Source organism: Bradyrhizobium sp. Ken51 (genome assembly GCF_055807435.1).
This window is the reverse complement of sequence record NZ_JBVVPB010000003.1, coordinates 113,431-287,500: the sequence shown is the minus strand read 5'-3', so window position 1 is coordinate 287,500 and position 174,070 is coordinate 113,431. Positions and strand designations below refer to the sequence as shown.

Below are 174,070 nucleotides of genomic sequence, written 5' to 3'. Positions count from 1 at the left end.
CTCGTAGATGGAATTCCGATCGTTGCGGTTCCGCGGGCGAGGATGACCGGGCGCTTCGCCGGAATCAAGTCCCACGTCTCAAGTCTCATGGGCGCCTCGCAGGTGCGAACGCCGGCGTGACGCAAGTCGTGCCTGTCAACGATCTGCTATTCACTCACGCAAAAACCAGGAGGGTTGCGAATGACAGGCAAAAAGGTCGTGGTTGCCGGAGCGAGCGGTCTCGTCGGCAATGCCGCGTTGCGACACTTCGGCAAGTCGGGCGGGTGCGATGTCATTGCCCTGTCCCGGCGGAAGCCGCGCGATCTCTACGGCGCTCGCCATGTCCCGATCGACCTGACCAGCGCAGCGGATTGCCGGCGTGCCGCCTCGGAATTGAGCGGCGCCACGCATCTGATCTACGCCGCGCTCTACGAGGCGCCGCAGCTCGTCGACGGCTGGCGTGACCCGCAGCAGATCAAGACCAACGACCTGATGCTGCGCAATCTGATGGGCGCGCTCGAGCCCGTGGCGCCCGACCTCAGGCACGTCGCTCTGCTGCAGGGCACCAAGGCCTACGGTGTCCACGTGCGCCCCTTGACCGTGCCGGCCCGCGAAGGCCGCTCCGAAATGTACGAGCAGCCCAACTTCTACTGGGCGCAGGAAAACTTCTTGCGCGACCTCCAAGCCGGCAAGGCTTGGCATTGGAGCATCCTGCGGCCGGTGCTGATCGTCGGCCTCGCCATGGGCGGCGCCATGGACCTGATTCCACCGCTCGGCGTCTACGCCGCGATGCTGCGGGAGCAGGGTAGGCCGCTCGATTTTCCCGGCGGCGCCGCGCGCGTCGCGCAGGCCGTCGATGTCGATCTCCTCGCCCGCGCGATCGCCTGGTCGGGGGAGGCCCAGGCCGCGCGCAACGAGGCCTTCAACGTGACCAATGGCGACGTCTTCACCTGGGAGAACATCTGGCCTGCGGTCGCCGATGCGCTGGGGATGAAGCCCGGCAAGCCGGTCCCGCTGTCGCTCGCCAGGGAGTCTCCATTATGGAGCGGCCCCTGGGATGCGCTGCGGCGCAAGCACGACCTGGCATCGCCTGCGCTGGCCGAATTCGTCGGCCTCTCCTTCCAATACGCCGATTACAGCCTGCGCTACGGCCAGACCGAATCCGGTCCGCCCTCGATCGTCTCGACCGTGAAGATCAACCGCGCTGGCTTCACCGAGATGATGGACACCGAGGACATGTTCCGGAAGTGGTTCAGGCAGGCGAAGCAAGAGCGGCTGCTGCCCTGACGGAGAACCAAAGCGGATATTCCGGGGTGTTTGTCAGATCGGGAGCGGTCCTCTGGCCGAGCCAGTTCGAACGGCTTCAAGTCTGGCTTATCTGAGCTTCTGTCGCAACCACCGTGAGGGTCGGACATCACTTAGGGCGGCGATCCTCTGTAACGGCGAAAAGTCGACTTTCCAGAGATCAAGCTCAAATAGCTCGTCGCGCTGATCGAGGTTCAACGCGACCGATACTAGCACTCCATCGGCATCGTCGAGTTCGCATTCGCCAATGCATCGGCCGAAACGCCGGTCTGCCGCACCGACAAAAAGAAGGCTACCCATCCCACCGTCGTTCATGTCCTCGACGAGGCCAAAATGGTCTTGCAAGGATGAATGCTGACCTAAAATAAAGATAACCAGATCACGCTCTGCGGGGGTGAGTGGGCGTGGCATGTTCTTTCTCGTAGCGGCTAACGTGCATTGGCTCTATCACGGCGCGCTCGCGATGTCCGTTCTGACCCATGGCGGACGTGTCCGGCACAAAGCGCAATTGCAGCTTTTGATCGTAGCGGACATAGTCTCGTTCTTGCTATTCTCCTTAGACCGAGAGCGAGGTTGCCAACACGAATGCGACTGATTTTGCACTTGCTGGTCGGACTACTCTGCGCCTCAGGCATGATAGCAGCAGGTGCTTTAAGTCATGAAGTGATACGGCCCTTTTTCTTGATCGTTTGGACGCCAGCAACCTGGCTGGTTCGTGTTTCAAACGCGCTATGTCCACCGACAGGCGTAAGATGCTTTCTGGGGTCGGTCAGCCAAGGTGCGCATCATCTTTGGTTTGGGCTATGCCTCCTTGGCTTTTGGTGGATTGTTTCGTCGCTCGCGATATGGCCGCTCTTCCGTTTGCGTCGATCGCCTCCGCCCGAGAAAAGGATTGCGGCGTGCCGTACTGGGTCAAACGAATTATTCTGAAATCAGGAGACCTTGTGACCGAGAAGGAGCTTGGTCGCGATGAGAACTATTTTGAGGGGCGCGCGCCTATTGTGGGCGATGTGATAAACGTTCGCTGCCACGGTAGGAATTTCGACGCTAGAGTCGTTTGGGGAAATTGGCCCGGGAGAAATCATGCAGCGGAAACAGTTGTGCCGCTCCGTGTCGAAGAGATTTAGCGTGGCTGCTGTTGGCCACATAGGGGGCGTATCCGGTCCAAAGTGCAATAGCGGCTTTTGACCCGTTGCGGACATCGCGTTGATATTCAGATACTCCCCATTAACGCTAGTTCATTTGGTCCTTTTCGAGTCCGCCCGCTTCTAACCATATTCAGCCGATGATCTTCAGACCCAGTTTCGAGGACATCCGCGAATGCGATACCTGCCGCTTTGGTTGTTTGTTGTTGGCATATGCGCAGCTAATCCACTCATAGCGGAGGCGCAGCCCAGCTGTACTAGCCTGCCGCTCTCGCATCCGCCGACCTCGATCACTCCCCTGCTGCGAGACAACAGGGATGCGGGCTATTTCAACGAGATAGTACCGACAGGCCAAGCTGCCGAGTTACATCTCATCGGTTCATACTCCGGCTCCGGCCGCATCGTTATCGGACCAACCGATGAGCCGGTGGTGCTTGCCCTTAGTTCCTTCAAGCCCAGTCTGTGGCGCATCGAGTTGCAGTCGGGTGCAAGGTTGCAAAAAATCATCCTCTTCGGACGTGACGAGCAGCGCGTCAGCGGCGCGCCCGCTGATGTAGATATCGTCAACCGCTCATCATGTCCCGTATCGGCTTATAAGTGGGAGGGGGCTGGCGAAAACGTGCGCTACATGGACGGTCACTACCGCGACTTTCTAGCTGCGGCGCAGCAGGAGTCTGGTTTGGCCGAAACGAGTTTTCAGGGCAGCTATGACGCTGGTACATACTTTTCGATCCCGCCCTCTCGCATCCACTACATGCGCGATCCAGCACCGATCCTGCATCCCGCTGAGGTCCGCGTCTTGCTCTCGGCCACGCCGGCAGAAGCCATCGCGCGTTACGAGGCCGCGATGGATCGAGCGCCTGCCGAATTCCGGCCGACCATGAAAATTCTGATCGATTTGATGAAGGACCACAAACTTCCAACGCTGTTTCCAAATGGAGGGCGCGGTCCCGATCCGAGGGCGCCGATAGGCCCCCGCTATTTATTCAACCCGGAAGCTGCAGTAGGCACGGTCGATAGCGGTAGCGATTGTAAGGGCTTTTACTTCGCCGGCCACGCCGACGGCGGTAATCTGAAATGCGCCTTCGGCAATCAGTTCTTCGTGCTCGGCAAGGCCAACAACGTATTAGATGACTCCTGGGGAGATGACATCGTCAACCCGGGCAGTGGTGACCATGTTCTGCATCTGGGGTGGGGCAATGATATCGTGGTGCTGCAAGAGGGTTGGGGCGACGATATCATCACCAAGACTTGTACCCAATCAGTTCTTCCTACGAACGATCGCAACCGCCTGAATTGGGCGTCTCAATTTAGCAACTTCATCGTGTTTGGCCCCGGCATTCGACCCTCAGACGTGCATTGGGAAATGAAAAGCACCCTAGTGCACGAGCCGTCCAAAAGCCGCCTGACCATCGATGATCAGTGCTTTAATTTCGTGTTCGCAGAGGCGGGCGAGTTGCGGCCATATCAACAGCCGCGGAAGCCAGCAGCGATGTCAAACGAGCGTCGATCCCCGACGTCAGACGCGCCGAGCGGCGGTGCTCGATGAGGCGTCATCATTCCTCGCGCGCAAGGCATAAGTGATGACGCGAGCAAAGGCGGCATGTCCGGTTATGGCCCATAGCTGACCTGCCGCGCGCAGCCGGTGGAGGACCGCTTTTGACCCACAGCTGACGTCGGCCGGTGTCACACATCTAGCCTTGCGCGTTTATCTTCAAAGAACGCTAGTTGATCTCGCGCATTCGAGCTTTGAAAACTCAATCTCGGTCACTTGCCCGACCGCGTTGCCGAAAGTGAGCCCGGGCGTATTCGAAGCCCAAATAGGCAATGAACACCGCTATGACCCAGAACCACAGATCGTGCGTTCTGGCCTTAAGGCTGGCGGCCTCAGCGTATAACAATAGCCAAAATGCGCCCCACGCATCTATGTCCAACAGGATAAAGGGCATGTCGCCGGCCTTTTTGTACCCTCGATTCTAGAAGCTGCCCCCCACGGCGCTCGGGCTACGACTGCAAGTGACCCGAAGCTGACCTTGGTATTGCAACTGACTTGTCAAGGACGCGTTTTGCGTTCGTTAGCTTGATCTTTTAGCCCTTGGTGAAAGGCGCGAACCTCGCCAGTGTAGTCATAATAGGCTCCTACTTGCGTCATCTTCAATGCACCATCGGCGGCTTGGTCAGCGTTGTAAGATGGGGGATAGGATTCAGGTTGAGGCGCAAATCTGCGCACGCTTCCTGAACGGTAAGCTGAGCTTGCTCCTTGGACGTTGCCTTAGCGACTTTGGCTTTAAGGCATTCCCTGTAAGGCTTGAGCAGCTCAGTCATCGCTTTGCCGACCTCAACAGCTTCTTGTTGAGCTAGTGCCGTCCCGCTCAGGCCAGCAAGGAACACGACAGACAAGAGCTTCATACCAGCCTTCTCGTGTAAAAACACAATCCGGGGCGGCGTTCGCATGGACGAACGTTTATCGCTCCGGTTCGGCACGTCTCAGTTGTGCAGTACTAAGCCCTAACCTCGGGTAAACCGACTCCGCACAAAGTCGCGTGTTGGCTCATAGCTGACCTGAGTCGATGTTCAGCTTGAGTCCAAAAAGCGTCGGCCAGCGGAGATCGCTCAGGCCGCACCAATGAATCTCTATTTATGAATGCTCGGCCTACTCTGCGCTTGCGAAAGCCGCTTCCATGGCCTTCCGCGTCTTGACCGTCTCGTTGCCTGCGTCAAACTCGACATCGCTCCAGCGCACGACCTCGCCATGGGCCACGTCGTGCTTCAGCTTCAGCCGATGCGCCAGCCCGATCGGCAGCGCGCCGGCCTTGAGGCTCGCGGCGGCCGGCACCAGCTTGCCCCACACCGTGTAGCCGCCTTCGCCATCCAGCATCTCGCCGGCGCGCAGATTGCGTTTGGCCACGGAGGCGACGTCGCCGCGGAAGCCATGGGGCTGCCCGGTCGGCTCGCCGCGTAGCGCGGCCGAGAGCACCGAGATGTTCAGCTCGAGGCCGATCAGATGATAGGGCTTGTACATTGCCGCGTACCGTCCGCTGCCGTCGGTCTTCAGGCCGTATTGCCTGAAGCAGTCGGCGGCGTAGTCGTTCGGCGCCTCCAGCACGACGTACACGCCCCAGCGCAGATCGCGAAACACCGGCCTTCCGTCGCGCTCGAGCGAGGAGACCACCTCCACGACGCCCGATCGCTCCAGCACGCCGCCCTTGCTGCGCGGCCGCATGATATGCGGCAGGTCGTCGACGCCGCAGGGCGGAAACAGCAGACCCTCCGCAGGCACGTCCAGTCCGCAGGCGTTCGCAATCGCGGCCATCTCGATCGCCGATTTGGTGCCGTCGAGGAAGGAGTTGAACATCTGCGGATTCATCCCGGCCGATTGCGCCTCGCCCGCGGTCAGCCCGTAATGCTGCCAGACACCATCCGGCGTCACGTCGTGATAGGCCGGCAGATACTTTGTCCCCTTGCCGGCGGCGACGACGTGAAAGCCGGTGGCGCGGGCCCAATCCACCATCTCCGCGGTCAGCGCCGGCTGGTCGCCATAGGCGAGCGAATAGACCACGCCGGCCTCGCGGGCTTCCTCGGCGAGCAGCGGACCCGCCAGCACGTCGGCCTCGACATTGACCATGACGATATGCTTGCCCGCCGCGATTGCCGCGCGCGCGTGCCTGATGCCGACGGCCGGATTGCCGGTCGCCTCCACCACCACGTCCATCGCGCCACCGGCAATGGCGCGCGCGCCGTCATCGGTGAAAACGGTGGCGGCGATGCGGTCCTTGTCCCATCCGACCGTTCGGCAGGCCTCGCGCGCGCGGTCGCGATCGATATCGACAATGATGGGCACCTCCAGCCCCGGCGTGTGTGGCACCTGCGCCAGAAACATCGAACCGAATTTTCCGGCGCCGATCAGCGCGACACGGACGGGCTTGCCGGCGGCAGCGCGGGCCTGGAGGAGGCGGAAGAGGTTCATGGGGATGGTCCGGTGATACAGAAATTCGTGAGGCGCGTGTCTCTATCAGTTCGTCATGGCCGGGCTTGGCCCGGCCATCCACGTCTTACTGCTGGCGATCGTGTCAAGACGTGGATGCCCGGGACAAGCCCGGGCATGACGCCTGAGATGCTTGCACGACTACGCTTACTCCGCCGCCTGCCGCGGCGCACGGGCGAGCCGCACCAGCGCGTCGTCCTCCACCGTCTTGATCGGCGCGAAATCGCGATGCGCAATGTACTCCGGCCGCGTCGGGGTGCGGATGTAGTTCGAGACCGCGTTCAGCGTCAGGTACACGATCTTGCGCGGATAGGGCGTGATGTTTCCGCTAGAGCCATGCACGAGGTTACCGTGGAACATCAGCATGCCGCCTGGCTTTCCCGTCGGGGCCACGATGCCGCCCTGCTTGACCAGCCGCGTCACGGTCTCTTCGTCCAGCGTCCACAGCGGATAGGAGGTCGTCGCAAGGTCGTGCGAGGCCTTGAGGTCGCCGGCGTTCTGGCTCTGCGGCACCAGCATCAGCGGGCCGTTGATCGGCATCACCTCGTCGAGGAAGATCGCGATGTTCATCGCGCGCGGCTCGGGCATGCCGTCGTCGCGCTTCCAGGTGCCGTAATCCTGATGCCATTGCCAGACGTCGCCGGTGAAGGCGGATTTTGCGTTGATCTTGAACTGGTGCATGTAGACCTGCTCGCCGAACAATTGCTCGACCGGGTCGATCATGCGCGGATGCGCACCCAGGATGCCGAACGCCTCGTTGTAGAGATGCGCGGCAAAGGCGGTGCGCGGCGCGCCGCTCTTCTCGCGCCAGACTTCCGGCCGGTTCGCGTCATAGATGGCAACCGCCTCGCGCGCGAGGAGATCGACCTCCTCCTGGCTGAACAATTCGGGCAGGAACAGCCAGCCCTCGCGGTGGAAGAACTCCAATTGCTCCTGGGACAGTTTCATGGGTCGTCCTCCTGTTTTGTCGTTTTTTCTCTCTCGTCATGCCCAGGCTTGTCCCGGGCATCCACGTTCTTCCAGCGTCGAACAAAGTCGTGGATGGCCGGGTCAAGCCCGGCCATGACGGCGACGGAGATCGTGACCTACGCCGCCGCCTCTTCCGTCGCCCTCAATCTCTCTTCGGTCAGCCGTCCTGCCGTCTGCGCATGTGCAAGCGCCGCGCGTTCGGCCGCCTTCGCATCGCCGGCGAGAATGTGTCCGGCAATGTCGGCATGCTCGGCCCAGGCGCTGCCGCGATAATCGAGCTCGGACAGCACCGTCGCCATCGAGCGGCGCATGTGCGGCCATTGCGGTGCAATCGTCTCCTCGATCACGGGATTGCCGGCGAGCCGATAGATCGCGCGATGAAATTCGACGTCGAGCGCGATCAGCTCGGCGAGCGTGGTCGTGCCACCGATCCCGCGCCCGGCGGCGAGCGCCGTCTCCAGCCGCGCGCGGCCCGCCGCATCGGTCCCGGCGCGTTCGCCGGCGAGCCGTGCCGCCAGCGCATCGATCGCGCCGCGCACCTCGTAGAGCTGGCGGATGCGTGCGGGATCGAGCTGGGTGACTTCAAAGCCGCGCCGGCCGCTCTCGGCGACGAGCCCCTGCCGGTGCAACAGGTGCAGCGCATGCGACACCGGCTGGCGCGACACGCCGAGCTTGTCGGCGAGTTCGTTCTGGCGGATGCGCTGGCCGGGCTGCAGCGTGCGGTCGGAGATCGCCTCCAGGATCCGCGCATAGACCTGGTCGATCAAGTTCGGAAGCGGGTCGAGAGGGATCACGCCGGCAGCTCCGAGAGCCATGACATTGAATACGGAATGCCGTATGCGAAGATACGCTGAGAGGATAAAGGCGTCAAGCGCGACCAACGGGGCGTCCGACCCCGTTTTTGTCCTCAGCCAAGCCATTGATATTGCTGGGCTCGGCTACTGTGCATGGGGTTGTTTTCGAGGGAAAAAGAAAGAGGTGTGAGGCGCGCCTACTCCGCCAGGAACGCAACCACCGCCTCGCCGAACTCCAGCGGCGCCTGCTCGAACATCCAGTGCCCGGCCTTGGGGATCACGGCCGTCTTGGCGCCCGCGATGTGCGCGGCCAGCACGCGCCACATCACCGACAGGCTCCCCGTCGTCGCGCCGCCGCCGATCAGCAGCGTCGGGGTCGTGATCGCGTGCGCATCCGCGAGCGTGTAGGGCCTGCGCTGCTCGTTGATCTGGCCGAGGAAGGTGATCGCGTTGTCGCGCAATTGCTGCTTCGCCGCCGCCGGCACGCGCCGCCACGAACCGTCGCCTTCGATGCCTTCGTAGAAGTTCTGCAACGCGCCCTCGATGTCGCCGGCGCGGATCATCTCGACCGAGCGCGCCGTGCGCGCCGCCAGCGGTGGATGCACGGGCGTGCCTGCAGGCACCGGCAGGCTGGCATCGAGATCGCCGCCGGGCTCGGCCAGCACCAGCTTGCGCAACAGATCCGGCCGCGCCTGGGCTACGCGAAACGCGATGTGGCCGCCGCGCGAGTGGCCCATCAAATCGACCGGCGCCGGTTCGACCTGCTCGATGAAGGCGATCACGTCGGCGACGTGCTGGGCCATCTTGTAGTCGTCGCCGACGGCATCCCAGTGCTCGGGAAAGAAATGCCGCAGGCTGACCGAGATCACGCGATGCGATTTCGACAACGGGCCGAGCACTGAATACCAGGTGCGGAAATCGCCGAGCGTGCCGTGCACGCAGACCAGCGGCGGGCCTCGTCCCACCTCGAGATAGGCCATGTCGTAACCGTTGACGCGAAATGTCTGCATGATCAGCCCGCCAGAAAATCCAGCACCACTGCGGAGTATTTCTGCGGCGCCTGCTCGAACATCGGGTGCGTTGCGTTCGGGATGACGGTCGTCCTGGAATACGGCACATGCGCCGCGAGCGCATGCAGCACTTTCGGCAGCAGGCCCTTGGTGCGTGCACCGAGGATGAACAGCGTCGGCATCTTGATGGACTCCGCGTCCGCCTTCGAGAATGGCGGGCGGTCGTCGCGGACCTGGCCGATCAGCGTGAAGGCGTTGTCGCGCAAATTCTGCTTCACCAGCGCCGGCAGCCGCGGCCAGGTGCCGGCGCCTTCAAGCGTGTCGACGAAGACCGCAAGGCCGCTGTCGATGTCGCCGGCCGCGATCTTCTCGGCCGAGGCCGTGAACCGCGCCAGCAGCGGCGAGGGGCCGCCGGCATAATCGGGGTCGAGGCTCGCATCGAGCTCGCCGCCGGGCTCGGCCAGCACCAGCCGCCGGAGCAGCTCCGGCCGCCGCTGCGCCACGCGGAAGCAGATGTGCCCGCCGCGGGAATGGCCCATCAAATCGACCGGGCCGAGGTCGAGCTGGTCGATGAAGGCGATGACGTCGTCGACATGCTGGGCGATCGAATAGGTGTCGCCGACGCCATCCCATTGCGCCGGGAAGAAATGCCGCAGGCTGACGCAGATCAGCCGGTGCCGCTGGGACAGCGGCCCGAGCACGCAGCCCCAGACACGGAAGTCGTTGAGCGAGCCATGCACGCAGACCAGCGGCGGCCGGCCTCGATCTTCGCCCACGTCGAGATAGGGCATGTCGTATCCGTTGACATGGAGGCTTTGCATTCTGGGCTCGCGAAAAGGAGAGGCGGAACTCCTGTGCAAGATTCCCGGAAACCGGGTGGATCGCAACTATTTCCAAGCCTAGATTTGGGCTCAGTTCACATTGGGGGCATGCGAGGGAACGCAAGCCAGGGACCGAACCATGACCCACCAGCATTTTGCCCTGTTCGATAGCAAGATCGGCCTGTGCGCCATTGCCTGGGGTCCGCGCGGCATCAACGGCACGCAACTGCCGATGGGCGGTGAGCAGAAGATCCGCACCCGCATCAGCCAGCGCCATGCCGACGCCAGCGAAGCCGAGCCGACCGCGGAAGTGCAGCAGGCGATCGACCGCATCACAAAACTGCTCGCGGGCGAGCCGGATGACCTCACCGACATCCCGCTCGATCTCGACGGCGTGCCCGACTTCAACTGCGGTGTCTACGCGATCGCCCGCACCATTCCGCCGGGCAAGACCGTCACCTATGGCGACATCGCCAAGCAACTCGGCGGTGTCGAGCTGTCGCGTGACGTCGGCCAGGCGCTCGGCCGCAACCCGTGCCCGATCGTCGTGCCCTGCCATCGCGTGCTGGCGGCCGGCAACAAGCCCGGCGGCTTCTCCGCGAATGGCGGCGTGGTGACGAAGCTGAAGATGTTGGAGATCGAAGGCGCGCTGGTGAACCACACGCCGAGCTTATTCGATTGAGATTGCACTGTCATGGCCGGGCTTGTCCCGGCCATCCACGTCTTTACATCAGCACAAAAACGTGGATGCCCGGGACGAGCCCGGGCATGACGAAGCAAGGCGCAAGCGCTAGATTTTCGCTGCCGCCTTCGGCCAATATTTGTCGCGCAGATGCCGCTTCACCAGCTTGCCGGTCGGCGTGCGCGGCAACTCGGCTTCGAAATCGATCGAGCGCGGGCATTTGATCGTCGAGAGGCGGCTCTTGCAGTAGGCGATCAGGTCGGCCTCCAGCTCCCTGCCGGCGCGCTTGGGATCGTGCGGCTGCACCACCGCCTTGACCTCTTCGCCCATCTCCTCGTTCGGCACGCCGAACACGGCGACGTCGGCGACCTCCGGGTGGGTGATGAGCACGTCCTCGGTCTCCTGCGGGTAGATGTTCACGCCGCCGGAGATGATCATGTAGGACTTGCGGTCGGTGAGAAAGAGAAAGCCGTCACTGTCGAGATATCCGACGTCGCCGAGCGTCGACCAGCCTTTTGCGTTGTAGGCCTTCTTCGTCTTCTCGGGATCGTTGTGATAGGTGAAAACCGGCGCATCGGCGAAATAGACCGTGCCAATCTCGCCTATCGGCTGCTCCTCGTCGTTCTCGTCCAGAATCTTGATTTTGCCGACCACGGCGCGGCCGACGCTGCCGCGGTGCTCCAGCCATTCTTTCGAGTTGCAGACGGTGACGCCGTTGCCTTCGGAGCCCGCGTAATACTCGATCAGGATCGGCCCCCACCATTCGATCATCTTGGCCTTGACTTCGACCGGGCAGGGCGCGGCGGCGTGGATCGCGCCCTTCAGCGTCGAGACGTCGTGGCAGTTACGGACCTCGTCCGGCAGCTTCAGCATGCGCACGAACATGGTCGGCACGAGCTGTGACTGTGTGACCTTATATTTTTCGACCAGCTTCAGGAAATCTTCGGCGTCAAAGTGCTCCATGATGATAGAGGTGCCGCCGAGCACGATCGCCATCATGTTGAAGCGCAAGGGAGCGGCGTGATAGAGCGGCGCCGGTGAAAGATAGATAGTCTCGGCGTTCATGCCGCACATGCTGGCGCAGAGCACGCGCAGAAACGCGTTCGGCTCGTCGATCGGCTTGCCCTCGAACGCCTTCTTGATGCCCTTGGGCCGGCCGGTGGTGCCCGACGAATACAGCATGTCATAGCCAGCGACCTCGTCGGCGATCGGCGTTGTCGGCTGCGCGGCGGCTTCCTTGTCGTAGGAGCGGAAGCCGGCTTGCGGCTCGTCCATCATGTAGAAGACCGGCTCGCCGGGTGCGCCCTTGATCAGGGCCTTGATCTGGTCGGCGCATTTCGGTGTCGTGATCACGACCTTGGCGCCGCAATCGGCGATAATGTAGTCGATCTCGTCCTGTTTCAGATAGCGGCTGATCGCGGTGTAATAGAGCCCGCTGCGTTGCGCAGCCCAGCAAATCTCCATGAAGGCGAGGCGGTTTTCCATCAGCAGAGCGATGTGGTCGCCGGCTTTCAGCCCGAGCGAGCGGAAAAGGTGCGCGCCCTGGTTCGAGAGCTCGTCGAGCTCGCGATAGGTGATCGCCTTGCCGGTCCCGGCCATCTGATAGGCGATCTTGTCGGGTGTGGCGCGGGCGTGGATGGAGGGGTGAGTCATCGCCGAGATCTCGCAACGTAAACGGTGTCATCCCGGCCTAGTGCGCAATTGCGCACGGGGGGCCGGGATCCATAGCCACCGATCCCAAGTGTTGAAACGCGATGTCGCCCCTGCGCAGCTTAACCACAGGCGCCTGTGGTTATGGGTCCCGGCCTTCGCCGGGACGACACCATTAGCGACGCAACGGCTTACAGCCGCTCCACGATCGTCACGTTGGCCATGCCACCACCTTCGCACATGGTCTGGAGGCCGTAGCGCTTGCCGCGCTGATGCAGGGCATGCACCAGCGTCGTCATCAGCTTGGTGCCGGAGCCGCCGAGCGGATGGCCGAGCGCGATGGCGCCGCCATTGACGTTGAGACGCTCCGGATCGGCGCCGGTGGTCTTCAGCCACCCCGTCGGCACCGAGGCAAAGGCCTCGTTGACTTCGAACAGGTCGATGTCGTCGATCGTCATGCCCGCCTTCTCCAGTGCGCGCTTGGTGGCGTGCAGCGGTGCATCGAGCATGATCACGGGGTCGCCCCCCATCATGGTCATGTGGTGGACGCGCGCCAGCGGCTTCACGCCAAGCTGCTTGAGGCCACGCTCGTTCACCACCATCACGCCGGAGGCGCCGTCGCAGATCTGGCTGGCGCTGGCCGCGGAAAGCTTGCCGTTCTCGGCGATCAGCTTGACGCCCTTGATGCCGTCGAGCGTGGCGTCGAAGCGGATACCCTCGTCGATGTGGTGGGTGTCCTTGGAGCCGTCGGCGCGGGTGATCTCGAGCGGCACGATCTCCTTTTTGAAGTGGCCGGCCTGCGTCGCCGCGATCGCGCGCTGATGGCTGTTGTAGGAGTACTCGTCGAGCTCGTTCTTGGAGAGGCCGTACTTCTCGGCCATCATCTCGGCGCCGGTGAACTGGCTGAACACGATGTTCGGATAACGCTGCTCGATACCCGGGCTCTTGTAATTGCCAAAGCCGTTCTTGGCGGGAAGCTGCGACGACAGGCCCATCGGCACGCGCGTCATCGATTCCACGCCGGCGGCGATCACCACGTCCATCGCGCCGGACATCACGGCCTGGGCTGCGAAGTGCAGCGCCTGCTGCGAGGAGCCGCACTGGCGGTCGATCGAGGTGCCCGGCACGCTCTCCGGCAGCTTCGAAGCCATGATCGCGTTGCGCGCGACGTTGTTGGACTGCTCGCCGACCTGCATGACGCAACCCATGATCACATCCTCGACCAGCGCGGGATCGACTTTGGTGCGATCGACCAGCTCGTTCAGGACCTTCGCGGCGAGATCTGCCGGATGCCATCCGGCGAGGCGACCCCCCTTGCGCCCACCGGCGGTACGCGCAGCGGCGACGATGTAAGCCTCGGCCATGTCGGTTTCTCCCTGAATTATTTTGAACGGTTGGTTGTCGGGGCGGATTTAAGGGGTGAGTGGTTGGTTAGTCAATCGATCAATTAACTCTTGTGGGGAGGCGCTGCTTGGGCTTATCTGCGGCCGCTCTCGCGCCAAAATCAGGGATCTCCGTGACTACCAGCGTACCGAACAGGCTCCCCAGCGGAAAGAATTCCACGGCAGAGAAATTGCTCGTGGCTGCGAGCGAGCTGATGATCGAACGCTCCTCGATCGAGATTTCGCTGAGCGACATCGCCCAGAAATCCGGCGCCAACGCCGCGCTGGTCAAATATCACTTCGGCAACAAGGACGGCCTGCTGTTGGCGCTGCTCGAGCGCGACGCGGGGACGGAATTGTCCAATCTCGAATACCTGCTGGCCCAACCGATCACGCCGACCGCCAAGTTGAAGCTGCATATCGGCGGGATCATCCGCGCTTATCACCGGTTTCCGTATATGAACCGGCTGATCCACTATCTGCTGCACGAGAGCGTCGCGGGCTCCGCGGACGAAGTCTCGAAATTCTTCGTCGCACCGCTGCTGGATTTCCATCGCCGCCTGCTCGCCGAAGGCGTCAGTCAGGGCGAATTCCGCGCCACTGATCCGGTGCTGTTCTACACCAGCCTGATCGGCGCCTGCGATCATTTGTTCTTCGGCCGGCACGCGATGTCACGCGCGACCGGCGTCGGCCCGGTCACCGACGACGTCTGCCGGCAATACATCAAGCACATGGAAACGCTGATCTGCGGCGGCATCCTCACGAATATCGAGGAAGCTGCCGCGGCCGGATGTTCCGGCCAGAACGCAGAAGTCTAGAGAAGAAACGCCCAAGGAAAGGTACAAGCGATGCAGTTGAAAGACGTAGCCGTTCTCATCACCGGCGGCGGGTCGGGCCTTGGCGCCGCGACCGCCCGCGCCATGGCCGCCAAGGGCGCCAGGATCGGCGTGATCGACCAGAGCAAGGAAAACGCCGAGAAGGTTGCCGCCGAAGTGAAGGGCATCGCGCTTCACGCCGACGTCACCAGCGAGGAGCAGATCAAGGCGGCGATCGCCAAGGCGGAAGCCGCGCACGGCGTCGCGCGCGTGCTGATGAACTGCGCCGGCATCGGCGGTTCGCAGCGCATCGTCGGCCGCGACGGCGTCTACCCGCTGGAAAAGTTCGCGCGCATCATCAACGTCAATTTGATCGGCACCTTCAACTGCCTGCGTCTGTTCGCCGAGCGCCTCGTCACGATCGAGCCGGTCGGTGAAGAGCGCGGCGTCATTGTCAACACCGCTTCGGTGGCGGCTTACGAAGGCCAGATCGGGCAGATCGCTTATGCGGCGTCGAAGGGTGGCGTCGTCGGTCTCACGCTGCCTGCCGCGCGCGACCTCGCGAGCCAGAAGATCCGCGTCAACACCATCGCCCCCGGCCTGTTCCTGACGCCGCTGCTGATGGGCTTGAACGAAGAGGCCCGCAAGAGCTTAGGGGCCCAGGTGCCGCATCCCGCGCGTCTCGGCGACGCCAACGAATACGGCTCGCTGGCCGTGCACATCGTCGAGAACCCGATGCTCAATGGCGAGACCATTCGCCTCGACGGCGCGATCCGCATGGCGCCGCGGTAGGACTCTTTTTCCTTCTCCCCTTGTGGGAGAAGGTGGCGCGCGTAGCGCGCCGGATGAGGGGTCTCTATCCGCGGAGACAGACCCCTCACCCAAGCGAATTCCGGGTTCGCAGCGTACATGCCCTCTCCCACAAGGGGAGAGGGCGCAGCAATCGGCACCGCGAACGGCGGCAAGCACGAGGCGCCTCATGTCCCAACCGCTGCTGATCGAGCACAACGACGGCGTCGACACCGTGACGCTCAATCGTCCCGAACACCTCAACGCACTCGATCCTGCGCTGATCGACGCGCTCAACGCCTATTTCCAGGGCCTCCAGCGCAACCGCGATACGCGCGTTGTGGTGCTGAAGGGCGCCGGCAAGAATTTCTGTGCGGGCCTCGATCTCAAGGCTGCGATGGCGCGCCGTGCCGGGCAGCAGGAGTCGCCTGATGTGACCGAGTCGCTCGACTCACAGCGGCGCATCGCCGATATCGTGATGCTGATGCGGCGCTGTCCGCAGCCGATCCTCGCGCTGGTACAGGGCGCGGCCGCCGGCGGCGGCTTTGCACTTGCGCTCGCCTCCGACATCCGCATCGCGACGAGATCGGCGCGGATGAACTGCGCCTTCATCAAGCTCGGCCTTGGCGGCTGCGACATCGGCACCAGCTATTTCCTGCCACGCCTGGTCGGTGTCTCCGTGGCCTCGGAGCTGATCCTCACAGGACGCTTCATCGGCGCCGAACGCGCACTCGCGGTCGGGCTGGTCTCCGAGGTCGTTGACGAAGACAAGCTCGACGCCGCCGCCGAACCCTATGTCGACGCGCTCATCACGGCGTCGCCCGTGGGTCTGCGCCTGTCCAAGGAATGTCTCAACATGAGCGTCGATGCCGGATCGCTGGAAGCCGTGATCGCGATGGAGGATCGCAACCAGGTCCTGTGCAGCCGCTCCGAGGAATTTTCGGAAGGCATCAGGGCCTTCCTTGAGAAGCGAAAGCCTGTCTATATCAGGCGCTGACAATGAAGATCCGCAAAGGACGAGAAATTCCGGGAGACGCAAAATGAGTGGAAGCGCGGCGGCGGTGATGACGAAGCCCGCCTTTCGCAAGGTCGAGTGGCTTGCGCGCGACATCGATGTCGAGCGCCGCGACGACGGCACGGTGGTGCTGAAGTCGCGCATCCCGCTGCAGACCTACGAGAAGCATATCCCGGCTTCGCTGGCAAAATGGGCGAAGGAAGCGCCCGAGCGGATCTGGCTTGCCCAGCGCGGCGGCCCTAACCGCGAATGGCGTAAGGTGTCCTATGGGGAGGCCAAGCGCACCGTGGATGCGTTGACGCAAGGCCTGCTCAATCTCGCGCTCGACGGCCGCCCGGTCACGATCCTCTCCGGCAATTCGATCGAGCACGCGCTGATGACGCAGGCGGCGATGCAGGTGCGCGTCCCGGCCGCGCCTGTCTCGCCGGCCTACTCCTTGATGAGCCATGATCACGTCAAGCTGAAATATCTGTTCGACCTGATTAAGCCGGGCGTGGTGATGGTGCAGGACGGCCCGACCTTCGAGAAGGCGCTGAAAGCGCTCGATCTCACAGGCGTCACCGTCGTTCACGTCTTGCGGCCATGCGGGGGTATCGCGAGCGTCAGCTTTGCCGAGCTCGCGGCGACGGCCGTGACTGCCGATGTCGAATCGTCGATCGCGAAGATCACGCCTGAGACCGTCGGCAAGCTGCTGTTCACGTCAGGCTCGACCGGCATGCCCAAGGCCGTCATCAACACGCAAGCGATGATGTGCGCCAATGCGGCGATGATGATGCAGGTGCGGCCGCGCGATCCCAGCGATCCGATCTCGACCATGCTGGATTGGATGCCCTGGAACCACACCATGGGCGGCAACGCGGCGTTCCACCCGATCCTGGTCGATGGCGGCACACTCTATATCGATGACGGCCGGCCGATGCCGGGCCAATTCGATGAGACGCTGCGCAATCTGCGCGAGATCTCGCCGACTTACTACGCCAACGTGCCCGCCGGCTATGCCGCGCTCGCCGCCGCCATGGAGAAGGACGACGCGCTGTGCCGTTCCTTCTTCAAGAACCTCTCGATCATGGCCTATGGCGGCGCGCGGCTGCCGGATGATCTCTACGACCGCATGCAGGCTCTCGCCGTGAAGACCACCGGCGAGCGCATCGTGTTCTACACCGGCTGGGGCTCGACCGAGACCGCGCCGACCTCGACCGGCACCTATTGGGACACCGAGCGCGTCGGCCTGATCGGCCTGCCGTTCCCCGGCGTCGAGTTGAAGATGGTGCCGTGCGGAGCGAAATACGAGTTGCGTCTGCGCGGCGTCAACGTCACGCCGGGATATTTCGGCCAGCCTGATCTGACGAAGAAGATGTTCGACGAGGAAGGTTTTTATTGCATCGGTGACGCCGGAATCTTCGTCGACGACACCGATCCGGTGAAAGGCATCATCTTTGCCGGGCGCGTGGTGGAAGATTTCAAGCTGACCACCGGCACCTTCGTCCATGTCGGCTCGCTGCGCACCGATGCCATCGCGGCCGCGACGCCCGTCGTGCATGATGCGCTGGTCGCGGGGCAGGATCGCGCCTTCATCGGCCTGCTGGCCTGGCCGAACCTGCATGCCTGCCGCCAACTCGTCGGCAACCCCGATCTCAGCTTCGATGATGCAGTGAAGCATCCCGAGGTGATCGCTTGCTTCAGGCGCGGACTGGAGGCTCACAACAAGGAGTGCGAAGGCGCCAGCAGCCGCATCATCGCGCGCGCCATGCTGATGGCCGAGCCGCCCTCGATCGACGGTAACGAGCTCACTGACAAGGGCTACATCAACCAGCGCGCCGGCCTCGAGCGCCGTGCCCCGCTGGTCGAGCGGCTTTATGCCGACAAGCCTGAGCGGGACGTCATCATTCTCAAGTAATCGACATCATCAACACGGATACGCGCCATGAATTTCGATTTTTCCGACGACCAGAAGCAGCTCCGCGATCAGGCGCGCAAATTCCTCACCGAGAAGTGCCCGCCCAAGGCGGTGCGCGCAGTCCTCGACGGCAAGGCGCCCTACGACAAGGAGCTCTGGAAGGGCCTCGCCGAGATGGGTTTTCTCGGTGTCGCCATTCCCGAGGATTTTGGTGGCGCGGGCGCCGGTCATCTCGAACTTTGCGTGATCGCTGAAGAGATGGGCCGGGCGAACGCACCGGTACCGTTTTCCTCCACGGTGTATCTCGCTGCCGAAGCGCTGCTGATTGCAGGCAGTGACGCGCAGAAGAAGAAATGGTTGCCGGCGATTGCCTCGGGCGAGGCGATCGGCACGCTGGCGCTGTTCGAGGGAAAAGGCAATCCGTCACCGAAGAACGTCAAGCTCACGGCTGCGAATGGCGTACTCAATGGCGTCAAGAAGCCGGTCGCGGATGGCGCGATCGCCGACTTCGCGGTGGTCGCGGCACGGACGGGATCGAGCGGACGCGACGGCGATATCTCCTTGTTCGTTGTCGATCTCAAGGACGGCGGCGTCGAGGTGAAAAGCCTGACCAATCTCGATCCGACCCGCGGGCAGGCCGAGATCACTTTCAGGGATTGCAAGGCCGAGCCGCTGGGCGCGGCCGGCGAAGGCTGGAGCATCTTGACTCAAGTGCTCGACCGCGCCGCGGTGCTCTGCGCGTTCGAGCAGGTCGGCGGCTCCGACCGTGCGCTGGAGATGGGCCGCGACTACGCGCTCGACCGCATCGCCTTCGGCCGACAGATCGGTTCGTTCCAGGCCGTCAAGCACATGCTGGCGGACATGTATGTGTCGGCGACGCTGGCGCGCTCCAATAGCTATTACGGCGCCTGGGCGCTCTCGACCAACGCCGCGGAGCTGCCGGAAGCCGCTGCCGCGGCCCGCATCAGCGCGACGCAGGCGTTCCAGCACTGCGCCAAGAACAACATCCAGGTCCACGGCGGCATGGGATTCACCTGGGAGTTCGACTGTCACATGTACTACCGCCGCGCCAACGCCATGGCGCTCGGGCTCGGCAGCCTGTCCTATTGGGAAGACCAGTTGATCGACCGCATGCGCAAGAAGAACGCGGCGTAGGCAAAGGCAACGTCATGAACTTCGACGATACCCCGCAGGAAGCTGAATTTCGCGCCACTGCTCGCGCCTGGATCGCGGCCAATGCACCGAAGCAGTATGAGGAAGAGCTTCGCAAGTCCTCGCTCGGCCGCACGCAGTTGAAGAACGCCAATATTCTGGAAGTGGCAAAGGCCTGGCAGAAGAAGAAGGCAGATGCGGGGTGGGCCTGTCTGCACTGGCCGAAGGAGTATGGCGGCCGCGGTTCGTCGCCGATCGAGCGTGTGATCTGGCAGCAGGAAGAGGGGCCGTTTGGACAGCTATCCCGCATGTTCATCATCGGCCACGGCATGTGCGGGCCGACCATGATGGCGTTCGCGCGCGAGGAGCATAAGCGCGCCTATCTGCCGCCACTCGCCTCCGGCGAAAAGGTCTGGTGCCAGCTGTTCTCCGAGCCCGCCGGCGGCTCCGACGTCGCGGGCCTGCGCACGCGCGCCGAGAAGGATGGCGATGACTGGGTGATCAACGGCCAGAAGATCTGGACGTCGGGCGCGCACTATTCCGATTACGGCATCCTCTTGACCCGCTCCGATCCGACCGTGCCCAAGCACAAGGGCCTCACCATGTTCTTCCTGGACATGAAGAGCCCTGGCGTCGAGGTGCGGCCGATCAAGCAGGCGAGCGGTGCGTCGGACTTCAATGAGGTCTATTTCACCAACGTCCGCATTCCCGATCATCAGCGCCTCGGCGAGGTCGGTGACGGCTGGAACGTCTCGCTGACGACGCTGATGAACGAGCGCAGCGCGATCGGCGCGGCCGTCTCGACCGGCTTCCCCGAGCTGTTCGACTATTGTTCGAGCCTGATGCTGGACGACGGCCCGGCAATCGAGGACCGCGCAGTGCGCTCGAAGCTTGCCAACTGGGCGGTGAAGGCGAGCGGGCTGAAATACACCAGCATGCGCGCGATCTCGGCACTGTCGAAGGGCGAGCGCCCGGGACCGGAAAATTCCATCGGCAAGCTGGTGGCGGGCTCCATGATCCAGGATGTCGCGACCTATGCGCTGGATCTGCAAGGCGCCGCAGGTGTGATCAGCGGTCCTGAAGATTCCGAACTCGCCGGCCGCTTCCAGGCGATGCTGCTGCGGGCGCCGGGTACCCGCGTCGAAGGCGGCACCGACGAGATCATGCGCAACATCATCGCCGAGCGGGTGTTGGGCCTGCCCGGCGACATCCGGGTGGACAAGGACGTGCCGTTCAACAAGATCCCTACGAAGGGAAGAGGTTGATGATCCTCATCCTGAGGAGCCGCGGAACGCGGCGTCTCGAAGGATGCAGGCCCGACTGGGGCCTCGTGGTTCGAGACGGCGCTGCGCGTCTCCTCACCATGAGGGACTAAGACAGAGCAAGAACGAAGAGGTCCGCCATGAATTTCGACGACACCCCGCAGGAAGCCGCATTCCGCGAGACCGCGCGCAAATGGATCGAAGCCAATGCGCCGAAGGAGTTCTTGACCGAGCTGTCAAAATCCTCGCTCGGCCGCATCCGGCTGGCCAACCACGACATCGTCGATGTCGGCAAAGCCTGGCAGAAGAAGAAGGCCGAAGGCAATTGGGCCTGCCTGCATTGGCCCGAGGAATATGGCGGCCGCGGTGCGACGCCGATCGAGCGTGTGATCTGGCAGCAGGAGGAAGGCGTCTACGGCAAGCTGACGCAGCCGTTTCAGATCGGCGAGGGCATGTGCGGCCCAACCGTGATGGCTTTTGGCAGCGAGGACGCCAAGCGGCGCCATTTGCCGAAACTGGCCGCGGGCGAGGAGATCTGGTGCCAGCTGTTCTCCGAACCGTCGGCCGGGTCTGACGTCGCCGGCTTGCGCACACGCGCGGAGAAGAAGGGCGACGATTGGGTCGTTAATGGCCAGAAGATCTGGACCTCCGGCGCGCACTATTCCGACTACGGACTTTTGATCGCGCGCACTGATCCCAATGTGCCCAAGCACAAGGGCCTCACCATGTTCTTCCTGGACATGAAGAGCCCCGGCGTCGAGGTGCGCCCGATCAAGCAGGCCAACGGCATGCAAGAGTTCAACGAGGTCTATTTCACCGACGTCGTCATTCCCGACAGCCAGCGCCTCGGCGCCATCGGCGAGGGCTGGAGCGTGTCGCTGACCACGCTGATGAACGAGCGCATGTCGATCGGTTCGCGGCTTGCGACCGGCGTCCCCGAGATGTTCGAGTTCTGCTCGAATCTGATGCTGGAGGATGGTCTCGCCATCGACGATCCCGCCGTGCGCTCAAAACTTGCGAGCTGGGCGGTGAAGTCGAGCGGGTTGAAATACACGAGCTACCGCGCGATCTCGGCGCTGTCCAAGGGCGAGCGGCCGGGGCCGGAGAATTCGATCGGCAAGCTCGTCTCGGGCATGATGCTGCAGGACATCGCGACCTATGCCATGGACCTCCAGGGCGCGGCCGGCGTTCTCACCGGCGCGGACGAGGAGACCGTGCAGGGCCAGTTCCAGCAGATGCTGCTGTCCTCGCCTTCGATGCGCATCGCAGGCGGCACCGACGAGATCTTGCGCAACATCATCGCAGAGCGCGTGCTGGGATTGCCGGGCGACATCCGCGTCGACAAGGACGTGCCGTATAACAAGATACCGAACAAGGGACGGTGATCTAGCCTCTCGCTGCATCTCGTAGGGTGGGCAAAGCGAAGCGTGCCCACCATATGCAGATGCGCCGAGGTAAGTCTGTCGGTGGGCACGGCGCTATGCGCCTTCGCCCACCCTACGAGAAAAGTGCGAGCTGATCCATGGACGCTGCAGTCAATCAGAACAACCGCATCGGCGTACTCGAAGAGCTGCTCAACGAGCGCTATTCGGTGCGCGCCTTCCTGGCCAAGGAAGTCGATCGCGCGACGATCGAACATTTGCTGACCACCGCACAGCGCACGGCGTCCTGGTGCAACAGCCAGCCCTGGCAGGTCGTCATCGCCAGCGGCGAGGCCAAGGAGCGTTTCCGCAAGCTGATCTACAAGGAGGCTTCGGGCGGTCTCGGGGACGACTATGATTTCACGCCGCCGCGCGAATATCTCGGCGCCTATCTCGAACGCCGCCGCGAGAGCGGGTTTCAGCTCTACAACACGCTCGGCATCGCGCGCGGAGACAAGATGGCTTATGCCAAGCAGGCGCTGGAGAACTACAATTTCTTCGGTGCGCCGCATGTGGCCATCATCCACACCGACGAGCCGCTCGGCATCTACGGTGCGATCGATTGCGGCGCCTATGTCTCGAACTTCATGCTGGCCGCGCAGGCGCTCGGGCTCGGCACGATTCCGCAGGCAGCGCTTGCGCGCCACTCCGGCCTGATCCGCCGCCATTTCAATCTGCCTGCTGACCGCCGCATCGTCTGCGGTATCTCGTTCGGCTATGCCGACAACGCCCACAAGGTCAACAGCTACCGCACGTCGCGTGCGAGCGTGGCCGAGACAGTGACCTTCGTGGACGAGTGATCGACGCGACGCAGGCTCCGCCGCATCACGTTTCAGACGTGATCACGTCAGACGTGCGAAGGCGGCCGCTGGAAGCGGCCGCCTTCATCGCGGTCTCAGTCCGATTGAGGCCGGCCGTCAGCCGCCGCTGCCGCCGATCACGGCGCGAATGGTCTCGTCGGGTCCGAAATCCTCGGCGCCGTCGACATAGAGCAGCGCCGCGAGCTTCGAGCGCGCGCGGTTGACGCGGCTCTTGATCGTGCCGACTGCGCAGCCGCAGATCGAGGCCGCATCCTCATAGGAGAAGCCGGAGGCGCCGACGAGGATCAGCGCTTCACGCTGGTCCTGCGGAAGCTTGTCGAGTGCCGTGCGGAATTCCTCGAACTCGAGATGGGCGTTCTGCGAGGGCTGCGTCTTCAGCGTCTTGGCATAATTGCCTTCGGCATCCTCGACTTCCCGCCGCCGCTTGCGATAGTCGGAGCGGAACAGGTTGCGCAGGATCGTGAACAGCCACGCCGGCAGATTGGAGCCGGGCTGGAACGAGTCGATGTTGGCGAGCGCGCGCAACAGCGTCTCTTGGACCAGATCGTCGGCGCGATCGGCATTGCCGCTGAGCGAGATGGCGAACGCGCGCAGACTGGGCACGGCCGCCAGGATGTCGTTACGCAGGGAGTCCGTGAGAGGCATCAATCCCTCCCATTGTTGTTGTCGTTAGAACCGCCACCATTTTCCACTTGGGGTGTCGCTCCCGGCGCATCAAGTTTCTTGATCAGTTCCGCGAACCGGTCCGGAACCCCCTGCCGCACCACGTCGTCGTACATGGCGCGCAGCTGGTGCCCGATCCGGGACTGGATCTCCGGAGTGAGCCCTCCCTTACCGGGGGTCGTGCTTTTGCTGGCTTGAGACTTGAGATCTTTCATGACCTGTTCCACGTTTCCCCGAGTTAAGTAACTGTAAAATCGAGAAGTTCTCTCAACCGGGAGCCGTTCCCTGGATAGGCTCAATGCGAGCTGCGAGAAAAAGTTCCGCCCCCATGCGGAACTTTTCTTGATCTGAGGCGTAATCAGCCCAGCAGGGGAACCCGGGCCCCCCGCCTAACGCCTGCACGTCAAGGTCGGCCCGAAGATGATATGGAGTGGGGATGTCCCGTTCACAGCTTGTTGCTGAACACTTGCCGTTGTTGCGCCGGTACGCACGCGCCCTGACGGGCAGCCAGTCCTCCGGTGACGCCTATGTCGCAGCCATGTTGGAAGCCATGCTGGGAGATCCGTCGGTGCTCGACGAGAGCCACGGGCCGCGCGCCGGCCTGTTCCGGCTGTTCACCCAGATCTGGAATTCCGTGTCTGTCAACGACGATTCCGAGGTGACGAACCTGCCGATGCCGCCGGAGCGACGGCTGTCGAACATCACGCCGTTGCCGCGGCAAGCCTTCTTGCTGCTCTCGCTCGAGGGATTTTCGGAAGAAGAGGTCGGCTATATCCTCGGCACCGACGTCGGCGAGACGCGCCGGCTTGCAGATGCCGCAGGGCGCGAGATGGCCGCCGAGATCGCCACCGACGTGCTGATCATCGAGGATGAGACCTTCATCGCCATGGATCTCGAAAGCCTGGTGAAGAACCTCGGCCACAATGTCGTCGGCGTAGCCCGCACCCACGCCGATGCGGTCGCGCTGGCAAAGAACAAGCGGCCCGGCCTGATCCTCGCCGACATCCAGCTCGCCGACGGCTCGTCGGGCCTCGACGCCGTCAACGAGCTGCTCCGCACCTTCGAGGTGCCGGTGGTGTTCATCACCGCGTACCCCGAGCGCTTCCTTACCGGCGAGCGCCCCGAGCCGGCGTTCCTGATCTCGAAACCATTCCAGCCGGCGATGGTGTCGGCGGTGGCGAGCCAGGCGCTGTTCTTCCAGCGCAACTCCCGCAACCGCGCGCCGAAAGTGCCGGCGGCGTAAGGAAGCGCCTACGCCCGGCATGTGACGAATCCCGATCCGGCGTGCTGCAAGGTGCGCCGGATTTTCGTTGATCAGGTTGCCACGCTTGACGGCCATCGAATTCACCGCTCATACCTCGCGCAGCGGCCGCGTTGCAGCCGCAGCGCCATCGGAGACGTGTTCATGGACCAGCAACTCCTCGACCGCCTCGCCATCCGCGACCTCGTCGAGAACTGGGCGGTGTGGCGCGACGCCGGCGATTGGGAGCGCTTTGCCACCGTCTGGCACGAGGAAGGCTGGATGTCCGCCACCTGGTTTCAGGGGCCGGCGCGGGATTTCATGAGGGTCAGCCAGGAGGGGTTCGCCAAGGGCGTGCGCATCCTGCATTTCCTCGGCGGCTGCAGTATCGATCTCGAGGGGGTGCGCGCCATCGCGCAGACCAAGATGACCATCTCGCAGCGCGCGCCGGTGCACGACGTGCCCTGCGACGTCGTCTGCACCGGGCGCTTTTACGATTTCCTGGAGAAGCGGCAGGGAAAATGGGGCATCGTCCGCCGCCAGCCGATCTACGAGAAGGACCGGATCGACCCGGTCGACCCCGCCGCGACACTTCAGCTCGACCAGAAAGCCCTTGCCGCGCTGCCCGAAGGCTACCGCCACCTCGCCTACATGCAGGAGCTGATCGGCTACAAGGTCAAGCGCGACATGCCGGGCCTGACCGGGCCTGAGGTCGAGAAGCTCTATGGGGAGGGGCGGGAGTGGCTCGCGGGGAAGGCGAACTGAACTCCAGACAAAAGTAAGGCGCGACTGGCATCACCACAGTCGCGCCCTACGTCGCCGGCTTATGGGGCAGGGGGGAATAGCCGGCTGTTGAGACGACTCCCGTCCGCGAAAGTCGTTCCAGGCGGTTGCGAAATTTTTCGCGCGGACCGTGCCCTTTTCGCACACGGTTAAGTGATCTTAACGACTGAGAACTCTGGGTCCTCTCCTCGCGTTGTTCCCGCGATCGCCATGGGGCGAGGGACCGACAGCCATGTCACAGATTCAAAAGGTATTTTTAGGAGCCGTCGCGATCGCCGCGACGCTTGGCGCCGTCCAAGTCGGCGCCGTCCAAGTCGGCGCCGTGCAGCTCGCCTCGGGCCATGATCTGGCCGACCGCTGGCAGGCGGTCGCTGACAAGCCGGGCCATAACGTCAATCGCTCCAGCAAAGCCGACCGGCTCGCCGACATCAAGCAGGAGGAGGTTCCGACCCGCACCGTGTCGATGCGGCTGAACGATCTGGCCGACACGTCGGTGCTGCTGCGGGTCCCCGCGGTGATCGAGACCGGCAACGCCAAGCCGCCGCCGGTGCTGCTCCCGGACCAGAAGCAGAGCCGCAAAAAGCCGACGATCGCCTGCGAGCCGATGGTCAGCTCCCTGACCGAGGTCGCAAAACTGCTCCAGCCCGGCCGCTGTGTGACCTGATCGGCGTTTGCCACGGACAAGTCGCCCTCCGCCCGGAGGGCGATGGCTGACATCTACTTGATCCCCTGCCACGTCGCGTTATATCCCGGGTTTCTTCCCCTTTCGATTGACCGGGTAAACGCATGACGACGTCAGACACGGCTGTGCAGACGCAGCCCTTCCAGGCCGAGGTTTCCGAGCTTCTGCACCTGATGGTGCACTCCGTCTATTCCGAGACCGATATCTTCCTGCGCGAACTCGTCTCCAACGCTTCGGACGCCTGCGACAAGCTGCGCTATGAGGCGATCGCGAATCCGGCGCTGCTGGGCGAGGGCGACGCGCTCAAGATCCGGATCATTCCGAACAAGACGGCCGGAACGCTTGCGATCGCCGACAACGGAATCGGCATGGAGCGGCAGGAACTGATCGACCACCTCGGCACCATCGCCCGCTCCGGCACCAAGGCTTTCGTGTCGAAGCTCAAGGAGGCCAAGGATGGTCTCGGCCTGATCGGCCAGTTCGGCGTCGGCTTCTATTCCGCCTTCATGGTCGCCGACAAGATCGTCGTGGTCAGCCGCCGCGCCGGCGAGAGCGACGTCTGGACCTGGACGTCCTCGGGCGGCTCGGGCTTCGAGATCGCGCGTGCCAGCGAGGAGGATGCGGCCCGCGTGCAGCGCGGCACTGAGATCGTTCTGCATCTCAAGGACGATGCGAAGAAATACCTCGAAGCTTACGAGATCGAACGTATCGTCGGCGCTTATTCTGACAACATCCTCTTCCCCATCGAACTCGTGCCCGAAGAGGGCGAACCGCGTCAGATCAATTCTGCAAGCGCGCTGTGGCAGCGTTCGAAATCCGAGCTCACGCCGGAAGACTACAAGAAGGCCTATCAGCAGATCGCTTCCGCCTTCGACGATCCCGCGATGACGCTGCATTATCGCGCGGAGGGGCGTTACTCCTACGCCGTGCTGCTGTTCGCGCCTTCGACCAAGCCGTTCGACCTGTTCGAGCCGAACCGAAAGGGGCGCGTCAAGCTGTATGTCCGCCGCGTCTTCATCACCGACGATGCCGATCTGCTGCCGGGATACCTCCGCTTCATCCGCGGCGTCGTCGACAGCGAGGATCTCCCGCTCAATATCTCCCGCGAGATGCTTCAGAACAATCCGCAGCTCGCGCAGATCCGCAAGGCCGTGGCGACCCGCGTCTTGTCCGAGCTCGAAAGCCTTGCCGAGAAGGATCCGGAGAACTTCGCGAAGATCTGGGAGGCCTTCGGTGCGGTGCTGAAGGAAGGCATCTACGAGGATTTCGAACGCCGCGAAAAGCTGCTCGCGCTGTCGCGTTTCACCACGACTGCGGGCGAGAAGCGCTCGCTCAAGGACGTCATCGCCGATTTCAAGCCGAACCAGACAGAGATCTATTATCTCGTCGGCGACAGCATCGAGCGGCTGAAGTCGAACCCCAGGCTCGAGGCGGCGACTGCGCGCGGCATCGAAGTGCTGCTGCTGTCCGATCCCGTCGATGCCTTCTGGACCTCGATGCCATCGGAGTTCGACGGCAAGCCGCTGAAGTCGCTGAGCCAGGGTGACCTCAACCTCGACCTGATCCCGCGCGTCGACGAGGCGGACGAGGCGAAGAAGGACGAGCCGGCCGCCGACGAGGCCGCCACCATCGCGGTGATCAAGGCCGCGCTCGGCGAGCGCGTCAGCGACGTCAAGGCATCGACGCGTCTCACCAGCTCCGCCTCCTGCCTCGTCGCCGACAGCCAGGGACCGAGCCGCGAGCTCGAGCGCATCCTGGCCCAGCAGAACCGTGGCATGCGCACCAAGCCGATCCTCGAGATCAACCTGCGCCATCCGCTGGTCACCGCGATCACCAAGGCTCAGGCCGGCTCGAAGGCGGTCGACGACCTCAGCCTGCTCCTGCTCGAACAGGCGCAGATCCTGGATGGCGAACTGCCGGAAGACCCTGCCGCGTTTGCGGCCAGGCTGAATCGGCTGGTGTTGCAGGGGCTCGGCGGGTAGCGGTCGGACCACACTCACCTTGGCGTCATCTGCGCTGAGGAACGGTCGCCTCTGCCGTGGTGTTATGCCATACGAGGTGGCTGGCATCCGGGCTGCCGACATGAACGATTCGAGGATTTCTCCATGCGTTTGCCGATCCTGACCCTCACCGCGATTGCCACGCTGTTCGTGGCGGCAGATGCCAGCGCTCAGACCTACGATCCACGTTATCCGGTGTGCATGCACGTCTACATGCCCGGCGGCTTCGGCGGTGGCGGCGGCGACTATTTCGACTGCTCCTTCACCTCGCTGCCGCAGTGCCGCGCCACGGCCTCGGGCCGCTCGGCAAGCTGCGACGTCAATCCCTACTATGCTTTCGATGAACCGCCGCCGCCGCGCCGGCGCCCTAAGAAGGTGCACTAGCGTTCCGCAATGCGGCTTTCAGGGGAATTTTAATGCGTCGCTCATTCGGCCTGATCGTGACCGTCGGTGCCCTGCTCACGGCCGCGCCGTCGCGTGCACAGACCTTCGATCCGCACTATCCCATCTGCATGCACGTTTATTCCGGTGCGAACAGCGGGGGCGGGGAGTGGTACGATTGCTCCTTCACCTCGCTGCCGCAGTGCCGCGCCACCGCTTCGGGCCGCTCCGCCACCTGCGATCTCAATCCGTATTATCCGTTCAACGCACCGCCGCAGCGCTCGCGCCATCAGCGAGGCGGCTAGCGATGCGCGGATTCAGCGCTTCCGCGTCGCGTGCAGGTGCGGTCGCTACTCCTTCCGGATGCCCGACAACTCCACCACCTTCAGCCAGCGGTCGGTTCCTCGCCGTCAGCATGCCGCCGAACTCGCCTGCATTGCCGTGCAGCGGAATTGCGCCGAGCCCGGCGATGCGGGACTTGATCTCCGCGTCGACAGCGCGGCGTCGATTTCGCGCTTGAGCAGATCGACGATCTCGCGCGGCGTGTCGTGCGGAGCGCCGACACCGTAGAACGAACTCGTCTCGTAGCCGGTGAGCGTGCCCGCGCACGCCGATCCCACCGATTTGGTAAAGGATCGCTAGAGTTAATCGCGCGCTAACCCGGTTTTACCTCGTCTCTTAACACCTGGGCAGGGCGGGCGAGCTAAGCTGCCGGGAACCAGCAGACACGTTTCGAAAGAATGAACGGCATGACAACCGGCGTCATCGAGCAACCGAAAGCCGCGCGTGCACCTTCGGCTTCGAAAACCTGGCTGAAGGCGATCGAACTCACCGCACGGATCGAGACGTTGCCGGGCCGGCTGTTCGCAGACGTCGTCGATGATTGGGCGCAGCGCCAGCCCGATCGCATTGCGCTGGCCATCGAGGACGTGAGCCTCGACTATGAGGGGCTTTCGAAACGCATCAATCGCTATGCGCGGTGGGCGCGTTCGGCCGGTGTGGCCAAGGGCGACACTGTCGCGCTGATCATGCCGAACGGCATCGACTATGTCGCGGCCTGGCTCGGCATCAGCCGGGTCGGCGGCGTGGTCGCGCTCGTCAACACCAAGCTCGTAGGCCAATCGCTCGCGCATTGCATCGGAGTGGCAAAGCCCGCTCACATCATTGTCGCGCACGAGCTTGCGGAGGCGCTGGACGGCGCGTCGCCGCACCTGAAGACGGAAGCGAAGGTCTGGACCCATGGCGATGCCCGCGGCGAGCGTCCGATCGATGTCGCGCTTGCCGCCCTCGATGACGGGCCGCTTTCGCCGGACGAGCGTGGCGGCGTCACCATCGACGACCGGGCGCTGCTGATTTACACGTCCGGGACGACCGGCCTGCCGAAAGCCGCCAGCATCAGCCACCGCCGCATCCTCAACTGGGGCTTTTGGTTTGCCGGCCTCACGGGCGCGACGCCGCAGGATCGGCTCTACGATTGCCTGCCGCTGTTCCACTCGGTCGGCGGCATCGTCGCGCCATGCAGCATGCTCGCCGCCGGCGGTTCGGTGGTGATCGCGGATAAATTCTCGGCGTCGAATTTCTGGCCGGACATCGTGCGCCACGACTGCACGTTGTTTCAGTATATCGGCGAGCTCTGCCGCTATCTGCTCAAGGCCCCTCCGTCGGAATACGAGAACCGGCATCGCTTGCGGCTCGTATGCGGCAACGGACTTCGCGGTGACATCTGGGACGATTTTCAGGCGCGTTTCGCCATTCCGCGCATCCTCGAATTCTACGCGGCGACGGAAGGTAATTTCTCGCTCTTCAACGTCGAAGGCCAGCCCGGCGCGATCGGCCGCGTTCCGCCGCTGCTCGCGCATCGTTTCCCCGCCGGTCTCGTCAAGCTTGATTCCGATAGCGGCGTGCCGCTGCGCAATGCCGATGGGTTTTGTATCGCCTGCGCGCGCGGCGAGGCTGGCGAAGCCATAGGCCGTATCGGCACGGCGGATGAGGGCGGCGGTCGCTTCGAGGGTTACACCGAGGCGAGCGAGACCGAAAAGAAGATCCTGCGCGATGTCTTTGCCAAGGGCGATTCCTGGTTCAGAACCGGCGATCTGATGCGGCTCGACGAGAAGGGCTTCTTCCACTTCGTCGACCGCATCGGGGACACTTTTCGCTGGAAGGGCGAGAACGTCGCGACCTCGGAGGTCAATGACGCCGTGCGCGATTTCACCGGCGTGATCGACGCCACCACCTACGGCGTCAGCATCCCCGGCACCGACGGCCGCGCCGGCATGAGCGCGATCGTGGTCAACGAGGGCTTCGTCCTCGAGGGGTTGCCCGCCCATCTCGCACAGCGCCTGCCGGCCTATGCTCACCCTGTCTTCATACGCATCTCGCGCGAGCTCGATGCGACCGAGACGTTCAAGCAGAAGAAGGCCGAGCTCGCGCGCGAGGGATTTGATCCCCGCGCGGTCTCCGATCCTCTGTTCATGCTGGACCCGAAGGCCGGCACCTATGTCGCGCTGGACGCGGAGGCCTATACGCGAATCAACGAGGGTACGATCCGGCTCTAGCCGCGCGAAAATTGGAGATAGGTCCAATTTTATCCGAATTGTCCAAGAAGCCATTTACTTCTGTCGGGTAAACAAGCGGCCAAGGGAGGCGGTCATCAAGAACCGCCGCAACACGAACGACAACAGAAGCGAGCCAGCCATGTCGGTACGGTCTAAGGTCATTGAAGCGATCCAGCAGATCGCCAAGGAGCAGCACGTCGCGCTTCCCGCGCTCTCGGACGACCTGTCCCTGCACGAGACGGGCTTCGACTCGCTCGCCTTCGCCATCCTGGTGGCGCGCCTCGAGGACGAGACCGGCGTCGACCCCTTCACTATTTCCGAGGACGCAGCGTTCCCCGCCACCGTGGGCGATTTCGTGCGGGCCTACGAAAATGTCCCCGCGTGAGATCTTTGCGCTGCGCGATCATCTCGGCGCGGAGCTGACGGGCCGCACGCTGTCGGACGCGCACGATGTCGTGTCGCTGACGGATATCCTGTCGCAGACGGTCCTGGGTGGCCGCCTGCGCGAGCTGTCCGGCCGCGCGGTGCTGCTGAAATTGTCCGACCAGCTCCGATCGGGCCTTGCCATGATCGAGCTCGACGGTATTGCCCGTCGCATGCTGCTATGTCCGCCCGATCTCAACCCCGCGCATCTCGATGCGCTGATGGCGGATGCCGGGATCGATGCCGTCGTCACCGACGAGCCCGATCGCTGGCCCGAGACCGGCGTGCCGCTGGTTGTCACCGCACAGCTGCCGCTTCAAGCCACTGCGCCGGCCAGGACCGAACGCGCCACGGAATGGCTGATGCTCACTTCGGGCACGTCGGGCGTGCCGAAAATCGCTGGCCATACGCTGGAAGCACTCACCGGCGCCATCGTCGCCGAGGGTCCGGCGCGCGGACCCGCGCCGGTATGGGCGACGTTCTACGACATCCGCCGCTATGGCGGCCTGCAGATATTCCTCCGCGCCGTCCTGTCGGGCGGTTCGATGGTGCTGTCCGATCCGCATGAGGCGCTCGGCGATCACGTCACGCGGCTGAACGCGCGCGGCGTCTCCCACATCTCCGGCACGCCCTCGCACTGGCGCAAGCTGTTGATGAGCGGCTCGGCCGCGCAGTTCGCGCCGCGCTATGTCCGCCTCTCCGGCGAGATCGCCGACCAGGCGGTGCTGGACGGCCTGAAGGCGGCGTTCCCGAGTTCCTCCGTCGGCCATGCCTATGCATCGACCGAGGCCGGCGTCGGTTTTGCCGTCAATGACGGGCTGGAAGGCTTTCCGGCCGACTATCTCGGCAACCGTAACGGCGTCGAGATGAAGGTCGTCGACGGTTCGCTCCGCATCCGTTCGACCCGCACGGCGCACGCCTATATCGGCCGCGACGCGGCTGCGCTCACCGATGCAGACGGGTATGTCGACAGCGGCGACATCGTCGAATTGCGCGGCGACCGCTACTATTTCGTCGGCCGCCGCGGCGGCATCATCAATATCGGTGGGCTGAAGGTTCACCCCGAAGAGATCGAGGCGGTGATCAACCGCCATCCCGACGTGCGGATGTCCCGGGCGAAGTCACGCAAGAGCCCGATCACCGGCGGCATCGTCGTTGCTGACGTGATCCTTGCTGACGGCACCGATCCGGCGCGCGCGAAAGAGATCCGCGACCAGATCCTGGATCAGTGCCGCGCGCAGCTCGCGTCCCACAAGGTGCCGGCGGTGATCCGCTTCGTCGAAGCGCTCGACGTCACCCCGGCCGGCAAACTGGCGCGCACCGATGCATAATGTCCTCGTCACCGGCGGCAGCCGCGGCATTGGCCTTGCAATCGGGCAGCGGCTTGTTGATGGCGGATATAACGTGATCGCGGCGGCGCGGCGCGAGAGCGACGAGCTCAAGGCGGCGATTGCCGGGTCGGGGGGGCGCCTGCATTTCCGCGCCTGCGACCTAGCCGTCATCGACGCGATCCCCGCTTATGCAAAGCTCGTGCGCGACGAATTCGGCCCGATCTACGGCCTCGTCAACAATGCCGGCCTCGGCACCGAAGGCCTGCTCGCGACCATGCACAATTCCGAGATCGAGGCGCTGGTGCAGCTCAACGTGCTGTCGCCGATCATTCTCACCAAATATGTTGTGCGCCAGATGATGGCCGATGGGGCCGGCCGCATCATCAACATCTCCTCGATCATCGCGACGACAGGCTATAACGGCCTCTCCGTTTATGGTGCGACCAAGTCCGCTGCCACCGGCTTCACCCGCTCGCTCGCGCGCGAGGTCGGCAAGCTCGGCATCACCGTGAACGCGATCGCGCCCGGTTTCATCGACACCGAGCTGACGCACAATCTCTCCGACGATAGCCGCAAGCGCATCGCCGGCCGCAGCGCGCTGCGCCGCCTGCCGGAGACCGACGACGTCGCGCGCATGGTGGAATATCTGCTGGGAGAGGGCGGCCGCAATGTGACGGGTACCGTGTTCACGGTCGACGCGGGCAACACGGCGTAGGCGGAACTCCATCGCCACAATTGCATTGATCCGGCGCAATGACATCATCCGGATTTGGTCGTAAGATGCCGCGCAATCGATTGGCTTACGTCAATCGATCTGCCCTAATCGATAGGGAGCAGTCCATGACCGCTTCGAACCCGGGCAAGGCGTCGGCAAAGCGCGCACAGCCAAGCGACGTTCACGGCCAGCCCGTTCACTGCGAGCCGATGTCTCATCAGAATTCCGGTGATCACGGTTACGAAATGTATCCGCAGAAATTCGTGCGTCTGGTCGGCTGCCACGACGTACCCTCATCTGCGCTGCGCAAGCGTCAGGACGAGAAGCTGCACTAGACATTCAGGTCCGGTGCTTCGGCAGGTCAATCCGTTCGTGTGAGAACTCCGGCGGGCCGTCGGTCAGGCGCCGGATCCGGCGCTCGCGTTCGTCTTCAGACAGGGCAGGATCGAGCAGTCCCTCGAGTTCATGCACCGCAAGCTCTTCGATCCTGGTGGCATCCGAAGCGAGCGGGTGCCCTGGCGGGAGTGCCGGGGGCGCGACCTTCAGGCCCAGCTCGACCAGCGTGCGGATGGCATCTGAGCGCGACAGGTGATGGGTTTCGGCCCAATGATCGACGGCCGCGGTCAGGCTTTCCGGCATCTTCACCGCGCTGATCGGATCACGCCCGGTGCGCCGGCTTACCGGAGCGATGGGGTCCTTCCTGTCGGAGTCGGACACGTCGATGTTCCCGCGCTACCATGTCAGATCATCGAGACTAGACGCCATTTGCGCGCAGCTGTTTGATGCCGATCAATGACCTTGTGTGGCATTGCAGCGCGCCCTCATCTTGTTGTCCGGGTCTATTTCGGCCAAGGGTTGCAAGGGCGCGCCCCGGCGAACCCGAATCGATTCTTCTACGTATGTCTCTTTGGACGTGCGTCCAAGATCCGGTATCATCCGATGACATCAGCGTTCTATAGCGGCATTCCGGTCTTTCGCGGCTTCACCAGCCTGATGGACCCCGCTTTGTATTCGCCGCTGCCCGACGACTGGAGCGTCGGCGTTGCCGACATCGTAGATTCCACCAAGGCTATCGCGGCGCAGCGCTACAAGGCGGTGAACATGGCCGGTGCCGCCGTGATCGCGGCGGTGACGAACGCATTGGAGGGACGCGAATTTCCCTTCGTGTTCGGCGGCGACGGCGCGAGTTTCGCGGTCGCGCCGGGTGATCTCAACCGCGCGCACGAAGCGCTGGCCGCGACCGCGACCTGGGTGCGGGAGGATCTCGATCTGACGATGCGTGTCGCGCTGGTGCCGGTCAGGGCTATCCGCGCTCAGGGCCTCGACGTGCGCGTCGCGCGCTTCGGTCCATCGGCCAATTTGTCCTATGCGATGTTCTCCGGTGGCGGGCTCGCTTGGGCTGATGCGGCGATGAAGCGCGGTGAGTTCGCGGTCGCGGAAGCGCCCGCGGGCACGCAGCCCGATCTCTCCGGCCTGTCCTGCCGTTTCGAAGTGATGCCGGCCGCGCGCGGCCTCATCTTGTCGGTGCTGGTGATGCCGGCTCTGGGCGCCGACCCGCGGGTCTTCCGCAAGGTGATCGAGGACGTCATCCATCTCGTCGAGCGCAGCCCGGACGCCGGTCGGCCCGTGCCGCCGCAAGGGCCGCCGCTGACATGGCCGCCGCAGGGACTGGAATATGAGGCGCGCACCATGCGCGGGGGTCCGCTGCTCGCACGCCGCGCCCGGGTGCTGGCCTACACGCTTTTCGTCTATCTGATCATGCGCTTCGATCTCAAGGTCGGCGGCTTCGTGCCGAAGCTCTATACGCGGCAGGTCGTGGAGAACTCCGACTTCCGAAAATATGACGACGGCCTGCGCATGATCCTCGACTGTACGCCGGAGCTCGAGCGCGCCCTCAGCGATCGTCTCGCGACTGCCGCGCGCGACGGCATCGTGCGCTACGGTCTCCACCAGCAGGACGCCGCGATGATGACCTGCTTTACCCCATCGCCGCTGCGCAGCGACCACGTCCATTTCATCGACGGCGCGCGGGGTGGCTACGCCTCGGCTGCGACGGCGCTGAAGGCGATGATGGCGTGAAGCGCTAGCGCCCCGCGCGCGTCCAGGTCTCGCCGCCGCAGAGCGCGCCAACGCAGCCTTCGACCCGCAGCGAATCCGCTGATGTCACCGTCACGCTGCTCGCATAGGTGCTGCCGTCGTCGGCATTGTAGATCTGGCCCGACCATTTGTTCGGCCCTGAAGGCTGCATGCCGCTGAACAATGGCAAGCCGATCATCGGGCGCCTGGCGAGGGCGGGATTGGGATTCTTGCTGTCGGTGGCAGGCAGGCCGGTCGCGGTGTCGTGGGGTTCACGCAGCCAGACGACGTTGCCGCAGATGTCGCCGCCGCATTTGCTGATCTTGACGCGGGCATCGCCGGCCTGGGTCAGCCAGGTCCCGTCGACGCTCTGCGCATGGGCGGCAGTCGCTCCAAGGAGCGCAGCCAGAAGGACGATGAGAGCAGCGAATCTTGAAGTCATGGAGAGAGCCCCGAAATGGAGCGCCTCCATAGCAGCCCAGCAGGATAGTGCAACGCTGGATGGAATCACATTCCTGCGTTTATTTGCCTGCGTGTAACCTGCGCTCATTTGCCCCAGCGCACCAAGGCGACCGAGCCTGCGGTCGAAAGCCCGAACACCGCCATGGCGCCGCCGACCAGCGCGAACAGGGTCCAGGCTGGAGCCTGTGCCATCATGAGGGTGCCTCCGCCGATGGCGACGATCAGTAGCCGCGCGGTGGAGGCGAGCACGGGACCGCCGACGCGCGCCGCGCCTTGCGAGGAGAAATACAGCGACACGCCCATGCCGAAGAACACGAAGGTCGGGCCTGCCCAGTGGAAATAGCTGTGCGCGGCGGCAGCAACGCCGGGATCCCTGGTGAAGAGCGAGACCCACAGTGACGGATCGAGCGCGATGACGAGCCCGATCAGGCCGACTGTGATTCCCGAGGCCGCGGCCGCGGTCCAGGCCACGCGACGCGCGCGTTTCACCTGTCCGGCGCCCATCGCCATGCCGACCATCGGCACCGATGCGATACCGAAGGCGAAGGTGATCGGGATCAGCAAGAATTCCAGCCGCGAGCCGATGCCGTAGCCGGCCAGCATCTCGGTGCCGAAGGTCGCCAGGATCTTGGTGAAGATCAAAATGGTAAGCACGGTCTGGAGCGGCGACAGGCAGGCGACCGCGCCGACCTTGAGGATGTCGAAGAACAACGCGCGATCGAAATGGAAGGCGCGGAAATCCAGCGGCAGCCGGCTGCGGCCGGACCAGAGATACCAGAGGAAAAAGATCGCAGCACAGGTGAACGCGATCAATTGCCCGGCAGCGACACCTGGCATGCCGAATTGCGGCACACCGAACAGGCCGAGCCCCAGCGTGCCGCCGAGCGCGATCTGGAGCACGCTCGTCCCGATCAGCGCCATCGAGGGCAGACGCATGTCGCCCGTGCCGCGGATCACCGAGGCCAGCGTGTTGACGAGCCAGATCGCGACCGCGCCGGAGAACAGCATTTGCGAATAGCCGCTGGCTTCCTCGAGCACGCGCTCGCGCCCGCCCAGCAGCGTGAAGAACGAGCGGCCGAAGACGAGCATCGTCACCGTGAAGAAAAGCCCGCCGCAGAGGCCGATGATGGCGGCATGCAGCGCCAGCGTCGCCGCACGGTTCCGGTCGCCTGCGCCGAGCGCACGGCTGATCGCAGACGAGACGCCACCGCCCATCGCGCCAGCGCTCATCATCTGGTTCAGCATGGCGAACGGAAACACCAGCGCGATCGCTGCCAGCGGGATGGTGCCGAGCCGGCCGATATAGGAGGTCTCGGCGATCGCAACCAGCGTGCTGCCGACCATCGCGATCATGTTGGGGATCGCGAGCCGCAGCAGCGTCGGCAGGATCGGTGCCGTCAGCAAGCTGGCGATGGGGGAGGTGACCGGGGCAGGCGGCGGCACGGCGTCTATGGAGGCGTCGATCGTCATGTGTCACCGCGCGGAATATTGGATGATGCTCGACATACTATATAGCGTGGAGCGCCGGCACCAGCCTCGCTTCACGCAGGGCTCACCAGGGCAGGCCGCAGAGGTCGATGGTGCCCAGCGTCGGCGCGCTGACGATATTGCAGACATAGGGCGCCATGTAGGTGAAGCGGATCCGCCCCTCCGGCTGCTCGCAATAGACCTCGCCCTTGAAGGGGAGCCAGCTGCGGGCCTGGTAGAACGCCACATTGTGCGGCTCGCAGAACAGCAGCGCGAAGCGGACCGCCTCGTTGGCGCGCATGGTATGCACCGCGGCATCGATCGCCATCGTCGCATAGCCGCGGCCGCGCCGGTCCTCCCGCGTGCAGACGCCGCCGATGCCGCCGATGTGAACCTTCTGCCCGTTCCAGGTGACGGTGCGGAAGTAGATGCCGACATGGCAGACGAGACCATCCTCGGGCGTCTCGATCAGCACGCGCAAATCGGCATTGGCCCATTTGACGTGAGCCCAGGGCTGCTTCCCGACGATATCAGGTCCGAAGACCGCCTGATGCAGCGGCTCCGCCATCCGCCACGAGGCGTCGCCGTTCAAAATGTCGATCTCGATGCTCATCGCTTGCTCTTTCGCATCTCCGCGCCGTCGGTGCGTTTCGTTCTGCCATAAGCACCTCAAAGGCAATGATATTTTGCGGCCCGGTTGAAACGCCCCACATCCTTGCGACGATTTTATGCAATCGGGCCAAGCCGCCGTACCGCGCCTTTTGGGAAATTCGCGGTATTTAACAGCCACGGAACCTTCTATAAGGGGTGACCGTTAAGTCTCGTTCCCCCATCAGTCGCGGACAACACCCATGACCTTTACGCTGCCCCCACTCCCCTACGCCTATGACGCCCTCGGGCAATTCATGTCGAAGGAAACGCTCGAATTCCACCACGACAAGCATCATCAGGCCTATGTCACCAACGGCAATAACGCGCTCAAGGGCACCGAATGGGAAGGCAAGTCCCTTGAGGAGATCGTCAAGGGCTCGTTCGGCAAGAACCCCGCGGTGTTCAACAATGCCGGCCAGCACTACAACCACATCCATTTCTGGAGCTGGATGAAGCCCAATGGCGGCGGCACCAAGCTGCCGGGCAAGATCGAGAAGAAGATCAACGAGGACCTCGGCGGCTTCGAGAAGTTCAAGACGGACTTCCAGGCGGCCGGCGTCGGCCAGTTCGGCTCCGGCTGGTGCTGGCTCCAGGTCAAGAACGGCAAGCTCGAGATTTCCAAGACCCCGAACGGCGAGAATCCGCTGGTGCACGGCGCCACCCCGATCCTCGGCTGCGACGTCTGGGAGCACTCCTACTACATCGACTATCGCAACCGCCGTCCCGACTATCTGAAGGCGTTTGTCGAGAACCTCGTGAACTGGGAATACGTCGAGTCCCTGTTCGACAAGGCCTGAGGCTTCACTCCGTCATTCCGGGGCGATGCGCAGCATCGAACTATGGTGCGGGCTCCCGCACCAGAGAATCTCGAGATTCCGGGTTCGGCTTTGCCGCTCCGGAATGACATAAACGAAAAGGCGGTCGCAGGCGCGGCCGCCTTTTTTGCTGTGCGGAATTCGCATTTCGGCTCGCATGGCCCTGCGCGAGGTGCGCATCGCTCACGTCATCGTACCGTTTGCATCGCATCTGCGGCGCCGTTAATCAGGATGGGCATCACCCTCGAGCCGAACGCGCCCGTTGTCAGAACCCTTCCCGAAAGACACCGCGCCCGCCGAGGACGCGGACTCCGAACCGCGGCCCGGCCGCGTGCGCAAGCCGATCGGCTGGTCCACCATCATCATCGCAGCGCTGGTGGCGGTGAGCGCGGGTCTGGTCTGGCGGCGTGACGGCACCGACGGTGTTCTCGAAATACTGACCCACGATCTCTCGCTGTTCGGCGGCATCCTGCCGCGCGTGCTGGCCGGCTGCCTGCTCGGAGCGTTCATCTCCGAGATCCTGCCGCACGAGAAAGTCTCGCGCGCGCTCGGGCCGAATTCGGGCCTGAAAGGCCTTCTGATCGGCACCGCCTTCGGCGCGATCCTGCCCGGCGGTCCCTTCACCGCCTATCCCGTGGCGAGTGCGCTGCTGGCGGTCGGCGCCGATTTCGGTGCCACCATCGCCGTGGTCGTGAGCTGGACCTTGATCGGCTATGGCCGGGCGGTGGCTTGGGAAATCCCGATCATGGGCACCGACTTCACGCTGTGGCGCATCGTCATCTCGCTGCCGCTGCCGGTGCTCGCAGGCGCGCTCGGTCGCTTCGTCTATGTCCGGCTTTATCCGAAGCCGGTCCTGAAGGACGACGAGAATTGAGCGCCGCGCTTCTGATCGATATCCTGTTGTGGGGCTCGGTATTCGGCGTCGGCCTGATCGCCTTTCGCCGCGGCCCATCGGTGTTCAAGGCCTCGCTGCGCGAAGGCTCGATGGATTTCATCAACATCGTGCCGCGGATCGCGCTGGGGGTGATCGGCTCCGGCTACATCGCCGCCATCATCCCGCAGGAGGTGATCAGCGGCTGGCTGGGGCCGGGCAGCGGCTGGCTCGGGGTCGCGACTGCCGTGGTCGCGGGTGCCGCGACGCCCGGCGGCCCGGTGATCGGGTTCTCCATCGGTACGGTGGCGCTGAAATCGGGCGGCGGGGTGCCTCAAGTGGTCGCCTATGTCGTCGCCTGGGCGCTGTTTGCCTTCCAACGGGTGATTTTATGGGAAATTCCGTTCATGCCGGCCCGTTTCGTCTGGTTCCGCTGTGCGGTTTCGGTGCCGTTCCCGTTCGTCGCCGCCGCTATCGCCATGGTGATCGGCAAGCCCTGAGCCCGGCGTGGACAGAGGTAATGTTATAATATAACGTTCCGGCATGGTTCCCGCCGCGTCCCAAGCCCATCATCACGACCACGCTCATGGCCATTCCCATGGCCATTTCAATGACCACGGGCATTCGCATGGACACGATCACACCCACGCACACGTCCACGGTGCGGCCTCTCCGCATCCGGCTCAGGCGGCGCACTGGTCGATCCTGCGCATGACGATGGCCGCCCGCCTCGCGGCCGCGCTCGCGGTCTGCGCCGTGCTCTGGGGCGTGGTCTTCCTGGCGATGAGGTGACCATGGCGGCGCTGCATTTTCACAACGTCACGCTCGGCTACGACCGCCATCCCGCCGTGCACCACCTCAACGGGGAGGTCGCGCCGGGGGCGTTGTTGGCCGTGATCGGCCCGAACGGCGCAGGCAAGTCGACGCTGCTGCGTGGCATCGTCGGCATCCTCAAGCCGCTCGACGGCAGCATCCATCTCGGCGGGCTCGACAGCCGCGATATCGCCTATCTGCCGCAGAGTGCGGAGATCGACCGCAGCTTCCCGATCTCGGTGCTGGACTTCGTTGCCACCGGGCTGTGGCGTGGGACCGGCCTGTTCGGCGGCATCGGCAAGGCGGCGCGCGAAAACATCCTCCGCGCGATCGCTTCCGTCGGCCTCAACGGCTTCGAAAACCGTCCGATCGGCACACTCTCGGGCGGCCAGATGCAGCGCGTGCTGTTTGCGCGCGTGCTGCTCCAGGACGCGCGGCTGATCGTGCTGGACGAGCCCTTCAACGCCATCGACAGCAAGACCACTGCCGATCTGCTGGCGCTGGTGAAGCACTGGCACGGCGAAGGCCGCACCGTGCTGGCCGCACTGCACGACATGGAGATGGTGCGCACCCATTTCAGCGAGACGCTGGTGCTGGCGCGCGGCCCTGTGGCGTGGGGCCCGACGGCGGAAGTGCTGACGCCGGAAAACCTGATGGTCGCGATGCGGATGTGCGAAGCCTTCGACGACAGCGCCGCCGCCTGCTCGGCCGATGATGCCCGCTCACGGGCGGCTTGATATCCGATGCTCTATGACGCGCTGATCGGCCCGTTCACCGAATTCGAGTTCATGCGACGTGCGCTGGCGGCCGTGATCGCGCTCTCGCTCGCGGGTGCGCCGATCGGCGTGTTCCTGATGTTGCGACGGATGAGCCTGGTCGGCGACGCCATGGCGCATGCAATCCTTCCCGGCGCCGCTGTCGGTTTCCTGCTTTCCGGTCTCAATCTGTTCGCGATGACGGCCGGCGGCCTAATCGCAGGTTTTGCCGTCGCAATCCTCGCAGGCCTCGTCGCGCGCTCGACCGGGCTGAAGGAGGACGCCTCGCTCGCGACCTTCTATCTGGCATCGCTGGCGCTGGGGGTGACCATCGTCTCGATCAAGGGCACCAATATCGACCTGCTGCACGTGCTGTTCGGCAATATTCTGGCGATGGACGACCAGACGCTGCTGGTCGTCGCTTTCAACGCCACGGTGACGCTGCTGGTGCTCGCAGTGATCTACCGTCCGCTGGTGATCGAGAGCGTCGATCCCTTGTTCTTGCGCACCGTGAGCCGGGCTGGCGGGCCTGCGCATCTCGCTTTCCTCGCGCTGGTCGTGATCAACCTCGTCAACGGCTTTCAGGCGCTCGGCACGCTGCTCGCGGTCGGCCTGATGATCCTGCCGGCCGGCATCGCGCGGTTCTGGTCGCGCGATCTTACCGTCATGATCTGCATCGCGGTCGTCGCTGCCGCCGTCTCCGGCTATGCAGGTCTCGTGCTGTCGTTCCAGACCCGTGTGCCGTCGGGCCCTGCGATCATTCTGGTGGCGAGCGCGCTCTACACCGTCTCCGTCCTGTTCGGCCGGGTCGGCGGCGTCGTCAGGCAGCTGTTTCCCGGCCGGCATCTGGAAGCGTGACAGCGATGCGGCGCATCCTGCTTTGTGTGCTCTTGCTCATCGCCTCGCCCTTGCACGCCGCGGAGCAGCTGAAGGTCGTCGCGAGTTTCTCGATCCTCGCCGACTTCGTCCGCAATGTCGGCGGCGACCGGATCAATCTGACGACGCTGGTCGGGGCCGACAGCGACGTCCACGTCTACACGCCCGCGCCCAGCGATGCGAAGCGGATCGCGGACGCAAAGCTCGTCGTTGTGAACGGACTTGGTCTCGAGGGTTGGCTGCCGCGCCTCGTGCAGTCCTCGGGCAGCAAGGCGCATGTGGTCACCGCGAGCGCCGGCATCGCACCGCTCAAGCTCGGCTCTGCCGCCGACCCGCATGGCTGGCAGTCCGTCCTCAACGCGAAGGTCTACGTCACCGACATCGCGAATGCGCTGGCCGCGGCCGACCCTGACGACGCGAAGTTCTTCCGCGCCCAGGCCAAGGTCTATCTGGAAAAGCTCGAAACGCTCGACCGCGAGGTCCGCGAAGCCGTGGCCAAAATCCCGCAGGAGCGGCGCAAGGTAATCTCGACCCATGACGCCTTCGGCTATTTCGCCGCTGAATACGGCGTCCAGTTCATCGCGCCCTTGGGCGTCTCCACGGAAACCGAGCCCAGCGCGCGGGACATCGCCACCATCATCGGCCAGATCAAGGCCCAGAAAATCCCAGCCGTGTTCCTGGAAAATATCAGCGACGACCGGCTGATCCGGCGGATCGCGGCGGAGACCGGCTCAAAAGTCGGCGGGACCCTGATTTCGGACGGTTTGACCGGCGAAAAGGGGCCTGCACCCACTTACATTGATATGGTCAGGCACAATATAAAGACCCTGACCAGCGCGCTTGACCATTAGGGCAGGGGCCACCCCGCCTCGCGTCGCGCGAAAAGCCCGAAGTCCGGAGTTGTTATGTCTGAAGTGACCGCCCCAAAAATTCCCGTGACCGTCCTGACCGGCTATCTCGGCGCCGGCAAGACCACGCTGTTGAACCGCATCCTGTCGGAAAACCATGGCAAGAAGTACGCCGTCATCGTCAACGAATTCGGCGAGATCGGCATCGACAACGACCTCATCATCGGGGCCGATGAGGAAGTGTTCGAGATGAACAACGGCTGCATCTGCTGCACCGTGCGCGGCGATCTCGTGCGTATCATGGAAGGCCTGATGAAGCGCAAGGGCAAGTTCGACGCCATCATCGTCGAGACTACCGGTCTTGCCGATCCGGCACCGGTCGCCCAGACCTTCTTCGTCGACGAGGACGTGCAGAAGAACGCGCGCCTCGACGCGGTGGTCACGGTTGCGGACGCCAAATGGCTGTCCGATCGCCTCAAGGACGCGCCCGAGGCCAAGAACCAGATCGCCTTTGCCGACGTCATCGTGCTGAACAAGACCGATCTCGTCACCAAGGGTGAGCTTGCCGAGGTCGAGGCCCGCATCCGCGCTATCAACCCCTATGCGAAGCTGCACCGCACCGAGCGCTGCTCGGTGGCTTTGGCCGACGTGCTCGACCGCGGCGCCTTCGACCTCGACCGCATCCTCGACATCGAGCCGGACTTCCTGAATGCCGACGATCATGTCCACGACCACGATCATCACCATCATGGCCACGACCATCACCACGATCATGATCACGGCCACGGCCTGAAGCACTATCACGACGAGGACATGCAGTCGCTGTCGCTCAAAACCGACAAGCCGCTCGATCCGAACGTGTTCATGCCCTGGCTCCAGAATCTGGTGCAGGTGGAGGGCGGCAAGATCCTGCGCTCCAAGGGCATTCTCGCCTTCCACGACGATGATGACCGCTACGTCTTTCAGGGCGTGCACATGATGCTGGAGGGCAACCACCAGCGAAAGTGGAAGGACGGCGAGCCGCGCGAGAGCCGCCTCGTCTTCATCGGCCGCGAATTGCCGCAAGAGCTCATTCGCCAGGGCTTCGAGAGCTGCATCGTCTCGTGATGAAAGAGTTTACGCCGGACCCCGATTCCGCCTCGATCGTCTCCGTCACCGAGCGCGTCAAGCCGCTCGCGCTCGGGATGGTTGTGACCTCCGTGCATTTCCTTGGCAGCCGCGCCGCCTTCGTCGGCGGCGAGGAGAATGTCGCGTTCGTGGATGGCCAGGGCGAGATCAGCAAGGTCGCCGTGCACAGCGGCGGCATTCTGTCGGCGGCCTCCGACGGCAAGCGCCTCGTGATGGGCGGCGACGATGGAAAAGTCGTGTCGCTCGACGCCAAGGGCGAAGTGACGCTGCTTGCGACTGACCCGAAGCGGCGTTGGATCGATGCGGTGGCGCTGCATCCGGATGGGGCCTACGCCTGGTCGGCCGGCAAGACCGCCTTCTTCAAGAGCGGCAAGAGCGAGGAGAAGTCGCTCGATGTGCCCTCGACCGTCGGCGGCCTCGCGTTTGCGCCGAAGGGCCAGCGTCTCGCGATCGCCCATTACAACGGCGCGACGCTGTGGTTTCCCAACATGGCGGGATCGGCCGAATTCCTGCCTTGGGCCGGCTCGCATCTCGGCGTCACCTTCAGCCCGGACAACAAATTCCTGGTCACCACGATGCACGAATCGGCGCTGCACGGCTGGCGGCTTGCCGACAACAGGCACATGCGCATGACCGGCTATCCCGGCCGCGTTCGCTCGATGTCGTGGAGCGCGGGCGGCAAGGCGCTGGCGACCTCGGGCGCCGACACGGTCATCCTGTGGCCGTTCGCCAGCAAGGACGGCCCGATGGGCAAGGAGCCCGCGATGCTTGCGCCGCTCCAGGCGCGCGTGTCGGTCGTTGCCTGCCATCCCAGGAACGACATCTCCGCCGCCGGCTATAGCGACGGCACCGTCCTGATGGTGCGTCTGGAGGACGGTGCCGAGATCCTTGTCCGCCGCAATGGCACCCCGCCGGTGGCCGCGCTCGCCTGGAACGCCAAGGGGACGCTGCTGGCGTTCGCCGACGAAAATGGGGACGGCGGCCTGCTGGAGCTTTAATCTGTCATCGTTCCGACCGTAGATGGGGCCATGCGGTTTCTGACGACCTTCCAGATCGCTGATTTTGCGGACACGCTGGTCAGCCTGTTCACGGCCTTCGTGCTGGGCACGCTGATCGGCGCTGAGCGGCAATATCGTCAGCGCACCGCGGGCCTGCGTACCAACGTGCTGGTCGCGGTCGGCGCCGCCGCTTTCGTCGATCTCGCCATGCACCTGGCCGGCGCCGACGGCGCGGTGCGGGTGATCTCCTACGTCGTCTCGGGCATCGGCTTTCTCGGCGCCGGCGTCATCATGAAGCAGGGCATGGACGTGCGCGGGCTCAATACCGCGGCGACGCTGTGGGCTTCGGCCGCGGTCGGCTCCTGCGCCGGCGCAGACATGGTCGCGCAGGCCGCGGCGCTGACGGTGTTCGTGATTGCCGGCAACACCATGCTGCGGCCGCTGGTCAACGCCATCAACCGCATTCCGCTGAACGAGAAGACCTCCGAGGCGACCTACTACTTCAAGCTCGCGGTCGCACCGGACGCCTTGCCCGACATGCGTGACCGGCTGGTCGAGAAGCTTGAGAGCGCAAAATATCTGGTGGCCGACATCGAAATGGTCGAAACTGGGGACGATCTGATCGAGATCGTGGCAAAGCTGGTCGCGACCGCCGTCGATCCGAATGAGCTGAATGCAGTGGCGACTGATCTCCAGCATCTGCCCGGCGTCCGCCACGCCACCTGGGAAGTCAGCACCACGGATTGAGCGTGGCGATTGGCGCGCAGGTGTCGGGTTCCCAACGTCGCAGGCAGGGAACCGTAGCCGGGCGATTTCGTTGATCTCGCGGACAAAGGCGGTGATCGACATGCCCGGCCAATATGACAAGCGCAGACTGAAGCTCGACCTGATGGTTGCCTGCACGCTGTTCGCAGCCGGCGTCGTGGTGTCAGGCCTGTCGCTGGCGCAAATCCGCGCCGAGACCCGGATGCAGACGGCCCAGGCGACGCAACCGCTTCAGGGCACGCCGTCCGACGATCAGAACAAGCCCGCGGAAGCCAAGCCCGGCGGCGACCGGCCGACCACGCCGGCCCCAGAGCCGGCGCGGCCCGATCCGCAGACGCAAGGCGCCGCCGGCGCGGCAAAACCAGCATTGCCGCCAGCGCCAGCCGAGAAGATCGCGCCGCCGATCGAGAGGAAGTAGGTCCCCTGTCATTCCGGGGCGCGCGTAGCGCGACCCCGGAATCCATTTGTCAGCGGATTCTGTCGCCTGATGGATTCCGGGCTAGCGCCAAGTGGCGCGCCCCGGAATGACGAGCGGAGAGTTGGGTGACGGCTCTCAACGCACCAGAACGTTCCGGAACTGCCAGGGATCGCTCGTGTCGATATCCTCCGGAAACAGCCCCGGACGATCCGTCAGCGGCGTCCAGTCGGTGTAAAAACCCTTCACCGGGCCGAGATAGGGCAGCTGGATCTCCAGCAGGCGATCGAAATCCATCTCGTCGGCTTCGACAATGCCTTCGTTCGGGTTTTCCAGTGCCCACACCATGCCGCCGAGCACGGCGGAGGTCACCTGCAGGCCGGTGGCGTTCTGATAGGGCGCGAGCTTGCGGGTCTCTTCGATGGAGAGCTGCGAGCCGTACCAGTAGGCATTGTTGTCATGGCCGAACAGCAGCACGCCGAGTTCGTCGATGCCGTCGACGATCTCGTTCTCGTCGAGGATGTGATGCTTCTCCTGCATCTTCGCGGCGCGGCCGAACATTTCATGCAGCGACAGCACGGCGTCATCAGCGGGATGATAGGCGTAGTGGCAGGTCGGCCGGTAGACCGCGGTGCCCGATGCATCGCGCACCGTGAAGTAATCGGCGATCGAGATCGACTCGTTGTGGGTGACGAGGAAGCCATACTGCGCGCCGCGGGTCGGGCACCAGGTGCGCACGCGCGTGTTGGCGCCGGGCTGCATCAGATAGATGGCAGCGCCGCAGCCGGCTTCGTGAGTCCGCGCATTCTCGGGCATCCATTTTTCGTGGGTGCCCCAGCCGAGTTCTGATGGCTGCACGCCTTCCGACAGGAAACCTTCCACCGACCAGGTGTTGACGAAGACATCCGGCTCTTTCGGCTTCTTGGAGCGCTGGGTGTCGCGTTCAGCGATGTGGATGCCCTTGATGCCGGCCTGTCGCATCAAGTCCGCCCATTCGGCTTTGGTCTTCGGCTTGGGGGCATTGAGCTTCAGGTCGGCGGCGACGTTGAGCAGCGCCTGCTTGACGAAAAACGAGACCATGCCGGGATTGGCGCCGCAGCAGGAGACGGCCGTCGTCGAGCCCGCGGGGCGCGCCTTCTTGGCGGCCAGCGTCGCTTCGCGAAGAGCGTAGTTGGAGCGGGCTTCCGGGCCCTTCGACGAATCGAAATAGAAGCCGAGCCAGGGCTCGTTGACGGTGTCGATATAGAGAGCGCCGAGCTCGTTGCAGAGCTCCATGATGTCGGTGGAGCCGGTATCGACCGAGAGATTGACGCAAAAGCCCTGGCCGCCGCCTTCGGTGAGCAGCGGGGTCAGCAGCTCCCGATAATTGTCCCTGGTCACTGCCTTCTGGATGAAGCGCACATTGTGCTTCTCGCAATGCGCCTTGCGACCCTCGTCCTTGGGATCGATCACGGTGATCCGCGACTTGTCGTAGTCGAGATGCCGCTCGATCAGCGGCAACGTGCCTTTGCCGATGGAGCCGAAGCCGACCATGACGATGGGACCGGTAATCTTCGCGTAGATCTGCGAGGCGGGGCTCATGGGATGGTTTCTCCGGAACGTGCTGGCGGCAAAGGGTGGGTGGATCAGGCGCTGCGGCGCTTGGCGGTGACTTCGATCTCGACCTTCATCTCGGGCTTGGCGAGGGCGCTGACGACCAGCAAGGTCGCGGCCGGCCTGATGTTGCCGAGAACCTCGCCGCAGACGGCGAAATGGGCATCGATGGTGCTGGCGTCGGTGACGTAGTAGGTCGCACGGACGATATCGGCCATCTCGAAACCGCCCTCCTTCAGGGCAGCTTCGATGGTCTTGAAGCAGTTGCGTGACTGGCTCGTGACATCGGCCGGCATCGTCATCGTGGTGTAGTCGTAGCCGGTGGTGCCCGCGACGAAGGCGAACTCGCCGTCGATCACGGCGCGGCTGTAGCCGGCGGTCTTCTCGAACGGGGAGCCGGTGGAAATCAGGCGGCGGGACATGGTCGTGGCCTCGACTGAAGAGGAATTCGTGGGGTTTACGGGCAATTTGCCGGCCTGCGCAACCCCAAAGGAATGGAGCTTAACGCAGGCCCAGCCGGGCGTTGCCGCTTAACGCGGCTCGGTCGTCGCCATCATGGCGATCTCTTACGCCGCGTGCGCCTGGAGGGCGCGAACTACCCTCCGTTTGGGCAAGGCTGCGCCGGTCGGGACAATCATCCCGGCGGCGTCATCCAGTGCGCCGGCATGGAATTCGATCGCCAGCAGGCGGTCGCGCTCGAACGGGCCGGGCAGCGACAGCTCGCCGGTCTTCTCAGGCGAGAAGCCGAAGCGGGCGTAATAAGGGGCATCACCGAGCAGGATCACGGCGGCATGCCCGCGCGCCCGGGCGGCAGCCAGCGCTTGTTGCATCAGCGCGGCGCCGATCCCGAGCTCGCGGCAGGCAGGGTCCACCGCCAGCGGTCCGAGGACCAGAGCGGGCCTGCCTCCGGCGCTGACGTGCCACAGCCGCACGGTTCCCACGAGCTTCCCCTCGCGCATCGCGGCCAGCGCAAGGCCGGCGGCGGGTGCGCGTCCGTCGCGCAGGCGCTGACAGGTGCGGCCATGGCGGTTCTCGCCAAAGGACGCATCGAGCAGCGCTTCACGCATCGCAACGTCGCCAGCACGCTCCGCACGGATCGCGAACGGAGCGGCTTTCGAGGTGGGTTCAACCTGTGTCTTCCGAAGAGCAGTCATGGCGCGTCAGTCCCCGCTTGAAACCGACGTGCGCAAAGCACGCCGGTCCAAGGCGTCGTCAGAAATCGAAATGTCAGGGAGGGAGCCGGCAAGCCGGCTCCCGGGTTCGTCAGGCCTCGGAAAGAGAGGCGATCAGATGTGGTAGGTCTTCAGCGGCGGGATGCCGTTGAACGCCACCGCCGAGTAGGTCGACGTATAGGCCCCGGTGCCTTCGATCAGCAGCTTGTCGCCGATCTCGAGCGTCACCGGAAGCGGATACGGGTTCTTCTCGTACAGCACGTCGGCGCTGTCGCAGGTTGGCCCAGCGAGCACGCACGGCGTCATGTCCGCACCGTCATGCGGGGTGCGGATGGCGTAGCGAATCGACTCGTCCATGGTCTCGGCGAGACCGCCGAACTTGCCGATGTCCAGATAGACCCAGCGCACCTCGTCCTCGTCGCTCTTCTTCGAGATGAGCACGACCTCGGATTCGATGATGCCGGCGTTGCCCACCATGCCGCGGCCCGGCTCGATGATGGTCTCCGGAATCTGGTTGCCGAAGTGCTTGCGCAGCGCGCGGAAGATCGAGCGCCCGTAGGTCACCACCGGCGGCACGTCCTTCAGGTACTTGGTCGGGAAACCGCCGCCCATGTTGACCATGGTCAGGTTGATGCCGCGCTCGGCGCAGTCGCGGAACACCTGCGAGGCCATCGCCAACGCACGGTCCCACGCCTTCACCTTGCGCTGCTGCGACCCGACATGGAAGGAGATGCCGCACGGCTCCAAGCCCAGACGCTTGGCAACGTCGAGCACGTCGACGGCCATCTCCGGATCGCAGCCGAACTTGCGCGACAGCGGCCATTCGGCGCCAGCGCAGTCATAGAGGATGCGGCAGAACACCTTTGCGCCGGGAGCGGCACGGGCGACCTTCTCGACTTCCGCGGCGCAATCGACCGCGAACAGCCGAATGCCGAGCGCGAAGGCGCGCGCGATATCGCGCTCCTTCTTGATCGTGTTGCCGAAGGAGATGCGGTCGGGCGTCGCACCGGCGGCCAGCGCCATCTCGATCTCGGCGACCGTCGCGGTGTCGAAGCAGGAGCCCATGGAGGCGAGCAAAGCCAGCACTTCCGGCGCCGGGTTCGCCTTGACGGCATAGAACACGCGGCTGTCGGGCAGCGCCTTGGCAAAGGTCTGGTAATTGTCGCGCACGACTTCGAGGTCGACGACGAGGCACGGTTCGGTGTCGAGGCCCTCGCTGCGGCGGTTGCGCAGGAATTCCTGGATACGGTCAGTCATAGCACTCTCCCAAACGGCCCAGCGACGGGGATCCGTTCAAAAAATGACGTCGGATAAGAGCGCTCCGGCCAGATCACGCGATGGAGGCGCGACGAGCCAAAGACTCAGATCAGACAGTGCTGCCGTGGATTGGTTGGGAATGTTCCCGCCCGCACACCTGGCAATGAAGGACAAGCCTTTTCAGTAGCCCGCGCCGGCGTTGGACTGCCGGTAGAGACCAAAAAAGCCCGATCCGTCGTTGCTTTAAGTCGCGTCCCCCGTTGAGAGCGGGGTGCGCCGGTTCGCCTCCGGCTGCCAGTCACGGTTGCAAAGAGCAAAGTCACCTTCGACAAGGCATCCCTTTGAGAGAGATGCTGGACACTCCGGGTTTGCTTTCGTCTTCCGGCTATGAGCCTTCCGACTTCCACACTTCCGAAGAGCCCCTCGGCTTCTTCACCCCTTGGCGGCTGTCCGGCCTCTTGTCCGGATACCTACCGACTGACACACGACCACAGGCACGTGCGAAATTGGGCAATCCGCACATAAGTGTTTTGACTCTGCTTCGCAAGAGATTTTTTAGACTGCGAACAGAATTGCCTAACATCTGCTTGCGCAGTGTTGCGCGAGCGACCCGGAAGATGAACGCGCGTTAAGTTTTCAGCGCGCGTGTCTCTCGCGCGCGTACGCGCTTCAGCCGCGCTTCGTGAACGGCTCGACGCGCTGAGCGGCGCGGATGAAGGCAGTCATCACGAGCACGCCGAGCGCGAACAGCGCGGCCTGAAGGATGTGCGTGCCCTGCTCGCCCAGCCCGAACAGGATCGCGAGCGCCCAGCCGCCGGCAAACGCCGCGCCGAACACCTCGGCGCCGATCAGGATGGCGGCGCTGATGACGGTGATGACGCTCGGCCAGACGATCCGACGAGAAGAGGAGGAAGTCGCGTTCATGAGCTCAGGGGTCCTAGGCTTGAAGGGCCGCAATCTCCCCGAAAAGGCAGCCGGGAGCAAGGGCAAATGGCCCAAAAAAGCCCCATCGCGTGCTATAGCTGGCCGCAACAATCGAGCCACAAATCGGGACTTGTAATGTCAGAACCCCGCCAAACTACGGACTCCGAGACCAACCCGCTGCTGAAGGCGTGGGTGACGCCATTTGCGACCCCGCCCTTCGACGAGATCAAGCCGGAGCACTTCCTGCCGGCCTTCGAGCAGGCCTTCGCGGACCACTCTGCCGAGATCGCCGCGATCACCAACGACCCGACCGCGGCCGACTTCGCCAACACCATCACGGCGCTGGAGCGCTCGGGCAAGCTGCTCAGCAAGGTCGCGTCAGTCTTTTACGACCTCGTCTCGGCGCATTCCAACCCGGCCATCCTGGAGATCGACAAGGAGGTTTCCTTGCGGATGGCGCGGCACTGGAATCCGATCATGATGAACGCCGTGCTGTTTGGCCGCATCGCCCAGCTGCACGAGAACCGCGCCAATCTCGGTCTGACACCGGAACAGCTCCGCCTGCTCGAGCGTACCTACACCCGCTTCCACCGCTCCGGCGCGGGCCTCTCCGAAGAGGCCAAGACGCGGATGGCGGAGATCAACGAGAGGCTCGCCCAGCTCGGCACCAGCTTCAGTCATCATCTGCTCGGCGACGAGCAGGAATGGTTCATGGAGCTCGGCGAAGCCGACCGCCAGGGCCTGCCGGAGAGTTTTGTCGCCAGCGCCAAGGCTGCGGCGGAAGAACGCGGCATGGCCGGCAAGGCCATCGTCACGCTGTCGCGCTCCTCGGTCGAACAGTTCCTGAAGAGCTCGGCCCGGCGTGACCTCCGCGAGAAGGTCTACAAGGCTTTCACCGCGCGCGGCGACAACGGCAATGCCAACGACAACAACGCGACCATCGTCGAGGTCCTGAAGCTGCGCGAAGAGAGCGCCAATCTCCTGGGCTACCCGACCTTCGCGGCCTACCGGCTCGAGGATTCCATGGCCAAGACGCCGGAAGCTGTGCGCGGCCTTCTGGAGCGGGTCTGGAAGCCCGCCCGGGCGCGGGCGCTCGCCGACCGCGACGACATGCAGACGCTGATCACGGAGGAGGGCGGCAATTTCAAGCTGGCCCCCTGGGACTGGCGCTTTTATGCCGAAAAGCTGCGCCTTCAGCGCGCCAATTTCGACGACGCCGCGATCAAACCGTATCTCGCGCTCGACCACATGATCGCCGCCGCCTTCGACTGCGCCACGCGCCTGTTCGGCGTCACCTTCGAAGAGCGCAAGGATGTGCCGGTCTGGCATCCCGACGTCCGGGTCTGGGAGATGAAGGGGCGGGACGGCAAGCACAAGGCGCTGTTCTATGGCGACTACTTCGCCAGGCCGTCGAAGCGCTCCGGCGCCTGGATGACCTCGCTGCGCGACCAGCAGAAGCTCGACGGCGAGGTCGCGCCGCTGATCCTCAACATCTGCAACTTCTCCAAGGGCGCGGATGGGGAACCCTCGCTGCTGTCGCCCGACGACGCCCGCACCCTGTTCCACGAGTTCGGCCACGGCCTGCACGGCATGCTTTCCAACGTGACCTATCCCTCGCTGTCGGGCACCTCCGTGTTCACCGACTTCGTCGAATTGCCCTCGCAGCTCTACGAGCATTGGCAGGAGCGGCCGGAGGTGCTGCAGCAGTTCGCGCGCCATTATCAGACCGGCGAGCCGCTGCCGGACGATCTGCTGCAACGGTTCCTGGCTGCGCGAAAATTCAACCAGGGTTTTGCCACCGTCGAGTTCGTCTCCTCGGCGCTGATCGATCTCGAATTCCACACCCAGCCGGCCTCCGCCGCGCAGGATGTCCGCGCCTTCGAGAGACGCGAGCTGGAGAAGATCGGCATGCCCGAGGAGATATCGCTGCGTCACCGTCCCACGCAATTCGGTCACATCTTCACCGGCGATCATTATGCGGCCGGCTATTACAGCTACATGTGGTCGGAGGTGATGGATGCCGACGCCTTCGGCGCGTTCGAGGAAGCCGGCGACATCTTCGATCCCGCCGTCGCAAAGCGCTTGCACGACGACATCTACTCGAGTGGCGGATCGGTCGATCCGGAAGCCGCCTATGAGGCGTTCCGCGGCCGGCCGCCGGAGCCCGACGCGCTCTTGCGCCGCCGCGGCCTGCTCGACACCCCGAAGGCGGCCTGATGGGCATGCGCGCCCTTCTCGGACTGCTGCTCGCCGTCGCTCTGTCGCTCGCGGCAGGCGCGGCGCGGGCGCATCCGCATGTCTGGATCACCGCGACCAGCGAGCTGCTTTACGCTCCCGACGGCACCATCACCGGCGTGCGCCATGCATGGACCTTCGACGACATGTTCTCCGCCTATGCGGTGCAGGGGCTCGAGAGCAAGACCAAGGGAACCTATTCGCGCGAGGAGCTCGGGCCGCTGGCGCAGACCAATGTCGAGTCGCTGAAGGAATATGCCTATTTCACCTTCGCGCGAGCCGACGGCAAGAAGGAGCGATTCCAGGAGCCGGTCGACTATTTCCTCGACTACAAGGATACGGTCCTGACCCTGCACTTCACGCTGCCGCTTAAGAACCCGGTCAAGCCCAGGCAATTGATGCTCGAAGTGTTCGACCGCTCCTTCTTCATCGACTTCCAGATGGCCAAGGACAACCCGGTCAAGCTGGTTGGCGCGCCCGCCGGCTGCCAGATGAAACTTGACCGGCCGAGCGACGGCACCGCGAGTGCCCAGAAGCTCAACGAGCAGACCTTCATGAACGGCGAGAATTCGAATTTCGGCATGATGTTCGCCAACAAGATCACGGTGGATTGTCCTTGAAGCCGAAACTCACGCCTCTCGGGCGCGGGCTCGCCGTCTGCGCGGGCGTTCTTCTCGTTGTGGCCGTGGCCGACGCGGCGCTCCACGATCTCCTCGCGCAAAATCCGTTCGGCGCGCCGCGTTCGCCACAAGCCGCCCAGCCCGAGGCCAGCGGCATCATCGGCTGGGTGCTGGCCAAGCAATCGGAATTCTATCGCCAGATGTCGGCGACGATCCGCGCCGCGAAGTCCGACGGCTCGGCGGTGTGGACGCTGCTCTTCATCTCGTTCGCCTATGGCATCTTCCACGCGGCCGGCCCCGGCCATGGCAAGGCGGTGATCGCCTCCTATCTCGTCGCCAATCGCGAGACCGCCCGGCGCGGCATCGTGCTGTCGTTTGCCTCCGCGCTGATGCAGTCGCTGGTGGCGATCCTGATCGTCGGCATCTCGGCCTGGGTGCTGAATGCGACCGCCAAGACCATGTGCAAGGCGGAAGGCGCGATCGAGATCGCCAGCTACGCCCTGATCGCGCTGTTCGGCCTGCGCCTAGTCTGGGTCAAGGGCCGCACTTTCATCCGTGCCCTCCAGGCGGTTCAGCCGGTGCCGGCGATCGCGGGCGTGCCGCATGACCATCATGATCAAGGTCAGCACCATCACGATACGCACGATCATCATGGTCACGATCATGCGCACGCCCATCATCACCACCAGCATGACCACGTCCATGACGAGCATTGCGGCCATTCCCACGGCCCCACGCCGAGCGAACTCGCCGGCCCCGGTGGCTGGGGACGCGGCTTTGCCGCGATCCTCACCGTCGGCATCCGTCCCTGTTCGGGCGCGATCCTGGTGCTGGTGTTTGCGCTGGCCCAAGGCCTGTTCTGGGCCGGCATCGCCGCGACCTTGCTGATGGGGCTTGGCACCGCGATCACGGTCGCAGCCATCGCGGTGATTGCCGTCTCCGCAAAGGACATCGCCGCCCGCCTGAGCGCCGGACGCGACGGCAGCGGCGCACTGTTCATGCGCGGCATCGAATTCGCCGCCGCCGGCCTCGTGCTGCTGCTCGGTGCAGGCCTGTTGCTGGGTTACATCGCGGCCGAACGGACGACGTGTTTTTGAGCGGCAGGCGTTGTAGCCGGATGGAGCAAAGCGCAATCCGGGACAGTGCCGCCGCGGAGGGGACCCCGGATTACGCTTCGCTCCATCCGGGCTACGGTTTCACGAACTCACACCGGCAAGAACTGCTTCAACGCGGGCATGAAGAAGATCCCGAGATTGATCGCAAAGCCGATGCTCCAGAGGATCGAGCGCAACGTCGGGCGGTTGCCGAGATAGGTCAGCACATAGGCGATCCGTACGATCAGGAACAGCACCGCGAGCTCGTCGATCAGGCGCTGCGGCGACTCCCTGTATTCGGCGAGTAGCACCGCGAAGGCGAAGAACGGAAAGGTCTCGATGCCGTTCTGGTGCGCGCCGAGCGCGCGCTGCGCGATGGCGTCCTCGAAGAAGGCGGGATCGCGCGGCCGCGAATTGTCGAAGCCGCGAAATCTGATCCATTTGATCGAGACGATCGTTAAGAGATAGAGCAGCAGCGCCCCGAAAACGCACCATTCCGCCAGCGTCATGGTTCTTCCCCCTGCGCACGGACCCTAGCGAAACCGGCCCAATCTTGACAAGTTCGGAACAACGCGCGACGCAACGGATCATGATGACAATCGCCCCCACCCAGATCGCGATGCCGGCCACGCAGCCCGCCCCCTCGCGCGTCGGCGTGCTCCTGGTCAATCTCGGCACGCCCGATACCGCCGACGCGCGCGGCGTGCGGGTCTATTTAAAGGAATTCCTCTCGGACGCCCGCGTCATCGAGAATCAGGGCTTGATCTGGAAGGTGGTGCTGAACGGCATCATCCTGCGCACCCGCCCCCGCGCCAAGGCGCGCGACTATCTCAAGATCTGGAACACCGAGAAGAACGAGTCGCCGCTCAAGACCATCACGCGCTCGCAGAGCGACAAGCTCGGAGCCATGCTGTCGGACCGCGACCAGGTCACGGTGGAGTGGGCGATGCGCTACGGCAATCCATCGATCAAGTCGGGCATCGATGCCCTGATTGCGAAGGGCTGCGATCGCATCCTTGCCGTACCCCTCTATCCGCAATATTCCGCCGCGACGTCGGCCACCGTCTGCGACGAGGTGTTTCGCGTGTTTGCGCGGCTGCGCGCGCAGCCGACGCTGCGGGTGACGCCGCCTTATTACGAGGACGAAGCCTATATCGAGGCGCTCGCCACCTCGATCGAGACGCATCTGGCGAGCCTGCCGTTCAAGCCGGAGCTGATCGTCGCCTCCTTCCACGGCATGCCGAAGGCCTACGTCGACAAGGGGGACCCGTATCAGAGCCAGTGCGTCGCGACCACCGAGGCGCTGCGGCGCCGGCTCGGCATGGACGAGACGAAACTGCTGCTGACCTTCCAGTCGCGCTTCGGATTCGACGAGTGGCTGCAGCCCTACACCGACAAGACCATGGAGCGTCTGGCGAAAGAGGGCGTGCGCCGCATCGCGGTGATCACGCCGGGGTTTTCCGCCGATTGCCTTGAGACGCTGGAGGAGATCGCGCAGGAGAATGCCGAGATCTTCGAGCACAATGGCGGCGAGCAGTTTTCCGCGATCCCCTGCCTCAACGACAGCGACCCCGGCATGAACGTGATCCGAACGCTGGTGCTTCGCGAGCTCCGGGGCTGGATATAGTGAGCCTGGATCCGAGGAGCGCCCCATGAACCGCCGCGAGGTTCTGGCGCTTCTTGGGGTGACCGCGGCGCTGCCGGCCTCGGTGCTGGCGCAAACGAATGCGACGCGCCGGCTCGGCGTGCTCTCGGTCACTGCGGCCGACGATGCGATCGGGCAGACCCGTAGCGCGGTCCTGGTCCAAGCGCTTGCCGGTCATGGCTGGAAGGAGCGCGACAACCTCAAGATCGATTGGCGCAACGGCGGCGGCGACCGCGCACGGATCGCGCAATTCGCCGATGAGCTGATCGCTCTCAAGCCCGACATCCTGCTCGCGGTCGGCACGCCCTCGGTGGAAGAGCTGCGCCGGCGCACGACGACGATCCCGATCGTTTTCGCCGTCGTCACCGATCCTGTCAGCCAGGGCTTTGTCCAGAATCTCGCTCATCCCGGCGGCAATGTCACCGGCTTCACCGATTACGACGGCCCGCTGGCCGGCAAATGGCTGGAGATGCTGACGCAGGTCACGCCAAGACCGTCCCGTGTGTTCGTGGTCTACAATCCCGCCACCGCGCCGTTCGCGCCCCTGATGCTGGGTACGATTGAGGACGCTGGCCGCGCGCTCGATGTGACGGTGGAGTCCGCGCCGGTGCATGACACGGCCTCGATCGTCGCCCTGGCTTCGCGGAAAGACGGCGGCCTGCTGGTGCTGCCGGACTTCTTCACCATGTCCAACCGTGCGCTTCTCCTGGCGGCCATCAACGAAGCGCGTGTGCCGGCAGTGTTCTGGAGCCGCACCTTCGTCGACGAGGGTGGCTTGATGTCCTACAGCACCGACAGCGCCGAGCAGCTCCGCCGCGCCGCCTCCTATATCGATCGCATTCTGAAGGGTGCGCGGGCGGCCGACTTGCCGGTCCAGAATCCGACCACGTTCGAGCTGGCGATCAACTTGAAGACGGCCAAGGCGATCGGCGTCACGCTTCCGCCAAGCCTGCTCGCAACCGCGAACGAGGTCATCGAGTAGGATTTGGCTGCGACCGCCGGCATGGACGGATTCGTTAACGTTGTCGCTAGGTCTGCGCCGGCACGCTTTCAAGAGCGCGTCGCAAATACATAATCGCGACCATTCCTTATCCCGGCGTCTTGTGTAGAATCCTGCCGATGCCGAAATCATCCACGACCGCTGAACACTGAATCCTTTACTGAACGCTTTACTGAACCCTTGGGGTCGTGATCCCGACCAATGACAGCGCGGAAAAGGGTCTTTTCCCGACAATCTTTCCCGCCTTGGAGGAAATATGAGCGGTTTCGACATTTTCGCGATTGTGCTGGTTTTGCTCGTCATCGTCACGTTGGTGGCCGGTGTGAAAACGGTGCCGCAGGGCTATGACTGGACCATCGAGCGGTTCGGCAAATACACCCAGACCCTGAGCCCCGGGCTCAATCTGATCGTGCCCTATTTCGATCGCGTCGGACGCAAGATCAACATGATGGAGCAGGTGATCGACATTCCCGAGCAGGAGGTGATCACCAAGGACAACGCCACCGTGACGGTCGACGGCGTCGCCTTCTTTCAGGTGTTCGACGCCGCCAAGGCGAGCTACGAAGTCTCCAACCTGACCCAGGCCGTCACCGTTCTGACCATGACCAACATCCGTTCGGTGATGGGCTCGATGGATCTCGATCAGGTGTTGTCGCACCGTGACGAAATCAACGAGCGCCTGCTGCGTGTGGTCGATGCCGCCGTCTCGCCCTGGGGCCTCAAGGTCAATCGTATCGAGATCAAGGATATCGTGCCGCCGGCGGACCTCGTCGAAGCCATGGGCCGACAGATGAAGGCCGAGCGCGTCAAACGCGCCGACATCCTTCAGGCCGAAGGTGCACGCCAGTCCGAGATCCTGCGCGCCGAGGGTGCCAAGCAGGGCCAAATTCTCCAGGCGGAAGGTCGCCGCGAGGCCGCCTTCCGCGACGCCGAAGCACGCGAGCGGTCGGCGGAAGCCGAGGCCAAGGCGACGCAGATGGTCAGCGAAGCGATCTCCAAGGGCGACGTCGCGGCGCTGAACTATTTTATCGCCGACAAATATATCAAGGCGTTCGGGCAACTGGCTGAGTCGCCGAACCAGAAGGTCATCATGCTTCCGGTCGAAGCGATGAGCATGCTGGGCTCGCTCGCCGGCATCGGCGAGATCGCCAAGGCGACGTTCGGCGAAAGCGCAGCGTCCGCGGCCGCTGCCGCCCGCCGCGGCTCGGTGCCGTCGTCCAGTCCGACGCCGCCGGCGGTGCCGCCGCGGCAGGGGTAAAGCGCATGCCCCGGAAAAGTGGACACCGGTTTTCCGACAAGGGCATGCGTCATTTCAAAGAGGTCGTGTCATGACCGACATGTTCGTATCGCTCGGCACCTGGAACTGGCTGATCTTCGGCTTCGCCCTGATGGCGCTGGAGGTGCTGGCGCCGGGAATCTTCCTGTTCTGGCTCGGGCTCGCCGCGTTGCTGGTCGGGCTGATCTCGTTCGGAGTAGCGATATCCTGGCAGATCCAGCTCGTGATGTTCGCGATCTTCGCTGCCGCCGCGGTGCCGGTGTGGCGCCGCCTCGCCCGTCCGAAGTCTGATGCGAGCGCGAGCCCATTCCTCAACAAGCGCGCGGATGCGCTGCTCGGCCGCGAGTTCACGCTGGAGAAGCCGATCGTCGACGGCAACGGCACCATGCGTATCGGCGACACGGTCTGGCGCGTCGCCGGTCCGGATACGCCGGCGGGCACGCGTGTGAAGGTGGTGCAGGTGGACGGTGCGAATCTGACGGTTGCGGCGGCGTAGACGAGCTTGCCGGGACGGCATCGCCAGACTTACGCGCCGCTCTTGCTGCGCCACCTCTCCGCAAACCGGTGCAGCGGCATGAACGTCTCGCACAATTCTCGCCCGAGCGCCGTCAGCCCGTAACCGCTGGCTTCGCCGAGTTCCACGAATCCGGCCTCGCGCAAATCGTCCAACCGCGCCTGCAGCACCGTCGGCGAGGCCTCGTCGCAGGCGGTTCGCAATGCGCGCGAGGTGAGGGGGGCGTCGCGCAATTCCCACAGGATTCGCAGGCTCCAGCGTCGCCCCAGGATGTCGAGCAGCGCCATGATCGGTCGCCCGGAGCGCGAGCCACGGACGTTGCGCGATCTGGGGGAGGTCTGTTTCGCCATCGTGGCCCTCTTGCACACTGCTACAAATAATGTAGCGTGTTGCTACAATAAATGTAGCAAAGGAGACGGCCAATGTCCCAGGCCCCGCCGCGCATTGCCCCGCTCACCCCGCCTTATCCCCCGGAGATTCAGGCGCAGTTCGACCGCATCATGCGCGGTGCGCCGCCGCTGCTGCTGTTCCGGGTAATGGCGGGCCATACCCGCGCCTGGAACAAGTTTCGCGCCGCCGGCCTGCTCGATCCCGGCCCGCTGTCGTTGCGCCAGCGCGAGATCGTCATCGACCGCACCTGCGCGCTGAACAAATGCGAATATGAATGGGGCGTGCACGTCGCGATCTTTGCCGTGCCGGCGGGGCTCAGCGAGCCGGAGGTGCGGGCCACCGTGCAGGGCGATGCGACGTCGCCGTGCTGGTCCCCGGCCGAGCAGGCGCTGATCGCCGCCGTCGACGCGCTGCATCACCGTGCGACGTTTGACGACGCCGAGTTCGCCGCGCTGTCGGCGCATTACGACGAGGCGCAGATCCTGGAGATTATGCTGCTGTGCGGCTTCTACCGCACGGTCTCGTACCTGGCGAACGGGCTGAGATTGCCGCTGGAGGAGACGGCGGCGCGGTTTCCGGCGCCGCTCTAACCGCCGTCATTGCGAGCGTAGCGAAGCAATCCAGAATCTTTCCGCAGAGGCAGTCTGGATTGCTTCGCTGCGCTCGCAATGACGAAAGAGAAAGGGACGCGCTACGCCACGCCCGCCCGCAGCAGATCGTGCAGATGCACGATACCGACCACCTTGTCCGCCTCGGTCACGACCAGCGTCGTGATCTTGCGGGTGTTGAGCACCTCGATCATCTCGGTGGCGAGCATCGAGGGCGGCACTGTCTTCGGCTGCCTGGTCATGACGTCGTCGACCGACGCCGTCAGCAGGTCCGGTCGCATGTGGCGGCGCAGGTCACCGTCGGTGATGATGCCGACAGCCTCGGCCGCATCGTTGACGATGCAGACGCAGCCGAGGCCCTTGGCCGACATCTCCATCACCGCGTCCGACATCTTGGTGCCGAGCGGCTTGACGGGGATCTCCGCACCGGTGCGCATGTAGTCGCGGACGAATTTCAGCATCGCCCCTAGCTTGCCGCCGGGGTGGAAATGCGCGAACTCCAGCGCGGTGAAACCGCGGCCCTCGAGCAGCGCGATCGCGATGGCATCGCCGATCGCGACCTGCATCATCGTCGAGGTGGTCGGGGCCAGATTGTGCGGGCAGGCCTCGCGCGCCTTTGGCAGCTCGAGGACGATGTCGGCCGCTTGTCCCAGCGAGGACGCCGCGTTCGACGTCACCGCAATCATGGGGATGGCGAACCTTGCGGAATAGTTCACGAGGGTCTTCATCTCCGGCTGCTCGCCGGACCAGGACAGCGCCATGATGACGTCATCGGTGGTGATCATGCCGAGATCGCCATGGGCGGCTTCGGCGGTGTGGACGAAGAAGGCGGGCGTGCCGGTCGAGGCCAGCGTCGCCGCGATCTTACGGCCCATATGACCCGACTTGCCGAGCCCGGTGACGATGACGCGGCCCTTCGCGTTGCGGATCAGATCGACCGCCTGGGCGAAGCTCGCGCCAAGCGGGCCGCGCAGGGCGGCAGCGAGCGCGTTGATGCCGCCGCTCTCCGTTTCCAGCGTGCGGAGTGCGGATTCGACGCTGTCGGGAATGGGGCCGGATGATTGGGTCATCAGCGGTTTCGAACTCGGCATGTTCTGGTCCAGGGAGGAGGGGCGTTCGCCCGTTGGTGCCTGCTTAGCACGCCACGGTCTTGCATGCGACGAGGGCGGCCCGACCCTCAACCGGTCGTTAACCATAATTGTTTTAACTCCATTAACGATGGTTCCCGCCGATCGGTGGGGATAATCGCGAAAGTGTTTGATTTCGTTGGAGTTCTTCCATCGTGGGGTCGTCTCCAGGCTCGAGCCGGAGCAAACGCGCGCATTTCCTGCGCGCGGCTTTGCCGTGCTTTGCGCTGACGGTCCTTGGAAGCGCCCCCGTGGCGGCCCAGAGCCTCACCCCCGACCTGTTCAGTCCCAACCGCGGTGGCTTCGCCTCGCCCGACACGCTGCCGACGCGCCGCACCGCGGGCGTGCCGCAGGCGCCGTCGGATGCGCTGCCGGCGCTGCCCGATCCCAACTCCGATTTGCGCAAGCGCCAGCAGACGCCGGCGCGCCCCGGCCAAAACCCGACCAACCAGAACCCGACCGGCCAGGTCCCGACCTATGGCCTGCCTGCCGCCAGTGGTGCGAGCAGCTCCGGCTACGACTCGCTGAACCGAAAGCGGCTGCAGCCGAAGCTCTATCCGGGTCAGCCCAAGCCGAAGCGCCCTGCCGGTCCCGGCTCGCGGGCACCGACTACAACGCCGCCGCCATCCACGCTCGGCCCGCCGAAGATCGCGCCGCCGCCGTCCGCCTCCGCAAACAAAGCGCCGGTGCCGCCGGCGCTGGCCGGCAACGTGCCCGGCCAGCCGCTGCGCCGCCGCCTCAAGCTCGACGAGGATGCGTTCGGCGCGGTCGGCGACTATGCCGGCAGCTTCCTGATCAAGGGCGGGCTCGAGCTCTCCACCGGCTACGACACCAACCCGGCGCGCCTAAACAAGCCAGTCGGCTCGCCGGCCTATGTCGTCGCGCCCGATCTGCTCGTGGCGTCCGACTGGGAGCGCCACGCACTGGTCGCGGATCTGCGCGGCTCGTTCTCCGGCTACACCAACAACATGCCGGCGACGATCGACGGCTTTGCCTCGCCTTCGCCGGTCGAGGTTGACCGCCCCGACTTCACCGGCCATGTCGACGGCCGCATCGACGTCAATCGCGATCTCAAGCTGACCACGCAGCTGCGCCTGCGGCTCGCCACGGACAATCCCGGCAGCCCGAACGTGCAGGCCGGCCTGCAAAAATATCCTGTTTACGCCGCCTATGGCACGACCGTCGGCTTCGACCAGAGCTTCAACCGCTTCCAGGTCGCGGCCGGCGCCACCGTGGACCGCACTGCCTATACCAACTCAAAGCTGACCGACGGATCGACCTTCAGCAACGACGATCGCGACTTCAACCAGTATGGCGGCGTCGGACGGTTCTCCTACGATCTCAAGCCGGGCCTGAAGCCGTTCGTCGAGATCCAGGGCGACACCCGCGTGCACGACCGGGCCGCCGACCGCAACGGCTATTTCCGCGATTCGAACGGCGGCTACGCCAAGGTCGGCACGTCCTTCGAGTTCTCGCGCATTCTCATCGGCGAGGTCTCGGTCGGCTACTCCGCGCGCAACTATGTCGATCCGCGCCTCAGCCAGCTCGCGGGCTTCCTGACCTCGGGCTCACTGATCTGGAATGCAAGCGGCCTGACCACCGTGAAATTCGCCACCGACACGCAGATCGCCGAGACCACCGTCCCCGGCTCCTCCGGCGTGCTGGTGCACACCTACGCCGCCGAAGTCGATCACGATTTCCGTCGCTGGCTAACGGCAGTGGGCAAATTCACCTACGGCACCTACGACTACCAGGGCCAGAATCGCAACGACAAGACCTACTCGTTCGAAAGCAATCTGATCTACAAGCTCAACCGCAACATCTGGATCAAGGGCACGCTCCGCCACGACATCCTGGATTCGAACCAGCCGGGGTCAAGCTCGCAGGGCACGGTGGTGATGCTGGGGGTGAGGCTGCAGAATTAGCGCGCATGGTCGTTGCGATTGGCGAAGCCAAGCCCGAGGTGTCGTCCTGGCGAAAGCCAGGACCCATTACCCCAGGGAGTAGTTTGGCGAAGACTCGTCGTTTGGTATTGCGACCGGCCAACGATCGAGGGATCACGCGGTATGGGTCCTGGCTTTCGCCAGGACGACAGCGGATTTATTGTCTGCCTTCGAGCTTGGGCGGCTCGCGCCGACTCAGCGCGGCAGATCCGTCTTTCCCATCAGGAACGTATCGATCGACCGGGCGCACAGCCGGCCCTCGCGGATGGCCCAGACCACCAGTGATTGGCCGCGGCGCATGTCGCCTGCCGTGAACACGTTCGGGCGCGAGGTCTGGTAGTCGAGCGTGTTGGCCTTGACGTTGCCGCGCGGGTCGAGCTCGACCGAGAGCATCTTGAGCAGGCCTTCGTGCACGGGATGGACGAAGCCCATCGCGAGCAGGACGAGATCGGCGTCGAGCTCGAACTCGGTGCCGGCGATCGCCTTGAACTTGTCGTCGACGCGCACGCAGTGCAGCTTCTTGACCTTGCCGTTCTCGCCCGTGAACTTCTGCGTCAACACGGCGAATTCGCGGATCGCGCCTTCGGCCTGGCTCGAGGACGTCCGCATCTTCAGCGGCCAGTTCGGCCAGGTCAGTCCCTTGTTCTCGTGCTCCGGCGGTGCGGGCATGATCTCGAGCTGGGTCACCGAGAGCGCGCCCTGGCGCAGCGAGGTGCCGATGCAGTCGGATCCGGTGTCGCCGCCGCCGATGACGACGACATGCTTGCCGCCGGCCAAAATCTCCTGGACGCCGTTCAACGGTTCATTGGACACGCGGCGGTTCTGCTGCGGCAGGAAGTCCATGGCGTAGTGGATGCCGGCAAGGTCGCGGCCGGGGATCGGCAGGTCGCGCGGGGCTTCGGCGCCGCCGGTCAGCGCCACGGCGTCGTACTCGTTGAGCATCTCGCGCGGGTCGATATTGCCGTCGACGCCGACATGGCTGTTGTAGTGGAAGGTGACGCCTTCGCCTTCCATCTGCGCGACGCGGCGGTCGATGACGTTCTTTTCCATCTTGAAGTCGGGGATGCCGTAGCGCAGCAGGCCGCCGGCCTTGGCGAACTTCTCGAACAGATGCACGTCGTGGCCGGCGCGCGCGAGCTGCTGCGCGCAGGCCATGCCGGCCGGACCCGAGCCGATCACCGCGACCTTCTTGCCGGTCTTCACGGCCGCCACTTCCGGCTTCAGCCAGCCATTGTCCCAGGCGCGGTCGACGATCGCGCATTCGATGGTCTTGATGGTGACGGGGTTGTCGTCGATGTTGAGCGTGCAGGAGGCTTCACACGGCGCCGGACAGATGCGCCCCGTGAACTCCGGGAAATTGTTGGTCGAGTGCAGATTGCGCGAGGCTTCTTCCCAGTTGCCCTGATAGACGAGATCGTTCCAGTCCGGGATCTGGTTGTTGACCGGGCAGCCGGGCGTGCCGGGCGAGACCGAGCCGGTGCCGTGGCAATAGGGAATGCCGCAGTTCATGCAGCGCGCGGCCTGGTCGCGCGTTTCCTTCTCGGAGAGAGGAACGACGAACTCGTGGAAATGCTTCACGCGCTCGGCGACCGGGGTGTACTTGCGGTCATGCCGTTCGATTTCGAGAAAACCCGTGATCTTGCCCATTAAACCCGAAGTCCCTGCCGCTTAAATTCGTTTGTTGCCTTCTCACCGTCATTGCGAGGAGCGAAGCGACGAAGCAATCCAGTCTGCATCCGAGGAGAAAGTCTGGATTGCTTCGCTACGCTCGCAATGACGGGCGCTGATATTTCTTACGCCCCGATCGCGATTTTCGGCTCGGCGTCCGCGTTGGCGGCCATTTCGCGCAGCGCGCGCCGGTATTCGACCGGCATCACCTTGCGGAATTTGGGCAGCCAGTCCTTCCAGTTGGCCAGGATGTCGGCGGCACGCCTGGAGCCGGTCGCCTTGGCATGGCGCGTGATCAGAACGTGGAGCCGCTCGACGTCGGAGGCGAGCAGGTCCTTGAACACGTCAACCCGGCCGTGCGCCTCGAGGTCACCGGAGTGGTGGTAGGTGCCGGCGTTGATCAGCTCTTCCGACAGCACCGGCTCGAGCTCGACCATCGCCATGTTGCACAGCCTGTCGAAGTCGCCGGTCTCGTCCAGCACATAGGCGATGCCGCCGGACATGCCGGCCGCGAAGTTGCGCCCGGTCTTGCCGAGCACGACCACGATGCCGCCGGTCATGTATTCGCAGCAATGATCGCCCGCGCCCTCGACCACCGCCACCGCGCCGGAATTGCGCACGGCAAATCGCTCGCCGGCGATGCCGCGGAAGTAGCACTCGCCTTGAATGGCGCCGTACATCACGGTGTTGCCGACGATGATGCTCTCTTCCGGCACGATGCCGCTGTTGGCCGGCGGCTTGACGATGATCTTGCCGCCCGAGAGACCCTTGCCGACATAGTCGTTGGCTTCGCCTTCGAGCTCGAAGGTGACGCCTTGCGCCAGCCACGCGCCGAAGGCCTGGCCGGCGGTGCCCTTGAGGCTGACATGGATGGTCTCATGCGGCAGGCCGGCATGGCCGTAGATCTTGGCGACCGCACCCGACAGCATCGCGCCCGCGGAGCGGTTGGTGCTGTTGATCTTGGCCTCGATCTTCACCGGCGCACCGCGGTCGAGCGCAGGCGTTGCCTGCTCGATCAGCGTGCGATCGAGCACCGCTTCCAGATGATGGTTCTGGCGCTCGGAGTGATAGATCTTCTGGCCCTTCTCTTCCTTCTGCTTGACGAAGAGCTTGGAGAAATCGAGCCCCTTGGCCTTCCAGTGCGCGACCAGCTTGGTCTGGTCGAGCAGCTGCACCTGGCCGATCATCTCGTTGAAGCTGCGGAAGCCGAGCGAGGCCATGATCTCGCGGACCTCCTCGGCGACGAAGAAGAAGTAGTTGATCACATGCTCGGGCTGGCCGGTGAAGCGCTTGCGCAGGACGGGGTCCTGGGTCGCGACGCCGACCGGGCAGGTGTTGAGATGGCACTTGCGCATCATGATGCAGCCGGCCGCGATCAAGGGCGCGGTGGCGAAGCCGAACTCGTCGGCGCCGAGCAGCGCTCCGATCACGACGTCACGCCCGGTGCGGAAGCCGCCGTCGACCTGGACCACGATGCGGCTGCGCAGCCGCTCCCGCACCAGCGTCTGGTGGGTTTCGGCGAGGCCGATCTCCCACGGTGACCCGGCGTGCTTGATCGAGGTCAGCGGCGAAGCGCCGGTGCCGCCCTCGAAGCCCGCGATGGTGACATGGTCGGCGCGCGCCTTGGCGACGCCCGCGGCAACCGTGCCGACCCCGATCTCGGAGACCAGCTTGACCGAAACCGCGCCGTCCGGGTTGACGTTCTTGAGGTCGTAGATGAGCTGCGCCAGATCCTCGATCGAGTAGATGTCGTGGTGCGGCGGCGGCGAGATCAGGCCGACGCCCGGCGTCGAGTGCCGGACCTTTGCGATGGTCGCGTCCACCTTGTGGCCGGGCAACTGGCCGCCTTCGCCGGGCTTGGCGCCCTGCGCCATCTTGATCTGCATCATGTCGGAGTTGACGAGATACTCCGTGGTGACGCCGAAGCGGCCGGAGGCGACCTGCTTGATCGCCGAGCGCATGCTGTCGCCGTTCGGCATCGGCTTGAAGCGGTCGGCTTCCTCGCCGCCTTCGCCGGTGTTCGACTTGCCGCCGATCCGGTTCATGGCAATCGCGAGCGTGGTGTGCGCCTCGCGCGAGATCGAGCCGAAGCTCATCGCGCCGGTGGCGAAACGCTTGACGATGTCCTTGGCCGGCTCGACCTGGTCGAGCGGCAACGGCTTGCGCTTCTCCTCGTCCGCGTTCTTGATCCGGAACAGGCCGCGCAGCGTCAGGAGACGCTCCGACTGCTCGTTGAGGATCTTGGCGAAAGCACGGTAGCGTTCCAGCGAATTGCCGCGCGCGGCGTGCTGGAGCAGCCCCACCGACTCGGCGGTCCATGCATGGTCCTCGCCGCGGCTGCGATAGGCGTATTCGCCGCCGACATCGAGCGAGGTCTTGTAAACGAGAGCCTCGCCGAACGCGTCGGCATGACGGCGCACCGCCTCTTCGGCAATCTCGCCAAGACCGACGCCCTCGACGCGGGTATGCGTGCCGGCGAAGAATTTTCCGACGAATTCCGCCTTGAGACCGATGGCGTCAAAGATCTGCGCGCCGCAATAGGACTGGTAGGTCGAGATGCCCATCTTGGACATCACCTTGAGCAGGCCCTTTCCGATCGACTTGATGTAGCGCTTGACGATCTCGTAGTCGTCGAGCGAGCCGGGCAGGCGGTCCTTCATCGCGATGATGGTCTCGAACGCGAGATAGGGATTGATCGCTTCCGCGCCGTAGCCGGCCAGGCAGGCGAAGTGATGCACTTCGCGCGGCTCGCCGGACTCGACGACGAGGCCGACCGAGGTGCGCAATCCCGTACGGATCAAATGATGATGCACGGCGGCGCACGCCAGCAGCGACGGGATCGGAACCCGGTCGGTGCCGACCATGCGATCGGACAGGATGATGATATTGACGCCCTCGCGCACCGCGCTCTCGGCGCGCGCGCAGAGCTCGTCCAGCACCTGGTCCATGCCGGCCGCGCCGAGGCCGGCGTGGAAGGTGGTGTCCAGCGTGCGCGACTTGAAGTGCGACTCAGCGACGTCTGAGATCGAGCGGATTTTTTCGAGGTCCGCGTCGGTCAGGATCGGCTGGCGCGCTTCGAGGCGCTTTGTGGTGGCAAGGCCTTGCAGGTCGAACAGGTTCGGCCGCGGTCCGATGATGGAGACGAGGCTCATCACCAGCTCCTCGCGGATCGGGTCGATCGGCGGGTTGGTGACCTGTGCGAAGTTCTGCTTGAAGTAGGTGAACAGCGGCTTGGCCTTGGCCGACAGCGCCGAGATCGGCGTGTCGTTGCCCATCGAGCCTGCGGCTTCCTCGCCGGTGGAGGCCATCGGCGTCATCAGGATGGTGATGTCTTCCTGGCTGTAGCCGAACGCCTGCTGGCGATCGAGCAGCGACAGGTTGGAGCGCACGCCGGTGGTCGGCACCTTCGGCAGCTCTTCCAGCACGATCTGTGTCCGCTCCAGCCACTCCGTGTAGGGATGGCTCCTGGCGAGCTCGGCCTTGATCTCGTCGTCGGGGATGAGGCGGCCCTGCTCGAGGTCGACCAGCAGCATCTTGCCGGGCTGCAAGCGCCACTTGGTGATGATCTGGTCCTCGGGAATCGTCAACACGCCCATCTCGGACGCCATCACGATGCGGTCGTCCTTGGTGACGAGATAGCGCGCGGGACGAAGGCCGTTGCGGTCCAGCGTGGCACCGATCTGGCGGCCGTCGGTGAAGGCGATCGCGGCGGGGCCGTCCCACGGCTCCATCAGGGCTGCATGATATTCGTAGAAGGCGCGGCGCTTCTCATCCATCAAGGGATTGCCCGCCCACGCCTCCGGAATCATCATCATGACGGCGTGCGGCAGCGAGTAGCCGCCCTGCACCAGGAATTCGAGCGCGTTGTCGAAGCAGGCGGTGTCCGACTGGCCTTCGTAGGAGATCGGCCAGAGCCGGTTGATGTCCTTGCCATAAAGCTCGGAGCTCACCGATGCCTGGCGCGCCGCCATCCAGTTGACGTTGCCGCGCAGCGTGTTGATCTCGCCGTTATGCGCGATCATGCGGTAGGGATGCGCCAGCGACCACGCCGGGAAGGTGTTGGTCGAGAAACGCTGGTGAACGAGCGCCAACGCGCTCTCGAAGTCCGCCTCGTGCAAATCGGGATAGTACTTGCCGAGTTGGTCGGCGAGGAACATGCCCTTGTAGATCACGGTGCGGCAGGACATCGAGCACGGATAATAGCCGGCGAGGCCGCGGTCGCGGCGCTGATAGATCGCTTGCGAGATCGACTTGCGCAGAATGTAGAGCCGGCGCTCGAAATCGTCCTCGGTCTTGGCGGTGCCGTTGCGGCCGATGAACACCTGCATGCAGGCGGGCTCGGTCGGCTTCACGGTGACGCCGAGCGAGGAATTGTCGGTCGGCACGTCGCGCCAGCCGAGCAGGGTCAGGCCCTCTTCCTTGATCTGATCGGCGATGATGCTCTTGATGACGTTGCGCCAGGCGGTGTCGCGCGGCATGAACAGCGCGCCGATGGCGTATTCGCCGGGATTGGGCAGCGCGAAGCCGAGCTCCTTCGCCTTGCGGCTGAAGAAAGCATGCGGGATCTGCACCAGAATGCCGGCGCCGTCACCGGCGCGCGGGTCGGCGCCGACGGCGCCGCGGTGCTCGAGGTTGCAGAGGATGCTGAGTGCGTCCGCGACGATCTCGTGGGACTTCTGGCCCTTGATGTTGGCGATGAAGCCGACGCCGCAGGAATCCTTCTCCAGGCTCGGATCATAAAGACCTACGGCCGGGGGGCGTGAATTGTGTTCCTGAATCGGATCGGTCGTTTTCGAGGCGACCGTCGCCGACAGTTGCTCTGCCACGATGTTTCCGCGCTCGACTTGCGACCCGTTCATGTCCTCGTCCTCTCCATGCGGCAAGCTGCCTCACCGCCACCTTCGGCGCACCTTGGGCGTCCCGCGGCACCCGCTTCTGGGTCACCGCTCGTGCGCTCGCGAGCCGCATTTTCTTAAATTCAGGCCAAGGCGTTCTTCGTCCCCGAGAACGGCTTTGCCTGTTGCCTTCTTGGCGCTCGAAAGCACCGACTTTCGTTGCAATCCCTATGCCGGAACCGCAAGCAAAATTGAGACAGTCTTCCTGTCCTAACCATCACCTTGCCAAATTTTTGTCTATCACACAAGCGCGCGCAAGTCCCGATTCCCCATCTGTCAATCGATCGCTTTCCAAAAGTTGCGCGGCCCCGGTTTTGAAGCAAACGCGCCCTGATCCGGCCCCGCCGACGCCGAAATCCGCAATGATGCTTCGGATCGACCCTTCGGAGGGCGCGCCACGCCGCAAGAAGCGAAAGAGCGCGATCCGTCCGGGGGCCTGACAGGAGCGTCTCGACCATGAAGTTTTTCACAGGATGTGTGGCCGCCGCCGCGCTGGTGCTGGCCGCGACCGCGGCTCAAGCGCAAGTTCCAGCGCGAGGGGCGATGATCGCGGTCTCGGATTTCGACGGACCCTATGCGCCATCGGACGCCGCGCCGCCCCCGCCGCCGCGCTATGGCTACGGCTCGGGCTACGAGGAACGCGGGCCGGCCCCGGTGCTGCTGCCATCGACCGAGGTCTACGCGGTGCTGCGCGAAAACGGGTTTTCTCCGCTGGGCATCCCGCGCCTGGGCGGCGGCGTCTACACCATCGCGGTGATCGACCGCCGCGGCGAGGACGGCCGGCTGGTGATCGACGCCCGCGACGGAAGGATTTTGCGCTTCATGCCAGCTGCTGACGCTTACGGCATGGCGCCTGGCTACGAGCAGCCTGCGGTTGCACCTTACCGCCCGCAAAGCGCGCTGCCGCCGCCGACCATGGTCCGCAGTGGTCCGCCCCGCCCACCGGCCCCGATCCCGCATGTCGCCAGCCGCACCGTCCCGCTCCCGAAGGCCGCCCCGCCGCGCGAGGCGCCGGTCGCCGCGGCGAAGCCGGCCGAGCCTGCGACGGCGCAGGCAGCGCAGGCTCAACCTGCCACGCAGACCGTGGCAGTCGTGCCGGCAAGGCCCGCCGAGGCCGCGCCGCAGGTCATTGCTCCAACCGTCGGTCTGGCCAAACCTGCTCCAACGATCCTGCCGACACAGGACATGCCGGCAGCGCAGGGGCTGGACTAAACGTGAGCGTTTGATGCAATGGCCCGCATCACACCAACGGTGTCGTCCTTGGCGAAAGCCAAGACCCATACCGCGAGGTCTGTCGATTGTGCGTGGTGTGAGTACCGGATGACTAATCTTCGCCAAACATCCCCTTGTGGTAATGGGTCCTGGCCTTCGCCAGGACGACATTGGGGAGAGAGTGGAGCAAACAAAAGGCGCCTGAGAACTCAGGCGCCTTTTGCATCTGTGACAAGCGCCACTCAGCTCCGGCCGTACCCCGCCGCTTCCAGGATCAAATTCGCCACCTCCTTCGGATGCGACACCAGCGAGAGGTGGCCGGCGTCGAGCTCGATCGTGGTTGCGTTCATGCGCTTGGCGAGGAAGCGTTCGAGATCGGGATTGATGGTGTAGTCGTTCTTCGACACCGCGTACCAGCTCGGCTTGGAGCGCCATGCCGCCTCGGTGGTGCGACCGGCGAAGATCGAGGCGGCGGTCGGCCATTGCACGGCGTAGAGCTCCTTGGCCTGCTCCGGCTTCACGCCATTGGCGAAATACTTCAGGAAGGCGTCTTCCGAGAGTTTTGTGTAACCGTCGCGCTCGATGATGCCGGCACGCACGGGGCCGGTCGGGAATTGCTTCGACAGCGCGACGAAATCCTCGTTGGCATCGGGCGCACGTGCGGCGACATAGACGAGGCCGGTAACCTTCGGGTCGGTGCCGACCTGGCTGATCACGGTGCCGCCCCAGGAATGCGCGACCAGCACGGTCGGACCATCCTGTTCGGCCAGCACGCGCTTGGTGGCTTCGACGGAATCCGCAAGCGACGACAGCGGATTCTGCACGGCGGTTACGTTGAGCCCTGCGGCCTGGAGGATCGGGATCACTTCCGACCAGCTCGAGCCGTCGGCCCAGGCGCCGTGCACCAGCACGACGTTCTTGGCCTTTACGGTCTGCGGCGTCTGCGCATGAGCGAGGCTGAGAGGGGCCGCCAGCAGGCTCGCGGCGACGAAAAAGCTGCGCCAGAAAGTCATGATCGTTCTCCGTCTTGTTTTGGGTTCGATAGCCAAAGGACGACGCGCGGGGCGACGGCGTTACGCCAATTCACCGCTCTGTGATGCGGCGGGACACTCCAGCAACGCAGTCCAACAATCGCTGACGTCCTGGCAAAGGCCGAGACCATCATCGCAGGGAAGGTATGGCGGATCCCTCGTTTGGTATTCCGTCCCCGCACGATTCTAGGTCTCGCAGTAGGATTTCCTGGTTTCGTGGGGACGAAGAGAGCCGAACAAACAAAAAAACGCCCCGGGGCACCGGGGCGTTTTTACAACCTGGAAGTGGCGTGAGTGATTTACGCAGCTACCGAGTTCTCGATCACCTGTGCGCCCTGCGCGCCGGTGTTGATCGCGATCTGGCGCGGCTTCTTCGCCTCGGGAATCTCACGGACGAGGTCGACGTGAAGCAGGCCGTTCTCAAGCGAGGCGTTCTTCACTTGCACGAAGTCAGCAAGCTGGAAGGCGCGCTCGAACGCACGCGCCGCGATGCCGCGGTACAGCACTTCGGCCTTCGAGTTCTCGTTGGCGACTTTCTCGCCCTTGATCGTCAGCGTGTTTTCCTTCGCGACGATGGAGAGCTCATCCTTGGCAAAGCCCGAAACCGCAACGGTGATGCGGTAGTCGTTCTCGCCGGTGCGCTCGATATTGTAGGGGGGATAACCGGGGCTGCCGTCCGAACCGGCCTGGTCGAGCAGGTTGAAGAGGCGGTCGAAGCCGACGGTGGAACGGTAGAAGGGGGTCAGGTCGTAGGTACGCATGGTCAAGTCCTCCGTTGAGCGACTGTTTGAGTAACCCGCCCGCCAATCGGGCCGGGCTTTCGTCTGTGTGCAGCCTGATGTTCCGGTTCCGAAACACTGGTAGCGGCCTGCACCAAGGTGATATGGGTTGAGGAGAACGGCGTTCAAGAGGGCGGATACTTGGCCTTTTCGGCGCTCCCGCCCCCTGATTTGCAGCACTTCGTGCCCAAGCCTTCCCCATCATGACGCTGGTCTCGATACCATCCAATCCCGTTCCCGAAGACGTCGTCAGCGGCACCATCAAAACCCCTGATGGCGTCGAGCTGCGCTTTGCGCGCTGGGCGCCGCCGGCGAACCGCAAGGGCACCGTCTGCGTCTTCACCGGACGCAGTGAGCAGATCGAAAAGTATTTCGAGACCGTGCGCGATTTGCGCGACCGCGGCTTTGCGGTGGCGATGATCGACTGGCGCGGGCAGGGCCACTCCTCGCGCCGCCTGCGCGATCCGCGCAAGGGCTATGTTCGCGACTTCGCCGATTTCGAGATCGACGTCGAGACCTTCGTGCAGCAGGTGGTGCTGCCGGATTGCCCGCCGCCTTTCTTCGCGCTTGCCCACTCCATGGGCGGCACGGTGATGCTGCGGGTTGCGCATGCGGGCAAGCGCTGGTTCGACCGTATGGTGCTGTCTGCGCCGATGATCGACCTGCCCGGCCGCGCCACCTCGTTTCCGGCGCGGGCTCTGCTGAAGACGATGCGGGTGTTAGGGACGGGCGGCCGCTATGTCCCCGGCGGCAGCGACCAGATCACCGGGCTCAATCCCTTCATTAACAATCCGCTGACCAGCGATCCCGTGCGCTATGCGCGCAATGCCGCGATCCTGGAGGAGGATCCGACCCTCGGGCTCGCGTCACCGACGATCGCCTGGGCCGATACCGCCTTCCGCGCGATGCACACTTTCAGGGGCAAAAACTACCCGTCCGAGATCCGTCAGCCGATCCTGATGCTGGCGGCCTCCGGCGACACCGTGGTCTCGATCGCGGCGATCGAGGAGTTCGCCTATCATTTACGCGCCGGCTCCCATCTCGTGATCGCCGGCGCCAAGCACGAGATTCTCCAGGAGCAGGACCGCTACCGTTCCCAATTCTGGGCAGCCTTCGACGCCTTCGTACCGGGCACGCCGCTGTTCAAGTGAGGGGGAGCGATGCTTCCCTGCGACCACACGCCGTCATGCCCGGGCTTGTCCCGGGCATCCACGTTCTTCGCGCCGTGACGAAGATCGCGGATGGCCGGGACAAGCCCGGCCATGACGAGGAAGTAGCATCACCCACTACAGCGTCTTCAGGTACTCGATCAGGTCGTAGCGCTCGTTGTCGTCCTTGAACACGCGGCCGATGACGCCCGGACGTTTTTCCTCACCCGGCTTGCGCTCGAAGGAATGGCCGAGCACGCTGTTGCCCTGGATCGGATCCTTCTCCGACCCCGCGGAGAACTCGGTTTCACCCGTCTTGCACTTCTCGTCGGCGGTGACCGCAAAGCCGACGGTCACGGGATCATAGTCGCGGCGGCCCATGCAGAATTTTTGCGGGCGCTCGCTTGCAGGCTTCAGCAGCCAGTAGAGAGACGGCACCGAACCGTTGTGCAGATAGGGCGCCGTTGCCCAGATGCCGTTCAGCGGCCGTGCCCGATAGCGCGCTCCCCCCACCGGATTGAGGCAGTTCTTGCGCGCGAGATTCCACAATTTCGCCCGCTCGGCGTCCGGAGTCTTCTCGTCGTCCATCCATTTGCGGGCGACGAGATCCACCACAGTCATGAGCCCGAGCGCATACACCATCTCAGTCGGCGAGCTCGCGGTCGAGACGTCGCATTGCCACCATTTCTGGAGGTCGGCCGTATTCACCTTCAGGAAGCCGGGCACATCGACGATCCTGTTGCTGAGCACGAGCGACTGTTCGGGATCCGTCTTGATCTCGTCGAGGGGAATCGTCACCGCGTTCAGCACCTTGCTGTCGCCGCTCGGCTCCCAATGTCTCGACGACCAGAAAGCCGGGGTGTCGATCGCCGGCAGATGGCAGCCGGAGCACATCTCGGCGTAGATCTTGCGGCCATTGTCGACCTTCTTCTGATCGAGCCTCCAATTGTCGCCAAGGATCTGCGAGGGCCATTTCGGCGCAAGCAGGCCGCCGAACTTCGGACCGGTGGAGGGATCTGCCGTCTTGAACGGATCTGGCCCCCTGAGCATGTCCTCGATCCAGCCGAGCGTGTTGATATGGACCGAGGAGCGCCACAGCCTGTCCTCCGGATAGGCGTCGGACAGGTTGAGCAGCGCTGTCACGCCGAGGGCTTCGCCGGCGTTGCGGATCAGCGGCTGCTCGATCGAGGCGTCGTACTGGGCGAACTTGAACCAGGGCACGGTCCAGATCGGGGGATAGCTGACCGGGGCGTCCTGGGCGTGCAGGTTCTTCTCGAATCCCTTGATCCCGCTCAGCGCGAGATCCTGCGAAAAGACCTGGTTGCCGATGCGATTGAGAGCGTCGAGGCGACCGAACCCTTCCTCGGTGTCACTCTGCTGCCTGCCGTTCCAGGTCTTCTTGCCTTCAATCGTCTTTTGCTGGGTTTGCGCCCAGTCGATCAGGAAGTTGCCGATCGCGCTGAGCTTCTGCTTGAGCGCGTCGCGGTCAGCCTTGCTGGCATCGAGGCCGAGCACGCGATCGGCGAAGCGCTGGAAGCGGAATGGCACGTAAAGCGTGTAGGCGATCGACAGGCCGGTGGAGAGCTCGAGCTTCTTCAGGTCGGTCATGGCCGGCCCACCGTCGAAACGCACGTCGACGCCCTGGTAATGAATCTGGCCGGTATGGCAGGCCGCGCAGGTCAGCCCGATCTTGTCCTCTTCGCGACGACCGGTCGCGGGATCGCTGACCCCGGTCATTCGTGCAAAGCCGACCGGCAGGCCGTCGACGTTCTCCGCCGGCGTCCATCTGGTCGACCAGTCCGGCACCTGCGTCGTCTCGTAGACATTGGCGTAGCCGAAGCGGCGCAGTGACGTCGCGTCGGTCTGGATCGACTGCGGGCTCGGGATGAACCCGAAGCGCTCGAGATAGGCGCTGTCCGTCATCATGCCCGGCCGCGAGAACAGATGCAGGCGCGGCTGCTCCAGGGCCATGAACCATTCATAGGGCACCGGGAAGGTCGCGGTGCCCTGGCTGGCATGGTGAAACCAGTGCCTGTCCTTCAGCGACCAGTTTTGCTCGAGCCAATAGGCCGCTTTCGTCTCGGGGGCCGTGGGCAAGGGGGGCGGCAGGAGATTCACGAGAATTCCCTTTTGCGGCAGCATGGCGCGCACCTGGTCGGGGAATTCGGCGACCGCAACGAGCAAGGCGAGACCGAGGGCGACGAGCAGGGCCGTAATCTTGAGCGCGCCCCGCACCACGCGCTGGCAGGTCGACAGCACCGGCTGCGATTCGAGCCGCTGGTTGATGCGAGCAGGGAATTGCCGCTCGTTGAACAGAGTGCGCACGTCGGCCACGCTGAGATAGCGGTCCTCACCCGCGCCCTTGCCCACGATCTTCAGGAGGATCGGCCATTCGAACTTCATCAGCAGGGGGTAGTACCAGCGCACGGCGCTGCCGGCGCGCTTGAGGTTGTCGCGCATGAAGACGCCGATTTCCGAGGCGTTGAGACCCGGCTCGGAGCCGCCGCCGTTCGGATCCTGGTAGTTCCGGCCGAAGCTCGCAAGCCGCGCGAGCTCGTCTTCGTCGACCTTGCCGTCGACGCCGAGGACTCGCGAGCCGGCACCGCGCTTGTCGAGGGGGCCGCCACGCAACGCGTCGAGCTGCGCGCCCGAAAATATGCTCTTCAGGATGTGACCGAGACCGTTGGCGATGAGCGCGACGCCGCGGACCTGGATGCGGGCGGAGACATTCTTCAGCCCGGTCTCGCCGCTAGCATTCGCGATCGTTTGCGACAGCGTGCCGAGCGGGACGGTTCCGCCGTCAACAAACCCTTCGCCGACGAGGCCGCGCAGGAATGGACAGGGATTGTTCGGCGAGACCTGGATCGAGGGGTCGAAGGGGGGCTTCGGAGCGGAGTCATGCATGGCCCAAAATCCTGAAAACGGCGAATCGTGAAATAAAGACGCGGCGATAGAGCGCGGAAAGTCCTGACAAACCGACAACACGTTATACTACTTCAGCGTGTAGTGGAGTGTGGCTGAAGTCACTGTCGTGTCAATAAAGGCAGAGGGGACATTGCCGCGTGGCCGCGGCTGGCCCTCAGGATTCGGCGATGCGTTTGACGTCGCTCGAGACCAGGGTCAGTTTGCCGAGCGGCACGCCCGCATTCAAGAGTCCGGCGCGGTAATGGGCGAGGTCCTCGGGCCGCTTCCAGTGGAAATTGCGCAAATGGCGGTCGACATTGAGAGTCGGGTAGTTACCCATGAGCACGCGGGTCGCCTCGACCGCCTCGTCGGCCCGCCCCAATTGCGCCAGCGCCGCGGCGCGGATCGCCAGCGCCTGCAAATGGTTCGGGTTGATGTAGAGCTGTTCTCGAGCCCATGACAGGGTCGCGTCATATTGGCCCAGCAGATAATGGCTGAAGGCGTTCAGTGCGGCCCATTGGTAGCGCGGATCGCTGTTGTCGCGCTGTGCGGCCATCGAGAACAGCTCGATCGCCTCGCGGTGCTCGCCGATGGCGAAATGGCAGATGCCGAGCACGCCGCGCGCGCCGTTGTCGTAGGGGTTGAGCGCGACGGCGCGCTTGGCGGCGTCCATCGCGGCCTCGTAATGGCCCTCCAGCGCGTGGGTCCAGGACAGAATCGAGAACGCAAATGACGAGCGTGGGTCGAGCCGGACACTGGTTTCGGCAAGCTTCATCGCTTCGGCCCACATCTCGCGCGTGCCCTTGACCCAGCCGAACTGGATGCTCTGGATCTGGATCGTGGCGAGATAGGCATGCGCAATCGACAGCTTGGGCTCGAGCCTGATGGCCTCCCGGAACAGGTCGACGGCGATGGCCAGGTCTTCTTTGGTTTGCCGATAATAGTGCGACAGCCCTTTGAGGAAGCGGTCCCAGGCGGTGACGTCGGTCGAGAGCCGCGCCGGCGCCGAGGCCTCGGCCCGGACGATCTCGGTAGCGATGGCGGCGGACAGGTTGGTGGTGATCTCGTCCTGCATCGCGAAGAGATCGCCAATGTCGCGGTCGTAGCGGCCTGTCCAGAGCTGCTCGCCGGTCTCCGGCGCTATCAGCTCGGCGGTGACGCGGATCTTGGCTCCGGCACGCCGCACCGAACCCTGGATCAGATAGCTAGCGTCGATCTCCCGCGCGATCAGGCGGGTGCTGACGTTGTTGCCCTTGAAGGCGAAGGTCGAGTTGCGGCTCAGCACGCGATAGAAGGATTGCAGCGACAGCGCGTGGATCAGATCCTCGGTCAGGCCGTCGGAGAAATACTCGTCCTGTGCGTCGCTGAGATTGGCGAAAGGCAGCACGCCGACGATCGCGGTGCGATACTGCTGCGAGAGGGCGGATGCCTCCCTCAGCGCGGGCGCAAGCGCCGGTGCACCCTCAGGCGTCCAGGTCCAGACCCCGATCGGATCCTTGATGTTCTTGAAGCGGTGGTTGCCGGCATCGACCAGCGGCACGGTGAGATGCTTGCTGGCCTCCTTGTAGGCCTTGGCCGAGATGGCGAAGCCGCCGGGGCTCGCCACGGCTTCGAGGCGGACGGCAATGTTGACATCGTCACCGAAGACCTCGTCCTCGTCGGCGATGACGTCACCCATATGGATGCCGAGGCGAAACTGCATGGCGCGATCGGCGGGCAGATGGTGATTGCGCTCCGCCATCAGCGTCTGCATCGCGATCGCGGCCTCGGTGGCGCCGACGATCGAAGGGAACTCCAGCAGGAAGCCGTCGCCGGTGTTTTTGACGACGCGGCCGCCGTGATTGAGGATGATGGGGTGGATCGCGCTGCGATGGGCCTTGAAGGCGGCATGGGTGCCGGCCTCGTCGGTGCCCATCATGCGCGAATAGCCGGCGACATCGGCGCAGACAATGGCAGCCAGACGTCTTTCCATTCCGGAGCTCCAAGAGACTTGCAAGAGACTTGGAAGAGACCGAGGACCGGCCACGGCGTGGCAGTCGCCTCGAATCCCCGCATTCAAGAAGCATTCCTTATAGAGCAGATGAGGCCGAGCGAAAGTATGATCCGCATTGCAAATTCGAGGTAAATCCTCGGCAATCCCGGCGGTGGACGGCGACGAGCGAACCCACTAAGCCGAGCTCTGGGGGCGACGATTGGGCGGCGGAGGCACGTCACACATGCTGGGCATTCACGAAATCTGGCTTTTCGTCCTGTCGGGCGTGCTGCTCAACATCACGCCGGGGCCAGATACGGTCTATGTGATCGGCCGCAGCATGCAGCTGGGCTGGCGAGGTGGCGCCGCGGCGGCGCTGGGCATCAGTTGCGGCTGCTTTTTCCACGTCGCGGGCGCCGCGATCGGCCTTTCGGCCCTGCTGATGGCTTCGTCGACCGCGTTCTCGATCCTGAAGCTGGTCGGCGCGGCCTATCTCGTCGTGACCGGGCTTCAGATGCTGTGGTCGCGCCCGGTGCTGGCCTCAGCCATCGACGAGCCGGTGCACAGCTCGCTGCGGCGGGTTTTCCTCCAGGGCGTGTTCACCAACGCGCTCAATCCCAAGGTCGCGCTGTTCTTCCTGGCCTTCCTGCCGCAATTCGTCGCAGCCGACTCGGCGCACAAGCCGCTCGCCTTCCTGACGCTCGGTCTGATCTTCATCTGCACGGGAACGCTGTGGTGCCTGGTGCTGGCGGCGTTCGCGGCAAAGGCCGCCCACCGCTTGCGGAGCTCCGAAGGCGCGGTCGCCTGGGTCAACCGTGTCCTCGGCGGCCTCTTCGTCTATCTCGGCGTCCGCGTCGCCATGCTGGAGACGCGGTAACTTCTTTTACGCGAATTCCTTCAGCAGCGCGCTGCCGGCGAGATAGAGGCCGAGCAGGATCATGGCGATCAGGAACCAGCGGCGAAACGCTTCCGCCGGCATCCGCGCCCGCACCGTTTGGCCGATGTACATGCCGGCAAACGCGCAAGCCATGCCCACAGCGCCCGGCACTGCATTGGCCGGCGTCAGCAATCCGCCCGCGGTGAGGTTGAAGGCGAGCGCCAGTGTCGCTGTCGTGAAGAACACGCCGAGCGCCTGCACCAGCTCGTCCTTCTCCATGCCGATCGCCTGCATGAACGGCATCGAGGGGATCACCTGCACGCCGGTCGAGGCCGAGATCACGCCGGTGACCGCGCCGACCACGCCGCCAACCCATTTCTCGTTCTTTGGCGCGACGTGAAACTGGAATTTTTTCAGCCCGATGATCGCGTAGATGACGAGCAGGATACCGAGCACGATCGTGCCGTAGCGCGCATGCGGGCCAGTGAGCGCACCGGCATTGAGCCAGCACCCGATCACGGTGCCGATCATCAGCGGCCACAGCCGCCTCAGGATGTCGCGCAAATGGGGGCCGACGAAAGTCTGCCAGATGTTGGTGACGATGGCGGGCACGATCACGATGGCGATCGCGCGGCTGGGCGCCATGCTCACCGCGAGCAGGCCCATGGAAACCGTCGGCAGGCCGAGCCCGACCACGCCCTTGACGAATCCGGCGAGCAGGAAAACGGCGGCGATGAGAATGAGGAGCGGGTCGATCATATCTGCACATTGACCGATGCCGCGCGTCGGCACAATCTGTAGGTTACGGAGATAGCCTTCGTTCGGAGCGAAGGCTGAAGGGACCCGGATGCGCTTCGACCTCGTCGACCTCCAACTGTTCATCGCGGTCGCCGACCAGCGCAGTATCACCCGCGGCGCGGAGCGGTCGCATCTGGCCCTGGCCTCGGCCAGCGCGCGCATCAAAGGGCTGGAGGATGCGCTCGGCGTCGCGCTGCTCAAGCGCGGGCGCCGCGGCGTTGAGTTGACCTCGGCCGGCGAGAGCCTGCTCGATCACGCCCGTCTCGTCATTCACCAGATCGACGCCCTGCGCGGCGATCTCGCTGGCTTTGCCAGTGGCGTGCGCGCGAGCGTGCACTTCCTCGCCAATACCTCCGGCCTTTCGGAGCATCTGCCGAAGGCGCTCGCCGGCTTCCTGCGCGAGCACCGCGACGTCGCCATCGACATCGAGGAGCGCGAGAGCACCGACATCGCGGCCGCGATCACTGCGGGCGCGGCCGATCTCGGATTCGCCGCCGAGCACGCGCTGCCCGATCATATCGAGCGCTTCGCCTTCAGCGAGGATCGCCTGACGCTGGTGACGTCTAGGCGCGGCCCGTTCGCCGGCCGCCGCGCGATCGATTTCCAGGAGGCGGGCGCTTGCGACTTCGTCGGGCTCACCAGCGCCACCGCGCTTCAGGTGCATATTTCGAAGCACGCGGCGCGGCTCGGCATGCGGCCGCATTACCGCGCGCGCCTGCGCGACTTCGATGCGATCTGCCAGATGGTCGCCGCCGATGTCGGCGTCGCGCTGGTGCCCGAAGCTGCCGCCCGCCGCTGCGCAAAGCTGATGCCGCTCGCCATGGTCCGCCTGCGCGATAGCTGGGCCAACCGCAAACTCGTGATCTGCGCGCGAAGCTTCAAGACGCTGCCGCGCCCGGCCAAGATGCTGGTGGAGCATCTGCGGGCTGCGGCTGTGTGAGTTCTGCGCTACTTCGCAGTCTCCACGCCTGCGTCCTTGATCACCTTCGCCCATTTCTTCATCTCGTCCGCGATGAATGTGCGAAAATGCTCCGGTTCATCGCCGACCAGGGTTGCGCCCTGGGCGGCGAGCTTTTCCTTCACCGCAGTATCCGCCATCGCCTTCGTGGCCAGATCATGCAGCGCGGTGACGATCTCCTTCGGCGTGCCCTTTGGCGCGACCATGCCATACCAGTTCTCGATGCGGAGATCAGGAAAGCCGGCTTCGGCCGTGGTCGGCACGTCAGGCGCCGTCGGCGAGCGCTCGGCCGAGCCGACCGCGATCGGTCGCAGGGCGCCCGCCTTGACCTGCGGCAGCAGCACGGGGAGATCCAGAAACGTCATCTGCACCTGCTGGCCCAGCAGATCGTTCACGGCCGGCGCCGCGCCGCGATAGGGCACGTGCACGATGTCGATCTTCGCCGTCAGCTTGAACAATTCACCGGCGAGATGCGGCAGGCTGCCGGGTCCGGAGGAGGCGAAGTTGAGTTTTCCCGGCTGCGCCTTGGCGAGCGCGGTCAATTCCGCGATGTCCTTTGCTGGGATGTTGGTGGCGACAACGAGCATTTCCGGCACGGTCGCAACCAGAGTCACCGGCGTGAGGTCGTTCAGCGTATCGTAGGCGACCCGCTCCATGCTCGGGCTGATCGCCAGCGCGCCAGCGCTGGAGATCGCGATGGTGTAGCCGTCAGGTGCAGCCTTGGAGACGGCATCGGTCCCGAGCACGCCGCCCTGGCCGCCGCGATTGTCGATCAGCACCGGCTGCCCTGATAGCTCCGACATGCGCTGGCCGATCACTCGCGCGATGATGTCGTTGGGGCCGCCAGCCGGGAACGGCACGATCAGCTTGATTGGCTTGGTCGGGAAATTCTGGGCGGAGGCGAGCGTCGGAAACAGAAGCAACGCCGCGAGAAGGAGCGTGCGCGGGTTGGTCATGCAGGCTCCTGTATCGCTTATCCGTTGAGCAGTTTCAGTGCTTCTTCGTGAACCCTGGCGTCGCCGGCTGCGATGATGCGGCCGCCGCCCTGCGCCGGCTTGCCTTCCCAGGTGGTGACGACGCCGCCGGCGCCGGTCACGATCGGGATCAGGGCTGCGATGTCGTAAGGCTTCAGCTCGGTCTCGACCACGAGATCGACGTGACCCGCCGCCAGCATGCAATAGGAGTAGCAGTCGCCGCCATAGCGCGACAGCCGCGCGCCCTTCTCGATGCGGCCGAAGATGGCGCGGTCGCGCTCGTTCATCAGCAGCGGGCTGGTGGTGTAGGTCGTCGCCTCCGACAGCGAAGTACAGCGCCGGACCTGGAGCCGGCGCTCGCCGGAGGGGCCTTTATAATGAGCTGAGCCGCTGTCGCCGGAAAAGCGTTCGCCGATGAAGGGCTGGTGCATCATGCCGTATACCGGCGTGCCCTTGTGCAGGAGCGCGATCAGCGTGCCCCAGATCGGAAAGCCGCCGATGAAGGATTTGGTGCCGTCGATGGGATCGAGCACCCAGACGTAGTCCGAATCCTCGCGCTCGTTGCCGAATTCCTCGCCGACAATGCCGTGCTGGGGAAAGTTGGCCTTGATCAGACGCCGCATCACCGCCTCCGCGGCGCGGTCGGCCTCGGTCACGGGGTCGAAATCTTTGGTCTTGCTCTTGTCCTCGATCGACAGCGAGGTGCGGAAGAACGGCAGGATGGTTTCGCCGGAGGCGGTGGCGAGCCGTCCGATGAAGGCGGAGAAATCGATCACCGTCACGGCGTATCCTCAAAAAGCGAAAGTCGGGTGAAGCTCGCTCCTGCCTAGCTCAAATCGGAAGGATCGTGCAGCGCTGTCTTGCTTTTGCACCCTGGTATTTTGGATGCGGGAAGCGTTCGCCTCGTCAAAGACCACCCGCTGGGCAAATATCGATCATTGAGTTGAAACCTTAGTTCCGGATCTGCCTCGTTCGTATGCAAATGACTATCAACCCATTGAATTTCCTTATCAAAGGAACTGAATCTGGGTTTCTCTGGAAGCAACCGAGCTATGTCCTCATTGCATGGGAAACCGCTCGAAAGCCCTTGCACTTTGTGCGTCGCGGCCGCATATTGTTGCGGTGCGGTAGCGCTTCTCGCGTTACTGCTGCCCTCCTTGGGCGTTTCCTCCCTAGACTTGGGCCGCTTCTTCATTAGAAGCGGCCCTTTTTTCTTTCAGCCTCTAATGTCTTTCAGCGTCGGCTTTCATTTCAATGCGCGCCGCGAAACGCGCTCGCGCTGATCGCACCCAACACAATCTGTTCGAAGAAAACGTCGCGCCTATTCCGCTGCGGCTTGGAACGGGCCGAGATCGCCGAACGGGACCGTGGTCGCCAGCACGTCGGCGAGCACGCCGAAGTCCGACGCCACTTGCGCAAAGCGCGGGCTGCGCTCGCGCCGCCGCTCGTCCATGTAGATCGCGCGGTTGAGCTCGAGCTGCACGGCATGCAGGCCGCTGGCCGGGTTGCCGTAATGCTCGGTGATGAAGCCGCCGGCATAGGGCTTGTTACGGCCGATCGAATAGCCGAGCCCGGCCATGGTCTCCTCGACCCGGTCGGGCAATAGCGGCGTGCAGCTGGTGCCGTAGCGGTCGCCGATCACGATGTCGGGCCGGCGCGGCTCGTCGCGGGAGACGCCGACCGAGGGCATCGAATGGCAGTCGACCAGCACGACGGTGCCGAACATCTGGTGCACCTTGTTGATCAGCCGGCGCAGCGCGCGATGATAGGGCTTGTACAGCGTCTCGATCCGTCCCAGCGCATCGTCGACCAGGATACGTTCGCGATAGATCTCCTGGCCGTCGCCGACCACGCGCGGAATGGTGCCGAGCCCGCCCGCCACCCGCATCGAGCGGGTGTTGGCAAAGCTCGGCAGGCGCCCGGTGAACATCCGGGGATCGAGCTCATAGGGCTCACGATTGACGTCGACATAGGAGCGCGGAAAGTTGACCCGCACGGTCGGAAAGCCGCGCTCGCTGAGATGGCCGATTAGCTCGTCCATGAAGGAATCTTCGGAACGCCGCAGCGTCGGCAGGTCGATCCTGGAGGCGCTGAGGAATTCGTCCGGATAGGTCGAGCCGGAATGGGGCGAGTTGAAGATAAGCGGCGCGCGCCATTGCGCGGGCTCAACGATCTCGAAGGCTGGCGACTTGTCGCCGTCAAACCGGGTCATCTTCTCAGGCTTCGTCCCTTGGTGTCAGGCTTCGTCCCTTGGTAATCAGGCTTCGCCCTCGGCGCCGCACGATCCAACAAGCCCGGCACAGGCCTCAACACATTGATTCGGCCGATCGGGCGGCTCTTATGTGTCGTCATTGTCCGGAATCGCAACCATCCTGCCAAGCGAAAAGATGAGATCTGCTCTGGAACATGTCTTAACCCTGCGGGCAGCGAGGTGGGGACCGGCAGGTCCGGCTCGATTGCTTCGTACCGTATTCCGGTTCACAAGAGTCCGGCAGCGCGAGCTGCGGAGGGTAAAGATTTTCACCCCAAATTTACCCTCCGTCGGGCTTAGTGACCTCTGCTGATATCCTCTGGGGATTCGACTTTCCGCCATGCCAAAGATCCTGCTCGCCGAAGACGACAACGACATGCGCCGTTTCCTGGTCAAGGCGCTGGAAAACGCCGGTTTTCAGGTCTCGTCCCATGATAACGGCATGGCCGCCTATCAGCGGCTGCGGGAAGAGCCGTTCGAGATGCTCCTCACCGACATCGTGATGCCGGAGATGGACGGCATCGAGCTCGCCCGCCGGGCCTCGGAACTCGACCCCGACATCAAGATCATGTTCATCACCGGCTTTGCCGCGGTCGCCCTGAACTCGGATTCGGACGCCCCCAAGAACGCCAAGGTGCTGTCCAAGCCCGTGCATTTGCGCGAATTGGTCAGCGAAGTGAACAAGATGCTGGCGGCCTAAATCGGCCCCCTTCCGTCCTTGCACCGGCTCCCCTGAGCCGTTATAGGGACCCGACCCGATCTAGACGACATCTAGGGCGCGTAGCTCAGCGGGAGAGCACTACCTTGACATGGTAGGGGTCACAGGTTCGATCCCTGTCGCGCCCACCATCTTCTTCAGGGGTTTAGCCGTCCTGCGGCTGACCCTTGAAAAGATGATTTCCACGAACTTTCCACGAGACCCGTCTTGCACACATTCGCTATCACTAGGCTTCGCCGTGGCGGCCGTCGCCTGCGCGCTGGATGTCGAGTGAATGGAATGGGAATCCGAAGCAAAGCCCATCGAGCCCCCCGTTACTCCGATAGTAACGCTGGTAACGCCGGCCCTTCCGTAATCCCCGCCGTTCATCTCGTAGCCCATCATCTTCTGTCTTGCGGCCTTGCGAACCAGGATGCGCGCGAGCGCGACAATGCCGCGAAGGCCCTATAGAATTATACGCGAGCTTCGGCCCATTGCAAGCAAAAGTGATCTTAGGCATTGTGGCCTTGTTTGATTCTCTCCCCTTGATGAGCCGTAATGGTCGGTAAACCCAAGCTCCCGAACTGGCTCGCTTACATCCGACCCCACGTGCAACCCTATTTTGCATTGGGCAGGGGAGAGCGCGCAAAGTACATCGCGAAGTTGTCGAAGAAGACCGAGCTGTCCGACAACAGCTTGCGGCGGATGATCGCGGCGGCGCAGTTTCTCGAAGCTGAGGGCATCACCGATCTACCTCCTGGCGGCCGCCTGCCGCTGGGCTCGGTGGAGAACATCGCGCGCATCGCGGCGCACGAACCCTCGCGCCGGCGAGAACTACTGGATCAGGTGTGGGCCGGCCGGCTCACGATCGATCAACTCGCCGAAGAGCTGGAGAAGACGAGGAAAGCCGCCAAACGCCGCGCCAATGTGAAGACCGTGGATCCGCGGGAAATTTGGAATGGCGTTTTGGCGACCCGAGCCGTTGAAACGCTAAGGGCAAAACAGTTCGATCTTGAGAACATATCGGTACTTAGCTTCGACGACGACGGTGACATCCGGTATTTCGATTCGCAGACCAAGCCCGCGCTTGTCATCCGAATTCCGACCAAGCCGGCAGTCGTGGTGCTGGATGGCTCGGTAACGGGAGGCACGGCCGCCTCTTTCATGAGACAGCGCAAAGAATTCCTGCGCAACGTTTTGGTCGCAGCCGGTCTCTACGAAACAGTGCTTGTCTACGCTCCGCACTGGCAAGACGATCTCGAACGCCTTGTTCGCCACGCGCGCCCTTCGGTAGGAAGTAGGATCATTATTATTCAAGAGCCGTGATTGAGCCCCGAGCTAAGCAGCGAGATTCTACAGTCAGGAAACAGCTCATACCGACTATTCGAACGGGGGAGAGAATCCCTCCCTCTCCGCCATAATAAAACGGCTTCGAGAAAGGCCCGTAAAATCAGGTCTTACCGCACGCCAGAGGTCTCTGGTGTAGCCCCAGAGTGTAGCCCCAAGGCCGATCCAAGCTGCCATGACGGGCCGCAAGTTTCAAGCCGCGTGGCGCGGCCAGCGTAACAAGGCCCAATCCTCAGAAACGTTTCCTGAACGTCATTTCCACACTGCCTAGCGGGCGTCGGAAGAGGAAAGGGACCGCCAATCCTTCCAACCTCGGATCAGGGCTTATCGACATAAAAGCGCCGGCGAATGATAGGCTGTAATCAGAACTCGATCATTTCCTGACATCTTAGAAGCTGACGGACGCCGACAATCATCCACGCCTGCTTAGGCACCCCCGGCCGCGTCCGCCAGTCTGCCCGCCGTACCATGCAAGCATCCATATATGAATGGAAGGTCCGCTTCCGCTGACGAGAGCACCTTCCGTTTAAAGCCCGCCCGAAAGCGGTCGATGAGGCCACGGCACGTCTGGGTAGGCCGGTCAACTCGACGGTCTCCGGGCCCGAGATCGATCAGGGTCTGGAATCCAAACGATTTCGACTTGGAGTTCAAGCGTTCCACGAAGGCATCTTCGCGCACATGTGGGACTTCGCTATCGCCTAGCTGCCGGCGTCCGGCGGGCCATCGTCATTGAAAATTGGTTCCGTCGTAAGCTGCCCTCGCGCATCATCTCAACGCGCAGCGTGAGCAATCGACTCGGAGATCGGGTGTCCTCGAATTGTTGCTCAGCACGCAGCCGGTCTAGGCCGGCTTGGGACCAGCGCCAATCCAGCTCAAGTGGGCGTTTATCCCGACGACGACATCCTGCTAAGCGTGTGCGCAAACGATCGCGCTGTACATGGCCGCCGATCAAGTTGGTGCCCGGTCATGTCTTCGTTCGCCTTCCGAATTCGTAACGTCGATGAATGAAATCACGACTGCAATCGTCTCTAAATGTGCGTGCTTTCGCGAAACTTGCTGCAATCGACGCGCACCAACATAGGCTTCGTTGACAAGCTCTCGACGCCGATCCCAATGTTTCCTTATCAATTTTATTGGCTGCCTGTCGCTGACGTGACGCAGTCAATCGCGGAGATAGCAAATGACAAAACAGAATCCGGGATTCGCGCGCCGGTCCTTTGTTCTGGGCGGCGCAATGATTGGAGCGGCTACCGCAGCGGCAGCCACAATACGGGACGGCGAACTGGGCGCGCCTCCTCGCTCTTATCGTGGATCGATGCCTGTTCAGGAGGGGGCAGCCGACGCGCCACCGCAGGTTAACGGCAGTGACTTCAAATTCTTTACAGCTGAAGAGCGGGAATTTGTCGAAGCAGCCGTCGACCGACTGATCCCGCCGGATGCTGTTGGACCGGGTGCAGTCGAAGCAAATGTGCCGTTCTTCTTGGATCGGCAGTTGGCGGGCCCGTTTGGGCGCGGCGACCACTATTATCTCGGCGGACCTTGGAAGGAAGGCGCCCCGGAGCAGGGCTATCAGCTGCGCTTCTCGCCGGCGCAACTGTATCGAGCTGCGATCAAGGCCATCAACAGCCATACGTCCGAACAATTCAACAGGGCTTCCTTCGCTCAACTCAGCGGAAGCGACAGGGATCGCGTCTTGAAGGAGCTCGAAGCCGGTAGCATCGCGCTTGACGGCGGAGTCAACGCGCGCGTGTTTTTTGCGATGCTCCTCCAAAATACCAAAGAGGGCTATTTCTCCGATCCGATCTATGGCGGCAACAAGGATATGGCCGCCTGGAAGATGATTGGCTTTCCTGGTGCTCACTACGACTATAGCGAGTGGGTGGAGCGGCATGGGGAGCGCGTGCCCTATCCGCCGGTGGCATTCAAGGGCCGTCCTGGCTGGCGGGAGGCCTGAGCATGGTTACCACTCTGAAGCCCGTTGATGCGGTTATGGTCGGGTTCGGCTGGACCGGCGCGATCATGAGCCAACAACTTTGCGATGCAGGTTTGAATGTGCTCGGACTCGAGCGCGGCCCCTGGCGAGATACGCCCACCGAATTTGCTACGGGTTTCGCGCAGGATGAGCTGCGTTACATGTGGCGCCACCACCTGTTCCAGAATGTTTCGGATGACACTCTCACCATTCGAAACAATCTGAACCAGGAAGCGCTGCCGATGCGCCATCTGGGTTCATTCCTGCTCGGAACGGGCGTCGGTTCCGGTGGCGTGCACTGGAATGGCCAGATATGGCGCTTTCTTCCGAGCGACTTTCGGACAAAGAGCCACAACCAGGAGCGCTACGGCAGGAACGCGGTCACAGACTACGACCTGACGGTGCAGGACTGGGGTGTGACCTACGATGAGATTGAGCTTCATTACGATGCGTTCGACAAGCTATGTGGCACCAGCGGCAAGGCAGGAAATCTGAGAGGACAAATTCAGCCCGGGGGCAACCCATTCGAGGGGGCTCGTTCGGACGAATATCCCACTCCGCCGATGAAGCAGACTTATGGCCCGACTCTGTTCGGCCAAGCTGCAGCCTCGCTCGGCCGTCATCCCTTCCCGCATCCTGGAGGCAACCTCAGCCAATCCTACGTGAACCCGCTGGGTTGCCAGTTGGGGAAATGCACCTATTGCGGCTTCTGCGAGAAGTTCGGTTGCGGAAATTATTCGAAAGCGAGCCCCCAAACGACGGTGCTTCCATATCTGATGCGGAAGTCGAATTTCGAGCTCCGCACGGAGTGCGAGGTGCTCAGGATCGAGCTTACGCCAGACAAAAAGAGAGCTACTGGCGTTACCTATGTGAACAGCGCCGGCGAGGAGTTCTTCCAGCCGGCTGAGATGGTCTTCCTGGGAGCGTATATTCTGCACAACGTACGGCTCCTACTGTTGTCCGGCATTGGGAAGCCATACAACCCCAGAACAGGCGAGGGCCTGGTGGGCAAGAATTACGCCTACCAAACAATGTCGTCTGTGAATGTCTTCTTCGACGACAAAATCATCAATCCGTTCATTGGCGCCGGTGCGCTGGCGACGGTGGTCGACGATTTCAACGGCGACAACTTCGATCACTCGGGTCTGGGCTTCATCGGTGGTGCTTATATCGCCGGCATGGTCACCGGCGGGCGTCCCATCGAAATGATGTACACGCCGAAGGGTACGCCGCCGTGGGGCCTGGAGTGGAAGCATTCCGCCGCGAAAAACTATCTGCGTTCGTTCAATCTAAGCATCCACGGCTCAAGCATGAGCTCGCGTGGCAACTACCTGGATCTCGACCCGACCTACCGTGACGTATTTGGACGGCCGATGCTTCGGATGACGTTCGACTTCAACGAGAACGATTTGAAGATGTCGAACTACCTCACCGACAGGACGGCAGAAATTGCGCGAGCAATGAATCCCCGCGAGATCAAGGAAAACCGTCGCAAGGGGTCCTGGAGCGTTGTTCCCTATCAGACAACGCACAACACGGGCGGCGCCATTATGGGCGACAATCCACAGAACAGCGTCATCAATAAGTATCTGCAATCGTGGGACGTGCCGAACGTATTTTCGATGGGCGCCGGCGCCTTCCCGCAGAACCCCGGCTATAATCCGACAGCTACTGTCGCAGCGCTTACCTATCACGCTGCTCAACATATCATAGCGCGCTATCTGAAGGCACCTGGTCCAATGGTGCATGCATGAAGCGCTCATTGTACTTCATGACCACGGCCGCGAGTCTCGGTGTTGCAGCACTCGCTGCGATCGGTTGGGCTGAAGGTCAGATATCGGCACTGCCCCAGCATCGCTCGTCAGCGGTCACGGCTCTCGCGGTTCTAACTGCACAGATCCCCGATGGCGCAGATGCCGAGAAGCTGCGTCACGGACAGGACCTGATGCGTGCCGGCGATTGCGTGTCGTGTCATATGCGCAAAGGCGGAGAGCCGCTGTCCGGCGGACTCGGGCTTAAGACTCCATTCGGAATTATCTATTCGTCCAATATCACTCCGGATCTGGAAACCGGAATCGGGCGGTGGACGCCAGACCAATTCTATCGCGCAATGCACGATGGTCATGGGGTGAATGGTGAGAACCTTTACCCGGCTTTTCCTTATCCGTGGTTTCGCAACATGAGCCGTGCGGACGACGATGCACTGCTTGCCTACATCAAGACGACAGCGCCGGTCCGCTATACGCCGCCAGCAAACGAACTGATCTTTCCTCTCAACTACCGGAGCCTCGTCGCTGGCTGGAACCTGTTGTTCCTCAAGAATCAGCAGGACGCGTCGGTCTCTGAAAAATCGAAGGCCTGGAATAGGGGCGCATATCTGGTGAACGGGCCCGGCCATTGCGGGGCCTGCCACACCCCGAAGAACGCGTTCGGCGCTGATCGAGCCGGTCAGGAGTTCAAGGGTGCCGTTGTCGACAACTGGACGGCTCCGGATCTTACCGGCAACGTTCGGACGGGGCTTGGTGCCTGGAGCGAGGCGGATATCGCCGAATATCTGAAGACTGGCCGCAACGCTCACGCGGGAGCGGGAGGCGCAATGGCCGATGTCGTAACCTATTCCACATCGCTCCTGACTGATGCGGATCGCGCAGCCATCGCGGTGTATCTCAAGGATCTTCCGGGAAGTCCTTCTAAATCTCCCACAGTGCTGGTGGATGCGGCATCGCTTTCTCGCGGGCGCGAGATCTATTCGGATGCCTGCGCATCATGCCACCTGGAGAACGGCAAGGGGCAGCCGGGACTGTTTCCGCCTCTCGGCAAGAACGCCATGGTGCAACAACTTGACGCCACTGGCCTGGAGCAACTGATCCTGGCGGGGACGAGCATTGCAGCCACACCGAGCCGCCCCTCGCCTCTGAGCATGCCCGCGTTTTCGTGGAAGCTCTCCGATCGGGAGATCGCGGATGTTGCGACCTTTGTCCGGAACAATTGGGGCAATCGAGCTCCCGCAATCGACCCGGACGACGTTGCCGCCCTGCGCAAGCAGCTGAAGCTTCAGGAGCCGAGGCGAACAGACAATTCAGGCGATCAAGATTGATAGGAAGACCGCAATTTGCGGCGCACGGAAGCTGAAGTCAAACCAGATGGAACAGACCATGATGCAGAACAAAGCCACCACGCCGATGGATCGTCGTAAGCTCCTGTCGGGACTAGGTACGGCAGCCGTGGGCGGTGTCACTGCGAAACTACTGGGTCATACGGGGCCTGCGAATGCCGCTGCGGCTCGAGACACGTCCGACGCACCGTCGATCCTCGTGTTTGATGTCAACGAAACACTTCTCGATATCGAGTACATCAGCCCTGTTTTCGAAAGAGTGTTCAATGATCGAAAGGTCATGCGCGAATGGTTCAACCAGCTTATTCTCTACTCCGACGCAGTAACGTTGTCGGGTCCCTACGTTACCTTCTTTGATCTGGGTCAGGGCATCCTGAAGATGCTTGGCACGATCCATGGCGCCAAGGTCACTGCGTCGGATATCGACGATCTTCGCACGCGAATGTTGACGATGCCGGCCCATCCCGACGTTCTCGCGGGATTGAAGCAGCTGAAGGATGCGGGCTTCCGTCTGGTGAGCTTCACGAATTCCCCGCCCGACCAAAAGGCCAGTCCCCTCAAGCATGCGGGTCTTTCTGAATGGTTTGAGAGATCGTTCAGTGTAGATAGGGTCCGCAGGTTCAAGCCGGCTGCCCAAGGCTATCATCTCGTGGCCGAAGAACTCAACGTTGCGCCATCCTCGCTCTGCATGGTCGCAGCTCATGTCTGGGACACGATCGGGGCGCAGAGCGTCGGCTACTCGGGTGCCTTGATCACCCGTTCCGGGAACGCGCCGCTTCTCGTGGATCAGCTTCCTCAGCCCCAAATCGTTGCGCCCGATTTGCCTGGCGTTGCGGCCCAAGCCATCCGGTTGTGGCGAAGCTAGGAACAAGGCCAGTGAGGGCCGTGGAGCAATCGTGCCGCCCATCGCTAAGCCGGTCAATCCTGGCACCGGTCTAAAGTCCGCAAAGGGATAGACGGGGCTCCGCGAAGCTTGCGCTTCGTGGGCCAAACCCGATCGTCGATGTGGTGCGTAGTCGGCATCCTCGGATGATGTCTTGAGCCATACCCTGTTGGGAGCCAAAAAAATGAAAATCAGTAGGTTCTTCTCCACTGCGATGCTCGCGGCGACGACGCTCACGTCGGCTTCACTCCATTCAGCGCGCGCGGCCGGCGCAGGCGAGACCAGTGCTGAGATATCTTCCTTGAAGCGGCAACTGCATTTGCTCGAACAAAGGCTCGACAAGCTGCAACAGGGGAGCCCAGCGGCGGCCACAAAGTCAAAGGTTGCGGCAAATTCACAAGCAAGAGCCGCGTTAACGACCTCTAACGGAGAAAGCGCTGCGAAAGCGCCGCCGCTGGCGGCGGGCGCGCTGGTGTCGATGCCGAGCAACCGACCGACCATCTGCACCGACGATGGCGAGAACTGTGTCGGTATTACGGGCCGCGTCCACTGGGACGTGGGTGGCTACGATTATCATCCCAATACCGCGGCGACCTCCCCGCAACGACTGAATTCCGGCGAGAATGTCCGCCGCGCGCGCATCGGTCTCGCAGGCAAGTTCTTCGGCGACTGGAATTTTGCTCTGGTCTACGACTTCGGCGGTTCCTCAGATGGCTTCGGCGGCGCGGCGGCGGGATCTCTCCCCGGCGGGGGACTCTCTGGGCTGGAGAACGCCTACCTGAGCTACACGGGGCTCAAGCCGTTCGGAGGCAAGATGGCGATCGAAGGCGGCATTATGGACATCCCCTGGACGATCGACGAGGCCACCAGCTCGAACGACATCACGTTTATGGAACGCTCATCAGCCCAGGTCATCGCGGTCAACGTGGCTGCCGGCGATTTTCGTTCGACTTTCGGGACACGCTGGTGGAACGACTCGTTCTGGGTTGGTGGCTATGTGACCGGTCCGACCACAGGTTCCATCCATTCGGCCTCGAGCGTCACGCCTGCGGGGGCCACCGAGCAGTTTGGTGCTGTGGCGCGCGTTGCGGGCCAGCTCATCAACGGCAACAACTACTCCTTACACCTTGGCGCCAATGCCGAGTGGCTCGTTCAGCCGTCGCGCAATCTCGTGACCAACGCGCAAACGGTTTCGTTCAGTGACCGTCCTGAACTTCGGATCGATCCAACAGCGCTGATTTCGACCGGCGCAATTGCCAACGCCTCGGGTGCACAGGTCTACGGTGCGGAAGCGGCTGCGAGCTATGGGTCGCTCTACTTCCAGGGCGAGTACTACTGGTACAATGTCGATCGCAGCGCGTCGACGGGATTGCCACCGATCGGTGCTCCGAGTTTGCATTTTCAAGGTGGTTATGCCCAGGCAAGTTACGTGTTGACCGGCGAGACCCGTACCTACAATGCATCGACCGGCTCATACAACGGCATCAAACCGGCGGATCCGTTCTCAATGCGGAGCGGCGGCTGGGGCGCCTGGGAAGTCGCGGGTCGCGTTTCAACAATCGATCTCAACGACGGGTTGGCGAACGCAGCCGGGGTCGCAGGTGGTCGGCAGACCGTCTATACGGCGGCCTTGAACTGGTACATCAACGGCAATCTTCGTCTCATGCTGGACTATCTGCACGGCGACGTCGCCAGGCAACAATCGCCGACTTCGACGGCAGATCGGGGGGCGACGTTTGACGCGGTAGCAATGCGTACCCAGCTCGCATTCTAATGAAGTGGGCACGAGGTTCGTCGGTACCGGCCGAGACCGTGTCAGCTGATAGGGTTCGCCGTGTTTCCTACCTCAGTCTCTTGCGCCCGCGGGAATCCTTTGGCGCCCATAATATTGCCGCCAAGGCGTTGCGCGACCAGGCCGCTCAACACCTTGCTCGCGGACCGACCGCGTGCCGCTACTGTTGGGATTGATCCGAGGCGCCGATCAACAAATAGATGAATTGCTCTTGATCGCCATCCTCAGAGCAACGTGGCACTCCTTAGCTAGGCGAGCGTGTTCATCCAGTCGACAATCGCGTGTCCGATCTCGTCGGGCGAGTCCTCCTGAACGAAATGGATTCCCGCCACGCTCCGCTCAGTCACAGCCGGCCAACTGCGCACGAGGTTGACCAGTCTATGATTGTCAAGAATGGCACCCGGCTCTGCCTTCAGGAAGAGTTTCGGTACATCGGTCGTACCCAGCCAGTTCGCATAATCAGTGGCGATCGCGACCACATCGGCTGGATCGCCCTCGATCGGTATCTGCCGGGGCCAGGTCAATGTTGGACGTCGTCCCTCCCCGGGCTCCAGGAATGGCCTCCGATAGTGCGCCATTTCCTCAGCCGAGAGCTTCCGGATGATGGCGTTCGGCAGGATCTGCTCAATGAAATAATTGTTCTGCAGGACCATCGTTTCGCCGGCATCCGAACGAAGGGCCTCCAGGGCCGAGCGCATGCCCATCTTGTCCCAATGATCGTCGCCTTGGGGCGCTACGATCGCCTCCATGAATGCAATTCCCCTCACCGATTCCCGATGGCGGTTGGCCCAGTCGAAGCCGAGAGCAGAGCCCCAGTCATGAAGAACCAGGGTGACGCGCTCGCGCACATCCAGAGCGTCGAGCAAGGCATCAAGGTAACGGCGGTGCTCAACGAAGCGATACGAATTCGGGCCACTGTCGGGCAATTTGTCTGAATCGCCCATGCCAATCAGGTCGGGAGCAATGCAGCGGCCGAGCGGCTCGACATGTGGCAATACGTTGCGCCAGAGGTACGAGGAGGTTGGATTGCCGTGTAGCAGTAAGATGGGATCGCCCTCTCCAACCTCCACATAAGCCATCTCCCGATTCAGAACCCGCTGTCGCTTTTTCACATACGGAAATGCTGCGGATATCATGCGATTGTCCTTTTTCTCATCGTGTTCCAAATCGGTCGATGCATGTCGTCATCGTTGCTACGATGTCGGGAGGGATCTTGATTTCGAACTTCTTAGCTCGTAGCGGACAGAACGCTACGCCCTCGGGACAATGTCGTTTTGTCGCGTGCCGCGATAACCCGCTCGACATCCTGCTTCAGCAGATAAACAGAGACGGTCAGCAAGACGAGATCCTTCAGGAGGAAAGCTGCGACCATTCCCATGGCCGGGAACCCTCCGGCGCCGGCATCCCAGGCGTCTGGCGCGAATGGGAAGATCGTAACGGTTGCAATGAAGGTGCAGCAAGAACCGAGTGCGCCAAGCACGCCCAGCTTCTTATTCCAAAATCCCAGGAGCAATAGCGAACCGAAGGTCCATTCTGAAGCTCCCAGAAGAACACTCGTGCCACCGATACCCAGGACCGGGATCGTCCAGAAGATAAATGGGCCGTGGGTGATCAATGGCACGAGACCTCTGATCTCGGAATCGAACCATTTGTCATATCCGAACCACGCAAAGATGATCACCATCGATGTGCGGAGCAGATGGTAATCGAGATCGCGCCGTAGCAGCACTGAACGGCCGAGCGTGTCGATAATGAAGTTCATGGCGTGTTTTCTCCTGTTGACGAATGAATGAGGAGCCGCACCATGATGGTGCGACACCAGGGGATAGGATGCGATCGCCAAATGCAGTGGTGCTCGCGGTCAATGACCTGCGATTTGGCCACCATCGACGTGAATGGTTTCTCCGGTTACGAATTTCGCGTCTTCCAAGTAGAGGATCGCCTGCGCGATATCCTCGGGTTCACCCATGCGCTTGATAGGGTGCAACGACGCCACGGCTTCGTATGTCTCGGGAGCGTGAAGCGGCGTCTTGATCATGCCGGGAGCTACAGCATTTACCCGAATGCCGCGGGTGGCGTATTCGATTGCGAGACCCCGCGTCGCAGCGGCAAGGCCGCCCTTGGTTAGCGACGCCAGAACGGCAGGAACATTCGAGTTAGCGTATTCGACCAGGGTCGTCGTGATCTGAACGACGTGTCCGCTCTTCTGCTGCAGCATTGCCTTGATGGCGTGCTGGGTAATGAAGAAGAAGCCGTTCAGATTGGTCGCGAGAACGTCTCTGTAGTTTTGCTCGGTGTAGGTCTCGAACGGACCGGGAATAAAGATGCCGGCATTGTTGATCAGCGTGTCGACACGTCCGAACCGCTCGATAGCGGATTCGATGACGCGTCGTCCGGTTTCCGGATCTGCGATATCGGCGCGAATTGCCAGGCAGTTCGGATCGCGGGACGGTGCAATCGACCGAGAAGTCGCGACAATGCAATAATTGCGGCTTCGATACCCATCGACGATTGCCTCGCCCAGGCCTCCCGAAGCTCCAGTGACGACGACAACCTTTTGACCCGTGTTCATGGTACGCCTCGTCTGGTTGTGCTGTCCTTGAGCGACAAATATTTTGACGGCGTGCCCCAACGCGAGACCATGGCGCTTCCGATCGGCAACTCAACGGAACGCGAGAACCCTCTAGGTTGGATCTTGGCTCGCCGAAGGTCTCGTCGAATGCAGTGCCGTGTCTCACGGTGCCCCTTGAAACGGCGGCTCACAACCTAGCGATTATGATGCAGTAACGCATACTGAAGTATGGGTTGCTCGAACACCGGCCACCGCGGAGCTTCGCTGGAAGCGGTGATCTCGACACGAGCTTCGTGCGTCACCGGCGAGCCAGCGTGCTCGCTGGTGACCGATCAGGGTCGGCGTGATGGCTATCGACGTGCCAGTCGAACTAGATCTTGTCTCAACAGATAGAAGGAGACTGCGAGCAGGACGACGTCCTTCATCAGGAAAGGCACATTGCCGGTCATCGCTGGAAAGCCTCCTGCCGCAATATCCCAGCCCTCCGGCATGAAAGGAATGATGGTGACAGTTGCGACGAACGTGCCGGTCGAGCCGAGTGCCCCGAGAACGCCAAGCCGCTTGCTCCAGAAGCCCGCGAGCAGCAGCGCGCCAAACGTCCATTCCGACACGCCCAGGAAGTAGCTGGCGCCCGCGTGGCCGAACACGGGATAAAGCCACCAGATCAGCGGACCGTTGCCAATGAAGGGGACCAGTCTCTCGAATTCATACGGAAGCCACTTCTGGTAGCCGAAGAAGAAGAACATGATCACCATGGAGGCGCGAACGATGTGATAATCGAGATCCACAGCGAGTAAGCCGGATCCATGCAGGATACGAAGAGCGGGGCTTTGGGCGAATTTGGTATTGGCAAGCGTAGTCATGATCCTGATTCCTGATTCGAGATGACGATGCGCCGCAGTTGCGCTACGCCACTGCCGGAAAGTCGATCTCGGTATCGTTGATACGATTGAAGACGTTGGTGAAGACGGTGGTTGCAAAGGCAAGGCTGATCTCGACGAGCTGCGCATCGCTGTAGCCAGCGGCCTTGATCGCGAGATAATCCTGGTCGCTGATGGTGCCGCTGGTGCGCGCGAGCTTGCGCACGAACGTGACCAACGCGTCACGCCGGGCATCGCCCGTCGGCTTACCGTCGCGCACCTGCTTCAGCACCTCCTGCGTAACGCCGACGAGCGACCCGAGATGGCTGTGGGCGGCGACACAGTAGTCACAGCCGGCGGCTTCGCTGATGATGAGCTTGATGATCTCCCTGTCGGACTTGTTCAGGCTGCCGGACGCCAAGACCGTATCGGCAGCGAGGACGGCCTTAAGTGCCGCAGGGCCATGGGCGGCAATGGCCGCGAACGTATTCGGCACGCTGCCGATGGCCTTCTTGATTTGGGCATAGAGCTGGCCAGACGGGCCGGCGTCAGCGTCGAGGTTCGGGATGGAAAGGCGGGACATGGTGGCACTCCTTATTGGCCGGTGAATGATTGCGGAGTCACAATAGGGTCCCAAAATGAGATGTTGAATGCCAATATGGCTCGAATATATGCTTGTTCGTCTCAATAGGGTGTCGTGAGGGGTTTGGATGGATTGGTTGAGCCGGCTGTTCGAGATGATGCCAGTCCACGGTCGTTTGGACCTGCGTTGCTCCTATGGGGCGCCTTGGCGGATCGAGCAGGGGCCGGGCAATGTCAATGAGATCCCGTACCATGCCGTTTTGGCAGGCTCGGCGGTGCTGGACGATCCGGCCAGTGGCCGGCCGCTGCACCTCAAGGCTGGCGACATCGTGCTGCTTCCGGGCAACCCGCGGCACATCATGCATGATGGCAGCGGCGACGCGCCGCTGAAGGTGCGCAATCGCGCGTCGCTCAATTTCATGATCAGCGAGAATCCCGGCTCCGACCAGCGACTCGATCTGTTGTGCGGACACTTTTCGATCGCCCCGCCGCACGACAGGTTGCTGCGAAATTATCTGCCGCCTGTGCTGGTCGTCAGCGCCGGCGCGACGGATGGAGAGCAAGGGACTGCGGGGCAACTCGCGGGCCTCGTTGCCTTGATGCGCGGCGAAACGGCAAGTGATCGACTGGGAGGCCGCGCGATGTTGAATGCGCTGTCGACTGCGATGTTCGCGCTCGTGTTGCGCCTTGCCAGCGAGACCGGGGATATGTCTCGGGGGCTGCTTGCGCTCGCGGGACATCCTCGCCTGGCGCCCGTGGTCGCCGCTATGTTCAACGAGCCGGCGCGCGCATGGACGCTTCCGGACTTCGCACAGCTCGCCAACATGTCGCGTGCCACACTCGCGCGCCAGTTTCAGGAGAAGCTTGGTCGTTCCCCAAGCGATCTGCTGACCGACATCCGCATGACATTGGCAGCGAACGAATTGAGGAAATCGTCGATCTCGACGGGAGCGGTGGCGGAAGCAGCCGGATATCTGTCCGAGGCAGCATTCCAGCGGGCTTTCAAGAGCCACATGGGGATCACGCCTGCGCAATGGCGGAAGGCAGCGCAAATATCGGCGACGGCTGACGAACTGGAGCTGACGAAGAGCGCAGAGGTGATGTCGGATATTGGAAGCACCTCAGCAGGTGCTTGAGATGGTTGGCCACCTCAACATCCGCGGCAGATGATCAGCTTGCGGTCCAGTATCTGATCGCGCTGTTGTTGCTCACGTTCCAACGCTGACAAAGTGCCTGAATGAGGTGCGTCGTCGCGCCTCGGCTGGTGATGGCCAACCGGCGCGAGCCACGGCCGATGCGATGTCAATTCGACCGAAGCCAGTTGCTCGGCTGCGCGTCCCTGCAGCCCGTGAAGGGTTTCGAGAGAGGTGCTCCGATCGGATGCGTATGTGGGGGACAGCAAGGCAAGGAGAAGAATTCCTGCAAGGACAGGGTGGCTCGAACGTGTTTGGATCGACATCTGGGTCATGGCGGAACTCCCTTGGTGGAGGCTCGTGATGAGCGGCTCCGTGGGAGCTACGATAGTCATGCACGCCAAAGACCGAATGCCGGGCGATCTCTAAGATGTGCTCGTTCGTCTCATAGCCATTGGTGGAGCTGCTCCGCCCGGTGTCGACACGGCCTTATTGCGGCAGTGATTGAATGTGAGGCCAGCGTAGCAGGTAGATTGGGTACTCGCAGATGACCGATTCGTTCGGACGAAAACCGGCCAGCTCAGAGGGCCGGTCCGGTCGACACGGCCAGTCTTCCAGGCCAGATGCTCTTCGTGCTGCGGGCGGAGGCTCGTTGGGGTGGGCCGGAGCGGTCGCCTACATGGAATGGCGATGTCCAGCGGCGCACGCCTCAAGCCGCGCGGTAGCCCCGTTCCTGGAGCACCCAGCCGTTGCCGTCCGGGTCCAAAAAATCAGCGAAACTGGCGTAGTCCCCGCGCGCGGGATCCAGGCCCGGCGCGAAGCCACCGTCCCATGCGCCGGTCGGCGTCTTGTGCCTGATATCGCTGACCTGGACGCCGCGCCCCAGCAGGTGGCGGTGCGCGGTCTCCAGATCCGTGACGACGAGACAAGTGCCACGGAGCGAGCCGACGGGCGCGTTGGTGATCCCCTTACCAATCTGGATCGAGCAGCTCGAGCCAGGAGGCGTGAGCTGCACGACGCGGAATGCGTCGTTGGGGCGGTAATCGACGTCGAGGGCAAAGCCGACCTGATCGACATAGAATCTCAGTGCCCGATCGACATCTCTCACGGGAACGGTGATCACTTCGACCGAGAACTTCATAAGGACCTCATTGATTGCATCGCCTGCGACCTACAAATCGATGACGACGTCTCGTATAGGCTGTGAGCAGCAAATCAGGAGATTGCCGTCGGCCGGCATGTCGAGCGGAAGTGGATTATAGGCCACTGCGCCTGAAATCAGGCCGCTTTCGCAGTTGTGGCAAACGCCAGTCCGACATGACCAGCGGACCGGAACGTCACACGCTTCGGCCAGCTCCAGAAGGCTCCCGTAAGAGGACGGCTTCCAATGGACGGCGATGCCGCTTCGCGCGAAGGATATTAATGGACCACCGCCGGGGGCATCACTGGGCAGATGAGGAGCTCGGGGAACTGCGTTGACGATCCCAGGCATCATTGGCTCGCCGCCATTGAAGACTTCGACTTGAATCCGATCGGGTCCTATGCCGAACGTTGCAAGCGCCTGCTTCATGTCTGCCATGAAACGGGCCGGCCCACAGAGGTAGACATCCGCTTCGTGCGGGATTCCGACTTCCTTGAATGTCGATTGCGACAATCGGCCTGGAGCATCGAAATCTTCGCCGAGCCTGTCGCGCGGAGCCGGTCTGCTGTAGCAGATGAAGCTGCGGCCCCGGGCGAGGCCAAGCACGAGCCGGCGGACTTCGCCGGCGAATGGATGATGCTGCCCGTCGCGCGCGGCATGCAGCCAGAATACCTGCCGGGCGGAGTGGGTCGCTGCAAGCGCGTGTAACATTGCGAGAACGGGCGTTGCCCCGATGCCCGCGCTGAGGAGTACGACTGGCCGCTCTCGGGATTGCAGGATGAAGCCTCCGCGGGGGAAGCTGACTTCGAGAACATCGCCGGTCTGGAGAGCCCTCTTCAGGTAGTCTCCAGCGGCTCCATTCGGCTCGATCTTCACACTGATCCGATAGCTCTCGGTCGATTGAGGACCGGAGAGCGAATAGCTGCGAACGAGCGGCGGGCCATCGGAGCGCGGAAGGCGCACGACCACGTATTGGCCTGGGAGCGGAAGAGGCAACGGCTCGCGATGCGGATGCTGAAGGGAAAGAGAGAGGACGTCCACGGTCTCCCGATCGATCGCGGCAACCAAGAGCGAGAAAAATCCAGGCGCGGTCGAACTAGCAGCGGTCGCCGGAGCAAGACCTGCATTGCCGCTCCCTCCCGCACCTGCCATTTGGCTCTGAAGCAATGCTTCAAACGACGAGCGCCATCCCGGCGAAAGTGCCTCGATCCTCAATGCCCGCTCCAGCCGATCACGCGGGTGATCTGGAGAGTAGAGCAGCGCGCTGATTTCGGCGACGGTCATCCGTTCGGACGCTTCACCAACCTGTACGATTTGATCGCCGACACCAACTTCGCCTTCACTCAGGACACGGAAATAGAATCCCGGCCGTCCACTGGATGTCAGAAGGGCAGGCATCTTCGGCTCGTTGGTCCGGATGCCGACGCGGTAGCAGGTGACGCGCGGTTGAGTGACCTCGAAGACGGCGCTGCCAATTCGATAGCGATCGCCTATGCAAACGCTATCGTCGGGTAGCCCTGCGATGGTGAAATTGTCGCCGAATTGTCCATGTACGAAGTCGGTGCGGCCCAGTTGCATCTGCCAGTAGCGGTATGACTCGATTTGGTAGACGAAGATTGCCCGCTGCTCACCGCCGTGCCCGCTAAGATCGCCTTGCCCATCTCCCTCTAGATTGAGCCGGCCAACCCGACAGCGACCGCGCACAGGGGTTTTCCAAATGCCCGTGCGTACCGTGCGGCCCTTCCACGCGATTTCGCGCGGAAACCCAACGTTTACTGACACAAGATGCGCCATATGCAGCTCTCTGTTGGCGAGCAGTTCTTCTTGCCGCTTATGAGCCGTGGACTGGCTTTCAGGCGCCAGGTTCGCGGACTATCTCGGCAACGTCGAGATTCCGGTCGGGCCCATGTGGAACGACCGACTGGCCCCGCTCGAGACGTATCTGGTTGCCATCGAGAAGAACCGTCACGATATCTGGTTCGAACGATACAAAATTCGAGATGCGACCGACTTCGGAATAGGCCTCGGGGTAGGACCATGCCGCCTGGCGCGCGTCGCCGATGGAATAATAGCTGCAGAGACCCTTGTATGGACAGAAAGTCTGGAGTTTCACTGGGGTGAGGGCGGACTCATCTATATCGGAACGTGAAACGTACCAGCGGGGCGCGAAACCGGACTCGTAAAGCACCAGCGGTCGCTTTGTATCGGCAATGATCCGGCCCTCATGATTGACCACGAGATTGCGAGAGGTTTGGCGGATGTCGATGCGGTGATAGGGATCGGCGGCATGACCGACGATGCGTTCATCTTCCTCATAGAACGCATCCATGGCACGCCAGGCGAAAGCGATATGACCCCGCAAATCGCTCGCATAGGCGGGCAGATTGGTGTGCTGCCATGCTCCCCGCGCCGCGATGCGCTGCTCGTCTGCTTGAACGCTGTACCAGGACGTGGGGCCGAGGTCGGCGTGTTGAGTGATATGCTCGGTTCGCTGCATGAGCTGTTGCGACACATCGGCCTCAGGAAAATACGCTACGGGGTAGCGACCTGGTTCGAAGAGCAGGAGGCACCGCTCGCTATCTGCGATCCAGCTTTCGCCCAAGCGCACGCGCATGCGACGGCGCAGCGGCTCAATGTACAAAAGCCGTTTGGGCAGGGGCTCGGGGACGAGAAAGCGTCCAACCGCGCCGCCTGAAAGCGGGCCTTGTTGCCAGGATAGTCCCACATCTGCCTCCTCGTTTTCGTCAAAGGACCGCCTGTTCAGGCCAATCCGGTCTCGTCCGGCTATTTCGGGCGCAAAGGGGCCGGAGTTACAGGCAACGCGATATTTTTTACGGGGCCTTCAGGCGGTGCTGCTCGGCGATTTCGCTGACTTGGCCCGAGAGGTGTGGCGGCAACTAAGGTTCCACTCGCGGCAGAGTTACGACTAGTGTCGCCCCCCAGTCGGCGTTCGGCCTTACCTGGATAGCCCCGCCATGAGCAACCACCACGCGCCGGCATAACGCGAGGCCGAGGCCCAGCCCGCCCTCCTTTGTAGTGTAGAGGGGATTGAAAATGTCTGTTGTCCCGTCAGGAAGGCCAACGCCATTGTCTTCGATTTCGAGCACGACGGAGTTCGACGAGGTAAACGTTCGAACGCTCAACGTTCTTTGGCGATCCGTAACGTGATGCAGGCTGTCGATCGCGTTCTGAATGATATTCAACATCACCTGAAGGAGCAGATCCCTGTTCGCCTTTGTCACCGGGCGATCAGGATCAAAGCTGATGTTCGTTACGATCTCTGCGAGGGCGATCTGGGGTTCAGATAAGGCAAGCGCTTCGTCGACTATGGCATTCAGAGACTGCTCCATAAGGTCGGTCAAAATGTTGGCCGATAATTGCTGCAACTCCGCGATGGTCCGCCCGCATCGGCCGACCGTGACGCGGATGCGCTGGATGGACTTCACAGCACAAGCGATGTTGGGCGTTTCGCGGTCGAGCCAGCGTAAAGCGGCGTCGGCGCTGGAAATGACGGCTCCGAGAGGCTGAGTGACCTCATGAATGATTGTTCCAGCGAGTTCCCCGAGGTGCGCCAGCCGCATTTGACGATCGTTTCCGAGACCGGTTCCATCAAAGGAATGATTGCCCGCCGTCCTTGGTTCGAAGAAATCCATCCCGACGCTCCGCAACCGTGGCTTCGAATGGCCGTTCAGCACCCACCGCTTCGTTGTCGCGATGCAGCATGCGGGATGCTGGTGACCCATTCGCCTTCTGGAGATATCGTACGGCAGGCGACTTCATAGTTCTTGAAAAGACCTGACGTTCGCTTTGGATGAATCTGATCGGCGCGATGACCGGCTTCATTCCAATGACCGTCAAGACGTCTCTTAACGAAGCGGGAGTCATGAGTTAGCGGACGGATCTCCATCAGCAAGCGGAGCAGAGCGTGAGAAGTCGAAGGAGGATGGTGGAAGAGAAGCCGTCGGACTTCTTGTCCGACCCTAAGGACGGCATCTGCCTGGTTCGAGAGGTCGCTGGCGCGAAGTTTGCCAAAGCCGGCCTTAACGCCGTGCACACGCTCAGGCGTCGACAGGGATCGGAGATGACTTCAATGCATCTCCGCGAGAATATGTACATGGTGACCGTATATCTTACGGATCATCCCGAGGCGCAAGATGTCTGGAAAGACGGCCATCACGCGATGCGACCGGCGATGCGAGCAGGAGCGATTTCTCTTTTCGACATGCGCTATCATTGGGAAGGAGACAATATGGCGCCGTTCGAGGCGTTGAACTTCTTCATCCCTGATCTTGCCTTCGACGAGACTGCACGCGAGCTTGGTTCTACTTTCTCGGGCTTCAACTACGATGTCGAGCGAGAGTACAGGGATGATGTCGCGACGTCGCTTGCCCGGGCCGTGCTGCCGGCATTGGATAGCCCGGTCGAAATTCCAATGTTGTTCGTCGACCACGTGTTCTCGGCGCTGCGCTCGCGCCTGCTCGTCGCCTATTGCGGCCTGAATCCAAGTGGCAACGCAGTCGGCCCAAAGCTGTCCGATAACGAGGTGGCTCGGATCAGGGAGCTGCTTCTCGACGATGTCGGTGCGGACCGCTCGGTAGCCGAGCTGGCGCAGGCATGTGGACTGTCCGCCGGGCAATTTTCGCGTGCCTTCAAGAGGACGCTGGGAACGTCGCCGCACCAGTGGCTTGTTGAGCAACGGATAGACCGTGCCAGGCATCTGCTAAACGGGAAAAAATCGATCAGCGAAATCGCGTTGGAGTGCGGCTTTGCGGATCAGAGCCACCTCAATCGCGTGTTTTTGCGAAAAGTCGGGCTAACACCCGGCGAGTGGAGGCGTGCAAAGCATTCAGATGCTTAGAACCTGGACTCATGAGAGCCGAGCCATTGCGCGATTGAAGCGGGTTGAAGCGAAGGCAGGGTAGTGGGCGACAATTTTGCTGTTTCGTGCTGCGCGTTCTAGCTGCTCAAGGAGTGGCTCCAATGATGAAGCCGGATACGGTTGTGCAAGAGGACCAGCCGTTCACCCTTTCGACCTTGCCACCGGGACGGACGCAGAAGCGGCTTGCCCTTGCGATAATCTTCGCTTTCCTTAGCTCGCTTTTCATCCTGGCAGGAGAGCTATCGAGCATCCAACTGCGCCAGATCGACGCCTTCGTCCCAGCCTACGGGACGGCGATGTTCGTGAATGACATAATTACCGCGGTCCTGCTGTTCAACCAATTCGCCATCCTGCGTTCGTATGCCCTTCTTGTAATCGCGACCGGATATCTCTTCACGGGGCTCATGCTTATCCCCTGGATGCTGGTGTTTCCGGGGGCGTTCGCGCCAGTTGGCCTGCTCGGCGCGGGGTTACAGAGCACAGATTGGCTTAACGCTTTGAGGTACGCCGGTTTTCCCACGTTCGTCATCGCGTACACCCTGATCGAGGGCGACAATTCTCCCGGACGCTCGTGGGAGGGGTCAGGGGCTATGACGATTGTTTCGAGCGTTGTGATAACGTTGGCCGTTGTGTGTACCGTGACGACTCTCGTCACAGTTAATGATGCATACTTGCCCCGCATCATGCTCGACCCAATCCATTTTTCCACCTTCGCGCTTTATCTTGCCAGTTCTCTAATCCTATTGAATGTAGTTGCGCTAACGTTGCTCTGGATACGCCAGCGTTCGGTACTCGATCTGTGGTTGATAGCAGTTGTTTGTGCCTATGCAATCGAGATCTATCTGGTCTCGTTTCCGGGTCTGGCCCGGTTCAGCGCCGGTTGGTATGCTGGCCGCGTCTTCGGCTTCGTGTCGAGCGTTCTTGTGCTCTTTGTGCTATTGCATGAGATAGCGACGCTTTACGCACAACTGCTCCGCGCCGTGCTGGCGCAGCGCCGCGAACGTGAGGCGCGGCTGATGACTGGCGATGCCGTTTCGGCAACAATTGCCCACGAAATCAAACAGCCACTGACAACGATAACAGCTAGTGCAACCGCCGGATTAAATTGGCTTGATCGCAGCGAGCCTGAGCTCGATCGTGCCAAAGACGCTTTGCGGCGCGTCGTAACCGCAGGAAGCCGTGCGGATGCCGTGATCGAAAATATCCGGACGCATTTCAAGATGGGCGTACGGCCCCGCACTTTCCTTGATATAAACGATGTGATCCAGGGAGCCTTGACAGTCATCGGCGACAAACTGCGAACAAATCGGATCACCGTTCAAGCCGACCTCAACGAAGGACTGCCGAGAATCCGTGGCGAGCAGATTCAGCTCCAGCAGGTGCTGGTAAATTTGATTGCGAATGCAATTGACTCCATGGCAACCGAGGTTGGGGAGCGCTTGCTCTCCATAAAGTCCCACGTCTATCAGTCCAGATATGTGATGGTGTCAGTGCAAGACACGGGGAGCGGACTCGAGCCAGGCGCCGAGGATCGAATATTCAACCCAATGTTTACGACCAAGGCAGACGGCATGGGCATGGGGCTGGCGATCTGCCGGTCGATCATCGGGGCGCATAAAGGAGAGATATCGGTGACCTCCGATAACGGTCGCGGCGCGATTTTTAACTTCACCTTGCCTGTCGATCCGGGCAGCGCGTTCTAGTTGGACCGGCCCCATTCGCTTGACGATCTTCTGAGCCGTCGGATTCCAACTATGGCCGCCGCGTCATTTCACATGGGCCCGGAGGAAGTTGCGAAGCGGCGAACAGCTGCTGAAGGCTGCACAGTGTGAGGAAGCTGAGCGGCGGTGCGAGGCCCATCCGCCGCGCACCTTGCGTGTAGCATCTTCCACCAACCTTCCGACCTTACAGTGATGTATGGTGCTCGCCGAAATCGTCCGGCCAGGCGCCGGGTGTTGGCGCGTTGATGACCTTAAATTGTTGCTCTTTTGGCCGCTGCAAGGTTCTGACCGGACATCGATCGGCCAGCCTCTAAGTCAGTACATAGCTTGGCGTCGCGGGGAGGAAGTTCAACCAGCGATTTCCGAGCTCTCTAGCTGATGCTCGGTCCGTCGTCGACCGGGATGGTGAATTGAAACACGGCTCCTCGGGTCTCACTGCTGTCCGCCCACAGTCGACCGCCATGCGAAAGAATAATCGATCGGCATATCGACAGCCCAACGCCAAGACCAGCAGGCTTGGTCGTATAGAAGGGTTCGAAGAGACGGGCCAGGCTCTCTGCAGACAATCCCGGTCCTGAATCCGCAATCGATACCACCACGCTTTCGGCGTCCGCCTTCGCAGTTCTGATAAGCAGCTCTCGCTTACCCTCTGTTGTCTCGGTCATCGCCTCGACGGCATTTAAGATTAGATTGAGCGTTACCTGTTGCAGTTCGACGCGATCTCCGATGACGTTGGGTAGCCGGTCGGCAAACTCAGTCTGGATCGCGACCCGGTTTCTCGCCGCCTCGGCTTGGGTGAGCTCGATGACCTGACCGATGACGTCATTGATCGCCAGGGTATCCCGCCTGTGAGGCGCCTTCTTCACGATATCTCGAATTCGCCCGATGACCTCGCTTGACCGGATGCTATTCTCGACAACGCGCGTCAGCGCCTTGCGCGCCTGCTGCAGCGCAGGGGGGCGGTGATTCAGCCAGGTCAATGCAGCCTGGGCACTGGAGATGACGGCTGTGTTTGGCTGGTTCACCTCATGGGCAATGGATGCAGTCAGCTGCCCCATCATCGCGACACGGTTGGCGTGAGCCAGCTCCATCTGCGCTTCTCGGTATCGCTGCTCGCGCTCCTGCAATTCCCGGTACAAACGGGCATTGTCGAGCGACATCGCAGCCTCGGACGCAAGAAATTTGAGAAGAGCGACCTTGGTCGGGGTAAACACAGCCTTGGCAAGATTGTTCTCAAGATACAGTAGAGCAACCAAGCTGCCTTGCTTCGTGAGCGGAATAATCAGAATCGACCGGGAGCTCTTGACCTGGATGTAACGATCGCCTCTGAAGGCTCCACTTTCCGCGGCATCGTCGAGAATGACGCTCCCCTGTGTGCGGGCCGCGTACAGGACGAGCGATTCCGGGATTTCCATCTGGGAGATCGGGCGATCGCACAAATCGACATTGATCGGACCCCCCCGGGTCGTCGCTTCCGCACGGATCCGCAGCTCCGTGTCCCGCTGCAAAATCAGCAATCCTCGTTCTGCACCGGCGTGCTCGATCGTCGCGCGCATCAAAATGTCGATCAGCTTCTCGAGGACGATCTCTCCGGACACGGCCTCCGAGACTTTCAGGGCCGCCACGAGGTCCAGATGCTCGATCGGAGATCCGATCGTATCGGTGGCGATGAGCACGCGCGCGTTCTCCGCAAGGTGCGGATACATATTGTCGATCTGCCGTACCTTGCCATCAGCTCCCCATCGGGCATAGGCGGCGCGCGCGCTCCGACGGTAAATATCGGCGAACGCGCCATATTCGCGCGCCGCATAGAAGTTCGCAGCCAGTTCGTAGGCGAGGCCCTCTTCCACAACGAGTCCGTTTGTGCGGGCCGAACGGATCGCGTGTTCGTAGAGGGGCATTGCACCGGAGTCGCGCCCCTCCAGCCGGGCGATTTCGGCGCCGACCAGCGCCGCGCACGACTCGAAATTGTACGGGCAATTCTCCGCCCAGGCCCGGAGCTGCCGGTGATGCGCGGCTATAGTGTCGATGTGTCGGGGCTCGGCGGCAATCGCTTCCGGCAGTGCAGCCAGAGACAGCGCGCCATAAAAATGATACGAAGCGGCCTCCGCTGGTGTCAGTGGAGTCCATCGCCGCCGCTGCAGCTTCGAAAGGATGTCTACCGCTGACGCGTGATCGCCAGCGAAGAAGCGGGCCCGAAGCTTGAGAATCCAGTAAATGCATTCTGCGCGCCACAAATTCGGATTGGCTGCGAAGTGCTCTTCGACCCGGAGCTCGTGGAACTGCTCGTCGTCGAAGGAGCCAAATCTCGGGGTTAGTCCGCGGAGGGTCCGGAACAGTCCGAGTTGCGCGGCGATGATATCCTCGATGAACCCGAACCCCATCTTCCGGGCGAAGGCGAGGCCCGTCTCGGCCTCGCCTAGGACTTCGACGAGTGGATCGCCTGACTCGAAGAGATTGCCATTCAGATTGCTGCAGCTATATGCCGCATAGGTTAGGTCTCCGCTCCTGTGCGCGCTTTCGAAAGCGCGGCGAAGGAGATCGCGAGCGTCCCTGAAGTGTCTGGTCCACGGCACGACATGTGCGCCAAATATTAGATAGGTCGCAGCCTGGAAGCGAACCATTCCGCGTTGCTCGACCAATTCATAGCCGAGTTCTCCGAAGCGAAAGCCGGATTTGTAGTCGCCGAATTGCAGGCCGGCCACCATTCCGAGCTGTACATAGGCAACACACGACCCGTCGCTGTGACCCCATTCGAGGCCGAGATTGACGGCCCTGCAGATCGTGAGGGAAAGGAGGTTCATATCAGTGAAGAGGGCAGGCGGCAGGAGTTTGGTCAGAACATCCATGGTGGCAAGAGAGGCGGGGTCGCTCATCAAGGGCAGCTTGACGAGGTCTTCGATACTGCGCTCTCCAATGCCCGACCAGATAAGATCATACTCGCGGCGGGCCTCCGCTTCCGTTGGGTGGGGAGACCAGTGCACCCCTAGCCGCCGCAAGTAACCCAGGCCGACCTCGACGGCTCGGCTGGATTGACCAAGCGTCGTATAGACATCCATGCGCAGGCACGCGACGGCGGCTTGTTCGAGCGGATTGATTGCGCGCGTCGCCAGTGCAGCCAGACGATCGTCCGCGACGGCTGGTTCGCCGGTCAGGAACTCGCAGGTGGCCTGATTCATTTCCAGTGTGAAAGCAAGCTCGTGTCGCCGTGCCCAGCAATCGGCGCTCAAGAGTCCGCCTCCGGTGGAAAGATACGCAAGCGCAGAGCTATAGGCCGAGGATGCCTTGGCGCGTTGGCCGGCAATCAAGTTGAGCTCGGCGATTTGCTCGCGCTCGCCAGGCGAGCCGACAAGGGACAGGCCGCGGTTGAGCTGGTTGACGATATCGAAGATCGCCGTTTCGCGCTGCTCGGGCGGCGTGCGTGCTACTAGCAGCCGACCGATTCGCAAATGCGACGCCGGCCTCTCCGACTCGGGAATAAGTGCGTAGGCGGCTTCTTGTACCCGGTCGTGCACGAACCTGTAGCGTCGATCCTGACGCTCGATCAGCTCGAGGCGCGCCGCATCGATGAGATCCGAATGGACCTGCTGTTCCGATCTGCCGAGCATTAATGACAGAGTTGGGATGTCGGCTCCGCTGCCGAGGCATGCAAGCGTCTGCAAAGCCATCCGTGTTTCGTTCGGCAGGCGGCTCAGCTTGCGAAGCATCAAATCGACGACGTTCTCAGTATAGCCCTTGGCATGGATACGCTTCAGGTCCCACTGCCACTGGCCGACCTCATGATCGAAGGCCAGCAACCCTTCTTCAGAGAGCGCATGCAGGAACTGGATCAGGAAGAATGGATTGCCGCCTGTCTTCTCATGGATCAGCTGCGCCAATGGCGCGGCGCGCACCGGATCGGAGCGAAGTGCATCCACGATGAAATGCTTGACATCGGCTCGAATGAGAGGTGACAGGCTTAGCGTTTGGACAAGCGAGCCCGCACTGCGAATTGCGGCGAGTTTGCGCCTTAACGGGTGGTTGGCATCGATCTCATTGCTGCGATAAGCACCGATCAGCAAGAGGTGTTGCAGATCAGATAGAATCAGCAACTCCTCGAGCAGATCGAGGGTCGCAGCATCCAGCCACTGTAGATCGTCGAGGAAGAGCACAAGCGGTCGGTCCGGTTGCGCGAACACGCCGATGAATCGTTGCAGGACGAGCTTGAATCGTCGCAGCGCGTCTTGCGGTGAAGCCTCCGGCACGGGCGGTTGATCGCCGATGACCAGTTTCAATTCGGGAATTAGATCAACCATGAGCTGGCCGTTAGGCGCCAGTGCTTCGCTGATGACGTTGCGCCACGAAGCGAGTTCCGCCTCATCTTTTGCAAGGAGATGATGGACGATGTTTTGAAGGGCCTGCGCGAGCGTCGCATACGGGATGTCACGCTTGTACTGATCGAACTTGCCCGAAGCGAAAAGACCGCCGAGCGGGACCAGAGCTCTGTGCAACTCGTGGACTACGGCGGACTTGCCGATGCCGGAATAGCCCGATATCAAAAGAAGCTCGGGCGTTCCGCTCCGGGCGACGCGGTCAAACGAAGCGAGCAAGGCCTCGATCTCGTTTTTCCTGCCGTATAGCCGCTCGGGAATCAGGAGGCGGTCCGGCTGGTCGGCTTCGCCGGGCGTAAAGTTATCAATCTGGCCTTGGATTTGCCATTCGGCGAGGCAATGCGTGAGGTCGTTCCTGAGGCCAGCGGCGGTCTGGTAGCGCTCCTCGGCCGTCTTGGCGAGAAGCTTCATAATGATCCCCGACACTGCGTCAGGCACATCGTTGAGCCGTTCTGCGGGCGGAATAGCTCGTCTCGCGATGTGGCAGTGCACCCATTCCATCGGATCGGCCGCGGTGAACGGCAGTGCGCCCGTGAGCATTCTGTAGAACGTTACACCGATTGCGTACAGATCGCTGCGGGAATCGACGGACCGGTTCATGCGGCCGGTCTGCTCGGGTGCCATATAGGCCAGCGTGCCTGCGATAGTCTCCGGTGGTTCGAGCTGCTGTCGCTCGCGCGGCAGGCGCGATGCGAGGCCGAATCCGGTGATCCTGATTTCGTCGGCTCCGGTCACCAGAAGATTTGCGGGCTTCAGGTCCTTATGGATCAGACCCCGCCTATGGAGCCGGTCGACGGCGATGGTGATGGCGAGAGCCAGTCGCAGGAAGCGGTCTAGCTCCATCGGTGCGTCGAGCTGCCGCTCAAGCGTCTCGTTGCCGAGATCTTCCAATACCAGCAAGGTTCTGCCGCAGTCGCGGATCAGCTCAAGTGGCCGTACGGCCCAAGAGCGGTCGAGCTCGTCGCGCAAGGCGTATTCATGGGCGAGCCGGTCGAGAACCTCAGCGGGAGGGTGCTCCGCAGCGGCCCTTACGATCAGGACACTGTTGACGTGGCCGTCGGCGCCCGTGCGAAATTCGCGGCAAAAGACACGCTCCCCGTCTTCCCACAGAAATTCGAGGCCGGCACCTCCGTCCGCGGGGATCGGCGAGGACACATTCATCTGCCGGACTCCGGAGCCAGGCGGCCGCCTCTTGAGAAGACCCGCGAAGCGTCCAACCGCCTCTTCATTTTAGCCTACTCCCCGGATAAGTCCCCCACAACGGCAACCACCAGCTAATCAGCCAGTTTCGCCTCGGTCGCTCCTCTAATCTCCAATATTCGGGGGCGCGGCCGCAAACGTTACAGGCAGACTTGATCGGAAATCTGGGTGGGCCGAGATTGTTCCTGCCGGCGCTTACGGCTTGCAATCGGGCGCTTAATGGCTTGGAACGTTGCACGCCTCTGCATGGTTGGCTCAACCAGCATCCGAGGAGCCGACGATGGTCCCCCAAGAGCAGCAAAAAAAGGAGCGGGTGAGGGTCTTGCTCGTGGAGGACGAATGGTCCATTCGATTCGACGTAGCTTAGCAGCTTCGAGGTACGGGGCTTGAGGTTGTTGAAGCGAGGACCGCAGATGATGCGATGAGCCACATTTAATCAGGAGAGCGGATTGACGCGCTTTTATCGGCCCGTGCTGGACCACATCCGCCAACTGGCGTCCTAACGCTCGGCGGGAAGCTCACGTCGAGTCCACGCTCCGAGCTCGGCCCGCCGTCGACAGGGACGGTGAACTGAAAGATGGCTCCTCGGGTTTCGCAATTTTCGGCCCAGAGCCGGCCCCCATGCGAAAGAATGATCGATCGGCAGATCGACAGCCCAACGCCAAGACCAGCCGGCTTGGTCGTGTAAAAAGGTTCAAAGAGACGGGCCAGGCCCTCCGCAGACAATCCCGGCCCTGAATCCGCAATTGATACCAGTACGCTTTTGTCTTCCGCCTTCGCGGTTCGGATAAGCAGATCTCGCCTGGCCTCCGTTGTCTCACTCATTGCCTCGATCCCATTCAGGATCAGATTAAGAGTTACCTGCTGCAGTTCGACGCGATCCCCAATGATGTTGGGCAGGTCGTCGGCAAACTCGGTCTGAATCGAGACCCGGTTTCTCGCCGCTTCGACTTGCGTGAGCTCGATGACTTGACCAATGGCGTCATTGATTGCCAGGGCATCCCGCCTGGGAGGCGCTTTCTTCACGATATCGCGAATTCTTCCAATGACCTCGCTCGACCTGATGCTGTTCTCGACAGCGCGCGTCAGCGCCTTCCGCGCTTGTTGCAGTGCGGGCGGCTGGTGATTCAGCCAGGTCAATGCAGCTTGGGCGCTGGAAATGACGGCCGTGTTTGGCTGGTTAACCTCATGGGCAATGGATGCAGTCAGCTGCCCCATCACCGCCACACGGTTGGCGTGAGCCAGCTCCATCTGCGCCTCTCGGTATCGGTGCTCCCGCTCCTGCAACTCCCGGTACAGCCGGGCGTTGTCGAGCGACGTCGCGGCCTCGGACGCAAGAAATCTGAGGATCGCGATCCGGCCGGGAGTGAAGACCCGCGAAGCAAGATTATTCTCGAGATACAGAAAAGCTACCGCCTTGCCTTGCTTGACGAGTGGGACACACAGGACCGACCGAGTACCTTTCTGTCGGATGTATTGATCGCCACCGAACGCGCTGCTCGTCGATGCGTCGTCAAGCACGACACTTTCCTGCGTACGAGCCGTGTAAAGTACGATCGATAGCGGCAATGCCTCGCCAGAGAGGGGCAAATCTGCCAAGTCAAAGGCGATAGAGCCGTCGCCGATTGCTGCCTGCGCCCGAACTCTCAGTTCCGTGCCTTGCGGCAGAACCAGCACGGCGCGTTCTGCGGCGGCGTGTTCGATCGCCGAACGCAATAGGGTTTCGGTGAGCTTATCCAGCGCGATCTCGCCCGAGACGGCTTCGGACACCTTGAGAACCGTTGCCAGGTCCAGCTGCTCGACGTGCGTGCCGATAGTATTGGCGGCGTTGACGACACGTCCCTTTTCTCGGATGCTCGGATAGCGCTCCTCGAGCTGGTAGACCTTTGCGCTCGCGCCCCAGCGCGCATAGCAATCTCGTGCATTCGTGACGTACGACAGTACGACCGTACGAATGCCACGCATCTCGTAGAACGCAGCCGCGCGCTCTGCCGAAATAGCCTCGATCTGCAGGAACCCACCTTCTTGCGACAACTGTATTGCTGCCTCGTACAGCCTTTCGGCTTCGATTTCGCGGCCTTCGATCCGCGCCAGCTCTGCGGCAATCAGCGTGCAACGGGCGGCGAAATTGGCCGGGCAGCGGTCGGACCATGCAACCAGCTTGCGATATTGTTCGCGAAGGCAAATGACGTGTTGCTCTCGATCCTCTTCCGGCGCCTCGTCATAGGCGGCGGAGTGCGCAAGCCCTGTATAGAACCGGTACTCGGCGAACTCACAATAGGCTCTGGCGCACCACGCGTACTCGTCTGCGCATCGAGCGAAAGCGATGGCGTCATGGCTACGTCCGGCAAGAACCGCGAGCTGGACCCGCACGACATAGTCGAAGAACGAACTCAACGGCTCGGTTGTGGCCGGGGCGCCAATTGAACTCGGCTTTCGCAAATCGAGAGCCGCATCACGCCCCATCAGGCTGAGCGCGAGCGCCCGCTGCGTCGCCAGGCATTCGGAATTCAACCGGATACCCAAGGCCTCCGCAAATCCCAGCGCCTGCTCGGCATGCAACAGAACGCCTGGAAGTGCTTCGCCGCTGAATAGATCCAGCGCCAGAAGCCCCCGATGCGAATATGCCGCGAAGGCGAGATCTCCGGTGGTCAGACAGATGTCGAGGGCGCGCTGAACGAATGATCTTCCGGATCGGACGGGACGGATCCATGGAGTCACATGCAGACCAAATACCAGAAGAGCACGGCCGCTCAGCCCCGTCTTCGAGCGTGTCTCAGCGAGAGACGCGCCGAACTGCGAGAGGCGAAAGGCAAGTTCCGCGTCGGTCGAATCGCTCGCGAGCACACCGAATATGGCGGTCAGCGGATAGCACGATTCAGGGCTGATCCCGTGTTCGAGGGTCAGCCGGGTGGCCTCCATGAGCATGATGTCGGATAGGTTGCGATCCGTGAGAAACGCAGGTGTGACGAGGTCGGCCAAGACGCGCATGATCGCGCGATGATCCGGATCGGCCATCGGCGCTAGTGTACAAAGCTCTTCGTCAGACGATTTTTCGGCCAAAGCTCGCAATCGTCGACGATCTTCGTCAACTTGGCTGCGAGTCGGATGAGGGTGCCAGTCAATTCCGACCTTCCGGAGAAATGCCAGGCAGACGTCGACCGCCGGCTCCAGTTGTCCCGCAGCGGTGTACAGCTGCGCACGAAGGCTCGTGACCTCCGCACTCCGCACAACATCGGACCAGCTCTGCGACAAGGCCCGTAACTCTGCTTCTGCGGTGGTTAGATCGCCAAGGAGAAACTTGCATTCAGCGTGGAGCAGGCCGATCGAAAAGGCGATCTGGCTATGCTGCGCAGACCGTTTTTCCTCGATCAATCTGCGGGCCATCTCAAGGTAAACTACGGCGGCATGGTAAGCTGTCGCACCGCGCGCGCGCTGACCTGCGGCGAGATTGATGGCAATGATCGTGCTTCTCTCGTCGCCGGTCTTCGCAGCGGCGACGCCGCGGTTGAGTTGGCTGGCTACGCTATAGATCCGTTCGCTCGGCTCGGCCTGTGTCAGCTGTGTGGCAAGAGCCATGCCGATCCGGAGATGCAAGGCGGCTCGCCTGTCTAGGTCCGGTTCAAGCGCATAGGCCGCCTCGTGGACGCGATCGTGCACAAATGCATATGAATTGTTGAGGCGTCGGACCAGTTCGAGACGTGTCGCCTCATTCAAGTCCGAGTGGAGAGCCTGCTCCGACGTGCCGTGCACAAGGCAGAGAGTTTCGATCTCGGCGGCATTGCCCAGGCACGCCAGCTCCAACAACGCGGCACGAGCGTCGTCGCGCAAGCCGCTCAACTTTCCGACGACTAGATCGGCAACGTTGTCGGAGTAGCTCTTCTCCTTGATGCCGGCAAGATCCCAGCGCCACTCTCCCTCAGCGTGATCGAATAGAAGCAGGTTCTCTTCCGCCAGTGTTCGTAGAAATTGGGTAAAGAAGAGCGGGCTGCCGCGAGTCTTCGCGTAGACAATTTCCGCGATTGGCAAAGCGAATGGCAGATCGCGGCGAAGCACATCGGCCACGAATTGCCCGACAGATTCCCGGGTGAGGGGAAGCAAATTGATGCCCTGAACGTTCTTGCCGGATTGCCGGATCTCGGCGAGTCGTGCGGCCAGCCGATGTCCCATCTCGACGTCGCCGTCACGATACGCGGCGATCAAGAGTAGATTTTGCAGATCGGACCGGGCCAGCAGATATTCGATCAGGTCGAGCGTGGCCATGTCCGACCATTGCAGGTCATCCAGGAAGAGAACGAGCGGGTGGGCCGGTTTGCAGAACACACCGATAAAGCGGGCAAAGAGAAGTTGAAAACGCCGTTGCGCATCTCGCGGTGATGCATCGGGGACAGATGGTTGATCTCCAATGAGAAGGCGCAGCTCCGGCACGAGATCGCCCATGAGTTGAGCAAGCGGGCCAAGCGCTTCGCGCAATGCGTTGCGCCAGGGTGCAAGGTCGGCTTCTTCCTTGGCAAGAAGGTTCCTGATAAGCCCGCTGAATGCCTGTGCGAGCGATGCGTAGGGTACGTCGCGCTTGTGCTGATCGAACTTGCCGGACCCGAACAGCCCTCGAGACTGCGCTATCGCTTTCTGCATCTCGTCGACAAGCGCGGACTTGCCCACTCCGGAGGAGCCCGACACCAGGACCAATTCTGGCACGCCACTTTGGGCGACGCGATCGAACGAAGCGAGCAAGGCCTCGATCTCGTGCTCCCTGCCATAAAGTCTTTCCGGAATCAGAAGATGGTCCGACCGATCCGATTGCGCGAGAGGGAACTGCTCGATCCGTCCGTGCGTGGCCCACTCCGCAAGGCAGTGATTGAGGTCGTTCCGGAGGCCGGCGGCGGTCTGGTAGCGGTCCTCGGCCGTCTTGGCGAGAAGCTTCATGATGATCGCCGATACGGCTGCCGGTACGCGATTCGTCAGCTCGTGGGGCGGAACTGCCAGTCTTGCGACATGGCAATGCGCCCATTCCAATGGAGTGGCGGCGTTGAACGGCAGTAAACCCGTGAGCATCCGGTAGAATGTCACGCCAAGTGCGTACAGGTCGCTGCGGGAATCGATGGACCGGTTCATGCGACCGGTCTGTTCGGGCGCCATATAGGCCAACGTTCCTGAGATGGTCTCTGCTGCTTCAAACTGCTGTGGCTCTCGCAGCACGCGAGATGCGAGGCCGAATCCGGCAATTCGGACCTCATTCTCCCCAATCACCAGAATGTTTGCCGGCTTCAGGTCCTTGTGAACCAGGTTGCGTCGATGGAGATATTCGACGGCCGTCGTGATGGCGATAGCCAACCCCAAAAAGTGATCCAGCTTCATCGGCGCGATGAGCAATTGCTCCAGAGCTTCGCCGCCAGGATCTTCTAACGTCAATAGAGTTCGGCCGCCGCTGCGGATCAATTCCAGGGGCCACACGGCCCAGCTACGGTCGAGCTCACTGCGCAAAGCGAGTTCGTGGGCGAAGCGTTCAAGGACCTCGGCCGGAGGATGCTCCAGAGTGGCTCTTACGACGAGGATACTGCTGACTTTGCCTTCATCGTCTCGGGACCACTGGCGACAAAGGACACGCGCTCCGTCATCGCACAAGATCTCGAGATCCGCGTCTCCATTCGTAGTTGAACAATCGTGCATCCGGCGAACTCTGAAATCGGCCACTTCGGGGAAGGCTACCTTGTTTTCCAAAGTGCCGTTCATCTGCCGGCTTTCCATAATCGTATGGAGCTAACTGGCTCCTCAGGTTCCCGAGCCGCCAGCCGACCAGTTCACCGGGATGGCTGCGGGGTGCCGGAAGCGCATCCTGGACCTTGTGTACTCGACGACCTTGCTATGCGTGTTACCGGCACATTGCAATCTATCTGGGGCGCCGGTAACTGCCGCGTGAACGAGCCTTCGCCGTGTCAGACGGTCTTTCATGTCGCGCTGTAACCAAGCCGTGCCCTGCCGCGAATGACGTCAGGCACCGTGTACTGATCCAGCCAGAATTTGCGCAGATCAGGTGAACCGGTTGAAGCGAAGATGGAGCTTGCACCATGTCCGACCTTCCTTTGATCGTCTTCGATGTCAACGAAACGCTACTGGATATCCGGACGGTGGAGCCGGTCTTCAAGCGAGTATTCCAAGATAAAGTCGATGTGCGGCATTGGTTTGCGAACCTCGTGCTGTATTCGCTCGCCCTGACGGCAGCGCGCTCGTATGTGCCGTTTACGGATATCGGCGCCGCCGCATTCAAAATGCTTGCGGATACTCAGGGCGTCAGGCTCGAGCGGGCGGATAGCGATGAATTTCGGCAAAAATTCTCTACGATGCCGCCCTATCCGGAGGTGCCGGGAGCACTGGAGAGCCTGCGCAATGCCGGCTTTCGGCTCTTCACACTGACGAACAACCTGGCCGAGGTTCAAGCTCACCAGCTCGAACGCGGGGGAATCGCGGGGTTTTTTGAAGGGTTGTTCAGTGTGGACAGCGTGAAGCTCTTCAAGCCGTGGCCGCAAACCTACGACCATGTCGCGCGTGAACTGGCGGTCCAGCCGTCGCAGCTCTGCATGGTCGCCTGCCACGCCTGGGACACGCTAGGCGCAGTAGCGGCAGGCTGGAGCGCCGCTTTTGTCAGACGGGCCGACAACGAACTCATGGGAGTTGGTCCTCAGCCGCAAATCATTGGCAGTGATCTCACCGATGTCGCCCAGCAACTCATCGCTCGTTACGCGGCGCGACGCTGACCTTGTCAGGCGTCGGTTCACGAGGACAGGGCAATGAACGCGCTGTTGCATTGAAAGCATCGGCGCACAACTCGCTCGTGCGGGCCTTGATGCGATGCCCGCCTGGTTCCCCGCGCCGGCAAAACCCATACCAAAGTATGGGTCTGTGCATCCCAACCGTGAGATTGTGGAGGAAATCAACTGACCGCATGCTCCAGGCTCAGCTGCGCAACAAGCCTCCGCGGAGCTGCTGGAAAGCTCTTATACGGGGCATCGAACATGCGCCTCTCGCGAACCATTGTCGAACGCCGCGATATCGATAGCCTGGTCGACGGGGAGGCGGCTTGTGCGCCGATCGACCTCGTTGCGATCGCATGCCGGTGATGATTGCGTCTTGCGAGGGTAAGTCAGGTGAAGGTTCCTTTTGTCGGAGTCGTCGATGACGACGAGGCCCTGTGCCTGTCCTTGGTGGATTTGATGCGATCGGTCGGATTTCGTTCTGAACCGTTTGACAGAGCTGAAGCCCTACTGAGCTACACTGAGCTTTCGAGCTTTGATTGCATCATAGCGGACGTTCATATGCCGGGTATGGGCGGGCTAAACCTGGTTCGGGAGCTCCAGCGACAGGAGATAGGATCACCGGTGATCCTCATCACCGGTCTTCCGGACAAGCAGCTGGACGAGGAAGCAAGATCGATCGGCGCATTTTGCCTTATCAGAAAGCCGTTTGAAACGAGCGTCCTGCTCGAGTGTCTCGACAAGAGCTTTCGACGATGAACGCGTTCTCGCAACACGATACTGTAGCAGGCATGTCCGTGCAGTCGCTTGGCAGGCGGCCCCCAAGCAACGTCGCCCGCGCAAGCCTGGATCGGTCCAGCGCGGTATCCGGAGACAGATGGAGAAATCGCTCGCGCCGATGGTCCGAGCTGATGCTCGCTGGGCGCTCGGGAGATCAAGCAGCATATGAGCAATTGCTACGCGAGTTGAATCAGTGGTTGCGCGCCTACTACGCTCGGCGGCTCCCATATTGCGCTGCAGACGACGCAAGGCAGGAGGCGCTTTTGGCCATTCACGCCAAGCGCCACACGTTCGAGCCGTCGAAGCCGTTCGGCGCCTGGGTAGCGGCCATTGCCCGCTACAAGTGGGTCGATCGGGTCCGTGACGCATCGCGCTACAAGGCACTCGCACCAGAGGAAGAGACTGCAATTGAAGACCACGAGAGCGCGGCAATCAGCGTCGTCGCAGTCGACCAGTTGCTGGGCCGACTGAAGCCCGCGCAAGAGAATGTGATCCGCCTCGTCAAGCTGAATGGTTTCAGCATCGCCCGAGCGTCCGGTGCGACCGGCCAGTCAGTCGAACTCGTCAAGATCAATATCCATCGCGGGATGAAAAAACTGGCGGCAATGGTCTCTCGAGACATTGCGAGGCTTTCGGACCAAGACAAAGGTGAGTAGAAATTGAGGTTGTTCCCGCTCCAGAATGAATTGCCATCCGAGATGGCTGACGCGACGATCGCATTCCGCAATGACGTCTTTGAAGGGCTGACTCGAAACCCAAAGGCAATTCCAGCGAGGTGGCTTTATGACCATCGCGGGTCGGCTCTGTTTGAAGCGATCACCCTGTTGCCCGAATACTACCCAACCCGAACCGAGCGCTCGATTCTTGCTTCCGCGCTCCCGGCGATATCTGCCATCGCAGGGCCGGGCCGCGCCCTTGTTGAGTTCGGTTCAGGCTCGTCGGCAAAGACGAGGCTATTGCTGGCAGACATCGAGCCATCGGCCTATGTTCCGATCGATATTTCCGGAGAGTTTCTTCGTGAAACGACGGTAGGCCTGTCGCGTGCGTTTCCAACAATTCCGATCTATCCAACCGAGGCGGACTTTACGCGTCCCTTCGCACTGCCAGAGCAGATTGCGAAGAGTCCCCGCCTTGGCTTCTTTCCCGGTTCGACGATCGGTAATCTGACAGTGCATGCAGCAGTCGATTTGCTGCGGGCCTTGGCCGGGACGTTGGGCGCCGGATCCATGCTGCTCATAGGAATTGATCGTATCAAGAGTCAAGAGATTCTGCTGCCGGCGTATGACGACCCGCAGGGACTCACGGCGGCGTTCAATCTTAACCTCCTGCATCGGATCAACCGCGAGCTGGGTGGCTCGATTCCACTGGGCGCATTTCGTCATGTGGCACGATGGAACGATGCAGAATTTCGCATCGAAATGCATCTGGAGGCGATCCGAGACGTCCGGTTCGATGTTGACGGTCGCGCCTTCTTCTTGGTGAAGGGTGAGACCATCCACACCGAAAACAGCCTCAAGTACGGGCGAGGCGAGGCCTTCATCCTCTTGCAATCTGGGGGATGGAAGCCGGTGGCCGACTGGACGGACGATGCAGGACTCTTCTCTGTCGTTCTAGCGGAGCAAAGACCGCCGCAAGCGGCACCATAGGCCGCCCCAAGGGTCAACAGGAATGATTCAAACAATATAACCTCAATTGCCGCAATCCACGAACAGCAGGATCGGCCGGTGTGCTGCACAATGAGCGAGCATTCACGCGAACTAACTGCACCGAGGTGAGGCTATGCATTTCCGCTCGTCCCTTCTTATCAGCTTCGCTGCGATACCTCTCTCCGCGCTCGCAGACCCAGTCTCCACGCCCCCATCGTCCACTGAACCAGGTATGGCCGAGAGCGTGCATGTGCAGCCGCGCGGCAGCGCTTTTATGCCGAATTCAAAGGCTGTTGAAGCGTTGCAGAGACGCATTACCGATTTTAATCAGAAGCAGCAGGACCTCGATGCGGAGCTCGACAAGAAGTTGAAGATATGTCGCGGATGCTGAACTCCCAACGTCAAGGCAGACGGTAGGTCCGAACATGAGGCGCACTAACACATACTCAGCCAAAACCGAAACTGGATACGCGGGTTATGGGCAGACGGTTCAAATGAGCAGCGACACGCTCGAGCTCGTTGTCAGGGAGTTGCAGCACCGAATGCGCAATCTCCTCAGCGTCGTTCTGTGCTTCGTCGATACGACTGACGCGAACACTGCTTCCGAACTTCGTTTAGCACTTTCGGCTCGAATCGCAGCCCTGTCGAACGCCTATCGGATGATTGAGGGCGCGCAAGAGCGTCAGGTGTTACTTGCATGGCTTCTGGAGCGCACGCTCAGGCCGCACGCGATGTCGCACCGCCACTGCATCCTTCTGTCCGGGCCTGACGTGAGATTGGAGCCGCACATTGCCTTGTCCTTGCACGTCATCTTTCATGAATTGGCTACCAATGCCAGTAAGCACGGAGCGTTGTCGTCAGCTATAGGTGCGGTGAAAATCAGCTGGGATCGCCCGCCCCACCTCGCGGGGCAGGCCCTTGCCATAGAGTGGCGTGAGCGCGGCGGACCAAGTGTTAGAAAGCCGGGACGCGCAGGCTTTGGGACGAAGTTGATCGAGAGGGCCTTGCCGAACGCCGAGGTCGATCTTGACTTCGCGCCCGATGGTCTCGTTTGTCGGTTGCTGGTCGATCTAGACCACGCAACGGCCGGCCCGTACGATGTTGGCTGATCGATGCTCGTTGTTCCTTCCCTTCACCGACCAAAGTCTGTGTAGCGAGGTCCGAAATGAATCCGGCGGGGTCGCCTGCGGTTTCGTGGATGCTCATGGGTATTTTTTGCGCGCGTGCAGAGAAAACTTGCCCGAGGTGCAATGCACCTGTCCGGCGCGCTCAGGACTGCAGGGCAGGCGTTTCCTGCAACCCCATTGGCGCAGTCGTAGCGAAGACCTGCATATCGTCGCTATCGATGAGGACCTTTTCTCTGGAGCGTTCGACCTCGACCGAAATATGTCGCGTCTCGCTGAACGGCTCGCACGGTCACTAGGGCAGCTCGCATGAGCCGGGAAAGCGAGACGAACGAACTTGAGCTGGTCGCGAAGGCATTCCAGGTCATCTCAAGGGAAATCAGTTATCAGGGATTGGCCAAAGCCCTCCTCGCCGAGGCTCTAAGCTACTCCGGTGCGACCTGCGGCGCGATCCTGCTCAGCGGGCAACGGGATATGCTTGCCAAGGCGGATGCGAGCTTCCCTCGCGAGAGAGCAAACTTTCTTGCCTCCTTCCCTCAAAGCGCGCAATTCAATCTACCTGAAGATCTCGCCGAAGAGGTCCTCGGGCGAAAAGAGACGGTGGTGAGGGTTGCCGGAGCTGCGAGCTCGGCGCTAATTGACGCGACGAAGCCATCGTCCGGCAAGATAGCTCAATTATGCCTGCCGCTGGTTCATCAGAATTGGGCGATCGGCGTAATCTATCTCGAGTCCGACGACGATGTAGCTATCTTTACGCCTCAGCGCGTGCGGGTGATCTCGATGTTGGCCAGTCAAGCCGCCATTTCGTTCGAATCGGTTCGACTGTTCGAGGCACTACGCGAGACCAACATGTGGATGGTCAGAGGTCAGCAGATAGGCGGCATGGGTAGCTATCGCTGGAATACGAGGACTCTCCTCTCCCGGGGATCGCGCGAGTGTTACCGCATTCTGGATCTTGATCTGGATGTAAATCCCGTGCCATTCGAAATGTTCATAAGTCGAATCCATCCGGAAGATTATCCTGCGTTAGAGCGGGCGCTTAGCGAGGCGATCAGCACCAAATCGCCATTTGCTCACGAATATCGCGTCATTCATAGGGACGGAAAATCCTTGCACGTAGTCGCTGTTGGGCAATTCGACGAGGGGCCAACGGGAGATTTGGAGCTCGAGGGCATCATCACTGACATCTCACAGCGGAAGGCGGCGGAGCAGGCGCTTGCAGACGCGCGGAATGAGCTTGCGCGTGCGTCGGGTCTGACCTCGCTCGGTGAACTCGCTGGCTCCATCATTCACGAGATCGATCAACCTCTGACGGGTATACTCACAAGCGCCGAGGCTTGCGCGCGGTGGCTCGATAGGGATCCCGCTGAGGCCGCGGAAGCGCGAAAATCGATTGCACGCATTATCAGGCAGGCGCGCCGAACCGCAGATGTGGTGACAGGGGTCAGGTCCCTGGTACGAGGCGCCCAGGTTCGCTTTGCAGAATTCGATATCAACGACGCGGTTGCGGAGGTCCTTCTCCTTTCAAAGCGAGAGATCGAGCGAGCTGGTGTCGTCGTACGTACGGATTTCGACCGGCCGGCGCCTCGTCTCGAGGCGGATCGAGTTCAGATCCAGCAGGTCGCTCTTAATCTTATGCGTAACGCTATCGAGGCGATGACCGAAGTAGGAGAGGGGAACCGCATTTTGACCATCTCATCGTGGATCGGTGATGATATGATCTCGGTTGCGATCGCGGATACGGGTGCGGGTGTCGATCCGGCCGATAGAGATCGGGTCTTTGAGACTCTCTATACGACGAAGGGAGCTGGGCTCGGTCTGGGGCTGTCGATCTGCCGGAAGATAGTCAGGCTCCACGGAGGGAAGCTATGGGTGGAAGAAAACGGGAGGTGCGGAGCGAAGTTCACGTTCAGTCTCCCGCGCCGCCAAGCAGTTCGGTCGTCGAGAATCCAGTAGACGTGTCTCAATCCGGGATCGTCCATATTGTTGACGATGACCGCGCTGTCCGCGAGTCGCTCGGAGATCTCCTCGAATCACTGAATTACAAGGTCGCGCTATATGGTTCTGCAGCGGACTTTTTGAAGGTCGAGTTATCGGATGCGCCGGCGTGTCTGGTGCTTGACGTCAGATTGCCCGGAACGAGCGGTCTTGAGTTGCAGGAATACCTAACGAAGATCAATGTCGGCATCCCGGTGATCCTGATGACCGCTTTTGGCGATATCCCTATGTCGGTCAGAGGCATGAAGCTGGGCGCGGTCGATTTCCTCACCAAGCCGATACGAGACCAGGATCTTCTGGATGCCGTCACCGCCGCGATTCGAAAAGATATCGATCGACGCGACGACAGTGCACATATTGCGCAATTGCAGGAAAAGTTCTCGCTGCTGACCACTCGCGAGCGGCAGGTGATGACGCTTGTGACATCCGGGTTGATGAACAAGCAGGTCGCCAACGAACTCTCTATCAGTGAGGCTACGGTCAAGATGCACCGCGGAAGCGTCATGCGCAAGCTGGGAGCGAGAACGGCGGCGATGCTCGTTCGAATGGCTGAGGCGCTTCAACTCCAGCGATAGAGCGTTGTGCTAGACAAGCAGCCGATGCTGAAGCCGCCGGCGCGACTCCTGCCCCGGCACCCATACCTAGGTATGGGCTGAGCCCGCACAACCGCGAGATTGCTGACAGGGCGGTTGAACAGCATGCTCTCCCTGTGAGGTGCTTCCAGTGATTGGCAGCACACCTGACCGGAGAAGCGATGCCGCCTTTGCAGCTTGCGGCTTCAACATCTGCGAACAGGCAACCAAGCATCCCCTCGGCACCGAAGTTCGTTGATGAGCGAACACTGCCATCCGGAGCACAAGGTAGGGCGACGACGATGGGAATGAACTTAGCAATTCGAAGTGAGAGCAAGCAACGAGGCGCAGTCTCAGCTTCGCCGGCGCGATCAGTGGGCGAAGTGCGGTTGGTCAAGTGTTCCACAGTCGCCCTCGATTCAAGAGTTAGCATAACTCCTGCCGATCCGGTGACGCGACTTGAGATGGGTCGGCGTTGGTGGGTTTCGGAGAGTGTTCACTTGCCTTGCGGCAACAGGGCGGAATTTCGCTTTCAGGGGTCGAGGCATCTTCTCGCACTCTACAACGAAGGCGCCGGGAAAAGAGGGGAGGCATCCGTCGACGGTGTATGTCGCTCGAAGCTGCGCGGTTCCAACCGCCTTCTAACGTTCGTCCCGGCGGGACGCGCTTACCGGGAATGGCATGAAGCGGCTTCTTTTACAGAGGTGACATTTCTCTACTTCGATCCCGCTGCCCTTCGCCTATCAGAGGCCACTGACGCTCAGTTTTCACCGAGGGTGTACTTCGAGGATGCGCTCGTTTGGCAAACTGCCTTCAAGTTGAAGAAGGCAATAGAAAGCTGCGGAACGGAGTGCGCACCCTATCTCGAAGCCCTCTGCGGCGTGCTCGCCCACGAGCTTTCCATGCCGGATAGCGACGTGATTCGCGAGCCGACACCCATCAGTCGTGGCGGATTGGCAGGCTGGCAGAAGCGTGTCGTCGTCGAGTACGTGGAAGAGCATTTGGGAGAGCAGGTCTGCCTGCTCAAGCTTGCCGAGCTCGCCAGGCTGAGTGTTCACCACTTTTGCCGAGCGTTCAAAAGGTCTTTCGGGATCCCGGCCTATCAATACCAGGTGCTTCGACGCATGGAGTTCGCAAAATTGCGATTGGCTGATCGCGCGGCCTCGATCACTGACATTGCGCTCAGTCTCGGCTATGCGCAAACGAGCTCCTTTAGCTCGGCCTTTCGAAAAGCAACGGGTTGGACGCCTACCGACTATCGCAGGGAGCTCAAATGAAGCGAATCGCCGAGAGGCTTGTAACCAGGGCATTGCGACCCGCGAAATAGTCGGGCGCGCCCGGGGCGCCCGCCCTTGGATGATCATTTTGGCCTTCTGGCAACCGCACGGGCGTTGAAGGGCGAGCAGAAAGGACTGCGGATGACAAGCATTCGATATCGCAAAGCTGACGTGGACGGACTGAACATATTCTATCGCGAGGCCGGGCCGGCCGACGCGCCGGTCCTGCTGCTGCTGCACGGCTTTCCGACAGCTGGCCATATGTTCCGTGACCTGATCCCCGCCCTGTCAAGTCGCTTCCGGGTTGTGGCGCCGGACTTGCCCGGATTTGGGCAGTCCGACATGCCCGGCCGAGCAAGCTTCACATACACATTCGCCGCGTTGGCGCAGGTGATCGAGCGGTTCACTGAAGTCGTCGGGCTCGCTCGCTTCTCGCTCTACGTCTTTGACTATGGTGCGCCGACGGGCTTGCGGATGGCCGTCCGCCATCCCGAACGCATCGTTTCCATTATCTCGCAGAACGGAAACGCTTACGAAGAGGGGCTGAGCGATGGATGGGATCCAATCAGAGCCTACTGGACGAATCCATCAAAAGAGAACCGGGAGGCGCTACGTGTGTTGCTTTCTCCGGAGACCACGGCCTGGCAGTACACTCACGGGGTACCGAATACTTCCCTCGTCTCCCCCGATGGATACACCTTGGACAATCACTATCTCGCGCGTCCCGGTGCCGACGAGATACAGCTCGATCTGTTCGCGGACTACAAAACAAACGTCGCCAGGTATCCAGAATTTCAAGCTTACTTCCGGAAGCATCAGCCTCCCTTTCTCGCTGTCTGGGGCAAGAACGATCCGTTCTTCCTACCAGCGGGCGCACACGCATTTCAGCGCGACATCGCAAACGCGGAGGTGCGCTTCTTCGATACGGGCCATTTTGCCCTCGAAACTCATGCAACGGAGATCGCGGCCGCGATCGGCGGGTTTCTTTTGCGGCAAACGTCGGGCGCGTGAACGAATGCACTTGTAGCAGCGAGCGCCAGGAAAAAGATGATGCGCGCTATCGTCCTTGAAAAATTCGGCGGCTTGGACAGCCTGGTCTATCGGGATGTTCCTGAACCGGAGCCGTCGCACGGTCACGCCGTCATCCAAGTAAAGGGATTCGGCATTAACCACGCGGAGATGCACATGCGCCGAGGCGAATGGGTCGACGCGGCGCCTATCAGTGGAATTGAATGCGTGGGCCTCGTGAAGTCGTGTCCGGGCGGCGAATTCCCTGTCGGAGCGAGGGTGGCCGCGCTGATGGGCGGCCTCGGCCGGACGATTAATGGAAGTTATGCCGAGTATGCGCGGGCTCCGGTCTCGAACGTCGCCCTGTTTGATTCGAAGTTGCCCTGGGCAGAGCTCGCAGCCATACCAGAGACCTTTGCGACGGCATGGACATGTCTCTTCCGCAACCTGGCCCTTCGCAGGGGGGAGCTTCTCGTCATCCGGGGCGCGACATCTTCGTTTGGTCAAGCCGCGCTCAAACTCGCGGTCAATGCCGGCGCGCGAGTCATTGCTACGACCCGCAGTCGGGAGCGCTTTGCCATGCTGGAGAAACTTGGCGCGACCCGTTGCGAAATTGAACGGCGCGATCTCTCACATCATCTTCCCGAAGCGAAGCAGGTAGATGCTGTTCTGGATCTCGTCGGCAACACTGTCGCCCTCGATTCGCTCGGCCTGCTCCGCCGCGGAGGCCGATCATGTCTTGCGGGCTGGCTGGGTGGACTTGATCCGATTGTCGATTTCAACCCGCTATTGCAGATGGCAAGCGGGGTCTATCTGACCTTCTTCGGCAGCTTCGTATTCGGGACGCCCGGGTTTCCTCTCTCCGACGTACCTCTGGGAGAAATTGCCGCCGACGCCGCGGCTGGGCGGCTCGATGTCAAGCCAACCCGGATATTCCGGTTCGACGAGATCCACGAGGCGCATCGCGTCATGGAAGCGAACGAGGCGATCGGAAAGATGGTCGTCGTGATCGAGTGATGGGGATCTTCTATGTCAAGGACAGTTGCTATCGTTACGGGCGCAAGCCAGGGCATCGGCCGCGCAACTGCGGTGCGCCTGACACGCGATTTTTCGGCCATTGTTGTCGTTGCACGAAATCGTTCCAATCTGGAGGACACTGCAACGATGGTGAGGGCTGTCGGTGCAGAGGCTCTGGTGCTCGAGGCCGATCTGTCCGAACCTCGCGCTGCGAAAGCTGTTGTCGATCAGACTCTGGCTCTCTTTGGCCGCATCGATGCTCTCCTCAATATTGCAGGCGCGGTGCCACAGGTCGACTTGTTCGAGACGACCGACGTACAGTGGGAAGCCGGACTGGCGTTGAAGCTGCACGGCGCTCGGCGGCTCACCATCGCCGCTTGGCCGTCGCTGATGGCAACCAAGGGTGCCGTGGTGTTGATGTCTGGAAACTCCGCCCTGTTCCCAAAAGCGCCCTATGCCGCGGTAGGCACCATCAATGCCGCGATTGTCGCCCTGGCAAAGGCGTTTTCCGACAAGGGAATTAGCGATGGGGTGCAAGTTAACAGCGTTCTGCCCGGCCCGGTGATGACGGGGCGTCGCCGCTCTTATCTCGAGCATTGGGCGGCTTCTCATAACATGACGGTCGAGGAAGCGACCACGAAGTTCCCCAGGGATGCCGGCATCGCGCGTTACGGTGAGCCGGAAGAGATCGCTGAATTGATGGCGTTTCTGGTATCGCCCGGCGCCCGTTGGATGACCGGGGCGGCCTTACGAATGGATGGCGGCGAGGTGAAATCGATTTGAGCTCGGTGCGGGCTCTCGAGCGCGCAAATCAGGCGCCGACTAAGCTTGGAAGGCCTGATGCCATTCGGCCGCAGATAGCGTGTGGGCCGGCTTTTGCGCCGACCGCTTCGCAGTCGCGCCAAAAATATGGAACCAGGCCTAGCGTTCAGAAGCGTAGGTGCCGCACCCCGCTCAGCTCAAGCAGGTGTCCTTCTCGGGTGCGCGCTGATTTGATCAGCTCGTTTCCACAATTGGAGCACCTTACGATCGCCTCCGAGCGCCCTCCGCTTGCGACAAGAGAGCCAAGGCCGACCATCGTATAGCATGCGCCGCACTGAACTTTCGTCAGGGTGATGTCAAATGCGAAAGGCTCCTGCAGTAGATGTGTAGCTGGGTCACCGCCGATGATGAGATCAGAGATAGTGTCGAACATGGGACAATTATTCTCCTGATGGTCCAAAACGTTCAGTTTTGATGGCGAGCGGATCGAAGCCGAGCTTCACAAGCTTGCTTGAGATGCTCTCAACAAACCCTGTGGGGCCGCAGACAAAGAACAAGGGGTTTTCTTCGCGCGCAAAGCTGCTCTCCGCGAGCAGGAGTTGGTCAATCCGCCCTCTGTGGCCGCGCCAGTTGCGAGGACACGCGCGAGTAAGAGCATAAACCAGCCGCAGGTCAGCATCGCCGTCGGACATCGCATCGAGTTCATCTCGGTAAATGATGTCGTCCAGGCTGCGAGCCGAATAGATCAACGATGCAGGTATGGGGTCGCACGATGCTCTGCGGTGACGCAACATGGCCATAAGCGGCGTAACCCCGCTGCCGCCCGCAACGAGACATAGCGGGCGATTGGCCGTTTGATTCCAGATAAAGTGGCCGCCGATCGGTCCGCGAAACTCGAGAGCGTCACCAATCTGCAGTTCATCGAGCAGATAGGAGGAAACCTCGCCGTCCTCGATCCGCTCCACGGTGAGGGTAATGAGGTGTTCCGCCGGAGGCGACGCGATCGAGTAGCTTCGTTCAGCCCGATAGCCGTCGTCGGCCGTGAGGCGAATGTCGACGTGTTGTCCAGGCCAGTGCCCGGGCCAACGGGTGGGCTGCAGGGCGATGCTCTTCACCCGGCTTGTTTCGGCCACGATAGCCTGCACACGTCCGATCTGCCATTCGATCCTAGACCGCAACTGAGGCGCGTCAATCGCCATCATATCGCTGCTCCCTCCAGGGATCGCCGTAGTTGTGATAGCCACGCGACTCCCAGAACCCCGGCTCGTCTGTGGGCATGAAGCGCAGTCTCCGGAGCCACTTTGCGCTCTTCCAAAAATAGAGATGAGGAACAAGAAGCCGCGCAGGGCCTCCATGAGCCGGAGCGAGCGGCAAATCCTCATAGCGGGTCGCAATCATTGCTCTTCCGCCGATCAGGTCGGCAATGGGAAGGTTCGTTGTGTACCCGTCGTCACAATGCGCCATGACAAAGGCATTGGGTGGTTCGTCCAGTCCAACCACCTTCAAAAGGTCGTCGAACGTGACACCCTGCCAAACCGTGTTGAGCTTCGTCCATTTCGTGACGCAGTGAATGTCAGTTTTGATCGTGGTCTGGGGCAGTGCTTCGAATTCGTCCCAGGTCCACCTGCCAAGCAACGTTCCGCCAAGTTGAAGCGCAATTTTCCAGTCGGCGACACGGATGTCCGGCGTCGGTCCGGCGGAGAGCACGGGGAAGTCGGTCGTCAGATACTGCCCGGGCGGCAACTCGGCCGCCCCGAAAGTCTGGCGTTTTGATCTGAAGCCACGGGAAACAATAGGCTGGTCCATGGATGCGTGCCCTTATGTCTGACGCGCAGTAGTCCGGACGCGATATCGGCGTGCCGTGTACCCCGCTCCAACGCAGATGCACCTCGGTTGATGGCTTGTCGATGGCCGTTGCGGAGAATGCATCAAGATCGAGAAAGACAGAGCAATTGCGGATGCGCAGCCACGGCTCATTTCAATATCTAGAGCCCAGCGATCTCGAGTGGTTCGAGCAGGAGGTAACGATGTCGGACGTGAGGCGGGCGCTGCATTCGGACGAGCTTGCTTACCTCAGCGCTCAGGAATTGGCAGCTCGCATCCGTCGGCGCGAATTGTCGCCGGTTGAAGTGATCGACGACTTTATTCGGCGCGTTGAAGTACGCAATCCGAGTCTCAACGCGCTCGTTTATCTCGATTTCGAGGGAGCCCGTGCAAGTGCGAAAGAGGCCGAACGCGCACTATGTGCCGGCGAGCCGCTGGGGCCGCTGCATGGCATTCCGTCGGCGCTCAAGGATCTATTCGATTTCAAGCCGGGCTGGCCAGCGAGCCTTGGCGGCATCCGCGCGCTGAAGCACCACGTCGTGAACGGCTACTGCGCATTTTGCGAGCGCATGGAGAAACGTGGCGGAGCAGTGTTTCTGGGCAAGACCAACAGCTCCCTCATGGGCTTCCGGGGAACCTGCGACAATTACCTATTCGGTCCCACCCGCAACCCTTTCAATCTTTCCAAGAATGCCGGCGGCTCCTCCGGCGGCAGTGCCGCAGCGGTGGCCGATGGACTGCTGCCCATTGCAGAGGGCACGGATGCCGGCGGATCGATACGCATTCCGTCCGCCTGGTGTGGCGTCTACGGTTACAAGGCATCCTTTGGCCGCGTGCCGTTCTTGGTGCGCCCAAACGCATTCGGCGCGGCTGATTCGCCCTTCCTCTTCGAAGGTCCTATCACCAGGACGGTCGAGGACGCGGCCGTCGCTTTGAACGTTCTCGCAGGCCATGATCCGCGGGATCCTTTCAGCCTGACCGGTCCGGCGGTCGACTTCACGGCGGCGACCCGACGTTCCATTCGCGGTCTAAGGATTGCCTATAGTCCGAACCTGGATGTCTTTCCGGTCGACGGAAAGGTGGCGAAGACGGTTGGCCGCGCGTTGATGGCCTTCGAGGAAGCCGGAGCTCACGTTCAGGAAGTCAAGCTCGGCATCTCCCGTTCGCAGCGGGAATTGAGCGACGTCTGGTCTCGCCTCTACATGCTTCTGAACCTGCAGGCGATCGAGAACATCAGGCGCGATGGCATCGATCTGTTCGGGCAGCATCGCGCTGACTTTCCGCCCGAATATCTGGATTGGGTCGAAAAGACCAACCGGATGTCTGGTCTCGATTTCTTTCGAGACCAGGCCGTCCGGTCCGAGGTGTACGACGCATTCCAGCGTGTCTTCGAGGAGTTCGATCTGCTCGTCACGCCCACTCTCGCGTGTCCGCCGGTCGATAATTCAAGCGACGGGAATACGATCGGTCCGACGTCCATCAACGGCGTGGAGATAGATCCCCTCATCGGTTGGTGCCTGACCTACTTTGTCAACTTTACGGGACATCCGGCAGCGTCGATGCCGGCGGGTCTGTCCGAGGGACTTCCGGTCGGGATGCAAATCATAGGCCGGAGAAATGCCGACTCGGAAGTGCTGGCGGCGAGCGCTGCGTTCGAGCGGCTTCGGCCATGGCAGGACAACTACCGAATTTGCCGTGAGCGCCCCCTTCAGGCGTGACCGACGAGTCCTTGTGAGCGGCGGGGATTTTCAATGAGCGATGATCCGATCAACCCGGCAATCGTGGCCGAACTGGCAGCGACAGTGAACCTCTCCATCGCAAAGGTGGACCGAGTCGGGATCGCTGCGTTGATGGCGTCGGCGAGAGCGGCAGTCATTCGGCGAGCGGACACGTTGCCAATCGAGTCGCCTCCGGCACTCGTGTTTGATCCACGATAACGGAGCTTGAAGAATGGATATCGCCGGCCTGGACGTTACGGGGGCAGCTAAAGCGATATTGTCCCGGTCACTTTCACCTATCGACCTCACCGAGCACATGCTGGAGCGGATCTCCAGGATTGATCCTCATCTGAAGGCATTTGTCGAAGTGCTGTCTGAGCAGGCGCTGGTGTCTGCAAAGCAAGCGGATGCCGAAATTCGCAACGGCCAATATCGCGGTCCGCTGCATGGCATCCCGATCGCGGTCAAGGAACTGTACGACATTGCCGGCGTCAAGACCCGTTCCGGCTCACGGGTACGGGAAAACTATGCCGCTCGGGCCGATGGCGCCGTCATCCGTAAGCTTAAGGACGCCGGAGCTGTCTTGCTCGGGACCACCACGACTTATGAATTTGCCTTCGGCTTTGACGCTCCCCCGACGCGCAATGCGTGGAATCTGGACCACATTCCCTCGGGTTCGACCGGCGGCGCGGCTGCGGCCCTCGCGGCCCGGCTGTGCCTGGCCGCCGTAGGCAGCGATAGCGGTGGTTCGATCCGGACGCCGGCCGCGGCGAATGGCGTCGCCGGCATCAAGCCGACCTTTGGTCGCGTGAGCAAGGCGGGCATCACCGTCGTCAGCTGGTCGCTTGATCATCCCGCCCCGATGGGAAAGACCGTGAGAGACCTTGCGGTTCTGCTCGGCGTCATGAGCGGGGTCGATCCGAATGATCCAAGCAGCAGGAACCTTCCGGTGCCGGACTATACGAAGGCTCTGGACGGCGACGTCAGGGGGATCCGCATCGGCGTGCCCAGCAATTACTTCTTCGATGACGTCCAGCCTGCGGTGGCGCATGCTGTCGGCGAAGCCGTGACCGTGCTCGAGAGGCTGGGAGCAGTGATCGTCCCGCTAACCGTCCCGAGCATGGAAGCAATCATCGGCTCGTGGCTCGCCATCGCCCTGGCGGAGGCCGCGACCTATCATCAGCAGAGCCTCCGTTCGAAGGGCGACTTGTATGCGAGCGATGTGCGATTCTTGCTTGAGGCTGGCGAGCTGACGCTTGCCACAACCTATATCAATGCGCAGCGCGTCCGGCATGCCTGGAAGTCGTCACTGCGCGCCGCCATGGAAGCCGTAGACGTTATGGTCACTCCGACCTTGCCGAATACCGCGATGAAGGTCGGCCAGACTTTGAGCAAGATTGGCGCAAAGGAGGAGACGGTCTTCGAGGTCTCTGCGAGATTCTGCGCTCCCTTCAATCTGGCGGGCTTTCCAGCAGCTTCCATTCCGTGTGGCTTCGCGCCCGATGGGCTTCCGATCGGTCTTCAAATTATCGGAAAACCATTTGAGGAGGAAGCCATTCTTCGGGTCGGGCAAGCATTTGAGAGCCGTACGGATCATCACTTGAGGGTACCCTCGATTTCGGGTCTGGCCGCCTGATTACCGCGCGCGATTTCCAGCGATCTCAGCGCGGCGACGTGCGAACAGAATACATCAAGATAGAAAAAGAGAAGGCAATTGCCGACGCGCAAGTCTTGTTGCGATTGGTTATCCCGGATCCCGACAGATCATTCATCCGAGGCCATGCGCGCTCGGTCGCAATCGCGGGAGAAAGCTATGCGGGTTGGAGCTCAGGCAGCAGCGGTGGTCATCGCGGGCAGTGCGGTTGCGACGATGCTGTTCTTCGGATCGTTGAAGGACAGCAACGCTCAGAGCAATGCGCGTTATCTGCCGCAATACACTGCGGACGGACAGTTGCTCCTGCCAAAGAATTTCCACGAGTGGGTCTACGTCGGCTCACCCTTGACGCCAAACGCACTCAATGGGGGACAGGCAAACTTTCCGGAATTCCACAACGTCTACATCGAGCCGGGTTCGTACGCGATCTACAAGAAGACCGGCAAATTCCCCGAGGGGACGATCCTCTTCAAGGAATTGCAGCTCACGTTGCCGCAGGAGAACGCCGACGGTTCGCGGACGGAAGCGTCGGGACGCGGGTACTTCCCGGGCAAGTGGAACGGAGCCGATGTGACCGTCAAGGACTCCAAGCGCTTTGCCGAGACAAACGGCTGGGGGTACTTCAACTTCAATCATCATGAACCAAAGGCGTCGATGGCCAAGGTGAAGTCGAAGGACGAGTGCGCCTACTGCCACATTGCCAACGCCAAGAAGGATGAGGTCTGGACGCAATTCTACCCGCTGCTGGACAACAAGGACGCGCGATAATGCGCATGAGGCTCCCCAAAAGCGCCTGCATCGCTCTGATCGTGGCGATCGGGATTGGGGCGGCCGTCAGGCAGTCGCAGTTTCGGGCGAGGGCTGCCGACGTCATTGCAACCGGCGCCGGCGCGACCGACCGAGAGGGCCACCTGCATGTGCCCGATGACTATCGCACCACCTATCAGCTCCTCGGAAGCTGGGCGATTGCGGCGGACGAGGGCAAGGGATCGAAGGAAGTTCACGTCGTCTATGCCTCACCCGGGGCGATCGATGCCTACCGAAAGACCAAGCGCTTTCCGGATGGCGCGGTGTTGATCAAGGAGGTCTTCAAGTCCGCTACCTTCGAAATGACGACCGGCACCGTCAGCCGTTCCGATGTCCTGAAGGGCTGGTTCGTGATGATGAAGGACAGCGCGAACAGGCATCCGGATAGCGCGCTGTGGGGCGATGGCTGGGGATGGTCCTGGTTCGACGCGGGCGATCGGTCAAAGACAACCACGACGAACTACAGCGAGCAATGTCAGGGGTGCCACGTGCCAGCGCAAGCGTCCGACTGGGTCTACGTCGATGGATACCCGCCGCTGAGGCCATAGCCGGCCCGGCCATCGAAGGTTTTTCATTCAACCAAAGCCAATCATCAGAGGAGCGAGAGATGGCTAAAGAAGCGACCAACGAGATGGGAATGTCCAAAGGACAGACCGGTCATCTCTACACCCAAACCAACGAAACTGAAAATGCCGTCATCCACTACGCGCGACAGGTCGACGGCAAGCTGATCGAGGTTTCTCGCATCAAGACTGGCGGCGCCGGGTCCGGCGAATTCAAGCCGATCAGCGGCCAAGACAGCGCCCCCAACTCCTTCGAGGGCGCAGGAAGCGTCATCATCACATCCGACCGGCGCTTCCTGTTTGCGACCAACGGTGGCGACAATTCCGTATCGAGCTTCCGTCTGGAGAGCGACGGGCGGCTTACGCTGCTCGACGTGAAGTCGACCGGCAATCCAGTCGATGGAAGGAGTGGCACGGCGAAATCGCTTGCTTTTGCGCCTTCGACGCGGACGCTCTTTGTTCTGCACTCGTTCGGACCGGATCATCTTAGGTTGATGTCGGTAGATGCGGAAGGCATGCTCAAGCCGCGGCCCGAGCGCTACACGGTCAATACCTACAGCAAGCGGAATCGCGTCTCCACCATGGTCGCAGTCTCGCCCAATGAGGATATGGTGCTGGTCGGTACCACATTCGACGAGCCGATCGCGCACACTGGGTTGTATCCCGACGGCTCGCCCATTCTTTGGGTCCAGCGGGCGGGGGGCGCGTTGCATTCCATTGCCTCGAATGCGCCGGATCCGGACGGACTTGCAGTTTTCTCACTGCAGAAGGATGGCTCGCTTGGCACGGCCAGGTTCTATGACGCAAAGGGCGGTTCTCCGTTCTTCATCGCCTTCCTGAACAAGCGACCAGACACCTTCGTAATCGGTTATGCTGTCGGCGACGGATGTTCGATCTGTACCATCGAGAAGAACGGCGCGATCAAGATTGGCCCACTGGTCAAGATCGACACGAGTGCAGGCCTGCCGTCCGAGCTGTGCTGGCTTGCGATCGCTCCCGATGATCGCACGATCTACGCGACGAATTTCGGCTACAGCAACATCAGCAGCTATCGCATCAACGGCGGCGGTCTCGAAATTGCGAGTGATCCGGCCTGTCCCAAGGTACCCGGTGACGGCACCGCAAGGGGATTGAACGGGACCGTGACGAGCGGACCCAGCGATAGCTGGCTCACGCCCGATGGCGCCTTTCTCTATCAGATCTACGGCAACGCCTCGAAATTGGTCGGCTACAGCACTCAGTCGGACGGCTCGTTGAAGGAGATCGGTAGCGTCAAGATTCCGTACAACAGCCCGCAGGGGCTTGCCGGCTTCTGATCCGGTTCGTTGACACTAGGTCCAGGCGTGGTTCGCATCGTTGTTCCACGTCTGGCAATTTCCCTCGCCCAAAGTGGGAAGCGGACGACACGAGCTCTGAGACGGATGTTTGAAGCAAATCACGACCGCGCTCGCGACAAATCGGTGGTTCACCGCAGCCACATTGGCGAGGGAGAGGGCCCCGGGCACAAATTCGATTTGCAGCGCGCTGCAGGCGCGGCGCGGGTCGTATTTTCTGGAGCTCGAGATAGCACCGAGGTTTGCGACGTCTATCGGAAGTTTCCGATGGCCGTCTTGTTTCCGAATGTCGACAATTGTCGACACAAGGAGACCGTTCTCATCAATACATCGGGCGGTGTTGCGGGCGGCGACGAGATCAACATCGAGATTGTTGCCCGGAACAAGGCCTCGGTCGCGATGACCACGCAGGCCGCGGAGAAGGTCTATCGCGGTCTGGACCGTCCTGCCCGAATCTTGACGCGGCTAAGGGCCGAAGGGGGTGCTCGACTTGCATGGCTTCCGCAAGAGACGATCGTCTTCAACAAGGCGCGCATCGTACGGCAGACAGAAGTCGATGTGAGATCGGGGGCTGAACTGGTGGCACTGGAGTGGTTGGTTTTCGGTCGCGCCGAGAGCGGTGAAGAAGTTATCGCCGGATATATCCTGGATACCTGGCGCATCAGGGTCGACGGCCATCTCGTCTGGGCGGACGGCTTCCTTTCGAGCGACCGGACATTCCCTCAATTGCGGAGAATGGCTTTGCTTTCAAACTGGAAGGCGATCGCGACAATGATTTACTTCGGACCAAGTATTGAGGCGCGGCTCGAAAGAGTTCGTCAGATAGCAGCCTCTCTGGGATGCGCGTGCGGAGTTACTCTCGTGGGCGCGATCATCGTAATCCGCGTTGCTGCAGCTGCCGGTGCGGATCTCAAGCGAGGGCTGCGCCGCTTCCTCGATCAGCTGAATCGTGAACTGGGAACAGGTCCCTTCGGCGTGCCGAAGATGTGGTCCTGCTAACAGCGCAGCAAAGTGGGAGAATCAACTTGAATCTGACGCCACGGGAACGAGACAAGCTGATGATCGCTCTTGCTGCGATCGTTGCGCGCGGCCGACTCGGGAGAGGCGTCAAGCTGAACTATCCCGAAAGCATCGCATTGATTTCTGATGCAATCATGGAAGGCGCTCGCGACGGGAGATCGGTTGCGGATCTTATGGCGGAAGGCGGCAGGCTTCTGCGCCGCGATCAGGTCATGGAGGGCGTTCAGGAGATGATCCGCGAGATCCAGGTCGAAGCCACGTTTCCTGACGGAACCAAGCTTGTCCCCATTCACAATCCGGTTCGATAGGAGCTGGAGGCGCGACATGATTCCCGGCGAAATCATTCCGGCTGATGGCGACATCGTCCTGAACCGCGACAGGACAGGACGATCGATTGACGTAGCCAACGCAGGCGACCGGCCGGTCCAGGTCGGGAGCCACTATCACTTCGCCGAAGTGAACGCTGCACTCGTGTTTGATAGGGCCGTTGCCCGTGGCTGCCGCCTCGATATCCCGGCTGGGACCGCCGTGAGGGTCGAGCCGGGACAGTCACGCGAGGTCTCATTGATTCCGTTTGCCGGGGCGCGGCGCATCTACGGCTTCAGCGGCGGCGTGATGGGCCCTCTTGAATCCCGTGCCGGTGCCCCCGGCCTCGATGAATGAGAGAGAAAAACGATGTCCGTTACGATGAGCCGCAGAGCCTATGCGCAGATGTTCGGCCCGACCGTCGGCGATAAGGTGCGTCTGGCGGACACCGACCTGTTCATTGAGCCCGAGAAGGACTTCACGATCTATGGCGAGGAGGTGAAGTTCGGTGGCGGCAAGGTCATTCGGGACGGCATGGGACAGTCGCAGCTCACGCGCGCGCGGGGAGCGGTCGATACGGTCATTACCAATGCGCTGATCCTGGATCATTGGGGAATCGTCAAGGCGGACATTGCGATCAAGGACGGGCTCATCGCCGGCATCGGCAAGGCGGGTAATCCCGACACCCAACCGGGGGTGTCGATCGTCATTGGACCGGGGACGGAAGTCATCGCGGGCGAGGGCAAGATCATCACGGCCGGAGGGATGGATACTCACATTCATTTCATATGTCCCCAGCAGATCGAGGAAGCGCTTTTCTCGGGCGTGACGACCATGATGGGCGGAGGCACCGGACCCGCCGCGGGAACAACGGCAACGACCTGTACCCCGGGGCCGTGGCACATCCATCGCATGCTTGAAGCGTTGGACGCCTTCCCGATGAATTTCGGCATTTTCGGCAAGGGTAATGCCAGCGTACCCGAGGCCCTGGTCGAACAGGTCGAAGCCGGGGCCTGTGGCCTGAAGCTGCACGAGGACTGGGGTGCGACGCCGGCTGCCATCGATTGCTGTCTCTCCGTTGCGGACGACATGGATGTGCAAGTCATGATCCACACTGACTCCCTGAACGAGGGTGGGTTTGTCGAGAGCACGATCGCTGCGTTCAAAGGTAGGACGATTCACGCCGCCCACACCGAAGGGGCAGGCGGCGGCCATGCGCCGGACATCATCAAGGTCTGCGGCGAGAACAACATCATCCCTGCCTCGACCAATCCGACGCGCCCGTATACGGCGAACACGCTCGACGAAGCACTGGATATGCTGATGGTGACCCATCATCTCGATCGCCGTATCCCGGAAGACGTTGCCTTTGCGGAAAGTCGCATAAGGAAGGAGACGATTGCCGCCGAGGACATCCTGCACGATCTCGGCGCCTTCTCGATCGTATCGTCCGATAGTCAGGCGATGGGACGGGTCGGCGAGGTGATCACGCGTACCTGGCAGACGGCCGACAAGATGAAGAAGCAGTTCGGCCGCATGTCGGAGGAGGCCGGACAGAACGACAATTTCAGGGCGCGGCGCTACGTCGCAAAATACACCATCAACCCGGCGATCGCGCAGGGAATGTCGCGCTACATAGGCTCGCTCGAGATCGGGAAGCTTGCAGATATCGTTGTCTGGGACCCGGCATTCTTCGGAGTCAAACCTGATATGGTCTTGAAATCGGGCATGATCGTCGCCGCCATCATGGGTGACCCCAATGCGTCCATACCCACGCCTCAACCGGAGTATTACCGGCCAATGTTCGGCGCCTTCGGCCGTTCGCCTGCCAAAAATTCAGTAACGTTCGTGAGCAAAGCTTCGCTCGAAACGACGATCTCAGTGAACCTGGAAAAGCGTCTCCTGCCGGTCTCTGGGACGCGCACGATCGGCAAGCATTCCATGATTCTCAACGACGCGTTGCCTCGGATGGAAGTTGATCCCGAGACCTATGAGGTGCGGGTAGACGGACGAATCCTCACGTGCCCGCCGGTGGATGTCGTTCCAATGGCGCAGCGTTACTTCATGTACTGACGAGTTGGTTGTTGCATGGTGGTGCTATGACAGACGACAATCGCGAACTTTCTGCGTCAGCATTGCTGCGACTGCTGGCTTGGCTTTCACCGTCATTCCCGAATGGAGCGTACAGCTATTCGCACGGCCTGGAGTGGGCCGTCGAGGCCGGTCACGTCACCAACCGCCGCAGCCTCATTGACTGGCTCGAGGCCGACCTTTGCTTTGGCTCCGGTCGGAACGAGGCCATCTTCTTTATCGAAGCGTATCGCCGTGTGATCGAGGCAGCGGAAGATGGGCTGCCGCATCTGGCAGAACTCGCCGCAGCGTCGCGCGGGACCTCGGAATTTGCGCTCGAAGCCGCACAGCAGTCGGCTGCATATCTTACGACCCTCCGTCGCGTGTGGCCGGATCGAATTCTGGATGTTTTCTCGGATCCGAAATGCCCACCTGTATCGGCCGTCATCCTCGGCGCCTGCTCGGCGCGCTTGGACATACCCGTCGGCATTGCCCTTCCGGCATTCCTGCACAGTTACGTCGCTAATCTGATTAGTGCCGGCGTGCGATTGGTGCCGCTTGGTCAAACTGACGGTCAGCTTGCGGTCGCGGCGCTTGAGCAGGCGATCCTGTCGCGGAGTGAAATCGCAACTCGCGAGACTGTTGACGATCTTGGTTCGGCGGGTGTGATGACGGAGCTGGCGTCCATCGCCCACGAGCTGCAATATACGAGGTTGTTTCGGTCATGAGCACGACTACAGGCGCGAGCCGCTCGTTCCGTACTACGGGCGTTCCGTCAACTAATGGTCCGTTACGCGTGGGTATAGGCGGCCCGGTCGGTTCCGGAAAGACGGCGCTGATCGAGGCTTTATGCAAGCATCTGCGCGAATTCTACCAGATCTACGTGGTTACAAATGACATCTATACCAAGGAAGATCAGCTCATTTTGACGCGCGCGCAGGCGCTGCCTGCTGACCGCATCTTGGGCGTGGAAACGGGTGGCTGCCCGCATACAGCCATAAGAGAGGATGCCTCGATGAACTTGGCAGCAATCCGCGATATGAATTTGAAATTCCCTGACGCCGAGCTTTGTTTCGTCGAGTCGGGCGGCGACAATCTCGCTGCCACATTCAGCCCGGAACTAGCTGATTTGACCATTTACGTGATCGACGTGGCTGCGGGTGAGAAGATTCCCCGCAAGGGAGGGCCGGGGATCATGAGATCCGATTTGTTGATCATCAACAAGGTCGATCTCGCACCTATGGTTGGCGCCAATCTGACGATTATGGAAAATGACGCTCGGAGGATGCGAGGGGAGCGGCCGTTCATCTTTTCCAACATGAAGGTCGGCCAGGCTGTCGATGAAATAGCAGACTTTATTCTGCAAAAAGGCGGGCTGTCTTCCGTGACGTTGACTGAAAATGACTGTCGATGACAGGGGCCTTTGCGCTGCCCGTAAGGAAATTCGGTGCTCATGTTCTTGTCGCGATAAGTGAACGTTGACCGCTAGGAGTGTGCTGTCTGAGAAGCCGTTGGAGCTGTGCGCGTGCAAAGAGGAAAGTCACGATGACGGATGATGATCAGGAGCGTTTTGACGATCTGGCGAAGCTGCGCCGTAGCATCGACAATCTGGATGCGGCGGTCGTGCACCTTCTCGCAGAGCGTTTTCGGTGTACCGATGCAATCGGACTTTTCAAGGCCGGACATGCATTAGCATCTCGAGACCCCCGACGTGAATCAACGCAGTTGAAACGGTTGCGAGCCCTCGCCTGGCAGAGCGGGCTTGACCCAGAGTTCATTCAGAAGCTCCACGACTTGATCGTCCGCGAAGTTGTCGCCAATCATGAGGCGATAAAATTCAGATCGAGAACCAGCTAGGCTGTGAACATAGTCACGTGCTCGTTCAACAATGGAATAGACAGAAATCTGTACCCTCGGGAGCCATGCTTGGCTAACATTTGCACGAGTTTGATCGTCGCCCTGATGATCGTTTCCATCTCCTGGACGCGCGATGCAGTCGCGGCCGAACCCGAAAGTGCCGATTATGCGGCGCTGAGCGAGGCGATCCTCGAGGGCAAGGAGCCCCGTATGCTAATCGACCTCTCCGCTTGTCAAGTTCACGGCGCAGATATCGCGGGGCCGCCAATCAGGGCGAGCATCCGGTTTGATGGATATATGATCCAGGCAGATGGAACGATCGCGTTCTCGACGACACATATGACCGTGAGGTCGGACAGGTCGGTCAGAGAATTCCTGTCGTTCAGGGTGCGTACAAACGGCAAGATCGAAGTCCGTACGGCGACTCTTGGCGCCGTCAATTTCGCGGTGCTCAGGGATTCTTCATTTGATTGCGAGATCGGGAAAGCGGCGTTTTTCCGCTGGTAGCTGCGAAACGACTTCGTCCTCTGGACGAAGAAGTGGAATGGACCTTGCCAACGGCCTGCGGTGTGTTGGCCATCTCGGCGTAACGACCTTCAGACGCAGTCGTCGAGCTCAAGAGCCATGACTTTCGAACAGGATGGGTTGACTACGAGCGGATAGTCTCTGGCTTCCTGCGCTCGTCTCTTGCGCGCGCATCATGCTGAAAGATCGACCAGACCGCCGGTCTGTTGGCCCTTCTTTTCAAGTTGCCTTTCAATCGCGTCTTTAATCTTCTGCTCGACCGCCGTTCGCTGGTCCGGGGTCATTTTGGCGAGGTCGGCATCGGTGAGATTCATGCTTTTCAAGATGCCGGCCCGCACACGGTCGAAGGGATTCATCTTCGCGTATTTCAGGAAGTCCGTAACTGCGCTGCTGTCGCCCGATGCGCCATCTTCGTTTGCCTGCACGGTTCCGCCGGTGGACGTCTCCGTCGTCTTCGTGGCGATGGTCGAAGAGGTTGCCTTCGCGGCTTGGTAGGCGAAGAGTGATGATCCAGTCGTGATTTGCATATTCGGCCCCTGCGACGATCTCAGATGTGCAACGCGTGTGCCAGAGCGCCTTTGTCGGGATTTCGGTGTTTCCCGCCTTTAACTGGTTCGGGCCGCCTGGGCCGGGTAGAAAAAATTGCCGACTTCGCGGCGGTACCGGCAAAGTCTGCCGCGTCGTACCCGGCCGCGACGTGTGGGCGTCATCGCATGCTGAGCACCGCCGCGTTGCGCAAGGCGTTGGCGGGAAGAGCGTAACCTGAACTGATCGCCGCGATCACGACCGCCATCGAAGTGCGTATCCGGCCGGGGTTATTGACGTTCCTCGTACCTGTTGCAGCGGCCATCGCCCAATTGGACCCGGTTGAACTCCTGAAACGGCGGATCACAACGCAGCAGCGTGTATGACTTGTATGAAGGAGGAGGTACGCGCCAGCAAAGAGTCTGGCCGGCGGGTATCTGGTACGTCTCGCCGCTTGTTAAAGTGTAGCGACAAGCGGTGTCCGTACTTTTAGTCTTCGCCTCTGCCTGCGCCTGGGAGACTGATATCACCGTGAGAAACATCGCCAAGGGTACGCGCATTTGTTCGTTCTCCGCATCTGATCACAAAGTCAAATTGGGATGCGGCGATCGCTGCAGCAAGACAGTCTCAAGTCACAAAAGTCTGACAGGAGATGGACAATTAATGGGGTGAGACATGTAACTCTTTGCACTGTCGAGACTGCACACTTCCGGTCCTGACGACTTGCTTGGTCCAGATCGGTCAGTGGAATTCATGGAAGAGTTGTCAATATGCTCGTTCAAGGTGTAAGAGCCTAAAGAGCGCCGAGTAACTTTGGAGGCGGGCTCGCCGCCAAGGTGGCCGGATCGGCGGAATCATCCTGAATTTGCGCACAGCACTCGGGCGCGAGTGAAGGACATCGAGCGATGGTCCGCGGCAAACAAGGCGCGCGGAAAGCTTTGTATCCACGCAATGCGAAACCCCTGTTACTTGTCTGCCCTACGCCTGCCCGATCTCCCGAACACGTTTCGATTCGGCCATCAGGCCGCCGCGTGTTGCCCGGGTCCTACAGAGCCGGTAAGGCATGAAAGGAGGTTGGGAGCCGGACTCGCCCGGGAATGGTCAGCCGCGACCGATCCGCTGGTCCGCACCACGCCAAGATCCGGCATCTGAATGGAGGGCTCGTGTCCGCCAACGAGGCATATGCCGCTTTCGGCCTGCCTGAAAGCGGTCAATGTGGGACGTCGTCTGGAGTCCCGGTCCGCTCTATGAACGCCGAACTCGATCAACGTCCTGGGCGGCAATCGCTCGAGGTCCAAGGCGGGCAAATGGTGGTGCTCTTTCCGAGCTTTCCCGCTCCTATTGAAGCCAGCATCAGAGAGGAACGCTCGAATAGCTCTCCAGCATTCCGTTCTTAACAGACGCGCGGGCAAAAGAGCTGCGTTCGGGTCTCGTCACTAGGCCGATTATCGAAGGACCCTCACAAGAATGCTAAAAACAATGATCGCACCAGCACTGTCCGAGATCGACCACCATGGCGCCTCGGGGGTGAGAGGGGGCGCTTGGCAAGCTCTGACATTATGTAGAAATTTCGTGACCCTGCCGAGAATCCCTCCCTCTCCGCCATAATAAAACGGCTTCGAGAAAGCCCCGTAAAATAAGGCCTTACTGCACGCCAGAGGTCTCTGGTGTAGCCCCAGGGTGTAGCCCCTCGGGTAGCCCTAATCTGCCATGGCAGCTCGAAAGTAACAATCCACCTCACATGCGGTCAGATCGCGTAAGCGGAGCGGCCGCGTCCCGTTCGCCGGCATCGGCCAAGCTTTCGAACCAAGCGCCTGCCTTCGCCCGAGGCGAACTCTCCGGACTTCACGAAAGCCGCTAGATGAAGGGCGTAGCACCAGATTGCAAATTCGTGGACGCTTGCTTGCGTCTCCCGGGATGGTCTGCTTGAGCCGGACCGTGGTGCCGCCGCTGTCGAGCAGATATTTCTCGTCGACTTCGCCTCCGTTGTGTTCGTAGACGTGACGGCGCTGAAGCGATCGCGTCAATGGTGACGATGCCGACTAACGCCGCATGAACCGGTCGTACGTGTCCTCAGTGCCGGGCGCCTCGTCGTGCCAGAGTCCGCGGTCGGCATTCTTCAGATGCAGCAACGTAAACCTGCAATTCTGCGCGGTCGAGTGAAAGGACAATTCGAGGACCGGCTCGCCGAACCAGACGCCGGCTGGTTGATCGATGCCGTTGCGCAGTTCGCCGGCGGAGACGTCACGGGCGCCGCCGGATCCGGCGGGCAATTCGTAGGGCGGACTCACGGTTGTCTTGATGTATCTGCCGGTCTTGAACGCGGGCTCGCTCGACCAGGCCCAATTCGCATAGCCCTCGCTGGAAACGATCAGGATCGCCCGGCGTGAAGTGTATCGCAGCCAACGGAGGATGACCGCAGTCAGGGAGACGTCGTACCGTTCGGCGCATTCGCCCAAGTCGTCGAAATTCGGGACGTCCGTCGTGGCGATCCGTCTCCTGAAGTCGTCCAGGGGCATGAGGAGTGCCGCCGAAAACGCGTTGGCCTCCCGTTCGACTTCGGCACCGACGCGACCGTCGACCGCCGCGTCGTCGCAGCGTATGCCATCGGGAAACTTTTTCCGGTGCAGAAGATAATGCCCGAACTCGTGCCCGATGGTGAAGCGGCGCCGCTGCGGGCTGGCGTTGCCGTCGTAAAGGATTCCCCATCGTTTGCCCGATTCTGACGGGAGCAGCGCGCCGCCGAAACCATCGAGGTCGTCCTTGACGACCCGGGTGATGGGGTCTTCGGGAAAGAAGTTACGGGAGACGTCCATAGCCAACTGGGCGACGTCGAAACGGTATCGGTCGGCCGGGTTGAGGGCGTTGAGCAGCAGCGAGAGATGATTGGCCCATCGATCTACGCCCCAGCCCTGCGTATCCATCAGTCGTTGTCCAATAGCTTCTTCATCTGGCGGAGCTTCTCCTTCATCGGAGCGCTCATCTGCTGGTATTCGCGGAAGAAGGCTCTGTCCTCGGCGCTTTCCAGATCCGCCGGCGTATCGGCACCCATAAAGTAGTCGACCGTCACGCCCAGCGCCTTGGCGATGCCTGCAAGCTTTTCCGCCGACGGGCGAGGGGGGCTCTTGTTCTCCAATTCCCAAAGGTAGCTTTTGCTGAGCCCTGCGTCCTCCGCGAGCTTGTCCAGTGTGAGCCTTCTTTCCGTACGCAACTTGCGAATCTGCCCACCGATCTTTCGCGAAAGTGCCTTGGTCATGCGGCATTCCTATTCGGAACAGGAGTATACCGGATACTTGACTTCCGGCAAGAGTTCCATCATGTTCGGAGTAGCGATAGTTGGTATGGGTCTAGAGCGAAATCCAGGATTTGATACATCAACGCCCTCCGGTCAAGCGTCCGCGGGCGACCGAACACGGAGATGCCGGATGTACGCCGATCAGCGGACGATCATGCGCAACGCTCAACTCGTGGGCGTATTGGAGCGCCTGTGCCAAGGGCTGGAGCTCACCGATAGCCAATTCGAACTGGCCAAAGCCCGCTATGAGGCGGTAGGGCGCTGGCTCGCCGGTGCCGAGGAGCAGCTGATCCGCTCGATCCTGATCTATCCGCAGGGCTCGACCGCCATCGGCACCACCGTCAAGCCGATCGGGCGCATCGAGCACGACGTCGATCTCGTTTCTCACGTCGTCGAACCGGACCAAATGATCTCTCCTGCGGCGCTGAAGTCTGCGATTGGCAATCGCCTGCGCTCCCACGGACAGTATGCGCCGATTCTCGAAGAGATGGGACGTTGCTGGCGGATCAACTACTCGGGTGAATTCCATCTCGACATCACGCCGTCGATTCCTAACCCTGGCTGTCCGAAGGGCGGCGTGCTGGTGCCCGACAAGGCCATGCGGGCTTGGTCAGCCTCGAATCCGAAGGGTTACAAGGCGCTGTTTCTGGAGCGCGCCAAGATCATGCCGCAGATGCGGCTCAGCAAGAGCATGGTGGCGCAGGACAGCACCCGCTCTCACGTCGAACCGTATCCGGAGCAGGTGGGTTTCAAGGGCATCCTGCCGCGCACCGTGCAGCTGTCGAAGCGTCACCGGGACATCCATTTCCAAGACCTCGATCCGAGCCTCGCCCCGATCTCCGTGATCATTACGACGCTCGCCGCGCGCGCCTACGAATTCTGTGCACTGAATGTCGTCTACGACAGCGAGCTCGACCTTCTGTGCGACGTCGTCCGGCACATGCCCCGTTTCATCGAAGTCGACGCCACCGGCGGACGCCGTCGTTGGTTCATCTGGAACGAAACCACCGAACACGAGAATTTCGCCGAAAAATGGAATTCGGATCCGCGTCGCGCGGTCGCGTTCTACGATTGGCACCGCAAGCTGCTGGGAGATCTCGAAAGCCTGACGCACATCGAGGGCCTCGATGTCCTGACGAAGCGCCTCGATTCGGCGTTCGGCTCGACGCCGGCGAACCGTGCGCTCGACGGCCTGGTCGAGCCGGTATCGGCGGCGAGGCGCGCTGGGAATCTTTCCGCGGCGCCGGTCGTTGGTTTGACCGCGGCGCGCGTTGCGTCTTCGACGCCGGTGCGGGCGAACACCTTTCATGGAAGCGATGATTGATGCGGATCGGTGAGCGTCGGCCGCTTACGGCCAGCCAGCAATACATCAACCTGCAAAGCAACCCGCTGACCGGGGAGGGCATCGGGTTGCTTCATGCCGGTGCGCTGGTGTGGTGGTTCGACGCGACACCTTCGCCGCTGAGCCGGATCTACACGCTCAGGATCGAGTATCGGCAAGGCGACAAGCCTCAGGTTTTCGTCGAGCGTCCGAACCTGAAACTGGTTGTCGGCGGACGCCGCATTCCGCACCTCTATGAGCAGCATCCCGCGCGCCTGTGCCTCTACTTGCCGAGGACGTACGAATGGCAGTCGTGGATGAGGATCGACAACACCATCGGGCCTTGGGCGGTCCTCTGGTTCTTCTATTTCGAGGAGTGGCTTTCGTCGGACGAGTGGAAGGGCGGAGGTGAACACCCCATTCCGGCCGATCCATCCGGCAAGAAACGAAAGCGGGTGCGGCCGCTTACTCCGGAGGTGGCGGCATGACGCCCAACCCGCCGGCCCAATCGTCGTACCGTATCCTGTCGCTCGACGGCGGCGGAATCCGCGGCGTATTCCCCGCAGCGTTGTTGGCGAAGGTCCAGGAAAACCTGGATCACCCGATCGCGTCCTACTTCGACCTCATCGTCGGCACCTCGACCGGTGGAATCATCGCCCTCGGTCTCGGTCTTGGCTTGTCCGCAGCGGACGTACTGCGCTTCTACGAGGATCAGGGGCCGGCGGTTTTCGATCAGCATCATAGTCCAGTGGAAACGTGGATGCGCCAACGCGGCCGTTCCCTGCTTCATTTTTTCGCCTCCAAGTATTCGCCGGACAATCTGCGTGCCGCGCTCGAGGGCGTGCTTGGGACGCGTCGGCTTGGTGAAAGCCGGACCCGCCTGGTCATTCCGGCATGGCATCCGATGCTCGAGCGTGTGTACCTCTACAAAACGGCGCATCACCCGCGGCTGGAGACCGATTACAAGCAACCGGCGATCGACGCGGCGATGGCGACCGCGGCCGCGCCGACGTTCATGAAGCCGCACATGACCAGCGAGGCCGTCGAGCTTGTCGACGGTGGCGTGTGGGCGAACAACCCGATCGGCGTCGCGGCCGTGGAGGCGGTCGGAATGCTGGGTTGGCCTGCCGAACGTCTGAAGATACTGAGCATCGGTACGACGAGCGACGTCAAGGCGCAGCCGAGGTGGAAGGGAAAGCTTCCGATGGCGACGTCGGTGACACGGCTATTCATGGCCGGCCAGTCCCACAGCGCGCTCGGCACCGCCAAGATCATCACCGGCGACGGTCACGCACATAAGGCGATTTGGCGCGTCGATCAGGTCGCCCCCGAGGGGCGCTACACGTTGGATAACGCCTTGAGGATCGACGAGATGAAGGACCGCGCCGTGGCCGAGGCTCGCGAACAGCTGCCGCTGCTCCGCGGCGATTTCTTCCAGGAGCCCGCGCCGGCGTTTACGCCGTATCATTCGCTCAAATGCCTTCCCCAGACGTGAGACCAGCGAGGGACGACCATGGCCAAGAACATCGTCATCTATTCCGACGGGACGGGGCAGGCCGGAGGTTTTCGCTTCGACGAGAACCGGAGCAACATCTACAAGCTCTACAGGGCGAGCCGCTGCGGCCCCGACTCTTCCATTGACCCCGCGGAACAGGTGGCATTCTACGATCCCGGTTTGGGCTCGCAGGCGGATGGTGGCCATCTTTTCGGAAAACTTGTGCGCTGGATACACAACACCGTTGCGCAGGCGACAGGCTTCGGCATCACTCGCAACGTCATCGACTGCTACGCCGCACTAATCCGGCTATGGCAACCCGGTGATCGCATATTTCTGGTGGGCTTCAGCCGAGGCGCCTACACCGCCCGCTGTCTCGCCGGGGTGATCGCGCGTTGCGGGATACCGACCCATCCAAGGAACGATCCTGAAGGTGACCTAGCGTTCGATGAAGGATCGTCGCAGAAGCTTGCTGCCTACGCCGTCAAGCACGTCTATCAATTCACCTATCCCCGGAAGAAATCCGAAGCCACCGAACGGCAGAAGTTCTTTTTGGATTCAAGGGAGCGGTTGGCCACGCGGTTTCGCGCGGAATACGGATCCGCGGCTGGGGCCGACGCGGCCAAAGCAAACGTATACCCGCATTTCATTGGAGTCTTCGACACGGTGGCGGCGCTGGGCAACTGGACGACGTCGTCTCTCTTCACCGCAGCGTTTCTTCTGTTCGCGGCGGCGCTGGGTGTTTTCGGGGAAATATTGCAGCCGTTCTCGTCGACGCCGTGGATCGGCTGGATCTTTCCGTATCTTTCGTTCTGGCGCGTCTTCCTCGGGACTATAGGATTGGCCACGTTCTGCGCCCTGTGCGTGTATGTCTTCACGCATCTGAAATGGGATTATGGAATCGGAGGTTACGATTGGCGGAAGTCATTACGCACGATCCATTTCAACGACTTGTGGATGACGTTCTACGATACCGAGCTTGACCCCAATGTCGCGTACGCCCGGCACGCCATCAGCATCGACGAGAACCGCGCGAATTTCAAACGCGTTCACTGGAGTAGCTCGAAGGAAGCTCAAAGGGATTCCGCCGGCATCCAGTGGTTCGAGCAGGTCTGGTTTTCGGGAAACCATTCCGACATCGGCGGAAGTTACCAGGAAAACGAGAGCCGGCTGTCCGACATCAGTCTGGAATGGATGGCGCTCTGGGCCGCCGCCGTCCCTCATGGGCTCAAGTTCGATCGGCGGGTGCTTCAGATGTGGCCGCATGCCGACGGGCCTCAGCACGACGAGGTCGCCGCCGGCTTAGGCTTCATCCCCAGGTGGACCGGGATCACGTGGACGGAGCAGAAGCGGAAGCTGCCCGGTACCGCAGCGGTCATGCATCACTCCGTATATCGCCGGTTCGATCTTCGTGCCGTTCAGGTTTACGATCGACGCTGTCTTTACCGGCCCGAGACGCTGCAGGATCACGACGACTTCAAAAGATTCTGCCAGCCGGGCGCGCAATTTCCCGCGACCTCAATGGATGGTGCCACGGCTGTCGCGGGCGAACCACCTGCATGGCCGTCATGATGATTGACGTCAACGAGATCCGCAAACGCGAAACTGTACTGCACGGCCTGACGGGCACGGACAAACCGTACACGCTCTATTACGACGAGACGAATAACGACCGGCGTCTGCACATTCGCCCGGACGGCCTCAACGTCCGCGAGCCAGGTTGCTTCGTCGTCGGCGGGATCGCTCACTTAGGTCCCACTCGGAACCTGGACCTCGGAGAACTACGCCAACTCTTGCGCATTCAGGAAAGCGCCAAGGAAATAAAGCTCACGCATGTAGCGAAGGGAGAATTCCTCGCGCTTATCAACGACGAGCGGCTCGAGCTTTTTCTTCGTTGGCTGCTCAAAGAGGGGTTTTTTATCCATTATTCGGCGTTGGATCAGATGTACTGGTCAACCGTCGACATCATCGACTCCATCCTGACCGCATACGGTAATGACCGGCTCTATGCGACCCATTGGGAACTGAAGGACGCCCTTTATACCGTCCTTCGTCATGACATGCCGGACACCGTCGCGTTGTTCGGCCGCTATAGCGCGAGGAAAACCTGAAGATGTCTACCCGCGGAATGCGGAGAATCTTCCATGGTTTTTCCGTCTAAATCGGCGCGTGACTGACACTGCCGGTCGAAACTGCTGACGCTGTCAGCGCGGCGGTTAAGCCCATCTGTTTGCCGCGAGCAAGGAAGCTTAGAACTTAGGACGGTTAGGAAGGAACGCTCGCAGCCCCGCCTGGGTGTGGTGTCGCGTCCCGTGAAAAACAGTTTCATCGCACGCCCCTAGCTTCAGCTCATAACAATCTAATTCGCCTGGAGTTAAAGTGAGTGAGCAGCCGTCTTGCTGCGGGTTTCTCTTGCCGGGTTCTGGGCGTCGATTTAGGGTAACTCGATTTGCTCAGCGGAGGCGGACGTGGCGACAGGCATTGTGAAGTGGTTCAACGCGACCAAAGGATTTGGTTTCATCCAGCCCGATGACGGCGGCCAGGATGTCTTCGTGCATATCAGCGCGGTGGAGCGCGCGGGCCTATCGGGTTTGGCTGAGGGGCAGAAGGTCTCTTATGAGGTGCAGGTCGATCGGAAACGCGGCAAGAGCAGCGCGGAAAATCTGCGCGTCTGACACGCCGCAATCGCCCGTGTCATCCGGGACTACTTTCCGAATAGAAATGGCCGCAGCACCTTTCGACGCTGCGGCCCACCGGGTTTAAAGAAATTCGTGAAATATTGACCAGCCCCGGTGAAACAAAGCTACGCCCCTGTGCCTTCACTGCAATCGAAAAGTCTGTTCCTCTGAACGGAACCAGATTCACTGTTGTAAGATAGACGACAGAGAATCTGACGTGGTCAGCGGCTCCACCTCTTTCGCATCGAGCGGAGCGGGTAAGGCTAGGGCGCCGGAACGGCGCAGCCTGCCCCAGACGGTGTGGCTCAGGATCGCCCAGATCGAGACCGCGATCGACGCGGCCGGGCGGTCGCATCTTGGCCAAATTCCTCCCCATCTCCGCCCCGCTTAGGGCGCGTTCGCCGCTCAGCGTGGCAGCTCCCATGTGCCGCAAGGAGCCGCCGGTGGAGCATTCGTCGCGCAATCCGACTCGCATACCGTTGATCGCCGTAGCTGTCGCGGCGGCGCTCGTACCGGAGGCTAGTTCGGCCGAAAACCTGCTCGATTTCCTCTTCGGCGGCCTCCGGACGCAACAGCAGCAGACCGCCACGCCGGCACCGTTGCCGCCGCGGCCTCTCGCTGCCGGCTCCGGTCCCGCCTTCTGCGTGCGCAGCTGCGACGGCAAATATTTCCCGCTGATGCGCGGCGCCGCCTCGCCGGCGCAATTGTGCCAGGCGTTCTGTCCGGCCAGCCCGACCAAGGTGTTCTTCGGCTCCGGCATCGACGGCGCCCGCACCGCCGCCGGCGAACGCTACGCCGAGAGCGAGAACGCCTACACCTACCGGGCCGCGCTCCGCGCCGACTGCACCTGCAACGGCCGCGACGCCGTCGGCCTCGCACAGGTCGATCTGGCGCTGGATCCGCTGCGTCCGGGGGACATCGTGGCGACCGCCGATGGGGCCATGGCTTATTCCGGCATCCGGCTCGGCGCCGAGCAAGTGCCGGATCTCACCCCGGCGGCGAGCTATCCGGGATTCACGACGGAAGCGCGGGCACGGCTCTCCGACATGAAGGTCGCGCCGGGGCGGTGACCAGGCTGTTCGTCTCACCGACAGAGCGCGGATAGGGCGTTTGTGGGAACACGACATCGCGCCCGAAGTTACAACAATCGTGAGTAAGGTAGGTAAACTGCCCGCCGTCGGCCCCAACCCGGCGGCGGGTTTCTTGTGAGTAGAGTAGCGTGGCAAAGGCCTATCAAGGCACCGACGCAGAGTCGGAAGCCGCTCAGATGCCGGGGTTCATCAGCCCCCAATTGGCGATCCTGAAGATGAAGGCCTCTTCGGAAGCCCAGTGGGTTCACGAAATCAAATACGATCGCTACCGCATCGCCTTCGCCTCGACCGAGATGATCGCCGCGCCTACACGCGCAAGGGATACAACTAGAGCAGCAAGTTCTCGAGGATGGCTGGCGGAAAGGCGCGCGCGACGGCGGCCCTGACGCCCACGAAGACAGGTGCCTCGAGTTGCTGCAGCAAGCTCAGCCATGTCGCCTAGAGATTCCCGACCTCGCGGCCGAGGTTCAGCTCAAAGTCGCCAGCGCTTCCAATGCCTCGCGCGCGCAGCTTCGGCATGCGCTCTGCTGCGCCTGGCCAGCCGAACGTCGTGAAGAAGGTGTCCTGCGTCGCCTGCAGTTGGGCGGGGTCCGGCAGCCCGTGCTGGTTGATCGTCGCTTTGCAGGTACTCAGCGCCTGCTTGTCGAACGACAGGATGCGCCGCACGAAATTCGCGACGAACTCATCAAGGTGGGCCTCGGGGATGGCGCGGTTGATCCAGCCGTATCGTTCGGCGGTCTCGGCATCGAAATCGTCGCTACCGAGGATGATCTCCATGGCGCGAGCGCGGCCCACCAAGATCGGAAGGCGTTGAAGCGCCCCGCCGCCTGGGATGAGGCCGCATCCGACCTCTGGCTGGCCAAAGATCGCCTTTTCCTTGCTGGCGAAGCGAATGTCGCAGGCCAGGGTAAACTCGCTTCCACCGCCGCGCGCCCGGCCGCGGATCACTGCAATGCTGAGGACGTTACTCTGAGCCAGCTTGGTGGCCGGCTCGATCCAGCGTGGCGCGCCGAACCGGCTGCGGGGCTCGGCCGTGCTGTAGTGAGCGATGAAGAAGTCCGGGTTGGCGCTCTCGAAGGTCACGACCTTCAGCGCATCGTCCGCGTCGATCTCCTCCACCAGATCGTAGAACTCGTCGTAGGTGCGATCGTCGATCGCGTTGATCGGCGGGTTGTTGAAGGTCACGCGCCAATACCCCGGGGTGGACTTGTCGATGCTGATCCTGCTGGGGACGTCGTTCATGGTCGCCTCCGTTCCGTAGACATGTCGAATGAGCCTGACCCTTGCCTCAGGGGACGACGACGAGCTTCCCGCGCGTATGTCCGCCGGCTAGAGTCTCGTAGGCGGCTGCGAGCTGATTGAGGCCATAGGCCGCGCTCACGGAAGCTCGGATGGCGCCGGTGTCGATCAGGGCCGCGATCTCCGCCAGTTGAGCGCCGTCCGGCCGGGTGAGGGGGCCATGGAACTCCGCCTTGCGGGCGGCGGCGCGATCGATGAACGGTCGAACGCCCGCCGAAGCTTGCTCGGCCACGGGAGGCGGGAAGCCTAGTTCACGATAGCTCTGGGCGTCGGCAGTGCGCACGAGGCCGAGATAGCGGCCGCCTTCGCGTAAGGCATCGATGCCACGCTCGGTCAGCGGACCGCACACGCCGTCATAGACCACGTCAAACGGGCCGGCAGCCTCGAAGCTTTCGGTTGTGTAGTCGATCGTGCGGTCCGCTCCGAGCCCAGCCATGAACGTCTGGCTGTGCGGTCCGCCCGTCGCAACGACGTAGGCCCCGAGGTGCTTGGCGAGCTGGATGGCGAAGGCGCCGACGCCGCCCGCCCCTGCCTGGATCAAGATGCTTTCGCCGGTCTTGAGCCGCGCGCGCTCCACAAATGCCTGCCAGGTGGTCAAGGCGACCGTCGGCAGGCTCGCCGCCTCCTCGAAGGAAAGGGTGCGCGGCTTGTGGGCCAGGAGACTGAGTGGAACGGCTGCGCGCTCAGCATAGGCGCCGGGAAGCCGGTTAGGCAGGCGAGCGTAAACCTCGTCACCTGCCTTGAACGCCGCGCCCGAGGGCGCGGAGACGACAACGCCCGCGACGTCGTAGCCCATCACCTGCGGAAAGGTGAATGGAAGGGCGGCATGGAATAGACCCTGGCGCATGGCGATCTCGACGGGGTTCGCACCGGCGGCCCTAACCTCGATCAGCGCCTCGTCGGCGCCCGGGACGGGGTCGCTAACCTCTCCACAGGTGACCACGGAGTTGTCGCCATAGCCGGTGATGTACGCTGCCCGCATTTCATTCTCCTCGCGCTAAGGTCGCCTGACCATTAGTCTCATTATTGAACTTTTACACGCATGAAGGGATGTTGACAAGCCCCCGCCGCGGCGCTGCGCGAACTAGAGGGATTTCGAGCGAAGTGGATGCCGGTTCTCGTGAAGAAAACGCGTCAAAACGAGACTCTAGAACTTCGGTCTGATTCAATTAGAACCGAAAAAGCTCTAGAGGTTGCCGGCCCGGGCCTTCGGCTTGCCTGCGGGGCGGCGGCGCAAGCGAAGATCGCCAACCGTGATCTCGCGCCCGAGGGAGGAGCGGACCTTGATCGGCTCCAGTTCGCTGCCGTCGATGCCGTCAAGCATTCGAATAGGCGGCGGATCGGGCTGGAACAGCCATCGGTCGCCCCATTGGCGGAGTGCGATGATGGTCGCAAAGAGATCCTCGCCCATTTCGGTCAGAACGTACTCGTGCCGCCGCGCTTCCTCGGCGATGGGCCGGCGTTCGAGAATGCCACAGGCGACGAGTTTCTTCAGTCGCGCGGTCAGCAGGTTCCGCGACATCTCCAACTCCTTCTGGAAATCGTCGAAGCGGGTCGTGCCTCCGAAGGCTTGGCGCAGGATCATCAAACTGCCCCAGTCGCCAATGACGTCAACGGAGCGGGCCATGGGGCACTCGTACGTGGCCCAACTTTTCCGCTGCATGGACTGATCTCCTTCTTGCCGGTGTCGCCTGGGCAGGAATTAAAGCCCGATGCGATAGCCGACAAGGTTGCCACAAACGCCTGCCGCCGTCTCTCCACAGAGAGGATGCCCGCGAAGATGTGGCGATCCGAACTAGGCGAGCAGTGGGTCGTGATGTCCTCTCGCAAGGCACCGTCTGGACAAAGCCAACGCGCGTCATGCCGGCCCCGGCATCACGGCGGACGGATCGCAGCGAACATGCCAAGGACGATAACGTCAAGCGGCTCGCTCCAGCTGCCGGGTCGCCAGCGCATCGAAATCGCGACCATCGTGTCCGATCGCGTGCATGCAGGCGATCGGCAACCCCTTGCCATGCCGACGAATGGCCGTGAAACACACCAACTTGCTGGGCCAGGGCCCGCACGCCCGGTTGTCCATTCTTTCCCGCGCGATTGGGATTGCGCGGCTGCGACTGGCCGCGGCTCAGAAGCGAAGCGAGCTGAGAGGCGCGAGGCGCCCCGAGCGGAGATCAGCGTGGACGATGCTGCTGCATGAGCTTCCCAAACCGCCGCAAACCGATCGCATCCGCAGCGGATGGCGAGATGGCGTTCACGAGCGTGAGCATCCTAAGCATTCCGCCGCCCATGATGTGAGCCCGACGTCGCTGGCGGATGGTGGCGACGTCGCGCGTTAGCACGCCCGCCGGGATATTGGAGCCGTTCGCACGCGCGCTCAGGATTGGTCTGCTCCCGGTGCTTACGAAAGTCCGTCCGGTCATTCGCCACCGGAGAAGAAGTTCGGCGAGCCGATGGGCGAAGAGGAAATCGCGGACGCCATTCGCGCTTTTGCGGATGCGGCGCTTGTGGCTAAGCGCCGGGGGTTCGATGCAGTCGAATTGCACGCCGCGCACGGCTAAGCGGCCATTCGCAGCAGATCGAGGATGTCAGCTTCGCTTTTGAATGGCCGCGGATTGGCTTGGACGAAGCGATGATTGATTGCAATCTTGCTAATCTGGTCAAAGTTGTCTTCGCCAATCCCGACGTCGGCAAGACGGCCGGGCAATCCAAGTTTCTTGGTGAATTGCGCGAAGGCGACGGCGGCTTCCATACCGGGCTCGCCAAGGGCCGTCGCCAGGCGCTGCTGCGCATCCTCAGTGAACGCCTTGTTGTATCGAAGCAGGCTCGGCATAATGACCGGTGTGCAATAGTAGTGCGGAACGCCGAAGGTCCCGCCAAGGACATGGCCGATGCCGTGACTGGCTCCCATCGGGACCCGCGCCTGCAGTCCGAAAGCCGCGAGCCACGCGCCATATTGAGACAGTCGGCGCGCCTCCAGATCATCAGGCTGCTGCAAGGTCCGGAGCATTCCCTCGCGCAGGGTGCTGATGCCAGCCAGGACCACCTCGTCGGCGAGCGGCGTGCCGGCGGGTGAGCACAATGCTTCGATGCCGTGATCCATCGAGCGGGTTCCCGATCCCATCCACAGCTTGGAAGGCGTATGGACGGTGAGGGCAGGGTCGAGAATGATCGCCACCGGCATCATCCGGGGATGAAAGAAAATCTGCTTCAGCCTGTTGCGTTCATCCGTGACAAGCGCTGCTGCATTGTATTCGCCGCCATTCAGCGTCGACGGCACCGCGATCTGTCGAATTTTGGGCGATCGGAACGGTGAGACGGTGACCCCAGGCCCCATCGGGAAGGGATCGAAACCCGCTTCGTCGGCGATGTCATGTTCCATCGCCATGATGACGATCTTGGCGAGGTCGATCGCCGAGCCTCCGCCGACGGCGACGACCAGGTCGGCTCCGGCATCCTTGGCTTGACGGGCAACCTCGGCAGCTTGCTTGCGCGTGGTGTGCTCTGCGATTCCATCGAAGGTCGCGACATGTCTGCCGCCGAGCGCGCGCCGGATCTTCTCGATCTCGTCGGTCCTGGTGTTCAAGGTGCGGCTGACGATCAGGAAGACGCGCTCGGCATCCAGTCGCACCGCTTCATCGTTCAAGGCGTCAGACGCAGCCTTGCCGTAGACGACACGATCGATTACCGGAAAATTGTGTATCCCTGCCTTGCGCATTGCGGTCCTCCCAGTAAGTTCAAAAAGAGAAGTAACTATAAGCTCAACGATGGGAGCGTGCAACGAACCAGCTGTGACTTGTAGGTTCTGATCTATACCCTGCTCAAAAGCCCGTATCGCTCTTGGACCGGGTCACCGACAATCTAATCGCTTGACGAGTTCAAAAAAAGAACTGTAGGTTACGAACACGAGATGGCCGAACGCAACGGCCGCGAAGTGCCGGATTACGGCTGGATCCGTTCAGCGCGATGCGTCTTTCGCAAGGACGTGAGACGAGCAGCGACCGGGGAAAAAAACAAAGCCACGTACCCGAAAAGGGTGCACGTTTGGGAGGACGAGCAATGCTGGTGAAATGGAAGATCGTTGCGGCTCTGGCCCTGTTTTTGAGCGGCCCGGCATTCGCCGCCGAAGAGCCGGGAGTCACTGCTACCGAGATCAAGATCGGTGGGGTTTTTCCCTTCAGCGGACCGGCATCATCGATCGGTCTCGTGGGCAAGGGACTCATTGCCTACATCCAGGCCTTGAATGACCGCGGCGGCGTCAACGGACGCAAGATCAACTACATCGCCTATGATGACGGATATAGCCCTCCCAAGGCGGTGGAGCACGTCCGCAAGCTCGTTGAAAGCGACGAAGTGTCGTTCATGTTCGGCCAGCTCGGCACGCCCGGCATCTCGGCCACTGCAAAATACCTGAAGGCCAAGGGTGTGCCGAGTGTCGCCATCGTCAGTGGCTCGTCCAAGTTCACTGACGTCACCAATTACCCGCTGATCACCACGGGTCTTGTCAGCTACGACACCGAAGGAAAAATTTACGCCAAATACCTGACGAGGACGCTGCCGAACGCCAAGTATGCCATCCTCTATCAGAACGACGATCTCGGCAAAGATTACGTCGGTGCCTTCAAGGCGTTTCTTGGCAAGGATTTCGACCGCAAGGTCGTCAGTGCGTCCTATGAGGTCACCGAACCGACGATTGATTCGCAGATCACCAATCTGAAGAGCTCGGGTGCCGAAGCCCTGGTGATCGCCGGCACGCCGAAGTTCGCGGCCCAGGCCATCCGGCAAGCTTCGGTGATCGGCTGGAAGGCGACCGTGATCATCAATTTCCCGTCCGGATCCGTCGGAGGCACGCTTGCACCGGCCGGGCTCGACAAGTCGGTCGGCGTGATCGTCGGGACGACCAACAAGGATGTCCTCGACGAGACATGGAAGGGCGACCCGGGCATGCAGGCCTACCGGGCATTTTTCGACAAGTATCTGCAGGGCGCCGATATCACCAACGGCAGCTATCTGACCGGCTATCAGCAAGGCGTCCTGCTCGAGCAGATCCTCAAGCAATGCGGTGATGATCTATCGCGGAAGAATATTCTGGCGCAGGCGAAGAACCTGAAAGACGTCGTCGTTCCGACTGTGCTGCCCGGGATCAAGGTCAACACCAGCGAGACCGAGAACATGATCTGGACGCAGATGCGGCTGCAGCGCTGGACCGGCGCGACGTGGCAAGCCTTCGGAGAAGTCCTGGATGCCAGATCCGAGTGAATCTGGCGCCGCCCGCCGTTCTATCCGTCCGCGGTAATTCAGGAGATCGTTCTCGATGTCGACGAAGCCATTGACGTTTGCGCCAAGGGAACTCTCCGTCGAGCGCCGGACCGACGGCACGCTCGTATTGAGATCGCCGCTCGAATTGGGGCCATGCGACTGGCGGGTCACCGATTTTCTGCCGCGCTGGGCAAGCGCGGTTCCGGACAGAATATTTCTCGCGCAACGCAATGCCAATGGGGGATGGGACGAGATCACTTATGGCGAAGCATGGTCGCAGGTCCAGGCGGTCGGCCAGAGCCTGATCGATATGGGCGCAAAGCCGGCCGACAGGCTGGCCGTGCTCTCGGGTAACTCCATCGAGAACGCGGTGATCTCGTTTGCGGCGATGTCGATGGGCGTCATTCTAGCGCCAATATCGCCGAACTACACGCTGATGCCCGGCGGTCTTGCCCGCCTCAAGGACATCGCGCAGGTGCTGCGGCCGAATTTTGTTTTCGTTCAGAGCGGACGCGACTTTTCCGCGGCTCGCTCCATTCCCGAGTTGGCAGACTCTGCCTGGATCAGCGTCGATGGCGCGCCGGAGACGACGCCCTTCCGTGTCCTGTCGGATCGAACGGACTGCGAAAGGTTCGCGCAGGCGTCGGGGGCGGTCTCCAGCGATTCCATTGCGAAAGTGCTCTTCACCTCCGGTTCGACCGGCCTGCCAAAGGGCGTTCTGAACACGCACCGCATGATGGCGAGCTCCCTGCAAATGGGAAGCCTGCTCGTGTCGCCTCCGGAGGCGCCGGTCCAGGTCGAATGGCTGCCGTGGCACCATACGATGGGCAGCAACGTCATTCTTCACGGCATTCTCAAGAACGGCGGGACGCTCTACATCGATGACGGCCGCCCGCTGCCTCAGCTCTTTCACAAGTCGGTGGCGAACCTCAAGGAGATCTCGCCGACGGCGATGTTCAATGTGCCCGCGGGCTATAACCTGTTGTGTGATGCCATCGAGAACGATGCCGCCCTCGGCGCGAGCATCTTCAAGCGGCTGGATCGATTGAGCTACGCCGGGGCTGCAATTTCGCAAGCCACGCTTGAAAAACTTTACCGGCTGACATCATCGATCACAGGCAGGCGGATTCCGGTGATGTCGGGCTATGGGACGACCGAAACGGCGCCGACAATCAGCACGACGCATTGGGCAACGGATCGGCCGGGCGAGATTGGTCTCCCGGCGCCGGGTGTGCAGCTGAAACTGATTCCTGTTTCCGACACGTACGAGGCCAGGGTGAAAGGCCCCAACGTTACCCCCGGTTACCTCGGCAGGGCCGATCTTACTGAGAAGGCCTTCGACGAGGAGGGGTTCTATCGCATCGGCGACACCGTGTCGTTTATCGATCCCGAGAAGCCGGAGCTCGGTCTGCGTTTCACGGGCAGAATTTCCGAGAACTTCAAGCTCGCGAACGGCACCTGGGTTGCGATCGGAGCGATGCGTGCCGCCATTCTGGCCGCAACGCGCGGCGTACTGCTGGACATCGTCGTTGTGGGAGAAAACCGTGAAGCCTGCGCGCTGCTGTGCTGGCTAAATCCGACCGAGGCGGCGCGGATTTCGAACGCACCGGCTGCGGATTTGACCTGCGACCCCAAAGTGATCGAATTCCTGAGACATGGTCTGCAGGGATATAATGAGGCTGTTGGAAGCAGCGAAAAAATCTGCTCGTTCACCCTGCTGAAGGATCCGCCCTCGTTGGCCGCGGGAGAAATCACCGACAAGGCCTATGTCAATCAACGTGCTGTGCTCAAACACCGGGCTGAACTGGCGGACCGTCTCCACTGCAACGAACCCGACGCAGCTGTGATTCGAGTCTGAGGATGCGTTTCGTGCGTCACGCCGGTGGCCTGCTCAAGCCGCGCTGCGGCGAGCCTTTGCCTTCGGCTTTTCAGGTGCCTCCATCATCCGCGGGCTTTGGGCGCCTGGCCCTGGATGGGTATGAACCTCCCTGGCCAGGAGCGGCTCGCCGCATTCAGAGCACACCATGACCGGGTCGAAATCCTTTCCGCACTTGCGGTGCTGGTGCAACAGCGGCCGGCCGCGCTCGTCGACCATGTGAGTGTCGCCCCAATGCACGAGCGCCATCATGATCGGATAGAGGTCGAGGCCCTTCTGGGTCAGGATATATTCGTGACGCTTGGGCGCTTCCTGGTAGGGAATGCGGCGCAGGATGCCCAGCCGAACCAGCTTCTTCAGGCGTTCGGCGAGCAGATGGCGTGTAATTCCGAGCGCCGACTGAAATCCTTCAAAGCGCCGCGTGCGCAGAAAGCATTCGCGCAGGATCAGAAGCGTCCAGCGGTCGCCGATCACGCCGATGGTTCGGGCCATCGAACACGGCTCTTCCTCAAGTTCCTTCCACTTCATCCGTACTCTCCAGTCATCCCGGCGAGGCCCGCTCGAATCGCCGCCGAGGCCGCCGCATTTACCTAGCATTCTAGATAGGTACTGAACTCCAAACAATACCCGATAGGTCGGTCAAACCAGCATAAATCCAATCGAATTTGACAGTTCGATTTTAGAACTGTAAGAGTGAGGACAGGCAAGCCATGCGATTGGATCGCCGGTCCCTGACCATCCAATACGCTCTGCGGGAGAAAGCGGTCATGACCCTCAAGGTTGAATTCCAGTTCGATTTCGGCAGCCCGAACGCCTATCTGGCGGAGATCGCCATCCCAGGGGTCGAGCGGCGGACGGGCGTGAAGTTCGAGTACGTCCCGGTCCTGCTCGGCGGGATCTACAAGGCGACCGGCAATATGTCGCCGTTCGATTCGCTTCGCGGGATCAAGAACAAGCCGGAATACCAGGAGCTCGAAACCCAGCGGTTTATCCGGCGTCACAACATCACGAAATTTCGCCAGAATTCGTTCTTTCCGGTCAACACGTTGATGCTGATGCGCGGGGCCGTCGCGGCCCAGTTCGAAGGCGTGTTCGAACCCTATTTCCGCGCCGCCTATCATCACATGTGGGAAGAGCCCAAGAAGATGGACGATCCCGAAGTGTTTCGGAGCGCATTTGCTTCCTCGGGAATCGACATCGACAGGCTGGTCGCGCGCGCGCAGCAGGACGACGTCAAGAAGAAGCTGATCGACCTGACCAATGACGCCGTCGCCCGCGGCGCTTTCGGTTCGCCGACGTTCTTCGTCGGCAAGGAGATGTTCTTCGGCAAGGACCAACTCCGGGACGTCGAGGAGTCGATCGTCGAACAGACCCGGCAGCCCGTTTCCAAGACCGGCTAGTTTCTCGACTTGCGGTCCGTGCGTGTTGAGGCGAAGGGCTGACGGCAAGCCAGAGTTTACCCTCGGCTCGTTGGCAGAAAAAAATCCAGGGAGAGTGCAATGGCTGGTCCGCTTGGCGGCGTTCGTGTCCTCGATCTGACCGGAGTGGTTTCGGGCCCGTTTGCGACAATGTTTCTCGCAGATCAGGGCGCCGACGTGCTCAAGATCGAGCCGATCGGCGGCGATATCACCCGTCGCAGCCGTGCCACCATCGACAAGGATGGCGAATTCTCGGCGCTGTTCATCTCGTCGAACCGCGGCAAGCGTTCACTCTCGATCGACGTCAAGAGCCCGGCCGGGCGCGAGGTGCTGGCCAAACTGGTCGCGCAAGCCGATGTCCTTGTGCAGAACTTCCGGCCCGGCACCATGGAGCGCCTCGGCCTTGGTGTGGAAGAGCTGCGCCGGCGCCACCCGCGCCTGATCTACGTCTCGATCAGCGGCGTCGGCGAGACCGGACCGTACGTGAAGAAGCGCGTCTATGATCCGATCATTCAGGGCCTGTCGGGCTTTGCCGATATCCAGTCGCAGCCGGTCACCAATCGCCCGCAGATGATCCGCACCATCGTGTGCGACAAGACCACCGCCGTATTCACCGCACAGGCGGTGGCGGCGGCGCTCTACGCGCGAGAGAAGACCGGACAGGGGGATCATATCCAGGTCGCGATGCTCGATGCCATGATCTCCTACCTCTGGCCGGAAGGCATGATGCAGTACACAGTGGTCGGCGCCGAGGCCGCGGCTGCCGATCCCAATGACCGGCCGGATCTCGTGTTCAAGACCAGCGACGGCTACATCACGGCCGGCACCATCTCCGATTCCGAATGGCAGGGCTTCTGCCGCGCGTCCGGCGATCCCGAGCTCGCCAAGGATCCGCGGTTTGCGACTCCGTCGGCGCGTTCGGTCAACGCCACGGCGCGCATCAACAAGATGGCGGAGTATATCGGCCAGCACACGACCGCCGAATGGCTGGAGCGTCTGGATGCCGCGGATGTCCCTTGCGCGCCAATCCTGCGGCGCGGCGAAATCATCCACAATGAACAGGTGGTGGCGCGCGGGATCATCGCGGAATTCGACCAGCCGAAGGTCGGCCGTGTGCGCCAGCCCAAGCCCGCGGCCCGCTTCGAGGTCAACCAGGCCGCCATCGGCGGGCCGGCCCCTCGCGTCGGCGAGCACTCGCGCGAGGTGCTGCGCGATCTGGGTTACGACGATGACGCGATCGACAATATGGTCGCCGCGCGCACGTTGCGCGTGGCCCTGTAGCCCGGAGCCGTCCGTGCGACCGACGACCCGCTCTCAAGCGTTGGCAGGCACCGGCGTAATCGGTGCTCGCGGAACATTCGCCGCAGCCGCACGCTGGTAAGCCTCCCGATTTCGCATGCGCCCAAGATAGGGCTGGGCATTGTCGCAAATGCCGACACCGTATGCGACTGCCCAGTCCAGGCACGTCGTCAGCAGAATATCGGCGCTGCTGAAGCGCTCGCCCATGAGGAAATGTCGGCCGTCCGCCAGCGCGACTTCGACATGGCGCAGCTGCGCCCGAAAATATTCCGCGGCTTGAGCTACGACCTCCGGCGCGACGCCGTAGATCGGGCCGAGCGCATTGGCGCTGTGACGACGCATCACGTATAGGCTGGTGGAGTCGAGCTCGGTGACGATGAAGAAGCACCATTCCAGCCACGCGGCATAGTCACGGGTGGATTCCGGGATCAATGCACGTTCCGGCGTGGAGTACATGCGCGACAAATATGCGACGATCGCGGCACTTTCGCCGATGCGGAAGTCGCCGTCCTGCAGCAACGGAATCTTCTGGCGCGGATTGAGTCTGGTATATTCGGCGGTCTTGGTCTCGCCGGTCCGCGGGCCGATCGGTTTGATCTTGTAAGCGAGGCCGAGCTCGTGCATCGCCCAGTGTGGGCGAACTGTGCGGCTCGTCCCGACGCCCCACAACGTGAGGTCTGGATCATCGCTCATGTCACCATTTCTCCACAGCCGGGCGAAGATCGAGTTCATGGGTCCAGCCATCGCGGCTTTGCTGATGGGCAAACCAATACGCTTCGGCAATCGAGGAGGTCTTGGTCAGGCTATCGGGAGGGATCTCGCTGGCCTCGATGCCCTTCGCGGCCTTCATGCGCTGATGAATGGCTTCGCTATCGACGCCGGCATCTATGATGAGATGGACGACGTGAATGTTCTTGGGCCCGAGCTCGCGCGCCATGGCCTGGGCTACCGCGCGAAGGCCGAATTTTGCCGATGAGAACGCGGCAAACCCCTTGCTGCCGCGGATGCTTGCGGTCGCTCCGGTAAAAAAGATGGTGCCGCGTCCGCGCTGAAGCATGACGCGCGCTGCCTCACGTCCGACCAGGAAGCCCGCGTAGCAGGCCAGCTCCCAGGCCTTGAAGAAGAGCTTCTCCGTGGTCTCCAGCAGGGGCTTGTTGACGTTCGATCCGGCATTGAACAGACAGACCTCGATGGGCCCGATCTCGCGTTCGACATCCGCGAACAGCTTCTGAACTTCCGCTTCCTGGCGGGCGTCGACGCTGAAGGCGTGGATGCCCTGGCCTTTGGCCCTCAGTTCATCGACAAGCGCTTGGGATTTGGCCGCATCGCGCCTGCAGATGCAAACAGTGTAACCGCCGCTGGCAAACCGCCGCGCAACGGCTGCACCGATGGCATCGCCTGCGCCGACCAGCATCGCGACTCCGCGACTTTCTCCCATGCTCGCCTCCCATAAGTTCTTATTTGATACGATATCGGTATCGTCTGAAAGCCGCATTGTAAACGGGGTTATCGAGCGCCTTTGAATAAGGCAGCAAACTTGCCATTTCCTGATCCGACCACAACAACAAAATATCGATTGACGGGTTCTAAAAAAGAACGCATGTTTCGCCGCGAGGCGCAATGCTGAAAATGGCGCCGATGTTCTTCAGTCGGGAGGCGGTTAGACGTGGCGAAGCTGTCGCAAGCACTCGGTCTCGATCCGACTGCTTTTCGGTCTGTCGGGCCCCATCGAGCAATCGACAAGCAGCCATCTTGCCAAAGCCCTGGACCAAATCGCGCCGATCGAGGACTGCGCCGCGGCCATGGTAGCCTCGATCAGCGCGATGGCGAGATCGCCCTCGTTGCGGTCTGGCTCAAACACCGTGATCCACGTTCCGGGCTCGATAGAACAGCTTTGCACACAGCGCGCCTAACCTAACCGGGAGAAGTTCCTTGAAAAAGAGAAATGCAACCGTCGCTGTGATCGGCGCCGGCGATTTCATCGGCGGCGAGATCGCCAAGAAGTTTGCCTCCGAGGGCTTCACCGTCTTCGCCGGCCGCCGAAATGGCGACAAGTTGGCGCCGCTGGTCAAGGAGATCGAGGCCGCCGGCGGCGAGATCCATGCCCGTTCGCTCGACGCGCGCAAGGAGGAGGAGATCATCTCCTTCCTGAGTGACGCCGACAAGCACGCGCCGTTGGAGGTCTGCATCTTCAACATCGGTGCCAACGTCAACTTCCCGATCCTCGACACCACCGAGCGCGTATTCCGCAAGGTCTGGGAGATGGCCTGCTACTCCGGCTTCCTCGCCGGTCGCGAGGCGGCCCGGCTGATGCTGCCGCGCGGCCAGGGCAACATCTTCTTCACCGGCGCGACTGCTTCCTTACGCGGTGGCAGCGGCTATGCCGCCTTTGCCAGCGCCAAATTCGGGCTGCGCGCTGTGGCGCAGGCGATGGCGCGCGAACTAGGCCCGAAGAATATCCATGTCGCCCACTTGATCATCGATTCCGGCGTGGATACCGAGTGGGTTCGGCAGCGTCGCCTGGAAGCACTCGGGCCCAATGCGCTTGACGATCCCGATGCGCTGATGCCGCCGGCCTCGGTCGCGACGTCCTATTGGCAGCTCTATCAGCAACCGAAGAGCGCCTGGACCTTCGAGCTGGAAATCCGGCCCTTCGGTGAGAAGTGGTAGGACGCGCCCGATGGAACTCGCGCTGTCTCCTGAAGATGCGGCCTTCCGTGATGAGGTGCGCGCTTTCATCGCCGAAAACTATCCAAAGGAAATGCGGGTCCCCAATCCGGAGACCGACCTGACCAAGGAGCAATCCTTGCTTTGGCACCGCATTCTCTACAAGAAGGGCTGGATCGCACCGCTCTGGCCCAGGGAATATGGCGGCCCCGGCTGGTCGATTACCCGACGTTTCATCTTCGAGCAGGAGACGAGCCGGGCCGGCACGCTGCCGCCGTTGGCATTCAGCGTCACCATGGTGGGGCCGGTCATCTACACCTTCGGCAACGACGCGCAAAAGCAGAAATTCTTGCCGCGGATCCTTTCGGGTGAGGATTGGTGGTGCCAGGGCTATTCCGAGCCGGGCTCGGGGTCGGACCTCGCCACGGTCCGCACCAAGGCCGTGCGCGACGGCGATTACTACATCGTCAACGGCCACAAGACCTGGACAACGTTGGCGCAGCACGCCGACTGGATATTCTGCCTGGTGCGTACTAATCCGAGCGTAAAGCCTCAGGCGGGCATCTCGTTCCTCCTGATCGACATGAAGTCGCCTGGCGTGACCGTGCGTCCGATTATCGCGATCGACGGATCGCACGAGGTCAATGACGTCTTCCTCGAGGACGTCCGCGTCCCCGTCGAGAATCTGATCGGCGAGGAGAACAAGGGCTGGACGTACGCTAAATTCCTGCTGGGCAATGAGCGCACCAGCATGGCCGGGATCGGGCGGTCGACGCGCTATCTCGACCGGTTGAAGAAGATCGTGAAGGCGGAGATCGCACTGGACGACCCGGCCCATCTCGAATTCCGCAAGGAGATCGGCCGGATCGAGCTCGACGTGCTTGCGCTCGAGGCGACCGAGTTGCGCGTTGTTGCCCAGATGGCGCGCGGCATCGATCCGGGTCCTGCGGCCTCGCTGTTCAAGATCCGCGGCACCGAGATCTTTCAGGGGATCACCGAGCTGACGCACCGTGCCATCGGAAATTACGGGCTGGCGCTTCGGGAGCAACCTTTGAGCGCAAATCAGTTCATGCCCGGTCCCGATTACGGCCACACCGCCTCGGAAAAATACCTGAACGCGCGCAAGCTCAGCATCTACGGCGGATCGAACGAGATCCAGCGCAACATCATCGCCAAAGCAGTGCTCGGTCTCTAGCAACAGCGCGACAAGAGGATCGGATGGATATCCAGTTCACGGAAGAGCAGGAACTGTTGCGCTCCAGCGTGCAGCGCATGCTGCGCGACCAATACAGCTTCGAGGCGCGCCGCAAGATCATCGCCAGCGAAGAGGGATGGAGTCGGAAGCAGTGGAACGCCTTTGCGGAGCTCGGCCTTCTCGCCGCGCCGTTCTCCGAGGAGAGCGGCGGCCTCGGCGGCGGTCCGCTCTCCACGATGATCGTCGCCCAGGAGTTCGGCCGTCACCTGGTCGTGGAGCCGTACGTCGAAACGGTCGTTCTGGCCGGCGGCTTGATCGAGCGTGCAGGGACAGATGAGCAGAAGCAGGCATTGATTGCCGACATCATCGCCGGACAGAAGATCTGGGCGCTTGCCTGGACGGAAAAGGGCGCGCGTTTCGATCTTGCCAATGTCGCGACTGCGGCGCGGCGCGACGGCAAGGACTACATCCTCAGTGGCGAGAAGACCGCTGTCATCGCCGCGCCCTGGGCCGATTATCTCATCGTCTCCGCCCGGACTGGCGGCAAGCGCGACGATCGCGCCGACGTCAGCCTGTTCGTCGTCGAGGCCCGGGGGGCCAATCTCGATCTGCGCAGCTTCAAGACCATCGATGGCCGCCGTGCCGCGGAGATCACCTTCCGCGATGTGCGCGGCGAGTTGCTCGGTAGCGAGGGCGAAGGCGTCGCCCTCTTGGAAGCTTGCCGTGACCGGGCCGTCGGCGCGCTCTGCGCCGAGGCAGTCGGCGCCATGGCCGAACTGAACTCCGCAACGCTGGACTATTCCAAGACCCGAAAGCAGTTCGGCGTCACCATCGGCAGCTTCCAGGTGCTGCAACACCGGATGGTCGACATGTTCATCGCTCATCAGGAGGCGCTCTCCCTGATGCAGCATCTCAATCTCAGCCTCGGCGCCGGCGACAGCGGCATCTCCCGCCTCGCGTCCGGCGCCAAGTCGAAGATCGGCTATGCCGGCAGGTTCATTGCCGACCAGGCGGTGCAGCTCCATGGCGGCATGGGCATGACCGACGAATTGAATGTCGGCCACTACTTCAAGCGAATCTCATCCATCAACATCCAGTTTGGCGATCCCGCTCACCACTTGCTGCGTTATGTGCAGCTCGACGCGGCTGCGTAACAAAAGAGGCAAGCATGACGACAGAGGCAGTTATCGTTTCCACCGCCCGTACCGGTGTCGGCAAGGCCTATCGGGGTGCATTGAACAACACCGAGGGACCGACCATGGCCGGTCATGTGATGGCCGAGGCGGTCAGGCGCGCAGGGATTGAGCCCGGCGAGGTTGAGGACGTGGTGATGGGGTGCGCCATGCAACAGGGCACCATGGTGATGAACGTCGCACGCAAGGGGGCGATTCGTGCCGGCCTGCCGGTCACGGTGGCTGGCACCACAATTGATCGGCAGTGCGCATCCGGCCTGCAGGCCATAGCGGTCGCGGCACGCTCGATCATGCTCGATGGTGTCGAGATCGCAATCGGAGGCGGCATCGAATCGATCAGCCTGGTGCAGAACGAGCACATGAACAGGTTCCACGCGGTCGACGATGAGCTGATGGCGATGAAGCCGGAGATGTACATGTCGATGCTGGACACCGCCGAGGTCGTCGCCGAGCGGTACAAGATCGGCCGCGACCGGCAGGACGAATACAGCCTCGAATGCCAGCGCCGCATCGGTGCCGCGGTGCAGGCCGGCCGCTTCAATGACGAGATCGTCCCGATCACGACCAGGATGGCCGTCGTCAACAAGGACACCAAGGAGGTCACCTACCAGCAGGTGACGCTGTCGAAGGATGAAGGCCCGCGCCCCGAGACCACGGCGGAAGGCCTTGCGAAGATCAAGCCGGTGTTCGAGGGTAAGACGATCACGGCGGGTAACGCCAGCCAGCTCTCTGACGGCGCATCGGCCTGCGTGATCATGAGCGACAAGATCGCCGCCAAGAAGGGCCTGAAGCCGCTCGGCATCTTCCGCGGCTTCGTCGCCGCCGGTGTCGAGCCGGACGAAATGGGCATCGGTCCGGTCGCGGCCATCCCGCGCCTTCTCAAGCGGCACGGCCTGAAGATCGATGACATCGATCTCTGGGAGCTGAATGAAGCCTATGCCGTCCAGGTGATCTACTGCCGCGACAAGCTCGGCATCGATCCGGACAAGCTCAACGTCAATGGCGGCTCGATCGCGATCGGTCATCCCTATGGCATGACCGGCAGCCGGCTTACGGGACACATGCTGATCGAGGGGCGGCGGCGCAAGGCGAAGTACGGCGTGGTGACCATGTGCATCGGCGGCGGCATGGGCGCAGCGGGCCTGTTTGAAATCGTCAACTGATCGGAAACGGAGAAGCGCACGTGAAGACAGCAATTACCGAATTGTTTGGCATCCAGCATCCGATCATCCAGGGCGGCATGCACTATGTCGGCTTCGCCGAGCTTGCCGCCGCGGTGTCGAACGCCGGCGGTCTCGGCATCATCACCGGTCTCACACAACGGACGCCGGAGCTGCTGGCGAAGGAAATCGCGCGCTGCCGCGACATGACCGACAGGGCGTTCGGTGTGAACCTGACCTTCCTGCCGAGCTTCACTTCGCCGCCTTATCCGGAATACATCGCCGCCATCAAAGAAGGCGGTGTCAAGGCTGTGGAGACGGCCGGCCGCAGTCCGGAAGCGTACATGCCGGCGCTGAAGGCGGCTGGCATCAAGGTAATCCACAAATGCACCTCGGTGCGGCATTCGCTGAAGGCCGAGAAGATCGGTTGCGATGCCGTCAGCGTTGACGGCTTTGAGTGCGGCGGCCATCCCGGCGAGGACGACATCCCGAACATGATCCTGCTGCCGCGCGCGGCGGATGAACTGAAGATTCCGTTCGTGGCCTCGGGTGGCATGGCGGACGCGCGCAGCCTCGTCGCCGCGCTGTCGATGGGCGCCGCCGGCATGAACATGGGCACCCGCTTTGTCGCGACGAAGGAAGCGCCTGTCCATGCAAACGTCAAGCAGGCCCTGGTCAAAGCCACCGAGCTCGACACCGTGCTGGTGATGCGTGCGCTGCGCAACACCGAGCGCGTGCTCAAGAACAAGGGCGTCGATCAGTTGCTCGAAGTCGAGCGCGAGAAGGGGGCCAGACTCAAGATCGAGGATATCCACGAGCAGGTCGCGGGTGTCTACCCCAGGGTGATGGTCGACGGCGAGATGGACGCCGGCGCGTGGAGCTGCGGCATGGTGGTTGGACTGATCCACGATATCCCGACGGTGAAGGAGCTGATCGACCGCATCATGACGGAAGCCGAGCAGATCATCCGGGAGCGTCTGATCGGGTTCCTCGATGGTGCCGAGTACAGGCCGGCCGTCGCCCGGGCGATTGCGTAAGGGCTTCCGGACCGTTGTGCTGCTACCATATTCGTTGACGAGCTTGCGCACGCATGATCGTGCGGTGCGTTGATTACTATCGATAAGGCTCGACTGGCGAGCGGCCGACCGTCGGCAGCCTTGGGAAGGAGAATGTATGGATCCGGCCGACTTCCACTACTATGAGCCTTCGAAGGGCCACGGACTCCGGCACAATCCATTCAACGCGATCGTCGCGCCGCGTCCGATTGGCTGGATTTCGTCGCGGAATGCGGCCGGGCAACTGAATCTTGCGCCGTACAGCTTCTTCAATGCGTTTCTCTACGACCCTCCAATAATCGGGTTCTCCTCTATTTCATGGAAGGACACCGTGAAAAACGTCAGCGAGACCCGGGAGTTTGTCTGGAATCTGGTTACGATGGATCTGGGCGAGCGCATGAACACGACTGCGGCGCCTCTCGATCACGGCGTGAGCGAGTTCGAAGCAGCAGGGCTGACGCCAGTGCCCGGGCGACACGTAGCTGCGCCGCGGGTAGGCGAGAGCAGGGCGGCGATGGAATGCAAGGTCGTCGACGTCTTTCAGTTGGCGAATGCGCGCGGCGAGAAGGTAGAAGGGTGGTTCGTACTCGGCGAGGTCGTCGCGGTATACATCGACAAATCTTTGATCGAGGACGGCGTCTACAACACGGCACTTGCGCATCCCATTCTGCGCGCCGGCCGTGGTGGAGATTACCTCGAGGTCAGGACGGAAAACATGTTCGAGATGAAGCGGCCGCCTGGCAGCAGCAAACCGGAATTCCACGGCACCTGATTCTGTGGGAAAGATAGCATCGGATCGACGAAGCGTCTGCCCAGCGGTGCAGGCTGGACTTCGCTAAGCAAAGGCGCGACTGAAAAGAAACCGCGTGCGGCGTCAGAAGCCAATCAGTGCCCCGG

At 62.0% G+C, this 174,070-nt stretch carries 162 protein-coding genes and 1 tRNA gene (1 of these 163 cut by a window edge); 103 read left to right on the top strand and 60 right to left on the bottom strand.

Annotation, left to right across the window (positions count from 1 at the left end):
• The first annotated feature begins 180 nt into the window (after positions 1-180).
• The gene (locus tag AC0L27_RS08355) at positions 181-1,266 is read left to right on the top strand and encodes an SDR family oxidoreductase (RefSeq protein ID WP_354207912.1); all 1,086 of its coding nucleotides are present in this window, start codon (positions 181-183) and stop codon (positions 1,264-1,266) included.
• A gap of 87 nt (positions 1,267-1,353) precedes the next feature.
• On the opposite strand, the gene AC0L27_RS08350 is transcribed toward AC0L27_RS08355, so the two are convergent.
• Entirely contained in the window at positions 1,354-1,695 is a 342-nt protein-coding gene (locus tag AC0L27_RS08350) for a DUF6984 family protein (RefSeq protein WP_473318609.1), read from the bottom strand.
• Positions 1,696-2,604: 909 nt separating this feature from the next.
• Between AC0L27_RS08350 and AC0L27_RS08345 the strand changes: the two genes are divergently transcribed.
• Complete coding sequence (locus tag AC0L27_RS08345) at positions 2,605-3,978, top strand: hypothetical protein (protein ID WP_354260118.1); 1,374 nt, start codon at positions 2,605-2,607, stop codon at positions 3,976-3,978.
• A 605-nt stretch (positions 3,979-4,583) separates the two neighbouring features.
• On the opposite strand, the gene AC0L27_RS08340 is transcribed toward AC0L27_RS08345, so the two are convergent.
• The 6 genes from AC0L27_RS08340 to AC0L27_RS08315 form a co-directional block, all read right to left on the bottom strand.
• Positions 4,584-4,838: a hypothetical protein gene (locus AC0L27_RS08340; protein WP_354211646.1), complete on the bottom strand. Its 255-nt coding sequence runs from the start codon at positions 4,836-4,838 to the stop codon at positions 4,584-4,586.
• Positions 4,839-5,082: 244 nt separating this feature from the next.
• A complete protein-coding gene (locus AC0L27_RS08335) occupies positions 5,083-6,396 on the bottom strand; it encodes an NAD(P)H-dependent oxidoreductase (protein ID WP_354211648.1) in 1,314 nt (437 codons plus the stop codon).
• A gap of 165 nt (positions 6,397-6,561) precedes the next feature.
• Entirely contained in the window at positions 6,562-7,362 is an 801-nt protein-coding gene (locus AC0L27_RS08330) for a phytanoyl-CoA dioxygenase family protein (protein WP_473318606.1), read from the bottom strand.
• Between the two features lie 137 nt (positions 7,363-7,499).
• Entirely contained in the window at positions 7,500-8,177 is a 678-nt protein-coding gene (locus AC0L27_RS08325) for a GntR family transcriptional regulator (protein ID WP_354211652.1), read from the bottom strand.
• Positions 8,178-8,374: 197 nt separating this feature from the next.
• Positions 8,375-9,187, bottom strand: a complete 813-nt coding sequence (locus tag AC0L27_RS08320) for an alpha/beta fold hydrolase (RefSeq protein WP_473318601.1) — start codon at positions 9,185-9,187, stop codon at positions 8,375-8,377.
• Between the two features lie 2 nt (positions 9,188-9,189).
• The gene (locus AC0L27_RS08315; RefSeq protein WP_354211656.1) at positions 9,190-10,008 is read right to left on the bottom strand and encodes an alpha/beta fold hydrolase; all 819 of its coding nucleotides are present in this window, start codon (positions 10,006-10,008) and stop codon (positions 9,190-9,192) included.
• Between the two features lie 139 nt (positions 10,009-10,147).
• Here AC0L27_RS08315 and AC0L27_RS08310 point away from each other — a divergent pair, with 139 nt between their 5' ends.
• On the top strand, positions 10,148-10,690 hold the full coding sequence (locus AC0L27_RS08310; RefSeq protein ID WP_354211658.1) for a methylated-DNA--[protein]-cysteine S-methyltransferase: 543 nt from the start codon (positions 10,148-10,150) through the stop codon (positions 10,688-10,690).
• A gap of 108 nt (positions 10,691-10,798) precedes the next feature.
• Here the strand turns inward: AC0L27_RS08310 and AC0L27_RS08305 are convergent, their stop codons facing one another.
• Positions 10,799-12,343 carry an acyl-CoA synthetase gene (locus AC0L27_RS08305; protein WP_354211660.1) on the bottom strand — a complete coding sequence of 515 codons (1,545 nt, stop codon included), beginning with the start codon at positions 12,341-12,343 and terminating at the stop codon, positions 10,799-10,801.
• A gap of 188 nt (positions 12,344-12,531) precedes the next feature.
• Positions 12,532-13,704 carry an acetyl-CoA C-acetyltransferase gene (locus tag AC0L27_RS08300; protein ID WP_354211662.1) on the bottom strand — a complete coding sequence of 391 codons (1,173 nt, stop codon included), beginning with the start codon at positions 13,702-13,704 and terminating at the stop codon, positions 12,532-12,534.
• A 107-nt stretch (positions 13,705-13,811) separates the two neighbouring features.
• On the opposite strand from AC0L27_RS08300, the gene AC0L27_RS08295 reads away from it, so the two are divergent.
• The 8 genes from AC0L27_RS08295 to AC0L27_RS08260 all read left to right on the top strand — a co-directional run bounded on the left by AC0L27_RS08295 (position 13,812) and on the right by AC0L27_RS08260 (position 22,873).
• Positions 13,812-14,540, top strand: a complete 729-nt coding sequence (locus tag AC0L27_RS08295) for a TetR family transcriptional regulator (RefSeq protein ID WP_354218078.1) — start codon at positions 13,812-13,814, stop codon at positions 14,538-14,540.
• A gap of 30 nt (positions 14,541-14,570) precedes the next feature.
• Positions 14,571-15,329 (top strand): SDR family NAD(P)-dependent oxidoreductase, encoded by a 759-nt coding sequence (locus AC0L27_RS08290; RefSeq protein WP_007597254.1) that lies wholly within the window; start codon positions 14,571-14,573, stop codon positions 15,327-15,329.
• A 187-nt stretch (positions 15,330-15,516) separates the two neighbouring features.
• Positions 15,517-16,323 (top strand): enoyl-CoA hydratase/isomerase family protein, encoded by an 807-nt coding sequence (locus AC0L27_RS08285; protein ID WP_354211664.1) that lies wholly within the window; start codon positions 15,517-15,519, stop codon positions 16,321-16,323.
• A gap of 43 nt (positions 16,324-16,366) precedes the next feature.
• Positions 16,367-18,238 (top strand): AMP-binding protein, encoded by a 1,872-nt coding sequence (locus tag AC0L27_RS08280; RefSeq protein ID WP_473318588.1) that lies wholly within the window; start codon positions 16,367-16,369, stop codon positions 18,236-18,238.
• A 27-nt stretch (positions 18,239-18,265) separates the two neighbouring features.
• Positions 18,266-19,393, top strand: coding sequence for an acyl-CoA dehydrogenase family protein (locus tag AC0L27_RS08275; RefSeq protein WP_354211668.1), 1,128 nt, complete (start codon positions 18,266-18,268; stop codon positions 19,391-19,393).
• Between the two features lie 14 nt (positions 19,394-19,407).
• Positions 19,408-20,655, top strand: a complete 1,248-nt coding sequence (locus tag AC0L27_RS08270; protein WP_354211670.1) for an acyl-CoA dehydrogenase — start codon at positions 19,408-19,410, stop codon at positions 20,653-20,655.
• Positions 20,656-20,792: 137 nt separating this feature from the next.
• On the top strand, positions 20,793-22,037 hold the full coding sequence (locus AC0L27_RS08265; RefSeq protein ID WP_473318583.1) for an acyl-CoA dehydrogenase: 1,245 nt from the start codon (positions 20,793-20,795) through the stop codon (positions 22,035-22,037).
• 137 nt (positions 22,038-22,174) lie between these two features.
• The gene (locus tag AC0L27_RS08260) at positions 22,175-22,873 is read left to right on the top strand and encodes a nitroreductase (protein WP_354061222.1); all 699 of its coding nucleotides are present in this window, start codon (positions 22,175-22,177) and stop codon (positions 22,871-22,873) included.
• 117 nt (positions 22,874-22,990) lie between these two features.
• On the opposite strand, the gene AC0L27_RS08255 is transcribed toward AC0L27_RS08260, so the two are convergent.
• On the bottom strand, positions 22,991-23,539 hold the full coding sequence (locus AC0L27_RS08255; protein WP_007597240.1) for a sigma-70 family RNA polymerase sigma factor: 549 nt from the start codon (positions 23,537-23,539) through the stop codon (positions 22,991-22,993).
• Positions 23,539-23,772 carry a NepR family anti-sigma factor gene (locus tag AC0L27_RS08250; protein WP_007597239.1) on the bottom strand — a complete coding sequence of 78 codons (234 nt, stop codon included), beginning with the start codon at positions 23,770-23,772 and terminating at the stop codon, positions 23,539-23,541. The genes AC0L27_RS08255 and AC0L27_RS08250 overlap by 1 nt, the downstream gene beginning before the upstream one ends.
• 221 nt (positions 23,773-23,993) lie before the next feature.
• Between AC0L27_RS08250 and AC0L27_RS08245 the strand changes: the two genes are divergently transcribed.
• The 6 genes from AC0L27_RS08245 to AC0L27_RS08220 all read left to right on the top strand — a co-directional run bounded on the left by AC0L27_RS08245 (position 23,994) and on the right by AC0L27_RS08220 (position 28,948).
• Positions 23,994-24,800: a response regulator gene (locus AC0L27_RS08245; RefSeq protein WP_007597237.1), complete on the top strand. Its 807-nt coding sequence runs from the start codon at positions 23,994-23,996 to the stop codon at positions 24,798-24,800.
• A gap of 162 nt (positions 24,801-24,962) precedes the next feature.
• Positions 24,963-25,562, top strand: a complete 600-nt coding sequence (locus AC0L27_RS08240) for a nuclear transport factor 2 family protein (protein ID WP_354211674.1) — start codon at positions 24,963-24,965, stop codon at positions 25,560-25,562.
• Positions 25,563-25,812: 250 nt separating this feature from the next.
• Positions 25,813-26,244 carry a hypothetical protein gene (locus AC0L27_RS08235; protein WP_473318576.1) on the top strand — a complete coding sequence of 144 codons (432 nt, stop codon included), beginning with the start codon at positions 25,813-25,815 and terminating at the stop codon, positions 26,242-26,244.
• Positions 26,245-26,366: 122 nt separating this feature from the next.
• Positions 26,367-28,244, top strand: coding sequence for a molecular chaperone HtpG (gene htpG / locus AC0L27_RS08230; RefSeq protein WP_473318574.1), 1,878 nt, complete (start codon positions 26,367-26,369; stop codon positions 28,242-28,244).
• Between the two features lie 123 nt (positions 28,245-28,367).
• Positions 28,368-28,646: a DUF3551 domain-containing protein gene (locus AC0L27_RS08225; protein WP_354208343.1), complete on the top strand. Its 279-nt coding sequence runs from the start codon at positions 28,368-28,370 to the stop codon at positions 28,644-28,646.
• A gap of 32 nt (positions 28,647-28,678) precedes the next feature.
• On the top strand, positions 28,679-28,948 hold the full coding sequence (locus AC0L27_RS08220) for a DUF3551 domain-containing protein (RefSeq protein WP_354208342.1): 270 nt from the start codon (positions 28,679-28,681) through the stop codon (positions 28,946-28,948).
• A gap of 105 nt (positions 28,949-29,053) precedes the next feature.
• Here AC0L27_RS08220 and AC0L27_RS08215 read toward each other — a convergent pair whose 3' ends face one another.
• A complete protein-coding gene (locus tag AC0L27_RS08215; RefSeq protein ID WP_354208341.1) occupies positions 29,054-29,263 on the bottom strand; it encodes a hypothetical protein in 210 nt (69 codons plus the stop codon).
• Positions 29,264-29,383: 120 nt separating this feature from the next.
• Between AC0L27_RS08215 and AC0L27_RS08210 the strand changes: the two genes are divergently transcribed.
• The 5 genes from AC0L27_RS08210 (at position 29,384) to AC0L27_RS08190 (ending at position 34,002) form a co-directional block, all read left to right on the top strand.
• Positions 29,384-31,198: a long-chain-acyl-CoA synthetase gene (locus AC0L27_RS08210; protein WP_354208340.1), complete on the top strand. Its 1,815-nt coding sequence runs from the start codon at positions 29,384-29,386 to the stop codon at positions 31,196-31,198.
• 139 nt (positions 31,199-31,337) lie between these two features.
• Positions 31,338-31,583, top strand: a complete 246-nt coding sequence (locus AC0L27_RS08205) for an acyl carrier protein (protein ID WP_007597226.1) — start codon at positions 31,338-31,340, stop codon at positions 31,581-31,583.
• A complete protein-coding gene (locus AC0L27_RS08200) occupies positions 31,570-32,952 on the top strand; it encodes a class I adenylate-forming enzyme family protein (protein ID WP_354208339.1) in 1,383 nt (460 codons plus the stop codon). Before AC0L27_RS08205 ends, AC0L27_RS08200 begins: the two co-directional genes overlap by 14 nt.
• Positions 32,945-33,667 (top strand): SDR family NAD(P)-dependent oxidoreductase, encoded by a 723-nt coding sequence (locus AC0L27_RS08195; protein ID WP_354208338.1) that lies wholly within the window; start codon positions 32,945-32,947, stop codon positions 33,665-33,667. Before AC0L27_RS08200 ends, AC0L27_RS08195 begins: the two co-directional genes overlap by 8 nt.
• A 125-nt stretch (positions 33,668-33,792) precedes the next feature.
• On the top strand, positions 33,793-34,002 hold the full coding sequence (locus tag AC0L27_RS08190) for a hypothetical protein (protein ID WP_354208337.1): 210 nt from the start codon (positions 33,793-33,795) through the stop codon (positions 34,000-34,002).
• A 4-nt stretch (positions 34,003-34,006) separates the two neighbouring features.
• Here AC0L27_RS08190 and AC0L27_RS08185 read toward each other — a convergent pair whose 3' ends face one another.
• Complete coding sequence (locus AC0L27_RS08185; RefSeq protein WP_275170979.1) at positions 34,007-34,384, bottom strand: ribbon-helix-helix domain-containing protein; 378 nt, start codon at positions 34,382-34,384, stop codon at positions 34,007-34,009.
• A gap of 222 nt (positions 34,385-34,606) precedes the next feature.
• On the opposite strand from AC0L27_RS08185, the gene AC0L27_RS08180 reads away from it, so the two are divergent.
• Entirely contained in the window at positions 34,607-35,746 is a 1,140-nt protein-coding gene (locus AC0L27_RS08180) for a DUF3095 domain-containing protein (protein ID WP_354061247.1), read from the top strand.
• Between the two features lie 4 nt (positions 35,747-35,750).
• On the opposite strand, the gene AC0L27_RS08175 is transcribed toward AC0L27_RS08180, so the two are convergent.
• The 3 genes from AC0L27_RS08175 to AC0L27_RS08165 form a co-directional block, all read right to left on the bottom strand.
• Positions 35,751-36,185, bottom strand: a complete 435-nt coding sequence (locus AC0L27_RS08175; RefSeq protein ID WP_354061249.1) for a DUF2147 domain-containing protein — start codon at positions 36,183-36,185, stop codon at positions 35,751-35,753.
• Between the two features lie 104 nt (positions 36,186-36,289).
• Positions 36,290-37,675, bottom strand: coding sequence for an MATE family efflux transporter (locus AC0L27_RS08170; RefSeq protein WP_354208336.1), 1,386 nt, complete (start codon positions 37,673-37,675; stop codon positions 36,290-36,292).
• Positions 37,676-37,757: 82 nt separating this feature from the next.
• Positions 37,758-38,285, bottom strand: coding sequence for a GNAT family N-acetyltransferase (locus AC0L27_RS08165; RefSeq protein WP_275170983.1), 528 nt, complete (start codon positions 38,283-38,285; stop codon positions 37,758-37,760).
• A gap of 238 nt (positions 38,286-38,523) precedes the next feature.
• On the opposite strand from AC0L27_RS08165, the gene AC0L27_RS08160 reads away from it, so the two are divergent.
• From AC0L27_RS08160 to AC0L27_RS08110, 11 genes are all read left to right on the top strand, one after another.
• A complete protein-coding gene (locus AC0L27_RS08160; RefSeq protein WP_007597204.1) occupies positions 38,524-39,120 on the top strand; it encodes a superoxide dismutase in 597 nt (198 codons plus the stop codon).
• Between the two features lie 280 nt (positions 39,121-39,400).
• Positions 39,401-40,012: a permease gene (locus tag AC0L27_RS08155; RefSeq protein ID WP_354208335.1), complete on the top strand. Its 612-nt coding sequence runs from the start codon at positions 39,401-39,403 to the stop codon at positions 40,010-40,012.
• Entirely contained in the window at positions 40,009-40,509 is a 501-nt protein-coding gene (locus AC0L27_RS08150) for a hypothetical protein (RefSeq protein ID WP_354208334.1), read from the top strand. Before AC0L27_RS08155 ends, AC0L27_RS08150 begins: the two co-directional genes overlap by 4 nt.
• A 43-nt stretch (positions 40,510-40,552) precedes the next feature.
• Positions 40,553-40,801, top strand: coding sequence for a hypothetical protein (locus AC0L27_RS08145; protein WP_354101217.1), 249 nt, complete (start codon positions 40,553-40,555; stop codon positions 40,799-40,801).
• Positions 40,802-40,803: 2 nt separating this feature from the next.
• On the top strand, positions 40,804-41,559 hold the full coding sequence (locus AC0L27_RS08140; RefSeq protein WP_354208333.1) for a metal ABC transporter ATP-binding protein: 756 nt from the start codon (positions 40,804-40,806) through the stop codon (positions 41,557-41,559).
• A 6-nt stretch (positions 41,560-41,565) separates the two neighbouring features.
• On the top strand, positions 41,566-42,435 hold the full coding sequence (locus AC0L27_RS08135) for a metal ABC transporter permease (RefSeq protein WP_007597190.1): 870 nt from the start codon (positions 41,566-41,568) through the stop codon (positions 42,433-42,435).
• Positions 42,436-42,440: 5 nt separating this feature from the next.
• Complete coding sequence (locus AC0L27_RS08130; RefSeq protein ID WP_354208332.1) at positions 42,441-43,304, top strand: metal ABC transporter solute-binding protein, Zn/Mn family; 864 nt, start codon at positions 42,441-42,443, stop codon at positions 43,302-43,304.
• Positions 43,305-43,358: 54 nt separating this feature from the next.
• A complete protein-coding gene (locus AC0L27_RS08125; RefSeq protein WP_354208331.1) occupies positions 43,359-44,408 on the top strand; it encodes a CobW family GTP-binding protein in 1,050 nt (349 codons plus the stop codon).
• The gene (locus AC0L27_RS08120) at positions 44,408-45,427 is read left to right on the top strand and encodes a WD40 repeat domain-containing protein (RefSeq protein ID WP_354208367.1); all 1,020 of its coding nucleotides are present in this window, start codon (positions 44,408-44,410) and stop codon (positions 45,425-45,427) included. The genes AC0L27_RS08125 and AC0L27_RS08120 overlap by 1 nt, the downstream gene beginning before the upstream one ends.
• A gap of 30 nt (positions 45,428-45,457) precedes the next feature.
• Positions 45,458-46,174 carry an MgtC/SapB family protein gene (locus tag AC0L27_RS08115; protein WP_275170990.1) on the top strand — a complete coding sequence of 239 codons (717 nt, stop codon included), beginning with the start codon at positions 45,458-45,460 and terminating at the stop codon, positions 46,172-46,174.
• Between the two features lie 100 nt (positions 46,175-46,274).
• Positions 46,275-46,610 (top strand): hypothetical protein, encoded by a 336-nt coding sequence (locus AC0L27_RS08110; RefSeq protein ID WP_354062005.1) that lies wholly within the window; start codon positions 46,275-46,277, stop codon positions 46,608-46,610.
• Positions 46,611-46,745: 135 nt separating this feature from the next.
• On the opposite strand, the gene AC0L27_RS08105 is transcribed toward AC0L27_RS08110, so the two are convergent.
• From AC0L27_RS08105 to AC0L27_RS08085, 5 genes are all read right to left on the bottom strand, one after another.
• Positions 46,746-48,188, bottom strand: coding sequence for a homospermidine synthase (locus tag AC0L27_RS08105; RefSeq protein ID WP_354208330.1), 1,443 nt, complete (start codon positions 48,186-48,188; stop codon positions 46,746-46,748).
• Between the two features lie 44 nt (positions 48,189-48,232).
• Positions 48,233-48,622: a RidA family protein gene (locus AC0L27_RS08100; protein WP_354208329.1), complete on the bottom strand. Its 390-nt coding sequence runs from the start codon at positions 48,620-48,622 to the stop codon at positions 48,233-48,235.
• A gap of 144 nt (positions 48,623-48,766) precedes the next feature.
• A complete protein-coding gene (locus tag AC0L27_RS08095) occupies positions 48,767-49,354 on the bottom strand; it encodes a GNAT family N-acetyltransferase (RefSeq protein ID WP_275170993.1) in 588 nt (195 codons plus the stop codon).
• Positions 49,355-49,486: 132 nt separating this feature from the next.
• Positions 49,487-50,629 carry a type III PLP-dependent enzyme gene (locus tag AC0L27_RS08090; RefSeq protein ID WP_018453321.1) on the bottom strand — a complete coding sequence of 381 codons (1,143 nt, stop codon included), beginning with the start codon at positions 50,627-50,629 and terminating at the stop codon, positions 49,487-49,489.
• 669 nt (positions 50,630-51,298) lie between these two features.
• Positions 51,299-51,553: a hypothetical protein gene (locus AC0L27_RS08085; protein ID WP_007597166.1), complete on the bottom strand. Its 255-nt coding sequence runs from the start codon at positions 51,551-51,553 to the stop codon at positions 51,299-51,301.
• Positions 51,554-51,688: 135 nt separating this feature from the next.
• Between AC0L27_RS08085 and AC0L27_RS08080 the strand changes: the two genes are divergently transcribed.
• From AC0L27_RS08080 to AC0L27_RS08070, 3 genes are read left to right on the top strand one after another with little or no spacing between them, the layout of a single operon-like run.
• A complete protein-coding gene (locus tag AC0L27_RS08080; RefSeq protein ID WP_354208327.1) occupies positions 51,689-53,770 on the top strand; it encodes a M3 family metallopeptidase in 2,082 nt (693 codons plus the stop codon).
• Entirely contained in the window at positions 53,770-54,408 is a 639-nt protein-coding gene (locus AC0L27_RS08075; RefSeq protein WP_354208326.1) for a DUF1007 family protein, read from the top strand. Before AC0L27_RS08080 ends, AC0L27_RS08075 begins: the two co-directional genes overlap by 1 nt.
• Positions 54,405-55,505, top strand: coding sequence for a nickel/cobalt transporter (locus tag AC0L27_RS08070; protein ID WP_354208325.1), 1,101 nt, complete (start codon positions 54,405-54,407; stop codon positions 55,503-55,505). The genes AC0L27_RS08075 and AC0L27_RS08070 overlap by 4 nt, the downstream gene beginning before the upstream one ends.
• A 107-nt stretch (positions 55,506-55,612) precedes the next feature.
• Here AC0L27_RS08070 and AC0L27_RS08065 read toward each other — a convergent pair whose 3' ends face one another.
• Positions 55,613-56,011, bottom strand: a complete 399-nt coding sequence (locus tag AC0L27_RS08065; RefSeq protein ID WP_275170997.1) for an MAPEG family protein — start codon at positions 56,009-56,011, stop codon at positions 55,613-55,615.
• An 83-nt stretch (positions 56,012-56,094) separates the two neighbouring features.
• On the opposite strand from AC0L27_RS08065, the gene hemH reads away from it, so the two are divergent.
• From hemH to AC0L27_RS08045, 4 genes are all read left to right on the top strand, one after another.
• On the top strand, positions 56,095-57,129 hold the full coding sequence (hemH, locus tag AC0L27_RS08060) for a ferrochelatase (RefSeq protein ID WP_473318713.1): 1,035 nt from the start codon (positions 56,095-56,097) through the stop codon (positions 57,127-57,129).
• A 25-nt stretch (positions 57,130-57,154) separates the two neighbouring features.
• Entirely contained in the window at positions 57,155-58,129 is a 975-nt protein-coding gene (locus tag AC0L27_RS08055; RefSeq protein WP_354208323.1) for an ABC transporter substrate-binding protein, read from the top strand.
• Between the two features lie 274 nt (positions 58,130-58,403).
• The gene (locus tag AC0L27_RS08050; protein ID WP_354061283.1) at positions 58,404-59,405 is read left to right on the top strand and encodes an SPFH domain-containing protein; all 1,002 of its coding nucleotides are present in this window, start codon (positions 58,404-58,406) and stop codon (positions 59,403-59,405) included.
• Positions 59,406-59,475: 70 nt separating this feature from the next.
• A complete protein-coding gene (locus AC0L27_RS08045) occupies positions 59,476-59,919 on the top strand; it encodes an NfeD family protein (RefSeq protein ID WP_354208322.1) in 444 nt (147 codons plus the stop codon).
• A 29-nt stretch (positions 59,920-59,948) separates the two neighbouring features.
• Here AC0L27_RS08045 and AC0L27_RS08040 read toward each other — a convergent pair whose 3' ends face one another.
• Positions 59,949-60,287 (bottom strand): winged helix-turn-helix transcriptional regulator, encoded by a 339-nt coding sequence (locus AC0L27_RS08040; protein ID WP_354061287.1) that lies wholly within the window; start codon positions 60,285-60,287, stop codon positions 59,949-59,951.
• Positions 60,288-60,359: 72 nt separating this feature from the next.
• On the opposite strand from AC0L27_RS08040, the gene AC0L27_RS08035 reads away from it, so the two are divergent.
• Positions 60,360-60,917, top strand: coding sequence for a carboxymuconolactone decarboxylase family protein (locus tag AC0L27_RS08035; RefSeq protein ID WP_354208321.1), 558 nt, complete (start codon positions 60,360-60,362; stop codon positions 60,915-60,917).
• A 101-nt stretch (positions 60,918-61,018) separates the two neighbouring features.
• Here the strand turns inward: AC0L27_RS08035 and AC0L27_RS08030 are convergent, their stop codons facing one another.
• The gene (locus AC0L27_RS08030) at positions 61,019-62,026 is read right to left on the bottom strand and encodes a KpsF/GutQ family sugar-phosphate isomerase (RefSeq protein ID WP_275171005.1); all 1,008 of its coding nucleotides are present in this window, start codon (positions 62,024-62,026) and stop codon (positions 61,019-61,021) included.
• Positions 62,027-62,217: 191 nt separating this feature from the next.
• Between AC0L27_RS08030 and AC0L27_RS08025 the strand changes: the two genes are divergently transcribed.
• Positions 62,218-63,987 carry an outer membrane beta-barrel protein gene (locus AC0L27_RS08025; RefSeq protein WP_354208320.1) on the top strand — a complete coding sequence of 590 codons (1,770 nt, stop codon included), beginning with the start codon at positions 62,218-62,220 and terminating at the stop codon, positions 63,985-63,987.
• Positions 63,988-64,200: 213 nt separating this feature from the next.
• On the opposite strand, the gene AC0L27_RS08020 is transcribed toward AC0L27_RS08025, so the two are convergent.
• Both AC0L27_RS08020 and gltB read right to left on the bottom strand, forming a co-directional pair.
• Positions 64,201-65,652, bottom strand: coding sequence for a glutamate synthase subunit beta (locus AC0L27_RS08020; RefSeq protein ID WP_354208319.1), 1,452 nt, complete (start codon positions 65,650-65,652; stop codon positions 64,201-64,203).
• Between the two features lie 146 nt (positions 65,653-65,798).
• Positions 65,799-70,532, bottom strand: a complete 4,734-nt coding sequence (gene gltB, locus AC0L27_RS08015) for a glutamate synthase large subunit (protein WP_354208318.1) — start codon at positions 70,530-70,532, stop codon at positions 65,799-65,801.
• A 492-nt stretch (positions 70,533-71,024) separates the two neighbouring features.
• Here gltB and AC0L27_RS08010 point away from each other — a divergent pair, with 492 nt between their 5' ends.
• Positions 71,025-71,780 (top strand): hypothetical protein, encoded by a 756-nt coding sequence (locus AC0L27_RS08010; RefSeq protein ID WP_473318553.1) that lies wholly within the window; start codon positions 71,025-71,027, stop codon positions 71,778-71,780.
• Positions 71,781-72,022: 242 nt separating this feature from the next.
• On the opposite strand, the gene AC0L27_RS08005 is transcribed toward AC0L27_RS08010, so the two are convergent.
• Complete coding sequence (locus AC0L27_RS08005) at positions 72,023-72,793, bottom strand: alpha/beta fold hydrolase (protein WP_354208316.1); 771 nt, start codon at positions 72,791-72,793, stop codon at positions 72,023-72,025.
• 317 nt (positions 72,794-73,110) lie between these two features.
• Entirely contained in the window at positions 73,111-73,572 is a 462-nt protein-coding gene (locus AC0L27_RS08000; RefSeq protein WP_007597127.1) for an Hsp20 family protein, read from the bottom strand.
• 221 nt (positions 73,573-73,793) lie between these two features.
• Here AC0L27_RS08000 and AC0L27_RS07995 point away from each other — a divergent pair, with 221 nt between their 5' ends.
• Positions 73,794-74,741 (top strand): alpha/beta hydrolase, encoded by a 948-nt coding sequence (locus AC0L27_RS07995; RefSeq protein WP_354208315.1) that lies wholly within the window; start codon positions 73,794-73,796, stop codon positions 74,739-74,741.
• A gap of 135 nt (positions 74,742-74,876) precedes the next feature.
• On the opposite strand, the gene AC0L27_RS07990 is transcribed toward AC0L27_RS07995, so the two are convergent.
• Positions 74,877-77,642 carry a di-heme-cytochrome C peroxidase gene (locus AC0L27_RS07990; RefSeq protein ID WP_354208314.1) on the bottom strand — a complete coding sequence of 922 codons (2,766 nt, stop codon included), beginning with the start codon at positions 77,640-77,642 and terminating at the stop codon, positions 74,877-74,879.
• Positions 77,643-77,817: 175 nt separating this feature from the next.
• The gene (locus AC0L27_RS07985) at positions 77,818-79,614 is read right to left on the bottom strand and encodes an adenylate/guanylate cyclase domain-containing protein (RefSeq protein ID WP_354208313.1); all 1,797 of its coding nucleotides are present in this window, start codon (positions 79,612-79,614) and stop codon (positions 77,818-77,820) included.
• 244 nt (positions 79,615-79,858) lie between these two features.
• On the opposite strand from AC0L27_RS07985, the gene AC0L27_RS07980 reads away from it, so the two are divergent.
• Entirely contained in the window at positions 79,859-80,491 is a 633-nt protein-coding gene (locus AC0L27_RS07980; protein WP_354208312.1) for a LysE family translocator, read from the top strand.
• 6 nt (positions 80,492-80,497) lie between these two features.
• Here AC0L27_RS07980 and AC0L27_RS07975 read toward each other — a convergent pair whose 3' ends face one another.
• On the bottom strand, positions 80,498-81,250 hold the full coding sequence (locus AC0L27_RS07975) for a sulfite exporter TauE/SafE family protein (RefSeq protein ID WP_354208311.1): 753 nt from the start codon (positions 81,248-81,250) through the stop codon (positions 80,498-80,500).
• Positions 81,251-81,338: 88 nt separating this feature from the next.
• Between AC0L27_RS07975 and AC0L27_RS07970 the strand changes: the two genes are divergently transcribed.
• Positions 81,339-82,229: a LysR substrate-binding domain-containing protein gene (locus AC0L27_RS07970; RefSeq protein ID WP_473318550.1), complete on the top strand. Its 891-nt coding sequence runs from the start codon at positions 81,339-81,341 to the stop codon at positions 82,227-82,229.
• Between the two features lie 8 nt (positions 82,230-82,237).
• Here the strand turns inward: AC0L27_RS07970 and AC0L27_RS07965 are convergent, their stop codons facing one another.
• The 3 genes from AC0L27_RS07965 to AC0L27_RS07955 all read right to left on the bottom strand — a co-directional run bounded on the left by AC0L27_RS07965 (position 82,238) and on the right by AC0L27_RS07955 (position 85,433).
• A complete protein-coding gene (locus AC0L27_RS07965; protein ID WP_354208309.1) occupies positions 82,238-83,203 on the bottom strand; it encodes a Bug family tripartite tricarboxylate transporter substrate binding protein in 966 nt (321 codons plus the stop codon).
• A 17-nt stretch (positions 83,204-83,220) separates the two neighbouring features.
• On the bottom strand, positions 83,221-84,003 hold the full coding sequence (hisN, locus tag AC0L27_RS07960) for a histidinol-phosphatase (RefSeq protein ID WP_275171017.1): 783 nt from the start codon (positions 84,001-84,003) through the stop codon (positions 83,221-83,223).
• A gap of 539 nt (positions 84,004-84,542) precedes the next feature.
• A complete protein-coding gene (locus AC0L27_RS07955; RefSeq protein ID WP_354208308.1) occupies positions 84,543-85,433 on the bottom strand; it encodes an N-formylglutamate amidohydrolase in 891 nt (296 codons plus the stop codon).
• 379 nt (positions 85,434-85,812) lie between these two features.
• Between AC0L27_RS07955 and cpdR the strand changes: the two genes are divergently transcribed.
• The 8 genes from cpdR (at position 85,813) to AC0L27_RS07915 (ending at position 95,260) form a co-directional block, all read left to right on the top strand.
• On the top strand, positions 85,813-86,172 hold the full coding sequence (cpdR, locus tag AC0L27_RS07950; protein WP_007597092.1) for a cell cycle two-component system response regulator CpdR: 360 nt from the start codon (positions 85,813-85,815) through the stop codon (positions 86,170-86,172).
• A 74-nt stretch (positions 86,173-86,246) separates the two neighbouring features.
• Positions 86,247-86,321, top strand: a tRNA-Val gene (locus AC0L27_RS07945).
• 406 nt (positions 86,322-86,727) lie between these two features.
• Positions 86,728-87,495: a hypothetical protein gene (locus AC0L27_RS07940; protein ID WP_473318548.1), complete on the top strand. Its 768-nt coding sequence runs from the start codon at positions 86,728-86,730 to the stop codon at positions 87,493-87,495.
• 1,201 nt (positions 87,496-88,696) lie between these two features.
• Positions 88,697-89,470 (top strand): gluconate 2-dehydrogenase subunit 3 family protein, encoded by a 774-nt coding sequence (locus AC0L27_RS07935; RefSeq protein ID WP_473318546.1) that lies wholly within the window; start codon positions 88,697-88,699, stop codon positions 89,468-89,470.
• 2 nt (positions 89,471-89,472) lie between these two features.
• Positions 89,473-91,242 (top strand): GMC family oxidoreductase, encoded by a 1,770-nt coding sequence (locus AC0L27_RS07930; protein ID WP_473318544.1) that lies wholly within the window; start codon positions 89,473-89,475, stop codon positions 91,240-91,242.
• Complete coding sequence (locus AC0L27_RS07925; protein ID WP_473318542.1) at positions 91,239-92,585, top strand: c-type cytochrome; 1,347 nt, start codon at positions 91,239-91,241, stop codon at positions 92,583-92,585. Before AC0L27_RS07930 ends, AC0L27_RS07925 begins: the two co-directional genes overlap by 4 nt.
• A gap of 58 nt (positions 92,586-92,643) precedes the next feature.
• The gene (locus AC0L27_RS07920; RefSeq protein ID WP_301269906.1) at positions 92,644-93,468 is read left to right on the top strand and encodes a haloacid dehalogenase type II; all 825 of its coding nucleotides are present in this window, start codon (positions 92,644-92,646) and stop codon (positions 93,466-93,468) included.
• A 202-nt stretch (positions 93,469-93,670) separates the two neighbouring features.
• Positions 93,671-95,260, top strand: a complete 1,590-nt coding sequence (locus AC0L27_RS07915; protein ID WP_473318711.1) for an OprO/OprP family phosphate-selective porin — start codon at positions 93,671-93,673, stop codon at positions 95,258-95,260.
• Positions 95,261-95,526: 266 nt separating this feature from the next.
• On the opposite strand, the gene AC0L27_RS07910 is transcribed toward AC0L27_RS07915, so the two are convergent.
• From AC0L27_RS07910 to AC0L27_RS07890, 5 genes are all read right to left on the bottom strand, one after another.
• Positions 95,527-96,414 (bottom strand): haloalkane dehalogenase, encoded by an 888-nt coding sequence (locus tag AC0L27_RS07910; protein ID WP_298240317.1) that lies wholly within the window; start codon positions 96,412-96,414, stop codon positions 95,527-95,529.
• 92 nt (positions 96,415-96,506) lie between these two features.
• A complete protein-coding gene (locus AC0L27_RS07905) occupies positions 96,507-97,040 on the bottom strand; it encodes a YkgB family protein (RefSeq protein ID WP_158671076.1) in 534 nt (177 codons plus the stop codon).
• A gap of 99 nt (positions 97,041-97,139) precedes the next feature.
• On the bottom strand, positions 97,140-97,850 hold the full coding sequence (locus tag AC0L27_RS07900; protein WP_473318539.1) for an SDR family NAD(P)-dependent oxidoreductase: 711 nt from the start codon (positions 97,848-97,850) through the stop codon (positions 97,140-97,142).
• Between the two features lie 350 nt (positions 97,851-98,200).
• Positions 98,201-98,713, bottom strand: coding sequence for a YkgB family protein (locus tag AC0L27_RS07895; RefSeq protein ID WP_473318537.1), 513 nt, complete (start codon positions 98,711-98,713; stop codon positions 98,201-98,203).
• A gap of 43 nt (positions 98,714-98,756) precedes the next feature.
• Complete coding sequence (locus AC0L27_RS07890; RefSeq protein ID WP_301269911.1) at positions 98,757-99,293, bottom strand: carboxymuconolactone decarboxylase family protein; 537 nt, start codon at positions 99,291-99,293, stop codon at positions 98,757-98,759.
• 127 nt (positions 99,294-99,420) lie between these two features.
• Here AC0L27_RS07890 and AC0L27_RS07885 point away from each other — a divergent pair, with 127 nt between their 5' ends.
• Positions 99,421-100,428 (top strand): cupin domain-containing protein, encoded by a 1,008-nt coding sequence (locus AC0L27_RS07885; protein ID WP_473318536.1) that lies wholly within the window; start codon positions 99,421-99,423, stop codon positions 100,426-100,428.
• Positions 100,429-100,442: 14 nt separating this feature from the next.
• On the opposite strand, the gene AC0L27_RS07880 is transcribed toward AC0L27_RS07885, so the two are convergent.
• The 5 genes from AC0L27_RS07880 to AC0L27_RS07860 all read right to left on the bottom strand — a co-directional run bounded on the left by AC0L27_RS07880 (position 100,443) and on the right by AC0L27_RS07860 (position 105,219).
• Positions 100,443-100,760 carry a hypothetical protein gene (locus tag AC0L27_RS07880; RefSeq protein ID WP_301269913.1) on the bottom strand — a complete coding sequence of 106 codons (318 nt, stop codon included), beginning with the start codon at positions 100,758-100,760 and terminating at the stop codon, positions 100,443-100,445.
• A gap of 374 nt (positions 100,761-101,134) precedes the next feature.
• Positions 101,135-101,566 carry a VOC family protein gene (locus AC0L27_RS07875; RefSeq protein WP_473318534.1) on the bottom strand — a complete coding sequence of 144 codons (432 nt, stop codon included), beginning with the start codon at positions 101,564-101,566 and terminating at the stop codon, positions 101,135-101,137.
• Positions 101,567-101,596: 30 nt separating this feature from the next.
• Complete coding sequence (locus AC0L27_RS07870; protein WP_473318533.1) at positions 101,597-103,360, bottom strand: MOSC domain-containing protein; 1,764 nt, start codon at positions 103,358-103,360, stop codon at positions 101,597-101,599.
• A 58-nt stretch (positions 103,361-103,418) separates the two neighbouring features.
• Positions 103,419-104,291 (bottom strand): DUF427 domain-containing protein, encoded by an 873-nt coding sequence (locus AC0L27_RS07865; protein ID WP_473318532.1) that lies wholly within the window; start codon positions 104,289-104,291, stop codon positions 103,419-103,421.
• Positions 104,292-104,463: 172 nt separating this feature from the next.
• Positions 104,464-105,219 carry a sensor histidine kinase gene (locus tag AC0L27_RS07860; RefSeq protein WP_473318530.1) on the bottom strand — a complete coding sequence of 252 codons (756 nt, stop codon included), beginning with the start codon at positions 105,217-105,219 and terminating at the stop codon, positions 104,464-104,466.
• A gap of 290 nt (positions 105,220-105,509) precedes the next feature.
• Between AC0L27_RS07860 and AC0L27_RS07855 the strand changes: the two genes are divergently transcribed.
• Both AC0L27_RS07855 and AC0L27_RS07850 read left to right on the top strand, forming a co-directional pair.
• On the top strand, positions 105,510-106,424 hold the full coding sequence (locus AC0L27_RS07855; RefSeq protein ID WP_473318528.1) for a helix-turn-helix domain-containing protein: 915 nt from the start codon (positions 105,510-105,512) through the stop codon (positions 106,422-106,424).
• Positions 106,425-106,546: 122 nt separating this feature from the next.
• Positions 106,547-108,148, top strand: coding sequence for an MASE4 domain-containing protein (locus tag AC0L27_RS07850; RefSeq protein ID WP_473318525.1), 1,602 nt, complete (start codon positions 106,547-106,549; stop codon positions 108,146-108,148).
• 389 nt (positions 108,149-108,537) lie between these two features.
• On the opposite strand, the gene AC0L27_RS07845 is transcribed toward AC0L27_RS07850, so the two are convergent.
• Positions 108,538-113,697 carry a trifunctional serine/threonine-protein kinase/ATP-binding protein/sensor histidine kinase gene (locus AC0L27_RS07845; RefSeq protein ID WP_473318523.1) on the bottom strand — a complete coding sequence of 1,720 codons (5,160 nt, stop codon included), beginning with the start codon at positions 113,695-113,697 and terminating at the stop codon, positions 108,538-108,540.
• Between the two features lie 471 nt (positions 113,698-114,168).
• Positions 114,169-119,469: a trifunctional serine/threonine-protein kinase/ATP-binding protein/sensor histidine kinase gene (locus AC0L27_RS07840; protein WP_473318520.1), complete on the bottom strand. Its 5,301-nt coding sequence runs from the start codon at positions 119,467-119,469 to the stop codon at positions 114,169-114,171.
• A gap of 335 nt (positions 119,470-119,804) precedes the next feature.
• Here AC0L27_RS07840 and AC0L27_RS07835 point away from each other — a divergent pair, with 335 nt between their 5' ends.
• The 12 genes from AC0L27_RS07835 to AC0L27_RS07780 all read left to right on the top strand — a co-directional run bounded on the left by AC0L27_RS07835 (position 119,805) and on the right by AC0L27_RS07780 (position 130,693).
• Positions 119,805-120,491, top strand: a complete 687-nt coding sequence (locus tag AC0L27_RS07835; protein ID WP_473318517.1) for a haloacid dehalogenase type II — start codon at positions 119,805-119,807, stop codon at positions 120,489-120,491.
• 390 nt (positions 120,492-120,881) lie between these two features.
• Positions 120,882-121,247, top strand: coding sequence for a response regulator transcription factor (locus AC0L27_RS07830; protein WP_473318516.1), 366 nt, complete (start codon positions 120,882-120,884; stop codon positions 121,245-121,247).
• On the top strand, positions 121,244-121,924 hold the full coding sequence (locus AC0L27_RS07825; RefSeq protein WP_473318515.1) for a sigma-70 family RNA polymerase sigma factor: 681 nt from the start codon (positions 121,244-121,246) through the stop codon (positions 121,922-121,924). The genes AC0L27_RS07830 and AC0L27_RS07825 overlap by 4 nt, the downstream gene beginning before the upstream one ends.
• A 9-nt stretch (positions 121,925-121,933) precedes the next feature.
• A complete protein-coding gene (gene egtD, locus AC0L27_RS07820; RefSeq protein ID WP_473318513.1) occupies positions 121,934-122,914 on the top strand; it encodes an L-histidine N(alpha)-methyltransferase in 981 nt (326 codons plus the stop codon).
• A gap of 232 nt (positions 122,915-123,146) precedes the next feature.
• Positions 123,147-123,305 (top strand): hypothetical protein, encoded by a 159-nt coding sequence (locus AC0L27_RS07815; RefSeq protein WP_473318512.1) that lies wholly within the window; start codon positions 123,147-123,149, stop codon positions 123,303-123,305.
• A gap of 103 nt (positions 123,306-123,408) precedes the next feature.
• A complete protein-coding gene (locus AC0L27_RS07810; protein ID WP_473318510.1) occupies positions 123,409-124,023 on the top strand; it encodes an HWE histidine kinase domain-containing protein in 615 nt (204 codons plus the stop codon).
• 324 nt (positions 124,024-124,347) lie between these two features.
• Positions 124,348-125,994, top strand: coding sequence for an ATP-binding protein (locus AC0L27_RS07805; protein WP_473318509.1), 1,647 nt, complete (start codon positions 124,348-124,350; stop codon positions 125,992-125,994).
• Positions 125,995-125,996: 2 nt separating this feature from the next.
• Positions 125,997-126,611: a response regulator transcription factor gene (locus tag AC0L27_RS07800; protein ID WP_473318508.1), complete on the top strand. Its 615-nt coding sequence runs from the start codon at positions 125,997-125,999 to the stop codon at positions 126,609-126,611.
• Between the two features lie 701 nt (positions 126,612-127,312).
• Positions 127,313-127,885, top strand: coding sequence for an AraC family transcriptional regulator (locus AC0L27_RS07795; protein WP_473318507.1), 573 nt, complete (start codon positions 127,313-127,315; stop codon positions 127,883-127,885).
• A gap of 141 nt (positions 127,886-128,026) precedes the next feature.
• Entirely contained in the window at positions 128,027-128,896 is an 870-nt protein-coding gene (locus AC0L27_RS07790) for an alpha/beta fold hydrolase (protein ID WP_473318709.1), read from the top strand.
• A 36-nt stretch (positions 128,897-128,932) separates the two neighbouring features.
• The gene (locus tag AC0L27_RS07785; RefSeq protein ID WP_473318505.1) at positions 128,933-129,910 is read left to right on the top strand and encodes a zinc-binding alcohol dehydrogenase family protein; all 978 of its coding nucleotides are present in this window, start codon (positions 128,933-128,935) and stop codon (positions 129,908-129,910) included.
• Between the two features lie 12 nt (positions 129,911-129,922).
• Positions 129,923-130,693: an SDR family oxidoreductase gene (locus AC0L27_RS07780; RefSeq protein WP_473318504.1), complete on the top strand. Its 771-nt coding sequence runs from the start codon at positions 129,923-129,925 to the stop codon at positions 130,691-130,693.
• Between the two features lie 145 nt (positions 130,694-130,838).
• On the opposite strand, the gene AC0L27_RS07775 is transcribed toward AC0L27_RS07780, so the two are convergent.
• Genes AC0L27_RS07775 through AC0L27_RS07765 form a run of 3 tightly spaced genes read right to left on the bottom strand, consistent with a single transcriptional unit; the run spans position 130,839 to position 132,466 of the window.
• On the bottom strand, positions 130,839-131,105 hold the full coding sequence (locus AC0L27_RS07775) for a DUF6510 family protein (protein ID WP_473318502.1): 267 nt from the start codon (positions 131,103-131,105) through the stop codon (positions 130,839-130,841).
• A gap of 7 nt (positions 131,106-131,112) precedes the next feature.
• Positions 131,113-131,874 (bottom strand): ferredoxin reductase, encoded by a 762-nt coding sequence (locus AC0L27_RS07770; RefSeq protein WP_473318501.1) that lies wholly within the window; start codon positions 131,872-131,874, stop codon positions 131,113-131,115.
• The gene (locus AC0L27_RS07765; protein ID WP_473318706.1) at positions 131,861-132,466 is read right to left on the bottom strand and encodes a sulfite oxidase-like oxidoreductase; all 606 of its coding nucleotides are present in this window, start codon (positions 132,464-132,466) and stop codon (positions 131,861-131,863) included. The genes AC0L27_RS07770 and AC0L27_RS07765 overlap by 14 nt, the downstream gene beginning before the upstream one ends.
• A 113-nt stretch (positions 132,467-132,579) precedes the next feature.
• On the opposite strand from AC0L27_RS07765, the gene AC0L27_RS07760 reads away from it, so the two are divergent.
• The 13 genes from AC0L27_RS07760 (at position 132,580) to AC0L27_RS07700 (ending at position 144,332) form a co-directional block, all read left to right on the top strand.
• Positions 132,580-134,214, top strand: a complete 1,635-nt coding sequence (locus AC0L27_RS07760) for an amidase (protein ID WP_473318499.1) — start codon at positions 132,580-132,582, stop codon at positions 134,212-134,214.
• 232 nt (positions 134,215-134,446) lie between these two features.
• Positions 134,447-135,850, top strand: a complete 1,404-nt coding sequence (locus tag AC0L27_RS07755) for an amidase (RefSeq protein ID WP_473318497.1) — start codon at positions 134,447-134,449, stop codon at positions 135,848-135,850.
• A gap of 177 nt (positions 135,851-136,027) precedes the next feature.
• Positions 136,028-136,636 carry a cytochrome P460 family protein gene (locus AC0L27_RS07750; protein WP_473318496.1) on the top strand — a complete coding sequence of 203 codons (609 nt, stop codon included), beginning with the start codon at positions 136,028-136,030 and terminating at the stop codon, positions 136,634-136,636.
• A gap of 5 nt (positions 136,637-136,641) precedes the next feature.
• Positions 136,642-137,223: a cytochrome P460 family protein gene (locus AC0L27_RS07745; protein ID WP_473318493.1), complete on the top strand. Its 582-nt coding sequence runs from the start codon at positions 136,642-136,644 to the stop codon at positions 137,221-137,223.
• A complete protein-coding gene (locus AC0L27_RS07740; RefSeq protein ID WP_473318704.1) occupies positions 137,148-138,554 on the top strand; it encodes a lactonase family protein in 1,407 nt (468 codons plus the stop codon). Before AC0L27_RS07745 ends, AC0L27_RS07740 begins: the two co-directional genes overlap by 76 nt.
• Before the next feature lie 105 nt (positions 138,555-138,659).
• A complete protein-coding gene (locus AC0L27_RS07735; protein WP_473318491.1) occupies positions 138,660-139,571 on the top strand; it encodes an urease accessory protein UreD in 912 nt (303 codons plus the stop codon).
• Positions 139,572-139,597: 26 nt separating this feature from the next.
• Positions 139,598-139,900 (top strand): urease subunit gamma, encoded by a 303-nt coding sequence (locus tag AC0L27_RS07730; RefSeq protein ID WP_473318489.1) that lies wholly within the window; start codon positions 139,598-139,600, stop codon positions 139,898-139,900.
• A 16-nt stretch (positions 139,901-139,916) separates the two neighbouring features.
• A complete protein-coding gene (locus AC0L27_RS07725) occupies positions 139,917-140,255 on the top strand; it encodes an urease subunit beta (RefSeq protein ID WP_473318487.1) in 339 nt (112 codons plus the stop codon).
• A gap of 12 nt (positions 140,256-140,267) precedes the next feature.
• The gene (ureC, locus tag AC0L27_RS07720; RefSeq protein ID WP_473318485.1) at positions 140,268-141,971 is read left to right on the top strand and encodes an urease subunit alpha; all 1,704 of its coding nucleotides are present in this window, start codon (positions 140,268-140,270) and stop codon (positions 141,969-141,971) included.
• A 26-nt stretch (positions 141,972-141,997) separates the two neighbouring features.
• Positions 141,998-142,696 carry an urease accessory protein UreF gene (locus AC0L27_RS07715; RefSeq protein WP_473318484.1) on the top strand — a complete coding sequence of 233 codons (699 nt, stop codon included), beginning with the start codon at positions 141,998-142,000 and terminating at the stop codon, positions 142,694-142,696.
• Positions 142,693-143,382, top strand: coding sequence for an urease accessory protein UreG (gene ureG, locus AC0L27_RS07710; RefSeq protein WP_473318481.1), 690 nt, complete (start codon positions 142,693-142,695; stop codon positions 143,380-143,382). The genes AC0L27_RS07715 and ureG overlap by 4 nt, the downstream gene beginning before the upstream one ends.
• A gap of 131 nt (positions 143,383-143,513) precedes the next feature.
• Positions 143,514-143,825: a chorismate mutase gene (locus AC0L27_RS07705; RefSeq protein ID WP_473318479.1), complete on the top strand. Its 312-nt coding sequence runs from the start codon at positions 143,514-143,516 to the stop codon at positions 143,823-143,825.
• A gap of 69 nt (positions 143,826-143,894) precedes the next feature.
• On the top strand, positions 143,895-144,332 hold the full coding sequence (locus tag AC0L27_RS07700; RefSeq protein WP_473318477.1) for a VirK family protein: 438 nt from the start codon (positions 143,895-143,897) through the stop codon (positions 144,330-144,332).
• Between the two features lie 191 nt (positions 144,333-144,523).
• Here the strand turns inward: AC0L27_RS07700 and AC0L27_RS07695 are convergent, their stop codons facing one another.
• From AC0L27_RS07695 to AC0L27_RS07685, 3 genes are all read right to left on the bottom strand, one after another.
• The gene (locus AC0L27_RS07695) at positions 144,524-144,877 is read right to left on the bottom strand and encodes a hypothetical protein (protein ID WP_473318474.1); all 354 of its coding nucleotides are present in this window, start codon (positions 144,875-144,877) and stop codon (positions 144,524-144,526) included.
• A 2,040-nt stretch (positions 144,878-146,917) separates the two neighbouring features.
• Positions 146,918-147,799 (bottom strand): ImmA/IrrE family metallo-endopeptidase, encoded by an 882-nt coding sequence (locus AC0L27_RS07690; RefSeq protein ID WP_473318472.1) that lies wholly within the window; start codon positions 147,797-147,799, stop codon positions 146,918-146,920.
• Positions 147,799-148,131 carry a helix-turn-helix domain-containing protein gene (locus tag AC0L27_RS07685; RefSeq protein WP_473318470.1) on the bottom strand — a complete coding sequence of 111 codons (333 nt, stop codon included), beginning with the start codon at positions 148,129-148,131 and terminating at the stop codon, positions 147,799-147,801. Before AC0L27_RS07685 ends, AC0L27_RS07690 begins: the two co-directional genes overlap by 1 nt.
• Before the next feature lie 169 nt (positions 148,132-148,300).
• On the opposite strand from AC0L27_RS07685, the gene AC0L27_RS07680 reads away from it, so the two are divergent.
• The 8 genes from AC0L27_RS07680 (at position 148,301) to AC0L27_RS07645 (ending at position 155,141) form a co-directional block, all read left to right on the top strand.
• A complete protein-coding gene (locus tag AC0L27_RS07680; protein ID WP_473318469.1) occupies positions 148,301-149,494 on the top strand; it encodes a nucleotidyltransferase domain-containing protein in 1,194 nt (397 codons plus the stop codon).
• Positions 149,494-149,979, top strand: a complete 486-nt coding sequence (locus AC0L27_RS07675) for a type II CBASS E2 protein (RefSeq protein ID WP_473318702.1) — start codon at positions 149,494-149,496, stop codon at positions 149,977-149,979. Before AC0L27_RS07680 ends, AC0L27_RS07675 begins: the two co-directional genes overlap by 1 nt.
• On the top strand, positions 149,976-150,986 hold the full coding sequence (locus AC0L27_RS07670; protein WP_473318467.1) for a CBASS cGAMP-activated phospholipase: 1,011 nt from the start codon (positions 149,976-149,978) through the stop codon (positions 150,984-150,986). The genes AC0L27_RS07675 and AC0L27_RS07670 overlap by 4 nt, the downstream gene beginning before the upstream one ends.
• An 18-nt stretch (positions 150,987-151,004) precedes the next feature.
• Positions 151,005-152,558 (top strand): phospholipase effector Tle1 domain-containing protein, encoded by a 1,554-nt coding sequence (locus AC0L27_RS07665; RefSeq protein WP_473318466.1) that lies wholly within the window; start codon positions 151,005-151,007, stop codon positions 152,556-152,558.
• Positions 152,546-153,097: a hypothetical protein gene (locus tag AC0L27_RS07660; protein WP_473318465.1), complete on the top strand. Its 552-nt coding sequence runs from the start codon at positions 152,546-152,548 to the stop codon at positions 153,095-153,097. The genes AC0L27_RS07665 and AC0L27_RS07660 overlap by 13 nt, the downstream gene beginning before the upstream one ends.
• A gap of 357 nt (positions 153,098-153,454) precedes the next feature.
• Positions 153,455-153,661, top strand: coding sequence for a cold-shock protein (locus AC0L27_RS07655; RefSeq protein WP_464160365.1), 207 nt, complete (start codon positions 153,455-153,457; stop codon positions 153,659-153,661).
• Positions 153,662-154,086: 425 nt separating this feature from the next.
• Positions 154,087-154,734, top strand: coding sequence for a DUF2865 domain-containing protein (locus AC0L27_RS07650; protein WP_473318463.1), 648 nt, complete (start codon positions 154,087-154,089; stop codon positions 154,732-154,734).
• A gap of 149 nt (positions 154,735-154,883) precedes the next feature.
• Positions 154,884-155,141, top strand: coding sequence for a hypothetical protein (locus AC0L27_RS07645; protein ID WP_473318462.1), 258 nt, complete (start codon positions 154,884-154,886; stop codon positions 155,139-155,141).
• Positions 155,142-155,193: 52 nt separating this feature from the next.
• On the opposite strand, the gene AC0L27_RS07640 is transcribed toward AC0L27_RS07645, so the two are convergent.
• From AC0L27_RS07640 to AC0L27_RS07630, 3 genes are all read right to left on the bottom strand, one after another.
• On the bottom strand, positions 155,194-155,997 hold the full coding sequence (locus tag AC0L27_RS07640; RefSeq protein WP_473318460.1) for an enoyl-CoA hydratase/isomerase family protein: 804 nt from the start codon (positions 155,995-155,997) through the stop codon (positions 155,194-155,196).
• Positions 155,998-156,043: 46 nt separating this feature from the next.
• Positions 156,044-157,036, bottom strand: coding sequence for an NADP-dependent oxidoreductase (locus AC0L27_RS07635; protein WP_473318458.1), 993 nt, complete (start codon positions 157,034-157,036; stop codon positions 156,044-156,046).
• Between the two features lie 204 nt (positions 157,037-157,240).
• Positions 157,241-157,681: a winged helix-turn-helix transcriptional regulator gene (locus AC0L27_RS07630; RefSeq protein WP_473318457.1), complete on the bottom strand. Its 441-nt coding sequence runs from the start codon at positions 157,679-157,681 to the stop codon at positions 157,241-157,243.
• Positions 157,682-158,042: 361 nt separating this feature from the next.
• On the opposite strand from AC0L27_RS07630, the gene AC0L27_RS07625 reads away from it, so the two are divergent.
• Positions 158,043-158,390, top strand: a complete 348-nt coding sequence (locus tag AC0L27_RS07625; RefSeq protein ID WP_473318455.1) for a hypothetical protein — start codon at positions 158,043-158,045, stop codon at positions 158,388-158,390.
• Positions 158,391-158,405: 15 nt separating this feature from the next.
• Positions 158,406-158,612: an oxidoreductase gene (locus tag AC0L27_RS07620; protein ID WP_473318700.1), complete on the top strand. Its 207-nt coding sequence runs from the start codon at positions 158,406-158,408 to the stop codon at positions 158,610-158,612.
• On the opposite strand, the gene AC0L27_RS07615 is transcribed toward AC0L27_RS07620, so the two are convergent.
• A complete protein-coding gene (locus tag AC0L27_RS07615) occupies positions 158,609-159,769 on the bottom strand; it encodes an iron-containing alcohol dehydrogenase (RefSeq protein ID WP_473318454.1) in 1,161 nt (386 codons plus the stop codon). The two genes, AC0L27_RS07620 and AC0L27_RS07615, sit on opposite strands and share 4 nt — an antisense overlap.
• Before the next feature lie 341 nt (positions 159,770-160,110).
• Here AC0L27_RS07615 and AC0L27_RS07610 point away from each other — a divergent pair, with 341 nt between their 5' ends.
• Together AC0L27_RS07610 and AC0L27_RS07605 are read left to right on the top strand one after the other, a co-directional pair.
• The gene (locus tag AC0L27_RS07610; RefSeq protein WP_473318452.1) at positions 160,111-161,310 is read left to right on the top strand and encodes an ABC transporter substrate-binding protein; all 1,200 of its coding nucleotides are present in this window, start codon (positions 160,111-160,113) and stop codon (positions 161,308-161,310) included.
• A gap of 55 nt (positions 161,311-161,365) precedes the next feature.
• On the top strand, positions 161,366-163,168 hold the full coding sequence (locus AC0L27_RS07605; protein WP_473318450.1) for an AMP-binding protein: 1,803 nt from the start codon (positions 161,366-161,368) through the stop codon (positions 163,166-163,168).
• Positions 163,169-163,201: 33 nt separating this feature from the next.
• Here the strand turns inward: AC0L27_RS07605 and AC0L27_RS07600 are convergent, their stop codons facing one another.
• Positions 163,202-163,714 carry a winged helix-turn-helix transcriptional regulator gene (locus AC0L27_RS07600; RefSeq protein ID WP_440639825.1) on the bottom strand — a complete coding sequence of 171 codons (513 nt, stop codon included), beginning with the start codon at positions 163,712-163,714 and terminating at the stop codon, positions 163,202-163,204.
• Positions 163,715-163,953: 239 nt separating this feature from the next.
• On the opposite strand from AC0L27_RS07600, the gene AC0L27_RS07595 reads away from it, so the two are divergent.
• A complete protein-coding gene (locus tag AC0L27_RS07595; protein WP_473318447.1) occupies positions 163,954-164,586 on the top strand; it encodes a DsbA family protein in 633 nt (210 codons plus the stop codon).
• A gap of 99 nt (positions 164,587-164,685) precedes the next feature.
• Positions 164,686-165,885 (top strand): CaiB/BaiF CoA transferase family protein, encoded by a 1,200-nt coding sequence (locus AC0L27_RS07590; RefSeq protein ID WP_473318444.1) that lies wholly within the window; start codon positions 164,686-164,688, stop codon positions 165,883-165,885.
• Positions 165,886-165,918: 33 nt separating this feature from the next.
• On the opposite strand, the gene AC0L27_RS07585 is transcribed toward AC0L27_RS07590, so the two are convergent.
• Positions 165,919-166,596, bottom strand: a complete 678-nt coding sequence (locus AC0L27_RS07585; protein WP_473318443.1) for a glutathione S-transferase family protein — start codon at positions 166,594-166,596, stop codon at positions 165,919-165,921.
• 1 nt (position 166,597) lies between these two features.
• Positions 166,598-167,341, bottom strand: coding sequence for an SDR family NAD(P)-dependent oxidoreductase (locus tag AC0L27_RS07580; RefSeq protein ID WP_473318698.1), 744 nt, complete (start codon positions 167,339-167,341; stop codon positions 166,598-166,600).
• A 494-nt stretch (positions 167,342-167,835) separates the two neighbouring features.
• Here AC0L27_RS07580 and AC0L27_RS07575 point away from each other — a divergent pair, with 494 nt between their 5' ends.
• The 6 genes from AC0L27_RS07575 to AC0L27_RS07550 all read left to right on the top strand — a co-directional run bounded on the left by AC0L27_RS07575 (position 167,836) and on the right by AC0L27_RS07550 (position 173,945).
• Entirely contained in the window at positions 167,836-168,573 is a 738-nt protein-coding gene (locus AC0L27_RS07575) for an SDR family oxidoreductase (protein ID WP_473318441.1), read from the top strand.
• A gap of 10 nt (positions 168,574-168,583) precedes the next feature.
• The gene (locus tag AC0L27_RS07570) at positions 168,584-169,765 is read left to right on the top strand and encodes an acyl-CoA dehydrogenase family protein (protein ID WP_473318440.1); all 1,182 of its coding nucleotides are present in this window, start codon (positions 168,584-168,586) and stop codon (positions 169,763-169,765) included.
• A 23-nt stretch (positions 169,766-169,788) separates the two neighbouring features.
• Entirely contained in the window at positions 169,789-170,919 is a 1,131-nt protein-coding gene (locus tag AC0L27_RS07565) for an acyl-CoA dehydrogenase family protein (RefSeq protein ID WP_473318439.1), read from the top strand.
• A gap of 14 nt (positions 170,920-170,933) precedes the next feature.
• Positions 170,934-172,121, top strand: a complete 1,188-nt coding sequence (locus AC0L27_RS07560; RefSeq protein WP_473318437.1) for an acetyl-CoA C-acyltransferase — start codon at positions 170,934-170,936, stop codon at positions 172,119-172,121.
• A 20-nt stretch (positions 172,122-172,141) separates the two neighbouring features.
• Positions 172,142-173,155, top strand: a complete 1,014-nt coding sequence (locus AC0L27_RS07555; RefSeq protein WP_473318436.1) for an NAD(P)H-dependent flavin oxidoreductase — start codon at positions 172,142-172,144, stop codon at positions 173,153-173,155.
• Between the two features lie 136 nt (positions 173,156-173,291).
• Positions 173,292-173,945 (top strand): flavin reductase family protein, encoded by a 654-nt coding sequence (locus AC0L27_RS07550; protein WP_473318434.1) that lies wholly within the window; start codon positions 173,292-173,294, stop codon positions 173,943-173,945.
• A gap of 113 nt (positions 173,946-174,058) precedes the next feature.
• Here AC0L27_RS07550 and AC0L27_RS07545 read toward each other — a convergent pair whose 3' ends face one another.
• On the bottom strand, positions 174,059-174,070 hold the end of the coding sequence (locus AC0L27_RS07545) for a multidrug effflux MFS transporter (protein ID WP_473318433.1). 1,200 nt of this gene lie beyond the right edge of the window; 12 of the gene's 1,212 nt are visible here — the last part of the coding sequence; its start codon lies beyond the right edge, outside the window; it ends in the stop codon at positions 174,059-174,061.

Coding starts and splice junctions, on each gene's coding strand:
- AC0L27_RS08205 (WP_007597226.1), top strand. CDS start 31,338: ATGTCGGTACGGTCTAAGGTCATTGAAGCGATCCAGCAGATCGCCAAG.
- AC0L27_RS08255 (WP_007597240.1), bottom strand. CDS start 23,539: ATGCCTCTCACGGACTCCCTGCGTAACGACATCCTGGCGGCCGTGCCC.
- AC0L27_RS07900 (WP_473318539.1), bottom strand. CDS start 97,850: ATGAACACGGGTCAAAAGGTTGTCGTCGTCACTGGAGCTTCGGGAGGC.
- AC0L27_RS07550 (WP_473318434.1), top strand. CDS start 173,292: ATGGATCCGGCCGACTTCCACTACTATGAGCCTTCGAAGGGCCACGGA.
- AC0L27_RS08330 (WP_473318606.1), bottom strand. CDS start 7,362: ATGAAACTGTCCCAGGAGCAATTGGAGTTCTTCCACCGCGAGGGCTGG.
- AC0L27_RS07915 (WP_473318711.1), top strand. CDS start 93,671: ATGAAAATCAGTAGGTTCTTCTCCACTGCGATGCTCGCGGCGACGACG.
- AC0L27_RS08250 (WP_007597239.1), bottom strand. CDS start 23,772: ATGAAAGATCTCAAGTCTCAAGCCAGCAAAAGCACGACCCCCGGTAAG.
- AC0L27_RS08100 (WP_354208329.1), bottom strand. CDS start 48,622: ATGTCCCGCCGCCTGATTTCCACCGGCTCCCCGTTCGAGAAGACCGCC.
- AC0L27_RS08130 (WP_354208332.1), top strand. CDS start 42,441: ATGCGGCGCATCCTGCTTTGTGTGCTCTTGCTCATCGCCTCGCCCTTG.
- AC0L27_RS07815 (WP_473318512.1), top strand. CDS start 123,147: ATGGCCGAGAGCGTGCATGTGCAGCCGCGCGGCAGCGCTTTTATGCCG.
- AC0L27_RS08225 (WP_354208343.1), top strand. CDS start 28,368: ATGCGTTTGCCGATCCTGACCCTCACCGCGATTGCCACGCTGTTCGTG.
- AC0L27_RS07705 (WP_473318479.1), top strand. CDS start 143,514: ATGACGGATGATGATCAGGAGCGTTTTGACGATCTGGCGAAGCTGCGC.
- AC0L27_RS07860 (WP_473318530.1), bottom strand. CDS start 105,219: ATGGATTTCTTCGAACCAAGGACGGCGGGCAATCATTCCTTTGATGGA.
- AC0L27_RS07665 (WP_473318466.1), top strand. CDS start 151,005: ATGGCCAAGAACATCGTCATCTATTCCGACGGGACGGGGCAGGCCGGA.
- AC0L27_RS08290 (WP_007597254.1), top strand. CDS start 14,571: ATGCAGTTGAAAGACGTAGCCGTTCTCATCACCGGCGGCGGGTCGGGC.
- AC0L27_RS07595 (WP_473318447.1), top strand. CDS start 163,954: ATGACCCTCAAGGTTGAATTCCAGTTCGATTTCGGCAGCCCGAACGCC.
- AC0L27_RS08105 (WP_354208330.1), bottom strand. CDS start 48,188: ATGAGCCCCGCCTCGCAGATCTACGCGAAGATTACCGGTCCCATCGTC.
- AC0L27_RS07585 (WP_473318443.1), bottom strand. CDS start 166,596: ATGAGCGATGATCCAGACCTCACGTTGTGGGGCGTCGGGACGAGCCGC.
- AC0L27_RS07880 (WP_301269913.1), bottom strand. CDS start 100,760: ATGACCCAGATGTCGATCCAAACACGTTCGAGCCACCCTGTCCTTGCA.
- AC0L27_RS07990 (WP_354208314.1), bottom strand. CDS start 77,642: ATGCATGACTCCGCTCCGAAGCCCCCCTTCGACCCCTCGATCCAGGTC.
- AC0L27_RS08085 (WP_007597166.1), bottom strand. CDS start 51,553: ATGAACGCGACTTCCTCCTCTTCTCGTCGGATCGTCTGGCCGAGCGTC.
- AC0L27_RS07970 (WP_473318550.1), top strand. CDS start 81,339: ATGCGCTTCGACCTCGTCGACCTCCAACTGTTCATCGCGGTCGCCGAC.
- AC0L27_RS07580 (WP_473318698.1), bottom strand. CDS start 167,341: ATGGGAGAAAGTCGCGGAGTCGCGATGCTGGTCGGCGCAGGCGATGCC.
- AC0L27_RS07890 (WP_301269911.1), bottom strand. CDS start 99,293: ATGTCCCGCCTTTCCATCCCGAACCTCGACGCTGACGCCGGCCCGTCT.
- AC0L27_RS07605 (WP_473318450.1), top strand. CDS start 161,366: ATGTCGACGAAGCCATTGACGTTTGCGCCAAGGGAACTCTCCGTCGAG.
- AC0L27_RS08165 (WP_275170983.1), bottom strand. CDS start 38,285: ATGAGCATCGAGATCGACATTTTGAACGGCGACGCCTCGTGGCGGATG.
- AC0L27_RS08080 (WP_354208327.1), top strand. CDS start 51,689: ATGTCAGAACCCCGCCAAACTACGGACTCCGAGACCAACCCGCTGCTG.
- AC0L27_RS07640 (WP_473318460.1), bottom strand. CDS start 155,997: ATGAACGACGTCCCCAGCAGGATCAGCATCGACAAGTCCACCCCGGGG.
- AC0L27_RS08220 (WP_354208342.1), top strand. CDS start 28,679: ATGCGTCGCTCATTCGGCCTGATCGTGACCGTCGGTGCCCTGCTCACG.
- AC0L27_RS07685 (WP_473318470.1), bottom strand. CDS start 148,131: ATGACCAAGGCACTTTCGCGAAAGATCGGTGGGCAGATTCGCAAGTTG.
- AC0L27_RS07590 (WP_473318444.1), top strand. CDS start 164,686: ATGGCTGGTCCGCTTGGCGGCGTTCGTGTCCTCGATCTGACCGGAGTG.
- AC0L27_RS07735 (WP_473318491.1), top strand. CDS start 138,660: ATGTTTGAAGCAAATCACGACCGCGCTCGCGACAAATCGGTGGTTCAC.
- AC0L27_RS08075 (WP_354208326.1), top strand. CDS start 53,770: ATGGGCATGCGCGCCCTTCTCGGACTGCTGCTCGCCGTCGCTCTGTCG.
- AC0L27_RS08145 (WP_354101217.1), top strand. CDS start 40,553: ATGGTTCCCGCCGCGTCCCAAGCCCATCATCACGACCACGCTCATGGC.
- AC0L27_RS07695 (WP_473318474.1), bottom strand. CDS start 144,877: ATGCAAATCACGACTGGATCATCACTCTTCGCCTACCAAGCCGCGAAG.
- cpdR (WP_007597092.1), top strand. CDS start 85,813: ATGCCAAAGATCCTGCTCGCCGAAGACGACAACGACATGCGCCGTTTC.
- AC0L27_RS07755 (WP_473318497.1), top strand. CDS start 134,447: ATGGATATCGCCGGCCTGGACGTTACGGGGGCAGCTAAAGCGATATTG.
- AC0L27_RS08045 (WP_354208322.1), top strand. CDS start 59,476: ATGACCGACATGTTCGTATCGCTCGGCACCTGGAACTGGCTGATCTTC.
- AC0L27_RS07930 (WP_473318544.1), top strand. CDS start 89,473: ATGGTTACCACTCTGAAGCCCGTTGATGCGGTTATGGTCGGGTTCGGC.
- AC0L27_RS08175 (WP_354061249.1), bottom strand. CDS start 36,185: ATGACTTCAAGATTCGCTGCTCTCATCGTCCTTCTGGCTGCGCTCCTT.
- AC0L27_RS07835 (WP_473318517.1), top strand. CDS start 119,805: ATGTCCGACCTTCCTTTGATCGTCTTCGATGTCAACGAAACGCTACTG.
- AC0L27_RS07660 (WP_473318465.1), top strand. CDS start 152,546: ATGGCCGTCATGATGATTGACGTCAACGAGATCCGCAAACGCGAAACT.
- AC0L27_RS07565 (WP_473318439.1), top strand. CDS start 169,789: ATGGATATCCAGTTCACGGAAGAGCAGGAACTGTTGCGCTCCAGCGTG.
- AC0L27_RS07745 (WP_473318493.1), top strand. CDS start 136,642: ATGAGGCTCCCCAAAAGCGCCTGCATCGCTCTGATCGTGGCGATCGGG.
- AC0L27_RS07895 (WP_473318537.1), bottom strand. CDS start 98,713: ATGACTACGCTTGCCAATACCAAATTCGCCCAAAGCCCCGCTCTTCGT.
- AC0L27_RS08125 (WP_354208331.1), top strand. CDS start 43,359: ATGTCTGAAGTGACCGCCCCAAAAATTCCCGTGACCGTCCTGACCGGC.
- AC0L27_RS07715 (WP_473318484.1), top strand. CDS start 141,998: ATGACAGACGACAATCGCGAACTTTCTGCGTCAGCATTGCTGCGACTG.
- AC0L27_RS07925 (WP_473318542.1), top strand. CDS start 91,239: ATGAAGCGCTCATTGTACTTCATGACCACGGCCGCGAGTCTCGGTGTT.
- AC0L27_RS07790 (WP_473318709.1), top strand. CDS start 128,027: ATGACAAGCATTCGATATCGCAAAGCTGACGTGGACGGACTGAACATA.
- AC0L27_RS08235 (WP_473318576.1), top strand. CDS start 25,813: ATGTCACAGATTCAAAAGGTATTTTTAGGAGCCGTCGCGATCGCCGCG.
- AC0L27_RS07920 (WP_301269906.1), top strand. CDS start 92,644: ATGATGCAGAACAAAGCCACCACGCCGATGGATCGTCGTAAGCTCCTG.
- AC0L27_RS07725 (WP_473318487.1), top strand. CDS start 139,917: ATGATTCCCGGCGAAATCATTCCGGCTGATGGCGACATCGTCCTGAAC.
- AC0L27_RS07635 (WP_473318458.1), bottom strand. CDS start 157,036: ATGCGGGCAGCGTACATCACCGGCTATGGCGACAACTCCGTGGTCACC.
- AC0L27_RS07940 (WP_473318548.1), top strand. CDS start 86,728: ATGGTCGGTAAACCCAAGCTCCCGAACTGGCTCGCTTACATCCGACCC.
- AC0L27_RS08110 (WP_354062005.1), top strand. CDS start 46,275: ATGCCCGGCCAATATGACAAGCGCAGACTGAAGCTCGACCTGATGGTT.
- AC0L27_RS08240 (WP_354211674.1), top strand. CDS start 24,963: ATGGACCAGCAACTCCTCGACCGCCTCGCCATCCGCGACCTCGTCGAG.
- AC0L27_RS07985 (WP_354208313.1), bottom strand. CDS start 79,614: ATGGAAAGACGTCTGGCTGCCATTGTCTGCGCCGATGTCGCCGGCTAT.
- AC0L27_RS07775 (WP_473318502.1), bottom strand. CDS start 131,105: ATGTTCGACACTATCTCTGATCTCATCATCGGCGGTGACCCAGCTACA.
- AC0L27_RS07570 (WP_473318440.1), top strand. CDS start 168,584: ATGGAACTCGCGCTGTCTCCTGAAGATGCGGCCTTCCGTGATGAGGTG.
- AC0L27_RS08000 (WP_007597127.1), bottom strand. CDS start 73,572: ATGCGTACCTACGACCTGACCCCCTTCTACCGTTCCACCGTCGGCTTC.
- AC0L27_RS08355 (WP_354207912.1), top strand. CDS start 181: ATGACAGGCAAAAAGGTCGTGGTTGCCGGAGCGAGCGGTCTCGTCGGC.
- AC0L27_RS07840 (WP_473318520.1), bottom strand. CDS start 119,469: ATGAACGGCACTTTGGAAAACAAGGTAGCCTTCCCCGAAGTGGCCGAT.
- AC0L27_RS07785 (WP_473318505.1), top strand. CDS start 128,933: ATGATGCGCGCTATCGTCCTTGAAAAATTCGGCGGCTTGGACAGCCTG.
- AC0L27_RS08095 (WP_275170993.1), bottom strand. CDS start 49,354: ATGACTGCTCTTCGGAAGACACAGGTTGAACCCACCTCGAAAGCCGCT.
- AC0L27_RS07675 (WP_473318702.1), top strand. CDS start 149,494: ATGCGGATCGGTGAGCGTCGGCCGCTTACGGCCAGCCAGCAATACATC.
- AC0L27_RS07825 (WP_473318515.1), top strand. CDS start 121,244: ATGAACGCGTTCTCGCAACACGATACTGTAGCAGGCATGTCCGTGCAG.
- AC0L27_RS07845 (WP_473318523.1), bottom strand. CDS start 113,697: ATGAATGTGTCCTCGCCGATCCCCGCGGACGGAGGTGCCGGCCTCGAA.
- AC0L27_RS07740 (WP_473318704.1), top strand. CDS start 137,148: ATGTCAGGGGTGCCACGTGCCAGCGCAAGCGTCCGACTGGGTCTACGT.
- AC0L27_RS07810 (WP_473318510.1), top strand. CDS start 123,409: ATGAGCAGCGACACGCTCGAGCTCGTTGTCAGGGAGTTGCAGCACCGA.
- AC0L27_RS08300 (WP_354211662.1), bottom strand. CDS start 13,704: ATGGCCGAGGCTTACATCGTCGCCGCTGCGCGTACCGCCGGTGGGCGC.
- AC0L27_RS07955 (WP_354208308.1), bottom strand. CDS start 85,433: ATGACCCGGTTTGACGGCGACAAGTCGCCAGCCTTCGAGATCGTTGAG.
- AC0L27_RS08050 (WP_354061283.1), top strand. CDS start 58,404: ATGAGCGGTTTCGACATTTTCGCGATTGTGCTGGTTTTGCTCGTCATC.
- AC0L27_RS07805 (WP_473318509.1), top strand. CDS start 124,348: ATGAGCCGGGAAAGCGAGACGAACGAACTTGAGCTGGTCGCGAAGGCA.
- AC0L27_RS08350 (WP_473318609.1), bottom strand. CDS start 1,695: ATGCCACGCCCACTCACCCCCGCAGAGCGTGATCTGGTTATCTTTATT.
- AC0L27_RS08245 (WP_007597237.1), top strand. CDS start 23,994: ATGTCCCGTTCACAGCTTGTTGCTGAACACTTGCCGTTGTTGCGCCGG.
- AC0L27_RS08005 (WP_354208316.1), bottom strand. CDS start 72,793: ATGACTTTCTGGCGCAGCTTTTTCGTCGCCGCGAGCCTGCTGGCGGCC.
- AC0L27_RS08280 (WP_473318588.1), top strand. CDS start 16,367: ATGAGTGGAAGCGCGGCGGCGGTGATGACGAAGCCCGCCTTTCGCAAG.
- AC0L27_RS07995 (WP_354208315.1), top strand. CDS start 73,794: ATGACGCTGGTCTCGATACCATCCAATCCCGTTCCCGAAGACGTCGTC.
- AC0L27_RS07910 (WP_298240317.1), bottom strand. CDS start 96,414: ATGATATCCGCAGCATTTCCGTATGTGAAAAAGCGACAGCGGGTTCTG.
- htpG (WP_473318574.1), top strand. CDS start 26,367: ATGACGACGTCAGACACGGCTGTGCAGACGCAGCCCTTCCAGGCCGAG.
- AC0L27_RS08275 (WP_354211668.1), top strand. CDS start 18,266: ATGAATTTCGATTTTTCCGACGACCAGAAGCAGCTCCGCGATCAGGCG.
- AC0L27_RS07630 (WP_473318457.1), bottom strand. CDS start 157,681: ATGGCCCGCTCCGTTGACGTCATTGGCGACTGGGGCAGTTTGATGATC.
- AC0L27_RS07690 (WP_473318472.1), bottom strand. CDS start 147,799: ATGGATACGCAGGGCTGGGGCGTAGATCGATGGGCCAATCATCTCTCG.
- AC0L27_RS08035 (WP_354208321.1), top strand. CDS start 60,360: ATGTCCCAGGCCCCGCCGCGCATTGCCCCGCTCACCCCGCCTTATCCC.
- AC0L27_RS08055 (WP_354208323.1), top strand. CDS start 57,155: ATGAACCGCCGCGAGGTTCTGGCGCTTCTTGGGGTGACCGCGGCGCTG.
- AC0L27_RS08285 (WP_354211664.1), top strand. CDS start 15,517: ATGTCCCAACCGCTGCTGATCGAGCACAACGACGGCGTCGACACCGTG.
- AC0L27_RS07600 (WP_440639825.1), bottom strand. CDS start 163,714: ATGAAGTGGAAGGAACTTGAGGAAGAGCCGTGTTCGATGGCCCGAACC.
- AC0L27_RS07850 (WP_473318525.1), top strand. CDS start 106,547: ATGATGAAGCCGGATACGGTTGTGCAAGAGGACCAGCCGTTCACCCTT.
- AC0L27_RS08265 (WP_473318583.1), top strand. CDS start 20,793: ATGAATTTCGACGACACCCCGCAGGAAGCCGCATTCCGCGAGACCGCG.
- AC0L27_RS08345 (WP_354260118.1), top strand. CDS start 2,605: ATGCGATACCTGCCGCTTTGGTTGTTTGTTGTTGGCATATGCGCAGCT.
- AC0L27_RS07680 (WP_473318469.1), top strand. CDS start 148,301: ATGTACGCCGATCAGCGGACGATCATGCGCAACGCTCAACTCGTGGGC.
- hemH (WP_473318713.1), top strand. CDS start 56,095: ATGACAATCGCCCCCACCCAGATCGCGATGCCGGCCACGCAGCCCGCC.
- AC0L27_RS07935 (WP_473318546.1), top strand. CDS start 88,697: ATGACAAAACAGAATCCGGGATTCGCGCGCCGGTCCTTTGTTCTGGGC.
- AC0L27_RS07615 (WP_473318454.1), bottom strand. CDS start 159,769: ATGCGCAAGGCAGGGATACACAATTTTCCGGTAATCGATCGTGTCGTC.
- AC0L27_RS08040 (WP_354061287.1), bottom strand. CDS start 60,287: ATGGCGAAACAGACCTCCCCCAGATCGCGCAACGTCCGTGGCTCGCGC.
- AC0L27_RS08340 (WP_354211646.1), bottom strand. CDS start 4,838: ATGAAGCTCTTGTCTGTCGTGTTCCTTGCTGGCCTGAGCGGGACGGCA.
- AC0L27_RS08270 (WP_354211670.1), top strand. CDS start 19,408: ATGAACTTCGACGATACCCCGCAGGAAGCTGAATTTCGCGCCACTGCT.
- AC0L27_RS08135 (WP_007597190.1), top strand. CDS start 41,566: ATGCTCTATGACGCGCTGATCGGCCCGTTCACCGAATTCGAGTTCATG.
- AC0L27_RS08335 (WP_354211648.1), bottom strand. CDS start 6,396: ATGAACCTCTTCCGCCTCCTCCAGGCCCGCGCTGCCGCCGGCAAGCCC.
- AC0L27_RS07975 (WP_354208311.1), bottom strand. CDS start 81,250: ATGATCGACCCGCTCCTCATTCTCATCGCCGCCGTTTTCCTGCTCGCC.
- AC0L27_RS07780 (WP_473318504.1), top strand. CDS start 129,923: ATGTCAAGGACAGTTGCTATCGTTACGGGCGCAAGCCAGGGCATCGGC.
- AC0L27_RS08190 (WP_354208337.1), top strand. CDS start 33,793: ATGACCGCTTCGAACCCGGGCAAGGCGTCGGCAAAGCGCGCACAGCCA.
- AC0L27_RS07870 (WP_473318533.1), bottom strand. CDS start 103,360: ATGGCGCATCTTGTGTCAGTAAACGTTGGGTTTCCGCGCGAAATCGCG.
- AC0L27_RS08020 (WP_354208319.1), bottom strand. CDS start 65,652: ATGGGCAAGATCACGGGTTTTCTCGAAATCGAACGGCATGACCGCAAG.
- AC0L27_RS07760 (WP_473318499.1), top strand. CDS start 132,580: ATGGCCGTTGCGGAGAATGCATCAAGATCGAGAAAGACAGAGCAATTG.
- AC0L27_RS08210 (WP_354208340.1), top strand. CDS start 29,384: ATGAACGGCATGACAACCGGCGTCATCGAGCAACCGAAAGCCGCGCGT.
- AC0L27_RS07770 (WP_473318501.1), bottom strand. CDS start 131,874: ATGATGGCGATTGACGCGCCTCAGTTGCGGTCTAGGATCGAATGGCAG.
- AC0L27_RS08200 (WP_354208339.1), top strand. CDS start 31,570: ATGTCCCCGCGTGAGATCTTTGCGCTGCGCGATCATCTCGGCGCGGAG.
- AC0L27_RS07965 (WP_354208309.1), bottom strand. CDS start 83,203: ATGACCAACCCGCGCACGCTCCTTCTCGCGGCGTTGCTTCTGTTTCCG.
- AC0L27_RS08065 (WP_275170997.1), bottom strand. CDS start 56,011: ATGACGCTGGCGGAATGGTGCGTTTTCGGGGCGCTGCTGCTCTATCTC.
- AC0L27_RS08180 (WP_354061247.1), top strand. CDS start 34,607: ATGACATCAGCGTTCTATAGCGGCATTCCGGTCTTTCGCGGCTTCACC.
- AC0L27_RS08140 (WP_354208333.1), top strand. CDS start 40,804: ATGGCGGCGCTGCATTTTCACAACGTCACGCTCGGCTACGACCGCCAT.
- AC0L27_RS07560 (WP_473318437.1), top strand. CDS start 170,934: ATGACGACAGAGGCAGTTATCGTTTCCACCGCCCGTACCGGTGTCGGC.
- AC0L27_RS08310 (WP_354211658.1), top strand. CDS start 10,148: ATGACCCACCAGCATTTTGCCCTGTTCGATAGCAAGATCGGCCTGTGC.
- AC0L27_RS07750 (WP_473318496.1), top strand. CDS start 136,028: ATGCGGGTTGGAGCTCAGGCAGCAGCGGTGGTCATCGCGGGCAGTGCG.
- ureG (WP_473318481.1), top strand. CDS start 142,693: ATGAGCACGACTACAGGCGCGAGCCGCTCGTTCCGTACTACGGGCGTT.
- AC0L27_RS08090 (WP_018453321.1), bottom strand. CDS start 50,629: ATGACTGACCGTATCCAGGAATTCCTGCGCAACCGCCGCAGCGAGGGC.
- AC0L27_RS08120 (WP_354208367.1), top strand. CDS start 44,408: ATGAAAGAGTTTACGCCGGACCCCGATTCCGCCTCGATCGTCTCCGTC.
- AC0L27_RS07650 (WP_473318463.1), top strand. CDS start 154,087: ATGTGCCGCAAGGAGCCGCCGGTGGAGCATTCGTCGCGCAATCCGACT.
- AC0L27_RS07855 (WP_473318528.1), top strand. CDS start 105,510: ATGGTGGAAGAGAAGCCGTCGGACTTCTTGTCCGACCCTAAGGACGGC.
- AC0L27_RS07905 (WP_158671076.1), bottom strand. CDS start 97,040: ATGAACTTCATTATCGACACGCTCGGCCGTTCAGTGCTGCTACGGCGC.
- AC0L27_RS08160 (WP_007597204.1), top strand. CDS start 38,524: ATGACCTTTACGCTGCCCCCACTCCCCTACGCCTATGACGCCCTCGGG.
- ureC (WP_473318485.1), top strand. CDS start 140,268: ATGTCCGTTACGATGAGCCGCAGAGCCTATGCGCAGATGTTCGGCCCG.
- AC0L27_RS07610 (WP_473318452.1), top strand. CDS start 160,111: ATGCTGGTGAAATGGAAGATCGTTGCGGCTCTGGCCCTGTTTTTGAGC.
- AC0L27_RS08305 (WP_354211660.1), bottom strand. CDS start 12,343: ATGACTCACCCCTCCATCCACGCCCGCGCCACACCCGACAAGATCGCC.
- AC0L27_RS08030 (WP_275171005.1), bottom strand. CDS start 62,026: ATGCCGAGTTCGAAACCGCTGATGACCCAATCATCCGGCCCCATTCCC.
- AC0L27_RS08315 (WP_354211656.1), bottom strand. CDS start 10,008: ATGCAAAGCCTCCATGTCAACGGATACGACATGCCCTATCTCGACGTG.
- gltB (WP_354208318.1), bottom strand. CDS start 70,532: ATGAACGGGTCGCAAGTCGAGCGCGGAAACATCGTGGCAGAGCAACTG.
- AC0L27_RS08320 (WP_473318601.1), bottom strand. CDS start 9,187: ATGCAGACATTTCGCGTCAACGGTTACGACATGGCCTATCTCGAGGTG.
- AC0L27_RS07875 (WP_473318534.1), bottom strand. CDS start 101,566: ATGAAGTTCTCGGTCGAAGTGATCACCGTTCCCGTGAGAGATGTCGAT.
- AC0L27_RS07885 (WP_473318536.1), top strand. CDS start 99,421: ATGGATTGGTTGAGCCGGCTGTTCGAGATGATGCCAGTCCACGGTCGT.
- AC0L27_RS07625 (WP_473318455.1), top strand. CDS start 158,043: ATGCAGGCGATCGGCAACCCCTTGCCATGCCGACGAATGGCCGTGAAA.
- AC0L27_RS08260 (WP_354061222.1), top strand. CDS start 22,175: ATGGACGCTGCAGTCAATCAGAACAACCGCATCGGCGTACTCGAAGAG.
- AC0L27_RS08010 (WP_473318553.1), top strand. CDS start 71,025: ATGAAGTTTTTCACAGGATGTGTGGCCGCCGCCGCGCTGGTGCTGGCC.
- AC0L27_RS07980 (WP_354208312.1), top strand. CDS start 79,859: ATGCTGGGCATTCACGAAATCTGGCTTTTCGTCCTGTCGGGCGTGCTG.
- AC0L27_RS08170 (WP_354208336.1), bottom strand. CDS start 37,675: ATGACGATCGACGCCTCCATAGACGCCGTGCCGCCGCCTGCCCCGGTC.
- AC0L27_RS08195 (WP_354208338.1), top strand. CDS start 32,945: ATGCATAATGTCCTCGTCACCGGCGGCAGCCGCGGCATTGGCCTTGCA.
- AC0L27_RS08115 (WP_275170990.1), top strand. CDS start 45,458: ATGCGGTTTCTGACGACCTTCCAGATCGCTGATTTTGCGGACACGCTG.
- AC0L27_RS07670 (WP_473318467.1), top strand. CDS start 149,976: ATGACGCCCAACCCGCCGGCCCAATCGTCGTACCGTATCCTGTCGCTC.